The sequence below is a fragment of the Niveispirillum irakense DSM 11586 genome, from assembly GCF_000429645.1.
In the GTDB taxonomy this organism is placed as follows: Bacteria; Pseudomonadota; Alphaproteobacteria; order Azospirillales; family Azospirillaceae; genus Niveispirillum; species Niveispirillum irakense.
Genome location: NZ_KE386933.1, coordinates 339690 through 566940, shown reverse-complemented (window position 1 = coordinate 566940; position 227251 = coordinate 339690). Strand labels below are relative to the sequence as shown.

Below are 227251 nucleotides of genomic sequence, written 5' to 3'. Positions count from 1 at the left end.
GACGGGCCCACCGCCGCCGATGTGGTGAACAGTGCCGAAGAATCGGATCTGGCCGACATTTTCTATCGCTATGGCGAGGAACGGATGTCGCGCCGCGTCGCCCGCGCCATCGTCGCCCGCCGCACCGAAAAGCCCTTCACCCGCACGCTGGAGCTGGCAGAGGTCATCCGGGGCTGCGTACCGAAGTCCAAGGATGGGATCGACCCGGCCACCCGCAGCTTCCAGGGGCTGCGCATCCATGTGAATGACGAGTTGGGCGAGCTGGAGCGTGCGCTGGAAGCCGCCGAAAGGCTGCTGGTTCCTGGCGGCCGGCTCTGCGTCGTCACCTTCCATTCGCTGGAAGACCGTGTGGTGAAGGAATTCATGCGCCAGCGGTCGGGCAATGTGCCGTCGCCGTCGCGCCATGTACCGGGACCGGTCACCGCCGGCCCCGCGCCCACTTTCCGCCTGCTGTCCAAGTCCGGCACCGCCGCCTCGGACGCCGAGCAGGCCGCCAACCCGCGCGCCCGGTCCGCCCGGCTGCGCACCGCCATCCGCACCCAGGCCCCCGCCTGGTCGACGGGAGAACCCGCATGATCGGCAAGTCCACCATCATCTGGATTGGCGTCACCTGCGCCGCCAGCGGCATCCTGTACCAGACCAGCTACAAGGCGCAGGAACAGGAGCGTGAACTGGCGCGCCTGAACCGGGAAATCCGGGCGGAGCATGCCAATATCCAGGTGCTTAAAGCGGAATGGGCCTATCTGAACGACCCCGCCGCCCTGGAGAAGATGAGCGCGCAGCATCTGCTGCTTGGCCACACCAAGGCCGAACAGATCGCCATGCTGACCGACATTCCTGATCGCCAGCCGGGCGAAGCCGCCCCGCTCACCCCCATTCCCGGCCGCAAGCCGGGCGCGCCGCGCCATCAGGCTCCGATGCCGGCGCCTGAAGCACAGATCGCCGCTGTTCCGTCCACCACCACCAGCCACCGCGACATGCCGGTGGTGCTGGTGAATTACGGGGCCCGCCAATGACAGACGCGCATTACAGCCTGACCGGGTTTGATCTGGCCGGTGCCGACCGGCTGAACCGGGAGCCGCGCGTGCGGGTCCACAGCCCGGCCAGCAGCGCGCTGGAACAGGGCCGGGCGCGGCTGGTGGTGCTGATGGCTGTATTCACGCTGAGCTTCGGTGCGGTTGGCGCCAAGCTGGTGGGGGCAACCGTCAATTCCGGTGGCGGGAGTGAACGGGCCGGGATGAAGGCCGCCGCCCGGCACAGCGCCACCACGCGCGCCGACATCGTGGACCGTAATGGCGTGCTGCTGGCAACCTCGCTGCACACCGCGTCGCTGTTTGCCGATCCCAAGCTGATCCTGGATGCGGAGGAAGCCGCCGACCTGCTGCTGACGCAGTTGCCGGACCTTAACCGCAAGACGCTGATCGCTGACCTGACGTCCGACAAGCGCTTCGTCTGGATCAAGCGCAACCTGTCGCCGCGCCAGCAGCAGGAAATCTTCCGCCTGGGCATCCCCGGCCTGTCCTTCCAGATGGAAGATCGCCGCGTCTATCCCCAGGGTGCCCTGGCCGCCCATGTCGTGGGTTTCAGCGGCATCGACAATAATGGCCTGATGGGGATTGAACAGGCCTTCGACACGCGCCTGCGGGAGAATGACGATCCGCTGCGCCTGTCCATTGATGTGCGCCTGCAGCATGTGCTGCGCCGGGAACTGTTCGCCACGATGGAGGAATTCCGCGCCGTCGGGGCTGCCGGCATGGTGATGGACATCCATACGGGTGAAATCCTGGGCATGGTCAGCGTGCCCGATTTCGACCCCCACTCGCCGCCGCCACCGCAGGCTGAGCAGGATACCGACCCCCGCTTTAATCGCAACACGCTGGGCGTGTATGAGATGGGGTCCACCTTCAAGATCTTTAACACAGCCATGGCGCTGGAATCCGGCCGTGTGCATATGAACGACATGTTCGATGCCACGCGGCCCATCCGCATCGGCCGCTTTACAATCAGCGACTTCCACCCGGAAAATAAGTGGATGGATGTGGCTGATGTATTCAAGCACTCCTCCAATATCGGCTCCGTCAAGATGGCGATGGAGGTGGGGCCCGCGGCGCAGAAGGACTTCATGACCAAGCTGGGCTTCATGCGCCCGGCCAAGCTGGAATTGCCGGAAATGGGCTGGCCCATGATCCCCAATCCCTGGCGTGAAGTGAACATGATGACAATCAGCTTCGGCCATGGCATGTCCGTCAGCCCCACCCATCTGGTCACGGCCGTGTCCGGTGTGGTCAATGGCGGCATCATGCACCCGGCCACACTGCTGAAGGTGGATGACCCGTCCACGGTTGAAGGCACCCGCATCATTTCCGAGAAAACATCCGACGCGATGCGTAAGCTGATGCGGCTGGTGGTCACGGAAGGCACCGCGAGCAAGGCCGATACGCCCGGCTATGTCGTCGGCGGCAAGACCGGTACAGCCGACAAGGTGAAGGGCCGGTCCTATGCCGGCAACGCCCGCGTCTCCTCCATGGTCGCGGCCTTCCCGATCAATGATCCGCGTTATGTCGTCTATGTCATGGTGGACGAGCCGAAGGGCAACAAGAAGACCTTCGGCTTTGCCACCGCTGGCTGGGTCGCGGCACCGGCCATCGGCTCCATCGTCGGGCAGATCGGACCGCTGCTGGGCGTGAAGCCGCAGGACAACCAGTCACCTTCGATTGTTAACGCCCTGTCGGTGCGGCCAGTCCCGCCGGGGGGCACCGGCTCGTCAATGGCAGCCATTCCTGCCGCTGCGCATATGAACGCCCTGGCCGGAGGCGATGGCGACTGATGAAGAGGCTTTCCGACATCATGGCATCGCGCACGGAGATTGCCGTCTCGGCACTGGCGCTGGAACGGGACCCGCCGATCACCCTGCTGACGGCGGATAGCCGCAAGATCGTGCCCGGGGCGCTGTTCGCAGCGTTGCCGGGCACGGTGCATGATGGGCGTGCCTTCATTCCCCAGGCCATTGCCGCCGGTGCTGCTGCCATTCTGGCGCCCAAGGGCACGCAACTGCCTGCGGATGCCGGCGCCGTCGTGCTGATTGAGGATGCCAATCCCCGCCGCCGGCTGGCCCTGCTGGCCGCCGCCTTCTATGGCGCCCAGCCGGCCCATATCGCTGCCGTCACCGGCACCAATGGCAAGACCAGCACGGCCCAGTTCACCCGCCAGATCTGGACAGCCCTGGGCCATCGCTCCGGTGCCATGGGCACGCTCGGGCTGGTGGCGGATGGCTTCCCCGAAACGCCCAGCCTGACAACGCCGGACCCGGTGGCCCTGCATGCCACGCTGGCCGAAGTGGCCAACGCCGGCATCACCCATCTGGCGATGGAGGCTTCCAGCCACGGGCTCGACCAATTCCGCCTGGACGGGGTGATGGTGTCCGCTGCCGGCTTCACCAACCTGACCCGCGACCATCTGGATTATCACGGCACGATGGAGGCCTATCTGGCCGCCAAGCTGGCTTTGTTCGACCGCGTGATGCCCAAGGGTGCCACTGCCGTCATCAATGCCGACATCCCGGAATATGAGCAGATCGCCGCCACAGCGCATCAACGCAAACAGACGGTGATCGGCTTCGGCACCAAGGGCCGGGAATTGCGGGTGCTGGAGGCCACGCCCCTGCCCCATGGCCAGCGGCTGGAACTGGAACTGGTCGGTCGGAAAATGGTGCTGGAAGTGCCGCTGGTTGGCCGTTTCCAGGTCTGGAACGCGCTGTGCGCGCTGGGGCTGGCCATCGGCACCGGCGCCGATCCGGCAAAAGCCGCCGAAACGCTTGTCAATCTGGCCGGCGTGCGCGGCCGGCTTGAGATGGTCGCAACCCTCAAGAACGGCGCGGCGGTCTATGTGGACTATGCCCATACGCCGGATGGGCTGGAGACAGTCCTGCGCTCGGTTCGCCCGCATACGCAGGGACGCCTTTCGGTCGTGTTCGGCTGCGGCGGCGACCGGGACAAGGGCAAGCGCCCGATGATGGGCCGCATTGCCGCCGATCTGGCTGACCGGGTGATCGTCACCGACGATAATCCGCGAACGGAAGTGGCGGCCGTGATCCGGGCCGAGGTGATGGCGGGTTGCCCCGACGCCACCGAGGTGGATGACCGGGCCCGGGCCATCGCCCTGGCGGTGGCGGAACTGGGCCCGGGCGACGTGCTGGTCCTGGCCGGCAAGGGGCATGAACAGGGGCAGATCGTGGGGACGGAAATCCGTCCCTTCGATGATGCGACGGTGGCCCGCGCCGCCGTCGCCGCGCTTTAATTTTTGGAAGTTGGGGCAGGCCAGTAGGTGGCTCCGGCCCGGAAGGTTCTTGGTAGTGGGGGCGGGCGGATGACGGACATCCTGTGGACGGCGGATGATGTGGCAGCGGCCTGTAATGGCCGCCGGCCCGGTGTCGCCGCCACCCAGCCTGACTGGGCCGCCACCGGTGTCTCCATTGACAGCCGGACCGTGGCGCCGGGGGACCTGTTCATCCCGTTGAAGGGGCCGAATTTCGATGGCCACGCCTTCGTTGCCCAGGCGCTGGAAAAGGGTGCTGCCGGTGCCGTCGTCGCCGATATCCCCGCCGGGCTGGAGCAGGATGGCCGGCTGGTCAAGGTGGATGACACCATGGCGGCGCTGGAGGATCTGGGCCGGGTCGGTCGGCTGAACGCCACCGGCAAAGTCATCGCCGTCACCGGCTCCGTCGGCAAGACCGGCACCAAGGAAGCGTTGAAGGTGGCGCTGGAAAGCCAGGGCAAGACCTTTGCCACCATCGGCAGCCTGAACAACCATTGGGGCGTGCCCCTGTCACTGTCCCGCTTCCCGGCGGACAGCCGGTTCGGCGTGTTCGAACTGGGGATGAACCATGCCGGGGAAATCGGCCCCCTGTCGCGCATGGTGCGCCCGGACGTGGCGATCATCACCACGGTGGAGGCGGTTCATCTGGAGTTCTTCGCTTCCGTCGAAGCCATCGCCGATGCCAAGGCCGAAATTTTTGAGGGCATGGACCCGTCCGGCACCGCCATCCTGCCGCGTGATAATGCACATTTCAGCCGGCTGCTGGCGGCTGCCCGCACCCAGGGCCTGCATGTCCTGACATTTGGCGCCGATCCCAGTGCCGATGGCCGCCTGCTGGATCTGGTGGGTGAGCCGGCTGGCAGCCGCGTGCGGGCCGACATTGCCGGGCACATCGTGGAGTATCGGCTGACCTTGCCGGGCCGCCACCATGCCATCAACAGCTTGGCCGTGCTGCTGGCCGTAAAGGCAGCGGGCGGCGATGTCGCCCAGGCTGCTGCCGCGCTGGGTGGGCTGGCCGCCATCAAGGGCCGGGGCCAGCGCAGCACTGTGGCGCTGCCCGGCGGCGACATTACCCTGATCGACGAGAGCTATAATGCCAGCCCCGTATCGGTGAAGGCCGCGGCAGGTGTGCTGGGGCAGGCCGCCGTGGCGCCCAAGGGCCGTCGCATCGCCGCCCTGGGCGATATGCGGGAACTGGGCGAGCAGTCAGCGGACCTGCATGCCGGCGTGGCACCCGCCCTGGTGGCCGCCGGCTGCGACCTTTTATTCTGCTGCGGCCCCCATATGCGCCATCTGTTCAATGCTGTGCCACCTGCCATGCAGGGCGCCCATGCCGCTGACAGTGCCGCCCTGGCGCCGCTGCTGGCAGCGGCTGTCCGGCCGGGCGATGTGGTGATGGTGAAGGGTTCCGCCGGCAGCCGGATGGGGCTGGTGGTGGACGCCTTGAAAGCCCTCGACTCAAAAAATGACAAAATCAACCCGCAGGGGACGACTGCCGCAATGAACGGCGGGGAACCGAGAGACCACAATGCTTTATAACCTGCTCTATCCCCTGGCGGATGAGTTCCAGCTTTTCAACCTGTTCCGATACATCACGTTTCGGACCGGCGGGGCCATCATGACCGCGCTGGTCATCAGCTTCGTCATCGGCCCCCGTGTCATCCGGTGGCTGAAGTCCAAACAGGGTGAAGGCCAGCCGATCCGCACCGACGGGCCGGAAACCCATCTGAAGAAGAAGGGCACGCCCACCATGGGCGGCCTGATGATCATGATCGCCGTGATCGTCTCCACCCTGCTCTGGGTGGACCTGACCAATATCTATACCTGGATCGTGCTGCTGGTGACGGTGGGCTTTGGTCTGGTCGGGTTTGGTGACGATTACCTGAAGCTGACCAAGCGTAACACCAAGGGCCTGTCGTCCAAGCTGAAGCTGTTCGCCACCCTGCTGGTCGCCATGGTCGCCACCGGCTGGTACCTGATGGTAACGCCGTGGGAGATGGGGACCGGGCTGGCCCTGCCCTTCTTCAAGGATCTGCTGATCAATCTGGGCTGGTTCTACATCCCGTTCGCCATCGTCGTGATCATCGGCTCCTCCCATGCCGTGAACCTGACGGATGGGCTGGACGGGCTGGCCACGGTGCCGATCATGATTGCCGCGGCCTGCTTCGGGCTGATCGCGTACCTGTCGGGCAATGCCATCTTCTCCAACTATCTGGGCATCCATCATGTGCCGGGCACGGGCGAACTGGCCGTGTTCTGCGGCGCGCTGGTGGGCGCTGGCCTGGGCTTCCTGTGGTTCAACGCCCCGCCGGCCATGGTGTTCATGGGTGATACCGGCTCCCTGTCGGTGGGCGGCGCGCTGGGTGCCATCTCCGTCATCACCAAGCATGAACTGGTGCTGGCCATCATTGGCGGCCTGTTCGTGCTGGAAACCCTGTCGGTGATGATCCAGGTGGCCAGCTTCAAGCTGACCGGCAAGCGGGTCTTCCGCATGGCCCCGATCCACCATCATTTCGAGAAAAAGGGCTGGTCGGAACCGACCGTCGTCATCCGCTTCTGGATCATCGCCGTCATCCTGGCGCTGATCGGCCTGTCCACCCTGAAACTGCGCTAAGGGCATCATGATCGATCTCGGCATCCTCAAAGGGCGTAAAGTGGCGGTGATGGGTCTGGCGCGGTCGGGCCTGACCGCTGCGCGCAGCCTGCTGGATGCCGGGGCCGATCTGCTGGCCTGGGATGATGGTGCCGCCGGTCGCAAGGCCGCCACCGATGCCGGCATCCCGCTGACCGATCTGAACAGCGCCGACCTGACAGGTGTGGAAGCCCTGGTCCTGTCGCCGGGCATCCCCCACACCTATCCCCAGCCCAATAATGTTGCCGCCCGCGCCAAGGCCGCCGGCATCCCGCTGGTCAGCGATGTGGAACTGCTGTTCCGCGCCGTGCCGGCACCCTTCTATGTCGGCATCACCGGCACCAACGGCAAATCCACCACCACGGCGCTGACGGCGCATATCTTCGCCGGCACGGGCCGGCCCACCCAGATCGGCGGCAATTTCGGCATTCCGGCGCTCAGCTTCGACAAGCTGGGCAAGGACGGTGTCTATGTGCTGGAAATGTCCAGCTACCAGTTGGAACTGACCCCTTCGCTGGGCTTCGATGCCGCCGTGCTGCTGAACATCACGCCCGACCATCTGGACCGGCATGGCGGGATGGAAGGCTATATCGCCGCCAAGAAGCGCATGTTCCAGAAGGGCGATGGCCGCACCCAGGTCGCCATCATCAGCATCGATGATGAACCCTGCCGCCGCATGGCCGACGAACTGGAGCGCGATTTTGACGGACGTGTCATCCGCCTGTCGGTTGAAGGCGTACCCCCCGGCGGCATCGGCGTGGAAAAAGGCGTGCTGGTGGATGCCACGGAAGGCGCCCCCCACCCTTTCACCGACCTGACGACACTGCCCACCCTGCCCGGTCAGCATAATTGGCAAAATGCGCTGGCCGCCTATGCCCTGGCCCGGGCCGGTGGGCTGACCCATGCCGATATCCTGGACGGGCTGCGCACCTTCCCGGGTCTCGCCCATCGCCAGCAGCAGGTGGCCACGCTGGACGGGGTGCGCTTCATCAATGACAGCAAGGCCACCAACGCCGATGCCGCCGCCAAGGCATTGGTCTGCTACCGCCCGATCTATTGGATTTTGGGGGGCAAGGCCAAGGATACCGGGCTGGCCGGGCTGGAAGATCTGGTCGGTGATGTCCGCCACGCCTTCCTGATTGGCGATGCGACGGAAGCGTTCGCCGGCTGGCTGGCGGATAAGGGCGTGCCGCATACGCGCTGCGGCGTGATGGAAAAGGCGGTGGAAGCCGCGTTTGCCGCCGCGAAGGCAGATGGGGCGACGGCCCCTGTCGTGCTGTTGTCGCCCGCCTGCGCCAGCTTTGACCAATATCCGAATTTCGAGGTGCGGGGTGATGCCTTCGTGGCTGCCGTCCGCAGCCTGACGGCAGCGGAAGGGCACGGCGCATGATCTCCTTTTCCCGGACCGACCAATCCATTCTGGGCCGCTGGTGGTGGACGGTTGACCGCTGGACCCTGGCCACCGTGATCCTGATCGCCGTGATCGGCGTCGTGCTGATCCAGGCGGCCAGCCCCGCCGTGGCCAACCGCATCGGGTTGACCACATTCCACTTTATCGAACGTCACCTGATGATGCTGATCCCGGCATTGGGGCTGATGTTCGCCGTGTCCTTGATGACACCACGGGGTGTCCGCCGACTGGCCATTGGCCTGTTCCTGGGCTCCGTCGCCGGCGTGGTGCTGACCCTGTTCATCGGGGAAGAGATCAAGGGCGCCACGCGCTGGATCCATGTGCCGGGCCTGTCCTCGGTCCAGCCGTCGGAGTTTCTGAAGCCGGCTTTTGCCGTGGTGGCCGCCTGGATGTTCTCCCTGCATCGCAGCGGCAACGGCCAGGGCGGGCAGTTTCCCGGCATCCAGATTTGCATCGGGCTGTATGCCATGATTGTGCTGCTGCTGATGAGCCAGCCCGATCTGGGGCAAACCTTTGTCATCACAGCCGTCTTCTTCGGCCAGTTTTTCCTGGCGGGCCTGCCCATCGTGCTGGTGGCCAGCCTGGTCGTGCTGGGCGTTGGCGGTCTGGTCAGCGCCTATTTCCTGTTCCCGCACGTTCAAAGCCGTATCGACCGGTTCCTGGACCCGGCAGCGGGTGACAATTATCAGGTCGCCCGGTCGCTGGAAGCCTTTGCCAATGGTGGCGTCTGGGGTACCGGGCCGGGCCAGGGCAAGGTGAAAATGTCCATCCCCGACGCCCATGCCGACTTCATCTTCTCCGTCGCGGGGGAAGAGCTGGGGTTGATTTCCTGCGCGATCATCATCTGCCTGTTCGGCTTCATCGTGCTGCGCAGCTTCGCCCGGGCGTCCAATGACCAAAGCCTGTTCGTCATGCTGGCCGCCAGCGGGCTGGCGATGCAGTTCGGCCTGCAGGCGCTGATCAATATGGGCTCGGCACTGCATCTGATGCCGACCAAGGGCATGACCCTGCCCTTCATCTCCTATGGTGGTTCGTCCCTGCTGGCGCTGGGGATCGGCATGGGCATGGTGCTGGCCTTGACGCGCAAACGCTTCGGCCCTGGAGAGAGTGTATGAGCCGCAGACCCATCATCCTGGCGGCCGGCGGCACCGGCGGCCACATGTTCCCGGCAGAAGCGCTGGCGCGTGCCCTGATGGCGCGCGGCCGCACGCCGATCCTGGTCACCGACCTGCGCGGCAAGGCGTTTGGTGAGGCGCTGCCCGATGTGCAGGTGGAACGCATCCCCGCCTCCAATGGCGGGGCCGGCATTGGCGCCAAGCTGCGCATGATGGTGGATCTGGTGCGCGGCACGGCAGAGGCGCGGCGGCTGGTGCGGCGGTTGAACCCGGCCGTGGCTGTGGGCTTTGGCGGTTACCCTTCCGTCCCCACCATCTTTGCCGCCCAATCCGCTGGCATCGCCACCGTGCTGCATGAACAGAATGCCGTGCTGGGCCGGGCCAACCGGCTGCTGGCCGGCAAGGCGCGGCTGATCTGCACCAGCTTTGAAGAGGTGCAGGGCCTGGGCGCCGCCGACGGGCAGCGCATCATCCGCACCGGCAACCCGGTACGCGCCGATATCCAGGCTTTACGCGATGCCCCCTATCCTGCCCCCGTTCCGGGCGGGCCGCTGAACCTGCTGATCACCGGCGGTAGCCAAGGTGCCAGCATCTTCGGCGAGGTCGTGCCCCGCGCCATTGAGATGCTGCCTGACGATCTGCGCTACCGGCTGAAGATCGTGCAGCAGGCGAGAGCGGAGAATATCGAGGTCGCGCGCAAAGCCTATTACGAGATGGGCATCGACAATGAGCTGGCGACCTTCTTCAAGGACATGCCGCACCGGCTGGCCGGCTGCCATCTGATGATCGGCCGGTCCGGTGCCGGTACGGTGGCGGAACTGACGGTGGCCGGGCGCCCGTCCATCCTGGTCCCCTACCCCCATGCGATGGATGACCACCAGACCGCCAATGCCCGCGCCATCGCGGCGGCGGGCGGGGCCTGGATCATGCCGCAGGATGAGTTTTCGCCCCTGGTGCTGGCGGAAAAGCTGAAAGCCCTGATGGCCGATCCATCGGCCCTGTCCCGTGCCGCCCAGGCCGCCGCCGCCTGGGCCATCCCGGAAGCGGCTGACCATTTGGCCGACCGTGTATTGGCCCTGGCCGACGGGGCCGGTGCTTGACGTGATGCCGCCGGGCGGGCCATCAACCCGCCCCACGCGCCTTTGTGCATTTTCCGCGGACCGCCATCCGCGTCCTTTGGTTGGAGTGTAAGCCATGCGGGCCCTGCCGCTGAATATCGGAACGCTGCATTTTGTCGGCATTGGCGGCATTGGCATGTCCGGCATCGCCGAGGTGCTGCACAATCTGGGCTATGCCGTCCAGGGCAGTGACATGTCCGACAACTACAATGTCCAGCGGCTGCGTAAGCTGGGCATCAAGGTGGAGATCGGGCACCGGGCGGAAAATCTGGGCGAAGCGGCGGTGCTGGTGATCTCTTCCGCCGTGAAGAAGGACAATCCCGAGGTGGTCGCCGCCCGCGCCGGCATGATCCCCGTGGTCCGCCGGGCGGAAATGCTGGCCGAACTGATGCGCCTGAAATGGTCTATCGCCGTGGCAGGCACCCATGGCAAGACCACCACCACCAGCCTGGTCGCGGCCCTGCTGGAAGGCGGCGGCATGGACCCGACCATCATCAATGGCGGCATCATCAATTCCATCGGCACCAATGCCAAGCTGGGCAGCGGTGAATGGATGGTGGTGGAAGCGGATGAGAGCGACGGCACCTTCACCAAGTTGCCCTCCACCATCGGCATCGTGACCAATATGGATCCGGAGCATCTGGACCATTACGGCACGTTCGAGGAGGAGCGGAAGGCCTTCGACCGGTTTGTCGAGAATATCCCCTTCTATGGTTTTGCCGCCCTGTGCATCGACCATATCGAAGTGCAGGCCATGCTGGGCCGCATCGACCGCCGCGTCGTGACCTATGGCTTCTCCCCCCAGGCCGATGTGCGCGCGGTGAATGTGGAAACCAATACCCGCGGCTGCTTCTATGATGTCGCCATCAATGACCGCGCCCAGGACGAGGCGCGGACCATTACCGGCATCCATCTGCCCATGTATGGGCTGCACAATGTCCAGAATTCCCTGGCTGCCGTGGCCGTAGCCGTCAATCTGGGCATCAATGACGAGGCGATCCGTCAGTCCTTCGCCAAATTCACCGGGGTGAAGCGCCGCTTCACCAAGACCGGGGAAAGCAATGGCGTTGTGGTGATCGACGATTACGGCCACCATCCGGTGGAAATTGCCGCCGTGCTGAAGGCGGCGCGCATGGCCGGGTCGGGGCGTACCATCGCCGTGGTCCAGCCGCACCGCTACAGCCGCCTGCAAAGCCTGTTTGCCGATTTCTGCACCTGCTTCAACGATGCAGACACGGTGATCGTGTCCGACATCTACGCCGCCGGGGAGCAACCCATCCAGGGGGCGTCGCGCGATGATCTGGTGGAAGGCTTGCGCGTTCACGGCCATCGCGACGTGCGCGCCTTGTCCGGCCCCGATGCCCTGCCCGCCCTGGTGCGGGAGATCGCCAAGCCCGGCGATATGGTGGTCTGCCTGGGCGCCGGCACCATTACCCAATGGGCCAATGCCCTGCCGGCGGAACTGGACAAGCTGCACACGCTGGGGGGCGCCATCTGATGTCCGCGCCGTCGCTGCATGACCGGATCCGGAAAGAAGCGCCCGACCTGCGCGGGCGGCTGACCGCCGACGCTCCGCTGGGCCCGACCACCTGGTTCCGTGTCGGCGGAACTGCGGAACTGCTGTTCCGTCCGGCTGATGCCGATGATCTGGCCTATTTCCTGGCCCGCTGTCCCGCCGATGTGCCGGTGACGGTGATCGGCGTCGCCTCCAACCTGCTGGTCCGTGATGGCGGGGTGCCCGGCGTGGTGATCCGCCTGGGCGGTCCCTTCGCCGATATCCGTGTGGAAGGCGACATGATCATTGCCGGTGCTGGCGCACTGGACCTGAATGTCGCGCTGACGGCACAGCAGGCGGGGCTGGCGGGGCTGGAATTCCTGTCCGGCATCCCTGGCACCATCGGCGGTGCCATCCGCATGAATGGTGGCGCCTATGGTGCCGAACTGGTGGATGTGATTGACAGTGCCGACGGCGTGGACCGGCAGGGCAATCACCGCCGCTGGACCCGCGAGGAGCTGCACCTGACCTATCGTCATTGCGGCCTCGCGGATGATGTGGTTTTCACCGCCGCCACCCTGCGCGGCCGCCCCGACGATGCCGATGCCGTGAAACAGCGGATCGAGGCGATCCAGCAGGCCCGCGCCGACAGCCAGCCGGTCCGCGCCCGCACCGGCGGTTCCACCTTCGCCAACCCGGAAGGGCACAAGGCCTGGCAGTTGATCGACCAGGCCGGATGCCGGGGCCTGACCATCGGCGGCGCCCAGATCAGCGAGAAACACTGCAATTTCCTGCTCAATCTCGGCACCGCAACAGCAGCGGATATCGAGTCCCTGGGCGAGGAAGTACGTCGCCGGGTAAAAGCAACCAGCGGTATCGACCTCCGGTGGGAAATACGTCGCATCGGCTTACCCCGTTCGACCGGAGGGGCCGGATGACATATCCCATAAGCCCCGGCCACGACTCCGTCGCTCTTGCTTTCGGTTCATCGCCCTCGCCTTTTTTAAAAGGGCGGCAGATTGGCGCTTGCGGCGGCACGAATCGTCGCTTACACCGGATTTTGTGGGACGAACGGGACGTCACCACACCAAATCTTGCGGTAGCGACTTTTGTAACAGGAAGTCCGGTTGGGGCGGCCACACCTGACGAAGGCGTGGTCGAGGGGGAGTCTGGTATTATGAGTGAAGTCCACGCGAAGCATGTCGCCGTCCTGATGGGGGGCTGGTCTGCCGAGCGTGAAGTATCCCTGGTCAGCGGCACCAACATCGCCAAGGCGCTGGAGCAGAAGGGATACCGCGTCACGCGCGTGGATGTCCGCCGCGATCTGGCCGCCCTGATCCGCGACCTCAGCCCCCGTCCTGACGTCGTTTTCAACGCCCTGCATGGCAAGGGCGGTGAGGACGGCTTGATCCAGGGCGTGCTGGAATATATGGGCCTGCCCTATACCCATTCCCCCGCCATGCCATCCGCCCTGGCCATGGACAAGGCGATGACCAAGCGCCTGCTGGCCACCGTCGGCATGCCGGTGGCCGAAGGGGTGATCGTGACCAAGGAACAGGTGCTGGCCGGCCATGTGCTTCCCCCGCCCTATGTCGTGAAGCCGGTGGATGAAGGCTCGTCCGTGGGTGTGCGCATTGTGCAGCAGGGCGACAATTACACCGTGCTGGCCGAGGATGGCTGGCTTTACGGTGCCCGTGTGATGGTGGAAACCTTCATCCCCGGCCGCGAACTGACCGTGGGCGTGATGGGCGACCGCGCCCTGGCCGTGACGGAAATCGTGCCCGTGAAGGGCTTTTACGATTACGACGCCAAATATGCCCAGGGCGGCTCCATCCATGTCTGCCCGGCAGAAATCCCCGATGACGTGACGGCGGAAGCCAAGCGTCTGGCGTTGCTGGCGCATGAAACGCTGGGCTGCACCGGCGTGTCGCGGTCCGATTTCCGCTGGGATGACAGCAAGCCCGGCGCCAGCGGCCTCTGCTTCCTGGAAACCAATACCCAGCCCGGTTTCACCCCCACCTCCCTGCTGCCGGAACAGGCGGCGGCGGTGGGCATCTCCTATGCCGATCTATGTGCCTGGATAGTGGAGCATGCCCGATGCCACGCGTAGCGTCTGCCAGCCCCATCCCGGATAATCCCCGCGCCCGTTTCGCCGAAAAGACGAAGCGGGCGACCTTGCGTGCAACGCAGGAGGCCAACCGCCGCCGCGCCATGCCGCGCTGGGCCGGCCCCGCCATGCGGATCGGCCGCCGCCTTGCCCCGGCCTTGTTGCTGGGCGTGGTCGGTATCTGGGGCTGGGCCAGCGGGCAGGCGCAGATGGTGACCAGTGTGGCGGTCGATAAATTCATGCACGCTTCTGTGGAGGCTGGCCTGTCGGTGCGCGAGGTTTTTGTCACCGGACGGGAAAAGGCCGATGGCCCGCAATTGCTGGCGGCGCTTGGCGTGGAATATGGCGGCCCCATCCTGGCTTTCGACCCCCATGCCGCGCGCGCGGCGCTGAAGGCCATTCCCTGGGTGGAGGAAGCGCGGGTTGAACGGCGGCTGCCGGACACGATCTTCGTCGCTATCCGGGAACGGGTGCCGATGGCGCTGTGGCAGAATGACCAGCAGTTGTCGCTGATTGATGCCGATGGCGTAGTGCTGACGGCGGATGACCTGTCGCGCTGGCCCAACCTGCCGCTGCTGGTGGGCGCCAATGCCCCGGCACGCGGGCCGGAACTGCTGCGCCTGCTGGCGGCGGAACCGACCATTGCGGACCGGGTTGAAGCCGCCGTGCTGGTCAATGGCCGGCGCTGGGACTTGCGGCTGAAGAACAAGGTGGATGTGCGCCTGCCCGAACATGATGTGGCGGCCGCCCTGCACCAGCTCGCCATGGTCCAGCAGACCAATCAGGTGCTGGACAAGGATGTCGTGGCGATAGACCTCAGGATGCCCGACCGTATGGCGGTGCAGACCTCGGCCATGGCCGCCGATATCCGGCGCAAGCCGCCCGAAAAGAAACAGAAGATCTGAGGAGGCGGCGAGAACATGGCATTTCCCGGCGCCCTCACCCAACGCAAAGGTCCGCGCAAGGTGACGCGGGGCGGCACCATCGCCGCCCTGGATGTCGGCTCGACCAAAATCGTCTGCTTCATCGCCAAGGTGGAAGAGGCCGGCGGCATTCGTGTGACCGGCATTGGCCATCAGGTCAGCCGCGGCGTGCGGTCCGGCGGCATCGTGGATATGGAGTTGGCGGAAACCGCCATCGGCACCACCGTGCATGCGGCGGAGACCATGGCCGGGGAACAGATCCGCGAGGTTCTGGTCAGCCTGTCCGGCGGCCAGCCCGAAAGTCAGACCCTGACAGTTGAAACGCTGGTCACGGCGCCGGAGATCGGCGACGGCGATGTGCGCCGCGCCCTGGCAGAAGCGCGAAAGCTGGACGTGTCGCCCGATGCGGCGCTGATCCATTCCATCCCCATCGGCTATGCCATTGACGGGTCCCGCGGTATCCGCGATCCGCGCGGCATGGTGGGAGAACGGCTGGGCGTGCGGATGAATGTGGTCACCGCCGCCGCCAGCCCCGTGCGCAACATCTCCACCTGCGTCGGGCGCTGCCATCTGGGGGTAGAGGGCTTCGTGATGAGCCCCTACGCCGCCGGCCTGTCCTGTCTGGTGGAAGATGAGATGGAGTTGGGCGTCACCGTCATTGATATGGGCGGCGGCACAACTTCCATGGCCGTCTTCAATGATGGCAAGATGATCTGGTGCGACAGCATCCCGCTGGGCGGTGTGCATGTCACCAACGATATTGCGCGCGGCCTGACCACGCCGGTGGTCCAGGCCGAACGGCTGAAGACCCTGCATGGCAGCGCCGTCGCCGCCGTCTCCGACGAGCGGGAGATGATCGACGTGCCCCAGGTGGGCGAGGAAGAGCGCGGCCTGTCCAACCATGCGCCCAAATCGCTGCTGGTCGGCATCATCCAGCCTCGGCTGGAAGAGATTTTCGAACTGGTGGCCGGACGGCTGGATGCATCCGGCGTCGCCAAGGCTGCCGGGCGCCGCGTCGTGCTGACCGGCGGTGCCAGCCAGCTTTCCGGTGTGCGGGAACTGGCGGCCAGCGTGCTGGACAAGCAGGTGCGGCTGGGCCGTCCGCTGCGCATCGGCGGGCTGGCGGCCAATGTCTCCGGCCCCTCCTTTGCCGCCGCCGCCGGGCTGCTCTCCTATGCCCTGCAACAGAATCACGAATTGCCGGTCCTTCCCCCGGCCGAGGAAAGGGGCACGGGCCTGTTCACCCGTGTCCAGCACTGGCTGAGGGAAAATCTATGACCCGACGATCCGCCCGAAGACCGTGGCCCAGGCCAGTGCCCGCCCCTCGGCAGCCGACAGCCTGATCCTTAACGCCACTCCGCCAATCGCCAGCCCGCGCCGCCCAAGCCTAACGGGCACACCAATTCCCTCCCCCGCCAGAGGAGCCCCGCCATGTCCCTGAAACTCGGTATCCCCAGCGTTGAAGTCCAGACCAAGCCCCGCATCACCGTGTTCGGTGTTGGTGGCGCTGGCGGCAACGCCGTCAACAACATGATCCGTTCCAACCTGGAAGGGGTCGAGTTCGTGGTGGCCAACACCGACGCCCAGGCCCTGCAGGGCAACCTGGCCAGCAAGCGGGTGCAGCTTGGTAGCACCATCACCCGCGGCCTTGGCGCCGGCTCCCGCCCTGATGTGGGCCGCGCCGCCGCGGAAGAACAGCTTGAGGAGATCCTGGGTCACCTCAACGGCACCAACATGTGCTTCATCACCGCCGGCATGGGCGGTGGCACGGGTACGGGTGCCGCCCCTGTGATTGCACGGGCCGCACGCGAACAGGGCATCCTGACCGTCGGCGTGGTCACCAAACCCTTCAATTTTGAAGGTGCGCACCGGATGCGCACGGCGGAAAGCGGCATTGGCGAGTTGGCCCAGTATGTCGATACGCTGCTGATCATCCCGAACCAGAACCTGTTCCGCATCGCCAACGAGAAGACGACCTTCGCGGACGCCTTCAAGATGGCCGACGATGTGCTGCATGCCGGCGTGCGTGGCGTGACCGACCTGATGGTCATGCCCGGCCTGATCAACCTGGACTTTGCCGACATCCGCACCGTGATGAGCGAGATGGGCAAGGCCATGATGGGCACGGGCGAGGCCGAGGGCGGCAACCGCGCCATCGACGCCGCCGAGGCCGCAATCAACAATCCGCTGCTGGACGATATCAGCATGAAGGGTGCCCGCGGGGTGTTGATCAACATCACCGGCGGCCACGACATGACCCTGTTCGAGGTGGACGAGGCCGCCAACCGTATCCGCGACGAGGTGGACCCCGAAGCCAACATCATCTTCGGTTCCACCTTCGACGAGGATATGTCCGGCAAGATGCGGGTCTCTGTCGTCGCCACCGGCATCGACAATGCTCAGCAGCTTCGCCCGCCGGCCCAACCGCAGCTTCAGGTCGTTGCTGGCAGCAATGGCGCTGCTGGCGCCGCCCGTCGTCCGGCGGCCCCGCCGGCACCGGCCATCCCCACGGCCGGCACCCCCATTCCGCCGCGTCCGGCCATGCAGCCGGCGCCGATTCCCGGTACTGCTGGCAATCACTTTGCCGCTATGACCCCCGCACCGGTGCCCGGCAGCGTGGCCATGCAGCCCGCCCCGCAGGCCCCTGCCCAGCCGGCCGCCGAACAGGTGGCGGAAGCCCCGGTTGAAACTGTCCCGGCACCGCAGGCCCCTGCCGCACCGCAGCCCGTCGCGCGTGAATTGCGACCGATGGACATGCATCCGCAGCATCCGCCGGCCCAGCCGCGCCGGGACGAGGCCTTCATTCCGCCCCGTCCGGCAGAAGGAGCACCGCGCAGCCAGACCGTGCCGGAACGCTTCAACCCGCCGCATGCACAGCCGCAGGAAAAGCGCGGCCTGTTCAGCCGGATGTTCGGTTTGGGTGGCAACAGCCAGCCGGCCCCGCAGCCCCAGCGCGCACCGGCCCCGGCGCCCCAGGCACCGCAGCAGCAGTTCACCCAGGCCCCCCGCGCACCGCAGCAGCCCCAGCAGGCTGCCCATGCACCGGCCCCGCAGCAGCAGCCCCATCACCCCGCCCCGCAGCAGGTGGAGCAGGCCCCCCGCGCTCAGGCCCCGCAGAGCGAGGAGGACATGCTGGACATTCCCGCCTTCCTGCGGCGGCAGGCGAACTGAACAACGTTCGAAATCAATAGTTTATCGCGTCGCACAAGAGGGGCCGGCCCGGCGGGGGTCGGCCCTTTTTGATTCCACCTCGATGAAACAGGGCGAAATTGTGACGCTGGATCAGCGCGTTACCATCCGTCCATGTAACAATCGGTAATAAAGAGTGATTTGTATATGGCGCGGTGGGGCGGCATGTTGATGGTGTGAACGGTTGCCGACGCCGCATCGCAGCACCTGTGGGAGGTGATGGGATGCAAAAGCCTGGGAGGGCTGGTACAGGCGGCGCACCCATTCACATTCGGGGGCGTGTCTAGAATTGATCGGAAAAGGGGACATCCCATGTCCTGGCAACAGACTCTGAAATCATCGATCGATTGCATGGGCATCGGCCTTCATAGCGGCCGTAAGGTCCACCTGACCCTGCGCCCGGCTCCGGTCGATACCGGCATCGTCTTCATCCGCACCGATGTTCCGGCCGAAAAGGCTGTGATTCCGGCGCGCTGGGACCTCGTGTCCGACACCCGTCTCTGCACCCTGTTGCGTAACGACCATGATGTGACCATCGGCACGGTGGAACATCTGATGGCGGCACTGCGCGGCTGCGGCATCGACAACCTGTATGTTGAGGTGAGCGCGCCTGAAGTGCCGATCATGGACGGCAGTTCCGCCCCCTTCATCTTCCTGATCGAATGCGCTGGCATCGCCACGCAGGAGAAGGCCCGCCGCGTGATCCGCGTGCTGAAGGAAGTGCAGGCGGTAGATGGTGACAAGGTCGTGACGCTGAGCCCGGCCCCTGTTTCCAGCTTCCGGGCGGAGATTGTCTATGACAATACGGCCCTTATCCGCCGCCAGGAAAGCTCGCTTCGCCTGACCGATGGCAGCTTCAAGAACGAGGTTTCAGCCGCCCGCACCTTCGGCTTCGCCCATGAGGTGGAGCAGATGCGCAAGGCTGGCCTGGGCCTCGGCGGCTCCCTGGACAATGCCATCGTCATTGAAGGCGACCGGGTGCTGAATGAGGGCGGCCTGCGTTATTCGGATGAGTTCATCCGCCATAAGATCCTGGACGCAGTGGGCGACCTTTATCTGGCCGGCGGCCAGATCCTGGGCCATTACCATGGCATCCGGGGTGGTCATGCGATGAACAACGCCATCCTGCGCGTCCTGTTTGCCGATCCCACCGCTTACCGGATCGAGGATGCCCCGGTCTGGCATGAGGAACTGGCCACGGTGGCCTGATTCAGTATCGATCAGAAAAGGGCGGGTTCCCGACAGGGCCCGCCCTTTTTCTTGGCCTCCCTACCCCTGAAAAGGGCTGGACACGCCGGATAAAGGCCTCTCTGCCACGCTTCCGCCCTGATTTAACGGCAAAAGCGATCGGGTTGGGGCCATTCGCACAGTTTGCCGCTTGGCGGGTGCGGTCCCACGCGTGCTATAAGGCTTCCCGCATTAATGCCCGCAGCTTGGTTGTCCCTGCCGATGCTTCGTACGCCTCGTTCCACCCGCCCGCTGTCCGTTGCCCGTTACATGGTGCCGGCCGCTTTGCTGTTCCTCACCGCTTGCTCCGGCAAGAAGGAGGAGATTCCCTATGTGGAACGCCCGGTGGAGCAGATCTACGCCGAGGCGTCGAACGCCATCGACAGCCGGAACTACACAAAGGCGGCCCTGCTGTTCGACGAGGTCGAACGACAGCACCCCTACAGCCAATGGGCTGTGCGGGCGCAGCTTATGTCCGCCTATTCCCATTATCAGGCGCTGCGCTACGATGACGCCATCGCCGCGCTGGATCGCTTCATCTCGCTGCATCCCGGCAACCGCAGTGCGGCTTACGCCTTCTATCTGAAGGCGCTGTGCCAGTATGAGCGGATTACCGATGTGCGCCGCGACCAGTCCACGACCTATGAAGCGCTGAACGCCCTGAACGAGGTGGTGCGCCGCTTCCCCACCACGCCTTATGCCCGCGACGCGCGGCTGAAGATCGACCTGACCCGCGATCATCTGGCCGGCAAGGACATGGAGGTCGGTCGCTTCTACCTCGCCACCGGTGAATATATGGGCGCCATCAAGCGCTTCCGCCGCGTGATTGACGAGTATCAGACCACCAGCCATGTGCCGGAGGCGCTGCATCGCATGGTGGAGGCTTATCTGGCGCTTGGCATCCGCGAAGAGGCACAGGTGAACGCCGCCTTGCTGGGGCATAATTATCCCGGCAGCACGTGGTATCAGTACAGCTATGCCCTGATCTCGCGCACGGAACGGGGGGAAAAGCCCTCCTTCATGACCCGCGCCGTGGACTGGCTGTTCTAACCCTTCTCCCAAGCCCCCTTCCCTTCCCGGATGCGGTGACGTCATGCTGGTAACCCTCTCGATCCGCGACATCGTCCTGATCGAACGGCTGACATTGGCCTTTCAGCCCGGCTTGTGCGTTCTGACCGGGGAGACGGGGGCCGGTAAATCCATCCTTCTGGATTCGCTGGGTCTGGCGCTTGGCGCCCGCGGTGACAGCAGCCTCGTCCGTCATGGCAGCGACCAGGCCGGGGTGACGGCGGAATTCGACCTGTCCCGCCAGCCCGACCACCCCGCCTTCGCCATCCTGCGGGAGCAGGAGCTGGAGGTGGAAGACACGCTGGTTATCCGCCGGACCCTGACCGCGGATGGCCGGTCGCGCTGCTTCATCAACGACCAGCCGGTTGGCGTCACGCTGCTGCGCCGGCTGGGCGAGACGCTGGTGGAAGTCCACGGCCAGTTTGATACCCATGGTCTGCTGGACCCCCGCACCCATCGCGACCTGCTGGATGATTACGCCCAGATCGCGACGCAGGGCCAGCAGGTGGCTGCTTCCTGGCGGGCATGGCGGCAGGTGGAACAGGCCCGCCTGACCGCCGCCGAGGATGCCGCCCGCGCCCGCGCGGAAGAAGAATATCTGCGCCACGCGGTGGAGGAACTGGACCAGCTTGCCCCCGAAGAGGGTGAAGAGACCGCGCTGGCGGAAAAGCGCGTGGTACTTCAGCACCGCGAAAAGCTGATTGACGGCATCACCCAGGCCTATGGCGAGTTATCCGGCGAGCGCGGCGCAGAACGCGCGCTGGCCAGCGCGCTTCGCACCTTGTCACGACTGGCAGAGCGGGCCGGGGGCCGGCTGGATCCGGTGATCACCGCGCTGGACGAAGCCGCCAATGATGTCAGTGAGGCGGCGCGGTCCCTGCAGGCCTTGTCTGCCGACATGGATAGCGACGGCGGCAACCTGGACCGGATTGAGGAAAGGCTGTTTGCCCTGCGCGCTGCGGCACGCAAACATGGCACGGATGTGGACGGGCTGGTCGGGCTGCGGGCGGAGATGGGCCGCAAGCTCTCCTTGATCGAGGATCAGGGCGACCTGTTGCAGAAGCTGGCCGGTCAGGCCGAAACCACCAAGGCCGCCTATGTCACCGCCGCCAAGGCCCTGTCCGCCGCCCGCACCAAGGCTGCCGCACAGTTGGACAAGGCCGTCGCCGGCGAGTTGAAGCCACTGAAACTGGAAAAGGCGCGATTCGTCACCAAGGTGGCGCCGCTGGAAGAAGAAGGCTGGGGCCCCGGCGGCATCGACGATGTCGCCTTCCAGGTGGCCACCAATGTCGGTGCCCCGCCCGGCCCGCTGGCCAAGATCGCTTCCGGTGGTGAATTGGCCCGCTTCATGCTGGCGTTGAAGGTCGTGCTGGCCCAGGTCGGCACCGTACCCACCCTGGTGTTCGATGAGGTGGATACCGGCGTCGGTGGGGCCGTGGCCGATGCCATTGGCGAAAGGCTGGCGCGGCTGGGTGGCCATGATTTGCAGGTGCTGGTGGTGACACACAGCCCGCAGGTGGCCGCACGCGGCGCCCACCATTGGCAGGTGCGTAAGAAGGCCGCCGGGGGGCGTACCGTCACGGAGGTTCATCCCCTGTCCCGGACGGAGCGGCTGGAAGAACTGGCCCGCATGCTGTCCGGCGCAGAAGTGACCCAGGCCGCCCGCGCCGCGGCGGAAAGCCTGCTCTCTTCCCCACCGCTGCTGTAAGGAAAGCGCCTCTCAGGGCAGCACCCACCGCGTCATGGTGGGGAATGGTGGCAAGCTGCTGTTGCTTAGCAGCGCGGCGATGCCGCAAGGGCCGGTCATGCCATTGGCGATCAGGTGCATCAGGCCCGGATAGTTCCCCTGATGGATCAGTTGGAACAGCCGCGTGTGGCCGGCACTGTCCATCTTGTAGCTATTCTCGAAAAAGACCGTATCCAGCGGCAGGGTCAAGGCCGTCAGCGCGGCACAGGACCAGGCCAGCGCCATCACTTCCCCACTCACCAGGGCGCGCTCCGCAATGGCACGGCTTATCGGCTCTGGCTCCGGATCATCGTCCAATGCCGCCTCCAGCGTGGCGGTCACATCCGACCCCACCTGGGCCCGATAGCGACCGGGAATGACCGCCAGATGCCCCGCCTCATGCAGCAGATCGCCAGAAATATAAAGATGGGCAGGATCGACCCACAGCGCACCATCCACGATCCGCACGCCAGGCAGAAAGCCATCGGGCCCATAATCCCCGACATGGACACCAATGCCGACCTGTCGAAGGAAAGCGACAATGACGTCGAAATGATTCGCGGCCAGCAAAATAAAAGCCCACCACAGCCAGGGATGGTGGCCATGATGGGCTTTACGCGCAGAACATGCAAGCCCATCAGCCCTTGAGAAGGGCGTGAAGGGCCGGCAGGATCAGAGATGCTTCAGGATGTAATCGGCGCTGGACACTTCAAACGCGCCGGGCTTCTCCACCTCAACGCGGGTGACCACGCCATCTTCGGCCACCAGGGCGAAGCGCTGGCCGCGCAGGCCCAGATTATAGGCCGTGCCGTCCATTTCCAGGCCCAGAGCCTTGGTCAGGGTGCCATTGCCATCCGGCAGCATGGTGACCTTGCCGGCGACATTGGCCGACTTGCCCCAGGCCTGCATCACGAACGGGTCATTGACCGCCAGACAGACGATCTCTTCCACACCCTTGGCCTTCAGGGCCTCTGCCTGCTCGACAAAGCCCGGCAGGTGCTTGGCGGAGCAGGTGGGGGTGAAGGCACCGGGGACGGAGAACAGGACCACCTTCTTGCCCTTGAACAGATCGTCGGTGCTGATCTCCTGCATGCCCGACTCGGTCAGGTGCTTCAGCGTGACCGACGGAATATGATCGCCAACCTTCACGGACATCTTTGGTCTCCCCACAGGGTGAGTGATGGAACATAGGGTTAAGGTTCTAGGCCGCCCCCCGCCGGGCGGCAAGCGGAACTCCGGGGGTGTCGATGACGGGTCATGGAAATCACAGGAATTTACCCCACATGGGGTGAACGACTGTTATCATAGGATCGGCCACCCTTCCTTGAGCATATGCCCATGAAGAACACAGCCAAGATCGGCGTCCCGGCATGCCTTGTCGGCCAGTTTCTGGTCGCCATGCCGCAAATGCCCGACCCCCGCTTCGCCCGTACCGTCATTTACATCTGTGCCCATACCGGCGATGGCGCCATGGGTCTGGTGGTGAACCGCCTGTTCGACGGTATCGCCTTTCCCGACCTTCTGGCCCAGTTGAAGATCGAACTTGACCAGCCAGCGGGCGGCAGCTTGCGTGTCCACTACGGCGGGCCGGTCGAATCGGGACGCGGCTTCGTGCTGCACAGCGCCGATTATATGCGCGAAGGCAGCATGCAAGTGGCCGATGGCGTCGTCCTGACCGCAACGGTCGATGTGCTGCGCGCCGTGGCGGAGGGAACCGGCCCGAAACAGGCCCTGCTGGCCCTTGGCTATGCCGGCTGGGGCCCCGGCCAGTTGGACGAGGAAATGCAGGCCAATGGCTGGCTGAACGTGCCCGCCGACAGCAGCATCCTGTTCGATGCCGACATGGACAGCAAATGGGACCGGGCCCTGGCCCAGCTTGGGATCGACCTGTCCATGCTTTCTGTGGATGTCGGCCACGCCTGATCCGGGGGAACCGATCAGGGTGGTTGGTGTGTTACCCATCCCGGCGGCCCCATCCGCCCCGGCCCTGCCTGCCTTTTGTCGCAAGACAGCCGCAATCTTGCGCTGTCTTGTGATGGCGGACCGGCAGGACCGTGGTCATGCGGGAAGGTGTGGCCGACAATGAAGCGAGAGAAGCGACACATGAAGCGATCCCATCTCCTGTTGCTGGCCCCCCTGATGATGCTGGCAGCGTGCAGCAGCGTGCGTGACGATGACAGTCAGGCATCGGCCGGCGGCGAAGGCGGCTACAGCACGCCCTATGGCAGCGGCCAGCAGGGTGTGGGCACGGCCCCCGTGGATAGCAGCGGCCTGGACAGCAACCTGTCCCCGCAGCAGCAACTCGCCAATATCGGCGACCGGGTTTTCTTCTCGCTGGACCAGTATGAGGTATCGGCCGAGGCTGCCGCCACGCTGGACAAGCAGGTCGGCTTCCTGCGCTCCAACCCCGCCATCACCCTGACCATCGAAGGCCATGCCGACGAGCGGGGCACGCGCGAATATAACCTTGCCCTGGCCCAGCGCCGCGCCGACAGTGTGCGCCGCTATATGATGGCCGCGGGCATTGATGCCAGCCGCTTGCAGACGGTCAGCTTCGGCAAGGAACGTCCCGCCGTGGCCGGCACCGGCGATGCGGTCTGGGCCCAAAACCGCCGGGCCGTCAGCGTCGTGAACTGAAGTCTTCCGTTTTGAAACGCCAAAGGCGGCACCGGCATTCCGGCGCCGCCTTTTTTATCAGGTGGCCGGAATCACCGGCGCCCACAGGACCTGATCAATTTCCGCCGCGTCGGCGATCAGCATCACCAGCCGGTCAAAGCCCAGCGCAATGCCGGCGCTGTCCGGCATATGGGCCAGGGCTGCCAGGAAATCCTCATCAATCGGGTAGGCCTCCCCATAGATGCGCTGCTTTTCCGCCATATCGGCCTGGAAGCGCTGGCGCTGAAGCACGGGGTCAGTCAATTCCCCAAAGGCATTGGCCAGTTCCACCCCGCAACCATATAGCTCAAACCGCTCCGCCACCCGCGGATCATCAGGCCGGGGACGGGCCAGGGCAGCCATGGAAACCGGATAATCGGTCAGAAAGGTGGGCCTACCGAAGCCCAGATGCGGCTCGATCCGGTCCAGGCTGACGCGGAAAAACAGGTCTTCCCACGTATCGCTTTCTGCCACCCGGATACCGATCCGCGTCACTTCCGCCGCCAGCCGATCACGGTCGGGGCGCAACGGATCAGGCGCGGTCGCCAGCAGGTCGATCCCGGCATAATGCAGGAAGGCATCCTGCACGGTCAGCACCTCCCACTCCGCGAAAGGGTCGCTTTCCGTTCCCCGGAAGCGCAGCATTTCCCGGCCTGCCGCCCGGCAGGCTGCGCGCGTCAAAGCAATGCAATCCTGCATCAGGTCGCGATAGCCGGCCCCGGCGCGATACCATTCCAGCATGGTGAATTCGGGGTGGTGAGTGCGCGAGCGCTCCCCGTTGCGATAGACATGGGAAAGCTGGAACAGCCGGGACACGCCCGCCGCCAGCAGCTTCTTCATCGTGAATTCGGGACTGGTATGGAGATAAAGCCGGCGGCGGTCATCAGGATGGGGACCGACCAGATCGGTGGCAAACGCCATCAGATGGACTTCCAGCCCCGGTGAAAGCTGCAGGGCCGGCGTCTCCACCTCGTCGAACCCCTCCCCCTCGAACCAGCGGCGCAGGCTGCGCAATACCTGCTGACGCACCACCAGATGCGGGCGCTTGGCGGAAAAATGGTCCTTGTGCCACCAGACAGGGCGTTGATGCATCGCTTGTGTTCTCGACGGGGATGGAAAAGCCGGGCACTCTCGCCGGGATAATTCCCTGATCTGTCATGCCTTGCCGCCCATGTCGAGCCCCACGCCGGAAACCCCGCCCCCCATCCGCATCGTCTGGGATGTGGGCCGCCTGTCGGAATGGGCGCGCCTGCTGGCCGATTGCGGGCAAAGCACGCTGACCCAGGGGTTCGGCTATTCCCAGGCGCTGTTCACGACCGAACGCACCCGCCCGCGGCTGGGCATCATCGAACTGGCCGACCGGCCCGTGGGGCTGGTGGTGGTGACGGAAAAGCGCATTGCCCGACTGGTGCGGGTGGTGCGGCTGCATCGAGGCCCCCTGCTGCTGCCCGCCGCCCGCAAGCCGGTGGTCTTCGCCACGGTGATGAAGCTGCTGCGCCAGGAATATCGCCCCGGCCCCTTCTGCTGGGTGGCCGTGGTGCCGGAATGGCCGGCGGGGGAAGAGGCAGAGGCCATGATGCGCTGGGCCGGCTGGCGGCGCGACAAGGGGCCGGGCTACCGCACCATCTGGCTGGATCTGCGGCAGGATGAGGCGGGCTTGCGCGCCGGCCTGGCGCAGAAATGGCGCAACGCGCTGAACCAGGCGGAACGCGCCGGCCTGGCAGTGGAAATCGACCGCGACGGATCAGCGCAGATCCCCTGGCTGCTGGAGCAATATCAGGCAGACAAGGCAGCCAAGGGCTATCGCGGCCCCTCCTCTGCCCTGGTCACCCGCATGCGGACCGGCATGTATAAGGATGGCGACATCCTGCTGCTCCGGGCGATGAAGGATGGCGTGCCAGTGGCCGGCATCATGATGCTGGGCCATGGCAAGGCGGCCACATATCAGATCGGCTGGGCCGGCGCTGCCGGCCGCACGACGCGCGCCCATAATCTGCTGCTGTGGCGGGCCGCCCTGGAACTGAAGGCACAGGGAAGGGAATGGCTGGATCTGGGCGGCATCCTGCCCGATGCCGCACCGGGTGTGACCGCTTTCAAACGCGGCATGGGCGGGGAAGAGGTGGAACTGGTGGGCGCCTGGCGATGATCGCCAGCAGTGCCTTCACTTGCGCAACCGGTGATCCAGACGCTCATCCTCCAGGCCCGCCGGTTCCTGGTGGATGGCAAATTCAGCCGTCGGGAAGGCGGCGCGCAATTCCCGCTCGATCTCGTCGGTGATGTCATGCGCCTGGGCCAGTGTCAGGTCCGGGTCCAGCTCCAAGTGGAACTCCACATGCTGGCCGGTGCCGGTGGAACGGGTGCGCAGATCGTGCAGGCCGCGCGTCTGGGCATGCCCCCGGACAATATCCTTGATACGCTGCCGCTCCTCGTCCGGCAATTCCCGGTCCATAAGCACATCCAGGGCGGTGCGGACGATACGGGTCGCGCCCCAGACCAGGAAGCCGGCAATGCCCAGCGCGAACAGAGGGTCCCAGAGCGGCCAACCTGTCCAGGCCGTTAGAACCAGGGCGGCGATGACCGCGGCATTCATGAACAGATCGCCGCTATAATGCAGCCGGTCGGCATCAATCGCCATGGACCCGGTCCGCCGGATCACCCAGCGCTGGAACAGCAGCAGCAGTGTGGTCAGGACCATGGAAAACAGCATGACGGCAATGCCGAACCGGGTTTCCACCACGGGTCGCGGATCGACCATGCGGCCAATCCCCTCATAGCCCAGAAACACACCGGAACCGGCAACAAAGGCCGCCTGCGCCAAGGCGGCCAGCGGTTCCGCCTTGCCATGGCCGAACCGGTGGGTGTGGTCGGGCGGCTGCAGCGCCTGCGCCACGCCCAGCAGGGTAACCACGGAAGCCAGCAGATCAACCGAACTGTCGATCAGGGAAGAGAGGATGGAAACCGCATCCGTCACCATATAGGTGGCGAGCTTGGCCGCGATCAGCGTCATGGCAACCGCGACGCTGGCATAGGTCGCACGCCGACGCCAGATGGCATCGGCCATGCCGTCCTGCACCGTCCCCTCCCCGCCTGTCATCACGGATAAAGCCGGGTGCGGACCCAGCCGCCATCGGCGGCGGTGAAGATGATCCGGTCATGCAGGCGGAACTCACGGTCCTGCCAGAATTCCAGCCGGTCGGGAACGACACGGTAGCCCGACCAGTGCGGCGGGCGCTGCACATCCTTGCCGGCAAACCGGGCTTCCACCACCGCCAGTTCCCGTTCCAGCGTTTCCCGGCTGTCCAGAAGCTGAGACTGCTGGCTGGCCCAGGCACCAATCTGGCTGCCGCGCGGGCGGGTGGCGAAATAGGCATCCGCCTCCGACTCGCTGACCGGTTCGACCACACCTTCAATGCGCACCTGACGGCGCAGCGACTTCCAGTGAAAATTCAGGGCCGCGACTGGATGTGCCGCCAACTGACCACCCTTGGCGCTGCGTGTATTGGTATAGAAGACGAAGCCCTGGTCATCCAACCCCTTCAACAGTAGGATTCGGGAGGTTGGGCGACCATTCTCACCGATCGTTGCAACCGACATGGCGTTTGCGTCGTTTATCTCGGTGGTTTCCGCCTCTGCAAACCAGGAGCGGAAAAGGTCGAAGGGATCGGTGGCGTCAGCAAGAGACATCTTCGTGATCTTCGTCATAGTTGCGCCTGAATTTGTGTTGAGGATAAGCAGCGTCGAACGAATGTCCATGCCTCCCCCCGCATGGCTGTATCCGTAGACGATGTGTCGCGGTCTTCCAGTCCGGGGGGACATGCAAGAGAGGTCAAAAAATGTTGAAGAAGGTCGTAATCGCCACCGCCATGGTGGCCATGCTGGCAGGCTGCCAGAACAGCAATGCCGGCCAGAAGCAGACCGGTGGCGCGGTGCTGGGCGGCCTCGTCGGCGGTCTGGCCGGCAGCCAGATCGGTGGCGGTTCCGGCAAGCTGTGGGCCACGGGCGCCGGTGCGGTGCTGGGCGCTCTGCTGGGTTCGGAAATCGGCTCCTCTCTGGACCGTGCCGACCAGGCTGCCCTGGAGCGCAACACCTATGCCAGCTTCAGCGCGCCCCTGAACCAGCCGATCGTCTGGGACAACCCCAATAACAGCAACCGCGTCGTCGTCACCCCGACGGCGGAAGGTCGCCAGCAGGGCACCAACGCCTATTGCCGCGAATATCAGCAGACGATCACCGTCGGCGGACGCAGCGAGCAGGCTTTTGGTCGCGCCTGCCAGCAGCCGGATGGAAGCTGGAAGATCGTCAGCTAAGGGCGGCTATCAGCCCCTTTGTTCAGCCCCCGGCCATCCCCGATGGCCGGGGGCAATTATTTTATACGGATGATCGCGGCACCGCCTGTTGCCACCGCTTGACCAGCGTCGGGCGCAGCGTAGGATGCGGCGTCTGATATCCTATTGCTTGTGGTGACCATGCGCGACCCCTACCTAGTCCTTGGTGTGACACGGACGGCGACGGCCGATGACATCAAGCAGGCTTTCCGGCGCTTGGCCAAACAGTACCACCCGGATCTCAATCCCGGCCGGCAGGATATCGAGCTGAAATTCAAGGAGGTCAACAGCGCCTACAGCCTGTTGTCCGACCCCGATAAGCGCGCCCGGTTCGACCGGGGTGAGATCGACGCCAATGGGACCGAACGACCGCAGCGTACCCACCGCCGCACCCATGCCGGGGCTGGCGCCGGACGGGGTGCAGGGGCAGGTGCCGGGACAGGCCCGCGCGGCGCCGATCCTTTTGAGGATGATGATCCGTTCTCCGACTTTTTCGGCTCCGCCCGCCGCCGCTATTCCGCCGGCGGCAGTGCGGGTGTGAAGGCGAAGGGCAGCGATGTCAGCTATTCCGTCACGGTCAGCTTTACCGATGCCTGCCTGGGCGTGAAACGGCAACTGGCCCTGTCCACCGGCAAGACCATCAATATCACCATCCCCGCCGGCACCAGGGACCAGAGCAAACTGCGCCTGAAGGGCCAGGGCCTGCCGGGCCTGGGCGGGGCCGGTGCGGGTGACGCCATCGTGGAAGTGCATGTGGACAGCCACCCGCTCTTCACCCGCCGCGACGACGATATCCATATCGACGTGCCCATCACCTTGCAGGAAGCCGTGCTGGGCGCGCCGATCAAGGTGCCCACCCTGGATGGTCAGGTGGCGGTAAAGGTGCCTGCCGGCGCCAATAGCGGCACCGTCCTGCGCCTGAAGGGCAAGGGCATCGCCAATGCCGAGCGCAAAGTGACCGGCGACCAATATGTGCGCCTGATGGTGATGCTGCCGGAAAAGCCGGATGCCGAACTGACCAGCTTCATCGAAAAATGGGCCAAAACCCACGATTACGATGTGCGTAGGAAGCTGAACCTGGGGTGATGGGAAATTTATACCAAAACCCCCGACCCGATAAAGTTGAGAAGTCGGTCCTTTTACAGAAAAGAAGGCCGACTTTCATGCACATAGAATCAAAAATAAACTCACATATAAGGAGATTTCAGCATTTTTCGGCCTTCGTCGATAAAATATTTCCGCAAATCCTCATCCCAAACTAAATTAACAGCCCTCCATATCAGCTCGCATTCCGATCTATATTTGGGCTTAGCAAGCAAGTTCCTCAAATAATCTAACGCCTCTTCCTTATCCTCAATATGGTAAGGCTCCACACCGAATTTACTCATGACAAAAATCTCCACGATCAAGCTGCGATAGGAATTTAAAGCTATTACCTTGTAGGCGTTTGTCAAGAGAGCTTATGAAGAATTTATCGTAGCCCCCTCAAAAATCCTTTTCCGCTGCGCAATGGGCGCGGATGAAATCGTCGTGGCTGGGCAGGCCCTGGACCTGGGCGCGCAACAGGTCGGGTGTGCGATCCAGCGTTTCTTTAATCACCGAAAGCGGCATCCGCTCCACCATGCCCTGATAGCGGGCGGGCCGCACGCCCATCCCGTCATAGACTGCTTGCCAGGACACGGCGCGGAACAGCTCATCCAGCCCCTCCCGCAACACCCCGCTGGCGCGGAACAGGTCCATCCGCGCCCGCAGGCTGGGCGGGATCGGCGTGCGGCGGCATTCCTGCCAGAAGGGCGTGTCGTCGCGCCGGGTCAGGCAGTAATGCAGGACGATGAAATCCTTCACCTCCTCATATTCCGCGCCCATGCGGCGGTTGAACTCCGCCGCCAATGCCGGATCGCAATCCTGGTCGGGGAAGAAGCGCAGCAGATAATCCACCGCGCGATAGACCAGATGGATGGCGGTGGATTCCAGCGGCTCGATAAAGCCGGCGGCAAGGCCCAGGGCCAGACAATTCTTCTCCCACATGCGTGCCCGCATGCCGGTCTTGAAGGGGATGATCATCGGCTGGGTCAGGGCGCGGCCCTGCACCTTGGCCATCAGCGTGGCCACCGCTTCATCATCGGACAGGAAACGGCTGGAATAGACATAGCCATTGCCAGCCCGATGCTGCAGGGGGATGCGCCAGCGCCAGCCATGGCCCAGCGCCTCCGACAAGGTATAGGGATGGGTGTCGCCGACATTCTCCGTCTGCACGGCCACGGCACGGTCACAAAGAAGCTGGTCGGACCAGTCAATCAGGCCCACGCCCAGCGTCTGCCCGACCAGCAACGAGCGGAAGCCGGTGCAGTCGATGAAGAAATCGCCCGTCACCTCCCGCCCGTCGCGCAGGACCAGCGCCTCGATGGCCCCATCGGGCCGGGTACGCACCCGGTCAATCCGGCCTTCGGTGCGAATGGCCCCGCGTTCCTCCGCATAGCGGCGCAGATATGTCGCCACCCGCTTGGCATCAACATGCAGCGCATAGGAGGCGCCGCCGATCATGGTGCGCTGTGCCTTGAAAGGCAGCATGAAGCGCCCTGCATCGGCCATGGCGGCAGCGGGGGCAAAATCCATCAGGCTGGACGGATGGCCATTGGCCTTGGCCCGCAGCCAGCATTGATAGAATTCGTGTATGTCGATCTGACCGCCAATGGCGCCAAACGGGTGGAAATAAGTGCTGTCCAGGCTCAGCCAGTCGCGGAAACGGATACCCAGCTTGAAGCTGGCACAGGTCTGACGGATGAAATCCTGCTCATCGATGCCGAGATTGCGTAACAGGGTGATGAAGGGCGGGATCGTGCTTTCCCCCACGCCGATGGTGCCGATCTCATCGGATTCCACCAGTTCCACCGCCGTTGCCGCGCCTTTCAGCATATGCGACAGCATGGCGGCCGTGATCCAGCCCGCCGTGCCCCCGCCGGCGATGACGATCTTGCGCAACGGCTTCATCGGCTTTTCCTTCCCCTGATTTATTATTGTCTGCCGCCGGGCATTTCCACCCGCGCATAATGGTCGATGAATTCCTGATGGGTCGGGCAATCGGCAACCGCCTGGGCCACGGCCTGGCGCATGCCATCCAGGCCCCGGCGCAGGCCGGCGATGTCTGCCCCCTCAAGGGCAGGATCGCTTTCTTCCGGCAGGAAACCGAAACCGGCGAAGATGGCCAGCCAGCTTGCGGGCTGGAACATCTCCCAGCGATAGCGCACCAGATGCCCCCGGCGGCGGAAAAGTTCCACCTTGTGGCGCAGCGTGTCCGGCAGGTCGATGGCGCGGCAATCCCGCCAGAAATCCTCGCCCCGTTGGTTCAGCCAGTAATGCAGGATGATGAAGTCGCGCACCCGCTCCATCTCCCGCCGGGACCAGTCGTTGAACTCATCCACCAGATAGGGATCAATGCCCTGGCGGGGGAAAAGCTGCTTCAGCTTCTCGATCCCCGTTTCGATCAGGGCGATGGAGGTGGATTCCAGCGGCTCCAGAAAGCCCGATGACAGGCCGATAGCGACGCAATTCCCCTTCCATGCCTGGGACCGGCGGCCAGGGGTGAAGGCGATACGGCGCGGCGCCATCTTCAGATCCGGACCGATGGCCCCCAGCAATTCCGCCTCGGCATCCGCGTCGCTGATATGGCGGCTGGAATAGACATAGCCATGGCCGGTGCGGTGCTGAAGCGGGATGGTCCAGCGCCAGCCGGCCTTCTGCGCCGTCACGCGGGTGAAGGGCGGGGGCGGGGTCAGGGCATGGCCCTGTGCGGCCAGCGCCCGATCACAGAGCAGCCACTGGCTCCAATCCTCGTAGCCCGCCTGCATCGCCCCTTCGATCAACAGGCCCTGAAAGCCGGAACAGTCGACAAAAAGATCACCGGCGATATGGCGGCCATCATCCAGCAGCAGATGGGTGATGTGGCCATCCTCGCCCCGCCGCTCCACCTTCTCGATCCGGGCATCGATCCGGCGCACACCGCGCTGTTCGGCCACCTGCCGCATCATCTGGGCAAACAGGCCGGCATCGAAATGCAGCGCCCAGTCAAAGACCGACAGGGTGGAGGGGGGATTGGGCGATGGCAGGGTGAAACGCCCGGCCTGGGCCAGGGCAACGGCCAGCGAATAATCGCCAAGATCGGTCGCATGGCCCGCCTTGTTCAGCCGCAGCCAGTATTGATGGAACGGGATACCCCGCAAATCCTGGCCATAAACGCCAAACGGATGGAGGAAACCGGCCCCGTCGCCCGTCCAGCCATCAAAACGGATGCCCAGTTTCACCGTGCCATGGGTTGCCTTCAGCACATCCAGGTCACGCAGACCCAACGCCTGATAGAAGCGGCGGATGGTGGGGATCGTCGCTTCCCCCACCCCGATGGTGCCGATGGCCGAGCTTTCGATCAGAGTGATGGCAAGCCCGCTGCCCCGGAAATGGTCGGCCAAGGCCGCCGCTGTCATCCAGCCGGCAGTACCACCGCCGACAATGACCAGATCGCGTATGCGATTATCCATGCCCCCGCACCTTCCCGGAAAAAGGGTGGACCGCTTTCATACGAAAGGGCGCCCCCAAACCGATCAAGGCTCAGGGGCGCCCCGTCAGGCTACCGGATCATTACCACCGGAAGCGAGCGCCCAGCGTGTAGCGGGGCTCATATTCGTTCTGCCAGGCATATTGCTTGATGCCGGGCGCGAACTGGACGACGTAATCTTCCTTCTCACCAAGGACGTTGGATCCATTGGCATAGACAGTGATGTTGTCGGTCACGTCGTAGCTGACATTCACGTCCACATATTGTGAGGATTCCTGGTAGACCGGGAACTGGTTCGTGAACACGTCCTGCAGACGCTTGCTACGGAAGTTATAAGCGACGCGGGTCTGGAACTTCTCATCCTGATACCAGGCGATCAGGTTGAACTGATGCTTGGAATTATCGTTGAACGCCACCTTGGTCCCATTCGTCAGCGTCTGCTCGCTGGGCGAATAGGTGTAGTTGGTGTCCACACCGAAGTTGGAGAAGAAGCTGTTCTCATCCAGGAAGTCCTTGAAGGACAGCTTGGCGCCCACTTCAATGCCTTCCACCTTGCCGCCTTCACCCTGCTGCGGGCGGGTCACCGGCACAGTGCGGCGGATGATGCCGTCCTGGTCGGCGAACTGACCGTCCTGGGTGGTGCGGGTTACGACATAGCTGTCGATATTCAGGCGGAACACGGCAAGGTTCAGCATGCTGGCCCGGCCGATATAATATTCAATCGCCGCGTCCCAGTTATCCGACCGCCACGGATCGAGATCCGGGTTGCCCTGCGATTCCGCGCTGGTGACGATACGAATGCCCAAGGTGGGATCGTCCGCCGTGTTGATCTTCAACGCACCGCCATATTTCAGCAGATCCAGCGGCTGCATGGTCTTGGAATAGCCGAAGCGCAGGCGGAGATTGTCATTGATGTCGTAGCTGGCATTCACCGCCGGCAGATAGTCGTAATAGCTGCGGCGGCTGGTGACATCGCCATCATCATTGTTGGTGTCGCCGTAATTCTTGGTCTCGCCCGTGATGTTCTGGCGGACCTGCAATTCCGTGCGGATGATCTTCAGGCCAGCCGTACCGGACAGAGCCCCATAGGCGAAGTGGGTATTGAAGTAGCCGCTATCTTCCCACAGGTCCACATCATAGGACTGGCCGGGCACGATGACCCGCTCCGCCCCGCCGAAGACCTTGCGGTGGAAGGCCGCCGGATCGTCGAAGTCACGCGGATCGATGGCCCAGAAGCCCGGAATGCCCGAGGTGATGGAACCAAGATCATCCACCCAGATGACATTGTTATAAGTGTCCAGGCGCGTCGGCGCATTGATCGTATAGCCCTGGAACACCGGCAGACCCGTCACCGGATCGCGCACAAACTCACCCGCCTGGCACTGATTCTGGTTCATCACCACGTCGATGGCCTTCCACTGGGCCGAACAACCGGACGTGTTCGGCTGGCCGGCGGCATTCACGCCCTGGCCCTTGTAGAAGGTGGAGAACAGGTGGAACTGTTCGATCGAGACAGAGCGGTCGGAACGGCGGATACCCACATCCACCTTGTTCAAGAAGCCGAACAGCGGCTCCTCGAAATCATAATGACCATCAGCACGATAGACAGACAGGTCCGACTTCGCCTCGTTATTGCCTTCGGAAGAGAAGGCGCCGATGGCGTAGCTGTCCTGGTTGGCCATGTAATCGGTCAGCGACTTGCCCGCACCCAGCCCACCGGAAATCGGCCGGTCAAAGCCGGACCAGACCGGATGGCCACCGGAAATATCATAGTGCAGACGCGGGTTTTCGCCATAGCCCAGCGGGTTCGGGTCGACATACCGGCCGCCCTGGCTGCCAACGATCCCGTTGGAATAGCGGGACGGGTCGAATTTCGACGCGATGGCGGCGGGGTAGAAGGTACCGCGGGTGCGGTCATTGGCATCGCGGAACAGGTTGAAACGGTTGGGGCCGTATTCCCAGTTGGACAAATCGCCCTGGGCCTGACCGTTCATGGACAGACGATTGGCATCCGATCGCATGGCGCGGAATTCAAACGTGAACGGCCCGCCATTATCGTAATTCAGCTCGGCGTTATAGTTCTTCGATTCCGACTTGTTGACGCGGTTGACGCTGAAGGAGTTCACCCACCAGGCGTCAATATCATACTCATCCACCGAGACCCAGTTGCCCGTGCCGACGGGCGTCGTGGCGGTCGGGATGGTCCAGATACCATAGGCATCGCTGGACCAGCGGTTGGAGATGTTGATACCGGCCGAGCGGTTGAACTCGTCCATCTTGGTGTAGAAGCCTTCCGCGACGAAGGTGAAACCTTCACCCAGATCGGCCTCGAACGCACCGGAGAGGGACAGGCGCTCGCGCTCCACCTCACGCTTGAAGCTTTCAAAGCCATGCGGAGAGATGAAGTTGGTCGGCGCGGACCCGCCCCAGTCATTGTTGCCGGACAGGCCACCGGCGACGCCGGAATAATTATTGCCCAGATTGGCCTTGCTGCCAGCACCGGACACAAGCACGCCGACCCGGTCATTGCGCCAGGATACCAGACCGTTGGCCAGATAATCCTTTTCCTTCGTATCCTCGCCGGTCTGCCCTTCGGCGGCACCGGTAATCGTCAGGCCCGAAGGCATATCGGATGGACGACGGGTGCGCAGATCAATGGTGCCGGAAATGCCGGACAGGGCATTGGTCGTCTCTGTCGTCTTGTAGACGACAACGGCATTCATCAACTGTGCGGGCACATCGCTCAGGTTCGGCCGCGCCTCACCCAGATTGCCGGCGGACAGGTATTGTTCACCATTCAGCATGGTGATGACCTGCGGCAGGCCGCGCACGTTCACCGTGGTGCCCTCGCCCGCCTCGCGGCGGATCTGGATACCGGAGACACGCTGCAGCGCGTCAGCAATGGTGACGTCGGGCAGCTTGCCGATATCTTCGGAGCTGATCGCATCAACCATCGCGGTTTCATTGCGCTTCAGATCGACAGAGCGCTGCTGCGATGCACGAACGCCGGTAACGATGATCTCTTCCATCATATCCGACGCATTGCCGCTGGCAGCCTGTGCGAAGGCCGCCCCGGCCATCGTCATCGGCGCTGCGCCAGCCAGCAATGCAATGGCCGCTGTACGGCCAAGGAGAGAATATCCGCCCCTCAAGAGTTCCTCCCTCGTTTCCCTGATTTGACAGGCGATTACGATTATTGGCGCGTCGGCGCGCGGGACCGCACGGCAACCGGACAGTCGCCCGGCACCTTATGGACTTATCGGCTTTTGAAATTCCGCCCGTTAAGGCCCTTGTTCCCACCCACAAACGGCGCGCTTGAAACCGCACGCTTTCACTTTGTCTGACAGAGATTACGGACAGACAGAAGGGTGTCAAGGAATTTATGTCAGCGTTGTCAGATCGGCGGACAGAGCGTGACCTGAAATACACACCCCTTTTGAGGCGATGCCCGACAGAGCCTGGCAACGCCCCGCATTTTCTCGCAAAAGCGAAGGATTTTCCGTTATGCGGGAGAAAACCACCCTGGCGGAGCCCTCTGCCCGACAGACATACAGGCAGATGCAACCTGACAGAAGGTGATTGGTTGTCATATTTTTAGACAACGTTGTCTGTTTTCTATGGCCTGAATCAGCCAGGATGTTATCCTGAGTGCCAATCACCGGCCCCCAAAGGCCGTCATTGATAGGATAAAGCCGGAGCCGTCCCTGTCCAGGGGCCATCATCCGGCCCCATTGCCGGGAGGAACGGGGGCAACCCCGCCGGCGCCCGAAAGCCGAGCCGTGAGAGAATGCCGATGCAAACCAGGAAGATGCGCCTGCTGCTGTCTTGTCTTTTGCTGACAACCGCCGCCATGACAGTGCCCGCCGCCACCAGTAGTGCTGCCACCATGAACAGCCAGACCAACGCCCAGCCCTGGGGCGACCGTCAGCTTTCCCCTGATCAGCGGGCCGAATTGCTGCTGCGGGCCATGACGGTGGAAGAGAAGAAGCTGCTCGTCTTCGGCTATTTCGGATCGCCGATGAAGGATAAGGGCTATTTCCCCCCTGAAGAGGCGCGGATGGGCTCCGCCGGCTATGTCCCCGGCATTGCGCGCCTGGGCATCCCGCCACAATGGCTGACCGATGCCGGGGTGGGTGTCGCGACACAGCGCGACAGTCTGGCACCATACCGGGAGCGCACCTCCCTGCCCGCCGGCATCGCCACGGCCGCTACCTGGAATCCGGCCCTGGCCGAAAAGGGCGGCGCCATGATCGGCAAGGAAGCGCGGGCATCCGGCTTCAATGTCATGCTGGCCGGCGGCATCAATCTGGTGCGTGAGCCGCGCAATGGCCGTAATTTCGAATATGGCGGGGAAGATCCGCTGCTGGCCGGCATCATGGTCGGCGCCCAGATCAAGGGCATCCAATCCAACAACATCATCTCCACCATCAAGCATTTCGCCCTGAACGCGCAGGAAACGGGCCGCTTTGTCCTGAACGCCAAGATCGACGAGGCGGGCGCCCGCATGTCCGACCTCCTGGCATTCGAGATCGCGATGGAAAAGGGCGAGCCCGCCTCCGTCATGTGCGCCTATAACCGCTACAATGGTCCCTATGCCTGCGAGAGTGATTTCCTGCTGAACCGGGTGCTGAAACAGGATTGGGGCTATAAGGGGTATGTCATGTCCGACTGGGGCGCTGTCCACAGCACAGCCCCCGCCGCCAATGCCGGGCTTGACCAGCAATCGGGCTATATCTTCGACAAGAAGCAGTTCTTCGGGGCGGAATTGCTGGGGGCGGCACTGAAGGATGGTTCCATCCCCATGGAACGGCTGGATGATATGAACCGGCGCATCCTGCATGCGCTGTTCGCGACCGGCGCGATGGATAACCCGGTAGAAATCGCCCCCATCGATATGGGAGCCCACGCCATCATCACACAGGCCGATGCCGAGGAAGGCATCGTGCTGCTGAAGAATGAGGGCAACCTGCTGCCGCTGGCCGCCAGCGCCAAGCGCATCGCCGTCATCGGCGGCTATGCCGATAAGGGGGTGCTGTCGGGTGGCGGTTCCTCCACCGTATTCGGCCCTGGCGGCAACCCGGTGCCGGGCCTGGGGCCGCAGCATTTCCCGGGTCCTGTCGTCTTCCACGCCTCCGCCCCGCTGAACGCCATCGCCAAGCGCGCCGGCAAGGATCAGGTCCGGTTCGACCCCGGCACCGACCCGGCGGCAGCGGCGGCTTTGGCGGCGGAGAGCGATCTGGTGATCCTGTTCGCCAACCAATGGACGGGCGAGGCGATGGATTTCTCCCTCACCCTGCCCGATGGTCAGGAAGGGCTGATCCAGGCCGTTGCCAAGGCGAACAAGAATGTCGTCGTCGTACTGCAAACCGGCGGCCCGGTGCTGATGCCCTGGCTGGATCAGGTGCCGGCGGTGCTGGAAGCCTGGTATCCCGGCACGCGCGGGGGCGAGGCCATTGCCCGCGTGCTGTATGGCGAGATTGACGCCAGCGGGCGCCTGCCCGTCACCTTCCCGCAATCGCTGGACCAGTTGCCACGCCCGGTGCTGGACGGCACGGACAAGAAGCAGGATGAACCGTTCGACGTGACCTATCAGGAAGGCGCTGCGGTCGGCTATAAATGGTTCGATCGGGAAGGACACAAGCCCCTGTTCCCGTTCGGCCATGGCCTGTCCTACACGACATTCGAGTATGGCGACCTGAAAGCCAGCGCGACGCCGGACGGTTTGCGCATCAGCGCCCGCGTGACCAACACAGGCAGCCGCCATGGGCAGGCGGTGCCGCAGCTTTATGTCGGCCCGGCGGCCAGCGGCTGGGAAGCGCCGAAGCGGCTGGCCGGTTTCCAGAAACTGGCCCTGGCGCCGGGCGAATCCAAGCAAGTGGAAGTGACCGTCGATCCGCGCCTGCTGGCCACCTATGATGTGGCGGGCCGGGCCTGGAACATCGCGGCGGGCGATTATCAGGTCCATCTCGCCCGATCGGCCACCGACATCGTCAGCAGCGTACCCGTCACCCTGGCGGCATCCCGCCTGTCGGCGGTAAAGGGTCAGCAATAGAGGTTCCCCTGGGGGCGGCCTAACCCGCCCCCAGGGTTTTCCGTTCAACCCGAAAGCGCGTCAAACAACAGGTCGAAGAAGGCGGCTGGGTCTTTTACCCCGGTCGCCACCTCCACCAGTGCCGCGTCATCCGGCAGCAGCAGGCAGGCCCCTGCCGCCGGCCCCGTGGTCACCACCTGCACCTGCCCCCGCATTGTCTGGAACAGATGCGGGTACAGCAGGGCCGCCAACACCGTCGTGTCATGCTGAAAGGCACCGTCCGCGCCAAATTTCGGTCGGTCCAGATGGGCTGCCGCATCCAGCATCAAGGCCACTTCCTGCCCATGGCGCGGCAGGGTGCGGGCGCGGGCCATCCGGTCGGGCGTGCTGACAAACAGATGCGTCACATCCAGCGGCAGCAGCAGGACCGGCACGCCGGCATTCAACACTTCCTGTGCTGCCACCGGGTCCATATAGAAATTGAATTCGGCCCAGGGGGTGATATTGCCCCGCCGCACATGGTTGGGCGGGAGCAGGTTGAAGGAACCGCCCATCACGCCAATCCGGCCGATCCGGGCGAACGCCTCCGGATCACGCCGGTGCAGCAGGGCCAGATTGGTCAAGGGGCCGGTGGCGCAGATGGTGATGCTGCCCGCCGGATGGGCACGCAGGGTCTGCGCCATCCAGGCCACCGCATTGTCAGAGGCAATAGTCCGGCGGGCCGGCGGCAAGGTCAAGGCGCCCAGCCCGCTTTCGGCAAAAGCGCCATCGCCCTCCGGCGCCCGGTCCTGATCCGCCGGCGCCGGGGCGCCCGCATGGACAGGAATATCGGCAGCGCCCAGGAAATCCAGCAAAGCCAGGGCATTTTCCGTCGTGCGGGCCAACGGCACATTGCCGTGAACGGTGGCGATGCCCAGCATCTCCACCTGTGTCGGTCGCGCCAGCGCCCACATCCAGGTCAGCAGATCATCGGTGCCGGGATCGCCGTCCATGATCATGGGAATGGGGCTGCTGTTCATCCGCTTGCTCTCCTACCGCAGAAGGCCGGCACATTAGGCAAGCCGGATCGGGAAGGAAAGGCCCACAGAAATGTGCCGGCCGCAAGGGGGGCACCCTGCGGCCGGCACCAGGGGATTATCAGCGCTCCGGCCAATCGCCCCTGTCGGGGCTGGACGGATATTGCTGTTTCTCACCCTGATCGGTCAGACCGGGCACATCGCCCTGCGCCTCCACAACGCTGATCGGCTCCGACGCTTCCCGAAAGCTCTCTTCCACTGGGATCAAAGCCGTATCGGCCTCCGTCTCAATGGCAAGCAGTTGGCGGGCGGCCTGCCAATGTCGGTCCGCCTGTCCGGGCGGGCACCCTTCCTGCTGCCAGAGTTTGTGCGCCTTCTCCCGAATGCGCTGTTCCAGCGCCTCTTCCTCCTGACGGTCCATGATGGCTGCTCCCGTCAGGCCGCACGGCGGCGGTGGATACCCTCGCCCACCTCTTCCACGATCTTGGCAACGAAGGCCGGCAGATCATCCGGCGACCGGCTGGTGATGATGCCCTTATCGGTCACCACCTCCTGATCAACCCACCGGCCGCCGGCATTTTCCACATCCTTGCGAATGGAGGGGTAGGAGGTAACGTTGCGGTCCCGCAGGGCATCAGCCTGCACCAGCAGCCAGGGGGCATGACAGATGGCGGCCACTGTCTTGCCGCTGGACAGGAAGCGGCCCAGCAGCGCCATCGTGTCCGCATCGGCGCGCAATATATCCGGGTTGATCTGCCCGCCCGGCAAAACGATGGCATCATAATCGTCGGCCTTGGCATCGGCGATGCGCAGATCGGCGGGTACGGTTTCCCCCCAATCCTTCTTGTCCCAACCCCGGATGGGCTGGCCGTCCAGGGAGGCGACATCAACCTTCGCTCCCTTGGCCCGCAACTCATCCCGCGGAACCATCAGTTCCGATTGCTCGAACCCGTGGGTGGCCACAATCAGGATACGGGCATTCTCAATGGCGGTCATAATGACAGTCTCCATGATGGTCAGGGAGAGTGTCAGAAGGAAACGCTGGCGCCATCACCCCCGTTCCAACCCGATTCCGGACAAGAGCGCCAGGGCGGGGTGCCCCCAATGATACTGGTTTCCATCAAGGAACCATGCAGCATGGCCGGGGTTGCTGCAGCGTGCCGTCGACTTCTTGTCGCCGGCCACTATCCTGTCCACCTCGGAAACAGAGTAAAGCCATGGCCAAGCAGACCAAGGACCTGAACGACCTTTTCCACGAGACGCTGAAGGATATCTATTACGCGGAAAAGCAAATCCTGCGTGCCCTGCCCCGCATGGCGAAGAACGCCCAATCGGACGAGCTGCGCCAGGCGTTTGAACAGCACCGCACGGAAACGGAAGGCCAGATCGAACGGCTGGAAAAAGTGTTCGAGAGCATCGGCAAATCCCCGCGCGGCAAGACCTGCGACGCGATTATCGGCATCATCGATGAAAGCAAGGAGGTGATGGAGGATTTCGCCAATAGCGACGCCCTGGATGCCGGCCTGCTGGCCGCAGCCCAGGCGGTGGAGCATTACGAGATCAGCCGTTACGGCACCCTGCGCACCTGGGCCACGCAACTGGGCCTGACTGAAGCAGCATCCCTTCTGGATGAAACGCTGGAAGAGGAGAAGCGCACCGACACGCTGCTGAGCAAGCTGGCCACAAGCAGCGTCAATAATCAGGCCAAGGCAGCCTGAGCCTGAACTGGTGGGGTGGAACACAAACCACCCCACCGCACCGCCCGGCCATAGAAGGTCGGAATAAAATTGTGACCAGCAGATGAATTACACCAAAAGATGCTCAGTCGCCGTGCCGCGCATGCAATGGTTCGACCCCATGGCGGCGGCATAACCACCGGCATTCAGCAAGGCGAGATAATCGCCTTCCCGCATCGCCGGCAGCGGCACATCCTGGGCGAAAAGGTCCAGCGCCTCGTTGATATTGCCGGCGATGGTGGCAGGTGTCAGGGCATCGGGTGCCCAGGCAATGGCCGGCTCCGCGCCGAGCACGGCCGGCACCGGCTCACATGGCAGGCTGTAGAAGGCCGGCTCGATCGCCAGATTGAAACCGCCATCCACGCCATAGAACAGGGTGTTGCGCTTACGCTCCGCCAGGGTCACCTGCAGCATCAGCAAGCCGGCATCCTTGACGATGTAATCCCCCGGCTCCACCCACACGGCCACACCCAGGCCCGCAAAAGCATTCCGGATCAAGCCGGCCCAACGGTCCAGGTCCAGCGGCTGGTCCGTCGCGACATGTGGCACACCCAGGCCACCGCCGAGATTGACCAGACGCGGCCTGTCCACCTGTTCCAGAAACCAGCGGCATTCCCGCAGCACCTGACCCCAGGCTTCCAACTGCCCGTTCAGGTAGCCACAGCCGACATGGAAATGGATGCCCTCCACGGAGAGCCCGACCTCCCGCGCCAGGGCCAAGGCCTCGGGGAACTGTTCGCGATAGATGCCGAATTTGGAGGTCCGGTCGCCGCTATAGCGCAGCAACTGGTTCTCCCCATACCCCACGCCCAGCGCCGGATTGACCCGGATGCCGATGGCACGGCCCGGCATCAGCCGGCCCAGCCGGCGGATCATGGACAAGCTGTCGGCATTGATCCAGATATCGGGCTGGCGCGCCAGCACCGCCAGATCGGCATCGGAAACCGAGGTAGCGGTATAAGAGATATCCCCCGTGCGGAAACCGGATTGCACGGCATGGCGCACTTCTGCCGGGGAGCAGGCGTCGATGCCGCACAGGCCTGACAGTTTCATCCAGGTCAGCAACGGGGCGAAGCGGTTGGCCTTCATGGCATAGCGGATGGCCCCATCCAGCCCGGTACTGTCCAGGGCCGCGCGCAGCCGGCGCAGATTATCCAGCACCCGCGCACCGGAATAGAAAAAGGCCGGACCCCCGGCAGCCGCCGCGGCCTGCGCCAGATCGGTGCCGGCCAGATGCAGCCGCCCGCCGACATAGCGCAGGTCCGGCCGCGCCCACCAGAAATCCACCATCACGATATCCCGTTTATTCCGATGCCGGCCGCTGCGGCGCTTCCCGCCGGCCCGTGATCCAATCCCGGCAATTGGCGGAGCCGCACAGGCAGCGGAACTGCTTGAACAGCACATCCTCCGTGCTGGCATAATCCATCGTCATCGCCTCCGCCGGCGCGATATCCTTCAGGGCCCACAGCTCGAACCGCTGCATATCGAGAAAACAGTTCGGGTCGCAGGCATGCAGCAGATAGCCGGTGAAGAACGGATCATACAGATGCACACCGGGGCTGATCTGCAAGGTGTGCTGCATCACCTCATGCGTGATCGATCCGCTGATACGACAGATAAGCTGGCCCCGCTGGAACGCGCGGCGGGCATAAACCCCCAGGCCCTTGCCCGCGTCCTGCCGGTGAACGATGCAATCGGCATCGGTCGGATATCCTGCCCCCAGCACGAATCCCATCGGATAAAGGGGCCGGGCCACACTGCGATCCGCCGTAGCTGGAGAGGTGTCAATGGGTGCGGCACGCCGGGCTTGGGACAGAAGCATCACAGGCAACCCATCGGGACAGAACCAAAACAGTTCGGATGGGGTAAGCCTTGCGTCTGAAACTGTTTTTTGCAAGTGCGCATTGAGAGAAAATTTATCCTTTCCTTCACCTTGCTCAAAGGTCACAGCGGGAAAAGGTGCAGAATGCGCGCCGTGGCCGCTGGCGACAGCAAGCGGGCTTGCATGTCCCTGGCTGCCGCTACGACATCAGCGATATCGCCATCCGGCAAGGTGCCGCAATTTAACAGGATATGGGCAGCCCACCCCCGGTCGCGCACCGCCATTATCAGATCCTGATGCGCGCCTGTCCGGCCAGACAAGGGGAAGGCCGTGGTCGGCGGCATACGATGATAATGATCGGCATCCCGATCCTGACCATACAAAGTCGTATCATCGCCCCAAGGCAGGTCGCCATAGATCAGGTCCGGGGCCGGCCGGTCGCCCCAGGCGGCGAACAGGTCGCTTTCCACCACATCCAAAGCCACGCCATGATGGGCGGCATTTTCCCGGCACAGGGCGGCAGCGGCGTCATCCAGTTCCAGACCGGTGATGCGCAGGTCCGGCACCTCCAGCAACAGAGTGATGGCAAGGGCGCCCGCGCCTACCCCCACTTCCGCCGCATAGAGGGGCCCCTGTCGGGGGCTGGCCCATTGCCGCACGGCCCCCACCAGATGCACCGTCTCCGGATCGGTGACATAGGCGCGCCGGTCCATGGTGAAGCGACGGCCGGCGAAAGTGACATGGCCCAGGATATAGGCCACCGGGTCACCATGCAGGCGGCGTTTCAGGAAACGGCGGAACTGGTTGCCATTCCCCATTGCCGCTTGCGCCAGCAGCGCCAGTTCATCTGCGGGGATCGCCTGCCGGGCCCAGGCCGCAGGATAAAGGCGGGCGAATTCGGCCGTGATATCGGCACTGAAGGATTGTGTGTCAGGCAAAAACACTCTCCCGGCTCTCCACCACAGACGAGGGCTGCGCGTCACCCAGATAACGGATTGTCAGCAATGTCAGGTCGTCGGACTGTTCAGCCCCTTCCGCAAAGGCGGCGACACTGTCCCGGACCCAGCCGTTGACGCCGCGCGGCGTCAGGTCCGCGGGCATCGCCATCAACCGTTCCAGCAGCCCTTCATAGGTGAAGGTGCGGCCCGTCGGGTCCATCGCCTCGGTGATGCCGTCAGTATAAAGCAGCAGCGTGTCACCCGGCGACAGCATGATGCGGCCCGCCTGATAGTCATAATCATCCATGGCGCCCAGGACCAGACCGGGCACCTTGTCCACCCGCTTTATCTGTCCGTCAGCGGAAAGCACGATGGGGGCGTCATGGCCGCCATCGCAATAATCCACCTGACCCGTGCGGATATTCAGGATGCCGGCACAGACGGTGATGAACAGTTCCTGCGGGTTTTCATCGCAAAGCTGCCGGTTCAACAGATCGACCACAGAGGCGATGTCGGGCGGGGCCGGCGGCGGGGCCGACGCGGAATTGCCTTTGAACAGGGTCTTGGCCACGGCCATGAACAAAGCCGCTGGCACGCCCTTGCCCGACACGTCCCCCACGATGAAGACCAGATGGTCCTCACCTACCATGAAATAATCATAAAGGTCGCCGCCTACCGCCTTGGCCGGCTCCATCAGGCCATGCAGCTCAAACTCGGGATGCTGGGGAAAGGGCGGTTCCCGGCAGGGCAGCAGGCCAAGCTGGATTTCACGGGCCGCTGATAACTCGCCCTCCACCCGCTCCTTCGCCGCCGTGGTTTCCTGCAACTGGATGACATAAAGATCCAGGCGGCGGATCATCTCCGTCAAAGCAGCGGCAAGCGCCCCCACCTCATCCCGGCGGCGCGCCATGATGGCGCGGATCTGGTCGGCGATATCCCGGTCGATACTGTCCCCCACCAGCAGCTTGGTCTTGCCCGTCAAGACCGTCAGGGGCTGAATGATGCGGGAAATCACGAAATGGCCGAGCACCATCATCAGCACGAAGCCGGCCCCGCCGATCAGCAGGGCGCCCCGCAGCGCCGCTCTCATCTGCTGTTCAACAAAATCGATGCTCAGGTCGGCGCCCGCGACAAACACTTTGCCCGATGGGGTGGTGACGGGCACGAAAACAGTGCGGAAAGTGCCGTAGCTGTCCACCAGATCCTCGAACTGGATCTGCCCCGTCTGGAAGGCGCGGAAAAGGACAGGAGACGCCGTGTCGTAATGGTGGAAGAAACGGTCATACGTGCCGTCCGCCAGTTCCTCCTCCGTGGCATTGGTCGCGGTGGTGCGGATATTCCCGTCAAACTGCATATAGGTATAAACGTAGGTAAAGCCGGTCTGCCGGGCATAGGTGTTCAGGCGCTGCATCATGGCCTGATACTGGGCTAGCGGAACCGAACCTGCCCCGTCGATACGGTCGTGATAATCAACCCCGGTATAAAGCTCCACCGCGCGGGCGGCTGCCAGCAGGCGGGCATCAATACCCGCCAGTACGGCATTGCGTTCACGATGATAGGTGAACCATGTGTAGCTGGCGGAAGTGGCAATGCTGGCAACAAAAAGCAGCAACAGCAGCTTGCCCCGTATGCCCAGACCAAGTCTCATGCCGACACCTGCCGGCTTCGCGACAGGTCCGAACTGGTATTAGCCATACCCACGTCTGTTTCCCCCTGAAAGAGGTGGGCATCATGCCGTAAAATCGGCACGCTTGCAAAATGACGATGGCGTGGTCATACGTCGTTGTACAACTGTCCTCCATCCGCAATCCTGCGGCTCCATGACCTAGGGCCCATGATCAACACGGTCCTGCGCGCATTGCGACTGGAACGGCGCGACCTGGCAAAGGTCATTCCGTTCGCCGCCCTTTCATTTCTGCTGCAGGCCGGCCTCAGCATCGGAATGAGTGCGGGCGATGCCCTGTTCCTGACAGCGGCCGGGGCCGCCAGCCTGCCCTATGTCTATATGGTGACAGCCGTTGCCATGCTGCTCTATACGCCGGCCATGGCCTATATATCCGGGCGGTTTGGCGCGGATGGGGCCTTGATGCTGGCCTTGGGCGTGCTGGTGGGCGGCGGGGTGCTGGCTTGGCTGGGGCTGACCAATGCCAGCCATTTGCCGCCGCTGCTGGCGGATGGCCTGTCTTATGCCGTGCGGATTTACGCGGCAGTCTGGTTCATCGGCCTCTATACGCTTTACTGGAATTTTATTGACGATTATTTCGATGTGCAGGACGGCAAGCGGCTGTTTGCGCTGTTAAGCGCGGGCGCCGCCATTGGCGGCATTGCCGGTGGCGGCGCCGTGACAATGCTGGCCGGCAGCTTATCCATCGCTTCCCTTTATCTGGTATGGGCCGGACTGGCGCTGATGACCCTGCCGCTGGTGCTGCTGATCCGGCAGCGCTGGGTGCGGTTGAGCGAAAGTGACGATCCGGGTGCCGAAGAAGAAGCCGCCGGTGGCACGCTGGCCACCATCCGGGAAGGGCTACGCCGGTCCCGCTACATCCCGATTGTGGTCGGCGTCTTTCTGCTGTCCCTGCTGCTGGGCAATATCAACGAGTTCCAATATCTGTCCGTCTTTGCCCAAGGGCGGGACGAACAGGAACTGGCACGGATGTTCGGTCAGCTTTACGGCACGGCCAGTGCGCTGACCTTGCTCATCAATCTTTTCATCTTCAACCGTCTGGTCCTGCGGCTGGGCGTGCGGTCGGTGGCCTTGATCGTTCCCGCCACCTATGTGTTGATCTTCACCTATTATTTCGGCGATTTCGGCCTGGGCCCGGCATTGCTGGGCTTCCTGCTGCTTCAGGGCATAGTGCCGGCCATTGATTTCAATAATTTCAACTTCCTGTTCAACGCCATCGACGAACGGTACCGCAAGCAGGTCCGCACCGTCGTGGAGGGGCTGTGCGAGCCGTTCGTCACCGCCTTTGCCGGTGTCATCCTGCTGCTTCTGCAAGACGACCTGAGCCCGGAACAGCTTTCCGCCGTCGGTATCCTGCTGGCGCTGGCGCTGATCCTGCTGGTCCTGGCGCTACGGAACGCCTATCGCCAGTCCATGGTCAATAATCTGCGCCGGGGCTGGCTGGATTTCGGCAATCCCCGGCGCGGCCTCAGCAATGACCAGGAATCACTGACCCTGCGCGCCCTGGCGCTGGACGCCGACAACCCTGAAGATGTCCGGATCGCCGCCCTGGACATGCTGATCCAGCCGGGCGCCTGGACATTGGCTGACCTGAAGGCCTTGCTGCATTTCATTGCCGTCGCCGGCCCCAGGGGACAGGTGGCAGCGCGACCGGTGCTGCGCCGCGCACTGGAGGACGGGGCCGGCCGCGCCGTGCTGCGCCTGGCAGATGACCCTACCCTGGCCCGGCTCTGGTCGCAGGCGGCCATGGTGGCGGAACTTGGCGTGCATAAATTGCTGGATCGCGGCCGGGTTGAAGCGCTGCGCGACCGGCTGATGGAACCCGATATGGCCGCCGCCGCCGTGATTGCCCTCTGGCACAGCAGCGACCCTGCCAATTGCAAGCTGGCGCTGGACCGGTTGACGGAACTGCGCCATGGCGACGAGGCGGAGAGACTGGCCGCTGTCCAGGCGCTGGGGCGGCTGGAGGAAGACAGGTTCGCCCACCTGATCGCCGATTTCCTGACCGACGCGGCCCCGGAGGTGCGCCATGGCGCCCTGGTCGCCTTGCAGGAAATGGGCGCCCTGAAGACGATGCACCTGACCGGTCATATCCTCAATGCCATCCGCCGGGCATCGCCGGAGGCCCGGTCGGTGGGGATTGAGGTGCTGGCGTCGACCAGGGACCCAGCCGTGCTGCTGCCTTTGCTGGAACTGGCCGATCTGCTGACCCCGTTCGAGCGCCGCGCGATGGAACAGGCGGCTGCCGGGTTGGGCACAGCGGCCATCCCGGTTCTGGTGCGGGTGTTGCGCGACCGGCATTATGGCTTTTCCAGCCGGGCCGTGGCTGCCCGCGCGCTGGCCCGGCTGTCGCCCGCCCAGTTCGCCGCCACGGCAGGCGGGCTGCCGGCGGCGGAACTGCGCCGGGCCTATGCCGCAGAACGGGACGGATCGCTGGTCCCGGAAATTGCCGGCTCCACCGGCAGCGCCATGCTGCGCCGGGTCTATCAGGACCAGCAGCGCGATGGGCTGGAATTTGCGTTGCTGCTGTTGACCCTGGGCGGCGGCCTGCCCAATTTCGAACTGCTGATGGCAACGTTGCAATCCAGCAATCCCAAGGCGCGCGGCAACGCGCTGGAGGCGCTGGAACAGGCCGCGGATTACGAGGTCTTCACCCTGATCCGGGGCTTGAGCGATGCGCAGGCCCAGGCCGCCCGTCTGGCAAATTACCACCGTCTGAAAGGGGCAAATAGGCCCGACAGCATCTTCCGGACCGCCCTGAACAGCGATGTCCCCCTGGAAGCAGCAGCCGCCGCCCAGGCCTTGTGGGATATGGAGCGGGAAAAGGCCCTGCCCGACCTGCGCAGCCGCCTGCGCCCCGGCCGGCACGATGTGGCCCAGCAGACAGTGCTGGACCTTTTGCATCTGGAAGCCAGCAATCAACGCCTGACACCCGTGGCGAAGCTGGCGGCACTGGCGCAGTGCGATCTTTTCCAGTCTTCGCCCTTGCGTGACCTGCTGATCATTGTCGGGGCCAGCGAACAATGCGAGATCGACGACACCTCCCTGTTCGAGCCCGGTGAACGGGCGGACAGCCTGTTCCTTCTATTGCGGGGCCACGCACGCGTAACGGCCCCGGACGGACAGGTAAGTGACCATGATACACCCAGCCTGATCGGCATGGAGGCACTGACTAGCGCCCGCTATGAAAGCGAGGCCTTCATGGCGGCGGGCGAGGTGCTGGTGATCCCCGCCCAGGCCATCCTTGAATCGGCAAAGGCTTATCCCCGGCTGGCCATCCGCCTGTTCCGGCACAGGGTGGCGGCATGAACCGGGGCGCACGCTTCAGCCTTCAGGGGCTTTTGCTGCTGGCCCTGGTGCCGGCGCTGGTCCTGACCACACTGGCCGTCGCCATCACCGCTTATGGAGAAATGCGCCGCAGCATCATCGCCGGCTTTGATGCCAAGCTGACCGCTGTCGGCACCGTTACCGCTGCCCTGATTGATCCGCAGGTGCATCGCGATCTTCTGGCCGCCATCCATGCCGGGGAACCGGGGGACGCGCTGGAACAGACGGAAGCCTTCCAGCAAGCGGTCGCCCCGCTGCGCCGGATCAAACAGCAACTGGCATTAACCTACCTTTATACCCAGGCCCCAATGGGCGGGCTGGATATCGTTTACGTGCTGGATGCCAATACGGACGACAACCATTCCCCGCCAGGCACCATGGACAGCCTGCCGGAAAGCGATGCCCGTAATATCCTGTCTGTCCTGGATACCGGTCAGCCCTACATCACCGATATCCAGCAATGGGAGCAATGGGGCCTGATCAAGACAGCTTTTGTGCCTTTGCCCCGGCAGGGCCGACGGGCCGAGGCCATGGCCGGGGCCGACGTGGATATCTCTGCGATCAATCGAAAATTGCGGGTGGCCCTTGTCAGCGCCGGACTGATCGGCGCGGCTTCCCTGCTGCTGGCTGTGGGGATCGCGGTACTGGCCGCGCGGCGCATCGCCGGCCCCCTGGCTGGTATGAAGCTGGCTGGCTTCCGTCTGGCGGCGGGGGAAACATCCGTCAGCGTGCCGCCACGCGGGGCGCGCGAACTGGCTGATCTGGCCCATGCTTTCAACAATATGCGCGAAACCGTGCGGCAGGAGATGGCGCGGACGGAGGCCGCCGATCACCGGACAGAGTGGGAACGGCGTACAAGCGGCCTGCTGCGCCTGCTGAATGGCCGGCCCGGCGGTGGCACACCGCTGGTCACGCTCAGCCACCCCTCGCTGGATGGGGCCGTCCCGCTGGGCAAAGGCGGGGTGATTGCCTGGATCGCCATGGCGGAAGCCGATCCGCTGCGCGCCCGCATCCGCGCCCTGCAAGTGACCCATCTGGCCGCCACCAGCCCGCCCCTGCCCAGGCTGGCCCTGCAACGGACAGCGCCGCTGCTGGGGCACGGGTTGCTGGCCCTGTTCGCCCTGGATGGCACAAGCCTGACATTGCGCAATACCATCACGCTTGCGCTGCCGGATGGCACCCGGATGGCGCCGGGTGAACATCACCTGACGCTGCCACCCGGCCAGTCCCTGTGCCTGACGGGTGAAGGACGCAGCATGGTCTTCCGGCCACAGGCGGAGTTGTCGGCATGAGCGCGATTGACCGGCTGTTCCAGCTTCGCATGACACCACCCTTCGACCGGCTGCGCAGCGACGAGCTGGCCGTGATCGCCGACATCTCCCGCGAGATGTCCTGGCGACCGGGGGAGACCATCGCCACCCCGGAAGACGAACTGCGCCATCTGCTGATCATACGTGAAGGGGCGGTGATCATGGCGGGCCAGCGGCTGCCGCCGGTGATCGGGGCCGCCGCGCTGCTGTTTGAACGGGGTGTACCCGCACCCCTGCTGGCTGATCCGGTGCAGGGTGCCGCCGGGCTCGCCATCGCGCGCGGGCATTTCTTCACCATAATCAATGAATGCCCGGGGCTGCTGGTGGCCTTTTTCGACACGGCCGGTGATCTGGTGAGTACGCAGCCATGATCCTGTCGCTCCGCACCCGCATCATCCTTCTGTTTGTCCCGCTGCTGCTGGTCCTGTCCGGCCTGGGTGCCGGGCTGGTCCTGCTGGGCCACCGAACCGAGGCTATATGGGGCCTGAACGAACAGGCGCGCGCTGCCGCCGTGGCACTGGCGGAACTGGTGCCATCCAGCAGCAACCCACCGGAAGCAACACTGGCCGATATTGCGGCACGCAATGAGATTGTCGGACTGCGTCTGTTTGATGCGGCCGGCGGGCAAACGCTGTCCATCGGCACATCCATAACCCCATCCCCGCCAAGCGCCCCCACGACGGTGGGCATAAGTCTGCCCGATGATCTCACGGTAGACACGGTGGCCACGGCCATCGCACCGCTTGCCGATGGCGGCTGGCTGGTGCTGGAGCTTTCCACCGCGCGGCAGGGAGCAGAAGAACAACGGCTGCACATGGTTGCAGCCGGACTTCTGGCCGCAGGCGCCCTGCTGGGGCTGGTGGCGGCACTGCTGGTGGCCGGTCGCATCGCTGGGCGCCTGCGGGCGCTGAAGCGCCGTATGGGCCTGATGTCCAGCGACCGGCTGGACAGCGACCCGGACCTGACCGGCATCACGGAGATCGAGGATCTGGACGATGCGCTGCGCACCATGCACAGCGTGCTGCGGGCCCGCCGCGCCCGGTCAGAACGGCTATGCATAGAAAATGAACAGTTCCGCACCGTGCATGACCTTGTGGGCACATTGGTAGAGGCAACCCAGCCCGATATCGACACCTTCTGCGGCGGGCGGCGCCTGATCGTGCAGCGGGTGGGTGGGGATGCCGGCCAGATCCTGCGTCTGGTGCGCCAGCCCGGCCGCAGCCATCTTCTGCTGGGCAGCGTGCAACTGGCCGATCCGCTGGACCGCGCGATCCGCGCCGGTGCCATCGGCGACCTTCTGGCCGCACGGTTGGCCGAAGGCTCCCCGCCGGCCCAGGTCTTGGCAGAGATGGCCAGCAGCATGACCGGGGAGCGGCTGCTTGTCGTCAGTTGGGATCATGACAGCGCAGCAACCAGCCTGGTGGAACTGCGCGCTGGCAAGATTCAGGAGAATATCCCAGCGGATGAGGCTATTCTTTCCGTCGGCCTGCTGACCGGCGGCGGCGAAAGACTGCTGCACCAATATATGGAACGGTTCGTCGATGTGGCGCTGGAAGCGCGGGCTGCCGATCTCTCAACCATCCTTCAACGGCGTTGTGTCGGCGTCTATGCGTTGATCACCAACCCCGCCTCCACCACCGCCCTGAACCGGAGACCTGTTGGAATGGACGAACTCGCCCGCCTCGACATGGTGCTGGACAGCCGGGTGGAGGAAATCCCCCGGCTGGCTGACGCGGTGGAGGCCTTCTGCGACCATAACGCCATCCCACCCCGCCCGACCTTCCAGTTCAATCTCTGTTTCGATGAGTTGCTGACCAATGTCATCCAGCATGGTCTGGACGGGGCCGCCGGGCGGGAGATCAAGGTATCCCTGGTGCTGAGCGATATCATGCTCCAGGCCGAGATCGTGGATGACGGCCCTCCCTTCGATCCGCTGGCCCGCCCGCCGGTCGATATCGATGCCGATCTTGAGGAGCGGGAGATTGGCGGGCTGGGCGTGCATATGGTCCGGACGATGATGGACATGGTGTCCTATCGCCGGCAGGACGATCACAATCATTTCCGTTTCGGCCAGCGCGTGGCCGGCTGGAAAAACGACGCAACAGGGAACGAGTGATGGCGATGGATATTGCATTGGAACAGGTCGGCAGCACCAATCTGGTCGGCCTGAATGGCCGGCTGGACGGCACGACCAGCGTCGCCCTTGACGCCCCCCTGACAGCCGCCATCGCTGGCGCGCCGGCCACGATCATTGATATGGGCGGGCTGGATTATGTCAGCAGCGCGGGCTTGCGCATCCTGCTGAAAGCGGCAAAACAGGCCAAGGCCCGGCAGGTGAAGCTGGTGCTGTGCGCCCTGCATCCCAATGTGCGCGAAGTGTTCGATATCAGCGGCTTCTCCACCATCTTCGCCATCCAGCCCGACCGTGCCGCAGCTCTCGCCACTTTGGGCTGAGCCCTGGCTGATTTCCGATGGCGACGAACCGGCCCGGCGGGGAGAACCCGGCGGGCCGCTCGCCTTATAAAGCGCGGCTGCCCCGCAGCGGCAGGGCCGTGGTATATTTCAGTTCCTTCAGCGTCACGGTGGATTGCACATCCACCACGCCCGGCAGCTTCAGCACCACGTTGAAGATGAAATCCTGATACCAGGACATGGAAAGCGCATCGATCTTCAGCATGATGTCCATCTCGCCGAAGATCGTGTAGCACTCCAATATCTGCGGGGTCAGTTCGATGGTGCGGATGAATTGGGAACGCTGTTCCTCGCTCAGGGTCGCCATCTTGATGACAGCGAAGATCACCATGCTGGGCCCCAGCTTTTCCCGGTCCAGCAGGGCCACCTGCCCCTTGATATAACCTTCTTCCTTCAATCGCTGCAGGCGCCGCCAGCAGGGCGATTGCGACAGCCCCACCTTGTCCGCCAGTTCGCTGGTGGAGAGCGAGGCGTCCTTTTGCAATTGTTCCAGAATACGGATGTCGCTTGGGGTTAGTTCTTCTGACATCATACCTCCGTGTTCAGGGGTACGCTAACCCTTATTATCCGGCATCGGCAATAGATTTAATGCCGCGCAGACATGGTTTCCGGTTCATTTATGCCGCCTGGGGCCGATCTGAAGATAATTGAGCCTGATCGGCGCTGCGGGCGACATAACGGTCGGGCCGATGGTTCAAAGCGATGATCATATTGGCAATGACGGCCCCCAGAACGGAGAGGGCGAGGTTGTCCAGCGGCAGCACGAAGAAGGCGCCCAGCAGGATGAGCCCATCCCAGGCCAGTTGCACATAGCCTGCCCGGATGCCGAACCGTTCCTGCAAGAACAGGCCCAGAATGTTGATCCCACCCAACCCGATCCGGTGGCGAAACAGGATCAACAGGCCCGTGCCGATCAAGCCGCCACCAATCAGGGCGGCGTAAAGCGGGTGGATATTGGCAAATGCGACCCATTGCGAGGTCAGGCGGGTCAGGGCCGATACCAGACAAACCGCGATGAAAGTGCGCACCGTGAAGCGCCAGCCCATCCGTTTCCAGGCCAGCACATAGAAGGGCAGGTTCAGCACGAAGAACAGCAGCCAGAAACCAGCCCCCGTCACATATTGCAGCAGCAGTGCCAGCCCCGCCATGCTGCCCACCAGCAACAGGGACTGGGAATAGATCATGGTGCCAAAGGAGACGAGCAGCGTGCCCAGCGCCAGCGCAAAAACATCCTCGTAAAGCCGGTGATGGATGCGGATCATGATCGGTCAGGCCCCTCTCGCTATATAGGGCCGATCATAAGACTCCCGCACCGCAATATCCTGCCTAAGACACAGGAAAACAGGCATCTTCACGCGATCTTTTACAGTTGGCATGCCATTTCATGACATTTTTATGCTGCATCGCAAAATCCGGGGATCGAGGGTAGTTGCCCACAGATGTCAGGAATTTCTATGCGCGCGACCAGCCGCTGGGGGATGGATATTTCAAAACCCCGCCCTGGCGGCCATTGCCGCCACCGGGCCCTGTTGGCGACCATAAGGGCGCATGATCCATACCAAGGGGAAGATGATGTCTGCTGTTCTGCGGCGAAGCCTGCTGATCACCACCCTGGCATTGCCGATGCTGGCAGCCATGCCGGCAGCCTGGGCCCAGACGGCCGGACCCGCCCTCTCCCTGGTATTGAAGCCAGCGTCAGCGGAGGCAACGAGCCTTGTCCCGTATGTCGATGTGGAAATCACCCTGACGGACATGCAGACGCCGGCGGGCGAAGGGCTGCTGCGCCTGCCCACGGTCGCCAGCAATGTCGTGACCGTGGCCGATGCCATCACCGGCCTGACCGCCACAGACAGCCAGGGCCCCCTCTCCCTGACCAGTCATGACGAACCGGAACAGGGCCTGACCGCCTATCGCATCTGGCACGCGGACCGGGCTGTGTCCGGCACCGTGACGGTGCGCTATCGTGCCCCCATTACCAACGCGCCCTTGGTACGCGGGGCGGCCCCGCCTTATAATCTGCGCAGCGAGACGGGTGGCTTTTCCGCCGCCGGCAATAATTTCGTGATCCTGCCCGCCGACAGCAGCCGTCCTTATGATATCAGCCTGCGCTGGGACCTGTCGGCACAGCCGCAAGGGGCGGTGGGCCTGTCCAGCCTGGGCATCGGCAATGCCAACCTGACAGATCAACCGGCAGAACGGCTGAGCGACACCTATTACATGGCGGGCACGGTCGGGCTTTATCCGGCCGATGGACAGTCCAAAGGCTATTTTGGCAGTTGGCAGGGCAACCCGCCTTTTGATGGCGGGGGGCTGCTGGCCTGGGGTGACACGCTGCACGCCTTCTATTCCCGCTTCTTCGGTGACAGCACGCCCGGCGCTTACGGCGTGTTCATGCGGCCCAACCCGGTCAATCCCGGCGGCGGGGTAGAGTTGACCAATTCCTTCGCGCTCACCTTCGATGACAAGACCGACCTGGATGATCTGAAAATCACGCTTGCGCATGAGATGCTGCACACCTGGGTCAATTCCCTGGATGAACCCAAGGGACTGCTCTCTTCCTGGTTCGGGGAGGGGCTGGCCGTGTTCTACCAGCGCGCCCTACCGCTGCGCGCCGGGATGATCGACGAAGACCAGTTCCTGAAGGATCTGAATTTTCATGCCGGGCGCTACTACACCAACGCGCTGGCCAATACGCCCAATGACGAGATCCCCAGCCGCTTCTGGGCGGATACGCGGGTGCGCGTGCTGCCCTATGACCGCGCTTCGCTCTATTTCGCCCATGTCGATTGGCAATTGCGCCAGCAAAGCAAGGGCAAGCGGTCGCTGGACGATCTGGTCCATCTGCTGCTGGCCCGGCGCAAAGCCGGGGAAAAGCTGGTCCAGGCGGATTGGGAAAGCCTGATCACGAAGGAACTGGGCACCCAGGGCTTGACCGAATTCCAGGCCATGATGAAGGGCGCTCTGGTCCTGCCTGCATCAGATGCGTTCGGGCCGCAGTTCCAGCGCACGACGAAGCGCCTGCGCCGCTATGAACTGGGTTTCGACCCCACCAGCCTGACCCGTAACCCCCGCATGGTCAGTGGCGTGATCCCCGGTTCTGCCGCGGACCGCGCGGGCTTGCGCGATGGCGACCAGATCATGAAGCCGGTCGGCCAGGACGGGTTGCAGGGGCAGCAGGAAGGCTGGCTGGTGCTGGATATCAAGCGGGGGGAAGAACGGCTGGAAATCCGCTATCAGCCGCGCGGGGAAGAGGTGGATGCCTGGCAATGGGAACGCGCACCCGCCCGATAGATCGGGCTATGAACGGGCACGGCGCCAACGGCCGGGGGTGGTGCCCGTCACCCGCTCAAACACGCGGGTCAGGTGGCTTTGGTCGGCAAAGCCACATTCCTGCGCAACCGTGGAAATGGTGACATCCAGGGCCAGCAGCAGACCCTTGGCCCGCTCCACCCGCCTCTCCATCAACCATTGGTGCGGCGGCTTGCCCGTCGTCTGCTTGAAGGCGCGGGAGAAATGGCCGGGGGAAACGCCGCAGGCCTGCGCCAGATCGGCAATGGCGGGCACACTGACGGGGTTTGCGTCCATCGTCGCCAGAACCCGCTTTATCTGCCAGGGCGCCAGCCCGCCACGCAGGGCCGGTTCGCAAGCGTCATGCCGATATGCCATGGGAAGACCGTTCCGGGAAATCAGGGAAGACACCCCGATCCTAGAATCCCCAGGCCCGCCCTTGCGCGGGCGCAGCAACCGGCTTTAGAACTTTTAACCCGAGACAGGCGCGGCGGCCTGGCCCATTTCCAGCAGCAGGACCAGCCGCTCCAGCGCTTCTTCCTGTGTCAGCACGGGCACGCCGGCATGGTCAGTGCCCAAGGCGGCGACCAGACGCTGATGCACCATCTTTTCCGGGCCTGTCCGGTCGCGATGGTCACGAATAAGATGCTCCTCGCCCAGCATCATCAACTGCCTTGCAAAAACCATCTCGCCTGACCGGGCCGCGATCAGGGCTCCGCGCTCGAAGGTCCAGGCAAAGGCATGGGTATATTGATGGCGGATCAATACCCGCAACGCCTGAAGGGCATGGGGCACCGCTTCTTCCAGCCGGTCATTTAACAGCAGATAGCTTGCAAGGTTGGCGGAAAGGGTCTGGCGCAGGGCCGGCTGCAGGCCCGCCATATCCTTAATGGCCTCCTGTGCCATCGCGATGGCCCGATCGGTGAAGCCATTGGTGAACTCGGCATCGGCATAACGCAACAAGGTCAGGTTTCCCTGCAGCCCAATACGCCCGGCAATCTCCAGCGACTGGTCAAAGCTGCGGCGCGCGGTTTCCATGTCGCCATCACACCCCGCCGCCCACCCAATCAGGGACAGGACCGCCGACTGATCGTTATAACTGCCGGCGGCTTCAGCAACCGCAGCCGCCCGTGCCCATAAGATCTGCGTCTGTGCGGGGTCGCCCGTGTAACGTAAAACCCATCCGGCATTAACCAATCCTCTGGCCAGCCAATATGCCGGATAATCCCGCCCACTCTCCAAGGCCGCAACAGCATCCCAAAGCTCATCACGGGCATAATCCCGCCGATAGGCGTGATACGGCAGCCGGATCGGGACCCCTTCCCCATGCAGGGCGAGCCCCAGCATCGCGCGCAGGACCGGTGGCGTCGTGGCATCGCACGCCAGCCAAGCCTGGGTCAGATATCTGGCGCTCTCCGCATAAAGCCCCTCCCGGTTAAAGGGCTGCAGCACATCGGGAACCAAAGCCTGACCGGCCAGGATGTCCCCGCCGCCAAGCGCCCAGTCCAGCGCGGTACGAAGATCCGCAAAATCGGATTCCAATCCGGCTTTTGACAATCCAAGGCGCTGAGACTGCCAATAGTAACTCTGCGCGTCATGGCCCACCCGGCGCACCAGCCGCGCATGCAGCCCCTCACGCCGCAGCAGGTCCGGGTCGCGGGCCACCACATATTGGCGGATCGTTTCCAGCATGCGCAGGCCAGGATTTTGTGTCTGCACCGGCCCCGCCACCAGCGACCGCGCCACCAGATTGGCCACCAGCGCCGGGATGATAGGGGGGGACAGGGGCGCTTCGCCGCAAACTTCCATCGCCGCCGGGAGCTGCCACGTTCCGGCAAAGATCGCCAGACGGGAGAGCAGCAGCTTCTCCTCCCCGGACAGGAGATCGAAACTCCAGTCCAGCATATGGGCCAGGCTGTCATGACGATAGGCGTCACCCAAAGGCAGGGGCAGATGCAGCCGGTCGGCCAGCGCCTGGGCCACATCCGCCACTGAACAATCCCGAAGCCTTGCTGCCAGCAGCACCAGGGCCAGCGGCAACCCATCCAACTGTCGGCACAGCCGGGCCAGGGCGGGCATCTCCGCATCCGCCAGGGCGGGCCAGCCAGCCCGCTGATGGTTGCGCAGCACCAGTGCCACCGCCGCGAAGGTACGGATCACCGCCGGCGACGCCTCATCCTCCGGCGGGACGGACAGGGGACAGAGATGCAGCAACTGTTCACCGCTGATATTCAGCGGTTCACGGCTGGTCAGCAGCAGCCGCAAATCCGGGCAGGTGCCCAGCAGGCTGTCGGCGAACTCCCCCACCTCGTCCAGCAGATGCTCGGCATTGTCCAGCACCAGCAGGGCCGGCTGGTCGGCCAGCGCTTTCTGAATGGCGCCGATCATATCCGTGGTCAGCACCGGGATGGACAAGGCCGCCGCCGTGACCACCGGCACCAGTCCCGGCTGCCGCACAGGCGCCAGTTCCACATGAACGACACGCAGCCCCTCGCACCGGTCCGCTGCGGCACGGGCCAGACAGGTCTTACCGACACCACCAGGACCGATGATCGTCACCAGCCGGGACCGCCCCAGCAGGTCCTGCAGACGGGCCAGTTCCTCCTCGCGACCGACCAGCACCTCTTCAGCCAGGACCGACGAACCCGGCCCAGCAATGCCCGCCGGGGTCAAGGGCAGCGTCAGCCGATAACCCACACCCGGCACATTCTCCACCGCATCGTCGCCCAGCGCCCGCCGCAATGTACGAATCTGAACCCGTAGATTGCCGGCACTGACCGTCACGCCCGGCCAGACACGGGCCGTTAAATCATCGGCGGGAACGGGCAGCCCCTCCCCGCCGGCCAGGGCCAGCAGCAGATCGAAGGCACGATCACCCAAGGCAACAGGCTCCCCATTCCGCAGCAGGCGCCGACGGACAGTGTCCAGCATATAGCGATCGGTCGTTGCGATATTCATAAAGACGCAAGGGGGCATCGGGGAAGGCCAAGGGACCATGCCTGGACTTTGTACATAGGGCACGGATTTTATTTCTTTTAACACCCCCGATCCGTTTTTCCGCTGAATAGTTCCATCGGCCGATCCCGCTGGAGCCATCCCGGCGCCAGCGCCGGCCCAGCAGCCAGCACGAAAGCGGAGAACATCCATGGGCACGATCATCACGGATGACGGCACGCAGATTTATTACAAGGATTGGGGCAGCGGACGGCCCGTGGTGTTCAGCCATGGCTGGCCGTTGAACGCGGATAGCTGGGAAGCCCAGATGTTCCATCTGGCCTCCAACGGGCTACGCGCCATCGCCCATGACCGGCGCGGCCATGGCCGGTCCAGCCAGCCCTGGCACGGCCATGACATGGACACTTATGCCGACGATCTGGCCCAGTTGATGGAAACGCTGGACCTGCGCGATGCGGTGCTGGTCGGCTTTTCCACTGGCGGCGGCGAGGTGACCCGCTATGTCGCACGCCATGGCAAGGCCCGTGTCGCCAAGATCGCCTTGGTCGGCGCGGTTCCGCCGCTGATGCTGAAGACGGATGCCAATCCGGGCGGCCTGCCGATGGAGGTCTTTGACGGATTGCGCGCGGCCAGCCTGGCCGACCGGTCCAAGCTGTACCAGGATATCGCGTCCGGCCCATTCTTCGGCTTCAACAAGCCCGACGCCACCCCGTCGCAAGGGATGATCGACAGTTTCTGGGCGCAAGGCATGCAGGCCAGCCACAAGGCCACCTATGACTGCATCAAGGCCTTCTCGGAAACCGACTTCACCGAGGATCTGAAGTCGTTCGACGGCCTGCCCACCCTGGTCATCCATGGCGATGCCGATCAGGTGGTGCCGATCGACGCCGCCGGCCGCGCCGTGGCCCGGCTGGTCCCCCATGCGGAGTTGAAGGTTTATGAAGGCGGGCCGCATGGCGTGACGGATACCCATAAAGAACGGCTGAATGCCGACCTGCTGGCCTTCGCAACCAGTTAAGGATAGATTGGCGGTTCCTGTCTCTATCAGGACAGGAACCGTCGTCTGCGGGGGAAGGGGGCGACATGCAACCGGAAACGGATCGTGGAACCGACAAACCGGCCCCGGCGGATATGCCGGTGGGGGCCTATCGCTTTGACCGGGCCAGCGGAAGGCTGACCTGTCGGGCTGGTGCTGCCATACCGCTGGGACGCCGGGCGACCACCCTTCTGTCCATCCTGGCCGACCATGTCGGGCAGGAGGTGTCCTCTTCATATCTGCTGGACCGGGTATGGCCGGGCCAGATTGTGGATCCCGCCAATGTGGCGGTGCAGATTTCCGGCCTGCGCGCCGCCATCGGCGACAGTGACGGATCGGTGATCCTGACCGTCCATGGCCGTGGGTACCGGCTGGCGGTGCCAAACCAGCCCCACGCGATCGGCAATATCCCCCACACGCTGGCCCCCCTGTCCGGGCGCGAGGTGGAACTGGCCAATGTGCTGAAGCTGATGCGGCGGGACCGGCTGCTGGTCATCACCGGCCTGTCCGGCACGGGCAAAACCCGGCTGGCCCTGGCCGCCGCCCGCGCACTGGCCCCGGATTTCCCCGATGGTCAATGGCTGGTGGGGCTGAATGGCGTGCCCGCCCCCGCCGCCGATATGCTGGCAGCCCGGATCGCCGCCCCCCTTGGTCTGAATATCCAGGGCGCCTTGGTGGCAACCCTGCTGGCCGCCATCGGCCAGCGCCAGTGTCTGCTGGTGCTGGACGGGGCAGAATTGCTGGGCGACGGGGCACTGGACCTTGTGCTGCGGATCATGGAAAGCTGCCCGCAGGCCGGCATCCTGATCACGTCCCATGTCGCCCATCGCCGGCTGCGACCCTACTGCGTGCGCCTTTCCCCCCTGGGGATGCCCGGCGTGGAGGATGATCGGACACCTGCCGCCGCCACCTCCCTGTTCCTGGAGGCGGCCAGCGCCGCCGGTCTGGATTTCCATGGCGATCAAGCCGCCGCCCCCACGATTGCCCGCATCTGCCGCCATCTGGGCGGCGTCCCGCTGGGGGTGGAGATTGCGGCCCGCGCCACCAGCCTGCTGGGGCTGGATGCTACCGCCAGTGCCAGCCGGGACCCCATGCATGCCCTGCCCGGCATGCGCCGCCCCGGCCCGTCACGCCACCATTCCGTGAGCGCGGCCATGGGCTGGGCTTTCAATTTGCTGACCCCTTCGGAACGTCAGGCCCTGCGGGCACTGGCCGATCAGCCGGGTGATTTCGCCATGCCGGAGGCGGAAAAGCTGCTGGCCGACCAGGGCCAGCCGTCCCGCCCAGCGGGATGGCTGGGCAGCCTGCATGAAAAATCCATGCTGGAGCGCAGTGCCGGCGACCGTTTCACCCTTAACCCGTTGGTGCGGGCCTGCGCCCAGAACATGCCGCGCCCTTCATGATCCCCACCAAGGCTGTCCTGGTCGGCGCCCTCGCCCTGTTCCTGGCTACCCTGCTGCCCCAATGCGCCCAGGCGGAGACCTTGCGCATCGGTATCGGGCCGGAACTGGAGACGCTGGACCCCCATCGGGGTCTGGCCTTGGGGACGGGGCGCGTTTTGCAGGAACTGTGTGAAGGGCTGCTGACCCGAGACAGCGCCGGCCGTACCGTTCCCGGCACGGCAACGGGCTGGGACATATCGGCGGACGGGCGGGAATGGCGCTTCCACCTGCGCCCCGATGCACGCTGGTGGAACGGGGATGCGGTCACCGCGGATGATTTCGTTCAGGCCTGGCGCCGCGCCGTTGATCCGGCCACCCGGTCCGGCATTGCCGATCTGCTGGATGCCGTAGAAAATGCCCCGGCCATCCGGCGCGGGGAACTGCCGTCCGACCGGCTGGGGGTTGAGGCCCTGGATGCCCACAATCTGCTGGTAAGATTATCCCGGCCCATGGTCGATTTCGACATGGTGCTGGCCCATCGCGTCACCTTGCCCGTCCATGGGCCGACGCTGCAGGCCGCCGGCACCGGCTTTGGCACGGCCCGCGCCTTCATGTGCAACGGTCCCTACCGGCTGGCCGATCACCGGTTACAGGAAAGCTATCGGCTGATCCGCGCCGACCATTACCATGGTCGCGATCAGGTGCTGGTGGAAAGCATCGATCTGGTGGTGTCGGAAAACCCGGATATGGAGATGAACCTGTTCCGTGCCGGACAATTGCATGTCACCAGCACCATGCCCGGCGCCATGGTCGACTGGGCGCGCGGCCATATGCCGGACAGCCTGCATATCCACCCCTGGACCGCGCTGAACTATCTGCGGGTCAACCTGAACGGGCCCGCCTGGCGGGACAATCCGGCCTTTTTGACAGCGCTAGCCCTGGCGATTGATCGTGAGCAGATCGCCGCGACCAGCCAGGGCCGCCTCAGCCCCGCCTATGGTCTGGTGCCGCTGGGCCTGTGGCAGACGCAAATGCCGCCTGCCCCCGTGCCGGAACCGCAGATGCGTCTGGCAGCCGCCCGCGCCGCCCTGGCCCAGGCCGGCTATGGCGAGGGGAAAACCCCGCCGCCGGTAGAGTTGATCTATGCGGGGATCGAAGCGGTACGCCGCCGCGCGGTGTCCATCGCCGCGCAATGGAAACAGGTGCTGGGCGTGGAAACGATCCTGGTCGCCCAGGAACCGCGCATAATCACCCGGCGAGAGGCCGATGGCGACTATCCGGGCTTCATCTTCGCAGGCTGGGTCTCCTACGCCCCCTCATACGCGATCAGCCCATTCCTGCCGCCCGGCGCCGAGACATCGACAACTGAACAGGGCTTGCGCGCGCAGGAGCGGGCGATCCTGGAGAGCCACCATGTGCTGCCGCTGCTGTTCAGCAGTTCCCAGCGCATGGTTTCTCCCCGCGTCCAGGGCTGGCAGGACAATGTCTATGACATCCACCCCATCAGCCGCCTGTCCCTGACGCCCTGACCGCCCTTACAGCGACCAGCCCAGTTCCACCCCCAGCAGGGTGTTGGTGCGGGCACTGCCGCCCTGGCGCAGAAACGGGCCGGGCTTGAAGGCGGACAGGGACGCGGCGATGGAGAAGCCCTGCCCTTCCCATCCCAGCACCATTTCCCCCTGATGGCCGATATAGCGGCCGGCATCGGGGTCGCCGGGGTGCAGCACCTGGCCCGGCAGGCTATACACCCCGTCCCGCCGGTTCTCCCGCCAGTAGAACAGGCCGGCAAAGGACAGATCGAACCCATTGCCCATATCCAGTTCCAGGCCGGGATGGAGGTTGATCATGTTGCGCGGGCCGATGGGGGTCAGTTCGCCAAAATATTTGGCCCGCGGGTAAAGCGGGTTGAAGGTGCCCAGCCGGCCATCGGTCGGATCATCATCCCCGCTGGCAATATTGGCGCGCAGCAACAGCCGGGGCGACAAGGGCAGCCCATCCAGCCTGTAGCCGGTTTCGCTGGCCAGCGACCAGGCGCGGATATCCGTACCGGCGAACCGGCCCCACTGGACCATGCCTTCCCAGTTCCAGGACCAGGGACCATCCGTGCCCGCCAGGCGCAGGCCCGCAGTGCGCCGCCGTTCATCCCCCCGGCCCTGGGCATAGCGCGCGCCATCCTGCGCAGTCGCCAGCAGATAGGCATCCATCACGCCTTTGGCCCCCTCCAGCGTGGCATAAACCCCGCGCACGGAACGGCCCTGGCCCGGCTGGTCGTTAAAATCACCCGACCGGGTGATGACCGGCCTTTCCACCAGCGCCTGCGCCCGCCAGCCCGTGCCCGACAGGATCAGCCGCCCGCCATCGAAAGCCTGGGGGACATTGGCGCCATAGCGGCGGCCAATCAGCCGTTCCGACCCCAGGCCCAGCAATTCCCGCCCGCCGCTGAAAGACAGGTTCACATCACCTTGTGCCAGCAGATCCAGCGACAGGCCGGCTTGCAGCAGGTCCAGCCCGGTCCGGTCAGGCGGGCCGGGATCGCCTTTCATGCCTGTGACACCCGCCGCAATGGCTTGCGCAAACAGGCGGAACCCGTCGCCGCGCAGGGCCAGCGACGGCATGGCCCGCTGGTAAAGAGAGGCGTCGCGCCCCGCCGCCCCTTCATTATGGGCCATATCCTCCCAGCGCAGGCGCAAATCCAGGCCGGTTTCCAGCACCGGGGCAGCCCCTTGCGCCGGTGTCGCCGCCAGCAGCATCACCCAAAGCAGGGCACCCCACCTGCTCATGACGGGGCGATAAGATGGCGGACGATGGGGGCCTCAGGCCCCAGATGGAAGGCGCGCACCGCTTCTTGATCTTCCCGGTCAGCATGGGTCACCCGTTCATGCTGGCGCAGATGTTCCAGCCAGCTTTCCAGCACGAAACTTTCCATCACGCGGCCCGGCGCGGCCGCATCCTCGTACAGGCCCCAGCTTATCGCCCCATCCCGGTGGCGGATGCGGCGCAGGGCCTGCATGGCCTGGGTGAAGGCCGGCACCTGCGTAGGATCAATGCGATATTCCACCGTGATCATCACCGGCCCGCGATCCACCGGCATGTCGGTTGCCACGACCGGCGCCGGCCAGTGGGCGGAAGGCGCCAGATTGCCGGCGCCATCCCCGCTGATCCGCCAGCGCAGCGCCAGCACCAGGCCCAGCACCATCCCGGCGGCCGCCACCATCAGGGTCAAGGGGATGCCCAGATGCCCGGCCAGCCAGCCCCACAGCGCACTGCCCGCCGCCATGGACCCCTGGAAAACCAGCAGATTGACGGCCAGGGCGCGGGCCTTCACCCAGGCCGGCACCGCCATCTGGGCCGCCACGTTGAAGCTGGACAGCATGGCGATCCAAGCCATGCCGGCCAGCGCCATGGATAAGGCCGCAGAGGCAAAATTCCACGCCTGCGACAGGCCCACCGCCACCAAGGCGAACAGGATGGTCGCCGCCACAGTCACCCCATTGGCACTGACATGATGGCGCAGGCGTGGCAGCAGCATCGCCCCCAGCACGGCCCCCGCGCCCATGCAGCCCAGCAACCCGCCATAGCCGGCAGGGCCCAGCCCCAGTTCCCGCCGCGCGATGATCGGCACAAAGGCCCAGAGCGCGCTGGCGAACAGGAAAAAGCCGATGGACCGGATCAAGACCGTTTGCAGGGCCGGGGAATGGCGGGCATAGCGCGCACCGGAGCGCAAGGCACCGAAGAACCGTTCCGCCGGCAGGGTGGGCTTTGCCACCTGCCGGTGCCAGCGGACCAGCACCAGCATCACCCCCAGCACCGACAGGGCGTTCAACGCGAAGACGGCCGGCGTGCCGGCAGCCGCAATGATGAAGCCGCCCAGCGCCGGCCCGATGGCGCGGGAAATATTGATGCCCAGACTGTTCAGCGCCACCGCATCGGCCAGGGCCGGGCGCGGCACCAGTTCCGGCACGATGGCCTGGAAGGCCGGTGCTGACAGGGCGGCGCCCGTGGCAATGGCGAAGGTCAGCGCCAGCAGCACCAGCGGCCCCGTCAGGCCGGCATAGGTCAGCCCCGCCAGCGCCGCCGCGCACATCAGCGCCCAAAGCTGGGCGCCAATCAGCAGCCGGCGGCGATCCACGATATCCGCCAGGGCCCCGCCGGGCAGGGCGAACAGGAACATGGGCAAAGTGGTGGCCGCCTGCACCAGCGCCACCATGATCGGCGCATCCGACAGGCTGGTCATCAGCCAGCCGGCCCCGGCATCATGCATCCAGGTGCCGATATTGGACACGATGGTGGCGATCCACAGCGCGCGGAACAAAGGCAGCGACAGGGGACGCGGCGGGGGTGACGATTGTGGGGCGGTCATCATCATTGGGTCCCCCGCCGGCGACATGACAGGATGGCGACAAGGACCAGCCCGCCGATCAACCCGCCATGTTCCAGGAAAGTATTGCGTTCGTGAAAGCGGGCCATCGGATCGGCGATGGTCCAGAACGGATGGGCAATCAGGGTGGCCAGGGCCGTAAACACACCCAGCGCGCCCGCCCCCAGCCAGACGAAGCGCCCCCAGATCACCAGGGCCGATCCGCCGATCTGCACCAGCACCGTGGCGATAACAGTCACCCAGGCCGGTTCCAGCCCGAAATGGGCAGCCTCAGCCAGGGCGCCCTGGATGTCGAACAGCTTGGCGATGCCGCTGGTCCAGAAAGGCAGCGTCAACAGCACACGCGCCGCCAGATCGAACCAGGGCGCGGTGAGGAGGGTGGCCAGGGGGGCCGGCGTGTCGCGCATGGGTGGGGCTTTCATTGGGGGGCGTGTTGATTGGTAGTCATCACAGGCGCTCAGCGAAGAGGGCTTCCCGCTCAATATCTCTCTCACCGTCACCCCGGCGAAGGCCGGGGTCCAGGGGCCACAAGCGTCTGGCTCTACGAACTGGACCCCGGCCTTCGCCGGGGTGACGGTTGAGGAAGGGTGCCTGGGGATAACGTGAAGTGGGAAACGATGTGGAAGGAAGCGACCTCACACCGCCCAGCACCCGCACCCGAACGCACCCCAGAACCCACCGGCATCCGCCGCCGGCACATCGGCCCCCAGCGCCGCCGCATGGTCATGCCCATGCACGCCGCAGGCCGTGGCGCAGCCGCAGAGCGAGCCCATCTTCAGCAGCTTGCCATCCTTGTCCCGCGCCGGCTGGTAATAGCCGCCGAAGGTGGCGACCGGTGACCAGTCGGGCATCGGCTTGGGCAGGGCCGGGGCCAGCGGGCCGTAATCACCCGCCCCATAGACAACCTTGCCGCCCAGCAGGGTCAGGACAGAGGTGATGTGCAGGATCTCGCTTTCCGGCACGCTGAAATAATCGTCTGACAGCACCACCAGATCGGCCAACTGGCCCGCCTTCACCTGCCCCTTCTTGCCCTGTTCGTTGGAGAACCAGGTATTGGCCTCCGTCCACAGGCGGAGCGCCGTTTCCCGGTCCAGCCGGTTGGTGTTGGGGTAAAGCGACAGGCCGCCGACCGTGCGCCCCGTCACCAGCCAGGACAGCGACACCCAGGGGTTATAGCTGGCAACACGGGTGGCATCGGTGCCCGCCCCCACCGGCACACCGGATGCCAGCATCTTGGCAATCGGCGGCGTCGCCTCGGCTGCCTTGGAACCATAGCGTTCGACGAAATATTCACCCTGATAGGCCATGCGGTGCTGCACGGCGATGCCGCCGCCCAGGGCCGCAATGCGGTCGATATTGCGCTGGTCGATGGTTTCGGCATGGTCGAAGAACCAGTGCAGCCCGTCAAAGGGCACATCCCGGTTCACCTTTTCGAACACGTCCAGCGCGCGGGTGATGGTTTCGTTGTAGGTGGCGTGCAGCCGCCAGGGCCAGCGATTTTCCACCAGCAGGCGGACCACCGGTTCCAGGTCGCTTTCCATGTTGGGCGGCATCTCCGGCCGCTCCACCCGGAAATCTTCAAAATCGGCAGCGGAATAGACCAGCATTTCACCGGCGCCATTATGGCGATAGGTGTCATCGCCCTGCCCCGGCTTCACCTGTTTCGACCAGCCGGAGAAATCCGCCAATTCCTGTTTCGGCTTCTGGGTGAACAGGTTGTAGGAGATGCGCAGCGTCAACTCGCCATCGCCATGCAGCTTCTCAATGATCTGATAATCGTCCGGGTAATTCTGGAAGCCGCCACCGGCATCAATCACCCCGGTCACGCCCAGCCGGTTCATTTCCCGCATGAAATGGCGGGTGGAATTGAGCTGATATTCGGGGGCCAGCTTCGGCCCCTTGGCCAGCGTGGAATAAAGGATGGTGGCGTTGGGCTTGGCCAGCAGCAGGCCCGTCGGCTCCCCATTGCCATCCCGGATGATCTCACCCCCCGGCGGGTTGGGTGTGTCGCGTGTATAGCCCACCACGCGCAGGGCGGCCCGGTTCAGCAGCGCCCGGTCATAGAGATGCAGGATGAAGACCGGGGTTTCCGGGGCCGCCTGGTTGATCTCCTCCAGCGTCGGCAGGCGCTTTTCGGCGAACTGATGTTCGGTGAAACCGCCGACCACCCGCACCCATTGCGGCGGCGGCGTCACCTCGGCCTGTTTCTTCAGCATGGCCATGGCGTCGGCCAGGGTCGGCACCCCGTCCCAGCGCAGTTCCATATTGTAATTCAGCCCACCCCGGATGATGTGCATGTGGCTGTCGATCAGGCCGGGGATAACGCGGCGGCCCTTGGCATCGATGATCTTGGCATCGGGGGCGGCAGCGGCGCGCACCTCCGCCTCCGTGCCCACCGCCAGGAAGCGCCCGTCGCGGATGGCAACCGCCTGGGCCTGCGGGTTGGCGCGGTCCAGCGTGGTGATCTTGGCGTTGGTGAGGATCAGATCGGTGCCGGGCATGGCGGCTCTCCCAGGGTCAGCAAGGAACGGGGTCATGAAAAGGGATGCGGCACCCTTCAAGGTGCCCCGGCGCGTCAGCCCGGTCATGATGGCCGGCTTTCATTATCCTGCGCGTCCGGCAGGCGGCCCATCACATGATTGGCGCAGCCGGTGCGGAGGTAAGAGACAACGGATTCACCCCCGAACAGACGCTTGGCCACGGGAATGACCTGTTCCCCCAGCAGGATGCCCAGCAACCCTACCAGCGCGATGGTCGGCGGCGCGGGGGAACGCACATTCAACAGGCTGTAGATGACACCAACCAGCAGCCCGGCGGCGAGAGAGAGAAGATAGGGCTTCATGGGCGGGCTCCTGGGTGGGGGGCATTTTCCGGCGGTCTTGAATGAGGGCTGTCCGCAACCATCCCTTTTTCCACCGTCACCCCGGCGAAGGCCGGGGTCCAGTATCGTAGGGCGAAGCGCTTGTGGCCCCTGGACCCCGGCCTTCGCCGGGGTGACGGTGGATGGGAGCGGAAACGATCCAGTAAAACGATCACTCACAAAAGCAGGCTTGGCCGGAGAAGCAGTGCCTCCACCGGCCAAGCCTGCTACACCCCTCAATGCCCGCCTTCGGACGCACCGAACATTGTCTTGGCATAGGTGATGCCCAGGCCATAGGCGCCGCCGAACTTCCGGGCGATGCCGGTGGTCAGGTCATAGGTCTCACCCCGCGCCCAATCGCGCTGCAATTCCAGCATGTATTGCAGCGAGGTCATCGGGCGGACGCCGGCCTGCACCATGCGGTCCATGGCGCGGTCATGCGCTTCGGTGGAGACATCGCCGCAGGCATCGGCGATCACATAGACCTCATAGCCCTGGGCCAGCGCCGACAGGGTGGGGCCGACGATGCAAACGGACGTCCACAGGCCGCAGAAGACCAGACGATCCTTGCCGATCTTGTTCACTTCCGCAATCACCGGGGCATCTTCCCAGGTGTTCATGGAGGTGCGGTCCAGCAGCTTCTGGCCGGGGAAAGCGTCGGTGATTTCCCCGAACATCGGGCCAGAAAAGCTCTTTTCCGCCACCGTGGTCAGGATGGTGGAAACGCCGAAACCCTTGGCGGCATGGGCCACCAGGGCGGCGTTGTTGCGCAGCTCCACCGCATCAATCGACTTGGTCGCAAAGGCCATCTGCGACTGGAAATCGATCATGATCAGGGTGTGATCCGCCGGGGTCAGCAGCAGCGGACCGGGCGTCGGGGTCGCGGTAATGGACATGGGATGGGTTTCCTTCATGTGCGGGCGCGGGCCGGCCGCGTCAGAAGCGCTGGCCCTGATCGTTTTGAATAGAAGCGGTTGTTTATGGATGCCGAACGATGTCTGTTCGTTCGCCGCTGATCTTAGCCGCAGAAACCGCCCTTGCCCGCCCTGTTAACCATCCCCTTTAGAACTTTTAACAGCGAACCATTCACCGCCCGGACTTCAGCCCGGACAGGGGGATCATTGCTGAAGCCGTTCCTGCACGGCGGCCACGAACAGCCGCACCTTGGGCGGCACCAGTCGGGGGCTGGGGGTGATGGCCCAGATGCCCCAGGTTTCAACCACAGCATCCTCCAGCGTCAGCGGCACCAGCATCCCGCCGGTCACCTCCCGCGTGGCATTCCAGTCGGCCATGCAGGCGATACCGGCACCGGCAACACAAGCCTCATGGATCATGTCGATGCTGTTGGCGCTCAACCGGCTCTGGACACGATGATGCAGCACATGTCCGTCGATCATGAAATCCCAATAGGGAAGACTGGTCTGGGTCAGGCAATCATGGTCAACCAGATCAGCCAGCCGGCGCGGTTGCCCCCGTGCCGCCAGATAGGCCGGTGACGCATAAAGATGACGCGGGCTGTCCCCCAGCCGTTTCGCCATCTGGCTGTTATCCAGCACACGGCCGGCGCGGATGGCCAGATCCACACCATCGGCTGCAAGATCCACCCGGTGGTCGGTGGCCAGCACTTCCACCTTCAGCGCCGGATGGGCGGCCAGGAAAGGGGGCAGAAGCGGGCCGATGATCTTGCGGGCAAAAGCGTTAGACGCACTGACCCGGAGCAGCCCGGACGCGCCCAGCGCCTCCGGTCGCAAGGCGGCCCGGGCGCCCGCCTCCCCTTCCAGGAGGGCACGGGCATGGGGCAGGAACGCCTCCCCCGCCGTGGTCAGAGACAGGGCGCGCGTGGTGCGATGGACCAGCCGCACCCCCAGTTCCGCTTCCAGCGCCGCCAGCCGCCGCGACGCCACCATGGGGGCAATCCCCAGCCGGCGGGATGCCGCCGCCAGACTGCCGGCCGTCACCGCTTCCACCAGCACTTCCGCATCGGCAAGGTTGATCATATCATTTTCCGATATGCTGACATATCGATCACCCTGACTACCACCGGTTTACGTTTCAATCCAGAGTGCATGCCATGAACCCGCAAGGACCGGTACAAGGAGTGACGGTCATGAATAGCCCGATGGCATCCAGCACACTGGATGATCCCGCCCCCCAGACCCACGGTCTTTCCCGTGGGCTGACCTTTGCCATGGCGGCCGGTGCCGGCGTGGCCGTCGCCAATATCTATTACAACCAGCCCATGCTGGGCCTGATCGGCCAGGATCTGGGCGGCGGGATCAGCCTGGTGCCCACCGCCACCCAGTTGGGCTATGCCGCCGGCCTGTTCCTGCTGGTGCCGCTGGCCGATATGGTGGAACGGCGCCTGCTGGTGGTCGCGACTTTCCTGCTGCTGGCGCTGGCTTTGGCTTGCGCCGCCCTGGCACCGGGGGCATCGGCCCTGATCGCCGCATCGCTGCTGGTCGGTCTGTTCAGCACCGTGGCGCAGCAGATCGTCCCCTTCGCCGCCCATCTGGCCCCCGGCCATAAAAGGGGCGCAGTGGTGGGCACAGTCATGTCGGGATTGCTGGCCGGCATCCTGCTCAGCCGTACCATCGCGGGCTTTGTGGCCAGCCATGGCGGCTGGCGCACCATGTTCTGGCTGGCGGTGCCCGTGGCCGTGGCGATGGCGGGATGGATGGCGCTGCACCTGCCCAAAAGCCCGGCGGAGGGCAAGATGCGCTACGGCCATGCCCTGACATCCCTGGTGCATCTGTGGCGGGAATTTCCGGCCCTGCGGCGGGCGGCACTGACCCAGGCCCTGATGTTCGCGGCCTTCAGCGCCTTCTGGACCGTGCTGGCCCTGCGCCTGCAACAGCCGGATTTCGCCTTAGGCGCCGATGTGGCCGGCCTGTTCGGCGTGCTGGGGCTGGTGGGCATCCTGGCGGCCCCTTTGTCCGGTCGGCTGGCCGACAAGGGCGGGCCGGGGGCCGTGGTGCGGGCAGGTGCCGCCCTGACCCTGGGCGCCTGGATCATCTTCGGCCTGTGGCAAAGCGTGGCCGGGCTGGTGGCCGGCGTGGTGGTGCTGGATCTGGCGGTGCAGGCCGCGCTGATTTCCAACCAGCATATCGTCTATTCCCTGCGCCCCCAGGCCCGGGCCCGGCTGAACACCCTGTTCATGGGGGCGATGTTCCTGGGCGGCGCCGTGGGATCAGCCGCGGCCATGCAACTCTGGTCGCTGGCCGGCTGGACCGGCGTCTGCCTGCTGGCGGGGGGGCTGTCGGCCCTGGCACTGGGTGCACAGATTTTCACCCGGCGGTGAGAAGCCGCTGACCTGTCACGGTCGGTCCACCCGGACTGACCGGACCCGGTTGATGATGGACCAGCCGCCGGACAGTTCCCCCACGGGGGCAACTGTCCAATCCCATTCCTGTCCCGGCGGCAGGGCGACACCATAAAGCGGGTCTTCCATCTCCGTCACCCGCCCCTGCCCGTCCAGCACGCGCCGTTCGACATCGCCAATCACCCAAGCCGGGCATCGGAACCGGCGCAGATGGTCCAGATGGGCCTGGATGATGGCACGGGCAAAGGGGCCGAGATCCAGCGAAGGCCAGTGGCGATGGGCCCGCCGCAACGGGACAAGCGGTAATTGGGAAATAAGGTTGAGAGAGACCACCAATCCCACAGAAGGCCAGTCCAAGCCGATCTCCGCATGGGGATGCGGTGGCCGCGTCCCCGTTGGTCGGCGCAGAAAGCCGGCCGTTCCCGTCAATTCCGCCGTTACCAGTTCCACCCCGGCATGGCGCCGCGCCAGCCGCCGCGCAGAAGGCGGATGGGCCACATCGACCAGCATCAAGCGGCGGAACCGCTGCATCAAGGCATCGACCGGCACATCCAGACAGGGCCCGGAACCGAAAATCACAGCCGTGTCCGTCCCCGCCGGTACAGCGGGCAGCATGTCGATGATCGCCTGCCGGCTATTCTGCTGATGCGGTGCCCAGGCGGCGGCACAACGCCGGGCGCGCGCCATGCAGGCCACCGCCGCATAGCGATAGCCCAGCGCCGCCAGATCCTGCGGACAGCGCACGAACAGGCTGGTCAACAGCTCCTTCAACATGGCGCCATCACAAGAAAAACCCGCCGGGTAAACCCGGCGGGCTGAAGGGGACGAGAAAGAAGCAGTAAAACACTCGAAACCGAAAAGGGTCAGCCCCTTACTGGGCGTGAGCCTGCACGGTCTGGATGCGCTGGCGCAGGGCATCCAGCAGGGCCTGGAAGCGGCCGCCATTATTCTCGATCACGCTGGCGAATTCGGAGCGCTGAGTCTGGCTCATGCTCACATTTTCAACCACCACGTCGACGATCTTGAAGCCGCCATCCTTGGACCGGACACGCCAGGCGACATTGACCGGCGGGCCGGAAGGACGCAGCACCTGGCTGCTGACCACGGCGTCACGCTCGCCTGCGGGCTGCGCACCGGCAACCTTGAAGCTCTCACCGGCATATTGGCTGAAACGCTCGGCATAGACCTCGACGATCATCCGCTCGAACAGTTCCATATATTCCTTGCGCTGAGCCTCGTTGGCGGAATTCCAGTACCGGCCCAGCACGAAGCGGCCGATCGTATTGACGTCGAAATTCTCGTTCAGCAACTGGCGGAAGATTTCCTTGGACTGGTCGTCGGAAATCTTCGGATCGGCCAGGGTGGCAATTGCCTTGTCGCCCAGCGACTGAACGAAGCCGGCCGCGGCCTGCGGAGCCTGGGTCGCCTGGGCATAGGCGGGCTGCGGGGCGATCGCCGGAACGATGGCGGCGCCAAAGCCCGCCATCAGCGCAATGGCGGCGGAGGTCAGCAGGGTGCGACGATTGTTCTTCATCTTGATCACGTCTTTCGTGTCCTTCGTTCTGGCGCCACCATCAGCCTGACGGGCGCACTTTTCAGTGATGCGCGTCACGGCGAGGTGCCGGCACCGGATTTGGTTCCGGCGTCATAATCAGGGATAGCAGGCAAAGTTGACGGATCTGGGGCACCGTCGCGGATCATTCCATCCCGACGCTGCCGATAGAGCGCCCGCATCGCTGCGTAATAGTCCACACTATTACGCTTCAAATCATCCAAAGGTTCCAGCACGTCGGCGCGCGTGCTGACGCCGACCAGACCTGCGCGGGTGTAAACGATCCAGTCGCGGTCGGTATTCTGCGCCCAGTTGGTCAACGGATCGGCATAGACTTCGCCGGCAAAACCCACCGCATCACGCACCGAAGATGGCCCCATGATCGGCAGGACCAGATAGGGCCCTTCGGGGATACCCCAGACCGCCAGGGTCTGATCCAGGCTTTCATATTCATAGTCCAGCCCGTTTTCCCCCGCCACGTCGATCAGACCGCCAAGGCCCACAGTTGTATTGATGGTGAAGCGGCCCAGCACCACGCCGGCCCCGTTCAGGTCGCCCTGAAGAAGCTGATTGGCAAGATCCAAAGGCGCCCGCAGATTGCGCATGGCGTTGCGCACGCCATTTTGCGCCGGCGTGGGCAAAACCGCCTTGTAAACAACGGCCAGGGGACGCAGCAGCACCGTATCCACCACATCATTGAACCAGAAGATGGCCCTGTTCATCCCCTCCAGGGGATCATTGTTATTGACCGGGCGGGGGGCCAGTGCTGCCGTACCGGGCGCACTGCCTTCCATATGGCTGGGGCCGGATGTGGCCAGCGTGCCGGCTGCCGCACGATCCGTCCCCCCGCGGCCCGATGTCGTCCCACATCCGGCAAGTGCCAGTGCCAGCAGGGGAAAGGCCAGCCACCGCAGAAAGGGCCGCGGAGAAGCAAGAGAGGAAGTCTGAAGCTGCATGGTCGGATCGCCATCTCCGATAGGGATGCCACGGTTGGGCCTGTCCTCCTAAACGCCGCCACCGCCCTTTCGGCTATCTGGCAATGTCACAAAATCGTCGCCCCGCCGATATGCGTTCACAAAGGCGCATTTACACCGCATAAAGATATCTTTATATATTGATCCAGATAATGAACTGGCGGATCGGGATCATCCATGGATTTCCTGTTGAATGCACTGAAAGCAGCGGCGGAACCGACACGGTTGCGCCTGCTTTCCCTGTGCGCCCACGGGGAACTGACGGTGACCGAATTGACCCAGATTCTGGGTCAGAGCCAGCCGCGCGTCTCCCGTCATCTGAAACTGCTGTGCGAGGCCGGGCTGCTGGAACGGTTCCGGGAAGGGATCTGGGCTTATTATCAATTGGCCGAACGGGGCGCGGTGGCAGAGCTGGCCCGCACGCTTGTCGATGCGATTCCCGCCGATGATGACGGGCTGGCGCTGGATCTGGAACGGCTGGAAATCATCAAGCAGGGCCGTCGCGCCCAAGCCGCCCAGTATTTCAGTGAGAATGCCGCCCGCTGGCATGAAATCCGCAGCCTGCATGTGCCGGAGCGGGACGTGGAACAGGCATTGCTCTCCCTGCTTCCGACCACACCGATTACCGACCTGCTGGATATCGGTACCGGCACCGGCCGGATGCTGGAATTGTTCGGTCCCCATGTCACCCATGGGCTGGGTATCGACAGTTCACGGGAAATGCTGGCCGTGGCCCGCGTCAACCTGGAGAGAGCCGGCCTGCGCCATTGCCAAGTGCGCCTTGGCGACATGTACCAGTTGCCGCTGCCAGGGCAGAGCCAGGATCTGATCCTGTTCCACCAAGTCCTGCATTTCACAGAAACACCAGGCGAGGCGCTGGCTGAAGCAGCGCGCGTGCTGCGGCCGGGTGGCACGCTTTTGGTAGTGGATTTCGCCCGTCACGCGCTGGATTATCTGCGGGACCAGCACGCCCACCGCCGCCTGGGCTTCAACGAGGCAGAGATGGCGGGGCTTCTTGCCCGCGCCGGTATGGCGGCAGAGCCGGCCATCCATCTGCCCGGCGACCCGCTGACTGTTTGCATCTGGCGCGCCCGGCGGGAGCCGGTCGCAGCCCTTCCTTCCCCCGACCCCGTGCCCCAAGCCGCCCTGTCCGGAGCCTTGTCATGAGTCTGTTGAATGTGCCCGCCACCGATCTCTCAGCACCCCTGATCACGGCGCCCGGTGAGTTGACCGTCAGCTTTGAATTCTTCCCGCCCAAGACGGAGAAGATGCACGAAAATCTCTGGGCGGCGATCCGGCGGCTGGCACCGCTGAATCCGGCTTTCATGTCCGTCACCTACGGCGCCGGTGGCACCACCCGTGAGCGGACCCATGCGACCGTTACGGCCATCCAGGATGAGACCGGCATTCCCGCCGCTGCCCACCTGACCTGTGTCGCCGCGACGAAGGAAGAAATCGACGAGATCGCCCGCACCTATTGGAATGCCGGCATCCGCCATATTGTCGCGCTGCGCGGTGATCCGCCGCCGCGTGAAGATGGCACCGGTGGCCTGGGCGGGCGCGGGTATGAGCCGCATCCCGGCGGCTATGCCTATGCCGCCGATCTGGTTGCCGGCTTGAAGCGCATTGCCGATTTCGACATTTCCGTCGCCTGTTTCCCGGAAGTGCATCCCGAGGCGCCCGACGCCCAGGTGGATCTGGATAATCTGAAGCGGAAAGTGGATGCCGGTGCCAACCGTGCCATCAGCCAGTTCTTCTTTGATGCCGATGCGTTCCTGCGCTTCCGCGACAAGGCGGCGGCGGCCGGCATTGATGTGCCGATGGTGCCGGGCATCCTGCCGATCTTGAATTTCAAGAAGGCAGTGGAGATGGGAGAGAAGTGCAACACCGCCATTCCCGGCTGGATGATGGACCTGTTCGACGGACTGGATGAGGCCCCGGAAACCCGCCATCTGGTGGCGGCGACCGTCGCCATTGAGCAATGCCGCCATCTGGAGCGGCACGGCGTGAAGCAGTTCCACTTCTACACGATGAACCGGGCCGACCTGACGGTCGCCATCTGCCATATGCTGGGTGTGCGCGCGCCCCGCTGACGAAGGGCGCGCACGGGCGGAAGAAGATCAACGCTCTTCCGCCTGAAGCCGTTCTGGCCGCCCGGCAGAACGGGGATCGGGGGCACGACGGGCCTCTTCTTCCTGCTGCTGACGCTGACGGGCTTCCTCCTCCTGGCGTTGACGAGCCTCTTGCTCCTGCCGCTCAGCCTCGGCGCGGCGCTGGGCTTCCTCGGCAGCCCGGCGCGCCTCCTCTTCTGCCTGCTGACGTTGGCGCGCTTCCTGCTCCCGACGCTCAGCCTCAGCGCGACCCTGCGCTTCCTCGGCAGCCCGGCGCGCCTCCTCTTCCGCCTGCTGACGTTGACGGGCTTCCTGCTCCCGCCGCTCAGCCTCGGCGCGGCCCTGGGCCTGCTCGGCAGCCCGGCGCGCCTCCTCTTCTGCCTGCTGACGTTGGCGCGCTTCCTGCTCCCGACGCTCAGCCTCGGCGCGGCGTCGTGCCTCCTCGGCGGTGCGGCGGGCTTCCTCTTGTTGCCTCTTGGCCGCTTCGTCCTGGCGGCGGCGTTCTTCTTCGCGGCGCGCTTCAGCGCGATTATGGTCGCGATCACGTTCGCGATCACGGTCACGTTCCAGTTGCCGCTCCAGGTCACGCCGCCGCTGACGCTCCCGATCGGCCCGCTGTTCTGCTTGCTCGCGTTCCATTTCCAACCGCCACATCATATCGCGATGGCGCTCTTCCTGTTCCTGGCGGAAACGGTCGGCTTCATAGTCGCTGTCATAACCAGACGAGTTAGAGGGCGCCTCCCACACCACATCGTCCGATCCCCTGGAAGGCGCCGGCGGAGGTGGCGACAAGATCGGCAGCACTGTTGCCGCCTCCTCAAAAGTCAGCGCCCGACCTGGCTTGCCTGCGGCCGGATCGCCAGCACAGACATCGCGCAGCACCGCAACCCGGGAATGGAATAGCGGGATTTGCGGCCAGATTTCTGGTTCCTGGGTCTTAAGCCTCAGGATCAGGAATTGCTGTTCTGCCACTTCAACAGGGGTCATGGCCCGACCGGGGCTGTCAGCGGTGGGAATACAGACCTGAAACAGATCGCCAAGCCGCGTGACATTGCTTTCAATCTCGCGCAGCCGGCGCTGTTCGGCCTGGGTCGCGGGGTCAACGGCGCACGCGGACAAAAGCAACACGGACCCCAAGGACAAGGACGAAAGGCGTTTCATGATGGCCCCGTGGGCTGGAGGTGGGTGGCGACAAGGACCAAGCCGGTGGCATCACCGCCCGGAGGCAGTCTGCGCACGGATGGGGTATTGGAAGTGGAAATTACTGTTCGCGCTTGTTCAACCGCTCGGGACGACCCCCTGCACGCGAGGGAGGGTCACGGCGGGCCTCTTCCTGCTGGCGCCGGAAATCTTCCTGGCGCTGGCGGGCGGCATCCTGTTGCTGGCGGCGAGTTTCTTCCTGCCGCTGGCGTGTAGCTTCTTCCTGCTCACGACGACGCGCCTGCTCAGCTTCGCGCCGGGCTTCCTGCTGCTGGCGGCGGGCGTCCTCCTGGCGCTGACGGGCAGCCTCTTCCTGATCACGGCGGCGGTTTTGCTCAGCCTGTCTTGCCTCGTCCTGCTGCTGGCGCTGGCGGGCCTGCTCATGCTGGCGACGCTCCCGCTCTTCGGCGGCGCGTTGTCTTTCCTCCCCTTCGCGGATGGATTTCTCCGTCCGCCGCCTTATGGCCTCGCGCGCCTCGCGGTCGGCCTGCTCGCTGCGTTCGCGACGTTCGCGATAAGCCCTTCTGCTATCTTCTTCATGCCTGCGTTGGCGGGCCTCTTCGGCTTCCTGGTAAGCGCGGTCGCGTTCACGGGCCAGTTCGCGCTGCAGGTCCCGGCGACGCTCGCGCTCATAGCGGGCACGGCGTTCGGCTTCCTGCCGTTCCATCTCCATGCGCCACATCATGTCGCGATGGTATTGGTCTTGTTCCCAACGGCGACTGTCGGCCCCATAGCCCCATCCAGAACTGGAAGATGAGGAATCGGTCCAGATCGTCGTGCTCCCCGTCCCACTGCCATACAGGCCTCCGGAGGAAAATTCCGGCGCCGGCATTGCCTGCGGGGGATAGAGAATTGCCTGGAGTTCAGTCGCTTCCTCCGCCGTCAATGCACGACCTGGCTTGCCAGCGGCAGCGTCGCCAGCACAGGCCAGGCGCAGTTCCTCCACCCGGGCGTTGGAAATGGGGACGTTGGGCCAGACAGTCGGCGCCAGCCCCTGAAGCTTCAGGACCAGGAACTGCTGTTCCGCCGCCTCGGTCGCGTCCAGGGCCCGACCCGGGATGGCAGCATCACCAATACAAACCTGCCGCAATTCCGCCAGACGCCGGACGCCGCTAGCGATTTCCTGGTTACGCTGTTCAGCCGCCCGGATCGCGGGATCGACGGCACAGGCTGACAGCAGCAGCAACGCACCCAGAGGGACCAGCGACAGGCGTTTCATGTGCAAACCGTCGGTTGATTGGTGTTACAGACCTTACACTCCATCAGGGCTGTGACCAAAAGGGGGCAGGCCTGTGCCCGGATAAAGAAATCCCCCGTCGGGTTAACCCGACGGGGGATACAACAAACAGCCGGGACTTTCGCCGGTCAGCGTTCCAGCGGCTTGTACTTGATGCGGTGGGGCTGGTCGGCCTCAGCACCCAGACGACGGCGCTTGTCCGCCTCATAATCGGCATAGTTGCCTTCAAACCAGACCACCTGGCTGTCACCCTCGAATGCCAGGATGTGGGTGGCCAGACGGTCCAGGAACCAGCGATCGTGCGAGATGACCACGGCGCAGCCGGGGAAGGTGGTCAATGCCTCTTCCAAGGCCCGCAGGGTTTCCACGTCCAGATCGTTGGTCGGTTCGTCAAGCAGCAGGACATTGGCGCCGGATTTCAGCATCTTGGCCAGATGCACGCGGTTGCGCTCACCCCCCGACAACTGGCCCAGCTTCTTCTGCTGGTCCGCGCCGCGGAAGTTGAAGGCCGACACATAGGCACGGCTGGGCATGGACTTCTTGCCCAGCTCGATCACGTCCAGCCCGCCGGAGATTTCCTCCCAGACATTCTTCTTGTCGTCCAGGCTGTCACGGCTCTGGTCGACATAGCCAAGCTGCACCGTCTCACCCACGCGGAAGGTACCGCCATCGGGCTGTTCCTGGCCGGTGATCATGCGGAACAGCGTGGTCTTACCAGCACCGTTGGGGCCGATGATGCCGACAATGCCGCCCGGCGGCAGGCGGAAGGACAGATCGTCGATCAGCAGCCGGTCGCCAAAGCCCTTACGCAGGTTCTCGGCCTCAATAACCACATTGCCCAGGCGCGGCGGCGTGGGGATGACGATGCGGGTTTCGCCAATGGCTTCCTTCTGGTTGGCGGAAGCCAGCAATTCCTCGTAAGCCTGGATACGGGCCTTGGACTTGGCCTGACGGGCCTTGGGGCTGGCGCGCACCCATTCCAGTTCCTGGGCCAACTGCTTCTGCTTGGCGCCCTCTTCCCTTCCTTCCTGCTCCAGACGCTTCTGCTTCTGTTCCAGCCAGGCGGAATAATTGCCCTCGTACGGGATGCCCGAGCCGCGATCCAGTTCCAGGATCCAGCCGGTGACGGCATCCAGGAAGTAACGATCGTGGGTGACCATCACCACGGTGCCGGGATAATCGGCCAGGAAGCGCTGCAGCCAGGCCACGCTTTCGGCGTCCAGATGGTTGGTCGGTTCGTCCAGCAGCAGCATGTCGGGCTTGGACAGCAGCAGCTTGCAGAGCGCCACGCGGCGCTTTTCACCGCCCGACAGCTTGGACACATCGGCATCGCCCGCCGGGCAGCGCAGCGCGTCCATGGCGATTTCGACCGTACGGTCCAGATCCCAGGCGTCGGCCGCGTCGATCTTTTCCTGCAATTCGGCCTGTTCGGCCATCAGCGTGTCAAAATCGGCATCCGGGTCGCCCATGGCTTCCGACACGGCGTTGAACCGGTCCAGCAGCGCCTTGGTCTCCCCCACCCCTTCCATCACATTGTCCCAGACATTCTTGTCCGGGTTCAATTGCGGCTCCTGCGGCAGATAGCCGACCTTCACACCCTCGGCGGACCAGGCTTCGCCATTATAATCCTTGTCCAGCCCGGCCATGATCTTCAGCAGGGTGGACTTACCGGCGCCGTTGACGCCCAGCACGCCGATCTTTGCGCCCGGATAGAAGGACAGCCAGATGTTCTCAAAGACCTTTTTCCCGCCGGGATAGGCCTTGGTCACACCCTTCATCACATAGACATACTGATAAGCGGCCATCGGGCGGCTCCCTTCACCGGCAAGAAACAGACGAATGATTGCGGGCCTTGTACCGCAGCGGGGCGGGGCGTGCAATCGGGGGGTGGGCTACAGAACGGACACGCCCAGTGAAGTGGCAACCTGGATCAGTTGCCTGTCGACGCTGGCCAAGGGCAGGCGCAAATCCAGAGCCAGTGCCAAGTAGGCGGCGTCATAACCGGTCAGACCATGCGATGCAGCCAATTCTGCGATCCGGGCCATAGACTCTGGCTGCAAAGGCACATCATAGCGGATGGGCATGATTTCCAGGTCCGCAACAGCGCCCAGCCTATAATCTGCGTCAATGCGACCACGGCGCTGCGCGTTCACGAGAACATTCGTGACTTCGTACCGCAACAGGATGGGTGCGTGCGCGCCTGATACGGTCATGCGGCCGAACAGGGGGCGCAAATCCTCACGCGCTTCATCGGGCAGCAGCCACGTCAGCAGAACGGAACTGTCGATGACAAAACTCACCGACGCCCCTCGTCCCGCAACGCCTTACGTTCCTCATCCGTGAAGGGACGAACCCCGGCTGCATTCGCCCGTTCGCGCATGCGCTGCCAGACAGTCTCCCAATCCATAAAGCTGGGCACGTCTGACGGATCGACCGGCGACACGCGCGCGACAGGGCGACCATGGTCGGTGATGACCGTCTCCTGCCCTTTGCGGGCCCGATCAATCAGGCGGGCAAGCTGCGCCTGTGCCTCCACCGTCGACAGCTCTTCCATTTCATGCCTCCGGCATCCCGTTATCAGGTGCGGATTATGAACCGGTTTGCCCTGGGGGCAAAGGGGGTGAGTACCTGACGGCTCCTGGAACCTCACTTATCAATGATGTCCTTCAGCGACTTGACCACATCGGATATCTCTTTCAACTGTGGAACCTTTTCGGCCAGGGTGGCCAAGGGGCCGGCGACGTAGGCGGCAACGGTGAGGGCACTACCAACGATGAGGGCGCTGCCGATCTTCACAAGTTTGGGTCGTGCCCCCTGGTACATATCCTTGGTCAAGGATCGCAGTTCCAACACCACTGCCTGGGCGGGGGGCTTGGACACTTTCAGCAGGGCCAGCATGGCATCTCGCAGCATTTGCAGCAGACGGGCCAGCAGTTCCCGTTTCGCCTCCGGCGTTCGCGCCTGTGCGATTCCCAAAAGGGTTTCATCAAACGCTGCTTGAGCGGATGGGGCAAGCAGGTCTGCATCCTTCAGACCTTGCACCATACCGTCCGCCGACAATTGCAACTGCGGAACCAAATTGGGGCTGGGGCTAATATCCTGGCGGTCATTCTCCGTCACCCGGAAATCGGGATAGCATTGGCAAAGCCGCAATGCGGTGCGCCCCACATCCAGGATACGCGCCACAGCACCGGGGAATAATTCCGCCTCTGCCCCCGCACTTGCATAGGCATCGGCGATGGAGGTAACGGTCACACGGTGCAGGTCAATCTCAAACGGATCAACAGTTGCGACCGCTTCAGGCAGCGCCTCATTCAAGCGCTTCAACATGTCTGTCACAAAGGGATCGGCGTTTTTCTGGGTCATATCACCGAGAAGGGGGCCAAGCTTTTCCCGAAGACCATTCAGGTAGGTTTGGGCACCAGGGGCCGGCTTGTCGGATGGTGCAGCTTCGACATGCAGCCTGCCCTGCGGGTCGGGAGAGATTTTGACAGGCCCCGGCCCTGGTGATGGCAACGCGGATATCTGCCTGTCGATAGACTGTTCCTGCGAAGGATTGACGGAGGACAGTTCCGCCAGCCATGCAGCGATATCGGCATTCACTTTTTCAGCCGGACGGTCCCACCATCCGTCGGGCTGTTGGGCGATGCGGAGGGTCAGGTCGGGGCCAAAATAATCCGCACTGGGGCCATTGCCGGTGAGGAGGGATTGGTACCAGTTGATCCAGGGGGCGTAGTGATATGCAGCCTCGTTCTCAGTCCAAGACTTCCAGCGCGCAGCAATCGAGGGAGGAGCCTCCCCTGGCCAAAGCGGGGACAGCGCCAATTCGGCGAAATCTTGGGGTGGTTCTCGTCCGGTTAGTCCAGTTGCATCTGCACTGATCGCCTCCCAGGAGGTGGGTCCAGCGGTGGAACGGGCGGCAGAAAGGGCAGCGGAGTCAGCGGCAGAACGGGCCACGGAACCAGCAACGGAAAGGGCAGCAGCACGGGCGGCAGAAAGGGCGATGGAACCAGCAATGGACGGTGTGGCGGCACGGGCGAACCGGGCGGCAGAGATAGCGGAATAGGCGGCGGAACTAGCTATATTCTGGGCCGGGAATTTACCGACGGCCCATGATATGAAACACGCTCGAAACAGCGCCAACCAATGCTCTTCCAGCAAGCCGGATAGTGCAACTGGCAGCACCCGAATAGCCGCGCGTGCCGCAATAAGATGCGACCATTGCGTTGGCTTGTCTGTTAGAAACTTTTCCAGCTGCTCTGGTTTCGTAATTTCCAACGCCATCGCCCGCCCCTGCCGTACTCCCGCTAGGGTAGCGTAGCCAGCGATCAATCGTCAGCAGAAACAGCAACTTTCTCCAGAGGTACCGCCCCCCTCACGACCCACGTGGGGGGCTGCGGCCGTCCATGCCGGCTTCGGCGAAGACGTGGGCGGCGACGGCGGCGGATTCGTTGCTGGGGACACGGCCCAGCAAGGTATCGGCGGTCGGGGCCGGGGTACCCATGTCCCGCGGGGCGGCGGGGGCCGGGCGGTCGGTGTGGCGTACGGGCTGGGGTGGCACAGGGTTGGGCGCAGGTGCGCGCGACGGGGCCGGCGGGCGGTTGCGGGAGAAATCATAGGCCAGCCACGCCGCGCCCAGGCCGATCATCAGCAGGGGGATCGGGTTGCGCAGGGCGACATCCGTCACCTCATCAATCACGGCACGGGCCTGGGGATTGCCCTTGAACCAGGAAACTGCGCCATCAATCAGATTGTCGGGCTGCAGGCGCCGTTCGATCTCCGCCGCTGCACGGGTCATTCCCGCCCGGGCCTCTTCGATTTCGCGTTCAATCTCATCGGCGCGCATGCTCATAACATCCCCCTGGCTTCATCCTTGCCGGCCATAATGGGCCGCACAGCATCAACACCGGCGAAGGCCAGAAGTTTCAACGCCCCACCCCATCCCTCTGGATTCTGGTCGCAGTGAAAAATAGGTGGCATAATCAGCCAGGATTATTGTTGGAGAACCGACGATGGGAATGTTTGACTTTCTGAAAGTGACCGTCGTCGAGAAAGTTTCGGTCCCCAACTACACAGCCCACCTGAACATTGATGGTAAAGAGCTGGCCATTGCCAATCTGGGCGTCAACAGCGTCACGGTGACGGGGGCGAAGTTGAAGGCGGGGCAGAATGTCAGCTTCGATCTGGCGCTGAAGGACCCGAAGCAGAATCTGAAATTGCGCGGCAGCGGGACGGTCGCGTCTGTTGATGGCAAAACCGCCAAGATCAATTTCACCAGCCTGCCGGATACAGGGAAAAAGGCTGTGGCCCTGTTCCTGGCCCGTTATGCCATCAACCGCTGACGAGGCACGGATAAGGCGATGCTGAAACGCCTGCGCCTGCCCCTGCTGTTGGGCAGCCTGATCCTGCCGGTTATCGCCGCCGACGCGCAGGAGCGGCCGCGCCCGGCCCCGGAAGGTGGCTATGGACGCCTGCCCTGGCAAAGCTGGATCGATCCGGCCATCGCCCCGCCCCGCCCCACACCCCATTATAACCAGCGCATCATCTATGCCTTCGACCGGCCATCCGCGGAAATCCTGAAACGTGATGCAGGCTTGAGCCAATTGTGCCGGCGCGGCCAGTTCCTGCAACGGATCAACATGCATTACCGCGCCTTTGGTCCGGGGGAACGGCCGCTGGGCGTGGGCTTTGGCAACCTCACCGCCAATATGCACGACCCGCTGCGGCGCCGGCAGCCGGAAATGGTCTATTTCTTCCGCGATCAGGATACGGGCCGCTGCGATGTCCTCACCGCCCGGCTGGATGATCTGCGGGCCTTCTTTATCGGCCCCTGAGGGTCCGGGCAGGCACCCGCCCGATGCGCCGTCACCGCGCAATCGTCACCATATCCGCGCCATCGACGACCAGCTTCACCGCCTCGTCCCTGTCGGGCACATTCTGGACCAGCACCTTGATCTTGCGCAGATGGTAATTGCGGACCAGCCGCCGGACCCGGGAGCGGACATTGGGGTCCGCATAATCCAGCCGCCGGAAATCGAGTGAGACGACGCCAACCCGCGTTCCCATCGGGTCCAGCACATAATCAAGTCCGGGCAGTTCCAGCACCACGCCGATGCAGTAGGGGCCCAGGGTCTGTACCATCCCGACAATGCGGGAACTGGCCGTGCCGGGCGGCAAATGGGTCAGATGCAGCATGAGGGACTGTCGCAACGCCTGGGGAAGATTGCGGATGACAGCGACATACCGGTCCAGTTGCCGGGGCTGCATCAGATTGCCGAAGCGCAGCGGCACCACCAGGGTGCCGTCCCGCTGCCGCACCGTGTACCAGTCAACGGCTACCGAGAGCGTCACGAGATCCGCCTCAAACCCGGCCATATCATCGTCGCCCACCGCCGTCAGGGCCGCCGCGATCTGCTGCCGCCACGGGCTGGCCAGTTCCGCCATCCAGTATGTCAGGGGCACACCGTCGGGCCGCACGACGACTTGCGGGTCAAGGCTGGCCTTCCCCATCGCATCGCGCAGAAGGGCCTGGACATGGCGCCGCCCATCTTCGTGGCGCGAGGTCAGTTTGCGCACCAGAAAATCCGCCAGATCCTCCGCCGGCTGTTCGGCCAGATCAGCGGGCACAAGTGTTGTAACGGCTGTATCCACCCGCCCCTTCGAGGCCGCGTCCCCCAGAAGGCGGTCACGGATACGGTCGCCAATGCGCCGGGCCTTGGCCGCCGCGTCCACCTCGGAGATCTCATTGAAGCCGATCACGAAACTGTCATCGGCCATCCGTTGCAGATGGTCCTGAGACGATAATTCCTGGCGGATGGTCCGCTCGGCAATGGACAGTGCCTGCTCCCGCATGGCGCCCCACCGGTCGCCAAACGCCGTGCTGATATCATCAAGACCGACAATCTGCAGGCGCCCAGCCACCAGTGGATGGCCCAGCGCCAGACCCTTCCGGATCCCTTCCAGCCCGGCCTGACTTTTGGGCAAGGGCGGCTCGAAGGGGCAGAAGGTCAGCATCCGCATCGCCTTCCCCCCGATTTCCCCCATCGGCATGCCGCGTACTTCCAGTTTCAGCGGCGAACCCTGACGGGATGCCATACCCACGGGGCCCCGATATTCAAACTCCCCCACCGCCTCTTTCAGAAAACGCTCTCCCATGACCTGCCACTCATCCGGCGCGAACAGCATGGAGAGATGGCGCCCCGTCATCCCTTCGGTTGCATGGTCGAAGAGGCGGGCGGCCGCCGCGTTGGCCAGGATGATGCGCGCATCATTCTGGCCGACCATCACCAGGGGCAGGTGAATATTGGCGATAACCGCCGACAGCATCCGCTCGACATTATCCTTAGCGCTGGCCTGCCGGATTTCTTCGGAGAGATCGCGGGCAATGGCGAGGAAAATACGCTCTGCCCTGGGCAGCCCGGCTCCAATCCCCACCCCCTGACCCAAAATGCGGATTCGACGCCGATGACCCAGGGCCATAACAGCCGCGTCCAATGCCAACGTCCCCCCCTGCGCCAGACTGCGGGCGATTGCCGGCCCCGGGTCCGCATGGCCATCGACCGGCAGCAACAAGGAGGCAGGCGAATCCGTCAACGTTTCCGGCCTGCGTTCACACAGTCTGGCAAAAGCGGCGTTGGAGAAGGCCAAAGATAAATGACCAGCCTGCTCCCGCAATGCCAGGATGGGCACTGGAAAGTGGAGAAACAAGTCATTAAGCGCAGCCAAAGAGCCCAACATGAAACACCATAGGTGTTGTCGGAAGAAAATCATACTCAACATTCGCGCAAAAACCACCGGAGGATGCACGCTCCCTAGCCTTTAGTAAAGTAAAGACCTATATCGATGGTCCATTGCTATACATTAGGTTACCCAGGGCTGCTCCGCCCGCTTCCCGCCACACGCATCCCAGCGCCCCAAGCTCGGCACTTCCCCTTGGGGGCCGACCCCTCTATATAGGCGCCTCAGCCGGACGTCCCCCGCACCTGTAGTAGGCGCATGGGGCGTTTTCGTGCGACCACATCGCCCCTTCCCGCCCGTAAGACGACGGTCCGACTGAACATGCCGAAACGCACCGACATCAAATCCATCTGCATCATCGGCGCGGGGCCGATCATTATCGGCCAGGCCTGCGAGTTCGACTATTCCGGCGTCCAGGCCTGTAAGGCGCTGAAGGAGGAAGGCTACCGGGTCATCCTCGTCAATTCCAACCCGGCCACGATCATGACCGACCCCGGTCTGGCCGATGCCACCTATATCGAACCGATCACCCCGGCGATGGTCGCCAAGATCCTGGAAAAGGAGCGCCCCGACGCGCTGCTCCCGACCATGGGTGGCCAGACCGCGCTGAACACGGCACTGGCCCTGTTCCATGACGGCACGCTGGAGCGGCTGGGCGTGGAGATGATCGGCGCCAAGGCCGACGTGATCGAGAAGGCGGAAGACCGCCTGAAATTCCGCGACGCCATGGACAAGATCGGGTTGGAAAGCCCGCGTTCCGCCCTGGTGAAGACCTATGACGAGGCGCTGGAAGCCCTGGCGAGCGTTGGTCTTCCCGCCATCATCCGCCCCAGCTTTACGCTGGCCGGCACCGGCGGCGGCATCGCCTATAACCGGGCCGAGTTTGAAGATATTGTGCGCGGCGGCCTGCGCGCCAGCCCGGTAAGCGAAGTTCTGATCGAGGAGTCGGTCCTCGGTTGGAAGGAATATGAGATGGAAGTTGTGCGCGACAGCCGCGACAACTGCATCATCATCTGCGCCATCGAGAATATCGATCCGATGGGCGTGCATACCGGCGACAGCATCACCGTGGCTCCGGCCCTGACGCTGACCGACAAAGAATACCAGATCATGCGCAATGCCAGCCTGACGGTGCTGCGCGAGATCGGCGTGGATACCGGCGGGTCGAACGTGCAGTTCGGCGTGCATCCCGATACCGGCCGCATGGTCGTGATTGAGATGAACCCCCGCGTCTCCCGCTCCTCCGCGCTGGCATCCAAGGCCACCGGCTTCCCGATCGCCAAGATCGCGGCCAAGCTGGCTGTCGGCTATACGCTGGATGAACTGACCAACGACATTACCGGCACGACGCCGGCCAGCTTCGAGCCGACGATTGACTATGTCGTCACGAAGATGCCGCGCTTCGCGTTCGAGAAGTTCCCCGGCGCCGACACCACGCTGACCACGTCGATGAAGTCGGTGGGTGAGGCCATGTCCATCGGCCGCACCTTCGCCGAATCCGTGCAGAAGGCCCTGCGCTCGATGGAAACCGGCCTGACCGGCTTCAACGAAGTGGACCTGACCGGCGGCACCGGCGTCGTTGATCCGATGAAGATCCGCGCCGCCCTGTCGCGCCCGACCAATGAGCGTCTGCTGTTCATCGCCCAGGCTTTCCGCCATGGCCTGACGGTGGATCAGGTGTTTGAGGCCTGCAAGGTCGACCCCTGGTTCCTGCGCCAGATTGAAGAGATCGTGGCCGAGGAAGGCCGGATCAAGGAAGCCGGCCTGGATGGGCTGGATGCCGAGCGCTTCAACCGCATCAAGTCCATGGGCTTCAGCGATGCCCGCATCGCCGAACTGACGGGCAGCAGCGAAGAGGCGGTCGCCGCCGCACGCCGCGCCAAGGGCATTGTGCCGGTGTTCAAGCGCATTGACACCTGCGCCGCCGAATTCGCCAGCCGCACGCCCTATATGTACTCGACATATGAAGGCAACGGCCTGGAGCCGGCGGAGTGCGAAAGCGCCCCGACCGACCGGAAGAAAGTCATCATCCTGGGTGGCGGGCCGAACCGGATCGGCCAGGGGATCGAGTTCGATTATTGCTGCGTCCATGCCGTCTATGCCCTGCAGGAAGCGGGCTATGAGACGATCATGGTCAACTGCAACCCGGAAACGGTTTCCACCGACTATGACACCGCCGACCGTCTGTATTTCGAGCCGCTGACCGGCGAAGACGTGATCGAGCTGGTCCGCAAGGAACAGCAGAATGGCGAGGTGCTGGGCCTGATCGTGCAGTTTGGCGGGCAGACCCCGCTGAAGCTGGCCCGCGATCTGGAAGCCGCCGGCATCCCCATCCTGGGCACCACGCCAGACGCCATCGATCTGGCCGAGGACCGCGAGCGGTTCCAGCAGCTTCTGCATAAGCTGGAACTCCGCCAGCCGGCCAACGGCCTGGCCCGCTCGCTGGAAGAGGCCGAGGCCGTCGCCACCAAGATCGGCTTCCCCGTCGTGATCCGCCCGTCCTATGTGCTGGGCGGCCGGGCGATGGAGATCGTGCATGATATGGCGGGCCTGCACCGCTATATCGCCACCGCCGTGAAGGTGTCGGGCAAGAACCCGGTGCTGATCGACAGCTATCTGCAAGATGCCATCGAGGTGGATGTGGACGCCGTGGCCGATGCCACCGGCAATGTCTATGTCGCCGGCATCATGGAGCATATCGAAGAAGCCGGCATCCATTCCGGTGACAGCGCCTGCGCCCTGCCGCCCTACACCCTGTCCAAACCTGTGGTGGATGAGCTTTCCGTCCAGGCGGTCAAGCTGGCCAAGGGGCTGAATGTCGTCGGCTTGATGAACATCCAGTTCGCGGTGAAGCAGTCTGCCGATGGCTCCGGCCCCGGCGGCTTCGACATCTACATCCTGGAAGTCAACCCGCGCGCCAGCCGCACAGTACCGTTCGTGGCCAAGGCCACCGGGACGGCCATTGCCAAGGTCGCCGCCCGCGTCATGGCTGGCGAGAAACTGGCTGACTTCAAGCTGAACGGTCCGTTCCCGCCGCATGTGGCGGTGAAGGAAGCGGTGTTCCCGTTCAACCGTTTCCCCGGCGTCGATATCCTGCTGGGGCCGGAAATGCGCTCCACCGGCGAGGTGATGGGCCTGGACAAGGATTTCGCCAAGGCCTTCGCCAAGAGCCAGATGGGCGCCGGCGTCACTTTGCCGCGTGAAGGTACGGTGTTCATCTCCGTGCGGGAACGCGACAAGCCGGCCATGGTGCCGGTGGCCCGCAGCCTGACGGACATGGGCTTCAAGGTGATCGCCACCCGCGGCACCGCGAAATTCCTGGCTGATGCCGGGATTGCGGTCACCGCCATCAACAAGGTGCTGGAAGGCCAGCCGCACATTGTTGATGAAATGATCAATGGCGCGGTCCAACTGGTCTTCAACACTGTTGAAGGTCCGCAGGCGATGTCTGACAGCTTCAGCTTGCGCCGCACGGCCCTGACCAATAACATCCCCTACTACACGACGGTGGCGGGTGCTGAGGCAGCGGTCGAAGCCATCTCAGGCCTGAAGACCGGCAATCTTGAAGTGGCTCCGCTTCAGTCCTATCTGAGCGGGTCTTATTAAGAAAGCAGGTCGGCGGCGCGGCGAATGTCGCGCCGGCGGGTTTCTTTTTTTTCGGCGCCACCATTTTCTTGGGAAAAAGGTACGATGGAAAAAGTTCCCATGACGGCTCGGGGGTATAACCGGCTGCAGGATGAGTTGAAGCACCTGAAGAGCGTTGAGCGCCCGGCGGTGATCAAGGCGATTGCCGAAGCCCGTGAGCATGGCGATCTGTCTGAAAATGCCGAGTATCACGCTGCCCGCGAGAAGCAGAGCTTCATCGAAGGCCGGGTGATGGAGTTGGAAGACAAGATCAGCCGCGCCGAAGTGATTGAGCCAACCAAGCTGTCCGGCAATGCCGTGAAGTTTGGCGCCACCATCACCCTGGCGGATGAGGACACCGATGAAGAGGTGACCTATCAAATCGTCGGCCAGGACGAGAGCGACATCAAGCAGGGCCTGATCTCCATCACAAGCCCGCTCGCCCGCGCGCTGATCGGCAAGTCCGTCGGCGACAATGTGGAAGTCACCACCCCCGGCGGCTCCAAGAGCTACGAGGTTGTGGGGATCGCCTTCAAGTAAGGTTTCGCACGAGAATAATTCCCTTGCGGAAACACTGAAAAAGCCCGCCCGGCGATAGTCGCGGCGGGCTTTTTGTTTTCGCCGCCTCCCACCTTGCCACCCGCCCCGCTTTGCTGGCACCTTGACCGCAAGAGACAAAAGCGAGGAAATACAATGACCGGCACCAAGCGCATCGGTATCCTGACCAGCGGCGGCGATTGCGCTGGCCTGAACGCCGTGATCCGCGCCGCCGTGCATCGCGCCCGGCATTATGGCTGGGACGTGGTGGGGATTGAGGATGGTACCCATGGGCTGCTGTCCCGGCCTGTGCGCTGCGTCCATCTGGATACCAACAAGGTGGATGGCGCCATGATGCGGCTGGGCGGCACCATCCTGGGCACCACCAACAAGGGCGACCCCTTCGCCTATCCCATGCCCGATGGCAGCAAGCAGGATCGCAGCGGCGAGATCATCGACGGTTTGCGGGAATTGGGCGTGGATGGGGTAATCGGCATTGGCGGCGACGGTTCCATGGCCATCCTGCGCAAGCTGGCGCAGCAGGGCGGCTTCAAGCTGATCGGCATCCCCAAGACCATCGACAATGATCTGGGCATCACCGAAACGTCGGTCGGGTTCGATACGGCGGTGGCGGTTGCGACGGAAGCGCTGGATCGTTTGCAACCCACCGCTGCCAGCCATGACCGGGTGATGGTGCTGGAAGTGATGGGCCGCGATGCCGGCCATATCGCGCTGTCCGCCGGCATTGCCGGGGGTGCCGATGTGATCCTGCTGCCAGAGTTGCGCTGGTCCATTGACGGCATCGCCGACAAGATCCGCCGGCTCCAGGAAGGCGGGCGGAACTTTGCCCTGGTCGTCGTCTCCGAAGCGGTGAAAACCATGGAGGGCGCGGCCGCCAAGCAGGAATTTGCCGATGGGCAGAAGCGCTATGGCGGTATCGGCAATTATATCGGCCATATGATCGCCGAGGCGACGGGGGCTGAAACCCGCGTCACCGTGCTGGGCCATGTGCAGCGCGGCTGCCCGCCCAGCCATAGCGACCGGCTGCTGGCCTCGGCCTTCGGCGTCGCCGCCGTGGATTTGCTGGCAGAGGGCAAGTCCGACCGGCTGCTGGCCTGGTCCAATCGCACCATCATCGACACGCCGATCGAAGATGCCATCAAGACCTATGCCGCCGTGGATGTGAACGGCATCCTGGTCCGCACCGCGCGCGGCCTTGGCATCTATGTCGGGGATGCGGGGTGACCCCTCCCCGCGCCGGCGATGATCTATGGTCCTTCTCGCTTGCTGTTTACGACGCACCCGGCGTGGCAGAAGCCTGCCTGATGGCACAGGACGCCCATGGGCAGGATGTGAACCTGATCCTGTGGGCGGCCTGGCTGGGCTGGCGGGGTCATCTATTGACCCCGGCGGAACTGGACGCCGCCCAGGCGGCCACCGCCCCCTGGCGGGAGGAGGTGGTGGCACCGCTTCGCACCCTACGCCGCCGCCTGAAAACCGGCCCCCTACCCGCCCCCAGCCCCACCAGCGATGCCCTGCGCGGGCAGATCAAGGCGGCAGAACTGGAAGCAGAGCACCTGCAGCAATCCCTGCTGGCGCAAATGCCCCCTATAACACGCTGCGACAATAAGCCCGAAAATGCGTTTACCGCCAATCTGGCCCTGATCCTGCCGCCCGCCATCCGAACCGCTGTTACAGAAGCGTTACACGCTGCCGTTCGAGTTGGGTGAAATCCAGTGCTAGGCTCCTGCCCCAAGGGCCAGATCGGACGAATGGCCTGAACCAATTCGATACATTTTCGGAGTGCGCGAGGATGAAAGGCTTGTTGGCCAATTCATGCCTGGGTGCGGTGGGCCTGACCCTGATGCTGGGGCTGGGCATGGGCAATGCCGCTGCGGCAGAATCGAAGCTGCCGGCAGTGGATGCCAGTGTCAGCCCCTGTGACGATTTCTATCTCCACGCCTGCGGGCCCTGGATCAAGGCCAACCCCCTGCCGGCCGAACGCTCCATCTATGGCACGTTCCATGAACTGGCCCAGCGCAACCAGGATATCCTGCACGCCATCCTGGAAGATGCGACCAAGAGCAAGGATGCCGATCTGGCCAAGATCGGCAGCTTCTATGCCGCCTGCATGGATGAAGCCGCTGCGGACAAGGCCGGCATCGCGCCGCTGAAGCCGCTGCTGACCCAGATCGACGCGATCAAGGACAAGAAGCAGATCGCCGCGCTGGTTGCCATGCTGCATCAGGACGGGGTGGATGCCCTGTTTGGCTTCGGCCCGCAGCAGAGCTTCGAGAAGGCGGAAGATACCATCGCCGCCTTCGACCAGGGCGGCCTGGGCCTGCCCGACCGCGATTTTTACTTTAAGGATGATGCACGCTCGGCCGGGCTGCGCGACGCCTATGTCAAGCATGTCACCGCCATGTTCACCCTGGCGGGCGACAAGCCGGAGGTTGCCGCCAAGAAGGCCGCCGCCGTCATGGCCTTCGAGACGCGGCTGGCCCGCGACACGATGAGCAAGGTGGATCGCCGCGACACCACCAAGCTGAACAACCCGTCCAGCTTCCAGGCTTTCGCCGCCAGCGCGCCGGCCATCGACTGGACCGCCTATGTGCGCGATGTGAAGGCACCGTCTTTCACGCAGATGAATGTCAACGACCCGCAATTCTTCAAGGGTCTGAATGACAGCATCCAGGCCACTGATCTGGCCGATCTGAAGACCTATTTCACCTGGGCCGCGCTGCGCCGTGCGGCCCCCTGGCTGTCCAAGCCGTTTGTGGACGAGAATTTTGCCTTCTATGGCAAAACCCTGTCCGGCGCGCAGGAACTGCGCCCCCGCTGGAAGCGCTGCACCGACGCCACGGACAGCGCCCTGGGTGAAGATCTGGGCCGGCATTTTGTGCAGAAGACCTTCGGGCCGGAGCACAAGTCCCGCATGCTGACCATGCTGGATGATCTGCGCGCTGCTTATGCCGAAGATATCAAACAGCTCGACTGGATGAGCGAAGCGACCAAGGTCAAGGCGCTGGAGAAGCTGGACGCCATGGCGCAGAAGATCGGCTATCCGGAAAAATGGCGCGATTACACCGCGCTGACCGTGAAGCGGGACGATCTGCTGGGCAACCAGATGCGCGCTTCCGGTTTCGAGAACGCCTATCACCTCGCCAAGATCGGCCAGAAGGTGGACAAGAACGAATGGTTCATGACCCCGCCGACGGTGAACGCCTATTACGATGCCAGCCAGAACAATATCAATTTCCCGGCTGGCATCCTTCAGCCGCCCTTCTTCGACTTCAAGGCCGATGACGGCCTGAATTACGGTGCCATCGGTGCCGTCATCGGCCATGAAATGACCCATGGTTTCGATGATCAGGGCCGGGCCTTTGATGGCCAGGGCAACCTGAAGGACTGGTGGACGGAAGAAGACGGCAAGCGGTTCGAGGAAAAGGCCCAGTGCCTGGTGGACCAGTATGGTTCCTATAAGGTGGCTGGCGACACCAGCCAGAATGGCAAGCTCACCCTGGGCGAGAATACGGCTGATAATGGCGGCCTGCGTCTGGCCCTGATGGCGCTGAAAAAGCGCGTCGGCGGGGAGAAGGCACTGACCGCCAAGGGCGCCGATGGCATGTCGCCGGAACAGAAGCTGTTCTATGGCTGGGCCAGCGTCTGGTGTTCTTCCGCCCGCCCGGAAGCGGAACGGCTGCGTGCCCAGACCGACCCGCATTCCGCCCCGCGCCACCGCGTGAACGGCACCGTGTCCAACATGGCGGAATTTGCCCAGGCCTTTAACTGCAAGCCCACGGACGCCATGGTCCGCGGTGATAAGGCCTGCAAGGTCTGGTAAGGACCGGTCAATCGTTGATCTTTTACAGAGGGCGGCTCCCGGCAAAGGGGCCGCCCTTTTTCCTATCCGCTATCGCTGATGGCCAACTGTACCAGGATGGCGACAAGCGTTACCGTCGGGTTACAAAAACACAGGTCCGATTGAAACGGACATTCGTGCTATTCTGCTTGACACAGCCAAGTCCCAAACAATGGGGTAATCCATACACTACCGTACCGATATCGGACCCGTTCCGATATCGGCCCGTTACGTCAGGGAAAAGAACAAGAATGAAACGCAAGGGCTTGCTGGCATCGTCGCCCGTGGGGGCGGCTGGTTTTGCATTGCTGTTGGCGCTGGGCGGTTGTACTGCCACCCCGCAACAGATGGCGGAAGCACCAGCCACACCGGCGGCACCCAAGCCCCCCGCCCCCGGCCTGCCCGTGCTGGATAAGGCGGTTTCAGCTTGTGACAATTTCTTCCTCCATGCCTGCGGCGTGTGGATGAAGGAAAATCCGATCCCTGATGATCAGTCCCGTTGGGGCAATTTCCAGGTTCTGGCGGAGCGCAACATGGTGTTGCTGCGCGAGATCCTGGATGACGCAGTGGCCCATCCCAAGCCGGAAACGGCCAAGATCGCCACCTTCTATGCCGCCTGTATGGATGAGGCGACGGTGGAGCAGCAGGGGCTGGCCCCCTTGCAGCCGCTCTTGATGCGCATCACCGCCGTCACCTCCCTGAAGCAGCTTGGACAACTGACCGGCGACCTGCATGACATGGGTGTGCCGGTCCTGTTCAGCTTCAGCCGTATGCAGAAATTCAGCGACGCGGTGCAGACCATTGCCGTCGCCGATCAGGGTGGGCTGGGCCTGCCCGACCGCGATTTCTATTTCAAGACCGACGCTAAATCCAAAGAACAGCGTCAGGCCTATATCGCCCATATTGCCCGCATGTTCACCCTGGCCGGCGACACGCCGGAAGAGGCGCAGCGCCGGGCCCAGGCCGTTATGGCGTTCGAGACGCGGCTGGCCGATGCTGCCATGACCCGCGTGGAGCGGCGCGACCCCACCAAGCGCGACAATCCCACCACGCTGGCGGCCCTTGCCAAGCAGACGCCCGCGATCGACTGGCAGGCCTATATCAAGGCCGTGGGGGCGCCCGCCTTTACCGACATGAATGTGGGCAACCCCGCCTTCTTCAAAACCCTGGAACGCACCCTGCGCGATGTCCCCCTGGACGATGTGAAGACCTATCTGCGCTGGCAGGTGCTGCACAGCGCGGCGCCGTGGCTGCCCAACACTTTCGCGGAAGAGAATTTCGACTTTTATGGCCGCACCCTGGCCGGGGCCAAGCAGCAGAGCCCGCGCTGGAAGCGCTGCGTCAATGCCACTGACGGCGCGCTGGGCGAGGATCTGGGCAAATATTACGTGGAAAAGGCCTTTGGTCCCGAACATAAGGCCCGCATGCTGACCATGGTGGCCGATGTGCAATCGGCCTTCCAGGACCGGATTGGCCAGCTTGCCTGGATGGGCCCGGAAACCCAGGCCAAGGCTCGGGAAAAGCTGGCCAATATGCCCAACAAGATCGGCTACCCCGACAAGTGGCGGGATTACACGACGCTGGAGGTGAAGCCCGGCGACCTGTGGGGCAATGTGGCCCGCGCCGATGGCTTCAACAAGCGTTACAGCCTAGCCCGCATCGGCAAGCCGCGCGACCCGACGGAATGGGGCATGTCCCCGCCGACGGTGAATGCCTATTACTCACCGCAGCAGAACAATATCAATTTCCCCGCCGGCATCCTGCAGCCGCCCTTCTTCGATTTTGCCGCTGACGACGCCTATAATTATGGCGCCATCGGCGGTGTGATCGGCCATGAGATCACCCATGGCTTTGACGACCAGGGCCGCAAATATGCCGGCGACGGCAATCTTGCCAACTGGTGGACGGAAGAAGATGGCAAGCGCTTTGAAGAAAAGGCGCAATGTCTGGTCGACCAGTATAGCGGCTTCCAGGCAGCAGAAGGCGTGAACCTGAACGGCAAGCAGACGCTGGGCGAGAACACGGCCGATAATGGCGGCCTGTCCATCGCGCTGGCCGCCCTGAAAAAGCATCTGGGGCCCCGGATGGAGGAAAAGATTGGCGGGCTGACGGCGCAGCAGCGCGCCTTCTATGGCTGGGCCCATATCTGGTGTGCGCAGGAACGACCGGAGGCACGCCGCCTTCAGGCCCTGACGGGCGTCCATTCACTGCCGGAATTCCGCGTCAACGGCACCTTGTCCAACATGCCGGAGTTCGCCGAAGCCTTTAATTGCAAACCCGCTGATCCCATGGTGCGGGGCGAGAAGGCCTGCAAGGTCTGGTAAGCCCGGCCATACGGCGCGATGATAAGGGGCTGTCCATCGGGCAGCCCCTTTTTACTGACGGAAGATGATGCACCAATCCGGCCTGCCCCCGATCCGGCTCTCCACCGAAGCGGATATCCCTGACCTGTACCGGGTCTGGCGTGCATCGGTGGATGCCACGCATGATTTTATCAGCGCGGACGATCTGGATTTTTATGATGGGCTGTTCCGCAGCCTGTATCTGGCCCAGGTGCGCCCCTGGCTGGCCCTGGCTGCCGATGGCAGGCCCGCCGGCCTGATGGGGCTGACAGGGCCGAAGATCGACGCGCTTTTCGTCGACCCGGCTTTCCACCGCCAGGGCATCGGGCGGCATCTGATCGCCCACGCCCTGACCTTGCACCGGCAATTGATGGTGGATGTGAACGAGGCGAACAGCGGCGCCATCGCCTTCTATATTAACCAGGGCTTCCGCACCTATGGCCGGTCCGCGCTGGACCATTGCGGCAAGCCCTATCCGCTGCTGCATATGGCGCGGCTATAGGGCCGCAAGGACAAAGGGGGGCGGGTTTTCCCTATCGCCCCCCAATCAGCCTCAATCCGCGAACGCCTCTTCCCAACTGCCCTTGGTGGCAGCGCGGGAATATTCGGTGGCGCGGTTTTCAAAGAAGTTGGTGTGCTCGATACCGTTCAGGATGGCATCCATCCAGGGCAGCGGGTTCTTGCCAACATGATAGACCTCGTTCAGGCCCAACTGCTCCAGACGGCGGTCAGCGATATAGCGGATATAGCGCTTCACATCCTCTGCCGTCAGCCCGTCAATCGGCCCCATCTCGAATGCCAGATCGATGAAGGCATCCTCGTGATGGACGATGGTTTCGCACGCCTCGTACAGGTCGCGCTGAAGCTGCTCGGTCCAGACTTCCGGATTCTCGGCGATGAAGGTCTTGAACAGGCGGATGATCGACTGGGTGTGCAGCGTCTCATCCCGCACCGACCAGGTGACGATCTGGCCCATCCCCTTCAGCTTATTATGCCGGGGGAAGTTCATCAGGATGGCGAAGCTGGCGAAAAGCTGCAGACCTTCGGTGAACGCGCCGAACACCGCCAGGGTCTTGGCGATATCGGTCAGGCTGTCCACGTTGAAATTCTGCATATAGTCGTATTTGTCCTTCATCTCCTTATAGTGGAGGAAGGCCGAATATTCCGCTTCCGGCATGCCGATCGTGTCGAGCAGGTGGCTGTAGGCAGCGATATGCACCGTCTCCATGGCGGAGAAGGCAGCCAGCATCATGCACACTTCAGTCGGCGTGAAGACGCGGCTGTAATGACGCATGTAGCAGTTATTCACCTCCACATCCGCCTGGGTGAAGAAGCGGAAAATCTGGGTGACGAGGTTCTGCTCGGCATTGGTCAGGCTGTTGCGCCAATCCTTCACGTCATCGGCCAGCGGCACTTCCTCCGGCAGCCAATGCAGGCGCTGCTGCGTCAGCCAGGCCTCATAGGCCCAGGGGTAGCGGAAGGGCTTGTAGACCGGATTGGGCGTCAACAAGGGGGAAGCCATGGCGGGTACACTATATGTTGGGGTGGTGCGGAGCTACTACCACAATAGCCGCGTGGCAGGAAAGCCTGTTGGGCCTGAGTTTGGGATCGGCGGGGCCTGAAGGCAAGCACCCAAAAGCCGATGGGACGCTTGTTTTTGCCGAGACCAAGGCTTCCTGCGGAGTCGCTTACTCCTGCCGCCAGGCACGCATCGGGCCCTCGGCATAGGCCAGGAATTCATCCCGCGAGACGGCCCCGTCGCCGTTCCGGTCCATCTGGGCATGGCGGCGGGTCATCTCGACGCGGAATTCCGCCAGAGTCACGCGAAAATCGGCGTTTGCGTCGGCGGACATCACCGGATCAACACCCATCCGATATTGCGGGCGGCCACGCGAATCACGGCTGGCGGTTTCCGCCTCCGCCGCCGTCATGTTCAACCGGCCTGGACGCATCTTCTCCCCCCCTTGCACCGGGGGCGTATGATGGGGCGAGGCAACACGATAGGCCGTCAGTTCCGACGAGGTGACGGCACCATCCTTATTCTGATCATAAAGGGCGAAGGTGCGGTCGGCATCGGCCATCATCTCCGCCAGATCCAGCCGGCCATCGCCATTGGAATCGGCCCGGTTGAACCAGCCCAGCATGGCATCGCGATAGGCCCCCTCGTCGCCAGTGGGTGCGCCCAGCAATTCACCCGCCGGGCTGACGGCGGCATAGCGGATCATCGGCAGCGGCCGATCACCGCCGCCGCACGCGGACAAACCCAACACCAGGGGCAGCAGGGCGACCGACGCAATCCGGCCAGCCATCCGTTCCAATCCTGCACGACGCGCCATTATCCAGCCCCGGTTCCAAGCTCAACCCATGAATATGGCTTAAACCAAAGCCGGGTATACCGGCCAGCGGAAAGCAAAATCACTGCGGGGGACGACGTCCACCGCCGCCCGGTGGCCCACCACCGCCTTGGCCGCCCCGCGCGCCAGGGCCGCCACGGGCAGGTTTCTCGTTAAAGGCTTTGATGGCCGCCGCCTGCACCTCTGCCAATGTTACGCGGCCATCCTTGTCCGTATCCATGGCGGCAACCCGTTGCTGTGCGGCGAGCGTCAACTCATCCAGCGTCACCCGGAAATCCAGGTTCCGGTCGGCAGCCATCACCTTGTCTTCCGCCAAGACCCCCATCCCGCCGGGACGATTGCCCGGCGGCGGGCCCCCTTCCGGCCCCTGACGACGGGGGCCCGCCGCATTATTCGGTCCCGATCCAGGGGCTGGCGGATTATCCTCCTGGCGAGGGGGACGCGCCTGACGCATCCGGTAATCAGCCAACTCGCGGGCATTCACGCCCCGATCACCATCCTGATCCAGCAGGGCGAAGAAGGTAGCAGTATCGGCGGCCACCTCTGCCGGTGACAGGGCGCCATCCCGATCAGTATCAACGCGCTGGAACCACCCGGTCAGGGCTGCGACATACTCCGCCTCCTCCCGCACGGGGCTCCCCAGCAATTCACCCGCCGGGCTGGTCGGTATCCGGCCAAAGCCTCCTCCCCCACCGCCGGGCCCAGGGCCAGGTCCAGTTGGCTTGTCAGCATGGGAGCAGGCAGCAAGACCTGCCAGGGCAAGGCAGGCGAAGCTCAGCAGGATCGGACGCATCATGAAATCCGGCGCAGGAAAATCTGCCCCTGCCACGCCCTGGCCCGCCCTTTCCTGTCGCGCAGGCGGAACAAAGGGGGGGCGTTTCCCGTTTGGCGCAGGAGGCGATGCGCCTTACCCCGAAAACCGGAAGGATATACCGCGATGACCAGCCGCCGCGATTTCATCGTCACGGCCGCCGCCAGCACCGCTCTGCTGACCGCCGCCACCACCCCCGCCGTTGCACAGCCGACGGCACCCGCGGCGGGGACGATGGATCGCAAAGGCGGCAATCGCTATCGCCCGCCGGCTGTGGGGATGGGCGGCACCCAGGCAGGCAGCAATTTCTTCCCCACCAGCGACGAAACCGCCGCTGGCGCCTTGCAGGCGGCCTGGGATGCCGGGGTGCGCTATTTCGACACCTCGCCATGGTATGGGCTGGGCCTTAGCGAGCGGCGCTTCGGCGCGTTCTTCCATGACAAGCCGCGTGACGAGTTCGTGATCTCGACCAAGATCGGCCGGCTGCTGAAGCCCGATCCCGCCGTCGCGGGGACCAAGGTCGCCAACTGGGCACAGGTGCCCCCCTTCCGGCATGAATATGATTACAGCGCCGCCGGGGTCCGCCGGTCGATTGAAGACAGCATGCAGCGCATGGGGCTGGCCCAGATCGACATTGTCTTCATTCATGACCTGTCGCCGGACAACAAGGATATGGGTGAGCGCTGGACCGAGTATTTCGAGCAGGCGCGCAAGGGCGCGATGCCGGAACTGATGCGTATGCGCAAGGAAGGGCTGATCAAGGCCTGGGGCCTGGGCGTCAATACGCTGGAACCGGCCCTGGCAGCGTTTGAAACGGCTGACCCCGACATCATCCTCTCCGCCACACAATATTCCCTGATGAAGCATGAGGATGCGCTGAAGCGGCTTTTCCCCGTGGCGGAAAAGCGGGGGGCGTCCATTGTCGTCGGCGCACCTTTGAATGCAGGGTTCCTGGCCGGTGTGGACCGCTATGATTACAGCGGCACCATTGCCGATGGGTTCCGGGAAAAGCGGGCCCGGATGGACAGTATCGCCAACCGGCACGGGACCGACCTGCGCACGGTGGCGCTGCATTTTGCCGCCGCCCCGCCGGTTGTCTCTGCCATCATCCCCGGCGCCCGCAACGCCGCGCAGGCCCAGCAGAACGCCGCCTCCATGAAGGCACAGGTACCGCCAGAAGTCTGGGCCGATCTGATGAAGGAAGGGCTGATCCGGGAGGAAGCCCCCGTTCCGGTATGATACCCGGCCCCAAAAGCAAACCACAAACAGAACACCCCCAGGACCGGCGGCCCTGGGGGTGTTTGATGACAGGCAGGATAGGGTAGGAAAAGCGGATCAGGCCGCGCGCACACCGGCGATGAAGCGGGTCACGCCACCGCGCAGATCATCCATCTTGTGCGCCAGTTCCCCAGCCGATGACAGCACCTGCCCGGCAGCGGCCGATGTGGTGCCGGCGGCCTGACGAACACCATGGATCGTGCTGGACACTTCCTGCGTACCGCGCGCTGCCTCGGATGCGTTGCGGCCGATTTCTGCCGTCGCGGCAGCCTGCTGTTCCGCAGCGCTGGCCACACTGGCCGCCACACCATTCAACCGGTCAACCACGGCAGAGACATGGCCGATCTTGGCAGCCGCCGCCCTGATGGAAGCCCGCATGCTGTCCACCTGGGCGCGGATATCCTCGGTGGCGCGGGCAGTCTGGGTGGCCAGGGCCTTCACTTCCGATGCCACGACGGCGAAGCCCTTACCTGCCTCCCCGGCGCGGGCCGCTTCGATGGTGGCATTCAGCGCCAGCAGGTTGGTCTGGCCGGCAACATCCTGGATCATGGCGACCACGCCGCCGATCCGCTCACCCGCCGCTTCCAGCGATTCCACCTCGGCGCGGCTGGAAGAAGCCTCCCGCGCCGCTTCATCGGCGATGGTGCGGGCCTGGGTCATCTGCCGGGTGACTTCCTGCACGGTCGCCGCCAGTTCTTCGGTCGCCGCCGCCATGGTCTGCACATTGGCGGTCGCCTGCTCGGACGCGGCCGCCACGGCGCTGGACTGGTTCTCCGTTTCCTCCGCCGTGCTGGACATGGAATTGGCCGTGGCTTCCAGCTCGGTGGTGGCCGAGGCGATCACTTCCACCACATTGGCCATGGTGGCTTCGAAATCCTGAACCAGGCGCTGCACTTCGGCGGCACGCGCCAGCCGCTGCTGCTGCTCGGCCTCCTGCTCCTTCAGCAGCTTCTGGCGCTGAAGGGCATTGTCCTGGAACACGACCATGGCATCGGCGATCTCGCCAATCTCATCGGCGCGGCCCTTGCCCACGATGTTCAAGCCCAGTTCGCCATTGGCCAGACGGCGCAGGCAATCAACAGCACCCGACAGCGGCTTGACCACGCCGAAGCTGGCCACAGCCCAGCCCCCCGCCGCACCGGCAGCAACCCCCATTGCCGCAACGATCAGCAGTGTCCAGCTGACGAATTCGCCGGTCGCAGTGGAGCGCAAGGCGATATCATTGGATTTGTTGGTCGTATAGTCCACCAACTGGGTCATATCTGTGCGCAGCTTGTCGGCAACGGTGCGGCTGGTCACGACTTCGTTATAAACAGCCCGCTGCGCAGCGCTCAATTCCACCGTGCCGGCGCTTTTTGCCTTGGCGATCGTCTTGTCCAGTTCCCGCTCATAGACTGCATAGGTCTGACGCACCGCGGCCAGCATGGAAGCCTGCTTCTCGTCGACCAGCCCCTCAAGCTCGGTCAGATTGCGCATGGCGTCGCTTCTCACGTCAGCCGTGAGGCGCTCCACCTCCGCCACTTCATTCGGATTGGCCGCGAGCCGGTATTCGCCACGGTTCAGCATAACGACATAACGGTTCAACTGCGCCACCAGCAGGGTGGTGCGGGTAGAACGGTTGGATTCATGGGCCAAATCCGACATCTGGCCCGTGCCGTTCACTCCAACCGCCGCAATCACGGCTGATACGATGCACAAGAAACCAACCAATGCATAAACTTTGGTCGCAATCCTAAAATTTGCAAGCATTTGCCATTCCCCCGCCGATAAGCTAAAGCAATATCTACAGGAGAATGAATGAATGGTAATATAAAAACTCACATTAATCTGCCATTAACATAGTATAATTCATAGTTAATTTGGATTAATTCCATGTATTTCTTCAGTATTTCAAATTATTATATGCTGATATTTTATAAATTCTGATTTATCAATTAGATCAAACATTGAGATTCCAAGCAGCCGAAAATTGCGTGACTACCCCTTTCGATCTATTGTTTTCCGATACATAGCCCGAAGGACGGGGAATGCCGTTCAAAACGAGGCGGCACCTCGCCGGGGTGGCTTATTCTAGCAGGCCATAACCGGGTATGCGAAAATCGCTCCCCCGTCATGTACACACCTAACTGGATGGATGACTGCGTGCTTTTTATCTCGCACAGATAAACACAATAAAATTGTTATATTTCTCAAATACACACATCAAACAGAAATACAATGGAGTGGTTATGGACCAACGGGAATCCATACAGCCCGGGGGTTGCGTCGGGTAGCGACTGCCACGGCTGAGGACAAAAAGAAAAGGGCCGCAAGCTCTCGCCGCGGCCCCCACCCGTTCAGCATGCCATCATTACTGGCAGGCCAAGCATTCCTCGTACTTGTTGGTTTCAGCCGGCGGGGCTGCCGGCTTATCGGCGCCAATGGCCTTCGTGGCGTTGCTCTCCGCCCGCTGTACCGACAGGGAACGCAGGTAATAGAGGCTCTTCACGCCCCGCTTCCAAGCCAGCATATGGATCTGGTGCAGGTCGCGCTTATGCACGTCCGCCGGCAGGAAGACGTTCAGGGACTGGCTCTGGCAGACATAGGGGGTGCGATCAGCGGCATGTTCGATCAGCCAGCGCTGGTCGAGCTCGAATGCCGTCTTGAACACGTCCTTTTCTTCCTGGGTCAGAAAGTCCAGGTGCTGCACCGAACCACCGGTAAGGGTGATGTCGGACCAGGTATCCTCATCATTGCGGCCCTTCTCTTCCAGCAGCTTTTCCAGATACGGGTTACGCACCGAATGGCTGCCCGAAAGGGTCTTGTGGGTGAAGGCGTTGGCCGCGTTCGGCTCGATCCCCGGCGAGGCGCCGCCGGTGATGATGGAGATGGAGGCCGTCGGCGCAATGGCGATCTTGTTGGAGAAGCGCTCCATGATCCCATATTCGGCCGCATCCGGGCAGGGCCCGCGCTCATGCGCCAGCTTGACCGAGGCGGCATCCGCCTGACGCTTGATATGGGCGAACATGCGCTTGTTCCAGACCTTGGCCATCACGCCTTCAATCGGCAGCATCTGGCTTTGCAGGAAGGAATGGAAGCCCATGACGCCCAGCCCGACCGAGCGTTCACGCATGGCGGAATATTTGGCCCGTTCCATATCCGACGGGGCCTTCTGGATGAAGTCCGTCATGACATTATCCAGGAAGCGCAGCGTATCCTCGATAAAGGTCGGGTGATCCTGCCATTCCAGGAAATATTCCAGGTTCAGGGAAGAGAGGCAGCAGACGGCGGTGCGCTGCTTGCCCCAGGGGTCCAGACCGGTCGGCAGCGTGATCTCGCTGCACAGGTTGGACATCTTCACATTCAGCCCGGCCAGCTTGTGATGCTGCGGGATGGCCCGGTTCACATGATCGATGAACAGCAGGTAGGGCTCGCCCGTCTCCACGCGCGCCGTCAGGATGCGAATCCACAGGTCGCGTGCCTTCACGCGGCGCAGGATCTTGCCGTCCTTCGGGCTGGTCAGGCCCCATTCCTCGTCATTCTCCACCGCGCGCATGAAGGCGTCGGTAATGGAAATGCCGTGATGCAGGTTCAGCGCCTTGCGGTTCGGATCACCGCCGGTGGGGCGGCGCATCTCAATGAACTCCTCCACCTCCGGATGGGTGATGGGGAGGTAGCAGGCGGCCGACCCGCGGCGCAGGGAACCTTGCGAGATCGCCAGCGTGAGGCTGTCCATCACCCGGATGAAGGGGATGACGCCGCTGGTCTTGCCGCTATCCTTCACCTGCTCCCCGATGGAGCGCAGGTTGCCCCAGTAGGAACCGATGCCGCCGCCCTTGGCCGCCAGCCACACATTCTCGTTCCACAGGCCGACAATGCCTTCCAGGCTGTCGCTGGCTTCATTCAGGAAGCAGGAGATGGGCAGGCCGCGGCTGGTGCCACCATTGGACAGGACCGGCGTGGCCGGCATGAACCACAGGCGGGAGATATAGTCATACAGGCGCTGGGCATGGGCCTGATCGTCCGCATAATAGCTGGCAACGCGGGCAAACAGGTCCTGATAGGACTCGCCCGGCATCAGATAGCGGTCGTTCAGCGTAGCCTTGCCGAAGGCGGTCAACAGCTCGTCGCGGGTGCGGTCAACGACCACGGCCGGATGCTTAACCATCTGGACCTGGCCGAAAACGTCGCCGCCCTGCGGAACCCATTCATTCACTTCGCCGTCGCGCATGACCTATCCCCGTTTTCCCCAGTGCGGTCGCTGTGGATAACTAGCTGTGGACACAATATCTTGTTTGCTGTGGGGTCGGATCGTACCAAATCCCGCCCCCGTCACAAGCGGTTTTTGCCGGTCTATGCCCCAAGAATAGGGTTGACTGAAGGACCTGCAAGGCTTTTGGCCGATGCGATCCGGCCATGCGTATCCGCACCCTTGACCGGAGGGTCGGCTTGCAGCAGCCCCCCGCGCCACGCTATTCATCGGGGGTGACACCGACACCGGGCCGGGGATGCGCCATGTTCATCGGATGCTCCAACCTGATCGCCAGCAACCTGCCGGCCCTGCATTACGGGGTGGCGGTGGCTGATATCGATGGGGACGGCGCCGATGAACTGGTGATCGCCGGCCATGGCGGCCCGAATCGTGTGCTGAAATGGGATGGCCACCGGCTGATCGACATTGCCGAACCGGCCCTGGCCGATGATGGGCGCCGCGCCATCGGTCTTGCCTGTGGCGATATTGACGGCGATGGCCGCGAGGAACTCTATATATTGAACAGCGACGGCTTTTCCGGGCCGAAGCAGGTCGTGGACAGGCTGCTGGCCTGTTTTGGCCGTCGCTGGATCGACCTGTTCGCCCTGCCGGAGAATTTTGCCGTCGCCAACCGGTTCGCTGGCCGGTCCATCGCCGTGATCGACCGGACGGGCACCGGGCGCTATGGCTTTATCGTTGCCAATTATGGCGGCCCCATGCGGCTTTATGAGATGGGGCCACGCGGGCGAATCCTGGATATGGCGGATGAGTGCGGGCTGGACGCGCTGACCGGCGGGCGGTCTTTGCTGGCCGCGCCCATCCTGGGCGGCCGGCCGGACGTATTCGCCGGCAATGAGATCGGCCCCAATCTCTTCTTCCATAACCGGGGCGACGGCAATTTCACCGAACTGGCGGAGACGCTGGGTCTGGCCGACCCCACCCAGGCAGCGCGGGGCGTGGCCCTGATACAGGGGGAAGAGAGATTCGATATTGTGCTGGGCAATTGGGAAGGCCCGCACCGGCTGTTCCAGCAGACGGCCGGCGGCGGCTTCGCCGATGTGGCCCCGCCGGAAATGGCCCAGCCATCGCGGGTGCGCACCGTCATCGCCGCCGATTTCGATAATGATGGCTATGAGGAAATCTTCTTCAACAATATGGGGGAGCCGAACCGCCTGTTCGGCTGGCGGGATGAGCGGTGGGTGGCGCTGGAAATCGGCGACGCCGCCCTGCCCCATGGATATGGCACCGGTGCCGCCGTGGCCGACCTGGATGGCGATGGGCAGTTGGAACTGCTGATCGCCCATGGGGAACAGGCCCCCCAGCCGCTATCGCTGTTCATGGCGGAACCGCGCGGTCATCACTGGCTGCGCATCCGCCCGTTGACACAGGCCGGCGCCCCGGCACGCGGTGCCGTTGTGCGCCTGTGGGCCGATGGGCGGATGCAGATGCGCAGCATCTGCGCCGGGTCCGGCTATCTCTGCCAGATGGAGCCCGTTGCCCATTTCGGCCTGGGCCATGCGCGCAAGGTGGAAAAGGTGGAGATCACCTGGCCCGACGGCACCACGCTGCGCCTGGATCGGCCGGAACCGTGCCAGGTGCTGACCGTTCCCCACCCATGACATGACCAGGGAACGGTGCGCTTCCTATCGCCCGGCGGGAAGATAGGGGCCAATCGCGACGCCATAAATCCGCGCCCATAACAGGGCAGAACCAGCCATTACCAGCGGGTGGGCAATGGCGAGCAGCATATTGCCCAGCACCAGCAGCGTCACATCACTGCCAGTGATACCCAGCAGCAGCAAGATCCCACCTGGAAGCTGCAAAGGCAGATTGACCATGATCAACGCGAAAAGCGGCGGCAGCCCCAGCAGGCGCGATGTCGCCTTCCAGCTTGCACCCATCACCAGCGGTCCATCCTGCACCACCGATCCCAGCGCGGGCGCCAGCCGCGCCACCGGCCATATCATCATCAGGACCGAGATCAGGATGGCAAGGACATGGAACCAGCCTGGAAATGCCGCCGCCAGGGCCGCCGCATCGGCCGGATCGGCCTGCACCGGTGCATCCGGACCGAACAGGGCAGCCAGAATGCCCATCACCAGTGACGCCGGCAGAATGGCCACCAGCACCGACATGAACAGCAGGCTCAACACCAGACCACCGGTGCGCCAGATACGGCCGGAAAAGGGCATGTCCCAGAACTGGGCCTCTTCTTCCCCCAGCAAGAGGAATCGCGACCAGCGCACCGTCCAGACCCCGATGCCCCAGACCGTGCCCAGAAGCGACAGGAATGTCAGCAGGGTGCCCCCCGCCCCTTCCCCCGGCACCATCTGCGCCAGGCTCAAGACCGCCAGCACCAGGGCCGGCGCGCCCGCAAACCGCAGGACACGCCCTGGATCGGAAAGCAGAAGCAGATAGATCGCCAGTGATTCGCGCCAGGCATCGCGGAAATTCATCGTATCACAACCCTATTCTTGGCCGGCCAATGGCGACAAGGCCGCACGATCTACCACATGGTGACGATCAGGCGCGACCGCCATGGCAGATCCGTCGCCTGGGGCGTGTATCGGCCTGTCGCATCCCTATGGGCAGCCGACCCGGAATGCCGTTACCATATCCCGACCGCCATGTCGGGCGTGGTTGCGCAAGAACGGATAAGAACGTGATGAGAGACGCCTTCCAGCCCTTGCCCCTGACCCTATCGGTCGCTGTCGATTCCTTTCCCATCCGCGGCACCTTCCGCATCGCCCGCGGCGCCAAAACGGAAGCGCGCACCGTCACCGCCACCCTGCAGGCCCCCGATGGTGCCATCGGGCGGGGGGAATGTGTCCCCTATGCCCGCTATGGTGAGACGGTGGAAGGGGTTGTCGCGGCCATGGAGGCGCTGGCCCCCGCCTTTGCCGCCGGGCTGGATCGGGACGGGCTGGCGCGGCTGCTGCCGGCCGGCGCCACGCGTAACGCGCTGGATTGCGCATTGTGGGATCTGGCGGCGAAATCAACCGGCCGGCCCGCCTGGCAACTGGCAGGTCTGGCAGAGCCGCTGCCCGTCACCACCGCCTTCACTCTGTCGGTCGATACGCCTGAAGCCATGGAACAGGCGGCGCGGGCCGCCACGGCCCATCCGCTGCTGAAATTGAAGCTGGCCGGTGATGGTCTGGACCTGGACCGGGTGGCCGCCGTGCGGGCGGGATCACCCCGGGGTCGCCTGATCGTGGATGCGAACGAAGGATGGAAGCCGGATGATCTGGCCATCCTGCCGGCGGCCCTGGCGGCTTTGGGGGTGGAGATGATCGAACAGCCCCTGCCCGCCGGACAGGATGAAGCCCTGATCGGCTTTGACAGCCCGGTCCCCTTCGGCGCCGATGAAAGCGCCCATGGCCGTGACGGGCTGGAGGAACTGGCCACCAAATACGCCATCATCAATATCAAGCTGGACAAGACCGGTGGCCTGACAGAGGCGCTGATGCTGAAGGCCAGGGCAGAAATGCTGGGCCTGCGCATCATGGTCGGATGCATGGTCGCCACCTCCCTGTCCATGGCGCCTGCCACCCTGCTGGCACAGGGTGCCGATTATGTGGACCTGGACGGCCCCCTGCTGCTGCAACAGGACCGGGAACCGGGCCTGCGGTATGACGGGGCCCTGCTGCATCCCCCGATCGCCGCTGTCTGGGGTTGATACCCGGACGGAGAGGATAGCCCTTTTGAGGCACCCCCTCCCTAATGTTGCAGAGTTTCCCCCGGGCCCAGGGTGCGGCATAATCCGCACCCTTACCTGCCACAGGTCGATGGTGTGATGAACAAGCCCCGCAGTGCCCATTCCCTGCCATCCCATGATATGCAGGTCATGCTGGCCCAGCACACATTGTTCGCCCGTGGCCATGCCGGCAAAAGGCTGGAACTGCGTTTGCAGAACCTGTCGGGCGTGCGGCTGAACCATTTCGACCTGTCGCAATGCCTGCTGCTAGCCTGCAACCTGTCCTACACCGACCTGGAAGGCTGCCATTTCCAGGCAGCCAACCTGTCCAACAGCCTGTTCATCGGCGCCAATCTGAAACATTGCGACTTCACCCGCGCTGACCTGCGCGGCACCCGATTCTATAAATCGGACCTTCAGCAGGCCAACATGACCGGCACCGACATGCGGATCGGGTCGCTGATGCTGAATAACCGGGGCGTCCCGGCCCAGCGGGAATTCAACACCGACCTGTCCTTCTGCAATATGGAAGAAGCCGTGTTGCAGGATGCCGTGCTGCATAATGTGCGCCTGCGCGGCGTCAATATGCGCAATGCCGATCTCTCCAACGCCGACCTGACCGGCGCCGACATGCAGGGCGTGGTGCTGTTGGGCGCCACGATGGACCGGGCCAAATTCACCGGTGCCAATATCAAGAACGCCGTTTTCACGGTGAATGAGGAAACAAGGCGCCTGTTCGGCGGAAACCCCGCTTTCGAGGAACATCTGGCCAACCTGAAGGAAACCGACCGGATTGTCGCCGCGCATGAGGAATGGGTGAATTCCGGCGGGCGGGCCGGCAAGCGCGCGGACTTTGCCGGCATGCCCTTGCGCGGCGTCGACCTGCGGGGGCGGGAATTGTCCGCCGTGTCCTTCCGGGGTGCCGATCTGACGGGGGCCAAGCTGGCCCATGCCCGGCTGGCTGCCGCCGATTTCACCGGCGCCAACCTGTCCTATGCTGAACTATCCCATGCTGACCTGCGCGGCGGCGCCATGGACAGCACAACCCTTCTCCATACCATCGTGGAAGGCGCGAATTTCAGTGATCTGGATTTGCGGGGCGGCGGCAAATTATCCATCCGCTTCGCCGGTGCGAATATCGAATGGACCGATTTTTCCCAATGCAGCATCACGCCCGACCAGTTGGCCGGCGCCGTCCTGCGCGAATGCACGATGCCAGAGGAAAAGTGAAGGGCTGCGGACAAGGAGGGCAAACAAAAGCTATCCTTTAGTTAACATGGTCCGGGATTGTCTGAACAAACGTTTCCTTCAGGATAGGACTCAATCGACGTAAAGGCTTTGGCCTTGTCCCCTATCCTTGGTTGGAAATCTTGTTAAGCGCTGCATTCGCCAATAATGCCAGCAAACATGACGACGTAACCCCGCGGCTGGCACAGCATTCCCTTTTCCTGCGCAACCGGGGGGGCAGCCGTCTGGAATTGCGCCTGTCCAGCCTGGAAGGGGTGAAACTGCGGAATTTCGACTTCTCGCAAAGCATGATGCTGGCCTGCAACCTGTCCCAGGCCGATCTGGAAGGGTGCCAGTTCCGCGAGGCCGATCTCTCCAACAGCCTGTTCATCGGCGCCAATCTGAAACATTGCGATTTTTCACGCGCCAATCTGCGCGGTTCACGCTTTTACAAATCTGATCTGACCCAGGCCACGCTGGATGGCAGCGACCTGCGCATGGGCAATCTGACCCTGCACCGGCGCAAGGAAGGCGGGCAGACGGATGTGGTCAGCCGGGAATATGTGACTGACCTGTCCTTCTGCAATCTGGCCAATGCATCGCTGGAAAGCGCGGTGTTGCGCAAGGTGCGGCTGCGCGGCGTCAATATGCGCAATGCGGACCTGTCGCATGCCGATTTCTGTGAGGCGGACTTGCAGGGCGTGGTGTTGCTGGGCGCCCGCATGCAGGGTGCCAGCTTCCAGAATGCCAATATCAAGGATGCAACCTTCACGGTGGATGACACCACGCGCCGGCTGTTCCAGGGCCTGCCCGCCTTCACCGAACATCTGGCCAATCTGGCGGAGATCGACCGGATCGTCGCCGCGCATGAAGAATGGGTCGATAGTGGCGGACGCAGCGGCACCCGCGCCGATTTCACCGGTCGCAAGATGAACGGTGTGGACCTGCGGGGCCGGGAACTATCCACCATCTGTTTCCGCGGCGCGGACCTGACGGGTGCGCAGCTTGCCCATGCCAAGATGGTCGCCGCCGATTTCAACGGGGCCAATCTCTGCTACGCGGATTTGGCAGGCGCCGACCTGCGCGGGGCTGGGTTTGAGGGCGCCACCATGCGGCACACCATTCTTGAAGCCGCCGACATGCAGGATCTGGCCCTGCGGGGTGGCGGGCATCTGCCGGTGCGGCTGGCGGATGCCGCCCTGGAATGGATCGACTTTTCCGCCACCCACATCGCCCCCGGCCGGCTGAAGGGGCTGGCGCTGCGCGACTGCACCCTGCCCCTGGCCGGTTAATCGGGACGGTCTTCCCGTGGCCTTATGCGCTGGCCTTGGTATCCAGCGCATAGCCGGCGGAACGGACGGTGCGGATCACGTCCTGGTCGTCCGTCTCGTTCAGGGCCTTGCGCAGGCGGCGGATATGCACATCCACCGTCCGCAGCTCGACATAGACATCATGGCCCCAGACGATATCCAGCAACTGCTCGCGTGAGAAAACGCGGCCCGGATGCTGCATGAAATGGCGCAGCAGGGCGAATTCCTTCGGCCCCAGATGGATATCCCGCCCATTGCGGCGCACGCGGTGGGCGGCAAGGTCCATGGAAATATCGGAGAAACGGAGCAATTCCTCCGCCAGGGCCGGGGCGGCGCGGCGCAGCACAGCGCGGATGCGGGCCACCAGCTCGGTCGGGCTGAAGGGCTTGGCGAGATAATCGTCGGCGCCGCTGTTCAGGCCGCGGACCTTGTCCGCTTCCTCCCCGCGCGCCGTCAGCATGATGACGGGGATGTCGCGGGTCTTGGCGTTGCGGCGAAGCTGACGGCAGACTTCCAGGCCACTCATCAGCGGCAGCATCCAGTCCAGCAGGACCAGATGGGGCGTGCGCTCATCGGCCAGCAGCAGCGCTTCTTCGCCGTCATTGGCGGTGATGACCCGAAAACCCTCGCGCTCCAGATTGTAGCTCAACAGGGTGACGAGATCGACCTCGTCCTCCACAACCAGGATCAGCGGCTTCAAAGCGGAATTCATGGCGGTTCCAGTGCGGCTGGCGCGGGTGGGCTTGAGAGGTTGATCACAATCCGTTCAGCATGCCCCTTGCGGGGCCTTCATCGGGATCGTGGCGCCCACCCGGCGCCTTAAAGGGAACGTGGCAGGACCGACACCCTTTGATCAGCACGGATCAAAGCGCGCCGGAATTATCGGTGGCGTCGCTGTCCAGCACGGTAAAGCTGGACCGGTCGCCCTTGGGCCGCACCGCATTCAGCGGCTGGCCCTTGACCAGGAAATGGATATTCTCGGCGATGTTGGTGGCGTGGTCGCCCGCCCGTTCCAGGTTCTTGGCGATGAACAGAAGATGCGTGCAGGGTGTGATGTTGCGCGGATCTTCCATCATGTAGGTCAGGACTTCGCGGAACAGGCTGGTATAGAGATCATCCAGTTCCTGATCCCGGTGCCAGGCGGCAATCGCCTTCTCGACATCGCGGTCGATATAGGCGTCCAGCACCTCCTTCAGCATTTCCTGCACCAGCCGGCCCATGCGGGGGATGGCGCCGGCGGGGCGCATCACCGGCAACTGCGCCAGGGCGATGGAACGCTTGGCGATATTGGCGGCGTAATCGCCGGTACGCTCCAGATCGGCAGAGACCTTCAGCGCCACCAGCACTTCGCGCAGGTCGACGCCGACCGGTGCGCGCAGCGCCAGCATGCGGATGGCATCATGCTCGATCTGGCGTTCCATCTCGTCCAGGCGGGCATCGGCCTGCATCACCTTGGTGGCGCCTTCGACATCGCGACGGCCGACGGCCTGGACGGCCGCCTCCACCTGCGCCTCCACCACACCACCCATCTGGGCGATCTGGCTGGAAAGGCGCTGCAGCTCCTGTTCGAAGGACTTTACGGTATGTTCGGTAACCATGATTTCGGCCCTTCAAGCGGGGAGGCAATCAGCCGTAACGACCGGTGATATAGCCCTGGGTGCGTTCATCGCGCGGGTTGGTGAAGATTTCTTCCGTCGGGCCAACCTCGACCAGATCGCCCAGGTGGAAGAAGGCCGTGCGCTGGGACACACGGGCCGCCTGCTGCATATTGTGCGTGACGATGGCGATGGTGAAGCTCTCGCGCAGCTCGTCGATCAACTCTTCGATATGCGCGGTGGCAATCGGGTCCAGCGCCGAGCAGGGCTCGTCCATCAGGATCACTTCCGGGCTGACAGCCACGGCGCGGGCGATGCACAGGCGCTGCTGCTGACCACCGGACAGGCCGGTACCCGGCTCATGCAGGCGGTCCTTCACCTCGTTCCACAGGCCGGCACGCTTCAGGGACTGTTCGACGATGGCGTCAAACTCATCCTTGCGGGTAGCAAGGCCATGCAGCTTCGGCCCGTAAATCACGTTCTCGTAGATCGATTTCGGGAACGGGTTGGGCTTCTGGAACACCATGCCGACGCGGGCGCGCAACTGCACCACATCCAGCCGGGGATCGTAGATATCCTCACCATCCAGCAGGATCTGGCCTTCCACGCGGCAGATGTCGATCGTGTCGTTCATCCGGTTCAGCGTGCGCAGGAAGGTGGACTTGCCGCAGCCCGAAGGGCCGATCATGGCCAGCACTTCGTTCTGGTAGATGTCTACATTGACACCGTGCAAGGCGCGCTTCTCGCCATAGAAGACCTTTACGGTCTTGGCGGACATCTTCACCGGCTGGGTGGCGGTGGTTTCCGTGGGCATGGTCATGGTCGTCGTGTCCATCATTCTCACCACCGGCGTTCGAACTTCTTGCGCAGCCAGATGGCCGCACCGTTCATCGTGATCAGGAAGGCCAGCAACACCAGGATCGCGGCCGAGGTCAGTTCGACAAAGCCGCGTTCCGGCTTGTCAGCCCAGATGAAAATCTGCACCGGCAGCACCGAGGAGCTGTCCAGCAGCCCGGTCGGCGGCTGCGTGACGAAGGCGTTCATGCCGATCATCAGCAGGGGGGCGGTTTCACCCACGGCATGGGCCATGCCGATGATGGTGCCCGTCATGATGCCCGGCATGGCCAGCGGCAGCACATGATGGGTGATGGCCTGCAGGCGGGATGCCCCCATGCCCAGCGCCGCTTCCCGGATCGAGGGCGGCACCGCCTTCAGGGCGGCGCGGCTGGCGATGATGATGGTGGGCAGCACCAGCAGACCCAGCACCAGACCGCCAACCAGCGGGGCCGAGCGCGGCATGCCGAAGAAGTTGAGGAACACCGCCAGCCCCAGCAGACCGAACACGATGGAGGGCACGGCAGCCAGATTGTTGATATTCACCTCGATAAGGTCGGTCAGCTTGTTCTTGGGCGCGAATTCTTCCAGATACACAGCGGCCGCGACGCCGATGGGCAGGGAGATCGCAACCGTCACCAGCATGGTCAGCAGCGTCCCCACAGCCGCGCCCAACAGGCCCGCCAGTTCCGGATAGTTGCTGTCGGACGAGGTGAAGAACGTGCTGTTGAACGTGGTGCGCACATCACCGCGCTGTTCCAACTGGCTGAACCAGGCAAGCTGCTGATCATTGATCGGACGCTGCGCTTCCGGCAGGTCACGGTCGATACCGCCCTTGACGATCTGGTTGATACCGTCGGACGTGGGCAGCCACAATTCCACCGTCTGGCCGACCAGGGCCGGGTTCTTGTCCAACACCTTGCCCAGGAAGACACCGGCCACCGGGCTGACCAGACCACGCAGATCGCGCTTTTCCAGCCTGCCACTGACTTCAGGGAAGTCCCGGTACAGGGCATCATTCACCAGGGTCTGGAAGGCACCGCGGTCCCAGCCCGCGGGGGTGCCGGTGCCTTGCGGATCGATGGTGGCGGGATCGATCAGGATTTCCAGCCGCATCTCCGTCTGCCAGAAGGCGCTGACGCCACCCTTCAGCAGGGTGAACATCAGGATCGCCAGCATGGCGCAGGCAAAGGTGATGGCCAGGATGCCGTAAATCTTGAAGCGCCGTTCCGCCGCATAACGCTGGCGCAGACGTTTCATGGCGGCTTCGCCGGTGTGACGGGAGGTGGACATGGGAGCGGCTGCCTGCATCGGCTCTGCGATCTCAGTCATATTTTTCCCGGTATTTCTGGACGATGCGGAGGGCGACGACGTTCAGCACCAGCGTGACCAGGAACAGCACCAGGCCAAGGGCAAACACCGACAGGGTCTTCGCACTATCGAATTCCTGGTCACCCACCAGGATGGACTTGATCTGCACCGTCACCGTGGTGACGCTCTCAAGCGGGTTCAGCGTCAGGTTGGCCTGAAGGCCGGCGGCCATCACCACGATCATCGTCTCACCGATGGCGCGGCTGACAGCCAGCAGCATGGCACCGACGATACCGGGCAGTGCTGCCGGCAAGACCACCTGCTTGATCGTTTCCGACCGGGTGGCGCCCAGGCCAAGGGAGCCGTCACGCAGCGATTGCGGCACCGCGTTGATCACGTCGTCAGCCAGCGAGGAGACGAAGGGCACGATCATCACGCCCATAACGATACCGGCGGCCAGCGCGCTCTGGGAGGAGATGGAGAGGCCGACAGCGGCACCCATGTCACGGATGAAGGGCGCCACGGTCAGGATGGCGAAGAAGCCGTACACAACCGTCGGCACACCGGCCAGAATTTCCAGCACCGGCTTTACCAGCCCGCGCACCTTCTTGGGCGCATATTCAGACAGATAGATTGCCGACATCAGACCCACCGGGGCCGCCACGATCATGGCGATGGTGGCAATCAGCAACGTACCGGTAAAAAGCGGGATGGCCCCGAAAGCACCGGAAGAACCGACCTGATCGGCACGGATCGCCGTCTGCGGGCTCCAGTGCAGACCGAACAGGAATTCGGTCACCGGCACCTTGGTGAAGAAGCGGATGCTCTCGAACAGGAGCGACAGCACGATCCCCACCGTGGTGAAGACCGCAATGGTGGAGCAGAGGATCAACAGCCAGGTGACGATCCGTTCCACATTATTGCGGGCCCGCAACGACGGGTTGATGCGCGACCAGGTGAAGGCCAGCCCACCCGCAGACAAAGCCGCCACGGCCGCAAACAGGGTCCAGTTGGCGAGATTGCGCAGCGAATTCAGATGGTCAGCCGCCGGCTGGATCGCACCGACCACCGCAGCATTGACATACTGGGCCTGGCCGGCCGCCAGATTGTTGATGTTAATCAGCAGAAGCTGACGATGCGTCTCGGTCAGCGCATCCGTCTCTTCCGCGATATTGGCCAGCAAGGCCGACAGGTCGTTGGGCGGCAGCATGACCCGCGCCCAGATTTCCACTTGTTCCGGCGTCAGCCCGTCCAGCACCAGCCAGTCGATCACCGGACCGCGCAGGGCCATCCAGCACAGCACCAGAACCAGGGCCGGCAAGCCCGCCCACAAGGCGACAAAGGAACCGTAATAGTTGGGCACCGAATGCAAGGTGGCGATACGCCCCCCCGCGACGGTGACCGCCCGGGTACGGCCCATCCAGAATCCAACTGCTGACAGCAGCAGCAGAAGCCCGACGGTGAAGGTGGCTGACATGGAGGAACTCGCCCGCAGTCAAAGGGAAATCATCGGTACATCACTTACGGGGAAACCGGCGGCGCCCGATCAAGGACACCGCCGGACCCCAGGACCGGATGACGCGCAGCCGTTACGAAGCCGGCTTGGCCATCGGGGTCAGCTTCATGGCGGCCTGCTCGGAAGCCTTACGCTTGGCTTCCGGCAGCGGGATCAGGCCCTTGTCGGCCAGATAGCCCTCGTCGCCCATGGCGCGTTCAGACGCATATTCGCCCAGGAAATCCTTCAGGCCCGGGATCACGCCCATGTGCTGGTTCTTGAAGTACATGAACAGCGGACGGGAGATCGGGTATTCCTGCGAGGCGATCGTCTCGTAGGTCGGGGCGATGCCATTGACGGCCACGCCCTTCAGCTTGTCCTGGTTTTCTTCCAGGTAGCTGTAGCCGAAAATGCCATAGGCCTTCGGGTTGGCATCCAGACGCTGCACGATCACGTTGTCGTTCTCGCCAGCTTCGATGAAGGCGCCATCTTCACGCAGGGTCTTGCAGACGGCGGCGTGACGGGTGGCGTCCAGGGCCTTGATGGCCGGGAATTCCTTACAGCCGGTTTCCATCACCAGCTCGACCCAGGCGTCGCGGGTGCCGGACGTCGGCGGCGGGCCCAGCACTTCGATATCGTCACCCGGCAGGGAAGCGTCGATGTCCGACCACTTCTTGTAGGGGTTCGGCACGATCTGGCCGTTCACTTCAACTTCCTTGGCCAGAGCCTGGAAAAGCTGAGCCTTGGTCACCTTGACATCGGCGCCCTTCTTGGAATGGACAAAGCCGATACCGTCATAGCCGATCACCAGCTCGGTGATCTGCTCAACGCCGTTCTTCTGGCAGCTATCAAATTCCGACGCCTTCATGGCGCGGGAAGCGCCGGTGGCATCCGGGAAATCAGCGCCAACGCCGGAGCAGAACAGCTTCATGCCACCGCCGGTGCCGGTCGATTCCAGGATCGGGGCGCCGAACTTCGTGGTCTGGCCGAAACGCTCGACAACGGTCGAGGTGAACGGGAACACGGTGGAGGAACCGACGATGCGGATCTGGTCGCGGGCAGCGGCGGCGCCGGCCATGCCGACAACGGAAACGGCGCCGAGCACGGCGGCGAGGACGAGCTTCTTGGTGTTCACGGAACAAGCCTCCGGTTTTTGGACAGCATCCGGAGGGGTGGAAATTACCTCTTCCGGATGCCAAGTCCCTGCTGGGTGCCGGGACCATAGCTCTGCTGCGCGAAGCAAATACTACATCTACGTTACGGTTTGATGACACCGCCCGGGATGGGGTCATAAGCCCGGATTATAAGGCGCATGGGCGTTATGCAGCCGCAGATGGAGAAAATGCGGAATAGCCTGGCTGCCTGATTCAGCCGGCTTGCTGCGCCGGTATCTCCCCGCCCGTCCCTGCCATGGCCGGCAACAGGACGGTGAAGGTGCTGCCCTTGCCCACTTCACTGTCAATGATCAGGCGGCCCCGGTGCCGGTTGACAATATGTTTGACGATGGCCAGCCCCAGGCCTGTGCCGCCCAGCGCCCGCGACCGGGCGGGATCGACCCGATAGAATCGCTCTGTCAGGCGGGGCAGGTGGGTGCGGGCAATCCCCTCCCCGCGGTCGGTCACGGCTACCGTGATGGACGGCCCCCGTGTGCCGCGCCCGGCCAGGGCACGGGCGGCGGCACTGCCTCCCCCCGCCGGATCATTGGCAGACAGGGTGACCGTCACCTCTGTCTGTTCCTTGCCATATTTGATCGCATTGTCGATCAGGTTCTGGAACACCTGGGAAAGCTGATCCTCGTCCCCCACCACCAGCGGCAGGCTGTCCGGGCTGTCCACCCGCAGCTTCACCTTGCGGGAGGCCGCCCGCATTTCCAGCGTGACCGCCAGATTACGCACGATCCGGGCAACATCCACCGCACCCGTGGGCGGGCTATGCTCGTCCATCTCGATCCGGGACAGGGACATCAGGTCATTTACCAGCCGCGACATGCGGTTGGCCTGATCGAACATGATGCCCAGGAACTTCTCATGCGCGGCGCGGTCATCCTTGGCCGGCCCGCGCAATGTCTCGATAAAGCCGATCAGGGCCGCCAGAGGCGTGCGCAGCTCATGGCTGGCATTGGCAACAAAATCAGCCCGCATCTGCTCCGACCGTTTCAGCACGGTCACGTCATGCAGGGTCAGCAGCACCTGGAGCGGCTGATCGGCGCCGGCGGGACGGAAAGGTTTCACCCGCGCTTCCAGCGTGCGTTCCACCGGCACAGGCAGCAGCACCTCCACCGTGCGCGAGGCGCCGCCGGCCAGCACGGCATCAACCGCCTCCAGCAAGGTGGGATTGCGCAACGTGCCGGCCAAATCACGACCGACCATCCGTTCCCCCAACAGGGAGCGGGCCGCCTGATTGGCGCGCAGCACGTCACGCGCATCATTCAACAGGATCAACGGGTCATGCAGCGTTTCCAGCACCGCTTCCGCTGCCGCCGCCCGGCGCACATCGGCATCGTCCCGGTCCAGCCAGAGCTGGTGCGCGCGGGCCATGGCCTGGGCAATGTCATTGGCCACGGCTGATCCCATTACGGGTGCCGTTTGCGCGGTCGGGGTTTCCGCCAAACGCTCAGCAAAGGAGAGCAAACCGCGTGTATCACGACGGACCATGCGCAGCAGCACCAGGACCGCCACAGCATGGAAAAGGATCAGCCCCATACCGATAACCGGGGGCACAAGGCCGGTAATCATCAAGGCCAGCACCGATATGACAGCAAGGCTGCCGATCAGGGCCCCAGCAAGGCCCAGTTGCACCGATCCCGGTTTCATGATGATCCAACCACCCTGTAACATGTACGTCATGTTTCTTTTGGCCGCCCCTTTCGGGCGGGACCGGAGGAAATAACATCCCCCGATCCCGCCCGCACGGCCATCACGGAAACTTAATATGTGCGTACAGGGTCAGCCCGTCACCGGGCCAGTGAATCATGCGCCGCCATGACGGCAGCCGTGGTCAGGTCGCTGGCCGTGGCACCCATCTGCACCACCTGGACCGGCTTATCCAGGCCGATCAGCAGCGGGCCGATCAGGTTGCCGCCGCCAAATTTGTGCAACAGTTTGGCGCCGATATTGGCGGCGTGCAGCGCCGGCATGATCAACACATTGGCGGCACCCGACAGGCGGCAGAATGGATAAAGCCGCTTCATCAGATCGTAATCCAGCGCGACATCGGCTGACATCTCACCGTCATATTCGAAATCGACGCTGCGCTGATCCATCAAGGCCACCGCTTCGCGCACATGGGCCGCACGGTCGCGCATTGGCTGGCCAAAATTGCTGAAGGACAGGAACGCCACACGTGGCTCATGCCCCATCTGCCGCGCCATCTTGGCGGATTGGATGGCGATATCGGCCAGTTGCTCCGGCGTCGGCCGTTCATGCACCGTGGTGTCGGAGATGAAGACGGTACGCTGACGGGTGGCCAGCACCGACAGGCCGAACACGATATGGTCGGGCTGCGGGTCGATGACGCGCCCGATATCCTCAAAACTGACGGAGAAGCTGCGGGTCAGGCCGGTGACCATGGCATCCGCATCCCCTGTCGCCACCATGCAGGCGGCGAAGATATTGCGGTTCTGGTTGACCATGCGCTGCACATCGCGATGCAGGCTGCCGGAGCGTTGCAAACGACGATAGAGGAACTCGGTATAGCGTTCATTGGTTGGCTGCCCGAAAGCCGCATTCTGGATTTCCAGCGGCTCGATCCCCGCCATCCCGAGAGAGGCGAGCTTCTCCTCGATCACATGCTCGCGCCCCACCAGCACCGGCGTGCCGAAACGGGCGGAGCGGAAGGCGATGGCGGCACGGATCGTCCGCTCCTCCTCCCCTTCCGCAAAAACGACGCGGCGCGGATTGGCCCGCACCTTCTCCGCGATCAGCTGAAGGCTGTCCGCGGTGGGATCCAGGCGCAGGCGCAGGGAGCGGCGATATTCATCCATATCGACGATGGGCTTGCGGGCGACGCCCGTATCCATCGCCGCCTGCGCCACCGCCGCCGGCACGGTGACGATCAGGCGCGGGTCGAACGGCACCGGAATGATATATTCCGGACCATAGCGCAGACGACGACCGGCATAGGCGGCATCCACCTCATCCGGCACATCCTCCCGCGCCAAGGCCGCCAGCGCGCGGGCGGCGGCGATCTTCATCGCATCATTGATGGTGCTGGCCCGCACATCCAGGGCGCCGCGGAAGATGTAGGGGAAGCCCAGGACATTATTGACCTGATTAGGATAATCGCTGCGCCCGGTGGCGACGATGGCATCATCACGCACCTGCGCCACCTCTTCCGGCGTGATTTCCGGATCCGGATTGGCCAGCGCGAAGATGATCGGGTTGGGGGCCATGGATTTCACCATGGCAGGCGTCATGGAACCCTTGGCCGACAGGCCGACAAACACATCCGCCCCGTTCAGCGCATCGGCCAGGGTGCGGGCATCCGTCACCACGGCATGGGCCGATTTCCACTGGTTCATCCCCTCCGCCCGGCCTTTCCAGACGACGCCCTTGGTATCGCACAGGGTGATGTTGCCAGGCGGCAGGCCCATGGCTTTAAACAGTTCGGCGCAGGCAATGGCGGCCGCACCGGCGCCATTGATGACAAGCCGTGTCTCATCAATGCTGCGGCCCGTCATTTCCAGGGCGTTGAACAGGCCGGCGGCAGCGATGATGGCCGTGCCATGCTGATCATCATGGAAGACGGGGATATCCATCAATTCCCGCAGCCGCTGTTCAATGATGAAACAGTCGGGCGCCTTGATATCCTCAAGGTTGATGCCGCCGAAGCTGGGGCCGAGATAGCGCACGGCATTGATGAATTCATCAACGTCGCGGGTATCAACCTCCAGGTCGATACCATCCACATCGGCGAAGCGCTTGAACAGGACGGCCTTGCCCTCCATCACCGGCTTGGACGCCAGGGCCCCCAGATCACCCAGGCCCAGCACGGCGGTGCCGTTGGAGATGACGGCAACCAGATTGCCCTTGGCGGTATAATCATAGGCCGTGGACGGATCGGCATGAATGCGCAGACAGGGCGTGGCCACGCCGGGGGAATAGGCCAGGGACAGGTCACGCTGGGTCGCCATCGGCTTGGTCGGCGTTATTTCCAGCTTGCCCGGTCGTCCGCTGCTATGCAGCAGCAGGGCCTCTTCCTCTGTAATACGCTTCTCAATACCGGCCATCTCCAACAACTCCTTATTCGTTGCCCAGCGTCAGGGCTGGGATGGGTAGTATGGTAGCGACCGATTAGTGCGCACACCAGACAACAAATGACATAAAATGACGCACCTGCAGCATGGGTGACATGGTCCTATCCCTTGGGGGCGATCCCTTGGGGCCTATCCCTTGCCCGCCTTGTGCCGGTCCTTGATTGCTGGCATCCTTTCAACCATGGCTGAACCGGAATCGATCTTCGACTGGGTGGATGAGGAGCGCTTCGCAAGCGCCATCGCGGAAGCACGCGCCGATATCGCCGCCGGCCGCACCGTGCCGCATGAAGTGGTGGCGGCCTGGTTGCTGGAGCTTGCCACCGCGGTTGAAACGGGCGCGGAACGCCCGCCGCCACCCCTGTCTGGCAAATAATCTCGATGGTTAAATGGTCCGAAACGGCACTTGCCGATATTGCGGGCCATGCCGGCTACATCGCCACCTACAACCCTTATGCCGCCGGTAAAGTGGTCCGGTCGCTCCATGCCGCCGGCAACAGCCTTGCCACTTTCCCGCGCCGGGGCCGCGTACGGCCGGATGGGCTGCGCGAGCTGACAATCATTCATCCTTATGTACTGGTCTACCAGCTCTCCGGGGAGGATGTGCTGATCCTGCGCATCTGGCACGGCGCACAGGAACGGTGAAGGCCTTTTGCGCGCACCCTGGCAGGATACGAACGAGCGTGCTAAAAACACGGACACCATAAAGAAATTCAAAGGGAGTGATCCGACATGCCCATCCCCGCTACGTTCGCCGGCAAGCTGACCCTGCCCGTCATCGCCTCGCCGATGTTCATCGTCAGCTATCCGGAACTGGTGCTGGCCCAGTGCAAAGCCGGCATCGTCGGCACCTTTCCCAGCCTGAACGCCCGCCAGCCGGGGCAGTTGGATGAATGGCTGGGCCGGATGACAGCGGATCTCGCAGATTATGCAGCGGCCAATCCCGCCCAGCCTGTGGCGCCGTTCGGCGTCAACCTGATCGTCCACAAGTCCAACACCCGGCTGCGGGAAGATGTGGAACTGGTGGTCAAGCACAAGGTGCCGCTGATCATCACCTCCGTCGGCGCGCCCACGGGCATTGTGGAGGCCGTGCATTCCTATGGCGGGCTGGTCTTCCACGACGTCACCAATATCCGCCACGCCAAGAAGGCGCTGTCGGTCGGGGTGGATGGGTTGATCCTGGTGGCCGCCGGGGCCGGTGGGCATGCCGGCACCCTGTCCCCCTTCGCCCTGCTGTCGGAGGTGCGGGAATTCTTTGATGGGCCGTTGGTGCTGGCGGGCGCCATGTCGTCCGGCCGGTCGGTGCGCGCGGCAGAGGTGATGGGGGCTGATTTCGCCTATATCGGCACCCGCTTCATCGCGACCGCAGAAGCCAACGCCAACGAAGCCTATAAGCAGATGCTGATCGACGGGGCGGCGTCGGACATCGTCTATACGCCCATGTTCAGCGGCATTCCCGGCAATTATCTGGGGCCTTCCATCGCCGCCAACGGCATCGACCCCACCGCCATCAGCGGCGGGCAGGCCGATCCCAACCTGTCGATTGAGGATTGGTCCAAGAAGAAGGCGTGGAAGGATATCTGGTCCGCCGGCCAGGGCATCGGCACCATCCATGATGCGCCCAGCGTCGCCGATCTGGTGGCGCGGATGAAGGCCGAATATCGCGACGCCGCCACGACGCCCAGCACCTTTCTTTAACCCACGACAAAGTCACCGGGAAAGGCGTTACCCCCAACAAATCCCTTTCCCGGTGACAAAAAAATGCCCAGATAGTCTCTCCACCGGCAACGGCCAGACAGGGGACGACGAGAGTGCAGAAATCGCCAAGCCGCCCGGATGATGGCACCCAGGGTGCCTATCTTGAAGAACGGGTCCAGGCTGCCCTTGCAGCCGCCCAGCAGATCGGGCGTAGCGGTGATTTCGTGCAAGGGGCCGATCTGGCCTATCGCGCGGGGCGCGGCATCTTCAAAGAATGGGGGCAGGAGGGCGTTCCGGTCGACCTGCCGGCCGATTTGATTAATGCCCAGCGTGCTGTGCTGGCCGATGGTCAGGCCCGGCACCTGACCATTCCCCTGCCCCTGTCCACCGGCCCCTGCCCCGTCGAAATTTCCCTGGCCCCTGTCCGTGATGACCAGGGCCGGATTGCAGGGCTGGTCGGGCACGGCATCTGCCGCGACAAGGAACAGGTGCTGGAGGAAGCGGCCCGGGACCATGCACGGCTTTTCGCCAAGGCTAACCATGATCTGCGCCAGCCTTTCCAGGCCATGCGGCTGTTCATGCATCTGCTGGAAACCCGCATCACCGATCCCAAACAGGCGGAATTGCTGGCCCGGCTGGGTGATGCAGTGGAAGCCGGGGCGCAGCAAGTGGGTGCCCTGCTGGACCTGTCCGGGCTGAAGGCCGGCACCACGCGGATCAGCATCGGCGCCGTGTCGGTCGGCAATCTGCTGGACCGGATGATAGAAGAACTGGGGCCTGAGGCGGAAGCCGCTGGCGTAACCCTGCGCCGGGTGGGCAGCAGCGCCAGCGTGCGCAGCGATGCCATGATGCTGGACCGTCTCCTGCGGCAATTGATCGGCAATGCCATCCGCCATGCCGGACGCGGGGGTCGGGTGCTGCTGGGGGCGCGGCGGCGCGGCGACGGGCTGGCGATCCAGGTTCTGGATACCGGCCCCGGCATAGCGCCTGAGGATCAGAACCGCATTTTTGAGGAATTCATCCAGCTTGAGGATGCCGGTCAGGGCCGGCGTGGCCTGGGACTGGGACTGGCCATCGTGCGGCGGGGGGCGGAAGCCCTTGGGCACAAGGTGGGGCTGGTCAGCACCGCTGGACAGGGCAGCCAGTTTGAACTGGTGGCCCCGCTGGTGGAAATCCCCGCGCCGCGCCTCAGCACCGCCACCGCCAAAGGACCGGCCATCCCCACCATCGCCGTGGTGGAGGATGACCGGCTGCAACTGGCGGCGCTGGAGGCAATGCTGGAAGATTGGGGCTGCACCGTCCATTGCGGCGGCAATGGCGGTGAACTGGAAGCAGCACTGACAGAATCGGGCCGCCCCCCCGACCTGTTGATCACCGATTTCCACCTGCCGCAGGGCGATAGCGGCCTCGCCCTGGCTGGCCGGATCAGGGCCCGTCATGGTCAGGCGATTCCAGCCTTGCTGCTGACCGGTGATCTGCACCCCGATGTTCAGCGGGCTGCCAAGGCCGCCGACATGGCGTTGCTGGCCAAGCCCGTCTCCCCCGTACGCCTGCGCCGGGCCCTTGAACAGCTTCTGGGCCGTCCGTTGCCGCGAAGCTGAAATCCGGTTGTATTTCCCACAGCCCACCAGTCATGATCCGTGCATCGGGAAATCAATGGGGGCTGGATCATGGCGCGGTCATTCTTCCATCGGCTGATGCTGTCGCTCTGGCTGGCATCCGTGCCCGCAACAGCCCTGGCGGCAGAACAGCCTGTGACCGTGACCAGCGATGGCAGCGTCACATTATCGGCCACCCTGTCCCTGCCCGATGGTGTGCCCCCCACTGCGGGCTGGCCCGCCGTTTTGCTGGTCCAGGGCAGCGGCCCCACCGACCGGAACGGCAATTCCCGCCTGATGCCGGGGCTGGAGATCGACCTGCTGCGCCAGCTTGCCGATGGATTGGCCACCAAGGGCATTGCCAGCCTGCGCTATGACAAGCGCGGCATGGATGCCAACAAGGCACAGCACCCCGCCGACCCCAGCGCCATGGCCGCTTTTTACGGGTGGGACAAGTTCACCGGCGATGTCATCGCCGCCCATGCGGCCCTGGCCGCGAGTAAGGGCATCGACCGCACACGCACCGCCATTCTGGGCCATAGCGAAGGAGGGTTGCTGACCCTGGATGTGATCCAGGGCGGCCAAGCCAGCCCGAAGGCCGCCATCATCCTGGGCGCCCCAGCCCGCCCCTGGGGTGATGCCGTTGCCGACCAGTTACGCCGCAAGATGCAGGAACAGGGCGCACCGGCACCGGTGCAACAGCGCATCCTGGCCCAGGATGCGGAAATACGTGCTGATATCCTGGCGACCGGCACCATACCGGTGGCGAAGGTGCCGCCCGGCCTGCAGGCCCTCTATCCCGCCTATCTCGGCCCTTTCTATAAAGGCGCGCTTGCCCTGGACCCGGCAGCCGCCGCCAAGGCGGCACCGGTGCCGCTGCTGGTGGTGATCGGGCAGGATGATGCGCAGACCATTGCCAGCACAGACGCCCCGCTTTACCGCGCCGCACTGTCGGGTAAGGACGATGGGAGCATGGTGGAAACACCCGCCGGCCTGAACCATGTGCTGAAGCCGGGCGGGAAGGATTATGGCGGCCCTGTCGATCCTGCGGTCCTGGCCTTGATTGCCGACTGGCTGGTGGCAAGGCTGCCCCCTGCGCCATAAGCCACCGCCCCGCCCTCCGGCCATCACGCGCGCGGTAGCACCAGCCGGGCGGCAAGCCCGCCCAAGGCTTCGTCCTGCCCCAGTTCCAGCCCCCCGCCATACAGACGGGCCAGATCATCCACGATGGCCAACCCCAGGCCACTGCCGGGCATGGCCTCGTCCAGGCGGATACCCCGGGCCAGCACCGTGTCACGGCGATCATCGGGAATACCGGGTCCATCATCGGCCACCGTGATGGACAAGGCCTTTTCCCCCGCCGCCGAAAGGGTGACACGGATGCTGCCGGCGCACCATTTGGCGGCATTCTCCATCAGGTTGCCGACCATCTCCTGTAAATCCTGTCCCTCCCCCCGGAACAGCAGGGCATCATCCCCCGAGACCCGGATATCCAGGGGACGGTCGGGATGCAGCCGGGCGATGGTGCGGGCAAGCCCCGCCACCAGCGGGCCGATGGGGGTGCGCAGGCCCGCCCCGCGCGCCATGGCGGCGGCACGCGCGCGGGTCAGATGCCGGTCAATCTGGCTGCGCATGCGGTCGGTTTCCGCCGCGATGACGCGGGCGCTGTCGGCATTGCCCAGCGCCGCCACGCTGTTGGTGATGACGGCCAGCGGCGTCTTCAGCGCATGGGCCAGATTGCCGGCCTGGGTCCGGGCGCGTTCCACCATCTCCGCATTATCGTCCAGCACCTGGTTCAAATCATCGACCAGGGGCTGCACCTCCGACGGAAAGGCACCGACGACGCGGGCCACACGGCCCGCCCGCATCTCCCCCAGGGCTTGGCGCAGCCGGTCCAGCGGCACCAACCCCAGCCGTACCTGCGCCACCGCAGCGGCCAGCAGCCCCAGCGCCAGGATGCCCAGCGACAAGGCCAGGGCGCGGGCGAAGGAACCGGTCGCGGCTTCCACCGATCCCCCCTGGGAGGCCACCGCCACATCCAGTGGTGCGCCGCCATCGGGCAGATGCACCCGCCGTTCCCATACCAGCAGCCGGGCGCCATCCGGTCCCGTGGCCACGCCCCGGCGGTGAACAGCACCATCATCAGCCACCGGCCCGGCCATGGGAAGCGACTGGTCCCACAGCGACCGCGACCGGGCCAGCGCCTCACCCCCGTCCGATACCTGCCAGTACAGGCCCGAAAGCGGACGGTTGAAACGGGGGTCGGTCAGGGCGCGCACCGGCGCCAGCGTCCCGTCCGGCTGGCGGGCCAATGCCGCCGTCACTTCATCCAGATGCAGTTCCATATGGCGCGACAGTTCCGCTTCCACATGGTTGCGGAACAGATCGGTCAGGGCGATGCCCGCCCCGACAAGGGCCAGCACCACCCACAGGGCAGCCAGCCCCAGCAGGCGCAGGCCAAGCGAGCCACGCCGGATCACGGGGCGGCGTCCAGCCGATAGCCCAGGCCGCGTTCGGTATGGATCACGTCCACCCCCAGCTTGCGGCGCAGGCGGCCGATAAAGACTTCGATCGTGTTGCTGTCGCGGTCGAAATCCTGGGCATAGACATGCTCGGTCAATTCGGTGCGGGAGACGACCCGGCCGCGATGATGCATCAGGTAGGAAAGCACCCGCAATTCATGCGCCGTCAGGGTCACAGGGCGCCCGGACACGCTGACCCGGCCTGTGCGGGTATCCAGGCTGACCGGGCCGCAGGTCAGTTCCGCCGCCGCCTGCCCGCCGGCCCGGCGGATCAGCGCCCGCAGCCTTGCCAGCAATTCCTCCATCCGGAAGGGCTTGGCCAGATAATCATCGGCCCCGGCATCCATGCCCTCCACCTTTTCCTGCCAGGTGCCGCGCGCGGTCAGGATCAGCACCGGCATGGTGCGCCCCTGCCCCCGCCAACCGCGCAGCACGGACAATCCATCCCGGCGCGGCAGACCCAGGTCCAACACCACGGCATCATAGGGTTCGGTTTCGCCCAGAAAGGCCGCCTCCTCCCCATCGGGGGCGCAATCCACCGCGTAATGGGCAGCTTCCAGCGCTTCACGCAACTGGCGGCGCAGTTCGGGATCATCCTCGGCGATCAGCAGGCGCATCAGCGGCTTTTCTCCAGCCCCGCACCCTTGGCCGACAAAAGCGTGCCGGTGCGGGCATCATAGACCAGCTTTATCAGACGGCCATCGGGGGACAGCATCTCCATCTCATAGACAATACGGCCATCCTCCTCGTCCAGTTCCACTTCCAGCAACCGGCCTGGGAAAGCTTCTTCAGCTTTGGCGATGATATCGCGCAGGGGCATTACCTCCCCCCGGCGCAAGGCGGCGCGGGCGCGGTCATGGTCGGCAAGGTCACCATCATCGGCCGCCACCGGCATCGCAGCCGGGGCCAGCAGAAGACAGGACAGGAACAGAAGGGAAAGGCTGGCGTATCGCATCGTCATATATAAGAAAATACAAGCTGAACGCAGGATGAACACCCTATTCAGGATCAATTCAGGACCCATCCCCTATTCATGGTGTTATCGCATCACTGCAAACGAAAGGATATTCCGATGCGCAAGACCATGATCCGCACCGCTGCCGCCCTGTCTTTGCTGGCCCTGCCGATGGGCGGGATCGCCCTGGCCCAGTCCGCAGCCCCCGCGACCACGCCCGCAACGGCCCCCGCTGGCGCCCCCACCGGCCCCGCCATGGGCATGACCCAGATCGTCGATCATCTGTCAGCCCAGGGGTACAAGGATATCCGCGAGGTTGAACGCAAGAGCGACAAGCTGTTCGAGGTCAAGGCCACCACCCCGCAGGGCCAGCGCCAGGAACTGCTGTTGGATGCCCGCACCGGTGAGATCCTGAAGGCCGAACGGGATTGATGCCAAACTCCCTTTTCTCCCTTCCGGCACCGAACAGTTCCGGAAGGGAGAAGGGTTTGACCTGCATCAAGGCGCAGCACCACCTCATCCATTAGGAGTAGTCCAGACATCGTAAGAATGGATTACCACCGATGATGATCGCCCGCCTGCCTGTCGCCACGAAGGTGGCGATGATGAATGCCCTGGGGTTGCTGACGCTTGCGACCCTGATCCTTGGCCTCTCCTATCACCAGATGTCGCGCGCGATGGAGCAGAGCGCGCTCGCCACCCAGGACCTCTCCATGCAGGTGGCCTGGGGCCTGCTGCATAAGGAGGGGGGCGCTTTCTCTCTCCAGAATGGCCAGTTGATGGCCGGCGACAAGGCCCTGAACGGCGATAATGCGCTGGTGGATGCCATTTCAAAGGCGACGGGCGGCAGCGCCACCCTGTTTGCTGGCGATAACCGCGTGGCCACCAATGTGATCGGCAGCGACGGGCAGCGCGGTACAGGCACGAAGCTGGCAGCCGGGCCCGCTTATGAAACAGTGCTCCGCCAGGGCAAGCCCTATCGCGGCGCCGTCGACATTCTGGGGGAGCGGTATTTCGCTGCCTATGACCCGATCAAGAATGCCAGTGGCGAGACGGTCGGCATCCTCTATGTCGGCCTGCGCAAAGCAACCCTGTTTGCCGATTTCAACCAGGCCATGGCCTGGATTGGCGGTGGTGTGCTGCTGTTCGTGCTGGTGACCGGGTTGGGCGCGCATGCCGTGATGGCCGGGCTGCTGCGGCCCCTGGGGCGCCTGCGCGGCACGATGGATGCGATGCGCCAGGGCGACCTGTCGCAGAGTGTGGCCGGCACCCAGCGCGCCGATGATGTGGGCGACATGGCCCGTGCCGTCGCCGTCTTCCGGGAAGCATTGGCCGAAACCGAAGCCTTGCGCGCCCAGCAGGAAGAAGCACGCGCCGAAGGTGAACGCCGCCGGCTGGAAGCCCTGGCCGCCATGGCCGACACGGTGGAGCGGGAAACCGGCGTGGCCGTCGATCATGTGTCGACCAAGACCCGCGCGATGGAGGAGGAGGCCGACCGCATGGCCGCTGGCGCCCGCCGGGTGGGCCGCAATGCCGAGGGCGTGGCCGCCGCCGCCGCGCAGGCATTGTCCAATGCCCAGACTGTCTCCAGCGCCACCAACCAATTAACCAGTTCCATCCAGGAGATCAGCCACCAGATCGCCCATGCCGCTGAGGCCACCGGCCGCAGTGTGGAAGCCGGGAACCGTGCCGTGGATGCCATTGATGCCCTGGCCGAAACCGTATCGCAGATCGGCGACGTGGCCGGGATGATTGCCGATATCGCAGCCCAGACCAATCTGCTGGCCCTGAACGCCACGATTGAGGCGGCCCGCGCGGGCGAAGCCGGCAAGGGTTTTGCCGTCGTGGCCAGCGAAGTGAAAGTCCTGGCTGGCCAGACCGCCCGTGCCACCGATGATATCAATCGCCGGGTGCATGAAATCCAGGGCGTGCGCGACCGGGCGCTAAGCGCCGTGCATGAGATCGGCCACCTTATCAGTGAGGTGAACGAGGTCTCCTCCGGCATCGCCGCTGCCATGGAGCAGCAATCAGCCGCCACGTCGGAGATTGCCCGCAATGTGGAACAGACAGCCGACGCGGCCCGCGAAGTGTCCACCCGGATCGAGGAAGTATCGCAGGAAGCTGCCGGCACCGACGCGGCAGCCGACCATATGCGCGCCGCTTCTCATGGTCTGGCCGAAAGTGTGGGAAATCTGCGCCAGACCCTGGTGCGGGTCGTCCGCACCTCCGCCCAGGAGGTGGAGCGGCGACCGACCCAGCGCTATCGGCTGGAACGGTCGGCCACGGTAGAGGCGAATGGCAAAAGCACCCCGGTCATGGTGGAGAATATCTCTGAAGGCGGTGTGACCTTGCGCGGCACGGGCCTTTCCATGCAACGCGGCATCCTGCTGCTGGACGGATTGCGCCTGTCCTTCCACAGCCTGAAGCAGACCGACCATCATCTCCACGCTGCCTTCGATCTGGATGGGGCTGATGTATCGGTTCTCGCCACCCGCTTCGCGGATATGGTGAAGGGGCTGGAGCCGATGGCTGCATGACAGACAGCTACCCTGTGGGCGGTCTTCCGCCCACAGGGCTTGCGCATCTGTTCACTTGATGTTCCAATGTGCTCTTGTTTTACCAGACGAAAGACCGCGAGCGATGGAACAGCGCGTCACCCTGATCACGCTGCGGGTCGCCGATCTGGACCGGTCCCGCACCTTCTATGAAGGGCTGGGCTGGACGCCGGCGGCAATGGGTGCAGGGGAAGCCTGCTTCTTTCAGCTTGGCGGCCTGGGATTGTGCCTGCTGGGGGCGGATGCCTATCAGCGGGAAATGGCCGGCGATGCCGGCAAGGTTGCTCCCGGCCCAACCATGCTGGCCCATAATGTCCATAACAAACATGAAGTGGACACGCTGTTCTCCTTCGCGCTGACGCAGGGCGCGCGGCTGGTGCGGCCTGCGGAGGAACAGTTCTGGGGCGGTTATAGCGGCATGTTCGCCGACCCGGACGGGCATTATTGGGAAATTGCCTGGAACCCCCACTGGCCCCTGGCCGGGGACGGCACCGTCACCATCGCCTGATCATGACCGCAGAACTGTTACTGAACGGGGCAAGGCTGTGCCCCGATCCCTCCGGCACCCTGTTCTGGCCTGAACGGGGATGGCTGCTGGTGGCCGACCTGCATCTGGAAAAAGGGTCGGCCTATGCGCGGTTCGGCCAGTTTCTACCCCCTTATGACACAGCCGCCACCCTGGGACGGCTGGAAGCGGCCTGCGCCAGGCTGCACCCCTCCCGCGTCATCTGCCTGGGGGACAGTTTCCACGACCGGGACGCCGCTGCCCGCATATCCCCTGCGGATGGAAGGCGCATCGCGGCCTTGACCGGCGCCCATGACTGGACCTGGATCACCGGCAACCATGATCCGGCGCCCCCCGATGGTTGGGGGGGATCGGTGACAGGGGAAATACGGGAAGGGCCGCTGGTGCTGCGGCACGAACCGGAAGCCGGGGCCGTGGGCGAAATCTGCGGCCATTACCACCCCAAAGCGGTGACCGCCGTGCGGGGCCGGCACCTGTCCGCCCGCTGCTTTGCCAGCGACGGGCAGCGGCTGATCATGCCGGCCTTCGGTTCCTATACGGGCGGGCTGAATGTGCTGGACCCGGCGATCAGCCGCCTGTTCAGCCGGCCTTTCCATGTCTGGATGCTGGGCACCGACAAGCTGCACCTGCTGCCAGCCGCACGGCTGACAGCCAATATGGCCACCCGCCGTCGTCTGGCCACAGCCTGAAAAACGACGCCCCGGAATGCAGGGGGGTGCATCCCAGGGCGTCTCGCCTGACGGAGCGGGGACGGGGGAGTCCTTTCCGGGGGGGAGTAATCGGAACCGCTTCCACGTCAGGCTTTCAGGAAATTGGGACGTTCCCGTCGCTTAATCAAGCTCCCTCCCCTCCGACTTTGGTCGGGCCCACATCAGCCGGAAGGCGGAGGGCAAAGGGGGTGGTCCAGTTGAACCACCGGGAAAAGATCAACCCCAGGGCTGGCCTTTTGCCACATCGCGCTATGTCATTGCCGGCGGCAAGTGCCGCTTTTCATTGCTTTTTCAGCCGGCAGCCGAAAGATGGGGGCGCGTTCCCCTGATCCTGGCAGCGTCGATGGAGTGGACATGCCCGACAGCACGCCTGTCATCATCTGGTTCCGCCAGGATTTGCGGCTGGGCGACAATCCGGCCCTGTGCCATGCCGTTGATACGGGCCGGCCTGTGCTGCCGGTCTATGTGCTGGATGATGTGACGCCAGGTACCTGGAAGGCTGGCGGGGCCAGCCGCTGGTGGCTGCATCACAGCCTGACGGCCCTGGCCGATGCACTGGAAAAGCGCGGCTGCCCGCTGCTGCTGCTGCGGGGGCCGGCGGGCGATGTGATCCAGGATCTGGCCCGGACGGTGAAGGCCGGCGCCGTGTTCTGGAACCGCTGTTACGAACCCTGGGCCATTGACCGGGACAGCCGGCTGAAATCCGCCCTGACCCATGACGGGCGGGAGGTGAAAAGCTGCAATGGCAGCCTGCTGAATGAGCCCTGGAAGGTGTTGAACGGCAGCGGTTTGCCCTACAAGGTCTTCACCCCTTATTGGCGGGCCGCCCTGGCGCAGATGGCACCGGGCGCCCCCCTGCCCGCCCCCGCCCATATCACCCCGCTTGCCAGCCCGCCCAAGGGGGAAAAGCTGGCGGATTGGGGCCTGCTGCCGACCAAACCCGATTGGGCGGGCGGGATGCGCCAGGACTGGCAGGATGGCGCCGCCATCGGGGAAGCCGCCGCCATGCGCCGGCTGCAAGCATTCCTGGCCGAAGGCAGGGCCGGGCACTATCCGACCCGGCGTGACCTGCCCGGCACGGATGGCACCTCCCGCCTGTCGCCCCATCTGCATTTCGGGGAAATCTCCCCCCGTCAGATCTGGCACGCCGCCCGCCAGCATGCGGATGAGAAAAAAGCCGAAGAGAAGGAAGTGGATGCGTTCCTGCGCCAGATCGGCTGGCGTGAATTCTGCCATTCGCTGCTATATCATTTCCCCACCATGCCGGAGCAGCCGCTCGACCCTGCCTTCAAGGAGTTTCCCTGGACATCCAACGACAAAGCCCTGGCCGCGTGGCAGCGCGGGCAAACCGGCTATCCGATCGTGGATGCCGGCATGCGGCAGCTTTGGCAGACGGGATGGATGCACAACCGGGTGCGGATGATCGCCGGTTCCCTGCTGGTGAAACATCTGCTGCTGCCCTGGCAGGCCGGGCAGGCTTGGTTTTGGGATACGCTGGTCGATGCCGATCTGGCCAACAATGCGGCCGGCTGGCAATGGATCGGTGGCTGCGGGGCCGACGCCGCCCCCTATTTCCGTGTCTTCAACCCCATGCTCCAGAGCGAAAAATTCGACGCGGAGGGCGATTATGTGCGCCGGTGGGTACCAGAACTGAAACACTTACCCGCCAAATATATTCACGCGCCTTGGCAGGCGCCGGAGGCGGTGTTGCGCGGGGCCGGGGTACGGCTGGGCCGGGATTATCCGCATCCGATCGTCGATCATGCCGAAGGACGGCAACGCGCGCTGGATGCCTTTGCTGCCATCCGCCAGGGGCGCGCGGAACCGGACTGAACAGGCGCAGGAAAGGGGCGCGTGGATGAGGATCGCAGTCATCGGGGCCGGTATATCCGGCCTTAGCGCGGCATGGCTGCTGAACCGTCAGGGATATGATGTCACCCTGTTCGAACAGAACGAGCATCCCGGCGGCCATTCCAACACGGTTGATGTCGCGGGGCCGGACGGGCATGCCCAGGCCGTGGATACCGGCTTCATCGTCTTTAACGAGGCGACATATCCCAACCTGATCGCCATGCTGGCCCATCTGGGCATCGAGGCGATGGAATGCCGGATGAGTTTCGCGGTCAGCGTGGACCGTGGGCGGCTGGAATATGCTGGCAGCAATCTGGCCGGCATGTTCGCCCAGAAGCGCAACCTGCTGTCGCCCACCTATCACCTGATGCTGCGCGATATCCTGCGCTTCTACCGGCAGGCGCCCAAGCTGCTGCGCGACCCCGCGGCCATGGATATGACGCTGGGCGAATATCTGGATGCCGGCCGCTATGGCCATCGCTTCATCTATGACCATCTGCTGCCGATGGGGGCGGCCATCTGGTCTTCCACCATCGCGGAAATGCTGTCCTTTCCGGTGCAGAGCTTTGTGCGCTTCTTCCAGAATCACGGGCTGCTGAAGATCAAGCACCGGCCGCAATGGTACACGGTCAAAGGCGGCAGCCGGGCCTATGTCCAGGCACTGGCCGCGCCGTTGAAGGGCCACCTTCATACCGGCCGCGCCATCACCAGCCTGCGCCGCACCCCGGATGGGGTGGAGTTGCAGGACGCCACCGGCACCACCAGCCATTTCGACCATGCCATCATCGCCACCCATGCCGATCAGGCGCTGGCCCTGCTGGCCGACCCGTCAGAGGCAGAACGGCAGGTGCTGGGCGCCTTCCGCTACCAGTTGAACCGGGCCTGCCTGCATCGCGACCCGGCCCTGATGCCCAAACGGCAAAAGGCCTGGTCGGCCTGGAATTATCTGGCCAACGCCACGCGGGAACGGCGGGCCAAGGTCTCCGTCACCTATTGGATGAATGCGCTTCAGAATCTGGACCCGGCCGACCCGCTTTTCGTGACGCTGAACCCGATCCAGGAGCCACGCCCGGCCTATCGCATCCGGGAATTCATCTATGACCACCCGATGTTCGATGCCGGCGCCATCCAGGCGCAGGCCCGGATCAAGGATATTCAGGGGCTGCGCCGCACCTGGTTCTGCGGCGCCTATATCGGGTACGGCTTCCACGAGGATGGCCTGTCCGCCGGGCTGGCGGTGGCCGAATCGCTGGGCGCCAAGCGGCCCTGGGACGTGATCGAGGCCTCACCCGCCGGGCGTAATGCCCGACCGCGCGGCCCGGCCATGGCGGCGCGATAAAAGTTAAGGCAGATTGCGCCGACCGCCCGGCTTGCCGGGCCGCCAATTCGGACAAGATTAAAGCCCGCCAGAGAATGGTGGAGCCATGACCGAACAGTCCGATACCCAATTCCTGCCCCTTACCGGGGCTGCCCCCTACCGCCCGTCCCGCATGATGCGGGTTCTGCTGTCCATGGCCCCGGCGATCCGGATCGGCGCCCTGACCATCGTGCTGCCCAACGGGCGCAGCCATCGGTTTGACGGGACACAGCCGGGACCGCATGGCGTGCTGTATGTGCGCAATGACCGGCTGGCCGCCCGGATGCTGAGCGGCGGCAAGCTGGGCTTCTGCGAAAGCTATCTGGATGGCGACTGGACCAGCCCGGACACAATGGCCCTGTTCGAGATGGCGCTGCTGAACGAAGCAGAGCTTGACCGGGCGATGAATGGCAAGCCCTGGGTCAAGGCTTTGCAGTTCCTGATCCATCTGGCCAAGCCCAACAGCAAGACCGGCAGCCGCCGCAACATCGCCTATCATTACGATCTGGGGAACGGCTTCTATGAAGGCTGGCTGGACCCCAGCATGACCTATTCCGCCGCCCTTTATGCCGATCTGGACCGGGCAGAGGCGATGGAACAGGCGCAGCAGCGCAAATATGCCGCCATCGCGGAACGGATGGCGCTGTCACCCGGCCATCATGTGCTGGAAGTGGGCTGCGGCTGGGGTGGCTTTGCTGAATTCGCCGCCAGGGAGGTGGGGGCCAGGGTCACGGGCATCACCATCAGCAAGGCACAGTACGACTATGCCTGCGCCCGCATCCAGCGCGAAGGGCTGGGGGAGAAGGTGGAAATCCGCCTGCAGGATTACCGCGACACCCAGGGTCAGTTTGACCGGATCGCCAGCATCGAGATGTTTGAGGCGGTGGGCGAACGCTATTGGCCCACCTTCTTCCAGGCGCTCCACGACCGGCTGAAACCGGGTGGGCTGGGCGCCTTGCAGATCATCACCATCGACGAGAAGCATTTCGACAGCTACCGGCGCGGGGCTGATTATATCCAGCGCTACATCTTCCCCGGCGGCATGCTGCCCAGCCCGACACGGCTGAAGGCGGAGATCGAGGCAGCCGGGCTTTCCTGGCGCGGTGGTCAGGGCTATGGCCTGCATTATGCCCGCACCCTGCTGGAATGGCAGACGCGCTTCCAGGCCGCCTGGCCCGATCTGGCCCGCCAGGGGTTCGACACCCGTTTCAAGCGAATGTGGGAGCAATATCTCTGGTACTGCGCCGCCGGCTTCCGAGTTGGCACCATTGATGTGATGCATGTCGGCATTGGCCGGGTCTAGGCACCGGCCCGCATGACGCACCCCCGCCCCCATCCCTGGTATCGTCTGCTGGCCTATGCTGCGCCTGCCCTGCCGCTGGCGGTGCTGCTGCTGCCCACATACATCTTCCTGCCGGCCCATTATGCCAGCATCGGCCTGCCGCTGGGCACGATCAGCCTTGTGCTGCTGCTGGCCCGGCTGTGGGATGGGGTGACCGATCCGCTGGTCGGGCTGCTGTCCGACCGGACACACAGCCGGTTTGGGCGCCGCAAACCCTGGATCGCCGCCGGGCTGCCGCTGACCTGCCTGTCACTCTGGTTCCTGCTGGTGCCGCCTGCGGGGGCGGGGCCGGCCCATCTGCTGGGGTGGAGCATGGCGCTCTATCTCGGCTGGACGCTGATGGTGGTGCCGCTGACGGCCTGGGGGGCGGAACTGTCCGGCGATTACCACCAGCGCACCCGGATCAATGGTTTTCGGGAAGCCGCCGGGGTGCTGGGCACGCTGGTGGCCCTGGTGCTGCCCTTTGCGGCCGGTGTGGGGGCTGCCGGGCAGGAGGGGGAGGCCCTGCGCCTGCTGGCCCTGCTGCTGCTGGTGATGCTGCCAATCGCCACGCTGGCGGCGCTGGCCTTCGTGCCGGACCGGGCGATGCAGACGCCCCCGAAGGCCAAGCCAGGAAGCTGGCGATTGATTCTCGCCAACGGGCCTTTCCGCCGGTTGCTATTGGCCTATGTCATCAATGGGATGGCGAACGGCCTGCCGGCGCAGCTCTTCCTCTTCTTCGTTCAGCACCGTCTGGGCGACGGGGACCGGGCCGGGCTGTTGCTGCTCTGCTATTTCGCCTCTGGCTTGCTGGCGGTGCCGCTATGGCTGGGTTTAAGCAAGTATTTCGGCAAGGACCGGGTATGGCGCTGGGCCATGCTCTGGAATATCGGCTGGTTCCTGCCGGTTTTCTGGCTGGGGCCGGGGGATTCGGGCCTGTTTTTGCTGGTATGCGTCATGACCGGCCTGTCGCTGGGCGCCGACCTGATCCTGCCGTCGGCCATGCAGGCCGATGTGGTGGACCTGGACACCGCACAGGGCGGCGGGGAACGGACGGGCCTGTTCTTCGCCTTTTGGGGGCTGGCGACCAAGCTCGCCACGGCGCTGGCCGCGCTGGGGTTGGGTGCCGCTGCCCTGTTCGGCTTCGACCCCGGTCTGGCGCAGAACGATGCCAATGCGCTCGCCGGCCTTACCCTGCTTTATGCCGGGCTGCCCATCGCCTTGAAACTGGTGGCCATCGCCCTGCTCTGGCGCTGGCCGCTGGACCGGGCAGCCCAATCAGCCTTGCGGGAACGGATCGAGACAGGGCCACCCGGCTGATCCCTCTCCCACACCCCTTCCCTATTAGCCCCCGCGCGAGGACCGCATGTTCCGCCGCCTTTTCCTGCTGATCCTGGCCTGTGCCACCCTATCCGGTTGCAACTCCATGAAACCCGAACAATTCGCCAACGAAACACCGGCCCTTGTGCTGGAAGACTATTTCCAGGGCCAGTCCCGCGCCTATGGCATCGTGGAGGACAGGTTTGGCAATGTGCGCCGCACCTTCACCGTGGATATCCAGGGCAAATGGAACGGCAAGGAACTGACCCTGGTAGAAGATTTCCTGTGGAATGACGGGGAGAAGGAAAACCGGGTCTGGGTGCTGACCCGGAACGGTCCCCAGACCTGGGAAGGCCGCACCCAGGATGCCTTTGGCACTGCCAAGGGCATCGTCTCTGGCAATGCCTACAACATGGTCTATGACTTCAACCTGAAAATGGGCGAGGGCCGCACCAAGGTCCGGTTTGATGACTGGATGTTCCTGATGCCGGACGGTGTGCTGCTGAACCGGGCCACCATCTCCAAATTCGGCATCCATCTGGCGACGGTCACCATCGCCTTCCGCAAGGACGGTGTGGCCCAGCCGGCCAGCCAGGCGGCGGAGTAACCCTCAGCGTCCCCGTTCCGCCGTCTGGGTGCCGCCGGTCAGCAGCGGCGACAAAGACGGTGCCAGGATTTTCAGCAGTTGGGCCGGCAGGGCGGAGGTAAAGCGATATTGCGCCGCCTCCGGCCCATGCACATGGGCAGTGATAACGCCGAAGAACTGGTCACCGACATAGAAGACGAAGGTTGCCGTGCGGTTGACGACGCGGCTTTCCAGCACCACACCGCCCGGCCCATAGCGTTCAAACCGGTGATCGCCGGTCCCGGTCTTGCCACCCACCGGGATTTCCACCCCGTCAGCGCGGACGAAAGAGCCTTTCACGCGGCGGGCTGTGCCATTCTCGACAATATCCATCAGGTGCCGGCGCAGCACGGCGGCCACTTCCGGTGCCATCACCCGTTCCCCGCCTCCGGCGCCCTCAAGCGGGGCGAAGGCGGTCTCGTAAGGGGTGTTCTGGGCGAAATGCAGCCGGCCCACCCGCCGCGTCGGCAGGCGCACCCCGTCATTGACGATGATGCCCATCAGTTCCGCCAAGGCGCCCGGCCGGTCTGCGGAACTGCCGATGGAGGTGGCATAGCTGGCGATCAGGCTGCCGAACGGATAGCCCAGCTTCTGCCATTCCGCATGGATGCGGGCGAACGCCTCCTCCTCCAGCACAATACCGATGCGGCTATCCTGCGCCCGTTTGGACCGGGAGGAGAAAAGCCAGCGGTAGCTTTCCTGCCGCGACTGGCTGCTCTCTTTCAGCATGTCGCGGCGCTGCGGCTGGGCACTGTCCTGCAGATAGGCCACCAGCCACAATTCCAGCGGATGCACCCCGGCCATATAGCCGCGATCATTCAGCGACCAATTATCGGGCGCGTATTTCTGATACATGGCATCGATCTGTGCCATGGGTGGGGCGCCGGCGGGGACATGGCGTTCCAGGAAACGCGCTAGTTCCGCCACAGTCGCATTGGGCCGGGCAGACCGGAAAGCCACGCTCAACCGGTCAGGCGTCGGCCGCAGGCGCTTGGCCAGCCGGTCCAGCGCCGCATCGGGCGACATGTCCTTATATTCCGCCCAGAACTTGTTCAGGAAGACGGACCCTTCCTGATCGGCGAACTGCGCCAGATAGGTCTTGCGCGCCGGGTGACGCGGATCGTCCAGCACATCATCCTTGCGGGCCGGCCCTTCGGCGATGAAGTGGTTGACGATATCCCGCATCATCCGGATGAAGACGAGATTGATGGAATGGCGGAATGCCTCCGCCACGGTCACCACCCGCCCGTCATCCTTATCGTCGAAATTGCCAAAACTATGCAGCCCGCCGCCGGTGAAGAACCGCTCCCCCGGACTGGCGGAATATTGGCGCTGCATGGCCTGATCCAGGATGGCAGGCAGCGACACGCCCGGCTGGGCGGCCATGCTGCGCAACACCCATTGCGTCAGCCGGTCGGGCGCATCCTGTGCCGCGGCCTCCAGCTCATACAGCTCCCGGCTGGCGTAGCGGCCATGCAGCTTGGCCACAATCTCCAGATATGTCGCCAGCGTGCGCAGCTTGGCGGTGGAGCCGAGATCGAGCTTGGCCCCTTCATTCAGGTCCAGCGGCTGGGGCAGCGTATCCACCTGCACCCGGACCAGATTGGCATCGGCCGTCCGCTCAAACAGGGTGACGGAATAGACCACCCGCGCCGGGTCGGCATTGTTCAGCAGCCGTTCCCCCACCAGCCCCAAGGCCTGGGCCTGGGCCGGATCGCCAAGCTGGCGCAGCGTCTGGGTCACCCGTTCCTGGGTTGGCATGTCCAGCGTGGTATCGACCGTCAGGTCCAGCCGGTCCAGCGCGTACAGGCTGGGCACACCCAGCATGCCCAGCAGGCGGGACCGGATGGCGTTGGTGGCCTTTTGCTCCACGAAGGAGGGTTCGGGAATCGCCGGCGGCTGGTCACGGAAACGCAGGGGGAAATAGCGGGCGGCATCGGCCAGTGCCGGGTTCACCACGCCCGCCCGTTCCAGCAGGGTCAGGTGGGCATTGGCCAGATCGTTCAGCGCCTTGCGGCCATTGCCGTTCAGATAGGCGGTGGGCCGGCGCTGTGCCAACAGCAGGCTCAACACCTGCTTATAGATCACAGCCTGGGCCTGAAGCTCCGTCTCCGTGCGGGGCGGCGTCCGCAGGATCAGGTTGGCACTGTTGAAATCCGTGCCGTACCAGGCCCAGAGCCCGTCCCCCAGCCCATTCACCTCCCCCACCCCCGGCCGGGCCGAAAGCGGGGTGGAATTCAGGTAATCCACCAGGATCTGATGGCGGGCCCGCGTCGTGTCCGGCCCATGCTTGTAGGCGCGGACCGAAGCGGACATCATCTGGCGCAGCTTCTCCACCCCGCTGGAGGTGCGGCCTTCAGGAGAATGGCGGTACTTCTCAATCTGCGTCGCCAGGGTGGATCCGCCGGCCCGCGGATTATCAGGGTTCACCAGCTTCAACGGCACGGACACCAGCGCCAGGGCGAACCGATCCCATTCCACCGCCGGATTGCGGGTGGAATATCTCGTGTCCAGCAACTCCCGATTCTCGATGAACAGCAGCGTGTCGGCCACCAGCTTCGGCACTTCCGGAAAGCCAGCATAGACACGCTCGGGGAAGCGGGCATCGAACAGGGACAGGCCGCTGGCATCGCGGATGGTCAAGCCGCCGGACGTTTTCTCCGGATAGGGCGCGAATCCGCCGAAATCGATATAGTCGCGCAAGGCCGGACTGGGCCTTGCCTGCAGATCGACCCGGTAATTGGCCGCCACCAGTCGCTCGACAAAGGTGGGAATGGCGGTATAGCCCAGCCGGTGATCGTAAGGGCCCTTGTCCGGGAAACGGATATCAGGGTTCGGCCCCGGCTCCACCCGGAAGGTCAGATCGGCGCCATAGCGCGCCAGCACAGCGGATTGCAGCCAGGAGGACCGGGTTTCCATCCAGACGGCGAAACCAGCGCCACCGGCCAGCGCCAGGGTCATGCCCCAGGCCATCCATCGGTAGACCTTCGCCGATGCCATCGTCCCCGACCACTCCCCCGGATTAGCGGCGGCCCCGCAACGCCCGCCATCGCCCCTCTTTCGTTGGACGGGCGAAATGATTGTGCCAATGCCAGCCGCTTGCTGCAATGGTCGACGGCTTACCACCCTCGGAATTGCCTGTCGCCGGGCACGCCCCTGCGGGGAATGCCGGGCCGCCCTGCATCACAGGCGGGGTATTATTCCCCGTCGCGGACCTTCCGCCAGCGGACAACATTGCGGTTATGCTCGTCCAGCGACGCCGCAAAGGCGTGCCCGCCTGTGCCATCAGCGACGAAATACAGAAATTTATGGGTTTCCGGCTGCAAGACCGCCTGCAGCGACAACAGGCCGGGATTGGCGATGGGACCGGGTGGCAACCCATCGACGATATAGGTGTTGTAAGGGCTTTGCAGCTTCCAGTCCGCCCGGGTCAAAGGACGGTCGATGAAGCCTTTGCCGTCCGACAGGGCATAAATGATGGTGGGATCGGATTGCAGCCGCATCCCCAGCCGCAGCCGGTTGACGAAGACGCCGGCGACGCGCGGCCGTTCCGACGCCACGCCGGTTTCCTTCTCCACCACCGATGCCAGGATCACGGCCTGACGCTTATCCGCGATGGGCAAATCAGGGGCCCGCGCCGCCCATAGCCGGTCAAGCGCGCGGTCCATATCGCCTTGCATGCGGGACAGCAGGTCGCCACGGGCATCGCCATAGGCGTAGTGATAGGTTTCCGGCAGCAGGGAACCGTCTGGCGGCACGGCGGCTATTTCGCCCGACAAGGCCGCATCCGCACGCAGCAGTTCCACGATCTGCCAGGAGGTCAGGCCTTCCGGCACGGTGAAGCGTCGCACAACGGTTTTGCCGCTGGCCAGCAGGTCGATGGCGCCGCGCAGGCTGATCCCTGCCGGGAACGCATATTCCCCCGCCCGCAGCACGGTGCCATCCCGGCGCAGGCGCAAGGCAACCGCCAGTTCCAGCGGGTGGCGGGTGATACCGGCATCCGCGACCTGCCGCGAAATGGCAGCAACACCGCTGCCGCGGGGGATCACCAGGGTCTTATCAGCAGTCAGTGGCCCTGTCCCGGTATAACGCTGCCAGCCATAAAGCCCGACGCCCCCGGCCAGCAGGACCAGCGCCAGCAAAAACAGGCTGATCCACAGCCCCCAGCGGCGCGGCTTGCGACCGGGCACCTCTGTGTCCGGTGGCGGCACGGAAGGGGGCGTTTCTGCGGGCGGTGTCGATTCGGATTCGGTCAAAGCGGTTGGCTCTGGCTGAAACAATGGGCGTACCGCCATGCGCCGGGTGGAAGCCAGGGCGCGGCACACATGGCAGGGAATGCCTTGGGGGCAAACAGGGACATGCCCTGGATAACAAAAGGGCGGGCCTTTCGGCCCGCCCTCTGCCCGGCCTTACTCGAAGGCCTTGAACACCAGAGAGGCGTTGGTCCCGCCAAAGCCGAAGCTGTTGGACAGGGCCGCACGCACCTTGCGTTCCTTGGCCACCTTCGGCACCAGATCGGCGCCTTCGGTGCCATCGTCCGGGTCTTCCAGGTTCAAGGTGGGGGGAACCACCTGATCGCGGATCGACAGGACGGAATAGATCGCCTCCACCGCGCCGGCAGCACCCAGCAGGTGACCGATGGCCGACTTGGTGGACGACATGGAGGCACCGGCCAGATCGGCGCCGAACAGACGCTTCACGGCGCCCAGTTCGATCATGTCGCCCATCGGCGTGGAGGTGCCGTGCGCGTTGATATAATCGATCTGATCCGGGTTCAGGCCTGCCCGCTTCAGCGCCATGCGCATGGAGCGGAAGCCGCCATTGCCATCTTCCGACGGGGAGGTGATGTGATAGGCATCGCCCGACAGGCCATAACCGACCACTTCGCCGTAAATCTTGGCGCCACGCTTCTTGGCGTGTTCCAGTTCCTCCAGCACGACGACGCCCGCACCCTCGCCCATGACAAAGCCATCGCGGCCCTTGTCATAGGGGCGGCTACCCTTTTCCGGCGTGTCATTGTAGGAGGTGGAGAGCGCGCGGGCCGCGGCGAAGCCGGCAATGCCCAGGCGGCAGCAGGCCCCTTCCGTACCACCGGCCACCATCACGTCGGCATCGTCCAGCGCAATCATGCGCGCGGCATCGCCGATGGAATGGGCACCCGTGGAACAGGCGGTGACGACCGCGTGATTCGGCCCCTTATAGCCATGCATGATCGAAATATGGCCAGAGGCCAGATTGATCAGGCTGGAGGGGATGAAGAACGGGGAAACACGGCGCGGGCCCTTTTCGGCCATCAGCAGCGATGTGTCGTGGATACTGGGAAGGCCGCCGATACCAGACCCGACGGTGACGCCGGTCCGCTCGAACTCTTCCTCGGTGCTGGGCTTCCAGCCGCTATCCTTGATGGCTTCATCTGCCGCCGCGATGGCGTACATGATGAAATCATCCATCTTCTTCTGTTCCTTGGGCGGAATGAAGAGATCGAAGTTCAGCGTACCGTCGGAACCGTCACCGCGCGGCACCTGGCCGGCGATCTTACAGGGAAGATCCGAAACATCGAATCCCTGAATGGTACGGATGCCCGACTGGCCCTTGATCAGGCGGTCCCAGTTGGTCTGAACGCCGACCCCGAGCGGGGTCACGAGACCAAGACCGGTGATGACTACGCGGCGCATGTGTCCGACCTGCGAACGTTAAAACGAAGTGGGGTGCAAGCCAAAGCCGCACCCAGACCCATCAGGTGGGTCGCAAACCTGCCGGTTGCGAGGCCGGGCGGCCCCTGTTTTTCACAAGGCATCCCCCCGGCCTGGCCGAACCGGTCGATCAGGCCTGCTTGGACGTGATGAAGTCGACAGCGTCCTTGACGGTCAGGATCTTCTCAGCGGCGTCGTCCGGGATCTCGATGCCGAACTCTTCCTCGAAAGCCATGACCAGCTCGACGGTGTCGAGGCTGTCAGCGCCCAGATCATCGATGAAGCTGGCGGCCTCGGTGACCTTGCCTTCCTCGACGCCCAGATGCTCGACGACGATCTTCTTCACGCGCTCAGCAACATCGCTCATTTCATGGACCTTTCAGGATCTTCCGGTTGAACCAGCTCTATCTGGTACTTTAAGGGACGAAGGATAAGACGGGCCGGCCGGAAAAAGGCGCAAAACCCCGTCCTCTCGCGACGCCGGTCAGCAAAGTGCCGTCACTTAACATGAACCGCGCCCTCTGACCAGCATTCGCGAAGGGCGCGGACTTTACCTCAATCCGACGGCACCTGTTCAGATCATTGCCATGCCGCCATTGATATGCAGCGTCTGGCCTGTGACATAGGCCGCCTCGTCGGAGGCAAGATACAGCACACCGGCCGCGATATCCTCCGGGCTGCCCAGGCGGGCGGCGGGGATGCGGCTGTGCATCGCTTCCTTCTGGGCGTCATTCAGCACGTCGGTCATGGCCGTGGCGATCATGCCCGGTGCCACGCAATTGACGGTGACATTGCGGCTGGCCACTTCCTGGGCCAGCGCCTTGGACATACCGATCATGCCGGCCTTGCTGGCCGCATAATTCACCTGACCGGGGTTGCCGGTGACACCGACGACCGAGGTGATGCCGATGATGCGGCCCCAGCGGCGCTTCATCATGCCCTTCAGCAGGGCGCGCGACAGGCGGAAACCGGCGGTCAGGTTCACATCAATGACCGACGACCAGTCCTCATCCTTCATGCGCAGCACCAGACCATCACGGGTCAGGCCGGCATTATTAACCAGGATATCGACGCCACCACCCAGCGCGGCCTCAGCCTGCTTGGCCAGTTCTTCCACCTGGGAGGCGTCGGACAGGTTGGCGGGGACCACGACGGCCCGCTCTCCCAGTTCCGCGGCCAGCGCGTTCAGCGTTTCCACCTTGGTGCCATGCAGGGCCACAGTGGCGCCATGGGCGTGCAGCACCTTGGCGATGGCGGCGCCAATGCCGCCCGAAGCGCCGGTGATCAGCGCCTTCTTGCCGGTCAGGTCGAACATGCCTGTCTCCTTGAAATCCAATCGGGCCGGGCTATCAGGCCAGGGTGAAAGCGTCAATATCCGCCGGCGCGCCAACGGAAAGGCCGGTCAGTTCCTTATCAATGCGCTTGGCGAGCCCCGCCAGCACCTTGCCGGACCCCAGCTCCACCAGTTCCGTCACGCCCTGTTCCTTCATGAACAGCACGCTTTCGCGCCAGCGGACGGCACCGGTCACCTGCTCCACCAGCAGGCGGCGGATGGTCTCCGGGTCGGTGACAGCCGACGCGGTGACATTGGCGACCAGCGGCGCAACGGGGGCCTGGATGGACGTGCCCGCCAGCGCACCGGCCATGGCATCGGCCGCCGGCTGCATCAGCGGGCAATGGAAGGGGGCGGACACGGGCAGCAGCACGGCGCGCTTGAAGCCGCGCTCCGTCGCGATCTTCATCGCACGCTCCACGGCGGACTTATGACCGGAAATCACCACCTGGCCCGGTGCGTTGTCGTTGGCAGCAACGCAGACCTCGCCCTGCGCCGCCTCGGCCGCGATTTCACGCGCAGCCTCCAGATCGGCGCCCAGGATGGCAGCCATGGCGCCGACGCCGACCGGCACCGCCTTCTGCATCGACTGGCCGCGCAGCTTCAGCAGGCGGGCCGTATCGGCAAGGCTGATGGACCCGGCGGCGCACAGGGCGGAATATTCGCCCAGGCTGTGGCCGGCAACAAAGGCCGCCTTGGACAGGTCCAGACCCTTTTCCGCCTGCAGCACGCGGGTCACGGCGACAGACACGGCCATCAATGCCGGCTGCGCATTCTCTGTCAGGGTCAGGTCGCCTTCCGGCCCCTCGAACATCAAGGCCGAGAGGTTCTGGCCCAGGGCCGCATCCACCTCGTCAAAGACCGACTTGGCGACGGCGAAATTCGCCGCCAGTTCACGGCCCATGCCGACAGCCTGGCTACCCTGGCCGGGAAAGACGAAAGCGCGTGTCATGGGATGTTCCACCCTAATCGAAGCCTGGAAAAGCGTATAAACGCCGCTAATTGGCGCCCTTGATAGCGCGTTAACGGCCTTAGTCAAGCCGGGACGCGCCAATCGCCACCCGACTTTCCGTAAAGGGAAAGTAGATAATGACCGGAACAATACCGGGATGATGGTTACTTGTTCTTGATGGGTAAGGGTTTTTCCTCATTCCCCACGGCGGGCGGCATAGGCCTCCTTGGCCGCTGCATATTCTTCTGACGCCAGCAACCGGTCCATATAGCGGATACGCCGCTTCTCCCCGGCCTTGAAATCCAGATTGAAACTGCCGCGCGCGCCGCAATAGTCGTTCCGGCACGGGACATCCGGATCATCCACAAAAACGATATTCCCGTCCTTCACCTCCAGCCGCAAGCGACAGGCGGGCAGTTCCCCCTGCGACTTGTCCTGGAAATGAAGGGCGCCCTCGCGCCAGTCCGCGATGCCATACAGATCGCAGCTATGGCCGTTGAAATATTCCAGATGGGTGCGGAAATAGGCCTGATCCGGGCCCGTGGGCACGATCTCCAGGATATTCTCGCTCTCATACTTATCGCCCTGGACCGTCCCATTCTGGAACCGGTGCTTGTAGACCCCGGCAATGGCAGCAAGGGCCGGGTCGGGCTCGGTTGCCTGGGCAGCAAAGGCAAAGGACATGATGAGGACGAGAACAGCGATGAAACGCATCGACGCACCTTTCCCACGAAGCTTCACATGAGGATACTGGGAAACACACAGACCACCAATCGGTTGCACTTGACACCACAAAGACACGACGATTAAGTTGCATCATCTAATCAAAATGCGTCTAACATGCCCAACCAATACTGGTTCAAAACAGGAAAACTTCCTAACTACCCAATCAGTTGGGAAGGTTGGATTGTGTATTTTATATGGATTATTTTAGTTTTCTCTTTTCCATTTTTTTCAGAAGAATTCATTTCCCCTGAATTGATACCATACAAAATACTTATCCATATCACTTACGTCATATTAATATCCTCGATATACTGTATTTTCTTGAAAAAATTCGGATACAACGAAGAAAAAGTCAGAAAAATAAATGAAAATTTTGCAAATAAAAAACAAGATGATACGAGATAAATTAAAACATAAAGAATTAATAAAACCGTATAATTGTTTTCTCTGAAAAAATATTACACCACCCCTTACGGAATCGCAGGTTGGAGCGCTATCGTTTGCGCTTGTTGTTCCCAATATTATTTTCGCGATTCGCCAGATATACCGTCAGAGATTACCCTACCCCGTCTCCGACAGCCTGATTAATTTCATCATAGCATGCTGCCCTGTCGCCCTGACGACCCTCATTATACGATACGGAAGAGGCAGTAATCCGCCCCCTCCCAAGCCGGTCGGCGCGCCATGCGCCAAACCAGGGCAGCCCATGCCAGGGCCAACCCCTGGCGCTGCTTGCACCACCCCGGCTTTTCTGTATAGTGCCGCACTTCCGAAACCCCGCCGGCACCCTGCCTTGGTGTCGGCTAGGACCGTGCGGCTGATCCGGGACTTGGGTCCCAGGACACAGCGGCGGACCATCAATAGCCATGGGGAGTTTAATGGCACTGTATGAAACCATCCTGATCTGCCGCCAGGACATCTCGTCCGCGCAGGTCGAAACCCTGACCGAAACCTTCAGCAATATCCTGAAGGAACAGGGCGGTTCCGTGGTGAAGGTCGAGCAGTGGGGTCTGAAGACCCTCACCTATCGCATCAACAAGAACCGCAAGGGTCACTATGTCTATCTCGGCCTGGACGCGCCCGCCGCGGCCGTTGCCGAGATGGAGCGCAACATGTCCATCAACGAGGACGTGCTGCGTTACATGACCGTCAAGGTCGAGAAGATCGAGGAAGGCCAGACCGCCATGCTGGCCAACAAGGGCGAGCGCGCTGAGCGTGGCCCGCGCGGTGGCTTCGGCGACCGTGGTCCTCGTCGTGAATTCGGTGATCGCGGTGATCGTCCGGGCCGTGGCCCGCGTCGTGACGCCGCCGTTGAAGGTGAAGGAGACCGCGCATGAACGCCGAACGTCCCCAGGGTGCTGCCCCGGCCGGTGGCGCTCCCCGCTCCGGCGGTGGTCGTCGTCCGTTCTTCCGTCGCCGGAAGACCTGCCCGTTCTCCGGCCCGAATGCGCCGGCGATCGACTACAAGGACGTCAAGCTGCTGTCCCGCTTCATCTCCGAGCGCGGCAAGATCGTCCCGTCCCGTATCACCGCCGTGTCGGCGAAGAAGCAGCGTGAGCTGGCCCGTGCGATCAAGCGCGCCCGCTTCCTGGCTCTTCTGCCGTACATTGTGAAATAAGCGAGCCAGGAGAAAAGACCATGGACGTCATTCTGCTGGAACGCGTCGAGAAGCTGGGCCAGATGGGCCAGGTTGTGAAGGTCAAGGCAGGTTATGCCCGCAACTTCCTCCTGCCCAAGAAGAAGGCCCTGCGCGCCACCAAGGAAAACCTGGCCTACTTCGAAACCCAGAAGGCGCAGCTCGAAGCTCGCAATCTGGAACTGAAGAAGGAAGCCGAGATTGTCGCTGGTAAGGTCAATGGCCTGACCGTCGTCGTAATCCGCCAGGCCGCCGAATCCGGCGTTCTGTACGGCTCCGTCACCTCCCGTGACGTGGCCGATGCGGTGACCGAAGCCGGCACCACGATCAGCCGCGGTCAGGTTGCCATCGTCGACCCGATCAAGACCCTGGGCCTGTTCAAGGTCAAGGTTGTCCTGCATCCGGAAGTCAGCGTTGAAGTGACTGTCAACGTCGCCCGTTCGGCCGAAGAAGCCACCGTGCAGGCCCAGCGTGGCGGCATGGTTGTCGGCCGCGACGACGATGAAGACGAAGAAGAGACGGTTGAAGAAACCGAAGCCACCGAGGAAACCGAGGCCTGATTTCAGGTCCCGGCCTATCCTTGAGGCTGAAAGGGCGACCCGCCATCCGGTGGGTCGCCTTTTTCTTTATGAGATAGTCGCGATTTCAACCATCTGCGCTCCCCCCTTTGGTGGGGTTTTGCCAGGATGGAGATGGGGTTAACCTTTCAGCAGGTTTCGACGGCTGGAGGTCCCCCCACATGCTGTTGTTCCCCATGCTGTCCCGTCTGATCCGCCAGGGACATCTGACGGTGATCGATTCCCGCGGCAGGCACCATGATTTCGGTCGCCCGGCGGAGGGCGCTGATCCTGTCATCATCCGCCTGACCGATCCGTCTCTGGAATGGAAAATCGCCCTCAATCCCGGCCTTCATGCCGGGGAGGCCTATATGGACGGCACCTTGCAGATGGTGCAGGGCGATCTGTACGGCTTTATCGATCTGGTCACGCGCAATAGCGGCTTCGGCTATATCGGCCCGTTCGACAATCTGCGCCGCTGGGGTGTGGGGTTGCAAAGGCTGTGGCAGCAATATAATCCGCTGGACCGGTCGCGCCGGAACGTGGCGCATCATTACGATCTGTCCGGGGCGCTCTATGACCTGTTCCTGGATGCCGACCGGCAATATTCCTGCGCCTATTTCAACGAGCCGGGCCTGAGCCTGGAAGAGGCACAGGGCGCCAAGAAGCACCATATCGCCGGCAAGCTGCTGCTGAAGCCGGGCCAGCATGTGCTGGATATCGGCTGTGGCTGGGGCGGCATGGCGCTGACCCTGGCACGCGAAGCCGATGTGCAGGTGACCGGCATAACCCTGTCCAAAGAACAGCTTGGCCTTGCCCGCCAGCGGGCGGAAATGGCCGGCCTGTCGGATCGGGTGCGGTTTGAGCTGTGCGATTACCGGGAGATGGAAGGCCAATTCGACCGGATTGTCAGCGTCGGCATGTTCGAGCATGTCGGCAGGCCGCATTATCCCGATTTCTTCGCCAAGGTCCGCTCCCTGCTGACCGATGACGGGGTGGCCCTGCTCCATTCCATCGGGCGGGCAGAAGGGCCGGGCACGACCAATGCCTGGATTCGAAAATATATCTTCCCCGGCGGCTATTCCCCTTCCCTGTCAGAGGTGACGCCCACTGTGGAAAATGCAGGCCTCTGGGTGACCGATATCGAAATCTGGCGTCTGCATTATGCTGAAACCCTGCGGGAGTGGCGTCGCCGCTTCCTGGCCAACCGGGATAAGGCGGCCGCCCTCTATGATGAGCGGTTCTGCCGGATGTGGGAATTCTACCTTGTCGGGGCTGAATGCGCCTTCCGCCACCAGGGGCATATGGTGTTCCAGATGCAGTTGAGCCGTGATGTCCAGGCCGTGCCGCTGACACGAGATTACATCTATCAGCCGGACGCCCCTGCCCTTGCGGTGTCGCCGGCAAGCGGCAAACCGTCCCGCGTCGCCTGAAAGCTGACTTATCCACAGTTTTTCCACAAACTGTCCCCGGTATTCACGGGGTGCGGCGATGGATGGCATAACCACCCCGGCCAGGGGCTGCTAAAATCACCCCATGGATACCAAGCTGATCGACCCCGCCGCCATCCCCGGTGCCAATCCGGCCTTAAGCTACCGCACCCCGCCCCATAATGAGGAGGCGGAGCAGACGGTGCTGGGTGCCATTCTGGTGAACAACAAGGCGTTCGAGAAGGTGGGCGAATTCCTGCGCCCCGAACATTTCTTCGATCCCGCCAACCAGAAGATTTTCCAGGCGATCATGAAGATGATCGACCGGGGACAGGTGGCCAACCCGATCACCCTGAAAGCCTATTTCGAGCAGGATCGCGATCTGGCCGAAATTGGCGGACAGGAGTATCTGGCCCGTCTGGCTGGTGCCATCGTCACTGTCCATAATGTCGAGGATTATGGCCGCATCATCCATGACAGCTATCTGCGTCGCCAGCTTATTGAAGTTGGCGAGGAGATGGTCAATCAGGCCTATAAGCACGATATTGACGTCGCCGCCAACGACCAGATCGAGGACGCGGAAAAAAAGCTGTTCGAACTGGCAGCCACCGGCGACATCAAGGGCGATTTCATCCCCTTCGCCCGCGCGCTGACCGGGGCTATCGCCACGGCAGAAGCCGCCTTCCGCCGTTCCAGCCACGTCACCGGCGTCACGTCGGGCCTGCGCGACCTGGATGGTAAGCTGGGCGGCCTGCATTCCAGCGATCTGCTGATCCTGGCCGGCCGTCCTTCCATGGGTAAGACGGCACTCGCCACCAACATCGCCTTCAACGCGGCCAAAGCCTATATGCTGACCGGTGGCAAGGAAGGGGCGCCCGTCGGCTTCTTCTCCCTGGAAATGTCGGCCGAGCAGTTGGCCCTGCGTATCCTGGCCGATCAGGCCCAAATCTCCGGCGACAAAATCCGTCGCGGTGACATTTCCAACGTGGAATTTCCCCGGCTGGTGGAAGCCAGCCAGGATCTGGCCCGCGTCCCCTTCTTTGTCGATGATACGCCGGCCTTGACCATCACCGCCGTGCGCACCCGCGCCCGCCGCCTGAAGCGGACGCACGGGCTGGGTCTGGTGGTGGTCGATTACCTTCAGCTTCTCCGCGGGGGCGGCAGCAGCCGGGGTGAGCAGAACCGCGTGCAGGAAATCTCCGAAATCACCCGCGGCCTGAAGGCCATCGCCAAGGAACTGGACCTGCCCGTCATCGCCCTGTCGCAGCTTTCGCGTTCGGTGGAAAACCGCGAAGATAAACGGCCTCAGCTTTCGGACCTGCGCGAATCAGGCTCGATCGAGCAGGATGCTGACGTCGTAATGTTCGTGTTCCGCGAGCAATATTACCTGGAACGCGCCGAGCCGGGCCGCCGCCCGGATGAAAGCGAAGATAAATATAATGACCGCTATGCCCAGTGGCAGGACCGGCTGGCACAGGTCCACAACACGGCAGACGTGATCATCGGCAAGGCCCGTCACGGTCCCGTGGGCACGGTGCGCCTGTTCTTCGACGGTAATTATACCCGCTTCGGCGATCTGGAAACCCAGCATTCCGACGATTACGGCGATTGATGCGGGCGGTCTGGGAGGGCACCGTCACAGCGGTGCCCCAATTGCCGGGCACGCCATAGTGGCCTTCCCTTTCAGAAGTTTCCCATGCCTATCCCCCCTTCTTCCCTGCCTGCCGCCCTGGAGTCGCCGGCGGCGGCCCGTGTCGGCGCCGTACTGGTCATCGATCTGGATGCCCTGGTTGCCAATTGGCGCGACATGGCACGCCGGGTCGCGCCGGCCGAATGTGCCGCTGTCGTGAAGGCCGATGGCTATGGGCTGGGTGCCGTACCAGTGGCCACAGCCCTGTGGCAGGCCGGTGCGCGCAGCTTCTTCGTTGCTGATATCGAAGCCGGGGTCCAATTGCGGGCCGCGCTGCCGGATGCCCGGATCATCGTTCTGCATGGCGCGCCCACCGGCACGGAAGCCGAACTGGCACGGGAGAGACTGGTCCCCGTGCTGAATACGCTGGGGGAGATGGAGCGCTGGCAGGCAGAAGGCCGCAGACAGGGCAATCCCTTGCCCGCCTTCATCCATATCGATACCGGAATGAACCGGCTGGGCATGGATGCGGCAGACTTCACAAGGCTGGAACAGGACGCCCCCTCCCGATTGGACGGTATCGCTCTGCAAGGGTGGATGAGCCACTTAGCCTGTGCCGACCATCCCGAAAATCCCATGACGGCAGAACAGTTATTTCGTTTCCGGAATATTCTTGGGCGGCTACCCAGAGCCCCTGCCAGCCTGTCCAATTCCGCCGGCATTTTCCACGGCACCGACTACCATTTCGATCTGGTACGCCCCGGCATCGCCCTTTACGGCCCCAACCCTGCCCCCTGGCTGCCCAACCCGATGCGCCCGGTGATAAGGCTGCTGGGCCGTATCCTGCAGGTGCGCGATGTGCCAGCCAATGTCACAGTCGGCTACGATGCCACCCACCGCACCCAGGCCCCCGCCCGCATCGCGGCCCTGGGGCTGGGTTATGCCGATGGCTATCCCTGGGCCGGCGCCGGCAAAGGCCATGTGATGATCGCCGGGCATAAGGCGCCAATCATTGCCCGCATCTCCATGGACCTTGTGACAGCCGATGTCAGCGCCGTGCCGGAAGCCTTGCTGCGCGTTGGCGACTGGGCGGAGGTGATCGGCCCCAGCCGCGATGTCGATCAGGTGGCGGCCGAGGCCGGCACCATCGGCTATGAAATCCTGACCCGTCTGGGCCGCCGCTATCATCGTATTCATCTGGCGCAGGGATGATCGACCACAAGACTGGCGGAACCGTGGCCGTCGCCTTATGTTCATGGCTCTACTGCCGGGGATGACCCGTCATTGACAGGGGCCGCCGCTTTCTCTAGCGGTAAGCCCAGCTTTGCCCGTCCAAGAGGTCAGGTTGATGAATTTTCTCAGTGGGATCGGTCGCGCCACCCTGACATTTCTGGAAGCGGCGGGCCGGTTGGCCCTGTTCACTCTGACCGCCCTTTCGCATTGCGTGCGCCCCCCCTTCTACCTGCGCCATATCGGCCGGCAGATGGTGGAGATCGGCTATTACAGCCTGCCCGTTGTCGGCCTGACGGCTGTGTTCACAGGCATGGTGCTGGCGTTGCAAAGCTATAGCGGTTTCTCCCGCTTCTCCGCCGAAAGCGCCATTGCCACGGTCGTGGTCCTGTCGATCACCCGTGAGTTGGGGCCGGTACTGGCTGGCTTGATGGTGGCCGGGCGCATCGGTGCTGCCATGGCCGCCGAACTGGGCACCATGCGGGTGACCGAACAGGTGGACGCGCTGACCACGCTGGCCACCAACCCCTATAAATATCTGGTGGCGCCGCGCCTGATCGCCGGCACGACCATGCTGCCGATCCTGGTGCTGATCGCCGATATTATCGGCGTGTTCGGCGGCTATCTGGTGTCGGTCTATCGGCTGGGCTTCAACCCGTCGAGCTACATCAACAATACCTGGCAATATCTGGAATTCATGGACGTGGTGTCCGGTCTGGTGAAGGCGGCGGCCTTTGGCTTCGTCATCTCCCTGATGGGCTGCTACCACGGTTACCATTCGCGCGGCGGCGCCCAGGGCGTGGGGGCGGCGACCACCAATGCGGTCGTCTCCTCCTCCATCCTCATCCTGGTCCTGAACTATCTGCTGACGGGGATCTTCTTCTCATGAGCGAGCCGCTGGAACTGAACGGCGCGATGGAAGTGCCGAAAATCGCGCTACGGGGCGTGAAGAAGGCTTTCGGCCCGAAGGTGGTGCTGGACGGCGTTGACCTGGATGTGAAGCGCGGCGAAAGCGTTGTCATCATCGGCGGGTCCGGCACCGGCAAGTCGGTGCTGCTGAAAAGCATTCTCGGCATCCTGCAGCCCGACAGCGGCACCATCAGCATTGATGGCGAAGACACCACCCATATTGGGGGCCGCGACCGGGAGCGCGTGATGCGCAAATTCGGCATGCTGTTCCAGGGGGCCGCCCTGTTCGACAGCTTGCCGGTCTGGGAGAATGTCGCCTTCGGCCTGATTCAGGGCCAGGGCGTAGGCCGCAGGGAAGCGCGGGAGCGCGCCATTGCCACGCTGGCCGCCGTGGGGTTGGGCCCGGACGTGGCCGAACTGTCGCCGGCAGAATTGTCAGGCGGCATGCAAAAGCGCGTGGGCTTGGCCCGGGCAGTTTGCACCAACCCGGAAATCATTTTCTTCGACGAACCCACAACGGGTCTGGACCCGATCATGGCCGACGTGATCAACGACCTGATCGTGAAATGCGTGAAGAATCTGGGTGCCACCGCCCTGTCCATCACCCATGACATGGCCAGCGCCCGCAAGATCGCCGACCGTATCGCCATGCTCTACAAGGGCAAGCTGATCTGGGTCGGCCCAGTGTCGGAAATCGACAATTCCGGCAATCCTTACGTGGATCAGTTCATCCACGGTCGGGCCGAAGGTCCGATCCAGATGCAGATCAAAGCCTTTTAATATCGATCCCGATGGCCTGGACTCACCGGGATCTGGCTCGACGGCGACTGCCGCTGCGAGGTACGTGCCGCGTCGCTAAGCTGCCAAATGGCGGTGCCGGCCACTGAGGCGCGGTTATCGGTTACGATCCCCCGCACCTTGGTATAAGGGGCTCCCTTATCCGGAACTCCTGCCGGACAAAAGATCAGCGCGGGACCGTGCCACGCAGGGGCAGGAAGGGCAAACCGGCCTGATCCATGGCCTCATCGATCAGGCTGTCCCCCTTGCCGTCGAATAACTGCAACAGCAGATCATCCATTGCCCGGTCTTCCGACTGGCCGCATTGGACGTAAAGCCGACCAAGGACGGCGGCCTGGAAGGCGACCCGTCCGTCATCTCCCCCCGCATACCCTTGTTCGCGCGCAACCTCCTGCGCCAACAGGAAGGGCTGGCACAGGCGCTTGGGCACATGGGCATGTTCCAGCAATGCCCGGAGCCCCTCCCCCGTCTCCTCCGCCATCAGGCTATGGATGTTGCGGCGGGTAATGCGGGATTTGGCCATCAGGCCGGCCAGGAAAAAATCAAAATCCCCGGCACAGAGGGCGCGGAGAAGCAGGGCGATGCTGAGGCGCCCCTGATTGTTGAGATGGACCGCCAGCGCATCGGGCGCCATACCCGGACGGTCCATGGGACGCAACAGCGCCAGGGTCGCTGAATCGCGGGCATAGCCGGTAAGTTCCCCGGCTACGACCGGGGAGAGACGGTGGCGCTCCACCAGCAGATCGCGGACAAGCTCAGAGGCCGAGGCCACCAGCCGCTCCAGCACACTGGCCGGCAGAACGGCACGACCAGCCAATGGCTCTGCGACCAGCGGCACATTGGCATAACGGTCAGCCATCAGTTCCAGCGTCTCATCGGAGATGGAGGCGCCTTCATTTGCCGCCAGGGTCGCGACCACGGCCAGATTACCAACATCGACCAGGGCGGCAGAAACAGCACTGGAGAGGCCATTACGGGCCGCAATGGCAAGCTGTTTGGAGGCTTCATCCTGCCCGATCACCTGCAAGAGCAGATCATCCCCCAGACGCTCACAATGGCGCAGCAAGGGGAAAGCCACACTGACCACATCCAGTGCCAGATCATGCGCCAGATCATCGGACAAAAGGGGGCTGTTATAAATTTGCCAGGCCACCGCCTCCCGCACCTGAAGGGCGGCATCGCGCGCCAGACGCCGCAGCAGGTCGCGCGCCATTTCCTGTTCCTGCAACGCCAGCAGGCCGGCTTCCGCCGTCTGAACAATCTTGGCAACGACGGCGATCCGGGATTCCGCGGACCGGTCGCCAGCCAATCGGCGTACATCGGCCAGGGAAAGCGTGTTTGATGGGGCTGTCATCGGTCTCTCGGGCGTCGGAGCGTCAAGGCGTTGACGATTTATTGGGATCAATCCGGATCAATGGCATCCAGACGTAATGTATCCTGCCAAATCTGTTCCACCTTGCGCAGAACGCGCAAGGTTGTTGCCAAATCGGCATCGCCATCCCTGCCGAGCAACAGGCTGGCACTATAGTCGATTTCAAGCTTCTGGAGTATCACGACGAGTTGTCGGCCCTTGGGTGTAAGGCAAAGGAAACCCTTACGCCGGTCACCCTGAAGCTCCAGATAACGGGCATCCAGCAAGGACCTGAGATGCAATGCCGCTTCGCTGGCCAGATAATGGCCGGTGGAAACGAGCGTCGGGAGAGATGTGGCGCCGTCAGCAATAGAGAGGAGCATCTGCGCCTGGACGGGCAGAAGATCCTCAATATCACGCCGCAGCAACTCAATCCGGATGAGATCGAGAAATTGTCGATGAAGCCGTCCGACCAGGCGGGCAAGCCCCGCGATGGTCGACGGAACAGGTTCATCCATTGGTGATGAACCTGTCATCGCTGGCGATGTCGGAAGGGGCGTCGGTGCCATGGTCGCACGTTGTCTGCAACGTACAGACCGGAATCAAGGCTCAGCGCGGCGCGTCGGCGCCTGGCTTGTTCTCGGTCAACTTGGCGCCTTCAGCAGTATCCGCGTCTTCGTCGCGCATACCTTTCTTGAAAGCCTTAACGCCCTTGGCCATGTCACCCATCACATTGGGCAGCTTGCCGGCACCAAAGACCAGCAGCACGACGACCAGAACGATAACCCAATGCCAGAGGCTCATCGCGCCCATGGGAACTCTCCCGCTTTGAACTGTTTATATGGGGTACAGATAAGGGGTCGAAGCCCCCCTGGGAAGACCGTTCCGTCAGATAAAGACTGGAAAGGTGATTTTGTCACGCGCTCCCTTTGGGAACGCGCACAGCAGGCGCCGGTTTCGATCGCTGATTTGGCGTCGCTATGCCTGCCCGCGCATCTCGAAACGAACCACCAGCCGTTGCCGGTTGATAGGGCGGGGAAAACGCTCCTCCAACCGCATATCATCCGGAGAATAGCGCAGACCGGCGGCATATCGCAGGGCAGATTGTTCGAACAATCCCGGAGGAACGGCCTCTACAACCCGGACATCCTGTGGAGATCCATCGCGCCCGATCAGAAACTCCACCACCACCTGCCCCTCACGCCGCAATCGCAGCGCCCGCTCGGGATAATGCAGACGGGGACGGAAAAGAGGTTCCAGGTCCGACATCGGCGTTCCGACCTTATCGGCGGCCTGAATTCAAGCCGAATGAAAAGGATCGCGGAGCCCGCAAGGCTCGCGTTGGCAGCGGTCCGTCAAGAGAAGGGCGGGTGACATTGCCACCCGCCCTATTCACTTTACTTTGCCGCCAGCAGATACAGACGGGCCAGATCGGCGGGGCCATCCTTGGCCGTGATGGTCTTGGCCGTGGCCTGGGCTTTCGCCTTCTGACCGCTGCTCAGATAGTAGGTCACCAAGCGCAGACGGGCATCATCCGGGTTCTTCAAGCCGGTCGGCTTGGCCAGGGCCTGCTCCGTCAGGCTGATTGCCTTATCGTACTGGCCATAACCGGCATAGGCTTCAGCCACGCGCAGAACCGGACCGGGATTGCCGCTGGCAATGGCTTCCTTCTCGGTCTGGCCCAGCACCTTCTTGTCCTCGGCAACCGCGCGGGCGGCCATGTCCTTCAGGCGCTTATGACGCTCGGCTTCCTTGCCCTGGCCCAGCAGGCCCGTGGCATAGCCCTTGTCGATCATGGTCATCGCTTCGCCCGGATTACCGGCCTGGATCGAAAGCTGAGCCATTTCCATGATGTCGTTGGTCGTGTCCAGCAGGCCAAGATGATTCATCAGCCGATAGCTGTCCAAGGCCAGACGGTCACTGGCAAAGCCGGGCTTGCGCTGCGTGCGCAGGGCCAGATCCGTCCAATAGTTCTTGTTCGGATAATACTGAACCAGCTTCTCCAGCGCGCCGACATAGCCGGCTTCATTCTTCATGTCGTTATTGGCGGCAGCGAGAAGCTGAAGATCCTTCTCATCCGGCTTCTGGCCGGACTTCTCGACGGCGGCGATCTTGGCACTGACTTCCTTGATCGCGTTCGGATAGTCCTTACCCAGATAATAAGCCTGGATCAGCAGGGTGCGCATGTTCGCATCCTTGCCGCCCGCGCTGAAATAGCGCTGGGTCCAGGTGACGGCCTTGCCGTAATTCTTCTGCTGATAATGCTGCTGTGCCAGGGCCTGCACAAACTGGAGCTGCTGTGCTGCATCCATGCGACCGGATGCAATAACCTTGTCCAGCGCGGTTTCGGCCGTCGCCGTGTCGCCAGCCTGATAGGCGGCCACAAGGCGAGTCTGTTCAACAGTATAATCTTCGAACGGGGTTTTATCGGCGACAGCGTCAGCTTCGCGGATCTTGGCGATCGCGTCCTTGAACTTCTTCGCCTTCATCAATTCCACGGCGGCGTTCAGCGGATTGCCAACCTCGGGACGAACCGTGTCACCAGCGGGTTTCCCCTTCTCCTCCTTAGCCTTCTGCGCGAAGGCATCGGCCGGCGCCATCACAGCGGCGAAGGAGCCAAAGGCGAGAGCCGTTCCCAGCAGGGCGGCCGTGAAGGTACGGGTACGGGTCATTGTCTCGATCTCGATTCTGACCAGCAAGGAGGCACACAATAAGGGCTCTCACCCACTGGTCGGGTGATCCATACGGCCGGCCAACCGACCGCTATACGGATTAGATCAACGCTTGGCGGCAGAGATAAGGCAGGGTTGTCCGAAGAAAACCCTGCCTTTTTCCGCTCACGGCGGCATCAGTCCATGAACTGTTCGCCACCGATCATGCCGATCTTGGTCAAACCCAGCCGCTGGGCCGATGCAAGAACGGTTGCCACACTCTTGTACTTGACGAGCTTGTTCGCCCACAGATGCACTTCCGGCTGCGGGCTTTTCGCCGCCGCATTCATGATCTGCTGCTCAAGTTCGGCAGTGCTGGACAGGGCCTGCCCGTTCCAGATCACGGTGCCATCGAAGTCAACTTCGATTGTCACCACTTCCGGCTCGACAGTGTTTTCCTGCGGCGGGGGAACACCCGCCGGCATGTCCAGTTTCACGGCGTGGGTCTGAACCGGAATGGTGATGATCAGCATCACCAGCAGAACCAACATGACGTCGATCAACGGCGTCGTGTTCATTTCCGGATTAACAGCACCCTCTTCACCGCCGCCGGCACCCACACTCATGCCCATTGGGGCCTCCTATGCTTTGTTCCCGGAGGGGAACCCCGGCAGTCATCGACTGCCGGAGATCACACCAGCGGGGGGCTCGGTGATAAAGCCGATCTTCATGATGCCGGCCCGCTGGCAGGTCACAACGACCTTGCCAACGAACTCATACCGGCCTTCCCGGTCACCACGGATGTGGATCTCGGGCTGGGGGTTCAGCACCGCGACTTCCTTCATACGCTCGAACAGCGCGCTGTAGTCGGGCAACTGGGTAGCATTCCAGTAGATATTGCCCTCTTCATCGACACCGATCGTGATGTTTTCCGGCTTGGTCACAGTCGGCACGTTGGCTTCCGTCGGAAGCTTCACGGGGATCGTCTGGATGGCGACCGGAATGGTCAGAAGGAAAATGATCAGCAGAACGAGCATCACGTCCACGAGCGGCGTCGTATTAATCTCCGACACCACCGATTCTTCGCCGTCAGCGGCGGGCCCGACGCTCATTCCCATGGTTAGGCGCTCCGGGCGGACTTGGAGCCCTGGCCAGCGATCAGGAGAGCGTGCAGATCGGACGTGAAGTTACGCAGACGATCCATGACGACCTTGTTACGACGGGTCAGCCAGTTGTAGGCCAACACGGCCGGAACAGCCACGGCCAGACCGATAGCGGTCATGATCAGTGCTTCACCGACGGGGCCAGCAACCTTGTCGATGGAAGCCTGACCGGACAGACCGATGGCCACCAGAGCGTTCAGAATACCCCACACCGTACCGAACAGACCGATAAACGGAGCGGTGGAGCCCACGGAAGCCAGGAAGGCCAGGCCACCCTGCAGACGACCATTGACGGTGTCGACCGAGCGCTGCAGGGACATGGTCACCCAGGTGTGCAGGTCGATATGGTCGGTCAGGGCACCATCATGATGCTCGGTGGCGCGCATGCCGTCTTCGACAATGCCACGGAAAGCCGAATTTTCGTTCAGACGGGCGGCGCCTTCAGCAACCGAACCGGCGGTCCAGAATTCCTTTTCAGCGGCATTGGCCTGGCTGTTCAGACGGGACTGTTCGAACAGCTTGGTGACCAGGATGTACCAGGTGCCGGCGGACATGATCAGCATCAGAACGAGCGTGCTCTTAGCGACAACGTCGCCGTGCTCGATGATGGCGCTCAGGCCGTAGGGGTTCACGTCCGGAGCAGCGGCTTCCTCGGTCGCGGCCGGAGCAGCGGCTTCGGTCGGAGCGGCGGCGGGCTCGGCCGGAACAGCGGCCGGATCAGCCGGGACAGCAGCCGGATCGGCCGGAACAGCAGCCGGGTCAGCCGGAGCGGTCGTGGCCGGAGCAGTGGTGTCCGTCGGGGTGGTGGACTGGGCGAAAACCGGCGCCGACAGGGTGGCAACCAGGGCGGCGGTGGCAGCGAGGCGGCTCACACCCGCCAGGGTGAACATCTTGTTCATCGTAGCTCTGCTTTCAGACTCACGTGTTTCGATTGGGAGCGATCGGTCTTAACGACTGACGCTTAGCGCGCATCTTCAAGACGGAAGACCAACGGAACCTGGGCAGCAAGCCAAGCTCCCTGGGGCTGTCCGTTGACTTCCAGAGGCTCACAGCGCCAGCGGCCGCTGGCAGCCTGCTTCAGCCAAGCATTGTCAAGGCGCTCATAACCGCTCGACTTGACAACGGTGCCCTCCGAGATGCGTCCCTCTGCATTACAGAACAGGCGCATAACGGTCGTCCCCTCTTCCTCCAGCCGGATTGACTGGGACGGATAGGTGGCGCGGGCATTCTGGATGCTCTTGACGTTCAGCTTACCACCCGTCGGGGGGGCCGGCGGCGCCTCGACCTTCGTGGGGTTGGGCGTCGGCCGCTGAACATCCGGCGGCCGCGTCGTCGTCGCCACCGTCACCGGCGGATTGGGCGGCGGCGGCTGCGTGATCTGAATCTCAGGCGGCGGAATAAAGGGCGGCGGCGGCGTATCGAATTGCGGCGGCGGCGGCGGCGGCGGTTCTTCCGGCGGCGGTGGAGCCACTTCCTCGATGATCTTGGTTTCAAGCGGCTCAGTCACGATCTGAACCGCCTCACGCGCAAGACCAGAAGCGAGGGCGTAGATCAACCCGACGTGCAGAAGAACAACCACCACAATGCCAACCATCCGCCCGGACTTTTGCGGCTGCTGGGGCCGCCGATAGGGCGTTTGCGACAGGTAGGACATCGGTCGGTCACTCGATCCACGGGGGATGGGGCACCCGGAATAGCACACATAGGTGGGATGCGATACCCGCCGGTCTTAAAATTTGCCGGCTACTGGGCAACTTCCTGCACCGATCCGCGCTAGTTTCCGCAACACTCAATCTTTCCCCCGCCCGCAGGGGACGGAAAGATAGGTTGAATGTCAGCGGTACCAGATGCAGCGGCCTGACAACCCTGACAAGCAGGGACATGAAGCCAGGACCAGTTACGGGGGACAATCCAAGGCGGAAGGTGGCAGGCTCAAAGCCGTGCGACTCCGCAACACTCTCAACAAGAAACGACCGGCGGCCCGGTTGGACAGCGGCCGGCTTCCCGATGGCGCCCTTCCGGGGTTAACCCGATACGAAGGGTGCGAACCACATCACTGCCACGCAGGGGCAATGCGTAGAACAGAGCGATAGCGACGACAAGCAATGAGGGAAGCAGCGTCGGCTCATCGCCACCCCCTTCCCGGTCTCGCTTGGTTTGGCCCGAGGGCCGGGAAGTTGCCGGCTCGATCCCCTTTTCAGAGAACCGCGCGGCAGGCTGCGTTCCGTCCGGATGAACGAAAGACAGCGGACCGGCAAGCAGAGCGGCGGCGAACGGCAAGGTCGTCGCCCGGGGGAGCAGGTTCCCCTGGATCAACGTCACTGTAAACAAAACTGCGAGGAGCCCATGGGCCCAGCTACGCGTCATGTCGAGTGCTGCCTCCCGCCAACCGGTACCCTGACCGGATCGGGAGCGACACTGTCACAGCGCTGGCGCCAACACAATGCCCTTAAGCATCCCAGGCATACGATTATCGGCCAGCCTGCCGATATTGCCTGATCATTTGCGCATGGGTTGAAAGATCGTAACCCGCCTGCGCCGCTGTGCGTAATATTGCTTCTTCCGATGTGCTTCCGGCTTTCGCTTCAGCGAGCGCCCAAAGAATCGTCGAGCGTGTGCCGCTGCGGCAATGGGCCAATACAGGGCCCGGAGATGCCGCGAGAGCTGCGGCAAAATCGCCCACCTTCTGCCCTAAGGTCGGGGATGTGACGGGCAGATATATATAGGTCAAACCCAGATCAGACGCGAGTGACGCCGCTTCAGCCGCAGAAAGCTGGCCGGGCTCTTCACCATCCGGACGGTTATTAATAATTGTCTTGTACCCGGCCGCCTTGATCGCCGGCAGATCGACCGCATCGATCTGCGGGGCAACGGCAATCCCATCAACAAGCGGGCGGATATCCAAGGTCATGATAAAATTCACTCTTCCTGGGCATGCGGTGGGGCGGACACCAAACCATGCCTGTCATATCGGCATAAATCGACCAGTGCGCAAGCCCCACACCCAGCGGATACGGGAAACTTAACCATACGGCATATTGGTTAACATACGTTAACTTTGCTGCGACGCAACATGCCCTTCTGCAACCCTGGCCCCGCCGAAACGGCAGGCGGGGCCATTATTGAACCCTAGTCATGCCGCACTTCCGCCACCATCACCCCGCGATCCGCAATCCCTCGCCCTCCGCGTCGCAGGTGCTTTCCCGCACACGGCGGCGCACAGCGAGCAAAAGATCAAGCAGACGCTGACGCTGCTCACCATTCAGATCCCGCATCATGCGGTCATTGATGCTCTGGCGGCGGGGCTGAAGCCGATACAGGATTTCCAAGCCAGCAGCCGTGACGCGCAGCAGCTTGCGACGGCGATCCTGCGGATCATCCTGCTGGCTGATCAGGCCTTTCCGGATCAGTTCGGTGACGGTGGCGCTGATGTGGGGACGGGACAGGCCGCGGGCGGTTGCGATCTCGGACGAGAAGACACCGTCACCAACGGCGCGACCATCCTGGAAGTTGATGTCGCCAGCGACATTCATCAGGACAGTCCATTGCGGCGCCGTCAGGCCGGCTTCTGCCAGCACCACTTCGCTCTGGTGCGACAGGGCATTGGCCAGATCCAGCAGACAGAGCGAGATCGCGTCTTCGGGCCGGAAGCGGAAAGGGGTGTGTGGCATGACAAGGCTCCGACGAGGGGGGAAGTTCAGTGCCCCCACCCTGCCGCACTTGTCCGTAACCGACATTGACACGGATCAATAAAAGTTGAGGTAAACAATGATCCGCCCGATGAGCGATCCGGCATCTTTACGCCGGAAAACGCCCGTCCCATCCTGATGTCAGGGCACGGTTGCGTTCCACATCATCGGGAAAGTCCATTTCGCCCCATTCCAGCCCCTGGATGGAAACGGTGCCAACGGACGCATCGCGCTTGGCCAGCGTATCAATCACAGAGAGATACCAGCGCCGCAGCCCTTCCGGGGTGCGCAGCGTCTGTTCCACCGCCGCCGCGAAGGCCTTTCCGCCTTCCGCTGTGAAGCGCAGGAATCCGATAGATTCGCCATTCACGATATCCAGCGGCAAGGTCTTGCCGATATCCAGCAGCCGCCCGGCCGTATCGGTCCGCACCTTCATATCGTCGGCGTCATAATCATCCTTAGCGTCGATCGTCACGGTGATCGGCGCCGTGGCCTGGGCAAGCAGACGACGCGCGATCTCCGGCTCGAACAAGGTGTCGCCATTCAGGATCAGGAAATCGCCTTCCATCTCCTGCCGGGCCACCCAGCAGGAGGCGGTATTGTCCGCCAGCGCGTAGAACGGATTATAAAGCGTGCGGACGCGGATGCCGGACAGGTCCATACCCGCCAGCGCCGCCTCCACCCGGTCGGCACGGAAACCGGTAACGATCACCGCCTCCCCCACCCCGGCGGCAGCCAAGCCGCGCAATTGCCATTCCAGCAGGGAGCGGCCTGAGAGGTCGATCAGGCATTTCGGCTGCTCCGCCGTCAGCGGCATCAGGCGTTTGCCCTGCCCGGCACTGAGAATGATGGCTTTCACGACACTTACGCTCCAGGAATAACGGCAACCGGCGTCCGAACGATCAAAAGGACGCCCCCCGTGAAGGGCGGACAATGCCGCCACGCCGATCCGCCGTCAATCCTCCGCCCATTTACGCATCAGGTTGGCCAGACACTTGGAGAGAAGGTCGAATTCAGCCGTCTTGCCCTGTTGCTGGAACAGGGTCTGGCGGGCCGTATCCAGGTCGAACAGAAGCTCCCGGTCCCCGGCATCCCGAATCAATGACCGTATCCAGCCTACGGCAGCCATACGCTGTCCCCGCGTCACCGGCTCCACCCGATGCAGGGTCGTCGAAGGATAGAACAGGCCGGAACCCGCCGGCAGCTTGAAGGCCATCTCGCCCGCCGCCGTTTCCATCACCAGTTCCCCCCCATCATACTCAGCGGGATCAGCCAGGAAGAGGGTGAAGGAGATATCGGTACGGACCCCGCCCATGATGGCATCGTCAACATGGCTGCCATAATGCTGCCCGCCGCCATAGCGGCTGAACAGAATGGGACCGAACCGGCAAGGCCGTGTGGCCATCGCTACCAGCGGATGGGTCCGAACCACCTGCTCCACCATGGCACGCAGATCGGCATGGGCCGGGTCATCCGCGCGCAACTGCTCATTATCCTTGACCAGACGCGCGTGCCAGCCCGCCGTTGCGGCGCCATGCTGCATCCGTCCTTCCGTCAGGCGGGCGGTGATGCGACCAATCTGTTCGGCCGACAGAATATCGGTGACGGGCAGGATCATGATGGCTCCACAAAGGTTAGGCTGGTTATCAGATTTCAATTGCGAATGACTTGCAATGACCTAAATCACGTGGCACGGTCGCAGCCGCTTCAATGGCAACAAATGGCAGAGGGTTCCCCGCATGATTATTCGTCCGCGACTGTGGGTCGGCATTGGTCTTTCCGTCCTTGCCGGCACCGTGCCGGCAGCCAGTGCCAGCGCCGCCGATCCGATCACCGCCCTGCATGCCGATGCCACCGGGCTGGCCCTGCAGGTCGCCCATGGTGGCGAGGGCGGTGAAGGGGGTGAGGGTGGCGAAGGCGGCGAGGCCGGCGTCTCCCCGGAACAGGCCGCCAAGGATCCCGTCGCCTTCATCTCCGCGCTGGACGTGACGGCAGCGCATTACCATGCCGGTCTTGCCGCCTATAAGGAAGGCGAGACCCAGGCCGCCGGCGAGATGTTCGCCCACCCGATCTCGGAGATCTATATCGATCTGGAGCCGGTTTTCACCGCACAGGGTGCGGCCCCCTTCCAGGCGGACATGGAGAAGGCGTCGGAACTGGCGCTGAACAAGGCGCCGGTTGCCGACGTGGAAGCCGCGGCCAAGAAGGTGCTGACGGCACTGGAAGCCACCGCCGCCAAGGCCCCGACCTCCAAGGCCAGCCCGAAGGCCATTCAGGCCAAGCTGCTGGCCGACATGATTGACCGCGGCGCCCGCCAGTACCGCTCCGCCGCCGCTGTGGAAGAGTTCGAGCCGTACCTGGACGGCTATGGCTTCGCTATCGCCGCCAAGGACCGCGCCGCTGCGCTGACCAAGGCGGGCGGCGAGGTTTCCGCCGATGTGAAGGCGGCGATCGACCTGCTGGTAAAGGCCTATCCCACCGCCAAGCGTCCGGCCAGCCTGCCGGTGACCGTCGACGCGCTTCAGGTCCAGGCCTCCAAGGCCCAGTTGGCCCTGTCGCGTATCCGCTGACGCGACAGCGTTATCGTGGAAAAGGCGCCCCCGGTGCGGGGCGCCTTTTTTCATGGGCAATCGTTACTCTCGCTGGGTGGAGAAACGATGCGCCTTATACCAATCCGCCGAATGATTGACCCTTGGTCAACCCTTCGACGGCCTCAGGCGCCGGCGCCAACATGCGTTGGCTTGGCTAACGCGGCACAAGCCGCGCGGCGGCAGTCGCCGCCGATACCAATCTGCCATGAGTCAAACTCAAGGCGGGTTGGTATTATGCCAGCACACCGCCATGCGGCTGGTCGAACTGCAAGGCTGCCAGTCTCGCATAAAGACCATCCTGGCGGATCAGCTCCTCGTGCCGGCCAATCGCCTCCACCTGGCCTTTGTCCAGCACCACGATGCGGTCGGCATTGACGATGGTGGACAGGCGGTGGGCGATGATCAGCGTCGTGCGGTCGCGCATCAGCCCATCCAGCGCCTGCTGCACGGCACGTTCGCTTTCCGCATCCAGGGCCGAGGTTGCCTCGTCCAGCAACAAAAGCGGTGGGTTGCGCAGGATGGCGCGGGCAATGGCAATGCGCTGACGCTGCCCACCGGACAGGCGCACGCCCTTTTCCCCCAGGAAGGTGTTGAACCCGTCGGGCAGCGCTTCCAGGAAGGACAGCGCGTTGGCAGCGTGGGCCGCCTCGCGCACCTCCGCATCGCTGGCATCCGGCCGGCCATAGCGGATATTTTCCATGGCGTTGGTGGAGAAGATCACCGGATCCTGCGGCACGATGCCGATACGGGCGCGCACATCGGCCGGATCGGCCTTGGCGATATCCACCCCATCCAGACGGATGATGCCCTGCTGTGGATCATAAAACCGCAGCAGCAACTGGAAGATCGTGGTCTTGCCGGCCCCGCTGGGGCCGACCAGCGCAACCGTTTCCCCCGGCGCCACGGTCAGGGTCAAGCCACCCAGGGCCGATTCGGCCGGGCGGGCGGGATAGTTGAACCGTACATTCTCAAAAGCCACGGCCCCGCGGGGCGGCTGCGGCAAGGGCAGCGGGCTGGCAGGCGGCCGGATATCCGGCACCGTGGCCAGCAGATCGAACAAGCGTTCCGTGGCCCCGGCGGCGCGGGCCAGATCGCTGGCCACTTCCGACAGGGCGCCCACGGCACCCGCCACCAGCACGGCATAAAAGACGAAGGCGGAAAGCTCACCCCCGCTGATGCGGCCATCGATCACATCATGGCCACCCACCCACAGGACCAGACCGATGGCGCCGAAAACCAGCACGATCACCAGCATGGTCAGCCAGGACCGCGCCCGGATACGGTGAAGCGCGACCTCGACCGCCTTTTCCACCCGGCTGGCGAATCGCTCCCGCTCCCAGGTTTCATGGCCGAACGCCTGCACCGTGCGGATACCGCCCAGCACCTCGTCGACCGCGCTGCCGACATCGGCCACCGCATCCTGGCTGGCGCGGCTGAGCCGGCGGACCTTGCGACCGAAAATGATGATGGGGGCCACCACCAGCGGCACCACCAGCAGGGCAAGCCCCGTCAGCTTGGCACTGGTCAGTGCCATCAGCACAATGCCACCGATCAGCGACAGGATATTGCGCAGTGCGATGGAAACGCTGGTCCCGATCACCTGCTGCAGCAGCGTCGTATCGGCGGTCAGGCGAGACATGATCTCGCCCGTCCGCGTCGTCTCATAAAAAGACGGCGACAGCGTCAGCAGATGGTCGAACACCCGGCGGCGCATATCCGCCACCATCCGCTCCCCAACCCAGGAGACGAGGTAGAAGCGCGAGAAGGTGGACACGGCCATCAGCACGATCACCACCAGCAGCACCAGTAGTGCCTGGTTCAGCAGATCGGCGTTCCCGGCCGTGAAGCCATGATCGACCAGGGCGCGCAGCCCCTGCCCTAATCCCAATACCGTTCCAGCCGACACAATAAGCGCCAGCGTGGCCCCCGCCATCTGCCGCCGATAAGGGCGCAGGAAGGGCCAGAGCATGCGCAATGGCTTCAGGTCGCGCCGGGCAGCGGCATCCTGTTCGGGCAAAACAGCGGAACGTTGACGGTCATCTAAAGCCAAGGGTCGGCTCCCCGGTCGGAAAAGCGGGTGGCAATCACCCGGCGCTCGTGGTAACCGCTGCGAGCGTGAAGGGCAACAGGCACGCCGGTCGCAGCCCAACCCTGCTTTGCGTTACAGCAATGCGGGATGGGGTTGTCAGTCCGCGCCCGATTGTATATAAGCCCGGCTTCGTTTTGAGGACTGCCGACCATGAAGACCGATATCCATCCCGACTACCACGAGATCACCGTCATCATGACCGACGGCACCTCGTTCAAGACCCGTTCCACCATGGGCAAGGCCGGCGACACGCTGCGCCTGGACATCGACCCGAAGTCCCACCCGGCCTGGACCGGCGTCCAGAAGCTGCTGGACACGGGCGGGCAGATCGCCAAGTTCAACAAGCGCTTCCAGAGCTTCGGCCTGAAGTAAGCCTGTTAAACGGGTCCTGTGAAAAAGGCGCCGGCGGTTTTAACCGCGGCGCCTTTTCCATTTTCAGGCTCTTGATAGCAAACCCCTTAATCGCCGGGCGCTGCCTCCGGCAGTTTGGCTGCACGGTGCACGCGCCAGGCTGGCGGCCGCCAGCCTGTCAAAGGTCTAACCTTTGACAGGCTGGTCTCAGATCGTGGGGATGGGCATCCCCTCCAGCAATTTGTCCAGCGTCACCGGATAATCGCGCACCCGCACGCCGGTGGCATTGTAGATGGCGTTGGTGACAGCGGCACCGACCCCGCAAATCCCCAACTCCCCCACGCCGCGGGCCTTCAGGGGGGAGGAATTTGCGTCTTCATCCCCTTCCAGGAAAATCACGTCGAGATCGGGAATGTCGGCATGGACCGGCACATGATATTCGGCCAGATCATGGTTGACGAAGAAGCCCAGGCGCTTATCGACGACCAGTTCCTCCATCAGCGCTGCGCCGATTCCCATGGTCATGCCACCCAGGCACTGGCTGCGGGCCGTCTTGGGGTTGAGGATTCGCCCGCAGGAGGCGACGGTCAGCATGCGGCGAACCCGCACTTCCGCCGTATAGCGGTCCACCCCCACCTCACAGAAATGGGCACCAAAGCTGGCCTGGGCGAATGTCTTTGTCAGATCGCCAAACTCGATTCCCGCCTCAGCCTGGATTTCCTGGTCTTGCGCCAGATCGGCCAGCGGCACCCGCCGGCCATCGGAAACCAGATGGCCATCGGCAAAGCTCACCCCCTCGGCATTGACGCCAGCCCGCGCCGCCAGCTTGGCCCGCAGCGCCATGCAGGCAGCATAGACGCCAGAGGTGGCGCTGTTCGCCCCCCAGGAGCCACCGGAACCGGCAGCCTCGGGGAAGTTTGTATCGCCCAGCCGGACCTCTACCGCCGACAGGGGCAGGCCCAGCATCTCCGCCGCCGTCTGGCCCATGATGGTGTAGCTGCCCGTGCCGATATCGGTCATGGCCGATTCCACCCGCAGCCGCCCGCCCGGTAACAGCCGGACCCGCGCGTGGGACGCGGTGACCAGATTGTCCCGGATGGCGGATGCCACGCCATAACCGATCAGCCAATCCCCGTCCCGCATCTGGCCCGGCTTGGGGTTACGCCGGTTCCAGCCGAACCGCTCCGCCCCCAGGCGCAGGCATTCCACCAGCCGCCGGTTGGAAAAGGGACGTTCTGGGCCGACTTCGGGGTCATGCTGGATATCGTTCAGGATGCGAAACTCCACCGGGTCCAGGCCCAGCTTCTCCGCCATCTCATCCATCGCATTTTCCAGGGCCAGCAGCCCGACCGCCTCCCCCGGTGCGCGCATGGCATAGCCGGGGGCGAGGTCGAGCCGGGCCTGGCGCGTCGCCGTCATCCGGTTGGCCCCGGCGTAAAGCAACCGTGTCTGGAAACAGGCGTTTTCCGACGGCGCACCGGTATTGCCCGCCCGTTCCGGCGGCAAGTTACCGGACCAGTCTTCATGCGCAATCGCGGTCAGCCTTCCGTCGCGGCCCGCCCCCAGCCGGATGCGCTGGATGGTGGCAGAGCGCTGGGAGGTGTGGTTGAAAATCTGTGCGCGGGTCAGCGCCACCTTCACCGGTCGGCCCAATTGCCGGGCCGCCAGGGCCGACAGGGTGAGGTCGCCATAGCCGACCAGCTTGGACCCGAATCCACCGCCGACATAATTGCTGACCACCCGCACCCGGCTTTGCGGGATGCCCAGCGTGTTGGCGATATCGCGCTTTGCCCAATGCAGCATCTGGTGGGCCGTGTAAACGGTCAGCCGGTCGCCTTCCCACAGGGCCATGGTCGCATGCGGCTCCATCATCGCATGGCTTTGCGACGGGGTGCGATATTCCACCTCCAGCGTCACCGGGGCGGATGCCAGGGCCGCGTCAAGGTCGCCCACAGCCGTATCGCTGTTGTCGCCATTATAATGGGTGGGAACGGTCGCGGTTGCGCGCGCCTTATCCAGATCGTAGCTGCCCACTTCCCGACTATAGTCCACCCGGATCAGCCGGGCGGCGGCGCGGGCTTGCTCGAACGTTTCCGCCACCACAAAGGCGATGGCCTGATCGTAATGGTAAATCTCCGGGTTATGGAGTTGCGGAGACGATTCGCCGGGCTTGAAGCGCTGTTTTGGCGCGTTCTCATGCGTCATCACCAGCAGGACACCGGGCGCCTTCTCCGCCGCCGCGACATCCAGGGCGGTGATCCGGCCCTTGGCGATGCCGGCGCCTAAGATGAAGCCATAGGCCGCGTTCGGCGCTTCGTCATGAAACTCATAGGCGTAGCGGGCGCGACCGGCCACTTTCAGCGGCCCGTCCAACCGGTCATGCGGCTGACCGATGATTTTCTTGGCATCGGTCGGATTGGGACCGGCGGCTTTATCGAATTTCATCGTGTCCCCTCCCCGGCAGGGTGGTCGGCCAGGGCGGCGGTCAATGTCCGCCGCACCAGGGCCAGTTTGAAGCGGTTCTCATCCGTGGGGCGGGCATCGGCCAGCACCTGATCGGCGATGGCATCGGGGCTGGACAGGGCTTCTGCCGCCTCCACCCGCCAGGGCTTGGTGCCGATACCGCCGAAGGCAATGCGCTGCACGCCATCGCCCCGGACCATCGCCACCGACACGGATGCGAAAGCATAAGAGGCGCGGTCGCGCACCTTGCGGTAGGAATGGTGCCCGCCCAGCGGGGCCGGCAGCCGCACGGCCGTGATCAATTCCCCATGGTTCAGCACAGTTTCGATATGCGGGGTCTCCCCCGGCAGGCGATGGAAATCGGCAATCGGGATATCGCGACGGGTCCCATCCGCATCTACGGTTTCCACCACCGCATCCAGCAGCCGCATGGCCACGGCCATATCGGACGGGTGCTGGCTGATGCACTGGTTGGAGACACCCAGGATCGCCAGATTGCGGCTGAACCCTTCCAGCGCCGCGCAGCCGGAACCGGGGGCGCGTTTGTTACAGGGCATGGCCGTGTCGTAAAAATAGGGGCAGCGGGACCGTTGCAGCAGGTTACCGCCCGTCGTCGCCATATTGCGCAACTGTCCGGACGCGCCGGCCAGCAAGGCCCGCGACAGCACGGCATAATCGCGCCGCACCTGGGGGTGCGATGCCAGATCGGTATTGCGGAAAAAGGCGCCGATGCGCAGCCCGCCCTCTGGCGTCGCGTTGATCTGGTCCAGCCCCAGGCGGGAGATATCGACCAGATGGCCCGGCCGTTCCACATCCACCTTCATCAGATCCAGCAGGTTGGTGCCGCCGGCGATAAAGCGGGCATCGGGCCGGGCCGCCACGGCAGCGGCGGCCTCTTGCGGGCTTTCCGCCCGCTGATAGGTGAACGCCCTCATGACGGCACCCCATCGGCCACGTCGCGGATGGCGGCAACGATGTTGGGATAGGCTGCACAGCGACAGATATTGCCGGACATCCGCTCCCGCACTTCTGTATCGGAGAAGGCGACACTTTCCAGGTCTTCAGTGGCATGGCTGGGGATGCCGTCCTTGATCTCCTGCAGCATGGCGACAGCGGAACAGATTTGCCCCGGCGTGCAATAGCCGCACTGATAGCCATCATGCGCCACAAAGGCCGCCTGCATCGGGTGCAGGTTCTCCGGCGTGCCCAGCCCCTCGATGGTGGTGACCTCCGCCCCCTCATTCATCACGGCCAGCGTCAGGCAGCTATTGATGCGGCGACCATCCACAATGACGGTGCAGGCGCCGCACTGGCCCTGGTCACAGCCTTTCTTGCTGCCGGTCAGGTGCAGCCGGTCACGCAGCGCGTCCAGCAAGGTGACGCGCGGGTCCAGATCAAGCGCAACCGGCTTGCCATTCAGCGTGAAACGGACGGGAACCGGGGGCGACGCAGGGCCCGCCCCTGTCGCCGGCGCGGCGGGCGGTACGGCCCCACCCGCCCGCGGGCTGGCCAGATTGGCGGCGGCCAGCCCGGCCGCCCCCGTCATCAATACCGCGCGCCGTGATACCTGGCCCGGCAGGGGGCCAGGCGGGTGCTGGCAGGGGTGATCCCGCATCGCATCCTCCGATCTTTGTCCGATATCCTTGTTCGCCAAGGACAACGGGACCGGCGGGGCGAGGTTGCACCGCTAGGGGCTATTTGCGGGATCAGGCAATAATCAAAGCCGATCAGGCATTGAAATCCAGGCCCCAGGCCTCGTACTGGTCCGGGTCTTCCGACCAGTTCTCCCGCACCTTCAGGAACAGCATCAGATGGACCGGCCGGTCCAGCATGCTGGCCAGTTCCTGCCGGGCCGCCATGGAGATGGACTTGATGCGGGAACCGCCCTTGCCCAGGATGATGGCTTTCTGGCTGTCACGCTGGACATAGACCACCTGGGAAATGCGGACGGAGCCATTCTCGAACTCCTCCCAGCTTTCCGTTTCCACAGTGGTGGCATAGGGCACTTCCTGGTGAAGCTGAAGGAACAGCTTCTCGCGCGTCACTTCCGCCGCCAGCAGCCGTTCCGGCATGTCGGAAAGCTGGTCTGCCGGGTACAGCCAAGGGCCCGCCGGCAGGGTACCGGCAATGTATTTCAGCAGCCCGGGCAGACCATCGCCCGTCAAAGCCGAGACCATGAACGTATCGGTGAAGATGCCATGGGCGGCGAATTGCTGCGCCAGTTCCAGCAACCGTTCCCGCTTGATCAGGTCGATCTTGTTCAGCACCAGGATGGCGGTGCGACCGGCTTCCTTCAGCCGTTCGACAATGCCCAGCGTGTCATCGTCAATCCGCTTCTGGCTGGCATCGAACAGCACGGCCACCAGATCGGCATCCGTTGCGCCTTGCCAGGCGGCGGCGACCATGGCGCGTTCCAGCCGCTTCTTGGGCGTGAAGATGCCGGGTGTGTCCACATAAAGGATCTGGCTGTCCCCTTCCGTCCCGATGCCCAGCACACGGGACCGCGTCGTCTGCACCTTGGGGCTGACGATGGAAATCTTGGACCCGACCAGCGCGTTCAGCAGCGTCGATTTCCCGGCATTGGGGGCGCCCACCAGCGCCACGAAGCCGCAGCGCGGATTTTCCGGCGGCGGGGGCGCGTCGGGGGACGTGTCCTGTCCGGACAGAAAGCGGGAAACAATATCGTCGTTGTTGTCGGTCATCGGGTCCTGGCAATACGAAGCAATTCATCGGCGGCGGCTTTTTCCGCCGCCCGTTTGGACGGGCCGCTGGCGGTAACGGGGTCAAACCCCGCCACCGTCACCCGCACCTGGAAGAGGGGCGCATGGTCCGGGCCGGTGCGGCCAATATCCTCATAAAGCGGCAAAGCGAGCCCGCGCGCCAGCGCCCATTCCTGAAGGCCGGTCTTCGGGTCCTGCGGGGGTGCGGCGCGGGCCTTCTCCAGCGGGGCATCCCAATGCCGCCGGATAAAGCGTTTTGCCGCCTCCAAACCAGCATCCAGATAGAGCGCGCCGATCACCGCCTCGCACGCATCGGCCAGGATGGCGGGCTTGATGCCGCCCTGGCTGCCCTGCTCACCAGGGGACAGCAGCAGATGGGCGCCAAGGCCGATCTTCTCCGCCACCACCACCAGCGCCTCGGCCCGGACCAGCGCCGTCAGGCGGCGGGCCAGCGCGCCCTCCGGCTCACTGGGAAACCGTTCCAGCAGCCATTCCGCCACCACCAGCCCCAGCACCCGGTCACCCAGAAATTCCAGCCGTTCATAGCCCTTGCCGGCGCTCCGGCGATCCAGCCCGCCCATGGACGGGTGGGTCAGTGCTTCGGTCAGCAGCAGGCGGTTGCCGAAAACATGGCCCAGCGTGGCCTCCAGATCAGCCGTCGCCGAAGCCGGCAATGCCTGTATGCGCCCACCACTCATTCAATCGCCTCCCACAGCCGGTCGGTCCGCAAGACCGACGGCCATTTCCAGAACTGCCAGATCGACGCCCCCTCATCCAAGGACAACAGGACATAGGTGGCGCGACCGACCATATTTTCCAGCGGGACCATGCCCACCGCATCCTCCACCCGGCTGTCCTGGGAATTGTCCCGGCTGTCGCCCATGGCGAAGACATAGCCGGGCGGCACCGTATAGACCGGGGTGTTATCCAGCGGATGATCATCGCCCAACATCTCGATTACGGGATGCTGGCGGCCATTGGGCAGGGTCTCGATATATTGCGGAGCGGTGAAGGTGCCGCCAAATGTCTCCACCACCACATAATCCGGCACGCGCATGCGCGGCACGGCATCGCCATTGATATAAAGCGTGCCGCCGATCATCTGGATACGGTCGCAGGGCAGGCCCACGATCCGCTTGATGTAATCAATGGACGTGTCCTTGGGCAGCTTGAACACGGCAACATCGCCCCGTTCCGGCATCCGGGCCAGCAGGCGGCCGGGCACGGCCTGGCAATCCTTGGTTACCGGCGGCGCCTTATCCCCGAACTGAAGGAAGCCCGGCAACGAATAACGGCTGAACCCGTAGGAGAATTTGGACACGAACAGATAATCACCCACCAGCAGGGTCGGCACCATGGAGCCGGTGGGAATGTTGAACATCTCAAAGCCGGTCGTGCGCACGCCGATGGCCAGCAGCAGGGCAATCAGGATGGTGCGCGCCGTCTCCCACCCGCCGCCGGTGCTGGCAGCCGGCAGTCGGACCGGCTTTATCTTGGCCTTCGTTTTGGAACGCGACGGGCTTTTCATGCGGGCGACCGGGCTGAAAGGACGACGAAGGCCTGGGCCAGCGGCGGTTCGTCCGTCATGGAAAGGTCGATCTGCGCCACCAGACCGGGAGGGGTCAGCATCGTCAGCCGGGCCAGCGCACCACGATGGAAGCACATTGTCGGCCGCCCATTGGCCGCCGACACCACTTCCAGATCACAGAAATGCACGCCTTCGGCATAGCCGGTACCCAGCGCCTTGGACGCCGCCTCCTTGGCGGCGAAGCGCTTGGCATAATAGGCCGTGCGGGCATTGGCAGCCATCGCATCCCCCCGCGCACGCTCCGCCGGGGTGAAGACACGCGCGGCGAAACGGTCGCCGAAACGGTCCAGGCTGGCCTGGATGCGGCGTATATCCACCAGATCGCTGCCAATGCCCAGGATCATGCGGCAGGCGTTCCCGCCACCGCGCGGGCAGCGTCCATACGGGAGCGCATCTCCGTCAGGACAGGCTCCAGACCGCTGAAAATCGCCTCCCCGATCAGGAAATGTCCGATATTCAGTTCCACAATGGTGGGGATGGCGGCGATAGGCGCCACATTGTCAAAGGACAGGCCATGGCCGGCATGGCATTCCAGGCCGATTTCCGCCGCATAAGCCGCCGCCGCGATCAGGCGGGACAGTTCCGCCTCCCGCGCCGCCGGGGTTTCGGCATCGGCGTAAGCACCGGTATGCAGTTCCACCACCGGCGCGCCCACCGCCACCGCCGCGTCAAGCTGGGCCTTGTCCGCGCCGATGAACAGGGAAACGCGGATACCCGCCTCCTTCAGCCGGGCGACATAGGGGCCCAGGTAATCCTGGTTGCCGACCACATCCAGCCCGCCTTCCGTCGTCCGTTCTTCCCGCCGCTCCGGCACCAGACAGGCGGCATGCGGGCGATGGCGCAGGGCGATGGCGGCCATTTCCTCGGTTGCCGCCATCTCGAAATTCAGCGGCTTGTCGATGCTGGCCATCAGCCGCTCGATATCCTCGTCCCGGATATGGCGGCGATCTTCGCGCAGATGGGCGGTGATGCCATCGGCCCCGGCCTCAATCGCCAGCAGGGCCGCCCGGACGGGATCGGGATGGGTGCCGCCGCGCGCGTTCCGCACGGTCGCCACATGGTCGATATTCACCCCCAGCCGCAGCGGCCTAGACATCATTCCGATCCTTCATGCGTGTGGCGGCCGCCGCCATCTTCGCACGGCGCCGGTCGATCCTGCGTTGCTGATAAAACCGGATAACCGGCTTGGCAACGAGATAGCTTACCGTACCCAAAACCAACCCCATCACCGAACCGCCCGTCAGCATCGGCAGGAAAACCTGCCAGGGGTGATCCAGCAGGAAGGTCAAGGTCAGATGGGTCTGGCTGTTATGGCCCGGCGCCACCCCCAGCAGCAGGCAGCCGAACCGGTAACTGGCGTACCAGATCGGGGCAAAGGTCCAGGGGTTGGCCACCACCGTGCCCAGCACCGCCGCCATCATGCTGGCCCGCAGGCTCCAGGCCAGCGCGAAGGCCAGCGGAATATGCAGCCCCAGAAGCGGCGTCATGGACAAGAACACCCCGCAGGCCAGCCCCAGGGCGATGGAATGGGCCGTGCCCTGGATGCGCCCCACCTTATAGGCGAAATAGCGCCCGGACCGACGCAGCCCCATGCTTGGCCACAACAGCCGGCGCAGCCGCCCGACCGGTGACAGGGGTTCTCGCCGCTTGAACATGATCTGGCCTGCCGTTCCTTCCAACCGTCCCCAAATCGGGAAACGGCTTTACCGCCCGCGTTCCACGGAATGGATCACAGGGGTCGCCCGCAGCGCCGCCATGATGTTGGTCAGATGCTTCACGTCATGGACATCCACATCGATCAGCATCTCAAAAAAGTCGGAGGTGCGGTTGGTGATCTTCAGATTGGTGATATTGCCGCCATTCTTGCCGATGACGGTGGAAAGATTGCCCAAGGCGCCCGTTTCATTGGCCACGACGACGGACAGGCGCCCGGCCATATCCTCCGTCATGCTTGCGTCCGGGTTCCAGGACACATCAATCCAGCGTTCCGGGCTGTCGTGGAAGCTTTCCAGCGTCTCACAGTCGATCGTATGGATCGTCACCCCCTTGCCGGTGGTGACGATACCGACGATCCGGTCGCCGACAATAGGATGGCAGCAGCGGGCATAATGCACGGCCATGCCAGGGATCAGACCCCGAATGGCCAGCGGCGTGCCCGTGCCCTTACGGGGCTTGGCCTTGGCGGCCACGGCTGCTGCCACCTTCTCGTCCGCCGCCGCCGGCGTGATGGTGCGATGGCCGGGGAAGATGGAGTTGAAGACATCGCGCGCGCCGGTCTGCCCGGCGCCGATGGCCGCCAGCAGATCATCCACGCCCTGCTGCTGATAAATCTTCAGAACGCCTTCGACGGCCTTTTCTGAATATTCATAGCCTTCCTGGCGGAACACGCGCTCCAGCAGGCCACGGCCCAGCTTGATATGTTCATCGCGCTGCTGGGTACGGACAAAGCGGCGGATGCGGGCCCGCGCCTTGCCTGTAATGACGAAATTTTCCCAGTCCGGCGAGGGCGAGGAATTCTTGGAGGTGAGCACCTCCACCTGATCGCCATTTTGCAGATGCGCGCGCAGCGGCTGCATCCGGCCATTGATCTTGGCGCCGACGCAGGTGTCGCCAACCTGGCTATGGACGGCATAGGCGAAATCAACCGGCGTCGCGCCCCGCGGCAGGGCGATCAGATCCCCCTTGGGCGTGAAGCAGAACACCTGATCCTGGAACAGTTCCAGCTTTGTATGTTCCAGAAACTCATCCGGCCGTGTGGCATGTTCCAGAATATCCAGCAGCTCACGCAGCCAGCGATATTGGCGGCCTTCGGTCTTGGGCGTGTCGGCGGGGGTCACACCCTGCTTGTAGGACCAGTGGGCCGCCACGCCCATATCGGCCACTTCATGCATGTCACGGGTGCGGATCTGCACCTCGATGCGCTGCTTTTCCGGACCGATGACCGTGGTGTGGATGGACTGGTAGCCGTTGGGCTTGGGCGTGGAGATGTAATCCTTGAACCGGCCCGGCACCACCGGATAGCGGCCATGGATCGTGCCCAGCGCCTGATAACATTCCCCCACCGAATCCACGACAATGCGGAAGGCCATCACGTCGGAAAGCTGCTCAAACGCCACATTCTTGGCGTGCATCTTGCGCCAGATCGAATAAGGCGATTTGCGCCGACCGCTGATCTCCGCCTCAGGGATCGGCGACTCGTTGCCAAGACAGATGGTCTTTTTCAGCTCATCAATGATGCGGTCGACCCGGCCGGCCCCGACCTTCTCCATCTCATCCAGACGGATCTTGATCGATTCATAGGCATCCGGGTTCATCTCCCGGAAGGAGAGGTCTTCCAGCTCATCCTTCCAGCGCTGGATACCGATGCGCTCCGCCAGAGGAACGTATATTTCCAACGTCTCACGGGCAATGCGACGGCGCTTCTCCGGCTTCAGGAACTGAAGCGTCTCCATATTATGGAGCCGATCAGCCAGCTTCACCAGCAGGACGCGGATATCCTCCGACATCGCCAGCACCAGCTTGCGGAAATTCTCCGCCTGCTTGGTACTTTCGCTCTGCTCGCCAATATTCTGAAGCTCAATACGCGACAGCTTGGTCACGCCATCAACCAGCCGCGCCACTTCCGGACCGAACAGACGCTGGATTTCCTCCAGCGTCGTCAGCGTATCTTCCACCGTGTCATGCAACAGGGCGGTGATAATGCTTTTGTGGTCCAGCTTCAGGCTGGTCAGCAGCCATGCCACCCAGATCGGGTGCATGTAATAAGGGTCGCCGCTGGCACGGGTTTGCGACCCGTGCGCCTTCATCGCGAAGACATAGGCGCGGTTGAGCGCATCTTCATCCGCGTTGGGGTCGTACCCCATGACGCGCTCAACCAGTTCGTACTGGCGGATAATCTTGGCCTGACGGTTCATGCGACACCGCCCGACAGAACGACATTACACCAGCACGGCCCTTCCATTTTGTATGTTCCGACGGCCTTTAGAGATCCTCGTCGGCCAAATCGGCGGCACCCAGATCACCCTCGGCGAAATCGGCGCCCAGATCATCATCAGCATCGCCACCGGCACGCGGCTCATCCTGGACCCAGCCAGCTTCGCCGGCCATCAGTTCCACGATTTCCTCTTCCGGCTCGTCCTGCTCCTGGACGCGCTGATGCCCCTTGATCAGGCTGTTCTTCAGCGCATCCAGAACCACCGTCTCATCAGCGATTTCGCGCAGGGCGACAACGGGGTTCTTGTCATTATCGCGATCGATCGACAGGGGCGAACCGGAAGCGATGTCGCGGGCGCGCTGGGCCGCCATCATCACCAGCTCAAAACGGTTCGGGATCTTTTCGACGCAATCTTCAACGGTAACGCGGGCCATTCCAACGACACTCCAGCGACGGTCAAGCCTTTATTTATATGGACCCGCCACGATCATTGCAAGAATCCCGCACACCATTTACGGCAAGGCAGCCCCGCCATGACGGGTCGGCTGCGGCACCATCGGCCGGATCGCCTGATCCGATGGCAGCATCGCAATCAGATCAGCAACGGAACGCCCATCAACCGGATGGCGCCAGTCGGGCGCCACATCGTGCAGGGGGTAGAGAACGAAGGCTCGGCCACTCAGCCTTGGGTGTGGGAGGACAGGACCAATCTCATTAATCATACCATTGTGATCGATCAGGTCCAAATCCAGAAGTCTGGCCTCGTTCACAGCGCGGCGGACCCGCCCGAATTCGGCTTCAACCTGATGCAGCAACGCCAGGAGCGCTTCGGCCGGCAGATCACAATCCACTGATGCCACAGCATTTACGAACCAGGGCTGGTCGGAAACCGGCACCGGCGCGGTTTCATAAAAACGCGAAAGGGCACAGATACGAACCCCCACCACCTCAAGCCGGTCCAGGGCCGCCAGGCAGATATCAACAGGCGACTTCCAGACGCCTGTTGACAAATTCGACCCAAGAGCAATCAATATCACGCGATTTTTCCAGTAAAATATTGTCGCGACCCACAGAATATGGGGACATCACGCGCAAGAGCGCTTGCCGTAAACGAAATGTTGACATACCGTGCCTGAACTTCCCTGCCTCTTGGCACGCAATCTCGGCACATCAGACCGGAAGCATTGCTGGCCATGATCTTTCCGCCTCGCTTAGCCGTGTGCGGTAGGTTTGGCGGGACCACCGCCCCGCATTCGACCGCGCGTTTCCTCGCACGGTGGATATCGGGACGGGGAAACATTTGTTGGTCGATTTAATTATTAACCAATCCAATACTGAGGCGAAGAAATGGCACGCAAGATTTTTTACCAGCAGGAACGGCTGGCAATGTTTATTGACGGCGCGAACCTTTATGCCGCCGCCCGCTCCCTTGGCTTTGACATTGATTACAAGCGCCTTCTAGAGTTGTTTGCGGCAGAAGGCCGCCTGATCCGCGCCTTTTACTACACGGCGCTTGTCGAAGATCAGGAATATTCGCCGATACGTCCGCTGGTCGACTGGCTGGACTATAACGGCTACACCATGGTCACCAAGCCGACCAAGGAATTCACCGATGCTTCCGGTCGCCGGAAGATCAAAGGCAATATGGATATCGAACTCGCCATCGACGTGATGGAGATGGCCGAGAATGTCGATCATATCCTGCTCTTCTCCGGTGATGGCGATTTCCGCCGTCTGGTCGAGGCGGTGCAGCGCAAGGGCGTGCGCGTCACCGTGATCAGCACCGTGCGTTCCACCCCGCCGATGGTGGCGGACGAATTGCGGCGTCAGGCCGATAATTTCCTGGAATTGCAGGATTTGGCCGGCGCCATCCAGCGCAGCCATGGGCCGCGCCATCAGCACCCGCCCCTGCAGCATGACCACACGCCGCAGGAAGACCATATGGTGCCCCAGCCGGAACAGCCCGACGAACCGCTGGAATAAGCCCCTATCCTTATTGTTTGAAGACCAGACGGACAGGGTATGCCCATGACCGCGCCAATCGGCGGCAGCCTGATCGTGCCTGATCGGGATTGCGGCCTGTGCCCCCGATTGGCGCAGTTCCGCGCCAGGAACCGTGAAACCTTTCCCTCCTATCATAATGCCCCCGTCCCGGCGTTCGGTACGTTGGACGGGCGGCTGCTGATCGTGGGCTTGGCGCCGGGCCTGCATGGGGCGAACCAGACGGGACGCCCCTTCACCGGCGATTATGCTGGCGATCTTCTCTATGACACGCTGATACGCTACGGGTTCGCCCGTGGCGCGTATGGCCGGCGGCCAGATGATGGGCTGGAATTGCTGGATTGCCGGCTGACCAATGCCGCCCGCTGCGTACCGCCGGAAAACAAGCCAACCCCGGCGGAAGTGGCAACCTGCCGCCAGTTCCTGATGTCAGAGGTTGCGGCGATGCGCAACTTGCGCGCCGTTGTGGCCCTGGGCACGGTCTCCCATGCCAGCACCCTGGCCGCCTTCGGCCTGCGGCCCGCCCATTACAAGTTTGGCCATGGCGCGCGTCATGAATTACGGCCAAACCTGATGTTGTTCGATAGCTATCACTGCTCCCGTTACAACACCAATACGGGCCGCCTGACAGCGCCCATGTTCCAAAGCGTGTTTGCTGACGTCCGCGCCCATATCGACCAATCGGCCTGAGGACGCATACCTATTCCCATCACGCCCCCTGGGGGACCGGCCCGTCAGATCAAGGCGGAGCCGACAATGAACCATGCGTACATGGTGGCAAAAAAGCCGGTGATGGCGACGAAATCCCGAACATAAGCGAAGCGGTTCATAACTGCCCTCCTTCGTTATCAGTGAAGGGAGCATGACAGAACAAAAAGCGAACATCAAGTCCTTTGGTTCACATTCCGTTCTCTTCATTTTTTATCGCATCGATAGAATCCGAAACCCTTCCGAAAGACCTATCCTGAAGGTTATATTTTTTGGCCAAATCCTTTTCTAACCCTTCGGTCAGTTGTGATGCGCTGAGGGGAACCATAGGCTGAGTTTCCCGAAAACCCTAGATGATTAGCCAATGTTCATCTCCACCTCCCCTACTCGGACCCGAGGACCGGATACTATCGGCAATAGTGCACGGCTGCGGAATGCCTATGACTATTGGCTAGGGCGCGGGAATGCGGACCGTTTGCCGGGGCGCCAGCATATCGACCCGGTGGAGATCCCGTCCCTGTTACCCGATGTCATGTTGCTGGATTGGGAGGAAGGGCATTATCGCTGCCGACTGGCGGGCACACGGATCGCGGAGCATCTGGGCCAAGAACTGACGGGCCGGATATTCAGCCAGGACGTTCTGGGCAACGCGTTCGATACCTGGATTCCAGCCCTTGAGGGGGTGCGGCGCAGCGGACGGCCGGACAGCACCCCCGAATTATGCTGGAAAGGGCGGGAGCATCACCCGTTCCAGTTTCTTTGTCTGCCTCTGGCACGCGACGGCCAGCATGTGGACAAGCTGATGCTCGTCTTCGAATGGCTGTAAAGCGGTGGCGGCACCCTTCTGGGGGCCCTACCAGCCACCCGGTTCAGGCGAATTGCGCCTCATAATCCGGTGGCTTGAAGCCCACCAGCAGCGTGTCCCCCACCGCCAGGACCGGCCGCTTGATCATGGATGGCTGTTCCAGCATGAGGGCGATGGCGCGCGGGCCGTCCAACCCTTCCTTGGCATCATCCGGCAGTTTGCGGAACGTGGTGCCCGCGCGATTGAGCAGCACCTGCCAGCCGACCCGGTTTTCCCACCCTTCCAGCGTCGCGCGGTCAATGCTGTCGGTCTTGTAATCATGAAAGCGATAGGCGATCCCGCGCGTATCCAGCCAGGTGCGGGCCTTCTTCATCGTGTCGCAATTCTTGATGCCATAGATGGTCACGTCGGCAGCCATGCCTTATCCTCCCCAGAACGGCCCGCACGGCCGCGCCCCCGTCCTACCAGCTTCGCCTTGCCTGTCAACGGTGGGCGACTGTGACCAAGGTCCGCCATGACCGATCCGTTCACCCTTTCCCGCTTCGTCAAGGCCCAGGCCACGCATTACGAGGCGGCACTGGCCGAACTGGCGGCGGGGCGGAAGGAAAGCCACTGGATGTGGTTTATCTTCCCCCAATTATTCGGGCTGGGCCGGTCCGCCATGGCCGATACCTATGGCATCAGCGGCCTGCCTGAAGCGCAGGCCTATCTGGCCCATCCCATCCTTGGCCCCCGTCTGGCCACCTGCACCCGGACCGTTCTGGACAGCGAGGCGGCCAGCCTGACCGACCTGTTCGGCACACCCGATGACATGAAATTCCGTTCCTGCATGACCCTGTTCGCCCTGGCGGACGGCAGCGCGGACAATCTTTATCAGACCGCCCTTTCCCGCTGGTGCGATGGGCACCCCGACCGCAACACGTTGATCTTGCTTAAGCGTCAGGGTTAGGATCGGGCACACGCCGTAATTGACTGACAATTACGCCACCCCGGATATCTCTGGCAGGAGGTTGGGGCTGGGATGCGAATGACAAAGGAAGCGCCCGACGATGAATGCCACGCTGTCCCGCCGCCTGTTCCTGGCCGGCACCGCCGCCTTGCCACTGGGGAGCGGCTTGCTCCACCGCCCTGCGGGGGCCTCGGCCCCATCGGTTGGCCCCGCCCCGCTGAACCCCCTGGTCCGCCAGCGCGCGGATGCCCAGATATTCCGCCATCCGGACGGGAATTATTATCTGACCGGCTCCGTGCCGGAATATGACCGGCTGATCATCCGGCGGTCGCCGACGCTGGCCGGTCTGTCTGCGGACAGCAGCGAGGCGGTTGTCTGGCGCCGCCCCGCCAGCGGCAAACTGGGCGGGTATATCTGGGCGCCGGAACTGCATTGGTTCGACGGCGCCTGGCATATTTATTTCGCGGCGGGTGACGGGGACCAGCCCTTCCATATCCGGACTTACGTGCTGGCCTGCCGGGATGCCGATCCGCTGACCGGTTCCTGGTCGATGCTAGGGCAGTTGGAAACGCCGTGGGACAGTTTTACCCTGGATTCCACCCTCTTCGATCATCGCGGCGTGCGCTATATCTGCTGGGCGCAGAAGGAACCGGGGATCGAAACCAACTCCAACCTTTATCTGGCCCCCCTGGCCACGCCCACCACGCTGGCCCGCCCGCCGGCGCGGCTGACCGTTCCAACGCTGGATTGGGAAACCCAGCGCTATAAGGTCGCCGAAGCCCCCGCCTTGCTGGCCCGCAATGGCCGCCTGTTCCTCACCTATTCCGCCAGCGCGACCGATGCGCGCTATTGCATGGGTCTGCTGACGGCGCCTGACGATGCCGACATCATGGACCCCGCCGTCTGGCAGAAATCGCCGCAGCCGGTCTTTGCCTCCAGCACAGAAACCAGCGTTTACGGCCCCGGCCATAACAGCTTCACGGTTGATGAACAGGGCCGCGATATCCTGGTCTATCACGGGCGCGATTATCGAGAAATTCAGGGCAATCCCCTGTTCGACCCCAACCGCCATACCCGCATCCAGCGCATTTACTACCGCGCCGACGGCACCCCTGATTTCGGCGTGCCGGTAGGGAATGGGACGCTGCCGGAACGGTTCAGTCCCATGGGCCAGACCGGGCGCTTCCTGGCCCGGGACGGGGAAAATCTGGGCATCGGTAATCCCGCCCTGCCCAACAGCCAGTTCCGGGCCGTGCCGGTGAATGTGGGGGCGGAGAGCTTCCTGCTCTCCCCCATCCTGCGTCCCGATCTGGCGGTGATGGCGGGAACGGGCAACAAGGTCACGCTCGCCCCGCGTGCCAGGGCCACTGCCGTCATCCGCCGCCAGGAAGCGGGCGACGGCGTCAGGCTGGTGCTGGCGGGGCAACCGGACCGCGCCTTGGCCATCGCGGGCAACCGGCTGACCCTGGCCGCCCCCGATGCCGACGCGGCCCGCTGGCAGGTGGATTGATCCCGCGCGGGCGGTAAACTCTGGTTCAATCCCCGTCGCCCTGATCGGGCACGGGGATATCCAGCCGCCCCGCCAGGGCTTTGGCCACGCTGGCACGGTCAGCCGGGGGGCGGTTCTGGCTCAGCTTCGCCTTGCCTTCCACCCTCTCCACCGTCAGCACCAGCCCGACAATCCCCCGCAATTGTGCAGCGATAAAATCGGCCGGCGCATCCGTCACCGCCCAGGGGGATGGCAGCCCCGCCTCCTCCCGCGTGGTAAGCCCGGTGATGATATCCATCAGCAGGGCCGGGTCCTCCGTCACGGACAGACGGCCATGGATATGGACCTGCCGATAGTTCCAGGTGGGCACCACCTTGTGATGCAGGGCCTTGGCCGGATACCAGGACGGGCTGACATAGGCATCCCCGCCATCAAAGATCGCCAAACTGGATGCCGCAGGGTCGAAATCCCGCCAATGCGGGTTGGCCCGGGCGATATGGCCCAGCAGCCGCCAGCCCGTCTCCGTCCGATCCAGCAGCAGGGGCAGGGCCGTTGCCTGCAAGCCGCTTCCCCCATCCCCCCGTCGTGACGGGCTGACCAAGGTGGCAAAGCGGCGCGCTTCAACCAGCGCCAATGCAGCATCCTGATCCATGGCAAAGGCGGGGGGCGTATACATGGCAGTAAATCCGGACAAGGGGCCGCAAAAGGGTGCATTCTTGATGCCCTGTCACTGGGTCCGGCGCATTCACGGATTTGTCATCACGACAAACTTGTCATGCACGCGGCCACCCCGCACCATCCCCCGCCCTTTCATTCAAGCCCGGTCCCCCATGTCCCTCCCCTCCTTCTCCACCGCCTTGCGCTTCTGGTTCTGGCTTGGCTGTGTCAGCTTTGGCGGGCCGGCAGGGCAGATTGCCCTGATGCAGCAGGAACTGGTGGAAAAACGGGGCTGGATCGACCAGAGGCGCTTTCTGCATGGGTTGAATTTCGCCATGCTGCTGCCAGGGCCAGAGGCGCAGCAACTGGCCACCTATATCGGCTGGCGCCTGCATGGCACAGCAGGAGGGCTGGCGGCGGGAGGGCTGTTCGTGCTGCCCGGTGCCCTGGTGCTGCTCGGCCTGTCCTGGCTGGCGGCAGCGCATGGCGATACAAGCTGGGTGGGCGCCTTGTTCGACGGGGTGAAGCCGGTGGTGGTGGCCATCATTGCCGCCGCCGTCTGGCGCCTGGGTCGCCGCACCTTGCAAGGCGTGCCGGCCCTGCTGCTGGCCCTGGCAGCCTTTCTCGCCCTGTTTGTCGCCAAGGCACCCTTTCCCCTGATCATCATTGGGGCTGGCGCCATTGGCTGGATCGCCGCCCGCAACGGCCGGCACTGGTTTGCCCCGGCTTTGGCAGGTGCCGATGATCCTTCCTTGCCGGAAGCCACATCAGCCAGAAGCGGCTGGTATCGGCTGATCCGTCTGGCCCTGATCTTCACCCTGCTGGGAGGTATCCCCGTCGCCATCCTGCTGGCCTTGCTGGGGATGGAACCCTGGGCCGATATTGCCACCCTGTTCACCAAGGCAGCCTTCGTCACCTTTGGCGGGGCCTATGCCGTGTTGCCCTATATCGGCACGGCGGCGGTGGAGCAATATCACTGGCTGCAGCCGGCTGACATGCTGAACGGTCTGGCTCTGGCGGAAAGCACGCCGGGGCCGCTGATCCTGGTCACCCAATATGTCGGCTTTTTCGCCGGCTGGAACCATCCAGGGCCGCTATCCCCCTTGCTGGCCGGCATTATCGGCAGTCTGCTGACCACCTATGCCACCTTCCTGCCCTGCTTCTTCTTCATCTTTGCCGGCGCGCCCCATGTGGAACGGCTGATCCATCATGCCCCGGCAGCCGGTGCCCTGGCGGCGATCGCCGCCGCCGTGGTGGGGGTTATCCTTAATCTCGGCGTCTGGCTGGGGCTGCATGTGCTGTGGCCGGACGGGCCGTCCCCCTTTGCCATCGCTGTCGCCCTGATCACCCTGGTGGTGGCCCTGCGCTTCAAGCTGGGGCTGCATTGGCTGGTGCTGGGCGGTGCCGTGGCCGGGCTGGCACGGGCAGCGCTGGGGGCGTGAGGCGAACCCCAAACGCGAAAGGGGCGCCGCAATGGGCGCCCCTTCATCAGTCAGGATCGGCAGTCAACCGGTCAGGCCCGGCTCACTCCTCGTAATCCTCGTCATCGTCCTTCGTTTCCGGCCCCACATCCACGTCGATCGGCACGCCGGGCTCGTACTTGGACTGGCGAATCGCCAAAGCCGATTTCACATGGCTGACATTGGGGGCCGCTGTCAGCTTCGTGGTCAGGAAGCGCTGGTAATTGTCCCAGTCCACCGCCACGATCTTCAACAGAAAATCCGTCTCGCCGGCCAGCATGTTGCATTCCCGAACCTCCGGCCAGCTATTGACCAGGGATTCGAAACGCTTCAGGTCCGATTCCGCCTGCGAGGACAGCCCCACCTGGGCAAAGACAGTGACGTGGAAGCCCATGGATTCAGGATTGATATCCGCGTGATAACCACGGATGTAATCCGCCTCTTCCAAGGCCCGGACACGCCGGAGACACGGGGGAGCGGAGATGCCGGCGCGACGCGCCAGCTCCACATTCGTCATCCGTCCGTCCGCCTGCAGATCGCGTAGGATGCGCCGATCAATTCGGTCGAGTTTAACCCGCCGCATGGTGATTTCTTAAACTCCAGGAGATCTTTGATTTGAGCAATGATATTACACGACAGCCCCGCCCCCGCAAGAGCGGGCCGGTCGAAACTGCCAAATTTCATGGCATTCTTGCTCTTTGAAGGCATGGATATAGCGCCATGGGATCATTGCCAAGCTGTTGGGTTATGTCAGATGGGCGGGCCGGGATTGAAAATCCCTGTCTGGGGCTGGCGGAGTCGATGGGGCTGACACCCCAGGTGAAGCGTATCGCCCTGCGCACGCCCTGGCAGCAGACGACGCCTTATCTGCCCTTGCCCGGTCTTTGGGCCCTGCCGCGGGTGCTGGCCGCCGGTGCAAGCCCCCTCACCCCGCCCTGGCCCGACCTGCTGATCACATCGGGGCGGCAGGCCGTAGGCCTGTCCATGCTGCTGGGGCGCCAGTCGCCGCGCATGGTGCGGGTGCATATCCAGAATCCGGGCGTGCCTTACAGCCGGTTCGATCTGGTGTCCCTGCCGCGCCATGATAACCGGCACGGCGCCAATGTGGTGGAAAGCACGGGCGCCATCCATCGGGTGACACCGGCAAAGCTGGAAGCGGCTGCCCGCCATTTTGCCCCGATCACCCAGGGGTTGGGGCGGCCGCTGGTGGCCGTCATGATCGGCGGTTCCAACCGGTTTTCCACCCTGACACCGGCAATCACGGCAACCCTGGCTGACAGGCTGGCAGCGCTTGCCCGCCAGGGCGCTGGGCTGATGATCACCACATCCCGCCGCACCGGCGCGGAAAATGAGGCGATCCTGCGGGAAAAGCTGGCCGGCCTGCCCCTGTTACTCTGGGATGGCACGGGGGAGAATCCCTATTTCGGCCTGCTGGCCCTGGCCGATGCCTTGATCGTGACGGCAGACAGCGTGGCCATGGTGTCGGAAGCCGCCAGCACCGGCAAACCGGTCCATATTATCGACCTCGCCGGAAATGCACCGAAATTCCAGCGTTTCCATGACCTGTTGCGCGCAGGCGGCGTCACCCGGCCCTTCCAGGGACAGGTGGAAAGCTGGACCTATCATCCCCTGGATGACACGGCACATCTGGCCGCCCGCACCTGGGAGATGCTGGCGACCAAGGCAGCCTTCACCCCACCCCGGCAGGCGGAGACGGGGTAAAGGCTGCATCAGCATGGGCCGCCGTCGCGCAGTCGGCGCGGGACCCTATCGGCCAAACCTGACCGATGGGATTAATCCAGGTGAGGGGCCGGCATGGCGTCGGCGGTTGGGGCTGGGGCATCGGGGTCACCCAAGGGGCGGACCATCATCACCCAGTCCAGCCAGCGGCCATGCTTGACCCCCAGCCCCGGAATGGTAGCGGCAGGCAGAAAGCCCATGGCGCGATGCAGCCCCAGGGAGCCACCATTACCGCCATCCCCGATCACCGCCACCATCCGGCGATAACCCAGCCGGGTGCAAAGATCGATCAGCGTGCGCAGCAACAGGCGCCCGATGCCCGACCCCTGGGCCTCTGGGGAGACATAGATGGAATTTTCTACCGTAAACCGGTAACCGGGCCGGTCCCGGAACGGACTGGCATAGGCAAAGCCCAGGACCCGCCCTTCCCGTTCCGCCACCAGGTAAGGATAGCCCTGGCTGCGCAATGCGGCGATACGGTGCCCCATTTCAGCCGCATCGGGGGCTATGGCCTCGTAGCTGGCGGTCCCTTCCGTGACATGGGGTTCGTAAATGGCAGCGATGGGGGTGGCATCCCCCGGACGGACGGATCGGATTGTCACGGCACTCATGGATAAGGCGTTCCCCCTGCTTTTATTATTGCCACCCGTTCTCCCGCCGGTTCCCCGCCGGTGGGCATATCGTCGGCATTCTAACGCCGCGGACGCAACAAGGCCGGTGACAAATCCCCCAATGCTGCAACCAGGCGTCCCATATGGACAGAGAGCGTGCCCAGATAAGGCCGGCGACACAAGCCCACTTCATCCATATAGAGCGAGCGGTTCAGCTCAATCTGCAAAGTATGGATACCCGTGGACGGACGACCATAATGCCGGGTGGTGTAGCCACCGGCATAGGGGATGTTGCGGCCCACCACATAGCCCAGCGCCGACAGGCACTCATCCGCCGCCGCCATCAGGGCTGGCGAGCAGGCACTACCGTAACAATCACCCAGCACCATATCCACGGCCCCGCATTCCGCGATTTCCGGCGGCAGGCCGATGGACGGCATGGAATGGCAATCCAACAGGATGCAATAGCCAAAGCGCGCCCGCGTCGCCTCCACCAGCCGGCGCAGGGCGGCATGATAGGGATAATAGCACCGCTCCACCCGCGCCACGGCGTCGGCAAAGCGCAGGCGGGTGCGGTAGATTTCCTCCCCACTGGCCACGATACGCGGCACCGTGCCCAAGCCGGCGGCAACACGCGGGCTGCGACTGTTCACGTAAGAGGGTAAGGGCCCGTCAAACATGCCGGGATCGAATTCGAACGGTTCCCGGTTGGGGTCCAGATAGGCCCGCGGGAACAGGGCCGTCAGCAGCGGCGCGCCCAGCGCCACGGCGGGGGCGAAAATCTCGTCGACGAAGCAATCTTCCGAACGGCGCAGCGCCACCCCGTCCAACCGGGACTGGGCCGTGAAATCCGCCGGATAGTCCCGCCCGCTATGGGGGGAGGCCAAGACCAGCGGCAAACGCCATTCCGCCGGCTGCAACAGGCGGTAAACCCCGTCCAGACCCTGTTCCGGGCCCGATAAGGTCTTGTTGCTCTCAGCATTGGGGACAGCATGCGGCTGGGTCATGAGATAAGGTGTAACGCAAACCATTCGCACCCGCCAGCGGACGGGAAGGCCCTTCGCAGATTCCGACTCTTTTCCCTGAAGTTGGGTGTTGCCAAGGGGCAATCCAGTTGCTATAAGCCCGCCCACCCCGGCGCGATGCACCGGGGGGCCTGTCGGATCGGGCGGTTAGCTCAGCGGGAGAGCACTACGTTGACATCGTAGGGGTCACTGGTTCAATCCCAGTACCGCCCACCATCCGGCAAAGTCGTTCCAGGCCGCCCCGCAGGCGGCCTTCGACATTTTACAGGTTCCCAAAGGTCGGGAACCATGGGATCGTTCCACCCCGTCAGGGACGTTCCAGGATTATCGGGCGGTTAGCTCAGCGGGAGAGCACTACGTTGACATCGTAGGGGTCACTGGTTCAATCCCAGTACCGCCCACCATCCCCTCCTCACCCTCTATATTTCCGGCGAAACCGCGCTCTACCGCGTCACTGTGGCCGTATTTCCCGCTTATTGGTTACCGATGAGATCGGCGCGCGTCATGCGCAGCACATTCTCCGGCACGTCCACCCATTCCCCAATCAGCCGGCCGGACATGAAGGCGACCCCCGCCTCTTCGCACAGTCGCTGCATGGCCCGGTCATCCACCCCCTCCACCGTCACCATAAGACGGAGCTTGGCGGCCATATGGCAGAAGCGGATCAGATCCGCTTGAACCTGGCCCGCCCGCAATCCCGGCGCCAGACGCAGAGAGGCCATCTTGGCACCCGATGCCGCCACAGCCGCCAGATCACCGCCGGCAATATCGACGACAATCATGATGCTGCGGCCAAAGGGGCGAAGGGTGGACACCATTTCCCCCAGGCGGCCTGCCGGCACGCCCTGAGGCGCACCCACAAGATGGAACGTGATGAAGGGCCGGATATGGGCAGGTATATCCTGCAATGCCGCCAGGAACTGACGCCGACGGGTCAAGACGGCCAGGCTTTCAAAATTCACCGGCAGGGACAGGAAAAAGCGGAAACGGTTCTCATAAAGCTCCAGGGCATCATCCACCGCGTTCTTGAGGATGAAAAGGTCCACGTCCAGGATTTCCTGCGGATCATCCGGACTTACAATGCAGTCATACCCCCAGACCGGGCTGCGCCCCGGACGGGTCCGGTAGCAGCGGGCAAGATAAGTAGACAGAACCTGACGCTTGGCATCCCAGACCGGACGATATTTGACCGACAGGGGCCCCATCGGCTGCGGCGCGGAGGCCGCCCACCCCCCAGCAGCCCCGCCGGCTGTCTGGGCATCACGGGCCGCGTGAAAGGATTGATGCAAGGCACCATCCAGCATGTCTTTCAAACGGGCGGGAACGAACATCACGTCAGCCCCGATTTCATGTACCGCCGTATGGACGGTAATGGATTCGGTATCCGCATGGCCCAGTAACAGGGTTTGCAGTTCCTCCACCACCTTGGCGCAGATCAGGCGCGCCTGTTCCGGCCCTAGGGTGGCGAAGACGACAACATAAGTACCATTGCCATGGCGGAACCAGGCATCGGTCGGTCCCAGATGCTGATCCAGCAGCTTTTCCGCCAGTTGCTGGATACGGCTGGATGCCGCCTCCCAGCGGTTACCTAGTTTTTCACGCAGGCTTTCGAGTCCCAGGAGATGGATGCTGCCCGCCTGGGTGGGATCCCGATGGCTGAGGATACGTGTCAGGTTGGCGGAAAGCTGGGGGCTTCCGATGCGCGGCGGCGGCTCATCCGGTGGGGGCGCAGATGGCGCAGCCGGGCCTTCCTTCTTCGCCTTTTCGGGGGGCGGAGTGGGCTTTTCTCCCTCCAGCAGGGCGATCAAGGCATCTACCAGGGAACGCATCGCCAGTTCCTCGTCGCTTCTCTACTTTAGGTTAATCCCACACCCTGGTTGTGTCATGCCGTAAAAACACTCCAAAGTGCAGTAGCGAATTTTCAACCTGTAATGGTTTTGGCTGAAAACGGCCCGTGACCTAAATCAATGCGGGCGCACAATCATTATGCCATCCCTTAGGCCAGGGCAGAACAAGAATAGGAAGGCAGAAATGACGCCACCAGCCGGCAGCAGACCGGCGCTCACGGGACGGGAGCGCACCTTCGCCGATGACGAGCTGATCGTCACCAAGACCGATCGCGGTGGCCGCATTACCTATGCGAATCGGACCTTTTTACGTTTGGCGGGATATGGCGAAGCAGATGTGTTGGGCAAGCCGCACAATCTGATCCGCCACCCCGACATGCCACGGGTCGTTTTCAAACTATTGTGGGATCGGATCGGCAGCGGCCAGGAAATATTCGCCTATGTGCTGAACCGGTCGATGAACGGTGATCATTACTGGGTTTTCGCCCATGTCACGCCGTCACGCGACGCGGACGGGACCATCACCGGTTATCATTCCAACCGCCGCACAGCCGACCACCGTGTTGTGACCGACATCATCACCCCGCTTTACGCCGCCCTTTCAGCCGAAGAGGCCAAACATGACCGCATCCGCGAGTCCATGGCGGCCAGTGAAGCACTTCTGACGGGCAAGCTGCGGGAACGGGGACAGACCTATGACCAATTCATCTTCTCTCTCTAAGGCGCAGATAACGGCCGGCGTCGCCCTGGCAGGCGGCGTGGTGGCAGTCGCGGGGTGCCTTTCGGGCATCGGCTGGCTGGCTGGCATCGGCGGCGGTATCACCCTGGCCGGCACGGGAGCCGCATTATATTTGCTGACCCGGGCCCATCGCACGATGGTGGATGCTGGCGCGATCATGGCCCGGCTGGCACGTGGCGATTACGAGGCGCGCGTGACCGGCATCCGTGAAGGCGGAGAGTTGGGGGCGCTTCTGCACGGCATCAATGATATGGCCGACCGGGCCGACGCCTTCGTGCGGGAGGCCACCGCGTCGCTGGAAGCCGTGACCCAGCAGCAATATCACCGCCGGGTGATTGAAAAGGGCATGCTGGGCACCTTCCTGACCGGCAGCCGGGTCATCAACGCCGCTACCGGCACCATGGCCGCCAAGGTGGACCAGTTCCGGGGCATGGCGGACCGGTTCGAGGGCACGATTCGCACCGTGGTGGACCAGATGGCCCGCGCCGCCGGGGAGATGGAAGTGGCCGCCCATTCCATGTCTGAGGCGGCTGAAGGCACCAACCATGAAAGCATGGCCGTGGCGGCCGCCGCTGAAGAATTGACCGCCTCCATCCGCGCCATCACCGATCAGGTGGACCGGTCGCGCACCGTCACCGATCAGGCGGTGATCCGCGCCCGCGCCGCCAATGACCGGGTCGGCATGCTGTCAGATGCCGCCGACCGGATCGGGGCGGTTGTGGCCTTGATCCAGGAGATCGCGGCCCAGACCAATCTTCTGGCCCTGAACGCCACCATCGAAGCGGCACGCGCCGGGGAAGCCGGCAAAGGCTTCGCCGTCGTGGCATCGGAGGTGAAGAACTTGGCCGGACAGACCGCCAGGGCCACGGAAGATATCCAGACCCAGGTGGCTGGGATCCAGAGCGCTGTCCGGTCCGCCGTGGACAGTATCGGCGAAATCGTACAGGTCATCGCGGATGTGAATGGCGGCGCCGTCGCCATCGCCGCCGCTGTGGAGGAACAGGGCACCGCCACCGGGGAAATCGCCCGCAATGTCGATCAGGCGGCGCGCGGCACATTGGACGTGTCCGATCGGATCACCACCGTCACCCGCGCCGCCGCCGATACCGGTGCCGCGTCGGCCCAGGTGCTGGGCTCCGCCGCCGGGCTGGCACAGCAGGCAGCCGCGCTGGACAAGGAGATGGAGGCTTTCCTGACGGCCTTGCGCAAGGTTGTGTGATAGCGGTGGTGCGGCCCCCCGAACGGCATTATTGACGCTGGTTGAACAGAATCGTCGATTTTTCGCCTTTATTGGGTTTGACGCAGAACCATGGCGTCACCACATTGCTGCGAACGCCCTGCATCCGACGGAGGTCAGCCATGTCGCAGCATCCTACCCGCCGTGAATTCCTTCAGCGTTCAGGCCTGTCTCTGGCCGGCGGCTTTGCCCTTGCCGCCGGTGGTGGCGGCCTGATCGGTGGCCTGCTGGCCATGCCGGCCCTGGCCGCAGCCGGGACCGTGGGGCAGGCAGCCCCCGCCTTCACCGGCACCGATATTGACGGCAAGCCCGTCAGCCTTGCCGATTACAAGGGAAAGCTGGTGATCCTGGAATGGACCAACCATGGCTGCCCCTTTGTGCGTAAACACTATGACAGCGACAATATGCAGGCGCTTCAGCGCCAATATACCGGCCAGGATGTCGCGTGGCTGACCATCATCAGTTCCGCCCCCGGTGAGCAGGGCCACGTGACGCCGGAAGAGGCAAAGGCCCGGATCGGGTCGGAGAAATGGGCCGCTACCAAGGTGATCCTGGACCCGGCGGGCGAGATCGGCCGCGCCTATGACGCCAAGGTGACGCCGCATATGTATATTATCGGCAAGGATGGCACCCTGCTCTACAACGGCGCGATCGACGACAAGCCGACCAGCAAGCAGGAAGACATCAAGGGCGCCACCAATTACGTGCAGGCGGCCATGGCCGATATCCAGGCCGGACGCGCAGTACAGGTCGCGACCAGCCGCCCTTATGGCTGTAATGTGAAATATTCAAAGACCACGACCTGATTGGTCGGTCTGGTTTTTCCCGCAAAGCCCCTGGTCACGGCTAGGGGCTTTTTCATGCCCTGATCCGGTAATTTCACTACGCAAAACCTATCCGGCGGCACGGCAAGAAAAAAGGCCGTGGCAATGCCACGGCCTGAGTTTAGGGAGGAAACGCCCAAGAAGTGCGTTACGACAGAGGGCATAGGGCCGTGTCGCAAGACAGACTATGACCGCAGCGCCCCCATTGTGCAAGTGCAAAATAACAAACCCGGCATGCGCGCGTGTTCTGACGTTGCTCAACAACTTACCCCGCCACCCCAGGTCGGACCCCTGCTGCGACGCAGCGAACATCGGCCATTCCGCCACAGGTATTTTCCGCACCTGCAAAGTTTTTGCCCGCAAAGGGGGCCGAAATCCGTTGTCTGGTGTTACCCTGTGCGGAGTGGCGCCCTCCGGCCGGACTTTGGCGTCCATCCCGATTATTCCCCGGCCGGACGCGATGGGGAGTTCAGGAGGACCGGACGTGGACAGGCTTGTTATCATCTCAAATCGTGTTGCCCCCGTTACCGAAGGCAAGAGCCAGGCTGGGGGCCTGGCTGTGGCGATCCTTGAGGCTTTGCGCCGGCAAGGGGGCATCTGGTTCGGCTGGAACGGGGAGATGATTGAAGAGGAGCAGACCGATCCCGGCCCCACCATAACGGAATCCGAACAGATCACTTATGCCACCATGCCGTTGAAGCGGCGCGATCTTGAGGAATATTACAACGGCTACGCCAATGCGACGCTCTGGCCGCTTCTGCATTATCGGCTTGATCTCGCCAACTTCGATAACGCTACCTATGAAGGCTATCGCCGCGTCAATGCCCTGTTCGCTGACCGGCTGTCCCCGATGCTGCGGGACAAGGATCTGGTCTGGGTGCATGATTACCATCTGATCCCGCTGGGATCGGAATTGCGCCAGCGGGGCTGTCGGCAGCGCATCGGCTTTTTCCTGCACACGCCCTGGCCGTCTTCGGAAATGTGGCAGGCCCTGCCCGCCCATGCCGAACTGGTCCGCGCGCTCTGTGCCTATGATCTGGTCGGCTTCCACACCGCCGATGATCTGAACTGTTTTGCCCAATGCGTCACCAATACCGGCGCCGGCGCGGTGGAGGTGATGGAAGATGGCGTTTCCCTGCGCATCGTCACGCCGGAACGGGTGGTGACCGGGCGGGTCTTTCCCATCTCCATTGATACCGCGCATCTGGAAACCCTGGCGCGGCAGGCCGCCCGCTCTTCGCATACAAGACGCCTGCGCGACAGTCTGGTCGGCCGGTCGCTGATCATCGGCGTGGACCGGCTGGATTATTCCAAGGGCCTGCCCCAGCGCTTCAACGCCTTCCAGGAATTGCTGGAACGGTACCCCCAGAATCAGAGCCGGGTCAGCTTCCTCCAGATCGCCCCGCCCTCCCGGTCCGATGTAACCGAATATCAGCAGATCCGGCGGGAGCTGGAGACGATGGCCGGCCATATCAACGGCCATTATGCCGAATTCGACTGGGTGCCGATTCGCTATCTGAACAAGAGTTTCGGCCGCCGCACCCTGGCAGGCTTCTACCGCCATGCCCGGGTCGGTCTGGTGACACCGCTGCGCGACGGCATGAACCTGGTGGCCAAGGAATATGTCGCCTGCCAGAACCCGGAGGATCCCGGCGTTCTGGTCCTGTCCCGCTTTGCCGGGGCCGCGCGGGAAATGGATGGCGCACTGATCGTGAACCCCTATGACACGGCAGAAGTGGCGGAAAACCTGCAACGTGCCCTGCATATGGGGCTGGAGGAACGGCTGGAGCGCCACGCCACCATGATCGCCCAACTCCGCCGCTATGACATCACCCGCTGGCGGGAGGATTTCGTGGCGGCCCTGGAAGGCGGGAATGCCGGCAATGCGGGGGCGGAAAGCCTGCCTTCCATTGACTTTCCGCGCCAATTCGCCTAAACGCCCACCTACATTTTTCACGGCGTACAGCACCCCTGGAGGCTGGCGCCACTACCGGACCCGGACCCGTGGAGGATTTTCCACGGGACAGGGTCTTTTTTGCATCTCAGGAGAGTACCATGACCAAGATTATCGCGCTCGCCGCCACGGCTCGCGACCGGGCCGGAAAGGGGACCGCCCGCGCTACGCGTCGTGAAGGCCGCATCCCGGCAGTCATCTACGGCAACAAGGAAGCGCCGCTGATGATTTCGCTCGACAGCACGAAGTTCACCCGTGAGCTGCACCGCCCGGGCTTCTTCACCCACCTGTTCGACATCGAACTGGATGGCACGAAGCACCGCGTTCTGGCCCGCGACGTTCAGCTGGACCCGGTCTATGACCGTCCGCTGCATGCCGACTTCCTGCGCGTCAGCGACACCACCGAAATCTCCATCAAGGTGCCGGTGGAATTCGCCAATGCCGATACCTGCCCGGGCCTGAAGCGCGGTGGCGTGCTGAACGTCGTCCGCCACGATATCGAGGTCTATGCCCGCGCCAACAACATCCCGGAAAAGATCGTCATCGATCTGGCCGGTGCTGATGTCGGTGCGTCCATCCACATCTCCGCCGTGAAGCTGCCGGAAGGCGTGCGCCCGACGATCGATGATCGCGACTTCACCGTCGTCACCATCGCGACCCCGTCGGCCGGCGTTGAAGCCGCCGCCGATACGGCCGCCTAAGCAGTATAGTAGGCGAACCCGGCAATGCGTCTGCTGGTCGGACTGGGCAACCCTGGCCCGGAATATGAACGGCACCGGCACAATGTCGGGTTCATGGCGGTGGATGATATCCATCGCCGCTACGGCTTCGGCCCCTGGAAGAAACGCTTCCAGGGGCTGGTCGCCGAAGGGGTCGTGGACGGCGAGAAATGCTTTGTCCTGAAACCCCAGACTTTCATGAACCTGTCCGGCCAGTCGGTCGGAGAGGCGATGCGTTTTTATAAGCTGACGCCTGACGACACGCTGGTCTTCCATGACGAGCTGGATGTCGCCCCGGCCAAGATCCGGGTCAAAAAGGGCGGCGGCCATGGCGGGCATAATGGCCTGCGCTCCATCGACGATCATATCGGCAAGGATTACTGGCGCATCCGGATCGGCATTGGCCATCCGGGCGACAAGGACCGTGTCCATGGCTGGGTCCTGGGCAATTTCGCCAAGGCCGACGAGGCCTGGCTGCCGAAATTGCTGGACGCGCTGAGCGATGAATTGCCGCTGCTGGTGAAGGGCGAGCCGGAGAAATACGCCTCCCGCGTTGCCAGCCTGACCCAGCCGCCCCGCCCGAAGAAGGAAAAGGGCGACCCGCCCGCCGGCTGACCTGCCGGCCCCCCTTCCCTGTCCCCAATATCCAGGCTAATCCTGTCCACCGGTTTCCAAAAAGATCGGGGGAGGATGCGTCATGGTGGATCTGTCGCGCCGGGGATGGCTGGTTGCAACGGCCGCAACGGGCCTGATGGCGATGGTACCGGCACAGGCCGCCCCCGCCAGCACCACCGAGCATCTGGACATCTGGCCCGGCGGCATCGGCCCCGGTTCCGCTGGGCTTAAGATCGACCAGAAAGTCACCGACCGTTCCACCGATCCGGCCAAGCCCGACCGTTATACGACCGGTACCACCCGCCCCTATCTGACCATCCACCGCCCAGCCCAGCCCAATGGCGCGGCCGTGCTGATCACGCCCGGTGGCGCCTATCAGCGCGTGGTGGTGGACAAGGAGGGGCTGGAACTGGTCCCGCCATTGCTGGCAGCGGGCTTTACCGTCTTCATCCTCTATTACCGCCTGCCCGGCGAGGGGCATGAACAGGCGGCCGATGTGCCCCTGCAGGATGCCCAGCGCGCCCTGCGCCTGATCCGCCATCGCGCGGCGGATTGGCAGCTCGACCCCAACCGGATCGCCATGATGGGCTTTTCCGCCGGGGGCCATCTGGCCGCCAGCCTGGGCACCCGCCTGGACACCAAGGTTTATGAAGCGGTGGACGAAGCCGACCGTCTGTCAGCCCGGCCCGACGCGCTGGCTTTGATCTATCCCGTCATCGACATGGTGGGCCCGGCCACCCATGCCGGGTCCCGCACCAATCTGCTGGGGGAAGCGGCGGGAGAAGATAAGCGCGCAGCCTATTCACCTGACCGTGCCGTCACCGCGGCTACCCCGCCGACCTTCCTGCTGCATGCCGCCGACGATAAAGGAGTGCCGGTGGAAAACAGCCTGCTGTTCCATACCGCCTTGCGTCAGGCCGGCATCCCGGCGGAACTGCATATCTATGCCAAGGGCGGCCACGGCTTCGGCCATGGCGACCGCATCCCCGCCGACAACCCGCTAACCCATTGGCCGGACGTGTTGATCCACTGGCTGCGCCCGACGTTGGGATTGAACAATCGGTAAAATCTCAACCCGCGTCCCATCACCCGCTTGACGCGCTGTTATTTCTCCTACAACGTATGACATATGAAGCCGGCATCGACCAACCTGGGTCAGTTCGAACAGATCGTGCTGACCGCCATCCTGTCGCTGGGCGAAAACGCCTATGGCGTCACCATCCACGCCAAGGTGGAGGAACTGTCCCAACCCCGCAAGGTGGCCCTGGGGGCGGTTTATTCCACGCTCGACCGGATGGAGGATAAGAGGCTTGTGGTGTCCTGGCTGTCAGGTCCGACAGCGGAACGGGGGGGGCGCGCCAAGCGGCATTTCCGGCTGGAAAAGGCTGGAGAGGCAGCCCTGCACGAAGCCGCCCTGACCGCAAAACGGATCTGCGATGCGATCGAACAGCAATGGGGGCATGGGATATGGCAGCCGATTACCGAGATGTAGAAGCCGCGCCACCGAAGCTGCTCGACCGGTGCCTGCGCCTGCTTATCCCGCCAGCCGCGCGCGAGGCTGTGCTGGGGGACCTGTGGGAAAGGTACCGTTCCCCCCTGCAATATGCTTCGGAAGGAATAAGGGTCGTGCCTTACGTCGTCACCAGCCGGGCCCGCCGGACCTCCAGCATCCCCATCGTCGGGCTGCAGATCTTCAGCCTCTTTGCTTGCCTGGGCGGGTTTGAACCCGACAGGGCAGATGCACCCGTCGCCAATGCGCTGCGCGCCGGGCTGCCCGCCTTGCTGGCCTTGGCGGGGCTGATCCTGCGGTCGATCTATCGCCAGCCGGAAACCCCGGCCCGGCGCGGCATCCTAGACGCCGTAACCGCCGCAATCATCGTGGTCCTGTCGCAACTGGCGATCAGCGGCCTGCAATCCGCCGGCATGATCGGGCCGGGATGGACGCTCTCCCCCTCCATCTATGTCCTGGGCATTCTCGCCCTGCCGGTGCTGTGCATCATCGGCACGGTGGAGGGCAAGGATGGCGACATCCGGCCGCCACCGGCCACCACGCTGGACAGCCTGATCAGCGATTACCAGGCCTTCACGCGGGGTGTGGAAATCCGTAACTGGGTGGAGATGGGGGCGCTCACCATCATTATCATCGGGTCCGGCTATTTCCTCATCCGGTTCAAGCCGCCGATCCTGCCGGTCGGCGTCAGCTTCGTGACGGGCTATGTCGTAATCCTGGCCTATCTCGCCCTGCGGGGCTGGACGAAAGCCATTCCCAGCAATGCCAGCTTGCCCGCAGCGCGGGAGACCTATCAGGCGGAACTGGTGCGGCAGAACAAAATCCGTCGCCTGATGTGGTGGTTCTGGTTCGTGCCACTCTTTGCCGGGCTGCTGACCAACCTGCTGATGCTGGGCATCACCAAGGGCGACATCGTTCGGCTCGTCGCCGGTATGATCACCCTGCCGATGCTGGGCTTCTTCATCATTGCCCTGAACCGCATCCGCACCCGCAATGTGGCGGCAAAGGTCGCGGAACTGGGAGCCATCCCCGCCTGACACCCGCCAATGCCGGGTAAAGGTATATCAAAACCAAAATGCCCGGAGCGATGTTCCGGGCATTTTGTCGTACATCTGGTTACCTGCCGCTCAGGGTGTCGGCGTGGGCGCCGCTGGCGTCTCCTGCGACGCGATCTGATCGGGGGTCAGGATCATGATGGGCGGGTTCTGCTTCCGCTCCAGCGGATAGACGCCGTAATAGAGCACGGCGAAAATGGCCGGGATGGTGAAAAAGCCAACTCCTGCCGCCAGAACACCCCAAAGGCGCCCCCATCCGATCCCGCGCCACTGCTTGGTCGCGGGCTCCATCTCCTGCAAGGCGGCGATGGCGTAGGCCATGCCAGGGGATTCGGCCTTGCGGGCAGGATAGATCAGCACGCGGGAGGCTGCGGGCTTCATGGGCGGTCACTCGATCTTTGAAATATGTCCCTCATGATACCACCATCCGCTCCAATGTCTCCAGCCGATCTGCCTCTGCCGCCGGTTTGTCCCAACGGATGCGGCTGATCCGCGGGAAGCGCATGGCGATGCCGCTCTTGTGCCGGCTGGAGGCATGCACACTGTCAAACGCCACCTCGAACACCAGCCCGTGGGACACTTCCCGCACTGGGCCGAAACGGTTGGTGGTGTGGTTGCGCACCCAGCGGTCGATCTGGCCCAACTCCTCATCGGTGAAGCCGAAATAGGCCTTGCCGACGGGCACCAGCTCGCCACCCTCCCCCGGTGGGCCCCGCCAGGCGCCGAATGTATAATCGCTGTAGAAGCTGGAGCGTTTGCCGTGGCCACGTTGGGCATACATCAGCACGCAATCCGCCACCAGCGGCCCGCGCTTCCATTTGAACCAGGGGCCCTTGGGACGACCGGCGACATAAGTGCTGTCGCGCCGCTTCAGCATCACGCCTTCAATAGCGCCATCTTCCACATTCGTGTCGCGGGCATTCAGGCGCAGGGTGGCCAGTTCTTCCCAACTGTTGAAATCCAGCAGGGGGGACAGGTCCATGCCGGTGGGACAGGTGCGGGCGAACCAGGCCTCCAGCCGGGTGCGGCGTTCATCGAAGGGCAGGCCGCGCAGGTCTTCCTCACCCTCAAAAAGCATATCGTAAAGCCGCACCCAGGCCGGATAATCCCGCAGCATGGCCGGCGTCACCCGCTTGCGGTTCAGCCGTTGCTGAAGATCGTTGAAGGGGGCGATGCGGCCATCGCGGGCCACCAGCAATTCCCCGTCCAGCACAGCGGTGAAACCCATATGCGCCGCCACATCGGGGAAGGTGGGGGCAATCTGGTCGCCGGTGCGGCTATAGAGGCGGGCATCGTCCGCACTCCCCCGTGCCACCAGTTGCACGCGGATACCATCCCATTTCCATTCAGCCCGGAAATCAGCCGCCAGCAACGTCTCCAGATCGCCCTCTTCCAGCGGATGCGACAGCATCATGGGGCGGAAGCCACCGGTGCCGGCCACATCCGGCCGGGAACCGCTGCCGGACAGCCAATCGAACAAAGGCTGATAGGGCGGGCTCAGCCCGTGCCAGATTTCCTCAATCGCATCGACATCCACACTCACGTCACGGGCGGCGCCATACTCGGCCAAAGCCGTCTTGGCCAGCCGGGCCGACACGCCAATGCGCAGCCCTCCGGTGATCAGCTTCAGCAAGGCCCAGCGGCCGGTGGCGTCCAGCGCATCCAGCCAGCCTTCGATCAGCCCGGGCACTTCCGTCCGCTTGGCTGCCGTCAGCGCCGCGACGATCTCCGCCAGCGCTGGCGACGGCTGGTTGCTGCCCGGTCGCGGCGGCCAGATCAGGGCCACGGTTTCCGCCAGATCGCCAACAAAATCATAGGACAGGGCGAACAGGGTAGGGTCGGTGCGCGACGCCACCAGTTCCCGCACCAAAGCCGGTTTGGCAGCGGCAAAGGACAGGCCGCCGGTCAGCGCCGCCAGCCCATAGCCCCGGTCGGGATCAGGCGTCTGGGCGAAATAATCCACCAGCAGGCGGATCTTGCCATTGCGGGACGGTTGATAGGCCAGCGCGTCGATCAGGGCGGCGAACCGTTCCATGGCTCACGTCTCCTCATCGCCAAAGCCAACCAGATGCAGCGGCCGGGCGCGGAAACCGTTCTGGTTGGCCCAATGGACCAAGGCCTCCTCCGCGCCATGGGTCACCCAGACCTCTGGCGCCGCCACGTCGCGCAGGGTCTGGCACAGCTCATCCCAATCGGCATGGTCGGAGACAACCAGCGGCAATTCCACCCCATGCTGCCGGGCACGAGCCCGGACCCGCATCCAGCCCGACGCATAGGCAATCAACGGATCGGGCAGGCGGCGGGCCCATTTATCCATCATGGCAGACGGCGGGGCCAGGACGATGGCACCGCGCATCTCCTCCTTTGCGGTCGCCGTGGCGGGGCGCAATTCTCCCAGATCGACGCCATGGCGCTGGTATAGTTCGCAGAGTGGCAGATGCGCGCCGTGCAGATAGAGGGGCCTGTCGTAACCCGCCTCCCGCAGATGGGCGATCAGCCGCTGGCACTTGCCCAGCGCGTAACAGCCCACCACCAGCGACCGTTCGGGGAAGACCTGCCCGGCATGCAGCAGCCGGGCAATCTCCGCCGCCGCTGGCGGGTGACGGAAAACCGGCAGGCCAAAGGTCGCCTCGGTAATGAAGGCATCGCAGGCCACCGGCTCAAATGGGGCGCAGGTGGGGTCGTGGCGGCGCTTGTAATCGCCGGAGACGACGACACGGCTGCCCTGGAATTCCAGCACCACCTGGGCACTGCCCAGCACATGGCCTGCCGGGACCAGGGTGACGGTCACATCATTAATACGCAAAGACTGGTGATAGGGCAGCGTTTGCAGATTGCCGCCCGCCCCCTCCCCCAGCCTTGCCCGCATGATATCCAGCGTCGGCGCCGTCGCCAGCACATGGGCATGGCCGGGCCGCGCATGGTCGGAATGGCCATGGGTGATGACGGCGCGGGCAACCGGGCGGATCGGATCGACATGGAAGCCGCCTGGCTCCACCCACAGGCCCCCGCCCTGTTCCGGCGGACAGGGGCGGACCCAGCTATCAGGGGGCGGTGGGGAAGCGGCTGGCATGGTCATGTCCTTGATATAGGCCAGATCATAACGGAAGCCAGCCGCCCCCGGTTCAACGTCCCGGCATCATCACAGCGGAACCCGGCCCCAGCGGCAGGTCCAGCAGCACCCAGCCGGAGAAGAGGCCGACCGCCGCAATCCCCATCCACACGGCCAGCGGCAGCATGGTGGCGATCAGCGAGCCGATGCCGAAGCGCGGCACATAGCGCTGGCACATGATCAGGATCAGCGGGAAATAGGGCAGCAGCGGCGTGATCGGGTTGGTGAAGCTGTCGCCCACGCGATAGGCGGCCTGGGTCGCTTCCGGGCTGACACCGACCAGCATCAGCATCGGCACCAGCACAGGGCCCAGGATGGCCCATTTGGCCGAAGCGCTGCCGATCAGGATATTGATGAAGGCCGACACCAGGATCAGCGCCAGCATCAAAGGCAGACCAACGAAGCCCGCTGCCTGCAGCAGGGCCGCCCCTTCAATCGCCAGGATCACCCCCAGATTGGACCAGGAGAACAGCGCGATGAAAACGGCACAGCAGAAGGCCAGCACGATATAGCCGCCCATGTCCGACATGGACTGGCCCATCATGCGCACCACATCCTTATCGTTGCGCACGATACGCGCGCCGATGCCATAGGCGATGCCGATCAGCAGGAAGATGACGAACAGGATCGCCACCAGCGCATGCAGGAAGGGCGTCACCGTGCCCGCCGCATCGCGGAAGATCGCCCCTTCCGGCACCACGGCAGCCAGCATAGCCGCCACCGCGATCAACAGGGTGATGCCGGCGAATTTCAGGCCGCGCTTTTCTGCCGCGCGTTGATCATCGGTCTGTTCCTCAATCGCCACCACATGGCCGGTCGGCATCGGCGCCGTGGCCAGCAGGCGCGGCTCCACCAGCCGGTCGATCACCAGGGTGCCGACAATGCTGAACAGCGGCACGAACGACATCATCAGATACCAGTTGGCCGTGACAGGCACTTCATAAGCGGGATCAACCATGCGGGCCGCCGCCTGGGTGATGCCGGCCAGCAGCGGGTCCAGCCCGGTGATCAGCAGGTTGGAGGAGAAGCCCGCCGACACGCCGGCAAAGGCGGCGGCGATGCCGGCAATCGGATGCCGGCCGACGGAATGGAACATCAGCCCGGCCAACGGGATCAGCACTACATAGCCGGCATCGGTCGCGAGGCTGGATTGCACCCCGGCGAAAATGACGGTGAAGGTCAGCAGGTTCTTGGGCATGGCGCGCACCAGGGCCCCCAGGGAGGCACCGATCAACCCGGTCTTTTCCGCCACGCCCACACCCATCATCACCAGCAGCACCATGGCCAGCGGCGGGAAGGTGGCGAAGATGGTGGGCATGTCCGTGAACAGGCGGCTGATATTGGCCGCCGATAACAGGCTGACCGCCGCGATCTCCTTGCCTGTACCAGGATGGACAGCGGATACGCCTGCTGCCGCCAGCAGGGCCGACAGCACCACCAGGATGGTGATGGCGATCAGGAACAGGGTGGCCGGGTCTGGCAGGCGGTTGCCCACCCGTTCAATCACCCCGAGGATGCCGCCAGATCTCTTCGCTTCCATACTGCCTCTCTCTTGTCCGATGGCCGGTCTTGATGCCGGCCAGTATGAGGATAGAGCTAACCGCAGTGCTGGGTTGCGGCAAGCGAGAAGCAGACCTGCCGCCGTCGAAGCCCGTTGCGAAGCGGGGCCGGGTGGGCGCATTCTCCGCCGCAAATCACGGAGACGATTATGCAGGACTTCCTTTCCATCCATCCCGAGGTTGCGCAGGCCCTGAAAAATGGCCAGCCCGTGGTGGCCCTGGAATCGACCGTCATCAGCCACGGGCTGCCCTATCCCGCCAATGTGGAGACGGCCAGGGCCATTGAGGCCGCTGTGCGCGCCGAAGGGGCCGTGCCCGCCACCATCGCCGTGCTGGATGGCCGCCTGCGCGTGGGTCTGGATGCGGATGACCTGGAACGGCTGGCCCAGCCGGGCGCGCGCAAGGTCAGCCGGCGCGACCTGCCGCTGGCCCTGGCGCAGAATGCCGATGGCGCCACCACCGTGGCATCGACCATGATCGCCGCCAGCCTGGCCGGCATCGCCGTGTTCGCCACCGGTGGCATCGGCGGCGTGCATCGGGGCATGGAAACGACGCTGGACATCTCCGCCGATCTGGAAGAACTGGCCGCCACCGATGTGGCCGTCGTCTGTGCCGGGGCCAAGGCCATCCTGGACCTGCCCCGCACGCTGGAATATCTGGAAACCAAGGGCGTGCCGGTGATCGGCTATGGCACCGACCGGTTTCCCGCCTTCTATACTGCCAGCCTGCCCCTGCCCGTGGATGGCCGGTGCGACAGCCCGGACGAGGTGGCCCGTGTCCTGCGCGCCAAATGGCAGTTGGGCCTGGGCGGCGGCGTGGTGATCGGCGTGCCCATTCCCGAGGAAGCGGCCATGGATGCCGAAGCGGTGGAAGCCGCCATCCAGCAAGCGGTGTCGGAAGCCGATGCCCAGGGCGTGCGCGGCAAGGCGCTGACCCCCTTCCTGCTGAAGCGGATGGAGGAACTGACCGAGGGTGCCAGCCTGATCGCCAACCGCGCCCTTCTGCTGAACAATGCCGCCATCGGCGCCCGCATCGCCGCCGCCTATGCCCGGCAGAAGGCCGACATGGCCCTGCCGAAAAAGGTGCAGACGACCAAGCGCCCGCCGGGTTATTAAGCCTGAAAAAGCCCTGTCCCCCCGAAAAGGGGGATGCCGCCCTGCGTTGCAGGGGTGAAATGGCCGCGCGATTGACTCAAGCGCCCTTCACCACTATACAACGCGCTTCGATTTAGACATCAGTTCCAATACCGGAGTAAGTACCGTGAAGCGTCCTTTTCAGCCGAGCAAGATCGTGCGCGCCCGCCGTCATGGTTTCCGCGCCCGCATGGCCACCGTCGCCGGCCGCAACATCATCAATAAGCGCCGCGCCCAGGGCCGCAAGAAGCTGAGCGCCTGAGGCTGATCAGGTGGCGCCCCGCTCCGGGATCAAACTGGGCCGTCTGAAAAAACGGCCTCAGTTCCTGGCCGTTGCGGGCGCCAAGCGGAAATGGGCGACGCCGGGGGTTATCCTCCAGGTTCGCGCCCATGATGATCGACAGCATCCGAATCCGGGTGAACCGGTGGTTCGGATCGGCCTGACTGCAAGCAAGAAGGTGGGTGGTGCGGTTGAGCGTAACCGCGCCCGTCGTCGTCTGCGCGCGGCATTGGCCGAGGTGCTGGCCCCGCATGCAGCCGCCGGGCACGATTTCGTGCTGGTGGCGCGTGGGGAAACGGTGCGTCGCCCCTATGCCGATCTCAAGGCCGATCTGACCCAGGCCCTGAAGCGGTTGAAAGTGTGGCGTGACCGCGCGGTAACCCCGCGTGAGGATGGCAAGGAATGAGCCCGGCGGCCTGGCTGCTCCGGGCTTTTGTGCTGTTCTACCGCTGGTTCATTTCGCCGATTCTCGGTCCGCGCTGCCGCTTTCACCCCACTTGTTCGGAATATGCGCTGGAAGCCCTTTCCGCCCATGGGGCGCTGAAGGGGGGCTGGCTGGCCCTGCGGCGGATCGCCCGGTGCCATCCCTGGGGGGATTCGGGGTATGACCCGGTGCCGCCAGCGGCACCCCCGATGGCGGGGAAGCATCATTCTGGCGGAAAATGTTGCGGCGGGCATTGATTGCCCGCCCATTTCATGTGACCTAGCCGGGGCCGCCCCTCCCTGGTCTTGAGCTGAAGCTGGAACACGCCCCCATGACGGATCAGAAGAACCTTATCCTGACAATCGCGATCTCGGTCGCGATTCTGTTCGGGTTCCACTTCTTCTATGAACGCCCGCGCCAGCAGGCCGCCCAGGCGGAGCTGCAGCGCCAGCAGGCCTTGCAGGTCGAGCAGGGCCAGGTGCCCAGCACCGTGCCCCAGGCCGGCACCATTCCCGGTGCCAGCGATGGCATGGGCGGTGCCGCGCGTGAACGTGGCGACGTGCTGGCTGAAAATGCCCGCGTCCGCGTCAACACGCCCAGCCTGCACGGCTCCATCAACCTGCGCGGCGGCCGGATCGACGATCTGACGCTGGCCAAGTACAACACCACCCCGGAGAAGGGCAGCCCTGAAGTGGTGCTGCTGTCCCCGCTGGGCGGTGCTGACCCCTATTTCGCCGAGTTCGGCTGGCTGGCTGCCGGTGGTCCGGCCGTGAACCTGCCCAAGAGCGACAGCATCTGGACCGCCAGTGCGGACACGCTGACGCCCGGCAACCCGATCACCCTGACCTTCGACAATGGCGAAGGCCTGGTGTTTGAGCGCACGATCGCCGTGGATGAGAACTATATGTTCACCATCACGGAACGGGTGCGCAACGAGAGCGGTTCTGCCCTCAACCTGCAGCCCTATGGCTTCGTGCAGCGCCGTGGCGCGCCGCATACGTCCGGCATGTATATCCTCCATGAAGGCCCGCTGGGCGTGCTGGACGGCACGCTGAAGGAATTCAAGTACAAGGACCTGAAGGAAGACGGCAAGACCGAGACCCTGAAGTCCACCGGCGGCTGGATCGGCATCACCGACAAATACTGGCTGGTCAGCCTGATCCCGGACCAGTCGGCGCCGATTGAGGCCCGCGTCCTGCACCAGCAGGTGGGCGGCGACCTCTATCAGGTCGATTTCCGCGGCACGCAAGCCATCACCGTTGCCCCCGGCAGCACGGCGGAGAATACGTCCCGCCTGTTCGCCGGCGCCAAGGTGGTCAGCCTGCTGGACGAGTACAGCGACAAGCTGAACATCGCCGATCTGAACTATGCCATCGACTGGGGCTGGTTCTACTTCCTGACCATTCCCTTCTTCCATGCGCTGGACTTCCTGGGCCGCATGCTGGGGAATTTCGGCCTCGCCATCCTGGCCTTCACCGTCGTGCTGCGTCTGGCCTTCTTCCCGATTGCCAACAAGCAGTTCGAAGCCTTCGCCAAGATGAAGAAGCTCCAGCCCAAGATGGAGGAGCTGAAGAAGAAGCACGGCGACAATCGCGAAGCCCTGTCCATGGCGATGATGAAGCTGTACCGGGAGGAGAAGGCCAATCCGCTGGCCGGCTGCCTGCCGATCCTGCTTCAGATCCCCGTCTTCTTCGCGCTGTACAAGGTTCTGTACGTCACCATCGAAATGCGCCATGCGCCCTTCTATGGCTGGATCAATGACCTGTCCGCGCCCGATCCGACGACCCTGTTCAACCTGTTCGGCCTGATCCCGTGGGATCCCCCCAGCTTCCTGCATATCGGCATCCTGCCGCTGCTGATGGGTATCACCATGTGGCTGCAGCAGAAGATGAACCCGTCCAACCCGGACCCGGTACAGCAGAAAGTGTTCATGCTGCTGCCGCTGATCTTCACCTACATGATGGCCAGCTTCCCCGCCGGTCTGGTGATCTACTGGACCTGGTCGAACCTGCTGTCGATCCTGCAGCAGTGGGTGATCATGCGCCGCATGGGCGTGAAGCCGACCTGATGCTTGTTCCCTCAGGTGCCAAGCGGCGGCCTCCGCCGCCTTGGCTCACGCGGGCCGGCAGTCGCCGGCCTGGGTGGCCCTGAGGTTGTACGTTAGTTGTTGAACTGAACTGACGCCCCCGGCCCCGGCCGGGGGTCTTTATTTGAAAGCGCATTACCGGCGCGAAGGAGTGTTCCCATGGCCAAGCCGCTGACCATCACCCCCAGCCTGATGGGCGACCTGTCGGAAGCCGAGATCGAGGCCGGTCGCCTGCTGTTCGCCAAGGAATGCGACTTCTTCTGGGGGGCCGAAGCCGCGACGACGCTACCGGAAGCCATGCTGCCGGAAATCTGCTTTGCCGGCCGGTCCAATGTCGGCAAATCCTCCCTGGTCAATGCCCTGACGGGACGCAAGACCCTGGCCCGCACCAGCCAGACGCCGGGGCGCACCCAGCAGCTCAACTTCTTCAATCTGGGCAACCGGCTGGTGCTGGTGGACATGCCCGGCTATGGCTATGCCCAAGTCTCCAAGGAACGGTCGGCCGCCTGGACGGCCTTTATCCGCTCCTACCTGCGCGGTCGCGTCACGCTGAAGCGGGCGCTGGTGCTGGTGGATGCCCGCCACGGGCTGAAGCCGCACGATGTCGATATGATGAAGATGATGGATGAAACCGCCGTCGCCTATCAGATCGTGCTGACCAAGGCCGATACGCTGAGAACCGGCGCGATTGACAAGATCCGCCAGCAGGTCGCCGTCGCGCTGAAGACCCATGGCGCCGCCCATCCGGAGGTGCTGGCCACTTCGGCGGAAACGGGCCTGGGCATTCCCGAACTGCGCGCCTTCCTGACGCGCATGGCGGAGCCATTGCCGCCGGCCTGATCAACAGGCCCGGCCAGCGCCGTCATTCCAGGTAATCATGCGTATAGGCGATCATCCGCTCGGCGATGCGGCGCAGGTTGGCTGCGTCGTCGGGGCGGTCATTCATATCCATCCTGGCCGCTTCCTGCTTCATTTCAGCAGCCTTGTGCAGCATATCGCGCCGCAGATCATGCAGATCATCAATGGTTGTCGGCATACCATTGCCTTCCTGTTCAGCCCGCGCCGATAAAGATCGGGCGCCGGCCACTTCCGACAGCGACCATAGCCGGGAAGAATGAATTTCACCTTAACCGTGTGATCTCTTTACCCCATCAATTCACAAGGTGGGGCAACGGTAACCAGTTGGCAACCACCCTGCCGCATATTGTCCGCCTGACATAGGCGACGGCTTGTCGCCTCCCCCATTTGGTGGGGCCAGGTGCGGAGAGGGATATGCGTTTATTGCTGGAAGACAGGGCCGCGATGCTGCGCGGCGATGTGGTCGCCTGGACCGGCGGCGGCCTGATCTGGGGCATTGTCACATCGGCCCTGGGTGCCGGACCAGCCGGCATGCTGCTGGGCGCGACCCTGGCCTTCCTGCTGCGCCGTGTGATCCGGTCCGTCGCGGTGTTCTGACGGGGTTATACCACGGTCTTGACGTTGGTATCCGCGCCAACTGGCGCGGCGGCGGCCCGTTCCGCCGAAGTCAGTAGATTCTGACAGGTCAGAATCTACTGACACAGGGATTATGTCCCCTCGCGGATACGCCGTTCCAGTTCATCCACCCGCGCCTTCAGCGCGTCGATCCGGGCCAGCAGGTCCGGCAGGCCGGCGGCCCCGACACTGGACAGGGCCGACAGGCTGGCCTGCAGATCATCGGCGATGGCAGCCAGATCGGGGGCCGCCTGTTCGTCCGGCTTATCCGCCGACATGATAGGTGAACAGCGCGATGCTGGCCGCCACGGTGGCGTTCAGCGATTCGACATGGCCGGTGGTGGGAATGGTGAGCCGCGTGGCCGGCAGGCCGGCGGGCACGCCCTGCCCTTCCTCCCCCAGCACCAGCCGCGCATCCTGCGGCCAGGCGAAGGTAGCCAGATCCTCTCCTGCCGCATCCAGGGCCAGCAGCGGGCCGGCAGCCATTTCCAGATCGGCCCAGCGCCCGCCACGTGCCAGCGTCAGGCTGAAGGCGCCATTGCTGGCCGCGCGCAGGCATTTGGGGTGGAACGGGTGGGCTGAATCCTCCAGCAGGATCACCTTGGACACACCAAAGGACGCGGCAGACCGCAGCAGCGCCCCCAGATTGGCCGGATCGCCCAGGGCGCAGACCAGTTCCAGCCCCTGCGGCGGGGCCGACAGATCAGCCGGCGGCATGTCCGGCACCTGCCCGACCAGGATCGGGTAATCCGTGCCCGACACATCCAGTTCCCGGAACAGGGGGCCGGCCAGGACCACCGGCTGCACATGGTCAGGCAGCGGCCAGTCGGCGATCCATTCCGGATGGCGGATCAGGATGCGGGTGAAAAGCTGGGGCCAGCGGGTCAACGCCTCTGGCACAGTCTTCAACCCGGCCAGCAGGAACTGACCGCTTTTGCGGATGCCCCGGCTTTCCAGCAACCCGGCCCAGGTCTTGAACTGCGGGTTCTGTGCGCTGTCGATCTGGTGGAACATGGCAACCGTTGAAAAGAAACACGCGCCCGGCCATAGGGCTGGGCGCGTGCAAGATCATCATGATGGCGGGCGGAATGCAATCCATCCGCCTTGGAAAGCCCTTACCCCTGACGGTAGTTCGGCGCTTCGTTGGTGATGGTGATGTCGTGGACATGGCTTTCGCGCAGGCCCGCATTGGTGATGCGGACGAATTGCGGCTTGGTCCGCATCTCCGCGATGGTGGCGCAGCCGGTATAGCCCATGGAGGCGCGCAACCCACCGATCAACTGATGGATGACGGGGCCGATCGGCCCCTTATAGGGCACACGGCCTTCCACGCCTTCCGGCACCAGCTTCAGCGTATTGGACACTTCGGCCTGGAAATAGCGGTCGGCGGAACCGCGCGCCATGGCCCCAACGGAGCCCATGCCGCGATAGGACTTGTAGGAGCGGCCCTGGAACAGGATCACTTCGCCGGGGGATTCGTCCGTGCCGGCGAACAGGCCGCCCATCATGGCGCAGGAGGCACCGGCGGCTATCGCCTTGGCCAGATCGCCGGAATATTTGATGCCGCCATCGGCAATGACCGGAATGCCATGCTTGTTGCAGGCTTCCACCACATCCAGCACGGCGGTCAATTGCGGCACGCCCACGCCGGCAACGATGCGGGTGGTGCAGATGGAACCGGGGCCGATACCGACCTTGATGGCATCAGCGCCCGCATCGATCAGGGCCAGGGCGGCATCGGCGGTTGCGACATTGCCGGCGATGATCTGGGTATAGTTCTTCAAGGCACGGGCGGCGCGCACCTGATCGGCCACCTTCTTGGAATGGCCATGTGCGGTGTCGATCACCAGCACGTCCACACCGGCATCAAACAAAGCTTCCGCACGGGCCAGCCCATCCGGGCCGGTGCCGGTGGCAGCCGCGGCGCGCAGGCGGCCTTCGGCGTCCTTGGCGGCGTTGGGATGCAACTGGGCCTTTTCGATATCCTTCACGGTGATCAGGCCGATACAGCGGAAGGAATCATCCACCACCAGCAGCTTTTCAATGCGGTGGCTGTGCAGCAGGCGCTTGGCCTCGTCCTTGCCCACGCCGGGCTTGACGGTGATCAGCCCCTCATGGGTCATCAGTTCGGAAACCGGCTGATGGGGGTTGGTGGCAAAGCGCACATCGCGATTGGTGAGGATACCAACCAGCTTGCCGCTTTCCGCCGTCACCGGAATGCCGGAGATACGATGGCGGGCCATAAGCTGCAGCGCATCGGCCAGCGTCGCGCCCGGACGGATGGTGATGGGATTGACCACCATGCCGCTTTCAAACCGCTTCACGGCGCGCACTTCATCGGCCTGCCGCTCGATATCCATATTGCGATGGATCACGCCGATGCCGCCGGCCTGGGCCATGGCGATGGCCAGCGCCGATTCAGTGACCGTATCCATGGCTGCCGACAGCAGCGGGATGCCCAGTTCGATCGTGCCCGTCAGCTTGGTACGGGTATCAACTTCTGCCGGCATGACCGAGCTTTCGGCCGGTACCAGCAGGACGTCATCGAATGTAAGGGCTTCGCGGAAACGGTCGGCGTACGACATGAACCTGTTCTCCCAAGGGCGGCCGGGCGAAACCGCCGGATACGGCTTATGGGACATCGATCCCGCCGGGGGCGCATAACGCCCCATGGCCGGTTCCATGTCCCAGATCAAAAGGTTCGCCGCACTATACACAGGCCGCACGCATTGGGAAGCTACCAGGGATAGCGGGCCTGGGTTGCTTTTTTTGTCAGGCGGGCCGATGCCGGCTTCTTGCTGTGGCGTGCAAATGATGGGGTGGCCCTGCCGAAAGCGCAGGCGACGGGGCCCCACCCCTACGCTATTGCTGAAAGGCCAAGGGCTTGGCGCCCTGCTTTCCGAACGGTTCACCCGCCTGATGAAACCCATCCATATGCTGATGGCCCTGGCCGTGATGGCAATCTGGGGCACCAATTTCGCTGTGTCGCGCATGGCGCTGCACCAGTTCCAGCCGCTGACCCTGATGGCGGTGCGCTTTGGGCTGGTGGCCTTGCTGCTGGTTCCCTTCGTGAAGGTGCCGCGCGGCAAGCTGCGGCAAATCTTCTTCTATTCCCTGGTGCTGGGCGGGCTGCATTTCCCGTTGATGCTGTCCGGCATGAAGGGCGCAGAAGCCTCCACCGCCAGCATCGTCATCCAGCTTCAGGTGCCCTTTGCCAGCATCCTGGCCGCCTTCTTCTTCAAGGACAAGCTGGGCTGGCGACGCGGGCTGGGCATGGCGGTGGCCTTTTCCGGCGTGGCGGTGATTGCCGGCAAGTCCGGCGGGGGCAGCGATCTGGCGCATCTGGGCCTGATCGTGCTGGCCGCCGCCGCCTTCAGCTTCTCCAACATCCAGTTGAAATGGATGGGCTCCATCGACCCGTTCCAGCTCAACGCCTATATGGCGCTGTTCGCCACGCCGCAATTGCTGTTGATGAGCTTGGTGATGGAAACCGACCAGATCGGCCAGATCACCGGCGCCGGCTGGGAAAACTGGGCCTATATCGCCTATATGGCCGGCATGTCGACCGTGGTCGCCTATGCCCTGTGGCAGCCGCTGGTCAAACAGTTTGACGTAAACCAGACGGTACCGTTCCTGATGCTGGTGCCGGTATTCGGCGTCGGGTCCGGCGTGCTGTGGCTGGGCGAGCCGATGAGCCTGAACCTGATCCTGGGCGGGTTGCTGGTGGTGGGCGGCGTCGGTATCATCCTGATCCGCCGCCCCCGCATCGTCGTGCCCCGGACCACGGTTTAGGCGACGCTTACCCAGCCCCTGGCTGCCAGTCCGGCGGGGCCATCTCGAACTGGGCAAACTCAAAAGCCGGGGTCACGGTGCAGCCCACCAGCGTCCATGCCCCCTGGCTGACGGCCATCTGCCACTGGCCCGCCGGCACCATGATCTGCGGCCGTTCCCCGGCTGCCAGATCAATGCCCAGCCGGTGGTCCACCCGCTGTTCCCCATCCGGGGAAAGGGAAAGGATCAAGGGCGCGCCAGCATGGAAATGCCATAGCTCATCCGCGTCCTTCACCCGGTGCCAGTGGGATCGCTCCCCCGCCGCCAGCAGGAAATAGATCGCCGTATGCCGGCCCCGGCCGCCGCCGGGTGGCTGGTCACGCCAGGTTTCCACATAATGGCCCCCCTCGGGATGGGGGCGCATATCCAGCAGGCGGATGATGTCCGCGACCGTCATATCAGGCTGCATGTTCATTCCGTTGGCGGAACGGTTTCGGAAAAGCTGGACCGTTTCGATGCCGCATCGAACCAGTTGGCCAGACGGGAATGCCCCCGGCGCCAGGGCTCGTGCCCGAAGCGGAAATCCATATAGGCCATGGCGGAGAGCAGGGCCAGGCTGCCGATGGTCGGGGCATCGGGCGGCGGCAGGTCGTCTGCCTCCTCCTCCAGCCGGTCGAAGGCACGCTGGATGGCGGCGCGCTGGCGGCTGTCCCAATCGGCGGAGCGCAGATGCTCCGGCCGCAGCGTTTCCAGCCGGCGCAGCACGGCGGCATCGCAAATCCCATCGCCCACTGCCTGCTGGCGCAGCGCCACCCAGCGGGCGCGGCCGGTGGCGGGGAACAGGGTGCGCCCTTCATGCAGGCTGTCCAGATATTCGGCGATCACCGGGCTGTCGAACAGGACCAGACCATCCTCCGTCAGCAGGGTGGGGATCTTGGCCAGCGGGTTGTCGCGCACGATAGGGCTGTCCGGTGCCCAGACATTGGTGGGGCATAGTTCAATACGGTCGGCCACCCCCACCTCATGCGCCACCATCAACACCTTGCGCACATAGGGGGAGGTCTGGCTGTAACGGAGCTTCATCACGATGATCGTTCCATGACAGAGAGAGGGGAAAGTCAGGTAAGGAAAGGGTCAGCCGCGGAATACATCCTTGCGCTGACGGATTTCGGCAAAGACGGCGGCGGGATCGGCACCAGCCAGCCCCAGGGAGGCCGCCAGCGCCGGATCATCGGCGCGCAGGAAGGGATTAGCTGCCTTTTCATCGCCCAACCTTGTCGGCAGGCTGGGACGCCCATCGGCCCGCAGGCTGGCGATCCGGGCCCCCTGGGCGCGCAGGGCCGGGTTATCCGGGTCGATGGCCAGGGCGAAGCGAGCATTGGCCTCGGTATATTCATGCCCGCAATAAACCAGCGTCGCATCCGGCAGGGCGCGCAGCTTCAGCAAACTGTCCCACATCTGGGCCGGCGTGCCTTCAAACAGGCGGCCACAGCCCAGCGCGAACAAGGTATCGCCGCTGAACAGCCACCCGGCAGGGGCCACGTGAAAGGCGATATGGCCGCGTGTGTGGCCCGGCGTGTCAAACACCCGCACCTGCTGCCCACCCAGGGTGAAGACATCGCCCTCGCCATAGGTCTGGTCCATATCAGGGATGCGGTCACGTTCCGCCCTGGGGCCGATCAGCGTGGCGCCATATGCCGCCTTCAGCGTGGCGTTGCCGCCAATATGGTCGCCATGATGGTGAGTATTCAGGATATGGGTCAGGCCCCAGCCGCGCGCGGCCAGGAAAGCCTGGACCGGCCCCGCCTCCCCCGGATCGACCACGGCGGTCACACCGGCCGGGGCATCATGCCAGAGATGGATGTAATTATCGGAAAGCGCTGGGATAATATGGATGTCGGCCATCGCCCGGTTCCTGCCTCCTTGCGGCGGAAGAGTGCTGATAGTGGGGATGATGGCAGGCAGGCTGACCAGCAGCAAAGCCACATTCCAGGGATGCGGTGATAAGGGGGAAACATATGGACCTGTTGGTAAAACTCTATGATTTACCCCTGCCCCTTCCCATGCCGGCCGGCATCATCGTTCGTCGTGCCCTGGCACCGGAAGCGCCCCTGATCCTGGCTTGGGTCGAGGAAAGGTTTGGTCCCGGCTGGCGGGCGGAATGTCAGGTGGCGCTGTCCGCCTGCCCCACCCGCCTGCATATCGCCATCGGGGAGCAGGATGGCAGGCTGCTGGGCTTTGCCTGCCATGATGCGACGGGGCCGCGGCCTGTTCGGCCCCATGGGCGTGGATGATACGGGGCGCGGCCAGGGGATTGGTACCCGGCTGCTGCTGGCGGGTTTGGGGGCGATGCGGGCCGATGGCTATGCCTATGCCATCATCGCCGGGGCGGGGCCGGTGGCCTTCTACGAGAAAACCGTCGGCGCCATCCCGATACCGGGATCGGAACCGGGGCTGTATCGGGGGATGTTACGGCGCGTCTGAGGCTGGCGGCTCAGCCGGTACCGGTGTCATGGGCGGCAAAGGCTCCCCCACCGGCTTTGTTTCCGTGGGGGCTGGGGCGGGCTCGGGCTCGGCTGCCTTACCCTTGCCATGGCGCGGCGGCTTGGCCTCCTTGGGCATATTCTCCCCCGCAGGCTCAGGCAGGAAGAACAGGTTGCGCAGGAAGCCCGGTGCCAGGACCGCCAGCGGGTTCACCCCGGTCTGCAGATCATCCAGCGGCCCTTTGATCGTATAGGTCGCCGCGAAAAGCCCCTGCCCCTCGCCCCCGACCAGGATATCCCCCAGCACGGGAATGGCACTCAACAGCCGGTTGACGGAGGAAAAGGGCACGACGGTGCCCTGCAGGTCAGCACGGCTTTTTTTCAGGTCGATATTGCCTTCCAGCGTCAGCCCGACCTGGGAGCCGGAGGTTCGCATCTCCCGCAGGGAAATGCCGGTATCGGTCCATTGATATTTGCCATGCAGGCGGGAGAAGGCAAGCCCCTGGCCGGACATCAGGTTGGCCAATCCTGGCAGCGACACAGCCGACAGCAGACGGGCCAGAACCGGCGCATCCTGCACCTGATAATCGCGCAGTTCGGCGGTGCCGACGACGGTACGGGACAGGTCAGCCGGATCACTGCGGCCGGTCACCTTCACCGTGCCGCCCTTGATCTGGCTGATCACATCCAGGTTGTTCAGCGTGGCGCCGGCATCATTGCTTTCCACATCCAGCGTCAGCACACGGGCATCGGCCGGGTCCGGGCCATAGCGCACGACCAGACGGCCTTCATCACTGACCTCTGCATCCAGATCGGTGCGGAACCAGATATCGGCATCCCGTTCCATCCGCCCGCGGACATTGCGGATGATCCGCCCCTCGTCCCCCATCACGGCCAACCCCAGATCGAAGCTGATCGCCAGGGGCGGCAGCTTCTCCGCCGGCGGTTCGGGCAGGTCCAGATGGTCCTCTTGTTCCTTTTTCCGGGCCTTGGCGTCACGGGCGCGATGCTTTTCCGCCTCTGTCATGCCCGCCATTGCCGCCGCATCCTTATCCTTCTTGCCCCGGAAGGGGCGGACATCGAAGGCAAGGCCGCGCACATCAATCGCCATGCCGCCCTGCCTGTCGGTGCTGCGCAGATCGACGCGGGCATCACTGCGCCCCAGACGGAATTCCTCCAGCAGCAGATGATCCAGGCCAAAATCATCATGCCGCAGGGACGCCTGCCCGACGGCGTGCAATTCCTCCGTCTCCACATGCAAGGCGGGGATCAGCACCGGCTTGCCATCAACAAAATGAATCGTCGCCTTGGCCCGGCCGGGCTTCTCCGGCGGCTTCTTCCAATCCAGCACGTCGATGCGCAGGGTGGAGGGCATAAGGTCCAGATCGGCCTCAATCGTCTCTTTACGCTCGGCCCCGCTGCCAACGCGGGTATAGACCATATCCACCCCGACCGGCCCGTTCAGCCAATCCGGGAAATCAAGCTTGAAACGACCGCGGCCTTCATCATCCGGGCGGGCCAGCACCCGGACCCGGGTGCCGAACGGGGCGTGATCGGTGAAATTCTCGGTCCAGGCGATATCGGCGGGCACACCATTCAGCAGGGCCGTGCCTGTCACATTCAGATCATGGCCGGTGACCGCCAGATCCAGCGTCCCTTCGGTGGCGGAGATATCGGCCACGATATCGGGCACGGAAACCCCGGTCAGCCGGGCCGACCCGTCAAGCTGCACATCATCCATGGTCAGCGCGGCGATCAGCGGAAAGGCAAAATGCAGCTCCGCCTTGGCGTGCCCCTGCACACTGGCCGGCACCAGCCCGACCTTGCTGGCATAGCCCAGCGGTTCATGGTCCAGCACCGCCAGCGCGGAGGAGAGCGGCCCTTCCAGCGTGGCGTGGATATCCATCGCCTCACCCTTGGGCTTGTCCAGCCCCATGATGCGGACAGTGGCCGGGCCCGCATTCAGGTCCATCAGGGTGCCGGACTTGATGTCGATGGTGAATTCCGCACCATCAAACCGTGCCTCGGCCGCCACCTGCGTCACCGGCGGCAGCGGGCGACGATAATGGACGGTGAAACCGGACAGTGCAAACTGCCCCTCCATGGAAGAGGGGGTGATATCCAGCGGGTCATCGGCCGGGGCCGTTCCCTCCAGCTTGAAGACCGTACGGTCGAAGGTGCCGTCCGCCAGATTCTCCACCATCCAGTCGCGCGTATTCTCCTGCACGCCTTTGGGCCAGAGCTTGTGCAGGTCGGCCATGGGCAGGCCCGTCGTCTCCGTCGTCAGGGCCAGATGGATGGTGTCGCCATCCTGCTGGGCCGTGCCGGTGACATTCAGGTCTGCCGGCCCGGTCAGATCCAGGTCGAACCGGTCCAGCACCAGCCGCCGGCCCGACTGTTCCAGCCTGCCATGCAGATCAACACTGTCGAAGGACAGCGGCTCGGGCAGGTTATCGGGCAGCACCAGTCGGCCCTGGCGGCCCGACAGGCCCAGCACCATGGCGGTGGGTGCGAAATCGGCGTTCATTTCCAGGGTGATGGAGCCGTTCAGCGTCACTTCCAGCGCGCGCAGCGGGTCCAGCACCGGGGCCAGATCGGCGAAATCCGCCGGTTGAAGATCGGCCAGGGTGGTGCGGGCGGTGATGGCCCCATCCTCGGTCCGATAGACGATTTCTGCCGCAATCTGGTTCAGTTTGCCGCCCATGTCGATGTCGGCGGCAGCGGTGCCGAACACCCCATTGGCGTTACGGCGTAAGCGCAGATCCAGGCGCGGCACCTGCCAGATGGTGCCCGTGGCGACATTATTGACCACCAGCCGGGCGCGGGTGATGCGCAGGTCGCGCAGCGCCCCGGTCTGGCGCAGCGGATCAGGCGGCGCCCGCAGCGCTTCCAGCAATTCCCGCATGATGCGGGCACCGGCCTCGGGGTCCAGTTCCGTGTCATCGGTGCGGATATCCAGGCGGAACTCGCCATCGGCGGTGCGCTCCGCATAAAGGCGCGGCTCCACCAGTTCGATCCGGGTCGGCGCAATGGTGCCACGCAGCAGGGCCGGCACGGACAGGCCCAGCCTTACCTCCGGCACGGCTGCCACCACGGCCCCGGTCGTGCCATAGGCGGTAACGCCGCGCAGGCGCAGATCCATCCGGGTGCCAAACCCGTTCCAGGCCAGGATTGTTTCCCCCAGATCCAGGCGCGTGGGGGCCTGGCGGTTCAGTTCCTGTTCCAGGTAGGGGGTCACGAAATCCAGCGAGACCGGCCCCTGTGTCAGCCGCCAGGCCAGCAATCCGCTGCCAAGCGCCAGCACCAACAGAAGACCTGCCAATAATTCCAGCACGATAAGGGCGCTATGACGGAGCATCAGTTCGGGATCTCGACGCGCTTTCGGGCTGGGCTTGACCTGGGTCCGGGCCGGGGCGCAGTGTGGCTGCGCCCGCCCCTGGATTGGGATAGCCCGGTAGATACCCGATGTTCAATCAAGAAAGCCTCCCCCGCCCCGGCGATATGCAACGTGCCGCCGTCGGACTGGAACATTGGCATGAGGCAGCCAGGGGCTGCACCGATGCCGACCTTGCCGATTTCGCAACCCGCTATGCGGCCGATCCGCTTGGCCGTGCGGTGCTGGAAACGCTTTTCGGGAACAGTCCGTTCCTGGGAACGGCGCTGGTCCGGGAGATCGGCTTTTTCCGCAGCATCGTGGAAAAGGGGGCCGACCAAGCCTTTGTCGACCTTCTTGCCGATATGCGGCGGGATCATGGCGAAGACCAGGACAGCACCCGGTTGATGAAGGGGCTGCGCATCGCCAAGCGCCGTGCGGCCCTGCTGATCGGTCTGGCTGATATCGGCAATGTCTGGCGGCTGGAGCAGGTGACGGGCGCCCTGTCCGATTTCGCCCAAACCGCCCTGCAACTGGCCACCCGCACCGCGCTGCGCCAGGCCGCCGCCAGCGGCAAGATCGACCTGCCCTTCCCCGACGATCCGGAAAAGGGCAGCGGCTTCATCGTGCTGGCCATGGGCAAGTTCGGCGCGCGGGAACTGAACTATTCCTCCGATATCGATCTGATCGTCCTTTATGACGATGGCATCGTCCGCGTGCCGGAAATGGAGATGAGCCGCACCTTCGTGCGCATCACCCGCGAGTTGGTGCGGCTGATGGAGGAACGCACAGCCGACGGCTATGTCTTCCGCACCGATCTGCGCCTGCGTCCCGATCCGGGAGCCACACCGCTGGCCGTCTCTGTCTCCGCAGCAGAAGCCTATTATGGCAGCCTGGGCCAGAACTGGGAGCGGGCCGCCATGATCAAGGCCCGGCCCGTGGCCGGCGATCTGGAGGCGGGCGAAGGCTTCATGGATATCCTGCGCCACTTCATCTGGCGGCGGAACCTGGATTTCGCCGCCATCCAGGACATCCATTCCATCAAGCGCCAGATCGGCGCCCATAAGGGCCACCGGGAAAAGACCGTCAATGGTCATAATATCAAGATCGGCCGGGGCGGCATCCGGGAGATCGAATTCTTCGCCCAGACCCAGCAATTGATCTATGGCGGTCGCGACCGTACCCTGCGCGTGCCCGGCACCGTGCCGGCCCTGTTCGCCCTGGTGGACAGCGCCCAGGTGGAAGCACAGGTGGCGGAAGAATTGAGCGCCGCCTACCGCTTCCTGCGCACGGTGGAACACCGTGTCCAGATGGTCGATGACCAGCAGACCCACGAATTGCCCCGCAGTGACGAGGGCATCGCCCAGATCGCCGCCTTTCTGGGCTATGACAGCGATGCCGGCTTCCGTCAGGCATTGATGGCGGCGCTGACGCTGGTGGAAACCCATTATGACCGGCTGTTTGCCGACAGCCCGGCCCTGTCCGGCCCCGGCAATCTGGTCTTCACCGGAACGGAGGATGACCCGGAGACGATGGAGACCCTGCGCGGCATGGGGTACGCCAACCCATCCGCCGTGGCGGGGCAGATCAGGGCCTGGCACCATGGCCGCTACCGCGCCACGCGCAGCACCCGGGCGCGGGAATTGCTGACCGAGTTGGTGCCTACCCTGCTGGCCGCCTTCGGCCGCACGGCGCATCCCGACCATGCCTTCATGATGTTTGATGAGTTCCTGGGCAGGCTGCCGGCAGGGGTGCAGTTGTTCAGCCTGTTCTATGCCAATCCCAACCTGCTGGATCTGGTGGCTGAGGTGATGGGCACGGCCCCGCGTCTGGCGGAACGGCTGGCCCGCCGCCCGGCCCTGCTGGACGCCGTGCTGACCCCCGGCTTCTTTGACCTGCTGCCGGTGCGGGAGGAGTTGGAGGCCAGTTTCGAGGCGATGGTCGGTGGTGCCCATTATTTTGAGGAATATCTGGACCTGACACGGCGCTGGACCAGCGAACACCGCTTCCGCGCCGGGGTCCATATCCTGCGCCAGATTGCCGATAGCGACCGGCTGGGCGCCTTCCTGACGGATGTGGCAGAAGTGGCGCTGACAGGGCTGCAACAGGCGGTGGAGACGGAATTCGCCCGTCGCCATGGAAGCCTGCCGGGCGCGGGGTTCGCCATTCTGGGCCTGGGCCGGCTGGGGGCGGGCTCCCTGTCGCTGCGGTCCGATCTGGACCTGATCACGGTCTATGAGGTGCCGGACGGGGTGACCCAATCAGACGGGGACAAGCCCCTGTCGCCTAACGATTATTTCATCAAGCTGACCCAGCGCCTGGTTAATGCCATCACGGCACAGACGGCAGAAGGCCAGCTTTATGAGGTGGATATGCGGCTGCGCCCCAGCGGCAATGCCGGCCCCCTGGCCGTCAGCGCCGACGGGTTTGTGAAGTATCAGCGCGAAAGCGCCTGGACCTGGGAACATATGGCCCTGACGCGCGCCCGCGTGATTACCGGGCCGGAAAGCCTGCGCAAACGCCTGATGGCGGAAATCCGCGCGGTGCTGACCCTGCCGCGCGACCCGGACAAGCTGCGCGCCGATGTCGCCTCCATGCGGGCCCGCATTGACCAGCAGCATGGCACCAAGGATGTGTGGAGTGTGAAATATGTGCGCGGCGGGATGATCGACATCCAGTTCATCGCACAATATCTGACCCTGCGCCACGCCCCGGAAAAGCCGGACATTCTGGACCAGAACACGACCGGCGCCCTGGCCTGGCTGGCCGATAGCGGCTTTCTGGATATCACGATCGCCAAGCGCCTGATCACCGCACACAAGACCTGGCGGCGTGTCCAAGGCTTCCTACGCCTGACGACGGAAGAAGCGTTTGATGCCGCCAAGGCCCCCGCCGGACTGAAGCATCAACTGGTCCGCACCGCCTTCCCCGACGCCCTGCCCAACATGACCTTCGACGCCGCCGAGAACGACCTGCGGGAGATGGCCGCCGGGGTGAAGGCGGATTTCGACGTTATTGTCGGGGCGCCGGAGGGGTAAGGGGTTGGCGACGGGGCTTAGAGTTGCTCAAGGTCGGTTAAGTTGGATCAACCTCCACCGTCACCCCGGCCTTCGCC

208 protein-coding genes and 2 tRNA genes (1 of these 210 running past the window's edge) are annotated in these 227251 nt (G+C 63.7%); 104 read left to right on the top strand and 106 right to left on the bottom strand.

Features of this window, described 5'->3' with window-relative positions; genetic code table 11:
- The 18 genes from rsmH to recN form a co-directional block, all read left to right on the top strand.
- Window positions 1-576, top strand: the 3' portion of a protein-coding gene (gene rsmH / locus G473_RS0116650; protein ID WP_029014040.1) for a 16S rRNA (cytosine(1402)-N(4))-methyltransferase RsmH. The gene continues 387 nt to the left of window position 1, outside the view; only the last 576 of its 963 coding nucleotides appear in the window; its start codon lies beyond the left edge, outside the window; its stop codon occupies window positions 574-576.
- Complete coding sequence (gene ftsL, locus G473_RS29455; protein WP_051330364.1) at window positions 573-1016, top strand: cell division protein FtsL; 444 nt, start codon at window positions 573-575, stop codon at window positions 1014-1016. Before rsmH ends, ftsL begins: the two co-directional genes overlap by 4 nt.
- Complete coding sequence (locus tag G473_RS27395; RefSeq protein WP_051330363.1) at window positions 1013-2827, top strand: peptidoglycan D,D-transpeptidase FtsI family protein; 1815 nt, start codon at window positions 1013-1015, stop codon at window positions 2825-2827. The genes ftsL and G473_RS27395 overlap by 4 nt, the downstream gene beginning before the upstream one ends.
- Window positions 2827-4296, top strand: a complete 1470-nt coding sequence (locus tag G473_RS0116635) for a UDP-N-acetylmuramoyl-L-alanyl-D-glutamate--2,6-diaminopimelate ligase (protein ID WP_051330362.1) — start codon at window positions 2827-2829, stop codon at window positions 4294-4296. Before G473_RS27395 ends, G473_RS0116635 begins: the two co-directional genes overlap by 1 nt.
- Before the next feature lie 69 nt (window positions 4297-4365).
- Window positions 4366-5853 carry a UDP-N-acetylmuramoylalanyl-D-glutamyl-2,6-diaminopimelate--D-alanyl-D-alanine ligase gene (locus G473_RS0116630; protein ID WP_029014038.1) on the top strand — a complete coding sequence of 496 codons (1488 nt, stop codon included), beginning with the start codon at window positions 4366-4368 and terminating at the stop codon, window positions 5851-5853.
- Window positions 5843-6928 (top strand): phospho-N-acetylmuramoyl-pentapeptide-transferase, encoded by a 1086-nt coding sequence (mraY, locus tag G473_RS0116625; protein ID WP_029014037.1) that lies wholly within the window; start codon window positions 5843-5845, stop codon window positions 6926-6928. Before G473_RS0116630 ends, mraY begins: the two co-directional genes overlap by 11 nt.
- 7 nt (window positions 6929-6935) lie before the next feature.
- Window positions 6936-8336: a UDP-N-acetylmuramoyl-L-alanine--D-glutamate ligase gene (gene murD / locus G473_RS0116620; protein WP_029014036.1), complete on the top strand. Its 1401-nt coding sequence runs from the start codon at window positions 6936-6938 to the stop codon at window positions 8334-8336.
- A complete protein-coding gene (gene ftsW / locus G473_RS0116615) occupies window positions 8333-9472 on the top strand; it encodes a putative lipid II flippase FtsW (protein ID WP_029014035.1) in 1140 nt (379 codons plus the stop codon). Before murD ends, ftsW begins: the two co-directional genes overlap by 4 nt.
- The gene (gene murG, locus G473_RS27390; protein WP_035707551.1) at window positions 9469-10572 is read left to right on the top strand and encodes an undecaprenyldiphospho-muramoylpentapeptide beta-N-acetylglucosaminyltransferase; all 1104 of its coding nucleotides are present in this window, start codon (window positions 9469-9471) and stop codon (window positions 10570-10572) included. The genes ftsW and murG overlap by 4 nt, the downstream gene beginning before the upstream one ends.
- 94 nt (window positions 10573-10666) lie before the next feature.
- The gene (gene murC / locus G473_RS0116605; protein WP_029014034.1) at window positions 10667-12088 is read left to right on the top strand and encodes a UDP-N-acetylmuramate--L-alanine ligase; all 1422 of its coding nucleotides are present in this window, start codon (window positions 10667-10669) and stop codon (window positions 12086-12088) included.
- The gene (murB, locus tag G473_RS0116600; protein ID WP_029014033.1) at window positions 12088-13023 is read left to right on the top strand and encodes a UDP-N-acetylmuramate dehydrogenase; all 936 of its coding nucleotides are present in this window, start codon (window positions 12088-12090) and stop codon (window positions 13021-13023) included. The genes murC and murB overlap by 1 nt, the downstream gene beginning before the upstream one ends.
- Before the next feature lie 239 nt (window positions 13024-13262).
- Entirely contained in the window at window positions 13263-14195 is a 933-nt protein-coding gene (locus G473_RS0116595; protein WP_029014032.1) for a D-alanine--D-alanine ligase, read from the top strand.
- On the top strand, window positions 14183-15097 hold the full coding sequence (locus G473_RS27385) for a cell division protein FtsQ/DivIB (protein WP_051330361.1): 915 nt from the start codon (window positions 14183-14185) through the stop codon (window positions 15095-15097). Before G473_RS0116595 ends, G473_RS27385 begins: the two co-directional genes overlap by 13 nt.
- Before the next feature lie 15 nt (window positions 15098-15112).
- On the top strand, window positions 15113-16393 hold the full coding sequence (gene ftsA, locus G473_RS0116585) for a cell division protein FtsA (RefSeq protein WP_029014031.1): 1281 nt from the start codon (window positions 15113-15115) through the stop codon (window positions 16391-16393).
- 153 nt (window positions 16394-16546) lie between these two features.
- Window positions 16547-18286, top strand: coding sequence for a cell division protein FtsZ (gene ftsZ, locus G473_RS0116580; protein WP_029014030.1), 1740 nt, complete (start codon window positions 16547-16549; stop codon window positions 18284-18286).
- Between the two features lie 330 nt (window positions 18287-18616).
- Window positions 18617-19513, top strand: a complete 897-nt coding sequence (gene lpxC / locus G473_RS0116575) for a UDP-3-O-acyl-N-acetylglucosamine deacetylase (RefSeq protein ID WP_029014029.1) — start codon at window positions 18617-18619, stop codon at window positions 19511-19513.
- A gap of 240 nt (window positions 19514-19753) precedes the next feature.
- Window positions 19754-20581, top strand: a complete 828-nt coding sequence (locus G473_RS0116570) for an outer membrane protein assembly factor BamD (protein ID WP_035708009.1) — start codon at window positions 19754-19756, stop codon at window positions 20579-20581.
- Between the two features lie 43 nt (window positions 20582-20624).
- Window positions 20625-22307 (top strand): DNA repair protein RecN, encoded by a 1683-nt coding sequence (gene recN / locus G473_RS0116565; RefSeq protein WP_029014027.1) that lies wholly within the window; start codon window positions 20625-20627, stop codon window positions 22305-22307.
- 12 nt (window positions 22308-22319) lie between these two features.
- Here the strand turns inward: recN and G473_RS29450 are convergent, their stop codons facing one another.
- On the bottom strand, window positions 22320-22895 hold the full coding sequence (locus tag G473_RS29450) for a hypothetical protein (protein WP_029014026.1): 576 nt from the start codon (window positions 22893-22895) through the stop codon (window positions 22320-22322).
- 102 nt (window positions 22896-22997) lie between these two features.
- Window positions 22998-23480 (bottom strand): peroxiredoxin, encoded by a 483-nt coding sequence (locus tag G473_RS0116555; RefSeq protein WP_029014025.1) that lies wholly within the window; start codon window positions 23478-23480, stop codon window positions 22998-23000.
- Between the two features lie 183 nt (window positions 23481-23663).
- Here G473_RS0116555 and G473_RS0116550 point away from each other — a divergent pair, with 183 nt between their 5' ends.
- The gene (locus tag G473_RS0116550) at window positions 23664-24248 is read left to right on the top strand and encodes a YqgE/AlgH family protein (RefSeq protein WP_051330360.1); all 585 of its coding nucleotides are present in this window, start codon (window positions 23664-23666) and stop codon (window positions 24246-24248) included.
- Window positions 24249-24428: 180 nt separating this feature from the next.
- Entirely contained in the window at window positions 24429-24962 is a 534-nt protein-coding gene (gene pal, locus G473_RS0116545; protein ID WP_029014023.1) for a peptidoglycan-associated lipoprotein Pal, read from the top strand.
- A gap of 57 nt (window positions 24963-25019) precedes the next feature.
- On the opposite strand, the gene epmA is transcribed toward pal, so the two are convergent.
- Window positions 25020-26072: an EF-P lysine aminoacylase EpmA gene (gene epmA / locus G473_RS0116540; RefSeq protein ID WP_029014022.1), complete on the bottom strand. Its 1053-nt coding sequence runs from the start codon at window positions 26070-26072 to the stop codon at window positions 25020-25022.
- A gap of 79 nt (window positions 26073-26151) precedes the next feature.
- Here epmA and G473_RS0116535 point away from each other — a divergent pair, with 79 nt between their 5' ends.
- On the top strand, window positions 26152-27126 hold the full coding sequence (locus G473_RS0116535; protein ID WP_029014021.1) for a lipid II:glycine glycyltransferase FemX: 975 nt from the start codon (window positions 26152-26154) through the stop codon (window positions 27124-27126).
- 15 nt (window positions 27127-27141) lie between these two features.
- Here G473_RS0116535 and G473_RS0116530 read toward each other — a convergent pair whose 3' ends face one another.
- Together G473_RS0116530 and pdxH are read right to left on the bottom strand one after the other, a co-directional pair.
- On the bottom strand, window positions 27142-28074 hold the full coding sequence (locus G473_RS0116530; RefSeq protein ID WP_245580142.1) for a cation diffusion facilitator family transporter: 933 nt from the start codon (window positions 28072-28074) through the stop codon (window positions 27142-27144).
- Complete coding sequence (pdxH, locus tag G473_RS0116525; RefSeq protein ID WP_035708002.1) at window positions 28074-28664, bottom strand: pyridoxamine 5'-phosphate oxidase; 591 nt, start codon at window positions 28662-28664, stop codon at window positions 28074-28076. The genes G473_RS0116530 and pdxH overlap by 1 nt, the downstream gene beginning before the upstream one ends.
- 149 nt (window positions 28665-28813) lie before the next feature.
- Here pdxH and G473_RS0116520 point away from each other — a divergent pair, with 149 nt between their 5' ends.
- On the top strand, window positions 28814-29287 hold the full coding sequence (locus tag G473_RS0116520) for an RT0821/Lpp0805 family surface protein (protein WP_029014018.1): 474 nt from the start codon (window positions 28814-28816) through the stop codon (window positions 29285-29287).
- 159 nt (window positions 29288-29446) lie between these two features.
- On the top strand, window positions 29447-30391 hold the full coding sequence (locus tag G473_RS0116515; RefSeq protein ID WP_029014017.1) for a DnaJ C-terminal domain-containing protein: 945 nt from the start codon (window positions 29447-29449) through the stop codon (window positions 30389-30391).
- Window positions 30392-30492: 101 nt separating this feature from the next.
- On the opposite strand, the gene G473_RS0116510 is transcribed toward G473_RS0116515, so the two are convergent.
- The 4 genes from G473_RS0116510 to G473_RS0116495 all read right to left on the bottom strand — a co-directional run bounded on the left by G473_RS0116510 (window position 30493) and on the right by G473_RS0116495 (window position 37006).
- Window positions 30493-30693, bottom strand: coding sequence for a hypothetical protein (locus G473_RS0116510; protein ID WP_154667439.1), 201 nt, complete (start codon window positions 30691-30693; stop codon window positions 30493-30495).
- A gap of 97 nt (window positions 30694-30790) precedes the next feature.
- The gene (locus tag G473_RS0116505) at window positions 30791-32296 is read right to left on the bottom strand and encodes a tryptophan halogenase family protein (protein ID WP_029014015.1); all 1506 of its coding nucleotides are present in this window, start codon (window positions 32294-32296) and stop codon (window positions 30791-30793) included.
- 23 nt (window positions 32297-32319) lie between these two features.
- Window positions 32320-33837, bottom strand: coding sequence for a tryptophan halogenase family protein (locus tag G473_RS0116500; protein ID WP_029014014.1), 1518 nt, complete (start codon window positions 33835-33837; stop codon window positions 32320-32322).
- 100 nt (window positions 33838-33937) lie between these two features.
- A complete protein-coding gene (locus tag G473_RS0116495) occupies window positions 33938-37006 on the bottom strand; it encodes a TonB-dependent receptor (protein ID WP_210163340.1) in 3069 nt (1022 codons plus the stop codon).
- Window positions 37007-37647: 641 nt separating this feature from the next.
- Between G473_RS0116495 and G473_RS0116490 the strand changes: the two genes are divergently transcribed.
- Complete coding sequence (locus G473_RS0116490; protein WP_029014012.1) at window positions 37648-39906, top strand: beta-glucosidase family protein; 2259 nt, start codon at window positions 37648-37650, stop codon at window positions 39904-39906.
- Window positions 39907-39950: 44 nt separating this feature from the next.
- Here the strand turns inward: G473_RS0116490 and G473_RS27375 are convergent, their stop codons facing one another.
- The 3 genes from G473_RS27375 to G473_RS0116475 form a co-directional block, all read right to left on the bottom strand.
- Entirely contained in the window at window positions 39951-40904 is a 954-nt protein-coding gene (locus tag G473_RS27375; RefSeq protein ID WP_051330359.1) for a nucleoside hydrolase, read from the bottom strand.
- A gap of 118 nt (window positions 40905-41022) precedes the next feature.
- Window positions 41023-41322 carry a DUF2934 domain-containing protein gene (locus tag G473_RS0116480; RefSeq protein ID WP_029014011.1) on the bottom strand — a complete coding sequence of 100 codons (300 nt, stop codon included), beginning with the start codon at window positions 41320-41322 and terminating at the stop codon, window positions 41023-41025.
- A gap of 14 nt (window positions 41323-41336) precedes the next feature.
- Window positions 41337-41897 (bottom strand): type 1 glutamine amidotransferase domain-containing protein, encoded by a 561-nt coding sequence (locus G473_RS0116475; protein WP_029014010.1) that lies wholly within the window; start codon window positions 41895-41897, stop codon window positions 41337-41339.
- 221 nt (window positions 41898-42118) lie between these two features.
- Here G473_RS0116475 and G473_RS0116470 point away from each other — a divergent pair, with 221 nt between their 5' ends.
- Window positions 42119-42619 (top strand): YciE/YciF ferroxidase family protein, encoded by a 501-nt coding sequence (locus G473_RS0116470; protein ID WP_029014009.1) that lies wholly within the window; start codon window positions 42119-42121, stop codon window positions 42617-42619.
- Between the two features lie 87 nt (window positions 42620-42706).
- Here the strand turns inward: G473_RS0116470 and G473_RS0116465 are convergent, their stop codons facing one another.
- From G473_RS0116465 to G473_RS27365, 4 genes are all read right to left on the bottom strand, one after another.
- On the bottom strand, window positions 42707-43927 hold the full coding sequence (locus G473_RS0116465) for a type III PLP-dependent enzyme domain-containing protein (protein WP_084438244.1): 1221 nt from the start codon (window positions 43925-43927) through the stop codon (window positions 42707-42709).
- 13 nt (window positions 43928-43940) lie between these two features.
- The gene (locus G473_RS0116460) at window positions 43941-44459 is read right to left on the bottom strand and encodes an SET domain-containing protein-lysine N-methyltransferase (protein WP_029014007.1); all 519 of its coding nucleotides are present in this window, start codon (window positions 44457-44459) and stop codon (window positions 43941-43943) included.
- A 122-nt stretch (window positions 44460-44581) separates the two neighbouring features.
- Window positions 44582-45397 carry a methyltransferase gene (locus G473_RS29445; RefSeq protein WP_029014006.1) on the bottom strand — a complete coding sequence of 272 codons (816 nt, stop codon included), beginning with the start codon at window positions 45395-45397 and terminating at the stop codon, window positions 44582-44584.
- Window positions 45390-47045: a PP2C family protein-serine/threonine phosphatase gene (locus tag G473_RS27365; protein WP_051330358.1), complete on the bottom strand. Its 1656-nt coding sequence runs from the start codon at window positions 47043-47045 to the stop codon at window positions 45390-45392. Before G473_RS27365 ends, G473_RS29445 begins: the two co-directional genes overlap by 8 nt.
- Before the next feature lie 186 nt (window positions 47046-47231).
- On the opposite strand from G473_RS27365, the gene G473_RS29440 reads away from it, so the two are divergent.
- The 5 genes from G473_RS29440 to G473_RS0116425 are packed head-to-tail and all read left to right on the top strand — an operon-like array spanning window position 47232 to window position 54172.
- The gene (locus G473_RS29440) at window positions 47232-50390 is read left to right on the top strand and encodes a hypothetical protein (protein ID WP_029014005.1); all 3159 of its coding nucleotides are present in this window, start codon (window positions 47232-47234) and stop codon (window positions 50388-50390) included.
- Window positions 50387-51700 (top strand): HAMP domain-containing protein, encoded by a 1314-nt coding sequence (locus G473_RS0116440; RefSeq protein ID WP_029014004.1) that lies wholly within the window; start codon window positions 50387-50389, stop codon window positions 51698-51700. The genes G473_RS29440 and G473_RS0116440 overlap by 4 nt, the downstream gene beginning before the upstream one ends.
- A complete protein-coding gene (locus G473_RS0116435; RefSeq protein ID WP_029014003.1) occupies window positions 51697-52089 on the top strand; it encodes a cyclic nucleotide-binding domain-containing protein in 393 nt (130 codons plus the stop codon). The genes G473_RS0116440 and G473_RS0116435 overlap by 4 nt, the downstream gene beginning before the upstream one ends.
- Window positions 52086-53834 (top strand): ATP-binding protein, encoded by a 1749-nt coding sequence (locus tag G473_RS29435; RefSeq protein WP_051330357.1) that lies wholly within the window; start codon window positions 52086-52088, stop codon window positions 53832-53834. The genes G473_RS0116435 and G473_RS29435 overlap by 4 nt, the downstream gene beginning before the upstream one ends.
- Window positions 53834-54172 (top strand): STAS domain-containing protein, encoded by a 339-nt coding sequence (locus tag G473_RS0116425; protein WP_245580084.1) that lies wholly within the window; start codon window positions 53834-53836, stop codon window positions 54170-54172. Before G473_RS29435 ends, G473_RS0116425 begins: the two co-directional genes overlap by 1 nt.
- 64 nt (window positions 54173-54236) lie before the next feature.
- Here the strand turns inward: G473_RS0116425 and G473_RS0116420 are convergent, their stop codons facing one another.
- Together G473_RS0116420 and G473_RS27350 are read right to left on the bottom strand one after the other, a co-directional pair.
- Window positions 54237-54722, bottom strand: coding sequence for an Lrp/AsnC family transcriptional regulator (locus tag G473_RS0116420; RefSeq protein ID WP_210163339.1), 486 nt, complete (start codon window positions 54720-54722; stop codon window positions 54237-54239).
- A gap of 85 nt (window positions 54723-54807) precedes the next feature.
- Window positions 54808-55452 carry a YitT family protein gene (locus tag G473_RS27350; protein WP_035707541.1) on the bottom strand — a complete coding sequence of 215 codons (645 nt, stop codon included), beginning with the start codon at window positions 55450-55452 and terminating at the stop codon, window positions 54808-54810.
- Between the two features lie 307 nt (window positions 55453-55759).
- On the opposite strand from G473_RS27350, the gene G473_RS0116410 reads away from it, so the two are divergent.
- A complete protein-coding gene (locus G473_RS0116410) occupies window positions 55760-57481 on the top strand; it encodes a M61 family metallopeptidase (protein WP_210163338.1) in 1722 nt (573 codons plus the stop codon).
- 6 nt (window positions 57482-57487) lie between these two features.
- Here G473_RS0116410 and G473_RS27345 read toward each other — a convergent pair whose 3' ends face one another.
- A complete protein-coding gene (locus G473_RS27345) occupies window positions 57488-57856 on the bottom strand; it encodes a helix-turn-helix domain-containing protein (protein ID WP_051330355.1) in 369 nt (122 codons plus the stop codon).
- Between the two features lie 93 nt (window positions 57857-57949).
- Window positions 57950-60436, bottom strand: coding sequence for an ATP-binding protein (locus G473_RS0116400; protein ID WP_029013999.1), 2487 nt, complete (start codon window positions 60434-60436; stop codon window positions 57950-57952).
- Window positions 60437-60623: 187 nt separating this feature from the next.
- On the opposite strand from G473_RS0116400, the gene G473_RS0116395 reads away from it, so the two are divergent.
- From G473_RS0116395 to G473_RS0116385, 3 genes are all read left to right on the top strand, one after another.
- Complete coding sequence (locus G473_RS0116395) at window positions 60624-61451, top strand: alpha/beta fold hydrolase (protein WP_029013998.1); 828 nt, start codon at window positions 60624-60626, stop codon at window positions 61449-61451.
- Window positions 61452-61516: 65 nt separating this feature from the next.
- Entirely contained in the window at window positions 61517-62872 is a 1356-nt protein-coding gene (locus tag G473_RS0116390) for an ATP-binding protein (RefSeq protein ID WP_029013997.1), read from the top strand.
- Complete coding sequence (locus G473_RS0116385) at window positions 62869-64380, top strand: peptide ABC transporter substrate-binding protein (protein ID WP_029013996.1); 1512 nt, start codon at window positions 62869-62871, stop codon at window positions 64378-64380. Before G473_RS0116390 ends, G473_RS0116385 begins: the two co-directional genes overlap by 4 nt.
- A gap of 6 nt (window positions 64381-64386) precedes the next feature.
- Here the strand turns inward: G473_RS0116385 and G473_RS0116380 are convergent, their stop codons facing one another.
- The 7 genes from G473_RS0116380 to G473_RS0116350 form a co-directional block, all read right to left on the bottom strand.
- Entirely contained in the window at window positions 64387-65631 is a 1245-nt protein-coding gene (locus tag G473_RS0116380) for an alginate export family protein (protein WP_029013995.1), read from the bottom strand.
- Window positions 65628-67217, bottom strand: a complete 1590-nt coding sequence (locus tag G473_RS0116375; RefSeq protein ID WP_210163337.1) for an MFS transporter — start codon at window positions 67215-67217, stop codon at window positions 65628-65630. The genes G473_RS0116380 and G473_RS0116375 overlap by 4 nt, the downstream gene beginning before the upstream one ends.
- The gene (locus G473_RS0116370) at window positions 67214-67636 is read right to left on the bottom strand and encodes a DoxX family protein (RefSeq protein ID WP_210163336.1); all 423 of its coding nucleotides are present in this window, start codon (window positions 67634-67636) and stop codon (window positions 67214-67216) included. Before G473_RS0116370 ends, G473_RS0116375 begins: the two co-directional genes overlap by 4 nt.
- Before the next feature lie 228 nt (window positions 67637-67864).
- On the bottom strand, window positions 67865-69817 hold the full coding sequence (locus G473_RS0116365) for an amidohydrolase (protein WP_029013992.1): 1953 nt from the start codon (window positions 69815-69817) through the stop codon (window positions 67865-67867).
- Entirely contained in the window at window positions 69814-70071 is a 258-nt protein-coding gene (locus tag G473_RS0116360; protein ID WP_029013991.1) for a DUF1427 family protein, read from the bottom strand. Before G473_RS0116360 ends, G473_RS0116365 begins: the two co-directional genes overlap by 4 nt.
- Window positions 70072-70325: 254 nt before the next feature.
- The gene (locus tag G473_RS0116355) at window positions 70326-70985 is read right to left on the bottom strand and encodes a hydrolase (RefSeq protein WP_035707538.1); all 660 of its coding nucleotides are present in this window, start codon (window positions 70983-70985) and stop codon (window positions 70326-70328) included.
- A 222-nt stretch (window positions 70986-71207) separates the two neighbouring features.
- A complete protein-coding gene (locus G473_RS0116350) occupies window positions 71208-72086 on the bottom strand; it encodes a LysR family transcriptional regulator (protein ID WP_035707535.1) in 879 nt (292 codons plus the stop codon).
- A 110-nt stretch (window positions 72087-72196) separates the two neighbouring features.
- Between G473_RS0116350 and G473_RS0116345 the strand changes: the two genes are divergently transcribed.
- Window positions 72197-73387: an MFS transporter gene (locus tag G473_RS0116345; RefSeq protein ID WP_084438240.1), complete on the top strand. Its 1191-nt coding sequence runs from the start codon at window positions 72197-72199 to the stop codon at window positions 73385-73387.
- A gap of 15 nt (window positions 73388-73402) precedes the next feature.
- Here the strand turns inward: G473_RS0116345 and G473_RS27340 are convergent, their stop codons facing one another.
- The 3 genes from G473_RS27340 to G473_RS27335 all read right to left on the bottom strand — a co-directional run bounded on the left by G473_RS27340 (window position 73403) and on the right by G473_RS27335 (window position 75916).
- Window positions 73403-74182, bottom strand: a complete 780-nt coding sequence (locus G473_RS27340; RefSeq protein ID WP_051330354.1) for a hypothetical protein — start codon at window positions 74180-74182, stop codon at window positions 73403-73405.
- A 97-nt stretch (window positions 74183-74279) separates the two neighbouring features.
- On the bottom strand, window positions 74280-74942 hold the full coding sequence (locus G473_RS0116335) for an MlaC/ttg2D family ABC transporter substrate-binding protein (protein ID WP_029013987.1): 663 nt from the start codon (window positions 74940-74942) through the stop codon (window positions 74280-74282).
- Window positions 74943-75016: 74 nt separating this feature from the next.
- On the bottom strand, window positions 75017-75916 hold the full coding sequence (locus G473_RS27335; RefSeq protein WP_084438238.1) for an MlaA family lipoprotein: 900 nt from the start codon (window positions 75914-75916) through the stop codon (window positions 75017-75019).
- A 195-nt stretch (window positions 75917-76111) separates the two neighbouring features.
- Between G473_RS27335 and G473_RS0116325 the strand changes: the two genes are divergently transcribed.
- The gene (locus G473_RS0116325; protein WP_029013986.1) at window positions 76112-77101 is read left to right on the top strand and encodes an ArsR/SmtB family transcription factor; all 990 of its coding nucleotides are present in this window, start codon (window positions 76112-76114) and stop codon (window positions 77099-77101) included.
- A complete protein-coding gene (gene metF, locus G473_RS0116320; protein WP_035707529.1) occupies window positions 77098-78027 on the top strand; it encodes a methylenetetrahydrofolate reductase in 930 nt (309 codons plus the stop codon). The genes G473_RS0116325 and metF overlap by 4 nt, the downstream gene beginning before the upstream one ends.
- Before the next feature lie 27 nt (window positions 78028-78054).
- Here metF and G473_RS29430 read toward each other — a convergent pair whose 3' ends face one another.
- The 7 genes from G473_RS29430 to G473_RS0116285 all read right to left on the bottom strand — a co-directional run bounded on the left by G473_RS29430 (window position 78055) and on the right by G473_RS0116285 (window position 85334).
- On the bottom strand, window positions 78055-79206 hold the full coding sequence (locus G473_RS29430) for a hypothetical protein (RefSeq protein ID WP_154667437.1): 1152 nt from the start codon (window positions 79204-79206) through the stop codon (window positions 78055-78057).
- A gap of 100 nt (window positions 79207-79306) precedes the next feature.
- Window positions 79307-80464, bottom strand: a complete 1158-nt coding sequence (locus tag G473_RS29425; RefSeq protein ID WP_051330352.1) for a hypothetical protein — start codon at window positions 80462-80464, stop codon at window positions 79307-79309.
- 146 nt (window positions 80465-80610) lie between these two features.
- On the bottom strand, window positions 80611-82287 hold the full coding sequence (gene ettA / locus G473_RS0116305; RefSeq protein ID WP_029013984.1) for an energy-dependent translational throttle protein EttA: 1677 nt from the start codon (window positions 82285-82287) through the stop codon (window positions 80611-80613).
- Window positions 82288-82374: 87 nt separating this feature from the next.
- Window positions 82375-82782 (bottom strand): type II toxin-antitoxin system VapC family toxin, encoded by a 408-nt coding sequence (locus tag G473_RS0116300; RefSeq protein ID WP_029013983.1) that lies wholly within the window; start codon window positions 82780-82782, stop codon window positions 82375-82377.
- Window positions 82779-83036, bottom strand: a complete 258-nt coding sequence (locus G473_RS27320; protein ID WP_035707526.1) for a type II toxin-antitoxin system Phd/YefM family antitoxin — start codon at window positions 83034-83036, stop codon at window positions 82779-82781. The genes G473_RS0116300 and G473_RS27320 overlap by 4 nt, the downstream gene beginning before the upstream one ends.
- A gap of 92 nt (window positions 83037-83128) precedes the next feature.
- Window positions 83129-84766 carry a hypothetical protein gene (locus G473_RS30400; protein ID WP_154667436.1) on the bottom strand — a complete coding sequence of 546 codons (1638 nt, stop codon included), beginning with the start codon at window positions 84764-84766 and terminating at the stop codon, window positions 83129-83131.
- A 91-nt stretch (window positions 84767-84857) separates the two neighbouring features.
- Window positions 84858-85334, bottom strand: a complete 477-nt coding sequence (locus G473_RS0116285; RefSeq protein ID WP_029013981.1) for a DUF3618 domain-containing protein — start codon at window positions 85332-85334, stop codon at window positions 84858-84860.
- Window positions 85335-85494: 160 nt separating this feature from the next.
- Between G473_RS0116285 and G473_RS0116275 the strand changes: the two genes are divergently transcribed.
- Both G473_RS0116275 and G473_RS29420 read left to right on the top strand, forming a co-directional pair.
- Entirely contained in the window at window positions 85495-85824 is a 330-nt protein-coding gene (locus G473_RS0116275) for a hypothetical protein (protein ID WP_154667435.1), read from the top strand.
- An 18-nt stretch (window positions 85825-85842) separates the two neighbouring features.
- Window positions 85843-86316, top strand: coding sequence for a hypothetical protein (locus tag G473_RS29420; RefSeq protein ID WP_051330351.1), 474 nt, complete (start codon window positions 85843-85845; stop codon window positions 86314-86316).
- Between the two features lie 31 nt (window positions 86317-86347).
- Here the strand turns inward: G473_RS29420 and G473_RS0116265 are convergent, their stop codons facing one another.
- Window positions 86348-87916 carry a PAS domain S-box protein gene (locus tag G473_RS0116265; RefSeq protein ID WP_161631000.1) on the bottom strand — a complete coding sequence of 523 codons (1569 nt, stop codon included), beginning with the start codon at window positions 87914-87916 and terminating at the stop codon, window positions 86348-86350.
- Window positions 87917-88540: 624 nt separating this feature from the next.
- Between G473_RS0116265 and carB the strand changes: the two genes are divergently transcribed.
- From carB to G473_RS0116230, 7 genes are all read left to right on the top strand, one after another.
- A complete protein-coding gene (carB, locus tag G473_RS0116260; protein WP_029013978.1) occupies window positions 88541-91825 on the top strand; it encodes a carbamoyl-phosphate synthase large subunit in 3285 nt (1094 codons plus the stop codon).
- Between the two features lie 84 nt (window positions 91826-91909).
- Entirely contained in the window at window positions 91910-92383 is a 474-nt protein-coding gene (greA, locus tag G473_RS0116255; RefSeq protein WP_029013977.1) for a transcription elongation factor GreA, read from the top strand.
- 153 nt (window positions 92384-92536) lie between these two features.
- Window positions 92537-93625 (top strand): ATP-dependent 6-phosphofructokinase, encoded by a 1089-nt coding sequence (locus tag G473_RS0116250; protein ID WP_029013976.1) that lies wholly within the window; start codon window positions 92537-92539, stop codon window positions 93623-93625.
- Complete coding sequence (locus tag G473_RS0116245) at window positions 93622-94110, top strand: TIGR02444 family protein (RefSeq protein ID WP_029013975.1); 489 nt, start codon at window positions 93622-93624, stop codon at window positions 94108-94110. The genes G473_RS0116250 and G473_RS0116245 overlap by 4 nt, the downstream gene beginning before the upstream one ends.
- Before the next feature lie 95 nt (window positions 94111-94205).
- Complete coding sequence (locus G473_RS0116240) at window positions 94206-96224, top strand: M13 family metallopeptidase (RefSeq protein ID WP_245580083.1); 2019 nt, start codon at window positions 94206-94208, stop codon at window positions 96222-96224.
- Window positions 96225-96493: 269 nt separating this feature from the next.
- Window positions 96494-98566 (top strand): M13 family metallopeptidase, encoded by a 2073-nt coding sequence (locus tag G473_RS0116235; protein ID WP_084438233.1) that lies wholly within the window; start codon window positions 96494-96496, stop codon window positions 98564-98566.
- Between the two features lie 64 nt (window positions 98567-98630).
- Window positions 98631-99086, top strand: a complete 456-nt coding sequence (locus tag G473_RS0116230; protein WP_035707520.1) for an acetyltransferase — start codon at window positions 98631-98633, stop codon at window positions 99084-99086.
- 51 nt (window positions 99087-99137) lie between these two features.
- Here the strand turns inward: G473_RS0116230 and G473_RS0116225 are convergent, their stop codons facing one another.
- The 3 genes from G473_RS0116225 to G473_RS29415 all read right to left on the bottom strand — a co-directional run bounded on the left by G473_RS0116225 (window position 99138) and on the right by G473_RS29415 (window position 101734).
- The gene (locus tag G473_RS0116225) at window positions 99138-100106 is read right to left on the bottom strand and encodes a ribonucleotide-diphosphate reductase subunit beta (protein ID WP_029013971.1); all 969 of its coding nucleotides are present in this window, start codon (window positions 100104-100106) and stop codon (window positions 99138-99140) included.
- Between the two features lie 166 nt (window positions 100107-100272).
- Window positions 100273-100893 carry an EF-hand domain-containing protein gene (locus tag G473_RS0116220; protein ID WP_029013970.1) on the bottom strand — a complete coding sequence of 207 codons (621 nt, stop codon included), beginning with the start codon at window positions 100891-100893 and terminating at the stop codon, window positions 100273-100275.
- A 106-nt stretch (window positions 100894-100999) separates the two neighbouring features.
- On the bottom strand, window positions 101000-101734 hold the full coding sequence (locus G473_RS29415; RefSeq protein ID WP_154667433.1) for a hypothetical protein: 735 nt from the start codon (window positions 101732-101734) through the stop codon (window positions 101000-101002).
- Window positions 101735-101875: 141 nt separating this feature from the next.
- Here G473_RS29415 and G473_RS0116210 point away from each other — a divergent pair, with 141 nt between their 5' ends.
- A complete protein-coding gene (locus tag G473_RS0116210; protein WP_029013968.1) occupies window positions 101876-102988 on the top strand; it encodes an aldo/keto reductase in 1113 nt (370 codons plus the stop codon).
- A 96-nt stretch (window positions 102989-103084) separates the two neighbouring features.
- Here the strand turns inward: G473_RS0116210 and G473_RS0116205 are convergent, their stop codons facing one another.
- Window positions 103085-104671, bottom strand: coding sequence for a methyl-accepting chemotaxis protein (locus G473_RS0116205; RefSeq protein WP_342665667.1), 1587 nt, complete (start codon window positions 104669-104671; stop codon window positions 103085-103087).
- 706 nt (window positions 104672-105377) lie between these two features.
- The gene (locus tag G473_RS0116200) at window positions 105378-107237 is read right to left on the bottom strand and encodes a ribonucleoside-diphosphate reductase subunit alpha (RefSeq protein WP_084438229.1); all 1860 of its coding nucleotides are present in this window, start codon (window positions 107235-107237) and stop codon (window positions 105378-105380) included.
- Window positions 107238-107521: 284 nt separating this feature from the next.
- Between G473_RS0116200 and G473_RS0116195 the strand changes: the two genes are divergently transcribed.
- On the top strand, window positions 107522-108877 hold the full coding sequence (locus G473_RS0116195; RefSeq protein WP_029013965.1) for a CRTAC1 family protein: 1356 nt from the start codon (window positions 107522-107524) through the stop codon (window positions 108875-108877).
- Between the two features lie 24 nt (window positions 108878-108901).
- On the opposite strand, the gene G473_RS0116190 is transcribed toward G473_RS0116195, so the two are convergent.
- Window positions 108902-109714, bottom strand: coding sequence for a hypothetical protein (locus G473_RS0116190; RefSeq protein ID WP_029013964.1), 813 nt, complete (start codon window positions 109712-109714; stop codon window positions 108902-108904).
- Window positions 109715-109923: 209 nt separating this feature from the next.
- On the opposite strand from G473_RS0116190, the gene dgcA reads away from it, so the two are divergent.
- From dgcA to G473_RS0116175, 3 genes are all read left to right on the top strand, one after another.
- A complete protein-coding gene (gene dgcA, locus G473_RS0116185; protein WP_035707518.1) occupies window positions 109924-110934 on the top strand; it encodes an N-acetyl-D-Glu racemase DgcA in 1011 nt (336 codons plus the stop codon).
- A 117-nt stretch (window positions 110935-111051) separates the two neighbouring features.
- Window positions 111052-112182, top strand: a complete 1131-nt coding sequence (locus G473_RS0116180; RefSeq protein WP_029013962.1) for a pentapeptide repeat-containing protein — start codon at window positions 111052-111054, stop codon at window positions 112180-112182.
- Between the two features lie 140 nt (window positions 112183-112322).
- A complete protein-coding gene (locus G473_RS0116175; RefSeq protein WP_029013961.1) occupies window positions 112323-113471 on the top strand; it encodes a pentapeptide repeat-containing protein in 1149 nt (382 codons plus the stop codon).
- Window positions 113472-113493: 22 nt separating this feature from the next.
- Here the strand turns inward: G473_RS0116175 and phoB are convergent, their stop codons facing one another.
- The 8 genes from phoB to G473_RS0116135 all read right to left on the bottom strand — a co-directional run bounded on the left by phoB (window position 113494) and on the right by G473_RS0116135 (window position 123951).
- Window positions 113494-114201, bottom strand: a complete 708-nt coding sequence (gene phoB, locus G473_RS0116170; protein WP_029013960.1) for a phosphate regulon transcriptional regulator PhoB — start codon at window positions 114199-114201, stop codon at window positions 113494-113496.
- 151 nt (window positions 114202-114352) lie between these two features.
- On the bottom strand, window positions 114353-115087 hold the full coding sequence (phoU, locus tag G473_RS27305) for a phosphate signaling complex protein PhoU (RefSeq protein WP_035707516.1): 735 nt from the start codon (window positions 115085-115087) through the stop codon (window positions 114353-114355).
- Window positions 115088-115115: 28 nt separating this feature from the next.
- Complete coding sequence (pstB, locus tag G473_RS0116160; protein WP_154667432.1) at window positions 115116-115922, bottom strand: phosphate ABC transporter ATP-binding protein PstB; 807 nt, start codon at window positions 115920-115922, stop codon at window positions 115116-115118.
- A 2-nt stretch (window positions 115923-115924) separates the two neighbouring features.
- On the bottom strand, window positions 115925-117250 hold the full coding sequence (gene pstA, locus G473_RS0116155) for a phosphate ABC transporter permease PstA (RefSeq protein ID WP_029013958.1): 1326 nt from the start codon (window positions 117248-117250) through the stop codon (window positions 115925-115927).
- The gene (gene pstC, locus G473_RS0116150; RefSeq protein ID WP_029013957.1) at window positions 117243-118706 is read right to left on the bottom strand and encodes a phosphate ABC transporter permease subunit PstC; all 1464 of its coding nucleotides are present in this window, start codon (window positions 118704-118706) and stop codon (window positions 117243-117245) included. Before pstC ends, pstA begins: the two co-directional genes overlap by 8 nt.
- Before the next feature lie 112 nt (window positions 118707-118818).
- Complete coding sequence (locus tag G473_RS0116145) at window positions 118819-119859, bottom strand: substrate-binding domain-containing protein (protein ID WP_029013956.1); 1041 nt, start codon at window positions 119857-119859, stop codon at window positions 118819-118821.
- Between the two features lie 232 nt (window positions 119860-120091).
- Window positions 120092-121537, bottom strand: a complete 1446-nt coding sequence (locus G473_RS0116140; RefSeq protein ID WP_035707949.1) for an ATP-binding protein — start codon at window positions 121535-121537, stop codon at window positions 120092-120094.
- A 140-nt stretch (window positions 121538-121677) separates the two neighbouring features.
- Window positions 121678-123951, bottom strand: coding sequence for an NADP-dependent malic enzyme (locus G473_RS0116135; RefSeq protein ID WP_029013954.1), 2274 nt, complete (start codon window positions 123949-123951; stop codon window positions 121678-121680).
- A 208-nt stretch (window positions 123952-124159) separates the two neighbouring features.
- Here G473_RS0116135 and G473_RS0116130 point away from each other — a divergent pair, with 208 nt between their 5' ends.
- The 5 genes from G473_RS0116130 to G473_RS0116110 all read left to right on the top strand — a co-directional run bounded on the left by G473_RS0116130 (window position 124160) and on the right by G473_RS0116110 (window position 128375).
- Window positions 124160-124351, top strand: coding sequence for a hypothetical protein (locus tag G473_RS0116130; protein WP_029013953.1), 192 nt, complete (start codon window positions 124160-124162; stop codon window positions 124349-124351).
- A gap of 5 nt (window positions 124352-124356) precedes the next feature.
- A complete protein-coding gene (locus G473_RS0116125; RefSeq protein WP_035707513.1) occupies window positions 124357-124620 on the top strand; it encodes a type II toxin-antitoxin system RelE/ParE family toxin in 264 nt (87 codons plus the stop codon).
- A gap of 87 nt (window positions 124621-124707) precedes the next feature.
- Window positions 124708-125673 (top strand): NAD(P)H-dependent flavin oxidoreductase, encoded by a 966-nt coding sequence (locus tag G473_RS0116120; protein WP_029013951.1) that lies wholly within the window; start codon window positions 124708-124710, stop codon window positions 125671-125673.
- A gap of 113 nt (window positions 125674-125786) precedes the next feature.
- The gene (locus G473_RS27300; RefSeq protein WP_051330349.1) at window positions 125787-127274 is read left to right on the top strand and encodes an ATP-binding response regulator; all 1488 of its coding nucleotides are present in this window, start codon (window positions 125787-125789) and stop codon (window positions 127272-127274) included.
- A 69-nt stretch (window positions 127275-127343) separates the two neighbouring features.
- Window positions 127344-128375 carry an alpha/beta hydrolase gene (locus G473_RS0116110; RefSeq protein ID WP_154667431.1) on the top strand — a complete coding sequence of 344 codons (1032 nt, stop codon included), beginning with the start codon at window positions 127344-127346 and terminating at the stop codon, window positions 128373-128375.
- Between the two features lie 23 nt (window positions 128376-128398).
- On the opposite strand, the gene G473_RS0116105 is transcribed toward G473_RS0116110, so the two are convergent.
- Genes G473_RS0116105 through G473_RS0116095 form a run of 3 tightly spaced genes read right to left on the bottom strand, consistent with a single transcriptional unit; the run spans window position 128399 to window position 130754 of the window.
- On the bottom strand, window positions 128399-129751 hold the full coding sequence (locus G473_RS0116105; protein WP_029013949.1) for a sensor histidine kinase: 1353 nt from the start codon (window positions 129749-129751) through the stop codon (window positions 128399-128401).
- The gene (locus G473_RS0116100; RefSeq protein WP_029013948.1) at window positions 129748-130410 is read right to left on the bottom strand and encodes a response regulator transcription factor; all 663 of its coding nucleotides are present in this window, start codon (window positions 130408-130410) and stop codon (window positions 129748-129750) included. The genes G473_RS0116105 and G473_RS0116100 overlap by 4 nt, the downstream gene beginning before the upstream one ends.
- Window positions 130410-130754, bottom strand: a complete 345-nt coding sequence (locus G473_RS0116095) for a PepSY domain-containing protein (protein ID WP_051330457.1) — start codon at window positions 130752-130754, stop codon at window positions 130410-130412. Before G473_RS0116095 ends, G473_RS0116100 begins: the two co-directional genes overlap by 1 nt.
- 111 nt (window positions 130755-130865) lie before the next feature.
- Here G473_RS0116095 and G473_RS0116090 point away from each other — a divergent pair, with 111 nt between their 5' ends.
- The 9 genes from G473_RS0116090 to G473_RS0116050 all read left to right on the top strand — a co-directional run bounded on the left by G473_RS0116090 (window position 130866) and on the right by G473_RS0116050 (window position 140995).
- Window positions 130866-131180, top strand: a complete 315-nt coding sequence (locus G473_RS0116090) for a PepSY domain-containing protein (RefSeq protein ID WP_029013946.1) — start codon at window positions 130866-130868, stop codon at window positions 131178-131180.
- Window positions 131181-131311: 131 nt separating this feature from the next.
- On the top strand, window positions 131312-133285 hold the full coding sequence (locus tag G473_RS27295; RefSeq protein WP_051330348.1) for a methyl-accepting chemotaxis protein: 1974 nt from the start codon (window positions 131312-131314) through the stop codon (window positions 133283-133285).
- Between the two features lie 103 nt (window positions 133286-133388).
- On the top strand, window positions 133389-133811 hold the full coding sequence (locus tag G473_RS0116080) for a VOC family protein (RefSeq protein ID WP_029013945.1): 423 nt from the start codon (window positions 133389-133391) through the stop codon (window positions 133809-133811).
- A gap of 2 nt (window positions 133812-133813) precedes the next feature.
- Entirely contained in the window at window positions 133814-134518 is a 705-nt protein-coding gene (gene pdeM, locus G473_RS0116075; protein ID WP_035707510.1) for a ligase-associated DNA damage response endonuclease PdeM, read from the top strand.
- Between the two features lie 375 nt (window positions 134519-134893).
- Entirely contained in the window at window positions 134894-136372 is a 1479-nt protein-coding gene (locus G473_RS0116070; RefSeq protein ID WP_029013943.1) for a cryptochrome/photolyase family protein, read from the top strand.
- Between the two features lie 25 nt (window positions 136373-136397).
- A complete protein-coding gene (locus G473_RS0116065; RefSeq protein WP_029013942.1) occupies window positions 136398-137729 on the top strand; it encodes an NAD(P)/FAD-dependent oxidoreductase in 1332 nt (443 codons plus the stop codon).
- An 85-nt stretch (window positions 137730-137814) separates the two neighbouring features.
- Window positions 137815-139050 carry an SAM-dependent methyltransferase gene (locus G473_RS0116060; RefSeq protein WP_029013941.1) on the top strand — a complete coding sequence of 412 codons (1236 nt, stop codon included), beginning with the start codon at window positions 137815-137817 and terminating at the stop codon, window positions 139048-139050.
- 12 nt (window positions 139051-139062) lie between these two features.
- The gene (locus tag G473_RS0116055; RefSeq protein ID WP_029013940.1) at window positions 139063-140388 is read left to right on the top strand and encodes an MFS transporter; all 1326 of its coding nucleotides are present in this window, start codon (window positions 139063-139065) and stop codon (window positions 140386-140388) included.
- A gap of 46 nt (window positions 140389-140434) precedes the next feature.
- Window positions 140435-140995, top strand: a complete 561-nt coding sequence (locus G473_RS0116050) for a DUF3833 domain-containing protein (RefSeq protein ID WP_084438223.1) — start codon at window positions 140435-140437, stop codon at window positions 140993-140995.
- A gap of 3 nt (window positions 140996-140998) precedes the next feature.
- Here G473_RS0116050 and G473_RS0116045 read toward each other — a convergent pair whose 3' ends face one another.
- From G473_RS0116045 to G473_RS0116015, 7 genes are all read right to left on the bottom strand, one after another.
- Window positions 140999-144013 (bottom strand): transglycosylase domain-containing protein, encoded by a 3015-nt coding sequence (locus G473_RS0116045; RefSeq protein ID WP_029013938.1) that lies wholly within the window; start codon window positions 144011-144013, stop codon window positions 140999-141001.
- A 197-nt stretch (window positions 144014-144210) separates the two neighbouring features.
- Window positions 144211-145269 (bottom strand): endolytic transglycosylase MltG, encoded by a 1059-nt coding sequence (gene mltG, locus G473_RS0116040; protein WP_245580082.1) that lies wholly within the window; start codon window positions 145267-145269, stop codon window positions 144211-144213.
- Window positions 145270-145422: 153 nt separating this feature from the next.
- Window positions 145423-146688, bottom strand: coding sequence for a beta-ketoacyl-ACP synthase II (gene fabF / locus G473_RS0116035; protein ID WP_029013936.1), 1266 nt, complete (start codon window positions 146686-146688; stop codon window positions 145423-145425).
- Between the two features lie 148 nt (window positions 146689-146836).
- Window positions 146837-147073 carry an acyl carrier protein gene (locus tag G473_RS0116030; protein ID WP_029013935.1) on the bottom strand — a complete coding sequence of 79 codons (237 nt, stop codon included), beginning with the start codon at window positions 147071-147073 and terminating at the stop codon, window positions 146837-146839.
- Between the two features lie 207 nt (window positions 147074-147280).
- Window positions 147281-148021: a 3-oxoacyl-[acyl-carrier-protein] reductase gene (fabG, locus tag G473_RS0116025; RefSeq protein ID WP_029013934.1), complete on the bottom strand. Its 741-nt coding sequence runs from the start codon at window positions 148019-148021 to the stop codon at window positions 147281-147283.
- A 34-nt stretch (window positions 148022-148055) separates the two neighbouring features.
- Window positions 148056-148991, bottom strand: coding sequence for an ACP S-malonyltransferase (fabD, locus tag G473_RS0116020; RefSeq protein WP_029013933.1), 936 nt, complete (start codon window positions 148989-148991; stop codon window positions 148056-148058).
- A 195-nt stretch (window positions 148992-149186) separates the two neighbouring features.
- The gene (locus G473_RS0116015) at window positions 149187-149705 is read right to left on the bottom strand and encodes a hypothetical protein (protein WP_029013932.1); all 519 of its coding nucleotides are present in this window, start codon (window positions 149703-149705) and stop codon (window positions 149187-149189) included.
- An 890-nt stretch (window positions 149706-150595) separates the two neighbouring features.
- Here G473_RS0116015 and rpsF point away from each other — a divergent pair.
- From rpsF to G473_RS0115975, 8 genes are all read left to right on the top strand, one after another.
- Window positions 150596-151054 (top strand): 30S ribosomal protein S6, encoded by a 459-nt coding sequence (gene rpsF, locus G473_RS0116010; protein WP_029013931.1) that lies wholly within the window; start codon window positions 150596-150598, stop codon window positions 151052-151054.
- Entirely contained in the window at window positions 151051-151335 is a 285-nt protein-coding gene (gene rpsR, locus G473_RS0116005) for a 30S ribosomal protein S18 (RefSeq protein ID WP_029013930.1), read from the top strand. The genes rpsF and rpsR overlap by 4 nt, the downstream gene beginning before the upstream one ends.
- 20 nt (window positions 151336-151355) lie before the next feature.
- Window positions 151356-151913 (top strand): 50S ribosomal protein L9, encoded by a 558-nt coding sequence (rplI, locus tag G473_RS0116000; RefSeq protein ID WP_029013929.1) that lies wholly within the window; start codon window positions 151356-151358, stop codon window positions 151911-151913.
- 179 nt (window positions 151914-152092) lie between these two features.
- A complete protein-coding gene (locus G473_RS0115995; protein WP_029013928.1) occupies window positions 152093-153343 on the top strand; it encodes an SAM-dependent methyltransferase in 1251 nt (416 codons plus the stop codon).
- 103 nt (window positions 153344-153446) lie between these two features.
- Complete coding sequence (locus G473_RS0115990) at window positions 153447-154952, top strand: replicative DNA helicase (RefSeq protein WP_029013927.1); 1506 nt, start codon at window positions 153447-153449, stop codon at window positions 154950-154952.
- A gap of 84 nt (window positions 154953-155036) precedes the next feature.
- Window positions 155037-156182 (top strand): alanine racemase, encoded by a 1146-nt coding sequence (alr, locus tag G473_RS0115985; RefSeq protein WP_035707506.1) that lies wholly within the window; start codon window positions 155037-155039, stop codon window positions 156180-156182.
- A gap of 136 nt (window positions 156183-156318) precedes the next feature.
- The gene (locus tag G473_RS0115980; RefSeq protein ID WP_029013925.1) at window positions 156319-157089 is read left to right on the top strand and encodes an MlaE family ABC transporter permease; all 771 of its coding nucleotides are present in this window, start codon (window positions 156319-156321) and stop codon (window positions 157087-157089) included.
- A complete protein-coding gene (locus G473_RS0115975; protein WP_084438221.1) occupies window positions 157086-157889 on the top strand; it encodes an ABC transporter ATP-binding protein in 804 nt (267 codons plus the stop codon). The genes G473_RS0115980 and G473_RS0115975 overlap by 4 nt, the downstream gene beginning before the upstream one ends.
- A 184-nt stretch (window positions 157890-158073) precedes the next feature.
- On the opposite strand, the gene G473_RS0115970 is transcribed toward G473_RS0115975, so the two are convergent.
- The 13 genes from G473_RS0115970 to G473_RS0115910 form a co-directional block, all read right to left on the bottom strand.
- The gene (locus G473_RS0115970; RefSeq protein ID WP_029013923.1) at window positions 158074-159261 is read right to left on the bottom strand and encodes a DUF2336 domain-containing protein; all 1188 of its coding nucleotides are present in this window, start codon (window positions 159259-159261) and stop codon (window positions 158074-158076) included.
- 47 nt (window positions 159262-159308) lie between these two features.
- Window positions 159309-159776 (bottom strand): hypothetical protein, encoded by a 468-nt coding sequence (locus G473_RS0115965; protein ID WP_029013922.1) that lies wholly within the window; start codon window positions 159774-159776, stop codon window positions 159309-159311.
- 91 nt (window positions 159777-159867) lie between these two features.
- The gene (locus G473_RS0115960) at window positions 159868-160071 is read right to left on the bottom strand and encodes a twin-arginine translocase TatA/TatE family subunit (protein ID WP_029013921.1); all 204 of its coding nucleotides are present in this window, start codon (window positions 160069-160071) and stop codon (window positions 159868-159870) included.
- 165 nt (window positions 160072-160236) lie between these two features.
- Window positions 160237-160527, bottom strand: coding sequence for an energy transducer TonB (locus G473_RS0115955; protein WP_029013920.1), 291 nt, complete (start codon window positions 160525-160527; stop codon window positions 160237-160239).
- Window positions 160528-160655: 128 nt separating this feature from the next.
- Entirely contained in the window at window positions 160656-161930 is a 1275-nt protein-coding gene (locus G473_RS27290) for a tetratricopeptide repeat protein (protein WP_051330346.1), read from the bottom strand.
- Window positions 161931-162106: 176 nt separating this feature from the next.
- Complete coding sequence (locus G473_RS0115945; protein ID WP_035707923.1) at window positions 162107-162535, bottom strand: ExbD/TolR family protein; 429 nt, start codon at window positions 162533-162535, stop codon at window positions 162107-162109.
- Between the two features lie 48 nt (window positions 162536-162583).
- Window positions 162584-163027, bottom strand: a complete 444-nt coding sequence (locus G473_RS0115940; protein ID WP_029013918.1) for an ExbD/TolR family protein — start codon at window positions 163025-163027, stop codon at window positions 162584-162586.
- Between the two features lie 2 nt (window positions 163028-163029).
- The gene (locus tag G473_RS27285; protein ID WP_210163335.1) at window positions 163030-163971 is read right to left on the bottom strand and encodes a MotA/TolQ/ExbB proton channel family protein; all 942 of its coding nucleotides are present in this window, start codon (window positions 163969-163971) and stop codon (window positions 163030-163032) included.
- Between the two features lie 62 nt (window positions 163972-164033).
- On the bottom strand, window positions 164034-164726 hold the full coding sequence (locus tag G473_RS0115930; RefSeq protein WP_051330345.1) for an energy transducer TonB: 693 nt from the start codon (window positions 164724-164726) through the stop codon (window positions 164034-164036).
- An 816-nt stretch (window positions 164727-165542) separates the two neighbouring features.
- Window positions 165543-165983: a protein tyrosine phosphatase family protein gene (locus tag G473_RS27280; RefSeq protein ID WP_035707504.1), complete on the bottom strand. Its 441-nt coding sequence runs from the start codon at window positions 165981-165983 to the stop codon at window positions 165543-165545.
- Between the two features lie 244 nt (window positions 165984-166227).
- The gene (locus tag G473_RS27275) at window positions 166228-166743 is read right to left on the bottom strand and encodes a MarR family winged helix-turn-helix transcriptional regulator (RefSeq protein WP_035707501.1); all 516 of its coding nucleotides are present in this window, start codon (window positions 166741-166743) and stop codon (window positions 166228-166230) included.
- Between the two features lie 127 nt (window positions 166744-166870).
- A complete protein-coding gene (locus tag G473_RS0115915; protein ID WP_029013916.1) occupies window positions 166871-167620 on the bottom strand; it encodes a phosphocholine cytidylyltransferase family protein in 750 nt (249 codons plus the stop codon).
- 96 nt (window positions 167621-167716) lie between these two features.
- Window positions 167717-168379, bottom strand: a complete 663-nt coding sequence (locus G473_RS0115910; protein ID WP_029013915.1) for a Fe2+-dependent dioxygenase — start codon at window positions 168377-168379, stop codon at window positions 167717-167719.
- 121 nt (window positions 168380-168500) lie between these two features.
- Here G473_RS0115910 and G473_RS0115905 point away from each other — a divergent pair, with 121 nt between their 5' ends.
- A complete protein-coding gene (locus G473_RS0115905) occupies window positions 168501-169331 on the top strand; it encodes a hypothetical protein (protein ID WP_029013914.1) in 831 nt (276 codons plus the stop codon).
- 253 nt (window positions 169332-169584) lie between these two features.
- Here G473_RS0115905 and G473_RS0115900 read toward each other — a convergent pair whose 3' ends face one another.
- Entirely contained in the window at window positions 169585-171402 is a 1818-nt protein-coding gene (locus tag G473_RS0115900; RefSeq protein WP_029013913.1) for an ABC transporter transmembrane domain-containing protein, read from the bottom strand.
- Window positions 171403-171591: 189 nt separating this feature from the next.
- Between G473_RS0115900 and rpmE the strand changes: the two genes are divergently transcribed.
- The gene (rpmE, locus tag G473_RS0115895; protein ID WP_029013912.1) at window positions 171592-171813 is read left to right on the top strand and encodes a 50S ribosomal protein L31; all 222 of its coding nucleotides are present in this window, start codon (window positions 171592-171594) and stop codon (window positions 171811-171813) included.
- Between the two features lie 186 nt (window positions 171814-171999).
- On the opposite strand, the gene G473_RS0115890 is transcribed toward rpmE, so the two are convergent.
- The 12 genes from G473_RS0115890 to folK all read right to left on the bottom strand — a co-directional run bounded on the left by G473_RS0115890 (window position 172000) and on the right by folK (window position 183534).
- Window positions 172000-174237: a xanthine dehydrogenase family protein molybdopterin-binding subunit gene (locus tag G473_RS0115890; RefSeq protein ID WP_029013911.1), complete on the bottom strand. Its 2238-nt coding sequence runs from the start codon at window positions 174235-174237 to the stop codon at window positions 172000-172002.
- Complete coding sequence (locus tag G473_RS0115885; protein ID WP_029013910.1) at window positions 174234-175190, bottom strand: FAD binding domain-containing protein; 957 nt, start codon at window positions 175188-175190, stop codon at window positions 174234-174236. Before G473_RS0115885 ends, G473_RS0115890 begins: the two co-directional genes overlap by 4 nt.
- A complete protein-coding gene (gene paoA, locus G473_RS0115880) occupies window positions 175187-175870 on the bottom strand; it encodes an aldehyde dehydrogenase iron-sulfur subunit PaoA (RefSeq protein ID WP_051330344.1) in 684 nt (227 codons plus the stop codon). Before paoA ends, G473_RS0115885 begins: the two co-directional genes overlap by 4 nt.
- Window positions 175871-175982: 112 nt before the next feature.
- Window positions 175983-176957 carry a GTPase Era gene (gene era, locus G473_RS0115875; RefSeq protein WP_084438217.1) on the bottom strand — a complete coding sequence of 325 codons (975 nt, stop codon included), beginning with the start codon at window positions 176955-176957 and terminating at the stop codon, window positions 175983-175985.
- Complete coding sequence (gene rnc, locus G473_RS0115870; protein ID WP_029013907.1) at window positions 176954-177673, bottom strand: ribonuclease III; 720 nt, start codon at window positions 177671-177673, stop codon at window positions 176954-176956. Before rnc ends, era begins: the two co-directional genes overlap by 4 nt.
- Window positions 177670-178503 (bottom strand): signal peptidase I, encoded by an 834-nt coding sequence (gene lepB, locus G473_RS0115865; protein ID WP_084438215.1) that lies wholly within the window; start codon window positions 178501-178503, stop codon window positions 177670-177672. The genes rnc and lepB overlap by 4 nt, the downstream gene beginning before the upstream one ends.
- Window positions 178500-178907 (bottom strand): holo-ACP synthase, encoded by a 408-nt coding sequence (gene acpS, locus G473_RS0115860; RefSeq protein ID WP_029013905.1) that lies wholly within the window; start codon window positions 178905-178907, stop codon window positions 178500-178502. Before acpS ends, lepB begins: the two co-directional genes overlap by 4 nt.
- Entirely contained in the window at window positions 178904-179659 is a 756-nt protein-coding gene (locus tag G473_RS0115855) for a pyridoxine 5'-phosphate synthase (protein ID WP_154667468.1), read from the bottom strand. Before G473_RS0115855 ends, acpS begins: the two co-directional genes overlap by 4 nt.
- Window positions 179652-180218 (bottom strand): DUF2062 domain-containing protein, encoded by a 567-nt coding sequence (locus tag G473_RS27270; protein WP_051330343.1) that lies wholly within the window; start codon window positions 180216-180218, stop codon window positions 179652-179654. Before G473_RS27270 ends, G473_RS0115855 begins: the two co-directional genes overlap by 8 nt.
- 48 nt (window positions 180219-180266) lie before the next feature.
- On the bottom strand, window positions 180267-182477 hold the full coding sequence (locus G473_RS0115845) for a RelA/SpoT family protein (RefSeq protein ID WP_245580081.1): 2211 nt from the start codon (window positions 182475-182477) through the stop codon (window positions 180267-180269).
- A gap of 67 nt (window positions 182478-182544) precedes the next feature.
- On the bottom strand, window positions 182545-182931 hold the full coding sequence (gene rpoZ, locus G473_RS0115840; protein ID WP_029013902.1) for a DNA-directed RNA polymerase subunit omega: 387 nt from the start codon (window positions 182929-182931) through the stop codon (window positions 182545-182547).
- Window positions 182932-183009: 78 nt separating this feature from the next.
- Window positions 183010-183534: a 2-amino-4-hydroxy-6-hydroxymethyldihydropteridine diphosphokinase gene (gene folK / locus G473_RS27265; RefSeq protein WP_035707495.1), complete on the bottom strand. Its 525-nt coding sequence runs from the start codon at window positions 183532-183534 to the stop codon at window positions 183010-183012.
- Window positions 183535-183844: 310 nt separating this feature from the next.
- On the opposite strand from folK, the gene G473_RS27260 reads away from it, so the two are divergent.
- The 3 genes from G473_RS27260 to G473_RS0115815 all read left to right on the top strand — a co-directional run bounded on the left by G473_RS27260 (window position 183845) and on the right by G473_RS0115815 (window position 186032).
- On the top strand, window positions 183845-184480 hold the full coding sequence (locus G473_RS27260; protein WP_051330342.1) for a LabA-like NYN domain-containing protein: 636 nt from the start codon (window positions 183845-183847) through the stop codon (window positions 184478-184480).
- 45 nt (window positions 184481-184525) lie between these two features.
- Window positions 184526-185188: a uracil-DNA glycosylase family protein gene (locus G473_RS0115825; protein WP_029013901.1), complete on the top strand. Its 663-nt coding sequence runs from the start codon at window positions 184526-184528 to the stop codon at window positions 185186-185188.
- 382 nt (window positions 185189-185570) lie between these two features.
- Entirely contained in the window at window positions 185571-186032 is a 462-nt protein-coding gene (locus G473_RS0115815; RefSeq protein ID WP_084438213.1) for a PAS domain-containing protein, read from the top strand.
- Between the two features lie 43 nt (window positions 186033-186075).
- Here G473_RS0115815 and G473_RS0115810 read toward each other — a convergent pair whose 3' ends face one another.
- A complete protein-coding gene (locus G473_RS0115810) occupies window positions 186076-186429 on the bottom strand; it encodes an ArsC family reductase (RefSeq protein ID WP_029013899.1) in 354 nt (117 codons plus the stop codon).
- A 96-nt stretch (window positions 186430-186525) separates the two neighbouring features.
- On the opposite strand from G473_RS0115810, the gene G473_RS0115805 reads away from it, so the two are divergent.
- Together G473_RS0115805 and G473_RS0115800 are read left to right on the top strand one after the other, a co-directional pair.
- Window positions 186526-186960: a DUF1810 domain-containing protein gene (locus G473_RS0115805; protein WP_029013898.1), complete on the top strand. Its 435-nt coding sequence runs from the start codon at window positions 186526-186528 to the stop codon at window positions 186958-186960.
- 100 nt (window positions 186961-187060) lie between these two features.
- The gene (locus G473_RS0115800) at window positions 187061-188470 is read left to right on the top strand and encodes a glycoside hydrolase family 43 protein (protein WP_029013897.1); all 1410 of its coding nucleotides are present in this window, start codon (window positions 187061-187063) and stop codon (window positions 188468-188470) included.
- Window positions 188471-188495: 25 nt separating this feature from the next.
- Here the strand turns inward: G473_RS0115800 and G473_RS0115795 are convergent, their stop codons facing one another.
- The gene (locus tag G473_RS0115795) at window positions 188496-189125 is read right to left on the bottom strand and encodes an FMN-binding negative transcriptional regulator (RefSeq protein WP_029013896.1); all 630 of its coding nucleotides are present in this window, start codon (window positions 189123-189125) and stop codon (window positions 188496-188498) included.
- Window positions 189126-189279: 154 nt separating this feature from the next.
- Here G473_RS0115795 and chrA point away from each other — a divergent pair, with 154 nt between their 5' ends.
- Window positions 189280-190548, top strand: a complete 1269-nt coding sequence (gene chrA, locus G473_RS0115790) for a chromate efflux transporter (protein ID WP_051330340.1) — start codon at window positions 189280-189282, stop codon at window positions 190546-190548.
- Between the two features lie 82 nt (window positions 190549-190630).
- Here the strand turns inward: chrA and G473_RS0115785 are convergent, their stop codons facing one another.
- Window positions 190631-191149, bottom strand: coding sequence for an Lrp/AsnC family transcriptional regulator (locus tag G473_RS0115785; protein WP_029013894.1), 519 nt, complete (start codon window positions 191147-191149; stop codon window positions 190631-190633).
- A 164-nt stretch (window positions 191150-191313) separates the two neighbouring features.
- Between G473_RS0115785 and G473_RS27255 the strand changes: the two genes are divergently transcribed.
- Complete coding sequence (locus tag G473_RS27255; protein ID WP_084438211.1) at window positions 191314-192288, top strand: mitochondrial fission ELM1 family protein; 975 nt, start codon at window positions 191314-191316, stop codon at window positions 192286-192288.
- Window positions 192289-192359: 71 nt separating this feature from the next.
- Here G473_RS27255 and G473_RS27250 read toward each other — a convergent pair whose 3' ends face one another.
- Window positions 192360-192917, bottom strand: a complete 558-nt coding sequence (locus G473_RS27250; protein ID WP_035707492.1) for a GNAT family N-acetyltransferase — start codon at window positions 192915-192917, stop codon at window positions 192360-192362.
- 80 nt (window positions 192918-192997) lie between these two features.
- On the bottom strand, window positions 192998-193924 hold the full coding sequence (locus G473_RS0115770) for an N-formylglutamate amidohydrolase (RefSeq protein WP_029013893.1): 927 nt from the start codon (window positions 193922-193924) through the stop codon (window positions 192998-193000).
- A gap of 159 nt (window positions 193925-194083) precedes the next feature.
- Between G473_RS0115770 and G473_RS0115765 the strand changes: the two genes are divergently transcribed.
- Both G473_RS0115765 and G473_RS0115760 read left to right on the top strand, forming a co-directional pair.
- A tRNA-Val gene (locus G473_RS0115765) sits at window positions 194084-194158 on the top strand.
- A 113-nt stretch (window positions 194159-194271) separates the two neighbouring features.
- Window positions 194272-194346: transfer RNA gene (locus tag G473_RS0115760), tRNA-Val, on the top strand.
- A gap of 69 nt (window positions 194347-194415) precedes the next feature.
- On the opposite strand, the gene G473_RS0115755 is transcribed toward G473_RS0115760, so the two are convergent.
- Window positions 194416-195771, bottom strand: coding sequence for a hypothetical protein (locus tag G473_RS0115755; RefSeq protein ID WP_029013892.1), 1356 nt, complete (start codon window positions 195769-195771; stop codon window positions 194416-194418).
- 202 nt (window positions 195772-195973) lie between these two features.
- On the opposite strand from G473_RS0115755, the gene G473_RS0115750 reads away from it, so the two are divergent.
- The 9 genes from G473_RS0115750 (at window position 195974) to G473_RS0115705 (ending at window position 204424) form a co-directional block, all read left to right on the top strand.
- Window positions 195974-196510, top strand: a complete 537-nt coding sequence (locus G473_RS0115750) for a PAS domain-containing protein (RefSeq protein ID WP_029013891.1) — start codon at window positions 195974-195976, stop codon at window positions 196508-196510.
- Window positions 196485-197747 (top strand): methyl-accepting chemotaxis protein, encoded by a 1263-nt coding sequence (locus G473_RS0115745; RefSeq protein ID WP_029013890.1) that lies wholly within the window; start codon window positions 196485-196487, stop codon window positions 197745-197747. The genes G473_RS0115750 and G473_RS0115745 overlap by 26 nt, the downstream gene beginning before the upstream one ends.
- Window positions 197748-197887: 140 nt before the next feature.
- Entirely contained in the window at window positions 197888-198571 is a 684-nt protein-coding gene (locus G473_RS0115735; RefSeq protein WP_035707489.1) for a thioredoxin family protein, read from the top strand.
- Window positions 198572-199073: 502 nt separating this feature from the next.
- Entirely contained in the window at window positions 199074-200525 is a 1452-nt protein-coding gene (gene otsA, locus G473_RS27245) for an alpha,alpha-trehalose-phosphate synthase (UDP-forming) (RefSeq protein ID WP_051330337.1), read from the top strand.
- A 119-nt stretch (window positions 200526-200644) separates the two neighbouring features.
- Window positions 200645-201244 carry a 50S ribosomal protein L25/general stress protein Ctc gene (locus G473_RS0115725; RefSeq protein WP_029013888.1) on the top strand — a complete coding sequence of 200 codons (600 nt, stop codon included), beginning with the start codon at window positions 200645-200647 and terminating at the stop codon, window positions 201242-201244.
- Between the two features lie 24 nt (window positions 201245-201268).
- Window positions 201269-201877, top strand: coding sequence for an aminoacyl-tRNA hydrolase (gene pth, locus G473_RS27240; protein ID WP_035707487.1), 609 nt, complete (start codon window positions 201269-201271; stop codon window positions 201875-201877).
- 82 nt (window positions 201878-201959) lie between these two features.
- Window positions 201960-202943, top strand: coding sequence for an alpha/beta hydrolase (locus tag G473_RS27235; protein ID WP_051330336.1), 984 nt, complete (start codon window positions 201960-201962; stop codon window positions 202941-202943).
- A 63-nt stretch (window positions 202944-203006) separates the two neighbouring features.
- Window positions 203007-203369, top strand: coding sequence for a PadR family transcriptional regulator (locus G473_RS27230; RefSeq protein WP_084438209.1), 363 nt, complete (start codon window positions 203007-203009; stop codon window positions 203367-203369).
- Complete coding sequence (locus tag G473_RS0115705) at window positions 203345-204424, top strand: hypothetical protein (RefSeq protein WP_161630998.1); 1080 nt, start codon at window positions 203345-203347, stop codon at window positions 204422-204424. The genes G473_RS27230 and G473_RS0115705 overlap by 25 nt, the downstream gene beginning before the upstream one ends.
- A 90-nt stretch (window positions 204425-204514) precedes the next feature.
- Here the strand turns inward: G473_RS0115705 and G473_RS0115700 are convergent, their stop codons facing one another.
- From G473_RS0115700 to G473_RS0115685, 4 genes are read right to left on the bottom strand one after another with little or no spacing between them, the layout of a single operon-like run.
- On the bottom strand, window positions 204515-204823 hold the full coding sequence (locus G473_RS0115700; RefSeq protein ID WP_029013886.1) for a hypothetical protein: 309 nt from the start codon (window positions 204821-204823) through the stop codon (window positions 204515-204517).
- 31 nt (window positions 204824-204854) lie between these two features.
- Window positions 204855-206477, bottom strand: a complete 1623-nt coding sequence (locus G473_RS0115695; RefSeq protein WP_029013885.1) for a cisplatin damage response ATP-dependent DNA ligase — start codon at window positions 206475-206477, stop codon at window positions 204855-204857.
- A gap of 3 nt (window positions 206478-206480) precedes the next feature.
- Window positions 206481-207515, bottom strand: a complete 1035-nt coding sequence (locus tag G473_RS0115690) for a ligase-associated DNA damage response exonuclease (RefSeq protein ID WP_029013884.1) — start codon at window positions 207513-207515, stop codon at window positions 206481-206483.
- A gap of 52 nt (window positions 207516-207567) precedes the next feature.
- Window positions 207568-209094, bottom strand: coding sequence for an AbgT family transporter (locus tag G473_RS0115685; RefSeq protein ID WP_029013883.1), 1527 nt, complete (start codon window positions 209092-209094; stop codon window positions 207568-207570).
- A 168-nt stretch (window positions 209095-209262) separates the two neighbouring features.
- Here G473_RS0115685 and G473_RS0115680 point away from each other — a divergent pair, with 168 nt between their 5' ends.
- The 6 genes from G473_RS0115680 (at window position 209263) to yihA (ending at window position 213876) form a co-directional block, all read left to right on the top strand.
- Complete coding sequence (locus G473_RS0115680) at window positions 209263-210228, top strand: pseudouridine-5'-phosphate glycosidase (protein ID WP_029013882.1); 966 nt, start codon at window positions 209263-209265, stop codon at window positions 210226-210228.
- 145 nt (window positions 210229-210373) lie between these two features.
- Entirely contained in the window at window positions 210374-210508 is a 135-nt protein-coding gene (gene rpmH / locus G473_RS0115675; RefSeq protein ID WP_029013881.1) for a 50S ribosomal protein L34, read from the top strand.
- Window positions 210509-210518: 10 nt separating this feature from the next.
- Window positions 210519-210932: a ribonuclease P protein component gene (rnpA, locus tag G473_RS27225; RefSeq protein ID WP_245580080.1), complete on the top strand. Its 414-nt coding sequence runs from the start codon at window positions 210519-210521 to the stop codon at window positions 210930-210932.
- Window positions 210929-211207 carry a membrane protein insertion efficiency factor YidD gene (gene yidD / locus G473_RS27220; protein ID WP_035707484.1) on the top strand — a complete coding sequence of 93 codons (279 nt, stop codon included), beginning with the start codon at window positions 210929-210931 and terminating at the stop codon, window positions 211205-211207. The genes rnpA and yidD overlap by 4 nt, the downstream gene beginning before the upstream one ends.
- 74 nt (window positions 211208-211281) lie before the next feature.
- Entirely contained in the window at window positions 211282-213018 is a 1737-nt protein-coding gene (gene yidC, locus G473_RS0115660) for a membrane protein insertase YidC (protein WP_029013880.1), read from the top strand.
- 177 nt (window positions 213019-213195) lie between these two features.
- Window positions 213196-213876: a ribosome biogenesis GTP-binding protein YihA/YsxC gene (gene yihA, locus G473_RS0115655; protein ID WP_029013879.1), complete on the top strand. Its 681-nt coding sequence runs from the start codon at window positions 213196-213198 to the stop codon at window positions 213874-213876.
- A 22-nt stretch (window positions 213877-213898) separates the two neighbouring features.
- Here yihA and G473_RS30395 read toward each other — a convergent pair whose 3' ends face one another.
- Window positions 213899-214072 (bottom strand): hypothetical protein, encoded by a 174-nt coding sequence (locus G473_RS30395; protein WP_154667428.1) that lies wholly within the window; start codon window positions 214070-214072, stop codon window positions 213899-213901.
- Window positions 214073-214308: 236 nt separating this feature from the next.
- Between G473_RS30395 and G473_RS0115645 the strand changes: the two genes are divergently transcribed.
- Window positions 214309-214491: a hypothetical protein gene (locus tag G473_RS0115645; RefSeq protein ID WP_029013878.1), complete on the top strand. Its 183-nt coding sequence runs from the start codon at window positions 214309-214311 to the stop codon at window positions 214489-214491.
- A gap of 110 nt (window positions 214492-214601) precedes the next feature.
- On the opposite strand, the gene G473_RS0115640 is transcribed toward G473_RS0115645, so the two are convergent.
- The 3 genes from G473_RS0115640 to guaB all read right to left on the bottom strand — a co-directional run bounded on the left by G473_RS0115640 (window position 214602) and on the right by guaB (window position 217094).
- Entirely contained in the window at window positions 214602-214787 is a 186-nt protein-coding gene (locus tag G473_RS0115640) for a hypothetical protein (protein WP_029013877.1), read from the bottom strand.
- Window positions 214774-215523 carry a TrmH family RNA methyltransferase gene (locus G473_RS0115635; RefSeq protein ID WP_029013876.1) on the bottom strand — a complete coding sequence of 250 codons (750 nt, stop codon included), beginning with the start codon at window positions 215521-215523 and terminating at the stop codon, window positions 214774-214776. Before G473_RS0115635 ends, G473_RS0115640 begins: the two co-directional genes overlap by 14 nt.
- Window positions 215524-215624: 101 nt before the next feature.
- Complete coding sequence (guaB, locus tag G473_RS0115630; RefSeq protein WP_029013875.1) at window positions 215625-217094, bottom strand: IMP dehydrogenase; 1470 nt, start codon at window positions 217092-217094, stop codon at window positions 215625-215627.
- Window positions 217095-217428: 334 nt separating this feature from the next.
- Here guaB and G473_RS0115625 point away from each other — a divergent pair, with 334 nt between their 5' ends.
- Window positions 217429-218301 carry a DMT family transporter gene (locus tag G473_RS0115625; protein WP_029013874.1) on the top strand — a complete coding sequence of 291 codons (873 nt, stop codon included), beginning with the start codon at window positions 217429-217431 and terminating at the stop codon, window positions 218299-218301.
- Window positions 218302-218308: 7 nt separating this feature from the next.
- On the opposite strand, the gene G473_RS0115620 is transcribed toward G473_RS0115625, so the two are convergent.
- From G473_RS0115620 to gloB, 3 genes are read right to left on the bottom strand one after another with little or no spacing between them, the layout of a single operon-like run.
- On the bottom strand, window positions 218309-218749 hold the full coding sequence (locus G473_RS0115620; RefSeq protein ID WP_425411580.1) for a cupin domain-containing protein: 441 nt from the start codon (window positions 218747-218749) through the stop codon (window positions 218309-218311).
- A gap of 2 nt (window positions 218750-218751) precedes the next feature.
- Window positions 218752-219363 carry a glutathione S-transferase N-terminal domain-containing protein gene (locus G473_RS0115615; protein WP_029013872.1) on the bottom strand — a complete coding sequence of 204 codons (612 nt, stop codon included), beginning with the start codon at window positions 219361-219363 and terminating at the stop codon, window positions 218752-218754.
- Between the two features lie 51 nt (window positions 219364-219414).
- Window positions 219415-220185, bottom strand: a complete 771-nt coding sequence (gene gloB, locus G473_RS0115610) for a hydroxyacylglutathione hydrolase (protein WP_035707481.1) — start codon at window positions 220183-220185, stop codon at window positions 219415-219417.
- A gap of 113 nt (window positions 220186-220298) precedes the next feature.
- Here gloB and G473_RS30890 point away from each other — a divergent pair, with 113 nt between their 5' ends.
- Together G473_RS30890 and G473_RS30885 are read left to right on the top strand one after the other, a co-directional pair.
- The gene (locus G473_RS30890; protein WP_210163333.1) at window positions 220299-220574 is read left to right on the top strand and encodes a hypothetical protein; all 276 of its coding nucleotides are present in this window, start codon (window positions 220299-220301) and stop codon (window positions 220572-220574) included.
- Window positions 220528-220764 carry a GNAT family N-acetyltransferase gene (locus G473_RS30885; protein WP_210163332.1) on the top strand — a complete coding sequence of 79 codons (237 nt, stop codon included), beginning with the start codon at window positions 220528-220530 and terminating at the stop codon, window positions 220762-220764. The genes G473_RS30890 and G473_RS30885 overlap by 47 nt, the downstream gene beginning before the upstream one ends.
- Here G473_RS30885 and G473_RS0115600 read toward each other — a convergent pair.
- A complete protein-coding gene (locus tag G473_RS0115600; RefSeq protein ID WP_029013870.1) occupies window positions 220750-224121 on the bottom strand; it encodes a YhdP family protein in 3372 nt (1123 codons plus the stop codon). The genes G473_RS30885 and G473_RS0115600 overlap by 15 nt on opposite strands.
- 107 nt (window positions 224122-224228) lie before the next feature.
- On the opposite strand from G473_RS0115600, the gene G473_RS0115595 reads away from it, so the two are divergent.
- Window positions 224229-227174, top strand: coding sequence for a bifunctional [glutamine synthetase] adenylyltransferase/[glutamine synthetase]-adenylyl-L-tyrosine phosphorylase (locus G473_RS0115595; protein WP_029013869.1), 2946 nt, complete (start codon window positions 224229-224231; stop codon window positions 227172-227174).
- Window positions 227175-227251 lie beyond the last annotated feature (77 nt).

What these genes read in the sequence shown, in the direction of transcription:
- ftsL (WP_051330364.1), top strand. Translation starts at nt 573, where the DNA reads ATGATCGGCAAGTCCACCATCATCTGGATTGGCGTCACCTGCGCCGCC.
- G473_RS27395 (WP_051330363.1), top strand. Translation starts at nt 1,013, where the DNA reads ATGACAGACGCGCATTACAGCCTGACCGGGTTTGATCTGGCCGGTGCC.
- G473_RS0116635 (WP_051330362.1), top strand. Translation starts at nt 2,827, where the DNA reads ATGAAGAGGCTTTCCGACATCATGGCATCGCGCACGGAGATTGCCGTC.
- G473_RS0116630 (WP_029014038.1), top strand. Translation starts at nt 4,366, where the DNA reads ATGACGGACATCCTGTGGACGGCGGATGATGTGGCAGCGGCCTGTAAT.
- mraY (WP_029014037.1), top strand. Translation starts at nt 5,843, where the DNA reads ATGCTTTATAACCTGCTCTATCCCCTGGCGGATGAGTTCCAGCTTTTC.
- murD (WP_029014036.1), top strand. Translation starts at nt 6,936, where the DNA reads ATGATCGATCTCGGCATCCTCAAAGGGCGTAAAGTGGCGGTGATGGGT.
- ftsW (WP_029014035.1), top strand. Translation starts at nt 8,333, where the DNA reads ATGATCTCCTTTTCCCGGACCGACCAATCCATTCTGGGCCGCTGGTGG.
- murG (WP_035707551.1), top strand. Translation starts at nt 9,469, where the DNA reads ATGAGCCGCAGACCCATCATCCTGGCGGCCGGCGGCACCGGCGGCCAC.
- murC (WP_029014034.1), top strand. Translation starts at nt 10,667, where the DNA reads ATGCGGGCCCTGCCGCTGAATATCGGAACGCTGCATTTTGTCGGCATT.
- murB (WP_029014033.1), top strand. Translation starts at nt 12,088, where the DNA reads ATGTCCGCGCCGTCGCTGCATGACCGGATCCGGAAAGAAGCGCCCGAC.
- G473_RS0116595 (WP_029014032.1), top strand. Translation starts at nt 13,263, where the DNA reads ATGAGTGAAGTCCACGCGAAGCATGTCGCCGTCCTGATGGGGGGCTGG.
- G473_RS27385 (WP_051330361.1), top strand. Translation starts at nt 14,183, where the DNA reads ATGCCACGCGTAGCGTCTGCCAGCCCCATCCCGGATAATCCCCGCGCC.
- ftsA (WP_029014031.1), top strand. Translation starts at nt 15,113, where the DNA reads ATGGCATTTCCCGGCGCCCTCACCCAACGCAAAGGTCCGCGCAAGGTG.
- ftsZ (WP_029014030.1), top strand. Translation starts at nt 16,547, where the DNA reads ATGTCCCTGAAACTCGGTATCCCCAGCGTTGAAGTCCAGACCAAGCCC.
- lpxC (WP_029014029.1), top strand. Translation starts at nt 18,617, where the DNA reads ATGTCCTGGCAACAGACTCTGAAATCATCGATCGATTGCATGGGCATC.
- G473_RS0116570 (WP_035708009.1), top strand. Translation starts at nt 19,754, where the DNA reads ATGCTTCGTACGCCTCGTTCCACCCGCCCGCTGTCCGTTGCCCGTTAC.
- recN (WP_029014027.1), top strand. Translation starts at nt 20,625, where the DNA reads ATGCTGGTAACCCTCTCGATCCGCGACATCGTCCTGATCGAACGGCTG.
- G473_RS0116555 (WP_029014025.1), bottom strand. Translation starts at nt 23,480, where the DNA reads ATGTCCGTGAAGGTTGGCGATCATATTCCGTCGGTCACGCTGAAGCAC.
- G473_RS0116550 (WP_051330360.1), top strand. Translation starts at nt 23,664, where the DNA reads ATGAAGAACACAGCCAAGATCGGCGTCCCGGCATGCCTTGTCGGCCAG.
- pal (WP_029014023.1), top strand. Translation starts at nt 24,429, where the DNA reads ATGAAGCGATCCCATCTCCTGTTGCTGGCCCCCCTGATGATGCTGGCA.
- epmA (WP_029014022.1), bottom strand. Translation starts at nt 26,072, where the DNA reads ATGCATCAACGCCCTGTCTGGTGGCACAAGGACCATTTTTCCGCCAAG.
- G473_RS0116535 (WP_029014021.1), top strand. Translation starts at nt 26,152, where the DNA reads ATGTCGAGCCCCACGCCGGAAACCCCGCCCCCCATCCGCATCGTCTGG.
- G473_RS0116530 (WP_245580142.1), bottom strand. Translation starts at nt 28,074, where the DNA reads ATGACAGGCGGGGAGGGGACGGTGCAGGACGGCATGGCCGATGCCATC.
- pdxH (WP_035708002.1), bottom strand. Translation starts at nt 28,664, where the DNA reads ATGTCTCTTGCTGACGCCACCGATCCCTTCGACCTTTTCCGCTCCTGG.
- G473_RS0116520 (WP_029014018.1), top strand. Translation starts at nt 28,814, where the DNA reads ATGTTGAAGAAGGTCGTAATCGCCACCGCCATGGTGGCCATGCTGGCA.
- G473_RS0116515 (WP_029014017.1), top strand. Translation starts at nt 29,447, where the DNA reads ATGCGCGACCCCTACCTAGTCCTTGGTGTGACACGGACGGCGACGGCC.
- G473_RS0116510 (WP_154667439.1), bottom strand. Translation starts at nt 30,693, where the DNA reads ATGAGTAAATTCGGTGTGGAGCCTTACCATATTGAGGATAAGGAAGAG.
- G473_RS0116505 (WP_029014015.1), bottom strand. Translation starts at nt 32,296, where the DNA reads ATGAAGCCGTTGCGCAAGATCGTCATCGCCGGCGGGGGCACGGCGGGC.
- G473_RS0116500 (WP_029014014.1), bottom strand. Translation starts at nt 33,837, where the DNA reads ATGGATAATCGCATACGCGATCTGGTCATTGTCGGCGGTGGTACTGCC.
- G473_RS0116490 (WP_029014012.1), top strand. Translation starts at nt 37,648, where the DNA reads ATGCAAACCAGGAAGATGCGCCTGCTGCTGTCTTGTCTTTTGCTGACA.
- G473_RS27375 (WP_051330359.1), bottom strand. Translation starts at nt 40,904, where the DNA reads ATGAACAGCAGCCCCATTCCCATGATCATGGACGGCGATCCCGGCACC.
- G473_RS0116480 (WP_029014011.1), bottom strand. Translation starts at nt 41,322, where the DNA reads ATGGACCGTCAGGAGGAAGAGGCGCTGGAACAGCGCATTCGGGAGAAG.
- G473_RS0116475 (WP_029014010.1), bottom strand. Translation starts at nt 41,897, where the DNA reads ATGACCGCCATTGAGAATGCCCGTATCCTGATTGTGGCCACCCACGGG.
- G473_RS0116470 (WP_029014009.1), top strand. Translation starts at nt 42,119, where the DNA reads ATGGCCAAGCAGACCAAGGACCTGAACGACCTTTTCCACGAGACGCTG.
- G473_RS0116465 (WP_084438244.1), bottom strand. Translation starts at nt 43,927, where the DNA reads ATGGTGGATTTCTGGTGGGCGCGGCCGGACCTGCGCTATGTCGGCGGG.
- G473_RS0116460 (WP_029014007.1), bottom strand. Translation starts at nt 44,459, where the DNA reads ATGCTTCTGTCCCAAGCCCGGCGTGCCGCACCCATTGACACCTCTCCA.
- G473_RS27365 (WP_051330358.1), bottom strand. Translation starts at nt 47,045, where the DNA reads ATGAGACTTGGTCTGGGCATACGGGGCAAGCTGCTGTTGCTGCTTTTT.
- G473_RS29440 (WP_029014005.1), top strand. Translation starts at nt 47,232, where the DNA reads ATGATCAACACGGTCCTGCGCGCATTGCGACTGGAACGGCGCGACCTG.
- G473_RS0116440 (WP_029014004.1), top strand. Translation starts at nt 50,387, where the DNA reads ATGAACCGGGGCGCACGCTTCAGCCTTCAGGGGCTTTTGCTGCTGGCC.
- G473_RS0116435 (WP_029014003.1), top strand. Translation starts at nt 51,697, where the DNA reads ATGAGCGCGATTGACCGGCTGTTCCAGCTTCGCATGACACCACCCTTC.
- G473_RS29435 (WP_051330357.1), top strand. Translation starts at nt 52,086, where the DNA reads ATGATCCTGTCGCTCCGCACCCGCATCATCCTTCTGTTTGTCCCGCTG.
- G473_RS0116425 (WP_245580084.1), top strand. Translation starts at nt 53,834, where the DNA reads ATGGCGATGGATATTGCATTGGAACAGGTCGGCAGCACCAATCTGGTC.
- G473_RS0116420 (WP_210163339.1), bottom strand. Translation starts at nt 54,722, where the DNA reads ATGATGTCAGAAGAACTAACCCCAAGCGACATCCGTATTCTGGAACAA.
- G473_RS27350 (WP_035707541.1), bottom strand. Translation starts at nt 55,452, where the DNA reads ATGATCCGCATCCATCACCGGCTTTACGAGGATGTTTTTGCGCTGGCG.
- G473_RS0116410 (WP_210163338.1), top strand. Translation starts at nt 55,760, where the DNA reads ATGATGTCTGCTGTTCTGCGGCGAAGCCTGCTGATCACCACCCTGGCA.
- G473_RS27345 (WP_051330355.1), bottom strand. Translation starts at nt 57,856, where the DNA reads ATGGCATATCGGCATGACGCTTGCGAACCGGCCCTGCGTGGCGGGCTG.
- G473_RS0116400 (WP_029013999.1), bottom strand. Translation starts at nt 60,436, where the DNA reads ATGAATATCGCAACGACCGATCGCTATATGCTGGACACTGTCCGTCGG.
- G473_RS0116395 (WP_029013998.1), top strand. Translation starts at nt 60,624, where the DNA reads ATGGGCACGATCATCACGGATGACGGCACGCAGATTTATTACAAGGAT.
- G473_RS0116390 (WP_029013997.1), top strand. Translation starts at nt 61,517, where the DNA reads ATGCAACCGGAAACGGATCGTGGAACCGACAAACCGGCCCCGGCGGAT.
- G473_RS0116385 (WP_029013996.1), top strand. Translation starts at nt 62,869, where the DNA reads ATGATCCCCACCAAGGCTGTCCTGGTCGGCGCCCTCGCCCTGTTCCTG.
- G473_RS0116380 (WP_029013995.1), bottom strand. Translation starts at nt 65,631, where the DNA reads ATGAGCAGGTGGGGTGCCCTGCTTTGGGTGATGCTGCTGGCGGCGACA.
- G473_RS0116375 (WP_210163337.1), bottom strand. Translation starts at nt 67,217, where the DNA reads ATGATGATGACCGCCCCACAATCGTCACCCCCGCCGCGTCCCCTGTCG.
- G473_RS0116370 (WP_210163336.1), bottom strand. Translation starts at nt 67,636, where the DNA reads ATGCGCGACACGCCGGCCCCCCTGGCCACCCTCCTCACCGCGCCCTGG.
- G473_RS0116365 (WP_029013992.1), bottom strand. Translation starts at nt 69,817, where the DNA reads ATGACCGGGCTGACGCGCCGGGGCACCTTGAAGGGTGCCGCATCCCTT.
- G473_RS0116360 (WP_029013991.1), bottom strand. Translation starts at nt 70,071, where the DNA reads ATGAAGCCCTATCTTCTCTCTCTCGCCGCCGGGCTGCTGGTTGGTGTC.
- G473_RS0116355 (WP_035707538.1), bottom strand. Translation starts at nt 70,985, where the DNA reads ATGTCCATTACCGCGACCCCGACGCCCGGTCCGCTGCTGCTGACCCCG.
- G473_RS0116350 (WP_035707535.1), bottom strand. Translation starts at nt 72,086, where the DNA reads ATGATCAACCTTGCCGATGCGGAAGTGCTGGTGGAAGCGGTGACGGCC.
- G473_RS0116345 (WP_084438240.1), top strand. Translation starts at nt 72,197, where the DNA reads ATGAATAGCCCGATGGCATCCAGCACACTGGATGATCCCGCCCCCCAG.
- G473_RS27340 (WP_051330354.1), bottom strand. Translation starts at nt 74,182, where the DNA reads ATGTTGAAGGAGCTGTTGACCAGCCTGTTCGTGCGCTGTCCGCAGGAT.
- G473_RS0116335 (WP_029013987.1), bottom strand. Translation starts at nt 74,942, where the DNA reads ATGAAGAACAATCGTCGCACCCTGCTGACCTCCGCCGCCATTGCGCTG.
- G473_RS27335 (WP_084438238.1), bottom strand. Translation starts at nt 75,916, where the DNA reads ATGCAGCTTCAGACTTCCTCTCTTGCTTCTCCGCGGCCCTTTCTGCGG.
- G473_RS0116325 (WP_029013986.1), top strand. Translation starts at nt 76,112, where the DNA reads ATGGATTTCCTGTTGAATGCACTGAAAGCAGCGGCGGAACCGACACGG.
- metF (WP_035707529.1), top strand. Translation starts at nt 77,098, where the DNA reads ATGAGTCTGTTGAATGTGCCCGCCACCGATCTCTCAGCACCCCTGATC.
- G473_RS29430 (WP_154667437.1), bottom strand. Translation starts at nt 79,206, where the DNA reads ATGAAACGCCTTTCGTCCTTGTCCTTGGGGTCCGTGTTGCTTTTGTCC.
- G473_RS29425 (WP_051330352.1), bottom strand. Translation starts at nt 80,464, where the DNA reads ATGAAACGCCTGTCGCTGGTCCCTCTGGGTGCGTTGCTGCTGCTGTCA.
- ettA (WP_029013984.1), bottom strand. Translation starts at nt 82,287, where the DNA reads ATGGCCGCTTATCAGTATGTCTATGTGATGAAGGGTGTGACCAAGGCC.
- G473_RS27320 (WP_035707526.1), bottom strand. Translation starts at nt 83,036, where the DNA reads ATGGAAGAGCTGTCGACGGTGGAGGCACAGGCGCAGCTTGCCCGCCTG.
- G473_RS30400 (WP_154667436.1), bottom strand. Translation starts at nt 84,766, where the DNA reads ATGGCGTTGGAAATTACGAAACCAGAGCAGCTGGAAAAGTTTCTAACA.
- G473_RS0116285 (WP_029013981.1), bottom strand. Translation starts at nt 85,334, where the DNA reads ATGAGCATGCGCGCCGATGAGATTGAACGCGAAATCGAAGAGGCCCGG.
- G473_RS0116275 (WP_154667435.1), top strand. Translation starts at nt 85,495, where the DNA reads ATGGGAATGTTTGACTTTCTGAAAGTGACCGTCGTCGAGAAAGTTTCG.
- G473_RS29420 (WP_051330351.1), top strand. Translation starts at nt 85,843, where the DNA reads ATGCTGAAACGCCTGCGCCTGCCCCTGCTGTTGGGCAGCCTGATCCTG.
- carB (WP_029013978.1), top strand. Translation starts at nt 88,541, where the DNA reads ATGCCGAAACGCACCGACATCAAATCCATCTGCATCATCGGCGCGGGG.
- greA (WP_029013977.1), top strand. Translation starts at nt 91,910, where the DNA reads ATGGAAAAAGTTCCCATGACGGCTCGGGGGTATAACCGGCTGCAGGAT.
- G473_RS0116250 (WP_029013976.1), top strand. Translation starts at nt 92,537, where the DNA reads ATGACCGGCACCAAGCGCATCGGTATCCTGACCAGCGGCGGCGATTGC.
- G473_RS0116235 (WP_084438233.1), top strand. Translation starts at nt 96,494, where the DNA reads ATGAAACGCAAGGGCTTGCTGGCATCGTCGCCCGTGGGGGCGGCTGGT.
- G473_RS0116230 (WP_035707520.1), top strand. Translation starts at nt 98,631, where the DNA reads ATGATGCACCAATCCGGCCTGCCCCCGATCCGGCTCTCCACCGAAGCG.
- G473_RS0116225 (WP_029013971.1), bottom strand. Translation starts at nt 100,106, where the DNA reads ATGGCTTCCCCCTTGTTGACGCCCAATCCGGTCTACAAGCCCTTCCGC.
- G473_RS0116220 (WP_029013970.1), bottom strand. Translation starts at nt 100,893, where the DNA reads ATGGCTGGCCGGATTGCGTCGGTCGCCCTGCTGCCCCTGGTGTTGGGT.
- G473_RS29415 (WP_154667433.1), bottom strand. Translation starts at nt 101,734, where the DNA reads ATGATGCGTCCGATCCTGCTGAGCTTCGCCTGCCTTGCCCTGGCAGGT.
- G473_RS0116210 (WP_029013968.1), top strand. Translation starts at nt 101,876, where the DNA reads ATGACCAGCCGCCGCGATTTCATCGTCACGGCCGCCGCCAGCACCGCT.
- G473_RS0116205 (WP_342665667.1), bottom strand. Translation starts at nt 104,671, where the DNA reads ATGTCGGATTTGGCCCATGAATCCAACCGTTCTACCCGCACCACCCTG.
- G473_RS0116200 (WP_084438229.1), bottom strand. Translation starts at nt 107,237, where the DNA reads ATGCGCGACGGCGAAGTGAATGAATGGGTTCCGCAGGGCGGCGACGTT.
- G473_RS0116195 (WP_029013965.1), top strand. Translation starts at nt 107,522, where the DNA reads ATGTTCATCGGATGCTCCAACCTGATCGCCAGCAACCTGCCGGCCCTG.
- G473_RS0116190 (WP_029013964.1), bottom strand. Translation starts at nt 109,714, where the DNA reads ATGAATTTCCGCGATGCCTGGCGCGAATCACTGGCGATCTATCTGCTT.
- dgcA (WP_035707518.1), top strand. Translation starts at nt 109,924, where the DNA reads ATGAGAGACGCCTTCCAGCCCTTGCCCCTGACCCTATCGGTCGCTGTC.
- G473_RS0116180 (WP_029013962.1), top strand. Translation starts at nt 111,052, where the DNA reads ATGAACAAGCCCCGCAGTGCCCATTCCCTGCCATCCCATGATATGCAG.
- phoB (WP_029013960.1), bottom strand. Translation starts at nt 114,201, where the DNA reads ATGAATTCCGCTTTGAAGCCGCTGATCCTGGTTGTGGAGGACGAGGTC.
- phoU (WP_035707516.1), bottom strand. Translation starts at nt 115,087, where the DNA reads ATGGTTACCGAACATACCGTAAAGTCCTTCGAACAGGAGCTGCAGCGC.
- pstB (WP_154667432.1), bottom strand. Translation starts at nt 115,922, where the DNA reads ATGATGGACACGACGACCATGACCATGCCCACGGAAACCACCGCCACC.
- pstA (WP_029013958.1), bottom strand. Translation starts at nt 117,250, where the DNA reads ATGACTGAGATCGCAGAGCCGATGCAGGCAGCCGCTCCCATGTCCACC.
- pstC (WP_029013957.1), bottom strand. Translation starts at nt 118,706, where the DNA reads ATGTCAGCCACCTTCACCGTCGGGCTTCTGCTGCTGCTGTCAGCAGTT.
- G473_RS0116140 (WP_035707949.1), bottom strand. Translation starts at nt 121,537, where the DNA reads ATGAAACCGGGATCGGTGCAACTGGGCCTTGCTGGGGCCCTGATCGGC.
- G473_RS0116135 (WP_029013954.1), bottom strand. Translation starts at nt 123,951, where the DNA reads ATGGCCGGTATTGAGAAGCGTATTACAGAGGAAGAGGCCCTGCTGCTG.
- G473_RS0116130 (WP_029013953.1), top strand. Translation starts at nt 124,160, where the DNA reads ATGGCTGAACCGGAATCGATCTTCGACTGGGTGGATGAGGAGCGCTTC.
- G473_RS0116125 (WP_035707513.1), top strand. Translation starts at nt 124,357, where the DNA reads ATGGTTAAATGGTCCGAAACGGCACTTGCCGATATTGCGGGCCATGCC.
- G473_RS0116120 (WP_029013951.1), top strand. Translation starts at nt 124,708, where the DNA reads ATGCCCATCCCCGCTACGTTCGCCGGCAAGCTGACCCTGCCCGTCATC.
- G473_RS0116110 (WP_154667431.1), top strand. Translation starts at nt 127,344, where the DNA reads ATGGCGCGGTCATTCTTCCATCGGCTGATGCTGTCGCTCTGGCTGGCA.
- G473_RS0116100 (WP_029013948.1), bottom strand. Translation starts at nt 130,410, where the DNA reads ATGCGCCTGCTGATCGCCGAGGATGATCCCGAACTGCGCCGCCAGTTG.
- G473_RS0116095 (WP_051330457.1), bottom strand. Translation starts at nt 130,754, where the DNA reads ATGACGATGCGATACGCCAGCCTTTCCCTTCTGTTCCTGTCCTGTCTT.
- G473_RS0116090 (WP_029013946.1), top strand. Translation starts at nt 130,866, where the DNA reads ATGCGCAAGACCATGATCCGCACCGCTGCCGCCCTGTCTTTGCTGGCC.
- G473_RS27295 (WP_051330348.1), top strand. Translation starts at nt 131,312, where the DNA reads ATGATGATCGCCCGCCTGCCTGTCGCCACGAAGGTGGCGATGATGAAT.
- G473_RS0116080 (WP_029013945.1), top strand. Translation starts at nt 133,389, where the DNA reads ATGGAACAGCGCGTCACCCTGATCACGCTGCGGGTCGCCGATCTGGAC.
- pdeM (WP_035707510.1), top strand. Translation starts at nt 133,814, where the DNA reads ATGACCGCAGAACTGTTACTGAACGGGGCAAGGCTGTGCCCCGATCCC.
- G473_RS0116070 (WP_029013943.1), top strand. Translation starts at nt 134,894, where the DNA reads ATGCCCGACAGCACGCCTGTCATCATCTGGTTCCGCCAGGATTTGCGG.
- G473_RS0116065 (WP_029013942.1), top strand. Translation starts at nt 136,398, where the DNA reads ATGAGGATCGCAGTCATCGGGGCCGGTATATCCGGCCTTAGCGCGGCA.
- G473_RS0116060 (WP_029013941.1), top strand. Translation starts at nt 137,815, where the DNA reads ATGACCGAACAGTCCGATACCCAATTCCTGCCCCTTACCGGGGCTGCC.
- G473_RS0116055 (WP_029013940.1), top strand. Translation starts at nt 139,063, where the DNA reads ATGACGCACCCCCGCCCCCATCCCTGGTATCGTCTGCTGGCCTATGCT.
- G473_RS0116050 (WP_084438223.1), top strand. Translation starts at nt 140,435, where the DNA reads ATGTTCCGCCGCCTTTTCCTGCTGATCCTGGCCTGTGCCACCCTATCC.
- G473_RS0116045 (WP_029013938.1), bottom strand. Translation starts at nt 144,013, where the DNA reads ATGGCATCGGCGAAGGTCTACCGATGGATGGCCTGGGGCATGACCCTG.
- fabF (WP_029013936.1), bottom strand. Translation starts at nt 146,688, where the DNA reads ATGCGCCGCGTAGTCATCACCGGTCTTGGTCTCGTGACCCCGCTCGGG.
- G473_RS0116030 (WP_029013935.1), bottom strand. Translation starts at nt 147,073, where the DNA reads ATGAGCGATGTTGCTGAGCGCGTGAAGAAGATCGTCGTCGAGCATCTG.
- fabG (WP_029013934.1), bottom strand. Translation starts at nt 148,021, where the DNA reads ATGTTCGACCTGACCGGCAAGAAGGCGCTGATCACCGGCGCTTCGGGC.
- fabD (WP_029013933.1), bottom strand. Translation starts at nt 148,991, where the DNA reads ATGACACGCGCTTTCGTCTTTCCCGGCCAGGGTAGCCAGGCTGTCGGC.
- G473_RS0116015 (WP_029013932.1), bottom strand. Translation starts at nt 149,705, where the DNA reads ATGCGTTTCATCGCTGTTCTCGTCCTCATCATGTCCTTTGCCTTTGCT.
- rpsF (WP_029013931.1), top strand. Translation starts at nt 150,596, where the DNA reads ATGGCACTGTATGAAACCATCCTGATCTGCCGCCAGGACATCTCGTCC.
- rpsR (WP_029013930.1), top strand. Translation starts at nt 151,051, where the DNA reads ATGAACGCCGAACGTCCCCAGGGTGCTGCCCCGGCCGGTGGCGCTCCC.
- rplI (WP_029013929.1), top strand. Translation starts at nt 151,356, where the DNA reads ATGGACGTCATTCTGCTGGAACGCGTCGAGAAGCTGGGCCAGATGGGC.
- G473_RS0115995 (WP_029013928.1), top strand. Translation starts at nt 152,093, where the DNA reads ATGCTGTTGTTCCCCATGCTGTCCCGTCTGATCCGCCAGGGACATCTG.
- G473_RS0115990 (WP_029013927.1), top strand. Translation starts at nt 153,447, where the DNA reads ATGGATACCAAGCTGATCGACCCCGCCGCCATCCCCGGTGCCAATCCG.
- alr (WP_035707506.1), top strand. Translation starts at nt 155,037, where the DNA reads ATGCCTATCCCCCCTTCTTCCCTGCCTGCCGCCCTGGAGTCGCCGGCG.
- G473_RS0115980 (WP_029013925.1), top strand. Translation starts at nt 156,319, where the DNA reads ATGAATTTTCTCAGTGGGATCGGTCGCGCCACCCTGACATTTCTGGAA.
- G473_RS0115975 (WP_084438221.1), top strand. Translation starts at nt 157,086, where the DNA reads ATGAGCGAGCCGCTGGAACTGAACGGCGCGATGGAAGTGCCGAAAATC.
- G473_RS0115970 (WP_029013923.1), bottom strand. Translation starts at nt 159,261, where the DNA reads ATGACAGCCCCATCAAACACGCTTTCCCTGGCCGATGTACGCCGATTG.
- G473_RS0115965 (WP_029013922.1), bottom strand. Translation starts at nt 159,776, where the DNA reads ATGGATGAACCTGTTCCGTCGACCATCGCGGGGCTTGCCCGCCTGGTC.
- G473_RS0115960 (WP_029013921.1), bottom strand. Translation starts at nt 160,071, where the DNA reads ATGGGCGCGATGAGCCTCTGGCATTGGGTTATCGTTCTGGTCGTCGTG.
- G473_RS0115955 (WP_029013920.1), bottom strand. Translation starts at nt 160,527, where the DNA reads ATGTCGGACCTGGAACCTCTTTTCCGTCCCCGTCTGCATTATCCCGAG.
- G473_RS27290 (WP_051330346.1), bottom strand. Translation starts at nt 161,930, where the DNA reads ATGACCCGTACCCGTACCTTCACGGCCGCCCTGCTGGGAACGGCTCTC.
- G473_RS0115945 (WP_035707923.1), bottom strand. Translation starts at nt 162,535, where the DNA reads ATGAGTGTGGGTGCCGGCGGCGGTGAAGAGGGTGCTGTTAATCCGGAA.
- G473_RS0115940 (WP_029013918.1), bottom strand. Translation starts at nt 163,027, where the DNA reads ATGGGAATGAGCGTCGGGCCCGCCGCTGACGGCGAAGAATCGGTGGTG.
- G473_RS27285 (WP_210163335.1), bottom strand. Translation starts at nt 163,971, where the DNA reads ATGAACAAGATGTTCACCCTGGCGGGTGTGAGCCGCCTCGCTGCCACC.
- G473_RS0115930 (WP_051330345.1), bottom strand. Translation starts at nt 164,726, where the DNA reads ATGTCCTACCTGTCGCAAACGCCCTATCGGCGGCCCCAGCAGCCGCAA.
- G473_RS27280 (WP_035707504.1), bottom strand. Translation starts at nt 165,983, where the DNA reads ATGACCTTGGATATCCGCCCGCTTGTTGATGGGATTGCCGTTGCCCCG.
- G473_RS27275 (WP_035707501.1), bottom strand. Translation starts at nt 166,743, where the DNA reads ATGCCACACACCCCTTTCCGCTTCCGGCCCGAAGACGCGATCTCGCTC.
- G473_RS0115910 (WP_029013915.1), bottom strand. Translation starts at nt 168,379, where the DNA reads ATGATCCTGCCCGTCACCGATATTCTGTCGGCCGAACAGATTGGTCGC.
- G473_RS0115905 (WP_029013914.1), top strand. Translation starts at nt 168,501, where the DNA reads ATGATTATTCGTCCGCGACTGTGGGTCGGCATTGGTCTTTCCGTCCTT.
- rpmE (WP_029013912.1), top strand. Translation starts at nt 171,592, where the DNA reads ATGAAGACCGATATCCATCCCGACTACCACGAGATCACCGTCATCATG.
- G473_RS0115890 (WP_029013911.1), bottom strand. Translation starts at nt 174,237, where the DNA reads ATGAAATTCGATAAAGCCGCCGGTCCCAATCCGACCGATGCCAAGAAA.
- G473_RS0115885 (WP_029013910.1), bottom strand. Translation starts at nt 175,190, where the DNA reads ATGAGGGCGTTCACCTATCAGCGGGCGGAAAGCCCGCAAGAGGCCGCC.
- paoA (WP_051330344.1), bottom strand. Translation starts at nt 175,870, where the DNA reads ATGCGGGATCACCCCTGCCAGCACCCGCCTGGCCCCCTGCCGGGCCAG.
- era (WP_084438217.1), bottom strand. Translation starts at nt 176,957, where the DNA reads ATGACCGACAACAACGACGATATTGTTTCCCGCTTTCTGTCCGGACAG.
- rnc (WP_029013907.1), bottom strand. Translation starts at nt 177,673, where the DNA reads ATGAGTGGTGGGCGCATACAGGCATTGCCGGCTTCGGCGACGGCTGAT.
- lepB (WP_084438215.1), bottom strand. Translation starts at nt 178,503, where the DNA reads ATGAAAAGCCCGTCGCGTTCCAAAACGAAGGCCAAGATAAAGCCGGTC.
- acpS (WP_029013905.1), bottom strand. Translation starts at nt 178,907, where the DNA reads ATGATCCTGGGCATTGGCAGCGATCTGGTGGATATACGCCGCATCCAG.
- G473_RS0115855 (WP_154667468.1), bottom strand. Translation starts at nt 179,659, where the DNA reads ATGTCTAGGCCGCTGCGGCTGGGGGTGAATATCGACCATGTGGCGACC.
- G473_RS27270 (WP_051330343.1), bottom strand. Translation starts at nt 180,218, where the DNA reads ATGTTCAAGCGGCGAGAACCCCTGTCACCGGTCGGGCGGCTGCGCCGG.
- G473_RS0115845 (WP_245580081.1), bottom strand. Translation starts at nt 182,477, where the DNA reads ATGAACCGTCAGGCCAAGATTATCCGCCAGTACGAACTGGTTGAGCGC.
- rpoZ (WP_029013902.1), bottom strand. Translation starts at nt 182,931, where the DNA reads ATGGCCCGCGTTACCGTTGAAGATTGCGTCGAAAAGATCCCGAACCGT.
- G473_RS27260 (WP_051330342.1), top strand. Translation starts at nt 183,845, where the DNA reads ATGGCACGCAAGATTTTTTACCAGCAGGAACGGCTGGCAATGTTTATT.
- G473_RS0115825 (WP_029013901.1), top strand. Translation starts at nt 184,526, where the DNA reads ATGACCGCGCCAATCGGCGGCAGCCTGATCGTGCCTGATCGGGATTGC.
- G473_RS0115815 (WP_084438213.1), top strand. Translation starts at nt 185,571, where the DNA reads ATGTTCATCTCCACCTCCCCTACTCGGACCCGAGGACCGGATACTATC.
- G473_RS0115810 (WP_029013899.1), bottom strand. Translation starts at nt 186,429, where the DNA reads ATGGCTGCCGACGTGACCATCTATGGCATCAAGAATTGCGACACGATG.
- G473_RS0115805 (WP_029013898.1), top strand. Translation starts at nt 186,526, where the DNA reads ATGACCGATCCGTTCACCCTTTCCCGCTTCGTCAAGGCCCAGGCCACG.
- G473_RS0115800 (WP_029013897.1), top strand. Translation starts at nt 187,061, where the DNA reads ATGAATGCCACGCTGTCCCGCCGCCTGTTCCTGGCCGGCACCGCCGCC.
- G473_RS0115795 (WP_029013896.1), bottom strand. Translation starts at nt 189,125, where the DNA reads ATGTATACGCCCCCCGCCTTTGCCATGGATCAGGATGCTGCATTGGCG.
- chrA (WP_051330340.1), top strand. Translation starts at nt 189,280, where the DNA reads ATGTCCCTCCCCTCCTTCTCCACCGCCTTGCGCTTCTGGTTCTGGCTT.
- G473_RS0115785 (WP_029013894.1), bottom strand. Translation starts at nt 191,149, where the DNA reads ATGCGGCGGGTTAAACTCGACCGAATTGATCGGCGCATCCTACGCGAT.
- G473_RS27255 (WP_084438211.1), top strand. Translation starts at nt 191,314, where the DNA reads ATGTCAGATGGGCGGGCCGGGATTGAAAATCCCTGTCTGGGGCTGGCG.
- G473_RS27250 (WP_035707492.1), bottom strand. Translation starts at nt 192,917, where the DNA reads ATGAGTGCCGTGACAATCCGATCCGTCCGTCCGGGGGATGCCACCCCC.
- G473_RS0115770 (WP_029013893.1), bottom strand. Translation starts at nt 193,924, where the DNA reads ATGACCCAGCCGCATGCTGTCCCCAATGCTGAGAGCAACAAGACCTTA.
- G473_RS0115755 (WP_029013892.1), bottom strand. Translation starts at nt 195,771, where the DNA reads ATGCGTTCCCTGGTAGATGCCTTGATCGCCCTGCTGGAGGGAGAAAAG.
- G473_RS0115750 (WP_029013891.1), top strand. Translation starts at nt 195,974, where the DNA reads ATGACGCCACCAGCCGGCAGCAGACCGGCGCTCACGGGACGGGAGCGC.
- G473_RS0115745 (WP_029013890.1), top strand. Translation starts at nt 196,485, where the DNA reads ATGACCAATTCATCTTCTCTCTCTAAGGCGCAGATAACGGCCGGCGTC.
- G473_RS0115735 (WP_035707489.1), top strand. Translation starts at nt 197,888, where the DNA reads ATGTCGCAGCATCCTACCCGCCGTGAATTCCTTCAGCGTTCAGGCCTG.
- G473_RS0115725 (WP_029013888.1), top strand. Translation starts at nt 200,645, where the DNA reads ATGACCAAGATTATCGCGCTCGCCGCCACGGCTCGCGACCGGGCCGGA.
- pth (WP_035707487.1), top strand. Translation starts at nt 201,269, where the DNA reads ATGCGTCTGCTGGTCGGACTGGGCAACCCTGGCCCGGAATATGAACGG.
- G473_RS27235 (WP_051330336.1), top strand. Translation starts at nt 201,960, where the DNA reads ATGGTGGATCTGTCGCGCCGGGGATGGCTGGTTGCAACGGCCGCAACG.
- G473_RS27230 (WP_084438209.1), top strand. Translation starts at nt 203,007, where the DNA reads ATGAAGCCGGCATCGACCAACCTGGGTCAGTTCGAACAGATCGTGCTG.
- G473_RS0115705 (WP_161630998.1), top strand. Translation starts at nt 203,345, where the DNA reads ATGGCAGCCGATTACCGAGATGTAGAAGCCGCGCCACCGAAGCTGCTC.
- G473_RS0115700 (WP_029013886.1), bottom strand. Translation starts at nt 204,823, where the DNA reads ATGAAGCCCGCAGCCTCCCGCGTGCTGATCTATCCTGCCCGCAAGGCC.
- G473_RS0115695 (WP_029013885.1), bottom strand. Translation starts at nt 206,477, where the DNA reads ATGGAACGGTTCGCCGCCCTGATCGACGCGCTGGCCTATCAACCGTCC.
- G473_RS0115690 (WP_029013884.1), bottom strand. Translation starts at nt 207,515, where the DNA reads ATGCCAGCCGCTTCCCCACCGCCCCCTGATAGCTGGGTCCGCCCCTGT.
- G473_RS0115685 (WP_029013883.1), bottom strand. Translation starts at nt 209,094, where the DNA reads ATGGAAGCGAAGAGATCTGGCGGCATCCTCGGGGTGATTGAACGGGTG.
- G473_RS0115680 (WP_029013882.1), top strand. Translation starts at nt 209,263, where the DNA reads ATGCAGGACTTCCTTTCCATCCATCCCGAGGTTGCGCAGGCCCTGAAA.
- yidD (WP_035707484.1), top strand. Translation starts at nt 210,929, where the DNA reads ATGAGCCCGGCGGCCTGGCTGCTCCGGGCTTTTGTGCTGTTCTACCGC.
- yidC (WP_029013880.1), top strand. Translation starts at nt 211,282, where the DNA reads ATGACGGATCAGAAGAACCTTATCCTGACAATCGCGATCTCGGTCGCG.
- yihA (WP_029013879.1), top strand. Translation starts at nt 213,196, where the DNA reads ATGGCCAAGCCGCTGACCATCACCCCCAGCCTGATGGGCGACCTGTCG.
- G473_RS30395 (WP_154667428.1), bottom strand. Translation starts at nt 214,072, where the DNA reads ATGCCGACAACCATTGATGATCTGCATGATCTGCGGCGCGATATGCTG.
- G473_RS0115645 (WP_029013878.1), top strand. Translation starts at nt 214,309, where the DNA reads ATGCGTTTATTGCTGGAAGACAGGGCCGCGATGCTGCGCGGCGATGTG.
- G473_RS0115640 (WP_029013877.1), bottom strand. Translation starts at nt 214,787, where the DNA reads ATGTCGGCGGATAAGCCGGACGAACAGGCGGCCCCCGATCTGGCTGCC.
- G473_RS0115635 (WP_029013876.1), bottom strand. Translation starts at nt 215,523, where the DNA reads ATGTTCCACCAGATCGACAGCGCACAGAACCCGCAGTTCAAGACCTGG.
- guaB (WP_029013875.1), bottom strand. Translation starts at nt 217,094, where the DNA reads ATGTCGTACGCCGACCGTTTCCGCGAAGCCCTTACATTCGATGACGTC.
- G473_RS0115625 (WP_029013874.1), top strand. Translation starts at nt 217,429, where the DNA reads ATGAAACCCATCCATATGCTGATGGCCCTGGCCGTGATGGCAATCTGG.
- G473_RS0115620 (WP_425411580.1), bottom strand. Translation starts at nt 218,749, where the DNA reads ATGCAGCCTGATATGACGGTCGCGGACATCATCCGCCTGCTGGATATG.
- G473_RS0115615 (WP_029013872.1), bottom strand. Translation starts at nt 219,363, where the DNA reads ATGAAGCTCCGTTACAGCCAGACCTCCCCCTATGTGCGCAAGGTGTTG.
- gloB (WP_035707481.1), bottom strand. Translation starts at nt 220,185, where the DNA reads ATGGCCGACATCCATATTATCCCAGCGCTTTCCGATAATTACATCCAT.
- G473_RS30890 (WP_210163333.1), top strand. Translation starts at nt 220,299, where the DNA reads ATGGACCTGTTGGTAAAACTCTATGATTTACCCCTGCCCCTTCCCATG.
- G473_RS30885 (WP_210163332.1), top strand. Translation starts at nt 220,528, where the DNA reads ATGATGCGACGGGGCCGCGGCCTGTTCGGCCCCATGGGCGTGGATGAT.
- G473_RS0115600 (WP_029013870.1), bottom strand. Translation starts at nt 224,121, where the DNA reads ATGCTCCGTCATAGCGCCCTTATCGTGCTGGAATTATTGGCAGGTCTT.
- G473_RS0115595 (WP_029013869.1), top strand. Translation starts at nt 224,229, where the DNA reads ATGTTCAATCAAGAAAGCCTCCCCCGCCCCGGCGATATGCAACGTGCC.